At 52.0% G+C, this 230686-nt stretch carries 199 protein-coding genes and 2 pseudogenes (1 of these 201 only partly in view); 85 read left to right on the forward strand and 116 right to left on the reverse strand.

Annotated features, from left to right (window positions below):
- The 5 genes from WKR14_RS14045 to WKR14_RS14065 all read left to right on the forward strand — a co-directional run.
- A protein-coding gene (locus WKR14_RS14045; protein WP_339086552.1) for an enoyl-CoA hydratase-related protein crosses the window boundary here: on the forward strand, positions 1-624 show its 3' portion. 231 nt of this gene lie to the left of the window's left edge; 624 of the gene's 855 nt are visible here — the last part of the coding sequence; its start codon lies beyond the left edge, outside the window; it ends in the stop codon at positions 622-624.
- 13 nt (positions 625-637) lie between these two features.
- On the forward strand, positions 638-2695 hold the full coding sequence (locus WKR14_RS14050; protein ID WP_339086554.1) for an acetyl/propionyl/methylcrotonyl-CoA carboxylase subunit alpha: 2058 nt from the start codon (positions 638-640) through the stop codon (positions 2693-2695).
- Between the two features lie 2 nt (positions 2696-2697).
- Positions 2698-3588, forward strand: coding sequence for a hydroxymethylglutaryl-CoA lyase (locus WKR14_RS14055; protein ID WP_339086556.1), 891 nt, complete (start codon positions 2698-2700; stop codon positions 3586-3588).
- A 64-nt stretch (positions 3589-3652) separates the two neighbouring features.
- Positions 3653-4354, forward strand: a complete 702-nt coding sequence (locus tag WKR14_RS14060; protein WP_071237862.1) for a CoA transferase subunit A — start codon at positions 3653-3655, stop codon at positions 4352-4354.
- Between the two features lie 15 nt (positions 4355-4369).
- Complete coding sequence (locus tag WKR14_RS14065) at positions 4370-5026, forward strand: CoA transferase subunit B (RefSeq protein ID WP_101055040.1); 657 nt, start codon at positions 4370-4372, stop codon at positions 5024-5026.
- A 160-nt stretch (positions 5027-5186) separates the two neighbouring features.
- Here the strand turns inward: WKR14_RS14065 and recN are convergent, their stop codons facing one another.
- Together recN and WKR14_RS14075 are read right to left on the reverse strand one after the other, a co-directional pair.
- Complete coding sequence (gene recN, locus WKR14_RS14070) at positions 5187-6848, reverse strand: DNA repair protein RecN (RefSeq protein ID WP_339086559.1); 1662 nt, start codon at positions 6846-6848, stop codon at positions 5187-5189.
- A 92-nt stretch (positions 6849-6940) separates the two neighbouring features.
- On the reverse strand, positions 6941-7894 hold the full coding sequence (locus WKR14_RS14075; protein ID WP_101055036.1) for an AEC family transporter: 954 nt from the start codon (positions 7892-7894) through the stop codon (positions 6941-6943).
- Positions 7895-8118: 224 nt separating this feature from the next.
- On the opposite strand from WKR14_RS14075, the gene WKR14_RS14080 reads away from it, so the two are divergent.
- Entirely contained in the window at positions 8119-9021 is a 903-nt protein-coding gene (locus tag WKR14_RS14080; RefSeq protein WP_039033736.1) for a LysR family transcriptional regulator, read from the forward strand.
- A gap of 53 nt (positions 9022-9074) precedes the next feature.
- Here WKR14_RS14080 and WKR14_RS14085 read toward each other — a convergent pair whose 3' ends face one another.
- The 16 genes from WKR14_RS14085 to rlmD all read right to left on the reverse strand — a co-directional run bounded on the left by WKR14_RS14085 (position 9075) and on the right by rlmD (position 27152).
- Positions 9075-10046, reverse strand: a complete 972-nt coding sequence (locus WKR14_RS14085) for a PstS family phosphate ABC transporter substrate-binding protein (RefSeq protein ID WP_101055032.1) — start codon at positions 10044-10046, stop codon at positions 9075-9077.
- A gap of 345 nt (positions 10047-10391) precedes the next feature.
- Entirely contained in the window at positions 10392-11693 is a 1302-nt protein-coding gene (gene phoR, locus WKR14_RS14090) for a phosphate regulon sensor histidine kinase PhoR (protein WP_101055030.1), read from the reverse strand.
- Between the two features lie 74 nt (positions 11694-11767).
- Positions 11768-12457: a phosphate regulon transcriptional regulator PhoB gene (phoB, locus tag WKR14_RS14095; RefSeq protein ID WP_025011640.1), complete on the reverse strand. Its 690-nt coding sequence runs from the start codon at positions 12455-12457 to the stop codon at positions 11768-11770.
- A 697-nt stretch (positions 12458-13154) separates the two neighbouring features.
- Positions 13155-14111: an RNA polymerase sigma factor RpoS gene (gene rpoS, locus WKR14_RS14100; protein WP_025889143.1), complete on the reverse strand. Its 957-nt coding sequence runs from the start codon at positions 14109-14111 to the stop codon at positions 13155-13157.
- A gap of 78 nt (positions 14112-14189) precedes the next feature.
- Entirely contained in the window at positions 14190-15083 is an 894-nt protein-coding gene (locus WKR14_RS14105; RefSeq protein WP_335922837.1) for a peptidoglycan DD-metalloendopeptidase family protein, read from the reverse strand.
- A gap of 72 nt (positions 15084-15155) precedes the next feature.
- Positions 15156-15791 (reverse strand): protein-L-isoaspartate(D-aspartate) O-methyltransferase, encoded by a 636-nt coding sequence (locus WKR14_RS14110; protein ID WP_101055028.1) that lies wholly within the window; start codon positions 15789-15791, stop codon positions 15156-15158.
- Positions 15788-16534 (reverse strand): 5'/3'-nucleotidase SurE, encoded by a 747-nt coding sequence (surE, locus tag WKR14_RS14115; protein WP_339086563.1) that lies wholly within the window; start codon positions 16532-16534, stop codon positions 15788-15790. The genes WKR14_RS14110 and surE overlap by 4 nt, the downstream gene beginning before the upstream one ends.
- Entirely contained in the window at positions 16531-17595 is a 1065-nt protein-coding gene (gene truD, locus WKR14_RS14120; RefSeq protein WP_101055026.1) for a tRNA pseudouridine(13) synthase TruD, read from the reverse strand. The genes surE and truD overlap by 4 nt, the downstream gene beginning before the upstream one ends.
- A gap of 35 nt (positions 17596-17630) precedes the next feature.
- A complete protein-coding gene (gene ispF / locus WKR14_RS14125) occupies positions 17631-18110 on the reverse strand; it encodes a 2-C-methyl-D-erythritol 2,4-cyclodiphosphate synthase (protein ID WP_101055024.1) in 480 nt (159 codons plus the stop codon).
- A 15-nt stretch (positions 18111-18125) separates the two neighbouring features.
- Positions 18126-18878 carry a 2-C-methyl-D-erythritol 4-phosphate cytidylyltransferase gene (ispD, locus tag WKR14_RS14130; RefSeq protein ID WP_339086566.1) on the reverse strand — a complete coding sequence of 251 codons (753 nt, stop codon included), beginning with the start codon at positions 18876-18878 and terminating at the stop codon, positions 18126-18128.
- Between the two features lie 28 nt (positions 18879-18906).
- Positions 18907-19209 (reverse strand): cell division protein FtsB, encoded by a 303-nt coding sequence (gene ftsB / locus WKR14_RS14135; RefSeq protein ID WP_039033729.1) that lies wholly within the window; start codon positions 19207-19209, stop codon positions 18907-18909.
- A gap of 98 nt (positions 19210-19307) precedes the next feature.
- Positions 19308-20603, reverse strand: a complete 1296-nt coding sequence (gene eno, locus WKR14_RS14140; protein WP_025011657.1) for a phosphopyruvate hydratase — start codon at positions 20601-20603, stop codon at positions 19308-19310.
- Positions 20604-20750: 147 nt separating this feature from the next.
- Positions 20751-22388 (reverse strand): CTP synthase, encoded by a 1638-nt coding sequence (locus WKR14_RS14145; protein ID WP_028781516.1) that lies wholly within the window; start codon positions 22386-22388, stop codon positions 20751-20753.
- A gap of 157 nt (positions 22389-22545) precedes the next feature.
- Positions 22546-23355 (reverse strand): nucleoside triphosphate pyrophosphohydrolase, encoded by an 810-nt coding sequence (gene mazG, locus WKR14_RS14150; protein ID WP_258180981.1) that lies wholly within the window; start codon positions 23353-23355, stop codon positions 22546-22548.
- Between the two features lie 122 nt (positions 23356-23477).
- The gene (relA, locus tag WKR14_RS14155; RefSeq protein WP_044734857.1) at positions 23478-25688 is read right to left on the reverse strand and encodes a GTP diphosphokinase; all 2211 of its coding nucleotides are present in this window, start codon (positions 25686-25688) and stop codon (positions 23478-23480) included.
- Positions 25689-25814: 126 nt separating this feature from the next.
- On the reverse strand, positions 25815-27152 hold the full coding sequence (rlmD, locus tag WKR14_RS14160) for a 23S rRNA (uracil(1939)-C(5))-methyltransferase RlmD (RefSeq protein WP_339086570.1): 1338 nt from the start codon (positions 27150-27152) through the stop codon (positions 25815-25817).
- A 99-nt stretch (positions 27153-27251) separates the two neighbouring features.
- On the opposite strand from rlmD, the gene barA reads away from it, so the two are divergent.
- From barA to WKR14_RS14225, 13 genes are all read left to right on the forward strand, one after another.
- Positions 27252-30035 carry a two-component sensor histidine kinase BarA gene (gene barA, locus WKR14_RS14165; RefSeq protein WP_339086572.1) on the forward strand — a complete coding sequence of 928 codons (2784 nt, stop codon included), beginning with the start codon at positions 27252-27254 and terminating at the stop codon, positions 30033-30035.
- Entirely contained in the window at positions 30025-30633 is a 609-nt protein-coding gene (locus WKR14_RS14170) for a YjaG family protein (protein ID WP_339086574.1), read from the forward strand. The genes barA and WKR14_RS14170 overlap by 11 nt, the downstream gene beginning before the upstream one ends.
- On the forward strand, positions 30626-30910 hold the full coding sequence (locus tag WKR14_RS14175; protein ID WP_101055010.1) for a DUF3319 domain-containing protein: 285 nt from the start codon (positions 30626-30628) through the stop codon (positions 30908-30910). The genes WKR14_RS14170 and WKR14_RS14175 overlap by 8 nt, the downstream gene beginning before the upstream one ends.
- Before the next feature lie 438 nt (positions 30911-31348).
- Positions 31349-32491: a DUF5694 domain-containing protein gene (locus WKR14_RS14180; RefSeq protein ID WP_339086576.1), complete on the forward strand. Its 1143-nt coding sequence runs from the start codon at positions 31349-31351 to the stop codon at positions 32489-32491.
- 39 nt (positions 32492-32530) lie between these two features.
- Positions 32531-32920: an NUDIX hydrolase gene (locus WKR14_RS14185; protein ID WP_165565370.1), complete on the forward strand. Its 390-nt coding sequence runs from the start codon at positions 32531-32533 to the stop codon at positions 32918-32920.
- Between the two features lie 100 nt (positions 32921-33020).
- Positions 33021-33443, forward strand: a complete 423-nt coding sequence (locus tag WKR14_RS14190) for a DUF1801 domain-containing protein (protein WP_101055006.1) — start codon at positions 33021-33023, stop codon at positions 33441-33443.
- Between the two features lie 64 nt (positions 33444-33507).
- A complete protein-coding gene (locus WKR14_RS14195; protein WP_339086579.1) occupies positions 33508-33951 on the forward strand; it encodes a hypothetical protein in 444 nt (147 codons plus the stop codon).
- Positions 33952-34040: 89 nt separating this feature from the next.
- On the forward strand, positions 34041-35081 hold the full coding sequence (locus WKR14_RS14200) for a linear amide C-N hydrolase (RefSeq protein ID WP_101055001.1): 1041 nt from the start codon (positions 34041-34043) through the stop codon (positions 35079-35081).
- 152 nt (positions 35082-35233) lie between these two features.
- Complete coding sequence (locus tag WKR14_RS14205; RefSeq protein WP_412485952.1) at positions 35234-35815, forward strand: hypothetical protein; 582 nt, start codon at positions 35234-35236, stop codon at positions 35813-35815.
- A gap of 310 nt (positions 35816-36125) precedes the next feature.
- Positions 36126-37238 carry a glycerol dehydrogenase gene (locus WKR14_RS14210; RefSeq protein ID WP_335921405.1) on the forward strand — a complete coding sequence of 371 codons (1113 nt, stop codon included), beginning with the start codon at positions 36126-36128 and terminating at the stop codon, positions 37236-37238.
- Positions 37239-37579: 341 nt separating this feature from the next.
- Positions 37580-38971: an NAD-dependent succinate-semialdehyde dehydrogenase gene (locus WKR14_RS14215; RefSeq protein WP_089110952.1), complete on the forward strand. Its 1392-nt coding sequence runs from the start codon at positions 37580-37582 to the stop codon at positions 38969-38971.
- A 213-nt stretch (positions 38972-39184) separates the two neighbouring features.
- The gene (locus tag WKR14_RS14220) at positions 39185-39646 is read left to right on the forward strand and encodes a methyltransferase family protein (RefSeq protein WP_089110951.1); all 462 of its coding nucleotides are present in this window, start codon (positions 39185-39187) and stop codon (positions 39644-39646) included.
- A gap of 205 nt (positions 39647-39851) precedes the next feature.
- Positions 39852-40967: an FUSC family protein gene (locus WKR14_RS14225; protein ID WP_339086584.1), complete on the forward strand. Its 1116-nt coding sequence runs from the start codon at positions 39852-39854 to the stop codon at positions 40965-40967.
- Between the two features lie 30 nt (positions 40968-40997).
- Here the strand turns inward: WKR14_RS14225 and WKR14_RS14230 are convergent, their stop codons facing one another.
- Both WKR14_RS14230 and WKR14_RS14235 read right to left on the reverse strand, forming a co-directional pair.
- The gene (locus WKR14_RS14230; protein WP_101054993.1) at positions 40998-42008 is read right to left on the reverse strand and encodes a tetratricopeptide repeat protein; all 1011 of its coding nucleotides are present in this window, start codon (positions 42006-42008) and stop codon (positions 40998-41000) included.
- Between the two features lie 78 nt (positions 42009-42086).
- Positions 42087-42665, reverse strand: a complete 579-nt coding sequence (locus WKR14_RS14235; RefSeq protein WP_224866191.1) for a thymidine kinase — start codon at positions 42663-42665, stop codon at positions 42087-42089.
- Positions 42666-42938: 273 nt separating this feature from the next.
- On the opposite strand from WKR14_RS14235, the gene WKR14_RS14240 reads away from it, so the two are divergent.
- On the forward strand, positions 42939-45077 hold the full coding sequence (locus WKR14_RS14240) for a M3 family metallopeptidase (protein ID WP_226565774.1): 2139 nt from the start codon (positions 42939-42941) through the stop codon (positions 45075-45077).
- A 184-nt stretch (positions 45078-45261) separates the two neighbouring features.
- On the opposite strand, the gene WKR14_RS14245 is transcribed toward WKR14_RS14240, so the two are convergent.
- From WKR14_RS14245 to WKR14_RS14265, 5 genes are all read right to left on the reverse strand, one after another.
- The gene (locus tag WKR14_RS14245; RefSeq protein WP_025887273.1) at positions 45262-45651 is read right to left on the reverse strand and encodes a DUF423 domain-containing protein; all 390 of its coding nucleotides are present in this window, start codon (positions 45649-45651) and stop codon (positions 45262-45264) included.
- Positions 45652-45653: 2 nt separating this feature from the next.
- Complete coding sequence (locus WKR14_RS14250; protein WP_101054987.1) at positions 45654-46298, reverse strand: alpha/beta fold hydrolase; 645 nt, start codon at positions 46296-46298, stop codon at positions 45654-45656.
- 124 nt (positions 46299-46422) lie between these two features.
- Positions 46423-46914 (reverse strand): hypothetical protein, encoded by a 492-nt coding sequence (locus WKR14_RS14255; protein ID WP_071476301.1) that lies wholly within the window; start codon positions 46912-46914, stop codon positions 46423-46425.
- A gap of 172 nt (positions 46915-47086) precedes the next feature.
- Complete coding sequence (locus tag WKR14_RS14260; protein WP_339086590.1) at positions 47087-47560, reverse strand: imm11 family protein; 474 nt, start codon at positions 47558-47560, stop codon at positions 47087-47089.
- Between the two features lie 76 nt (positions 47561-47636).
- A complete protein-coding gene (locus tag WKR14_RS14265) occupies positions 47637-48548 on the reverse strand; it encodes a transcriptional regulator GcvA (protein ID WP_025012011.1) in 912 nt (303 codons plus the stop codon).
- Positions 48549-48733: 185 nt separating this feature from the next.
- Between WKR14_RS14265 and WKR14_RS14270 the strand changes: the two genes are divergently transcribed.
- Complete coding sequence (locus tag WKR14_RS14270; RefSeq protein WP_339086592.1) at positions 48734-49012, forward strand: hypothetical protein; 279 nt, start codon at positions 48734-48736, stop codon at positions 49010-49012.
- 67 nt (positions 49013-49079) lie between these two features.
- Here the strand turns inward: WKR14_RS14270 and thiI are convergent, their stop codons facing one another.
- The 3 genes from thiI to pomA all read right to left on the reverse strand — a co-directional run bounded on the left by thiI (position 49080) and on the right by pomA (position 52403).
- Entirely contained in the window at positions 49080-50534 is a 1455-nt protein-coding gene (thiI, locus tag WKR14_RS14275; protein WP_101054983.1) for a tRNA uracil 4-sulfurtransferase ThiI, read from the reverse strand.
- Positions 50535-50695: 161 nt separating this feature from the next.
- A complete protein-coding gene (locus WKR14_RS14280; protein ID WP_101054981.1) occupies positions 50696-51631 on the reverse strand; it encodes a flagellar motor protein MotB in 936 nt (311 codons plus the stop codon).
- A 4-nt stretch (positions 51632-51635) separates the two neighbouring features.
- On the reverse strand, positions 51636-52403 hold the full coding sequence (pomA, locus tag WKR14_RS14285; RefSeq protein ID WP_101054979.1) for a flagellar motor protein PomA: 768 nt from the start codon (positions 52401-52403) through the stop codon (positions 51636-51638).
- A gap of 395 nt (positions 52404-52798) precedes the next feature.
- Here pomA and xseB point away from each other — a divergent pair, with 395 nt between their 5' ends.
- The 4 genes from xseB (at position 52799) to WKR14_RS14305 (ending at position 57093) form a co-directional block, all read left to right on the forward strand.
- Positions 52799-53038, forward strand: a complete 240-nt coding sequence (gene xseB / locus WKR14_RS14290) for an exodeoxyribonuclease VII small subunit (protein WP_101054977.1) — start codon at positions 52799-52801, stop codon at positions 53036-53038.
- A complete protein-coding gene (gene ispA / locus WKR14_RS14295; protein ID WP_101054975.1) occupies positions 53039-53920 on the forward strand; it encodes a (2E,6E)-farnesyl diphosphate synthase in 882 nt (293 codons plus the stop codon). It abuts the gene before it with no gap.
- A gap of 21 nt (positions 53921-53941) precedes the next feature.
- Positions 53942-55807, forward strand: coding sequence for a 1-deoxy-D-xylulose-5-phosphate synthase (gene dxs, locus WKR14_RS14300; RefSeq protein WP_339086596.1), 1866 nt, complete (start codon positions 53942-53944; stop codon positions 55805-55807).
- A gap of 161 nt (positions 55808-55968) precedes the next feature.
- Positions 55969-57093: a patatin-like phospholipase family protein gene (locus WKR14_RS14305; RefSeq protein WP_208142928.1), complete on the forward strand. Its 1125-nt coding sequence runs from the start codon at positions 55969-55971 to the stop codon at positions 57091-57093.
- Between the two features lie 7 nt (positions 57094-57100).
- On the opposite strand, the gene WKR14_RS14310 is transcribed toward WKR14_RS14305, so the two are convergent.
- Both WKR14_RS14310 and WKR14_RS14315 read right to left on the reverse strand, forming a co-directional pair.
- A complete protein-coding gene (locus tag WKR14_RS14310) occupies positions 57101-58039 on the reverse strand; it encodes a hypothetical protein (RefSeq protein ID WP_339086598.1) in 939 nt (312 codons plus the stop codon).
- Between the two features lie 156 nt (positions 58040-58195).
- Positions 58196-60142 carry a monovalent cation:proton antiporter-2 (CPA2) family protein gene (locus WKR14_RS14315; protein ID WP_208142930.1) on the reverse strand — a complete coding sequence of 649 codons (1947 nt, stop codon included), beginning with the start codon at positions 60140-60142 and terminating at the stop codon, positions 58196-58198.
- Between the two features lie 185 nt (positions 60143-60327).
- Between WKR14_RS14315 and WKR14_RS14320 the strand changes: the two genes are divergently transcribed.
- The 5 genes from WKR14_RS14320 to WKR14_RS14340 all read left to right on the forward strand — a co-directional run bounded on the left by WKR14_RS14320 (position 60328) and on the right by WKR14_RS14340 (position 65853).
- Positions 60328-61215, forward strand: a complete 888-nt coding sequence (locus WKR14_RS14320) for a GGDEF domain-containing protein (RefSeq protein WP_308427926.1) — start codon at positions 60328-60330, stop codon at positions 61213-61215.
- Between the two features lie 1765 nt (positions 61216-62980).
- Positions 62981-63400, forward strand: a complete 420-nt coding sequence (locus WKR14_RS14325) for a hypothetical protein (protein ID WP_107005639.1) — start codon at positions 62981-62983, stop codon at positions 63398-63400.
- A gap of 73 nt (positions 63401-63473) precedes the next feature.
- Positions 63474-64565 (forward strand): hypothetical protein, encoded by a 1092-nt coding sequence (locus WKR14_RS14330; protein ID WP_165565378.1) that lies wholly within the window; start codon positions 63474-63476, stop codon positions 64563-64565.
- A gap of 67 nt (positions 64566-64632) precedes the next feature.
- Positions 64633-65430, forward strand: a complete 798-nt coding sequence (locus tag WKR14_RS14335) for an abortive infection system antitoxin AbiGi family protein (protein WP_339086601.1) — start codon at positions 64633-64635, stop codon at positions 65428-65430.
- A 51-nt stretch (positions 65431-65481) separates the two neighbouring features.
- A complete protein-coding gene (locus WKR14_RS14340; protein WP_025012032.1) occupies positions 65482-65853 on the forward strand; it encodes a hypothetical protein in 372 nt (123 codons plus the stop codon).
- Between the two features lie 842 nt (positions 65854-66695).
- Here the strand turns inward: WKR14_RS14340 and tilS are convergent.
- From tilS to rpsB, 17 genes are all read right to left on the reverse strand, one after another.
- On the reverse strand, positions 66696-68291 hold the full coding sequence (gene tilS, locus WKR14_RS14345; protein WP_339086602.1) for a tRNA lysidine(34) synthetase TilS: 1596 nt from the start codon (positions 68289-68291) through the stop codon (positions 66696-66698).
- The gene (gene dnaE / locus WKR14_RS14350; RefSeq protein WP_339086604.1) at positions 68291-71764 is read right to left on the reverse strand and encodes a DNA polymerase III subunit alpha; all 3474 of its coding nucleotides are present in this window, start codon (positions 71762-71764) and stop codon (positions 68291-68293) included. Before dnaE ends, tilS begins: the two co-directional genes overlap by 1 nt.
- Positions 71765-72004: 240 nt before the next feature.
- Positions 72005-72625: a ribonuclease HII gene (rnhB, locus tag WKR14_RS14355; RefSeq protein WP_165565381.1), complete on the reverse strand. Its 621-nt coding sequence runs from the start codon at positions 72623-72625 to the stop codon at positions 72005-72007.
- Complete coding sequence (lpxB, locus tag WKR14_RS14360; RefSeq protein ID WP_335922797.1) at positions 72622-73782, reverse strand: lipid-A-disaccharide synthase; 1161 nt, start codon at positions 73780-73782, stop codon at positions 72622-72624. The genes rnhB and lpxB overlap by 4 nt, the downstream gene beginning before the upstream one ends.
- 14 nt (positions 73783-73796) lie before the next feature.
- A complete protein-coding gene (gene lpxA, locus WKR14_RS14365; RefSeq protein ID WP_039034782.1) occupies positions 73797-74567 on the reverse strand; it encodes an acyl-ACP--UDP-N-acetylglucosamine O-acyltransferase in 771 nt (256 codons plus the stop codon).
- A complete protein-coding gene (fabZ, locus tag WKR14_RS14370) occupies positions 74564-75025 on the reverse strand; it encodes a 3-hydroxyacyl-ACP dehydratase FabZ (protein WP_025010987.1) in 462 nt (153 codons plus the stop codon). Before fabZ ends, lpxA begins: the two co-directional genes overlap by 4 nt.
- A 37-nt stretch (positions 75026-75062) precedes the next feature.
- Positions 75063-76088: a UDP-3-O-(3-hydroxymyristoyl)glucosamine N-acyltransferase gene (lpxD, locus tag WKR14_RS14375; protein ID WP_165565383.1), complete on the reverse strand. Its 1026-nt coding sequence runs from the start codon at positions 76086-76088 to the stop codon at positions 75063-75065.
- Positions 76089-76092: 4 nt separating this feature from the next.
- Positions 76093-76590: an OmpH family outer membrane protein gene (locus WKR14_RS14380; RefSeq protein WP_101055470.1), complete on the reverse strand. Its 498-nt coding sequence runs from the start codon at positions 76588-76590 to the stop codon at positions 76093-76095.
- A 58-nt stretch (positions 76591-76648) separates the two neighbouring features.
- The gene (gene bamA / locus WKR14_RS14385; protein WP_101055382.1) at positions 76649-79132 is read right to left on the reverse strand and encodes an outer membrane protein assembly factor BamA; all 2484 of its coding nucleotides are present in this window, start codon (positions 79130-79132) and stop codon (positions 76649-76651) included.
- Positions 79133-79163: 31 nt separating this feature from the next.
- On the reverse strand, positions 79164-80546 hold the full coding sequence (gene rseP / locus WKR14_RS14390; protein WP_165565384.1) for a sigma E protease regulator RseP: 1383 nt from the start codon (positions 80544-80546) through the stop codon (positions 79164-79166).
- A gap of 15 nt (positions 80547-80561) precedes the next feature.
- Positions 80562-81752, reverse strand: coding sequence for a 1-deoxy-D-xylulose-5-phosphate reductoisomerase (ispC, locus tag WKR14_RS14395; RefSeq protein WP_286997767.1), 1191 nt, complete (start codon positions 81750-81752; stop codon positions 80562-80564).
- 4 nt (positions 81753-81756) lie between these two features.
- Entirely contained in the window at positions 81757-82614 is an 858-nt protein-coding gene (locus WKR14_RS14400; RefSeq protein WP_039034777.1) for a phosphatidate cytidylyltransferase, read from the reverse strand.
- Between the two features lie 20 nt (positions 82615-82634).
- A complete protein-coding gene (gene uppS / locus WKR14_RS14405; protein ID WP_339086612.1) occupies positions 82635-83462 on the reverse strand; it encodes a polyprenyl diphosphate synthase in 828 nt (275 codons plus the stop codon).
- Positions 83463-83546: 84 nt separating this feature from the next.
- The gene (frr, locus tag WKR14_RS14410; RefSeq protein WP_101055390.1) at positions 83547-84104 is read right to left on the reverse strand and encodes a ribosome recycling factor; all 558 of its coding nucleotides are present in this window, start codon (positions 84102-84104) and stop codon (positions 83547-83549) included.
- Positions 84105-84132: 28 nt separating this feature from the next.
- Entirely contained in the window at positions 84133-84864 is a 732-nt protein-coding gene (gene pyrH, locus WKR14_RS14415) for a UMP kinase (RefSeq protein ID WP_039034774.1), read from the reverse strand.
- Between the two features lie 69 nt (positions 84865-84933).
- Positions 84934-85785, reverse strand: a complete 852-nt coding sequence (gene tsf, locus WKR14_RS14420; RefSeq protein ID WP_028779851.1) for a translation elongation factor Ts — start codon at positions 85783-85785, stop codon at positions 84934-84936.
- Between the two features lie 132 nt (positions 85786-85917).
- Positions 85918-86646, reverse strand: coding sequence for a 30S ribosomal protein S2 (gene rpsB / locus WKR14_RS14425; RefSeq protein ID WP_025010979.1), 729 nt, complete (start codon positions 86644-86646; stop codon positions 85918-85920).
- 416 nt (positions 86647-87062) lie between these two features.
- Between rpsB and map the strand changes: the two genes are divergently transcribed.
- The 4 genes from map (at position 87063) to WKR14_RS14445 (ending at position 91930) form a co-directional block, all read left to right on the forward strand.
- Positions 87063-87866, forward strand: a complete 804-nt coding sequence (map, locus tag WKR14_RS14430; protein WP_101055392.1) for a type I methionyl aminopeptidase — start codon at positions 87063-87065, stop codon at positions 87864-87866.
- A gap of 20 nt (positions 87867-87886) precedes the next feature.
- Complete coding sequence (gene glnD, locus WKR14_RS14435; RefSeq protein WP_224866204.1) at positions 87887-90466, forward strand: bifunctional uridylyltransferase/uridylyl-removing protein GlnD; 2580 nt, start codon at positions 87887-87889, stop codon at positions 90464-90466.
- A gap of 17 nt (positions 90467-90483) precedes the next feature.
- A complete protein-coding gene (gene dapD, locus WKR14_RS14440; protein WP_101055396.1) occupies positions 90484-91308 on the forward strand; it encodes a 2,3,4,5-tetrahydropyridine-2,6-dicarboxylate N-succinyltransferase in 825 nt (274 codons plus the stop codon).
- 256 nt (positions 91309-91564) lie between these two features.
- Positions 91565-91930: a DUF3718 domain-containing protein gene (locus tag WKR14_RS14445; RefSeq protein WP_101055398.1), complete on the forward strand. Its 366-nt coding sequence runs from the start codon at positions 91565-91567 to the stop codon at positions 91928-91930.
- A 25-nt stretch (positions 91931-91955) separates the two neighbouring features.
- Here the strand turns inward: WKR14_RS14445 and purU are convergent, their stop codons facing one another.
- The 3 genes from purU to WKR14_RS14460 all read right to left on the reverse strand — a co-directional run bounded on the left by purU (position 91956) and on the right by WKR14_RS14460 (position 94773).
- Positions 91956-92789 carry a formyltetrahydrofolate deformylase gene (gene purU, locus WKR14_RS14450; RefSeq protein ID WP_101055400.1) on the reverse strand — a complete coding sequence of 278 codons (834 nt, stop codon included), beginning with the start codon at positions 92787-92789 and terminating at the stop codon, positions 91956-91958.
- Between the two features lie 86 nt (positions 92790-92875).
- A complete protein-coding gene (locus tag WKR14_RS14455; protein ID WP_101055402.1) occupies positions 92876-94357 on the reverse strand; it encodes a PTS transporter subunit EIIC in 1482 nt (493 codons plus the stop codon).
- Positions 94309-94773: a flavodoxin gene (locus WKR14_RS14460; RefSeq protein WP_165565389.1), complete on the reverse strand. Its 465-nt coding sequence runs from the start codon at positions 94771-94773 to the stop codon at positions 94309-94311. The genes WKR14_RS14455 and WKR14_RS14460 overlap by 49 nt, the downstream gene beginning before the upstream one ends.
- Before the next feature lie 127 nt (positions 94774-94900).
- Between WKR14_RS14460 and WKR14_RS14465 the strand changes: the two genes are divergently transcribed.
- Entirely contained in the window at positions 94901-95077 is a 177-nt protein-coding gene (locus WKR14_RS14465; RefSeq protein WP_099049524.1) for a hypothetical protein, read from the forward strand.
- Between the two features lie 52 nt (positions 95078-95129).
- Here the strand turns inward: WKR14_RS14465 and truC are convergent, their stop codons facing one another.
- Both truC and WKR14_RS14475 read right to left on the reverse strand, forming a co-directional pair.
- Complete coding sequence (gene truC, locus WKR14_RS14470) at positions 95130-95972, reverse strand: tRNA pseudouridine(65) synthase TruC (RefSeq protein ID WP_101055404.1); 843 nt, start codon at positions 95970-95972, stop codon at positions 95130-95132.
- On the reverse strand, positions 95944-96267 hold the full coding sequence (locus WKR14_RS14475) for a YqcC family protein (RefSeq protein ID WP_101055406.1): 324 nt from the start codon (positions 96265-96267) through the stop codon (positions 95944-95946). The genes truC and WKR14_RS14475 overlap by 29 nt, the downstream gene beginning before the upstream one ends.
- Positions 96268-96371: 104 nt before the next feature.
- On the opposite strand from WKR14_RS14475, the gene WKR14_RS14480 reads away from it, so the two are divergent.
- The gene (locus tag WKR14_RS14480) at positions 96372-97385 is read left to right on the forward strand and encodes a DUF3549 family protein (protein ID WP_101055408.1); all 1014 of its coding nucleotides are present in this window, start codon (positions 96372-96374) and stop codon (positions 97383-97385) included.
- Entirely contained in the window at positions 97382-97771 is a 390-nt protein-coding gene (locus WKR14_RS14485) for a DUF3301 domain-containing protein (RefSeq protein WP_101055410.1), read from the forward strand. Before WKR14_RS14480 ends, WKR14_RS14485 begins: the two co-directional genes overlap by 4 nt.
- Before the next feature lie 1092 nt (positions 97772-98863).
- Here the strand turns inward: WKR14_RS14485 and rplS are convergent.
- From rplS to ffh, 5 genes are all read right to left on the reverse strand, one after another.
- Complete coding sequence (gene rplS, locus WKR14_RS14490; RefSeq protein WP_025010567.1) at positions 98864-99217, reverse strand: 50S ribosomal protein L19; 354 nt, start codon at positions 99215-99217, stop codon at positions 98864-98866.
- 34 nt (positions 99218-99251) lie between these two features.
- A complete protein-coding gene (gene trmD, locus WKR14_RS14495; protein WP_101055414.1) occupies positions 99252-99995 on the reverse strand; it encodes a tRNA (guanosine(37)-N1)-methyltransferase TrmD in 744 nt (247 codons plus the stop codon).
- Between the two features lie 16 nt (positions 99996-100011).
- Complete coding sequence (rimM, locus tag WKR14_RS14500; protein WP_025010565.1) at positions 100012-100542, reverse strand: ribosome maturation factor RimM; 531 nt, start codon at positions 100540-100542, stop codon at positions 100012-100014.
- 21 nt (positions 100543-100563) lie between these two features.
- Positions 100564-100815: a 30S ribosomal protein S16 gene (gene rpsP, locus WKR14_RS14505; RefSeq protein ID WP_025010564.1), complete on the reverse strand. Its 252-nt coding sequence runs from the start codon at positions 100813-100815 to the stop codon at positions 100564-100566.
- A gap of 204 nt (positions 100816-101019) precedes the next feature.
- Positions 101020-102393, reverse strand: coding sequence for a signal recognition particle protein (gene ffh / locus WKR14_RS14510; RefSeq protein WP_039034760.1), 1374 nt, complete (start codon positions 102391-102393; stop codon positions 101020-101022).
- Between the two features lie 296 nt (positions 102394-102689).
- Here ffh and WKR14_RS14515 point away from each other — a divergent pair, with 296 nt between their 5' ends.
- Both WKR14_RS14515 and WKR14_RS14520 read left to right on the forward strand, forming a co-directional pair.
- Positions 102690-103478 (forward strand): cytochrome C assembly family protein, encoded by a 789-nt coding sequence (locus WKR14_RS14515; protein WP_101055416.1) that lies wholly within the window; start codon positions 102690-102692, stop codon positions 103476-103478.
- A 99-nt stretch (positions 103479-103577) separates the two neighbouring features.
- Positions 103578-104846: an HlyC/CorC family transporter gene (locus WKR14_RS14520; protein ID WP_165565390.1), complete on the forward strand. Its 1269-nt coding sequence runs from the start codon at positions 103578-103580 to the stop codon at positions 104844-104846.
- 23 nt (positions 104847-104869) lie between these two features.
- Here WKR14_RS14520 and WKR14_RS14525 read toward each other — a convergent pair whose 3' ends face one another.
- Positions 104870-105409 (reverse strand): DUF962 domain-containing protein, encoded by a 540-nt coding sequence (locus WKR14_RS14525; RefSeq protein ID WP_287590083.1) that lies wholly within the window; start codon positions 105407-105409, stop codon positions 104870-104872.
- Positions 105410-105814: 405 nt separating this feature from the next.
- A complete protein-coding gene (locus tag WKR14_RS14530) occupies positions 105815-108448 on the reverse strand; it encodes a TonB-dependent receptor (protein WP_165565391.1) in 2634 nt (877 codons plus the stop codon).
- Positions 108449-108844: 396 nt separating this feature from the next.
- Here WKR14_RS14530 and WKR14_RS14535 point away from each other — a divergent pair, with 396 nt between their 5' ends.
- Complete coding sequence (locus tag WKR14_RS14535) at positions 108845-109861, forward strand: LacI family DNA-binding transcriptional regulator (protein WP_101055422.1); 1017 nt, start codon at positions 108845-108847, stop codon at positions 109859-109861.
- 62 nt (positions 109862-109923) lie between these two features.
- Here the strand turns inward: WKR14_RS14535 and WKR14_RS14540 are convergent, their stop codons facing one another.
- From WKR14_RS14540 to WKR14_RS14600, 13 genes are all read right to left on the reverse strand, one after another.
- A complete protein-coding gene (locus tag WKR14_RS14540) occupies positions 109924-111213 on the reverse strand; it encodes an NAD(P)/FAD-dependent oxidoreductase (protein WP_101055473.1) in 1290 nt (429 codons plus the stop codon).
- Positions 111214-111350: 137 nt separating this feature from the next.
- A complete protein-coding gene (locus tag WKR14_RS14545) occupies positions 111351-112709 on the reverse strand; it encodes an MATE family efflux transporter (RefSeq protein WP_165565392.1) in 1359 nt (452 codons plus the stop codon).
- A 175-nt stretch (positions 112710-112884) separates the two neighbouring features.
- Positions 112885-113982: a CobW family GTP-binding protein gene (locus WKR14_RS14550; RefSeq protein WP_339086628.1), complete on the reverse strand. Its 1098-nt coding sequence runs from the start codon at positions 113980-113982 to the stop codon at positions 112885-112887.
- Positions 113983-114108: 126 nt separating this feature from the next.
- Entirely contained in the window at positions 114109-114456 is a 348-nt protein-coding gene (locus WKR14_RS14555; protein ID WP_101055428.1) for a hypothetical protein, read from the reverse strand.
- Between the two features lie 98 nt (positions 114457-114554).
- A complete protein-coding gene (locus tag WKR14_RS14560) occupies positions 114555-115823 on the reverse strand; it encodes a DEAD/DEAH box helicase (protein ID WP_248952706.1) in 1269 nt (422 codons plus the stop codon).
- Between the two features lie 53 nt (positions 115824-115876).
- Positions 115877-118933, reverse strand: coding sequence for an EAL domain-containing protein (locus WKR14_RS14565; RefSeq protein WP_339086632.1), 3057 nt, complete (start codon positions 118931-118933; stop codon positions 115877-115879).
- Between the two features lie 120 nt (positions 118934-119053).
- Entirely contained in the window at positions 119054-120658 is a 1605-nt protein-coding gene (locus tag WKR14_RS14570) for a glycogen synthase (protein ID WP_339086634.1), read from the reverse strand.
- Positions 120658-121926 (reverse strand): glucose-1-phosphate adenylyltransferase, encoded by a 1269-nt coding sequence (glgC, locus tag WKR14_RS14575; RefSeq protein ID WP_025889422.1) that lies wholly within the window; start codon positions 121924-121926, stop codon positions 120658-120660. Before glgC ends, WKR14_RS14570 begins: the two co-directional genes overlap by 1 nt.
- A gap of 33 nt (positions 121927-121959) precedes the next feature.
- Complete coding sequence (locus WKR14_RS14580) at positions 121960-124509, reverse strand: glycogen/starch/alpha-glucan phosphorylase (RefSeq protein WP_339086636.1); 2550 nt, start codon at positions 124507-124509, stop codon at positions 121960-121962.
- Positions 124502-126865: a glycogen debranching protein GlgX gene (glgX, locus tag WKR14_RS14585; protein WP_339086638.1), complete on the reverse strand. Its 2364-nt coding sequence runs from the start codon at positions 126863-126865 to the stop codon at positions 124502-124504. Before glgX ends, WKR14_RS14580 begins: the two co-directional genes overlap by 8 nt.
- The gene (glgB, locus tag WKR14_RS14590) at positions 126865-129084 is read right to left on the reverse strand and encodes a 1,4-alpha-glucan branching protein GlgB (RefSeq protein WP_339087755.1); all 2220 of its coding nucleotides are present in this window, start codon (positions 129082-129084) and stop codon (positions 126865-126867) included. Before glgB ends, glgX begins: the two co-directional genes overlap by 1 nt.
- 25 nt (positions 129085-129109) lie before the next feature.
- Positions 129110-131374, reverse strand: a complete 2265-nt coding sequence (gene malQ, locus WKR14_RS14595; protein WP_226564471.1) for a 4-alpha-glucanotransferase — start codon at positions 131372-131374, stop codon at positions 129110-129112.
- Positions 131375-131715: 341 nt separating this feature from the next.
- Positions 131716-132228, reverse strand: a complete 513-nt coding sequence (locus tag WKR14_RS14600; protein ID WP_339086642.1) for a MarR family winged helix-turn-helix transcriptional regulator — start codon at positions 132226-132228, stop codon at positions 131716-131718.
- Positions 132229-132499: 271 nt separating this feature from the next.
- On the opposite strand from WKR14_RS14600, the gene WKR14_RS14605 reads away from it, so the two are divergent.
- The 8 genes from WKR14_RS14605 (at position 132500) to WKR14_RS14640 (ending at position 140487) form a co-directional block, all read left to right on the forward strand.
- Entirely contained in the window at positions 132500-133687 is a 1188-nt protein-coding gene (locus WKR14_RS14605; protein WP_224866216.1) for a KamA family radical SAM protein, read from the forward strand.
- Between the two features lie 3 nt (positions 133688-133690).
- Positions 133691-135136, forward strand: a complete 1446-nt coding sequence (locus WKR14_RS14610) for a sodium:solute symporter family protein (protein ID WP_224866217.1) — start codon at positions 133691-133693, stop codon at positions 135134-135136.
- A gap of 5 nt (positions 135137-135141) precedes the next feature.
- Positions 135142-135972 carry a putative beta-lysine N-acetyltransferase gene (gene ablB / locus WKR14_RS14615; protein WP_248952699.1) on the forward strand — a complete coding sequence of 277 codons (831 nt, stop codon included), beginning with the start codon at positions 135142-135144 and terminating at the stop codon, positions 135970-135972.
- A gap of 352 nt (positions 135973-136324) precedes the next feature.
- A complete protein-coding gene (gene yiaY, locus WKR14_RS14620; protein WP_101055445.1) occupies positions 136325-137473 on the forward strand; it encodes an L-threonine dehydrogenase in 1149 nt (382 codons plus the stop codon).
- A 327-nt stretch (positions 137474-137800) separates the two neighbouring features.
- Positions 137801-138166 carry a cytoplasmic protein gene (locus WKR14_RS14625; RefSeq protein WP_101055446.1) on the forward strand — a complete coding sequence of 122 codons (366 nt, stop codon included), beginning with the start codon at positions 137801-137803 and terminating at the stop codon, positions 138164-138166.
- Positions 138167-138600: 434 nt separating this feature from the next.
- On the forward strand, positions 138601-139902 hold the full coding sequence (locus WKR14_RS14630) for an NAD(P)/FAD-dependent oxidoreductase (RefSeq protein ID WP_101055447.1): 1302 nt from the start codon (positions 138601-138603) through the stop codon (positions 139900-139902).
- Between the two features lie 100 nt (positions 139903-140002).
- Positions 140003-140239 carry a hypothetical protein gene (locus WKR14_RS14635; RefSeq protein ID WP_234556840.1) on the forward strand — a complete coding sequence of 79 codons (237 nt, stop codon included), beginning with the start codon at positions 140003-140005 and terminating at the stop codon, positions 140237-140239.
- The gene (locus tag WKR14_RS14640) at positions 140236-140487 is read left to right on the forward strand and encodes a hypothetical protein (RefSeq protein WP_028778989.1); all 252 of its coding nucleotides are present in this window, start codon (positions 140236-140238) and stop codon (positions 140485-140487) included. Before WKR14_RS14635 ends, WKR14_RS14640 begins: the two co-directional genes overlap by 4 nt.
- Here WKR14_RS14640 and WKR14_RS14645 read toward each other — a convergent pair.
- From WKR14_RS14645 to WKR14_RS14670, 6 genes are all read right to left on the reverse strand, one after another.
- Positions 140484-141002 (reverse strand): YgjV family protein, encoded by a 519-nt coding sequence (locus WKR14_RS14645; protein ID WP_101055450.1) that lies wholly within the window; start codon positions 141000-141002, stop codon positions 140484-140486. The genes WKR14_RS14640 and WKR14_RS14645 overlap by 4 nt on opposite strands.
- A 60-nt stretch (positions 141003-141062) precedes the next feature.
- A complete protein-coding gene (locus tag WKR14_RS14650; protein ID WP_339086652.1) occupies positions 141063-141653 on the reverse strand; it encodes a Crp/Fnr family transcriptional regulator in 591 nt (196 codons plus the stop codon).
- A gap of 12 nt (positions 141654-141665) precedes the next feature.
- Positions 141666-142328: a hypothetical protein gene (locus tag WKR14_RS14655; RefSeq protein ID WP_101055454.1), complete on the reverse strand. Its 663-nt coding sequence runs from the start codon at positions 142326-142328 to the stop codon at positions 141666-141668.
- A 402-nt stretch (positions 142329-142730) separates the two neighbouring features.
- Positions 142731-143285, reverse strand: a complete 555-nt coding sequence (locus tag WKR14_RS14660; RefSeq protein ID WP_101055456.1) for a MarR family winged helix-turn-helix transcriptional regulator — start codon at positions 143283-143285, stop codon at positions 142731-142733.
- 145 nt (positions 143286-143430) lie between these two features.
- Positions 143431-144003 (reverse strand): PhnA domain-containing protein, encoded by a 573-nt coding sequence (locus WKR14_RS14665; protein ID WP_039034741.1) that lies wholly within the window; start codon positions 144001-144003, stop codon positions 143431-143433.
- 99 nt (positions 144004-144102) lie between these two features.
- Entirely contained in the window at positions 144103-146346 is a 2244-nt protein-coding gene (locus WKR14_RS14670; protein WP_226564480.1) for a TonB-dependent receptor domain-containing protein, read from the reverse strand.
- A 180-nt stretch (positions 146347-146526) separates the two neighbouring features.
- On the opposite strand from WKR14_RS14670, the gene WKR14_RS14675 reads away from it, so the two are divergent.
- Positions 146527-147201, forward strand: a complete 675-nt coding sequence (locus WKR14_RS14675; protein ID WP_335922782.1) for a DUF2461 domain-containing protein — start codon at positions 146527-146529, stop codon at positions 147199-147201.
- A 40-nt stretch (positions 147202-147241) separates the two neighbouring features.
- On the opposite strand, the gene WKR14_RS14680 is transcribed toward WKR14_RS14675, so the two are convergent.
- Entirely contained in the window at positions 147242-147814 is a 573-nt protein-coding gene (locus tag WKR14_RS14680; RefSeq protein ID WP_101055462.1) for a TetR/AcrR family transcriptional regulator, read from the reverse strand.
- 180 nt (positions 147815-147994) lie between these two features.
- Between WKR14_RS14680 and WKR14_RS14685 the strand changes: the two genes are divergently transcribed.
- The 10 genes and pseudogenes from WKR14_RS14685 to WKR14_RS14735 all read left to right on the forward strand — a co-directional run bounded on the left by WKR14_RS14685 (position 147995) and on the right by WKR14_RS14735 (position 158855).
- Positions 147995-148615 (forward strand): glutathione S-transferase family protein, encoded by a 621-nt coding sequence (locus tag WKR14_RS14685; protein ID WP_215793763.1) that lies wholly within the window; start codon positions 147995-147997, stop codon positions 148613-148615.
- 27 nt (positions 148616-148642) lie between these two features.
- Positions 148643-149314 (forward strand): glutathione S-transferase family protein, encoded by a 672-nt coding sequence (locus WKR14_RS14690; protein WP_339086659.1) that lies wholly within the window; start codon positions 148643-148645, stop codon positions 149312-149314.
- 146 nt (positions 149315-149460) lie between these two features.
- Positions 149461-150777 (forward strand): RsmB/NOP family class I SAM-dependent RNA methyltransferase, encoded by a 1317-nt coding sequence (locus WKR14_RS14695; RefSeq protein WP_339086661.1) that lies wholly within the window; start codon positions 149461-149463, stop codon positions 150775-150777.
- A gap of 150 nt (positions 150778-150927) precedes the next feature.
- Positions 150928-151089 carry a small highly charged protein gene (locus tag WKR14_RS14700; RefSeq protein ID WP_219160858.1) on the forward strand — a complete coding sequence of 54 codons (162 nt, stop codon included), beginning with the start codon at positions 150928-150930 and terminating at the stop codon, positions 151087-151089.
- 2553 nt (positions 151090-153642) lie between these two features.
- Positions 153643-155031, forward strand: a complete 1389-nt coding sequence (locus tag WKR14_RS14705; RefSeq protein ID WP_142727591.1) for a HEPN domain-containing protein — start codon at positions 153643-153645, stop codon at positions 155029-155031.
- Between the two features lie 137 nt (positions 155032-155168).
- Entirely contained in the window at positions 155169-155525 is a 357-nt protein-coding gene (locus WKR14_RS14710) for a 4-fold beta flower protein (protein ID WP_144128692.1), read from the forward strand.
- A 251-nt stretch (positions 155526-155776) separates the two neighbouring features.
- Positions 155777-155965, forward strand: a pseudogene (locus WKR14_RS14720) (transposase); the annotation flags it as partial.
- Between the two features lie 366 nt (positions 155966-156331).
- Positions 156332-157627, forward strand: coding sequence for a hypothetical protein (locus WKR14_RS14725; protein WP_107005637.1), 1296 nt, complete (start codon positions 156332-156334; stop codon positions 157625-157627).
- A gap of 185 nt (positions 157628-157812) precedes the next feature.
- Positions 157813-157953, forward strand: a pseudogene (locus WKR14_RS14730) (transposase); the annotation flags it as partial.
- 404 nt (positions 157954-158357) lie between these two features.
- Positions 158358-158855 (forward strand): hypothetical protein, encoded by a 498-nt coding sequence (locus WKR14_RS14735; RefSeq protein WP_025887940.1) that lies wholly within the window; start codon positions 158358-158360, stop codon positions 158853-158855.
- Positions 158856-159119: 264 nt separating this feature from the next.
- Here the strand turns inward: WKR14_RS14735 and glnB are convergent, their stop codons facing one another.
- Complete coding sequence (gene glnB, locus WKR14_RS14740) at positions 159120-159458, reverse strand: nitrogen regulatory protein P-II (RefSeq protein ID WP_025009956.1); 339 nt, start codon at positions 159456-159458, stop codon at positions 159120-159122.
- A gap of 344 nt (positions 159459-159802) precedes the next feature.
- On the opposite strand from glnB, the gene WKR14_RS14745 reads away from it, so the two are divergent.
- Together WKR14_RS14745 and WKR14_RS14750 are read left to right on the forward strand one after the other, a co-directional pair.
- Positions 159803-160324, forward strand: a complete 522-nt coding sequence (locus WKR14_RS14745; RefSeq protein WP_165565411.1) for a GspH/FimT family pseudopilin — start codon at positions 159803-159805, stop codon at positions 160322-160324.
- 104 nt (positions 160325-160428) lie between these two features.
- Positions 160429-160938, forward strand: a complete 510-nt coding sequence (locus tag WKR14_RS14750) for a GspH/FimT family pseudopilin (protein ID WP_165565412.1) — start codon at positions 160429-160431, stop codon at positions 160936-160938.
- A 64-nt stretch (positions 160939-161002) separates the two neighbouring features.
- Here WKR14_RS14750 and WKR14_RS14755 read toward each other — a convergent pair whose 3' ends face one another.
- Positions 161003-161464 carry a GNAT family N-acetyltransferase gene (locus tag WKR14_RS14755; protein WP_224866226.1) on the reverse strand — a complete coding sequence of 154 codons (462 nt, stop codon included), beginning with the start codon at positions 161462-161464 and terminating at the stop codon, positions 161003-161005.
- Positions 161465-161723: 259 nt separating this feature from the next.
- On the opposite strand from WKR14_RS14755, the gene WKR14_RS14760 reads away from it, so the two are divergent.
- Positions 161724-164843 (forward strand): NAD(P)-binding protein, encoded by a 3120-nt coding sequence (locus tag WKR14_RS14760; protein WP_286996910.1) that lies wholly within the window; start codon positions 161724-161726, stop codon positions 164841-164843.
- A 105-nt stretch (positions 164844-164948) separates the two neighbouring features.
- Here the strand turns inward: WKR14_RS14760 and WKR14_RS14765 are convergent, their stop codons facing one another.
- Positions 164949-166616: a GGDEF domain-containing protein gene (locus WKR14_RS14765; RefSeq protein WP_101055599.1), complete on the reverse strand. Its 1668-nt coding sequence runs from the start codon at positions 166614-166616 to the stop codon at positions 164949-164951.
- Positions 166617-166845: 229 nt separating this feature from the next.
- On the reverse strand, positions 166846-167361 hold the full coding sequence (locus WKR14_RS14770; RefSeq protein ID WP_101055569.1) for a GNAT family N-acetyltransferase: 516 nt from the start codon (positions 167359-167361) through the stop codon (positions 166846-166848).
- Between the two features lie 497 nt (positions 167362-167858).
- On the opposite strand from WKR14_RS14770, the gene WKR14_RS14775 reads away from it, so the two are divergent.
- Complete coding sequence (locus WKR14_RS14775; protein WP_101055567.1) at positions 167859-168842, forward strand: DUF4382 domain-containing protein; 984 nt, start codon at positions 167859-167861, stop codon at positions 168840-168842.
- 123 nt (positions 168843-168965) lie between these two features.
- Here WKR14_RS14775 and WKR14_RS14780 read toward each other — a convergent pair whose 3' ends face one another.
- The gene (locus tag WKR14_RS14780) at positions 168966-170336 is read right to left on the reverse strand and encodes a magnesium transporter (RefSeq protein WP_101055565.1); all 1371 of its coding nucleotides are present in this window, start codon (positions 170334-170336) and stop codon (positions 168966-168968) included.
- A 115-nt stretch (positions 170337-170451) separates the two neighbouring features.
- Between WKR14_RS14780 and WKR14_RS14785 the strand changes: the two genes are divergently transcribed.
- Positions 170452-170943 carry a glutathione peroxidase gene (locus WKR14_RS14785; RefSeq protein WP_101055563.1) on the forward strand — a complete coding sequence of 164 codons (492 nt, stop codon included), beginning with the start codon at positions 170452-170454 and terminating at the stop codon, positions 170941-170943.
- A gap of 1227 nt (positions 170944-172170) precedes the next feature.
- Here WKR14_RS14785 and ubiT read toward each other — a convergent pair.
- A complete protein-coding gene (ubiT, locus tag WKR14_RS14790; RefSeq protein ID WP_165565414.1) occupies positions 172171-172689 on the reverse strand; it encodes a ubiquinone anaerobic biosynthesis accessory factor UbiT in 519 nt (172 codons plus the stop codon).
- Positions 172690-172829: 140 nt separating this feature from the next.
- On the opposite strand from ubiT, the gene ubiU reads away from it, so the two are divergent.
- Positions 172830-173831 (forward strand): ubiquinone anaerobic biosynthesis protein UbiU, encoded by a 1002-nt coding sequence (ubiU, locus tag WKR14_RS14795; protein ID WP_101055558.1) that lies wholly within the window; start codon positions 172830-172832, stop codon positions 173829-173831.
- Between the two features lie 10 nt (positions 173832-173841).
- The gene (locus WKR14_RS14800; protein WP_101055557.1) at positions 173842-174702 is read left to right on the forward strand and encodes a U32 family peptidase; all 861 of its coding nucleotides are present in this window, start codon (positions 173842-173844) and stop codon (positions 174700-174702) included.
- Positions 174703-174738: 36 nt separating this feature from the next.
- Here WKR14_RS14800 and WKR14_RS14805 read toward each other — a convergent pair whose 3' ends face one another.
- Positions 174739-175446: a hypothetical protein gene (locus WKR14_RS14805; RefSeq protein WP_339086675.1), complete on the reverse strand. Its 708-nt coding sequence runs from the start codon at positions 175444-175446 to the stop codon at positions 174739-174741.
- Positions 175447-175972: 526 nt separating this feature from the next.
- On the opposite strand from WKR14_RS14805, the gene WKR14_RS14810 reads away from it, so the two are divergent.
- From WKR14_RS14810 to WKR14_RS14835, 6 genes are all read left to right on the forward strand, one after another.
- Positions 175973-177517, forward strand: coding sequence for a methyl-accepting chemotaxis protein (locus WKR14_RS14810; RefSeq protein ID WP_101055549.1), 1545 nt, complete (start codon positions 175973-175975; stop codon positions 177515-177517).
- Positions 177518-177807: 290 nt separating this feature from the next.
- Complete coding sequence (locus WKR14_RS14815) at positions 177808-179166, forward strand: YjiH family protein (RefSeq protein WP_101055539.1); 1359 nt, start codon at positions 177808-177810, stop codon at positions 179164-179166.
- 137 nt (positions 179167-179303) lie between these two features.
- A complete protein-coding gene (locus WKR14_RS14820; protein ID WP_339086677.1) occupies positions 179304-182954 on the forward strand; it encodes a two-component regulator propeller domain-containing protein in 3651 nt (1216 codons plus the stop codon).
- Between the two features lie 89 nt (positions 182955-183043).
- Positions 183044-183910 carry a UDP-2,3-diacylglucosamine diphosphatase gene (locus tag WKR14_RS14825; protein WP_165565419.1) on the forward strand — a complete coding sequence of 289 codons (867 nt, stop codon included), beginning with the start codon at positions 183044-183046 and terminating at the stop codon, positions 183908-183910.
- A gap of 15 nt (positions 183911-183925) precedes the next feature.
- Positions 183926-185674 (forward strand): lysophospholipid acyltransferase family protein, encoded by a 1749-nt coding sequence (locus WKR14_RS14830; RefSeq protein WP_339086680.1) that lies wholly within the window; start codon positions 183926-183928, stop codon positions 185672-185674.
- 51 nt (positions 185675-185725) lie between these two features.
- The gene (locus WKR14_RS14835; protein ID WP_071477011.1) at positions 185726-186133 is read left to right on the forward strand and encodes a CBS domain-containing protein; all 408 of its coding nucleotides are present in this window, start codon (positions 185726-185728) and stop codon (positions 186131-186133) included.
- Positions 186134-186168: 35 nt separating this feature from the next.
- Here WKR14_RS14835 and WKR14_RS14840 read toward each other — a convergent pair whose 3' ends face one another.
- The 13 genes from WKR14_RS14840 to murJ all read right to left on the reverse strand — a co-directional run bounded on the left by WKR14_RS14840 (position 186169) and on the right by murJ (position 199814).
- A complete protein-coding gene (locus tag WKR14_RS14840) occupies positions 186169-186468 on the reverse strand; it encodes a TapY2 family type IVa secretion system protein (RefSeq protein ID WP_101055534.1) in 300 nt (99 codons plus the stop codon).
- Positions 186465-186860, reverse strand: coding sequence for a type IV pilin protein (locus WKR14_RS14845; RefSeq protein WP_039034878.1), 396 nt, complete (start codon positions 186858-186860; stop codon positions 186465-186467). The genes WKR14_RS14840 and WKR14_RS14845 overlap by 4 nt, the downstream gene beginning before the upstream one ends.
- A gap of 8 nt (positions 186861-186868) precedes the next feature.
- A complete protein-coding gene (locus tag WKR14_RS14850) occupies positions 186869-188647 on the reverse strand; it encodes a pilus assembly protein (RefSeq protein ID WP_339086684.1) in 1779 nt (592 codons plus the stop codon).
- A complete protein-coding gene (locus tag WKR14_RS14855) occupies positions 188647-190239 on the reverse strand; it encodes a hypothetical protein (RefSeq protein ID WP_339086686.1) in 1593 nt (530 codons plus the stop codon). The genes WKR14_RS14850 and WKR14_RS14855 overlap by 1 nt, the downstream gene beginning before the upstream one ends.
- Positions 190236-190694 carry a PilX N-terminal domain-containing pilus assembly protein gene (locus tag WKR14_RS14860; protein ID WP_039034932.1) on the reverse strand — a complete coding sequence of 153 codons (459 nt, stop codon included), beginning with the start codon at positions 190692-190694 and terminating at the stop codon, positions 190236-190238. The genes WKR14_RS14855 and WKR14_RS14860 overlap by 4 nt, the downstream gene beginning before the upstream one ends.
- A 10-nt stretch (positions 190695-190704) precedes the next feature.
- Positions 190705-191679: a PilW family protein gene (locus WKR14_RS14865; RefSeq protein ID WP_339086688.1), complete on the reverse strand. Its 975-nt coding sequence runs from the start codon at positions 191677-191679 to the stop codon at positions 190705-190707.
- Positions 191680-191683: 4 nt separating this feature from the next.
- Positions 191684-192229, reverse strand: a complete 546-nt coding sequence (gene pilV / locus WKR14_RS14870) for a type IV pilus modification protein PilV (RefSeq protein WP_226564511.1) — start codon at positions 192227-192229, stop codon at positions 191684-191686.
- Positions 192230-192484: 255 nt separating this feature from the next.
- On the reverse strand, positions 192485-193438 hold the full coding sequence (gene ispH, locus WKR14_RS14875; protein WP_039034882.1) for a 4-hydroxy-3-methylbut-2-enyl diphosphate reductase: 954 nt from the start codon (positions 193436-193438) through the stop codon (positions 192485-192487).
- A 1-nt stretch (position 193439) separates the two neighbouring features.
- Positions 193440-193862, reverse strand: a complete 423-nt coding sequence (gene fkpB / locus WKR14_RS14880) for an FKBP-type peptidyl-prolyl cis-trans isomerase (RefSeq protein ID WP_025887209.1) — start codon at positions 193860-193862, stop codon at positions 193440-193442.
- Positions 193863-193867: 5 nt separating this feature from the next.
- Entirely contained in the window at positions 193868-194383 is a 516-nt protein-coding gene (gene lspA / locus WKR14_RS14885) for a signal peptidase II (RefSeq protein WP_101055523.1), read from the reverse strand.
- 11 nt (positions 194384-194394) lie between these two features.
- On the reverse strand, positions 194395-197220 hold the full coding sequence (ileS, locus tag WKR14_RS14890; RefSeq protein ID WP_339086692.1) for an isoleucine--tRNA ligase: 2826 nt from the start codon (positions 197218-197220) through the stop codon (positions 194395-194397).
- A gap of 33 nt (positions 197221-197253) precedes the next feature.
- Entirely contained in the window at positions 197254-198189 is a 936-nt protein-coding gene (ribF, locus tag WKR14_RS14895) for a bifunctional riboflavin kinase/FAD synthetase (RefSeq protein WP_039034885.1), read from the reverse strand.
- A 65-nt stretch (positions 198190-198254) separates the two neighbouring features.
- Positions 198255-199814: a murein biosynthesis integral membrane protein MurJ gene (gene murJ, locus WKR14_RS14900; RefSeq protein ID WP_101055598.1), complete on the reverse strand. Its 1560-nt coding sequence runs from the start codon at positions 199812-199814 to the stop codon at positions 198255-198257.
- 255 nt (positions 199815-200069) lie between these two features.
- Between murJ and rpsT the strand changes: the two genes are divergently transcribed.
- On the forward strand, positions 200070-200336 hold the full coding sequence (gene rpsT / locus WKR14_RS14905) for a 30S ribosomal protein S20 (RefSeq protein ID WP_025011908.1): 267 nt from the start codon (positions 200070-200072) through the stop codon (positions 200334-200336).
- Positions 200337-200399: 63 nt separating this feature from the next.
- On the opposite strand, the gene WKR14_RS14910 is transcribed toward rpsT, so the two are convergent.
- Positions 200400-200696 (reverse strand): ArsR/SmtB family transcription factor, encoded by a 297-nt coding sequence (locus WKR14_RS14910; RefSeq protein WP_025011907.1) that lies wholly within the window; start codon positions 200694-200696, stop codon positions 200400-200402.
- 135 nt (positions 200697-200831) lie between these two features.
- Here WKR14_RS14910 and WKR14_RS14915 point away from each other — a divergent pair, with 135 nt between their 5' ends.
- Complete coding sequence (locus tag WKR14_RS14915; RefSeq protein ID WP_101055517.1) at positions 200832-202235, forward strand: M28 family metallopeptidase; 1404 nt, start codon at positions 200832-200834, stop codon at positions 202233-202235.
- Positions 202236-202310: 75 nt separating this feature from the next.
- Here the strand turns inward: WKR14_RS14915 and yaaA are convergent, their stop codons facing one another.
- Together yaaA and WKR14_RS14925 are read right to left on the reverse strand one after the other, a co-directional pair.
- Entirely contained in the window at positions 202311-203087 is a 777-nt protein-coding gene (gene yaaA, locus WKR14_RS14920) for a peroxide stress protein YaaA (RefSeq protein WP_165565426.1), read from the reverse strand.
- A 112-nt stretch (positions 203088-203199) separates the two neighbouring features.
- Positions 203200-204687: an alanine/glycine:cation symporter family protein gene (locus WKR14_RS14925; RefSeq protein WP_101055597.1), complete on the reverse strand. Its 1488-nt coding sequence runs from the start codon at positions 204685-204687 to the stop codon at positions 203200-203202.
- 428 nt (positions 204688-205115) lie between these two features.
- On the opposite strand from WKR14_RS14925, the gene WKR14_RS14930 reads away from it, so the two are divergent.
- From WKR14_RS14930 to WKR14_RS14950, 5 genes are all read left to right on the forward strand, one after another.
- Positions 205116-207482: a phosphoketolase family protein gene (locus WKR14_RS14930; protein WP_101055513.1), complete on the forward strand. Its 2367-nt coding sequence runs from the start codon at positions 205116-205118 to the stop codon at positions 207480-207482.
- Positions 207483-207769: 287 nt separating this feature from the next.
- Positions 207770-208873, forward strand: a complete 1104-nt coding sequence (locus WKR14_RS14935; protein ID WP_101055511.1) for an OmpA family protein — start codon at positions 207770-207772, stop codon at positions 208871-208873.
- A gap of 243 nt (positions 208874-209116) precedes the next feature.
- Complete coding sequence (gene tal / locus WKR14_RS14940) at positions 209117-210070, forward strand: transaldolase (protein WP_101055509.1); 954 nt, start codon at positions 209117-209119, stop codon at positions 210068-210070.
- 38 nt (positions 210071-210108) lie between these two features.
- Complete coding sequence (gene pgi / locus WKR14_RS14945) at positions 210109-211746, forward strand: glucose-6-phosphate isomerase (RefSeq protein WP_339086696.1); 1638 nt, start codon at positions 210109-210111, stop codon at positions 211744-211746.
- Positions 211747-211935: 189 nt separating this feature from the next.
- Positions 211936-212118 carry a DUF3545 family protein gene (locus tag WKR14_RS14950; protein ID WP_071477005.1) on the forward strand — a complete coding sequence of 61 codons (183 nt, stop codon included), beginning with the start codon at positions 211936-211938 and terminating at the stop codon, positions 212116-212118.
- A 75-nt stretch (positions 212119-212193) separates the two neighbouring features.
- Here WKR14_RS14950 and WKR14_RS14955 read toward each other — a convergent pair whose 3' ends face one another.
- The 3 genes from WKR14_RS14955 to WKR14_RS14965 all read right to left on the reverse strand — a co-directional run bounded on the left by WKR14_RS14955 (position 212194) and on the right by WKR14_RS14965 (position 216069).
- Entirely contained in the window at positions 212194-212736 is a 543-nt protein-coding gene (locus WKR14_RS14955; RefSeq protein WP_039034893.1) for a hemerythrin domain-containing protein, read from the reverse strand.
- Between the two features lie 238 nt (positions 212737-212974).
- Positions 212975-214072, reverse strand: coding sequence for a response regulator (locus WKR14_RS14960; protein ID WP_339086700.1), 1098 nt, complete (start codon positions 214070-214072; stop codon positions 212975-212977).
- Positions 214060-216069: an ATP-binding protein gene (locus tag WKR14_RS14965; protein WP_226564515.1), complete on the reverse strand. Its 2010-nt coding sequence runs from the start codon at positions 216067-216069 to the stop codon at positions 214060-214062. The genes WKR14_RS14960 and WKR14_RS14965 overlap by 13 nt, the downstream gene beginning before the upstream one ends.
- Before the next feature lie 99 nt (positions 216070-216168).
- On the opposite strand from WKR14_RS14965, the gene nfo reads away from it, so the two are divergent.
- Positions 216169-217023 (forward strand): deoxyribonuclease IV, encoded by an 855-nt coding sequence (gene nfo / locus WKR14_RS14970; RefSeq protein ID WP_101055505.1) that lies wholly within the window; start codon positions 216169-216171, stop codon positions 217021-217023.
- Between the two features lie 45 nt (positions 217024-217068).
- On the opposite strand, the gene tpx is transcribed toward nfo, so the two are convergent.
- The 4 genes from tpx to WKR14_RS14990 form a co-directional block, all read right to left on the reverse strand.
- Positions 217069-217605, reverse strand: coding sequence for a thiol peroxidase (tpx, locus tag WKR14_RS14975; RefSeq protein WP_412486349.1), 537 nt, complete (start codon positions 217603-217605; stop codon positions 217069-217071).
- Positions 217606-217769: 164 nt separating this feature from the next.
- Complete coding sequence (locus tag WKR14_RS14980; RefSeq protein WP_025009451.1) at positions 217770-218594, reverse strand: mechanosensitive ion channel family protein; 825 nt, start codon at positions 218592-218594, stop codon at positions 217770-217772.
- A gap of 30 nt (positions 218595-218624) precedes the next feature.
- Complete coding sequence (locus tag WKR14_RS14985) at positions 218625-219200, reverse strand: OmpA family protein (RefSeq protein WP_224866238.1); 576 nt, start codon at positions 219198-219200, stop codon at positions 218625-218627.
- 749 nt (positions 219201-219949) lie between these two features.
- A complete protein-coding gene (locus WKR14_RS14990; RefSeq protein WP_339086704.1) occupies positions 219950-220507 on the reverse strand; it encodes a DUF4136 domain-containing protein in 558 nt (185 codons plus the stop codon).
- Positions 220508-220685: 178 nt separating this feature from the next.
- Here WKR14_RS14990 and WKR14_RS14995 point away from each other — a divergent pair, with 178 nt between their 5' ends.
- From WKR14_RS14995 to ruvX, 4 genes are all read left to right on the forward strand, one after another.
- On the forward strand, positions 220686-221003 hold the full coding sequence (locus tag WKR14_RS14995; protein WP_101055502.1) for a hypothetical protein: 318 nt from the start codon (positions 220686-220688) through the stop codon (positions 221001-221003).
- Between the two features lie 179 nt (positions 221004-221182).
- Entirely contained in the window at positions 221183-221512 is a 330-nt protein-coding gene (gene yciH, locus WKR14_RS15000) for a stress response translation initiation inhibitor YciH (RefSeq protein ID WP_224866240.1), read from the forward strand.
- Between the two features lie 27 nt (positions 221513-221539).
- On the forward strand, positions 221540-222100 hold the full coding sequence (locus tag WKR14_RS15005) for a YqgE/AlgH family protein (RefSeq protein WP_039034899.1): 561 nt from the start codon (positions 221540-221542) through the stop codon (positions 222098-222100).
- A gap of 13 nt (positions 222101-222113) precedes the next feature.
- Positions 222114-222533 carry a Holliday junction resolvase RuvX gene (gene ruvX / locus WKR14_RS15010; RefSeq protein ID WP_025009458.1) on the forward strand — a complete coding sequence of 140 codons (420 nt, stop codon included), beginning with the start codon at positions 222114-222116 and terminating at the stop codon, positions 222531-222533.
- A 116-nt stretch (positions 222534-222649) separates the two neighbouring features.
- Here ruvX and WKR14_RS15015 read toward each other — a convergent pair whose 3' ends face one another.
- The 7 genes from WKR14_RS15015 to WKR14_RS15045 all read right to left on the reverse strand — a co-directional run bounded on the left by WKR14_RS15015 (position 222650) and on the right by WKR14_RS15045 (position 229825).
- Positions 222650-223780: an aminotransferase class V-fold PLP-dependent enzyme gene (locus WKR14_RS15015; protein WP_339086707.1), complete on the reverse strand. Its 1131-nt coding sequence runs from the start codon at positions 223778-223780 to the stop codon at positions 222650-222652.
- A 10-nt stretch (positions 223781-223790) separates the two neighbouring features.
- On the reverse strand, positions 223791-224525 hold the full coding sequence (locus WKR14_RS15020; protein WP_165565430.1) for a tryptophan 2,3-dioxygenase family protein: 735 nt from the start codon (positions 224523-224525) through the stop codon (positions 223791-223793).
- A 172-nt stretch (positions 224526-224697) separates the two neighbouring features.
- Positions 224698-225711 carry a ferrochelatase gene (hemH, locus tag WKR14_RS15025; RefSeq protein WP_339086709.1) on the reverse strand — a complete coding sequence of 338 codons (1014 nt, stop codon included), beginning with the start codon at positions 225709-225711 and terminating at the stop codon, positions 224698-224700.
- A gap of 34 nt (positions 225712-225745) precedes the next feature.
- Positions 225746-226237 carry a glutathione peroxidase gene (locus WKR14_RS15030; protein WP_286996502.1) on the reverse strand — a complete coding sequence of 164 codons (492 nt, stop codon included), beginning with the start codon at positions 226235-226237 and terminating at the stop codon, positions 225746-225748.
- A gap of 162 nt (positions 226238-226399) precedes the next feature.
- Positions 226400-227509, reverse strand: a complete 1110-nt coding sequence (locus WKR14_RS15035; protein WP_101055500.1) for a hypothetical protein — start codon at positions 227507-227509, stop codon at positions 226400-226402.
- A 156-nt stretch (positions 227510-227665) separates the two neighbouring features.
- The gene (locus WKR14_RS15040; protein WP_101055493.1) at positions 227666-228778 is read right to left on the reverse strand and encodes a PilT/PilU family type 4a pilus ATPase; all 1113 of its coding nucleotides are present in this window, start codon (positions 228776-228778) and stop codon (positions 227666-227668) included.
- Positions 228779-228787: 9 nt separating this feature from the next.
- Complete coding sequence (locus WKR14_RS15045; RefSeq protein ID WP_025009461.1) at positions 228788-229825, reverse strand: type IV pilus twitching motility protein PilT; 1038 nt, start codon at positions 229823-229825, stop codon at positions 228788-228790.
- 36 nt (positions 229826-229861) lie between these two features.
- Between WKR14_RS15045 and WKR14_RS15050 the strand changes: the two genes are divergently transcribed.
- Entirely contained in the window at positions 229862-230557 is a 696-nt protein-coding gene (locus tag WKR14_RS15050) for a YggS family pyridoxal phosphate-dependent enzyme (RefSeq protein WP_165565434.1), read from the forward strand.
- Positions 230558-230686: the final 129 nt, after the last annotated feature.

A 230686-nucleotide genomic window follows, 5' to 3' on the forward strand; every position in this document is an offset into this window, starting at 1 on the left:
GACTTTGATGACAACCTCAAAGACGCCGCCGAGCTGGCACGGTTGATGGCCACTCTGGATCAATTCCCCAAGCCGTCGTTGGCACTGGTACAGGGCGCAGCCTTTGGCGGGGCGCTTGGGCTAGTGTGTTGCTGCGATATCGCCATAGCGACGCCCAAGGCCAGCTTTTGCCTGTCCGAGGTGAAGCTTGGCCTGATCCCGGCGGTCATCAGCCCCTATGTGCGCCGCGCCATGGGTGAGCGTCAGGCGAGACGCTATATGTTGACCGCAGAGCGTTTTGATGCCGAAGCCGCCAAAACTTTGCAACTGGTGCATCAGGTAGCAGACGATCTCAAGGCCGCCGCAGCGCCCCTTATCGAGTCGCTGCTGGGCAACAGTCCGCAGGCGCTCAACTGGTGCAAACAGCTGATAAGCGATATCCGCCACGGACTGATAGATGAACAGACGCTGGCGCTCACCGGCGAGGCCATCGCCCGGATCCGGGTGTCTGCTGAAGGCCAGGAAGGGCTGAACGCCTTTTTCGAAAAACGCCCGCCGAACTGGCAAGGCACAAGTAACAACCCGGCCAACAACTCCAGTTACAATCCAGGCAATAGCTCGAACCCGCCACAGCGCCGTGACTAAGGAAGGATGTAAGATGTTCAACAAGATTCTGATTGCCAACCGCGGCGAAATTGCCTGTCGCATCATACGTACCGCCAGGTCATTGGGTGTACGCACTGTCGCACTGTTCTCGGATGCCGATCGCCATGCCGCCCACGTGGCCATGGCCGATGAAGCCTTTTATCTGGGGGGCTCGGCACCGGCCGACTCCTACCTCAAGGGCGATGCCATTATCGATATCGCCAAGGCCTGTGGCGCCGAGGCGATCCACCCGGGTTATGGTTTTCTGTCGGAAAACGCCGGTTTTGCCGCTGCCTGTGAACGGGCCAATATCGCCTTTATCGGTCCCAAGGCCGATTCCATAGAAGCCATGGGCAGCAAGAGCGCCGCCAAACTCATCATGGGCCGCGCCGGAGTACCACTGGTGCCCGGCTATCACGGTGATGACCAGAGCGATGAAGTGCTGCTCAGTGAAGCCGAAAAAATCGGTTTCCCGCTGCTGATCAAGGCCGCCTTCGGTGGCGGCGGCAAGGGAATGCGGATTGTCCGCAGCCTGACGGAAGTCAAGTCGGCCATCGACTCGGCCCGCCGTGAAGCCGCCTCCAGTTTTGGCAATGACAAGCTGTTGATGGAGCGTTACCTGGAGCAGCCGCGCCATGTGGAAGTACAGGTATTTGCCGACACCCAAGGCAATGCCATCTATCTGTCAGACAGGGACTGCTCGATTCAGCGCCGCCACCAGAAAGTGGTGGAAGAAGCGCCGGCCCCCGGCCTCAGCGACGCCCTGCGCCGCCGCATGGGTGAAGCCGCCGTGGCCGCCGCCCGCGCCATCGATTATGTGGGCGCTGGCACGGTCGAGTTTTTGCTGGACACCCATGCCACAGAGGAAGACGGCAGCTTCTTCTTTATGGAGATGAATACCCGTTTGCAGGTAGAGCATCCGGTTACCGAGCTGGTGACAGAGACAGATCTGGTGCACTGGCAGCTGCTGGTCGCCGCCGGAGAGCCTCTGCCCCTGACTCAGGAGCAAGTTGCCATTAATGGCCATGCCTTTGAAGTGCGGATTTATGCCGAAGATCCGGATAACGACTTCCTGCCTGCCAGCGGCAAGCTCAACTTCCTGCGCGAGCCCAAGCCATCGCGTCATGTGCGTATCGACTCGGGTGTCCGTGAAGGCGATGAAATCTCCAACTTCTACGACCCCATGATAGCCAAGCTGATTGTCTGGGATGAGTCACGCCCAAGAGCGCTGCAGCGCCTGCAAAGGGCTCTGGATGACTTCCAGCTCACCGGCCTGAAACACAATATCGGTTTCCTGGGTAAAATCGCCGCTCACCCGGCCTTTGCCGGCGCCGACTTCAGCACAGATTTTATTGAGCGTTATCAAGCACAGCTGCTGCCTCAAGCGAAAGACAGCGCCCTGCCCTTGCCGCTGCTGGCCAAAGCCGCCCTGTATGAAATGCTGTGGCGCAAACGCGACTCTCAGGCCAAACAGGCAAACAGTCAGGACCCTTCCTCGCCCTGGGGCTTCGCCAGTGGCTTTAGACTCAACAGCGCCAAGCGCCACGATATTGCCCTGATGGACGATGAACACCATATTCATCACCTGCAGCTGACTGAGCTGGCCAAGGCCGATAGCTGGCAACTGACACTGGATGGTCAAACCCTGGTTATCGAAGGCGAGTTGAGCACAGATGAGGCCGGTGGTGACACGCTTCGCTGTGTGGTCGATGGGCATATCAGCAGCCAGCGAATCAGCCGCCAGGGCATGGACTTTACCCTGCTTGGCCGCTCCGGCGAGCTTAGCGCCTGCCATTTCCGCGCCATTCAGAATGAACTGGAAGAGGAGCAGGCCAACCACGCCGATCTGCTCAAGGCGCCGATGAACGGCACCATAGTCACCCATCTGGTGGCTGTGGGCGACAGCGTTAAGGCCGGCCAGGGGCTGATGGTGATGGAAGCGATGAAGATGGAATACACCATAGCCGCGCCTTTCGATGGCACTGTGAGTGAGTTTTTCTTCCAGCCCGGCGAACTGGTCAGCGATGGCGCCCAGTTGCTGGAGCTCAGCGAACAACTCAAGGAGGCTTAAAAATGCTGCCTCCCAAGGTAAGCCTGTTTGAAGTGGGCCCAAGAGACGGCCTGCAAAATGAAACCTCAGTCAGCACTCAGGCCAAGATAGCCCTGATTGAAGCCCTGGCCGATGCCGGGGTGAAGCGCATCGAAGCCGCCAGCTTTGTATCGCCCAAGTGGGTGCCGCAAATGGCAGACTCGGGCGAGGTGCTGCGCGGCATTTCACGCCGCGCCGGCGTCTGCTACAGCGCCCTGACTCCCAATCTCAAGGGCCTGGAGTTGGCGCTGGCTGCCGGCGCCGATGAAGTGGCGGTATTTGCCGCCGCCTCCGAAGGCTTCAGCCAGAAGAACATCAACTGCTCCATCGAAGAGTCCATCGCCCGCTTCGAGCCCCTGCTGAGCCGGGCCAAGGAGCAAGGCATTCGGGTTCGTGGCTATGTTTCCTGCGTACTGGGTTGCCCCTATGATGGTGAAATCGCCCCGGCAGAAGTGGCTCGGGTCGCCGACATTCTGCATCAATTGGGCTGCTATGAAATATCCCTCGGCGACACCATAGGCGTAGGTACACCGCTCAAGGCCCGCAAAATGCTGGAAACCGTGGCCGATCGCGTACCGGTAGAGCGCTTGGCGCTACACTTCCATGATACCTACGGTCAGGCGCTAGCCAACATTCTCGCCTGCCTGGAAACCGGCGTCAGTGTAATAGATACCTCGGTCGCCGGACTCGGTGGCTGCCCCTATGCCAAAGGCGCATCCGGTAATCTGGCCAGTGAAGATCTTGTCTACATGCTGCATGGTATGGGTATAGACACAGGCATAGATCTCAACAAACTGGCCCGGGCCGGACGGCAGATAAGCCAGCAGCTTGGCCGGCAAACCGGTTCAAAAGTAGCCAGAGCCCTGGGAGCTTAAGGCCTCCAGGTGGCACAACAGATAAGCAGTATAACGACAGATAATAAACAGCAAGGACATCACTATGGCAGGACTCAATAAAGTTGTCGGCAGCTACGACGAAGCGCTCGCAGGTCTCACCAATGATATGACAGTCATGGTGGGCGGTTTTGGCCTTTGCGGCATTCCCGAAGGCCTTATCAATCAAATGGTCAAGCTGGGCGTTAGCGGCCTGACCGCCATCTCCAACAACGCCGGGGTAGACGACTTCGGACTGGGGCTACTGCTGCAACATAAGCAGATAAGCACAATGATCGCCTCCTATGTGGGTGAAAATGCCACCTTTGAGCGGCAGATGCTCAGTGGCGAGCTCAATGTAATCCTTACTCCGCAAGGCACTCTGGCGGAGAAGATCCGCGCCGGCGGCGCCGGGATCCCCGCCTTCTTTACTGCCACCGGCTACGGCACCCCTGTGGCCGAGGGCAAAGAGACCCGTGAAATCAATGGCCGCCACTATGTGCTGGAAGAGGCACTGACCGCCGACTTCGCGCTGATCCGCGCCTGGAAGGCCGATACCATGGGTAATCTGGTATTTCGCAAGACAGCCGCCAACTTCAACCCCATGATGGCCACCGCCGGCAAGATAACCGTGGTGGAAGTGGAAGAGATAGTCGAGCCGGGTGAGCTGAACCCGGATCATATCCACACCCCGGGAATCTATGTGGATCGCGTCATCAAGGGTGTGTTCGAGAAACGTATCGAACAGCGCACAGTAAAACAGGCATAAGGGCAGGAGAGCAAAATGGCACTTTCAAGAGAACAACTGGCCCAACGCGTCGCCAAGGAACTCAAAGACGGTTACTACGTCAACCTGGGGATAGGTATCCCGACTCTGGTGGCCAACTATATCCCCGAGGGCATGCAGGTGATGCTGCAATCGGAAAACGGCCTCTTGGGGATGGGTGAATTCCCCACCGAAGACACTATAGATCCGGATCTGATCAACGCCGGCAAGCAAACCGTTACCGCCGTCAAGGGCGCGTCTTTCTTCTCAAGCGCCGAGAGCTTCGCCATGATCCGTGGCGGGCATGTGGATCTCACGGTACTGGGCGCGTTCGAGGTGGATGTCGAAGGTTCTATCGCCTCATGGATGATCCCCGGCAAGCTGGTTAAAGGCATGGGCGGTGCCATGGACTTGGTGGCCGGCGCCGACAATATCATAGTCACCATGATGCACGCCGACAAACACGGCAACTCCAAACTACTGAGCAAATGCGAGTTGCCGCTCACGGGTTACGGCTGCATCAAGCGGGTACTGACAGACCTGGCCTTTATCGAAATCAAGGACGGCGCCTTCCACCTGCTGGAGCGGGCGCCAGGTGTGAGTGTCGAGGAGATAGTTGCCAAAACCGCCGGCAAGCTTATCGTCCCGGAACATGTGCCAGAGATGATCTTGTAAGAAATTAAGTCTCTGAGGCCTATTGTGACTCTCAATAGGCCGACATTGACCGGGCCGATTTTCAGCGGACCATAGTTTTTGAGTCGCCATCGCGACTCAAAAATCCCGCGGATAATATTGGTTGTGGCTGTTTTATCTCAAAACTTGCAAAACGTCGCTTTTAACTGCTCAGCAACTCTCGGGCATTGGCCAGAGTATTGCTGGTAATGGTATCGCCACCAAGCAACCTGGCCAACTCCTGTACCCGCTGCTCTTTATCCAGCGCCACCATAGAGGTTTCAGTACCACTGCCCTTGGCATGTTTGGCAACAAACATGTGCTGATGGCCGTTACCTGCCACCTGCGGCAGATGAGTCACACACAATACCTGGGTCGATTCTCCCAAGGTGCGCAACATGCGGCCCACCACGGCCGCCGTTGGCCCGGAAATCCCCACATCCACCTCGTCAAAAATAAGTGTCGGGGTAGCTACCTTACGGGCAGTTATCACCTGAATACCCAAGCCGATACGGGAAAGCTCGCCCCCCGAGGCCACCTTGGCCAGGCTCTGCAGGGGTTGTCCCGGGTTGGTGGTCACCAGAAACTCCACCCTGTCACTGCCATTGACCGACATCTGCTCAGGATTAAACTCCACCGCTATGCTGAACTTGCCCTTGGGCATATTGAGTTCATGGATGGAAGCCGTGACCAACTTGTCCAACTCTTTGGCATAGCGGCTGCGGCTCTGACTGAGTTTCTGCGCCTGGGTCAGATAATTCTGTTTGCTGGCTTCCAATTGCTGCTCTATCTCTTCGAGCTTCTGCTCATCTGAGTCGAGGCTACCCAGTTCGGCCAGCAACTGCTGATGGTGTTGATACAACTCTGAGGGCATCACCTGATGCTTGCGCGCCAATTGCATCGCCTTGGAAAGTCGCGCCTCCAGCATGGCAAAGTGTTCAGGATCCAACTCGAGTTTGTCCAGATAGCGCTGCAGCTCGCTGCTGCTTTCCTGCACCTGGATCAGGGCATCGTTGAGCATACCGCCGACATTGGCCAGCTCAGCATCGACACTCTCCAGCTCGGCACTGATATGCACGGCCCGGTTCAGCAATGACTCTATGTTGGCCTCTTCGCCCTCGCTAAGCAGCATCAGGGCCAACTGACAGGACTCGATCAGCGCCGTGCTGTTGGCCAGGCGCTTGTGCTCCTGATCTATCTCGGCAAATTCATGCTCCCCGAGGGCAAAGTCGTTGAGTTCTTCCACCTGATAACTGAGTAACTGCTTGCGGGCAATTCTCTCCTGCTGCGACAGCACCAGTTGCCGCAGTTCCTGCTCGATTTGGCGATAACGCTGATAGGCACTGCTGACACCATCGAGCAACAGCTTATGATTGGCATAGCTGTCCAGCAGGTAAAGTTGCTGCTCTGTCTTGAGCATGGCGTGATGGGCATGCTGGCCGTGGATCCCCACCAGCAAGGGCCCCAACGCCTTGAGCTGAGTCAGCGGCACAGGGTTACCATTGATATAGGCGCGGGAGCGGCCATCGCTGCCAATGGTGCGCCGGAGAATACATTCATCTTCGAGTTCGAGGTCATTATCTTCCAGCCAACGCTTGGCCAGAGGGACATCCGCCAGAGAGAAACGGGCACTGACTTCCGTCTTGCTGGCACCGGGACGCACACTGGCGGCATCAGCCCGGTTGCCGAGACAAAGCCCCAGGGCATCGATGGCAATGGATTTACCCGCCCCGGTCTCGCCGGTAATGCTGGTCATTCCCGGACGGAAGTCCAGCTCCAGAAAACGCACTATGGCAAAGTTATTGATGCTGAGTTGGCAAAGCATAATGAATTCCCAAAACACTGTATTGATAAACAGTATATACTGATTTTTTATACAGTAAATATCTGTCGATTAATTATTCCCTGTGTTCTTCCCTAAACAGCCCATGCCGCTATCAAAGGCAAACTGATAAAGGTGATCAGCGTGCCCAGTAGTATCCCCTGAGCACTGACCCCGGCCTTGGTGTCATAACGCTGCGCCAGTAAGTATACACTCGCTGCCGTAGGCAGGGCCGCAAGGATAACGCCCATCTGCAGATTGGTGCCGCTGATCCCCATGGCTTTCAATAACAGATAAGCCAGCAGAGGTTGCAGCAGTAGCTTGCAGGCGTTGATACCAAAAAGCTCGGCCAACTGCCAAGGCCCAGGTACACGGGTGGCGCCGCGAACCCGGGTCGCCTTGGCCAACACCATGCCGATGGCAAACAGGGCACAGGGGCTGGAGGTGGCGCCTATCTGGCTTATCATCATCTCTATCCCATCCGGCAGAGCCATACCGGATGCCGAGACGGCAACGCCCAGGGCGCTGCCGATAACAATCGGGTTTTTCGCCAGCGCTTCAACAATAATCAGCAAAGGATGGGCCTTATTTTCTGTATCTCTAGCGAGCTCCAGCGACACCAGGGCGATGGCAAACATCACCACAGACAACAGGCTGGCAATGGCCGCAGCGGCCAGCGCCAACTGGTTTCCCGGGTAGACTATCATCATCATGGGGATACCAATAAAGGCGGTATTGCCAAAGGTGGCATTCAAAGCGCGAATTGCCCCTACCCCCTGGCCGGCCCTGAAACAGCCGGAAATCAGCAACACCAGAAGGTAGGTCAGCATCATTGCCAAGCTGAAACCGAAGATGAAATGCCACTGGAAGATCTCCTCGAAAGAGGTTCTTGCCAGCACTATCATCATAATGGCCGGAAAAGCTATGTAGTAAACATATTGATTAAGGGCGGCGTCCGTACCATCCGGCAGGATTTTGCTTTTCTGTACCAGTGAACCTGCGAGCATAATGCCAAACACAGAGATCAGCGGAGTAATGATTCCAGTCATACTTCTTCCATTTTGCTGACTTTGACTGTCGTACTCCCGCCGAGGATCTGCGAAAATGGCGGGGAATTCTGTATCTTGCCTGCCCTTATCAGTACAGCTAAGTTAAGTTCGGCAGAGATTGCCGACAAGTTACCACAGCCGTTTTCTGCCAGCCATTGCGCTATGGTCGTAGACATCGGCAGACAAGCGTTTTAAACATATCCTTGGCACATTGAGGAACAGCAATGAGTGACAATCAGGCTCCCGAACTGCAACTGCTCTACTTGTTTGTACATCTGGTCAATGCCGGTAGTTTCTCCCAGGCCGCCAAAGTACTGAATATGCCGGTGGCCACCGTCAGCCGCAAACTAGCCAAGCTGGAATCTGTGCTGGATAAACAACTGCTGATGCGCACCACCCGCAAACTGAGGTTGACCGAAGAGGGACTGGAGTTGTTCCAACGCTATCAGCAACTGATAGCCCAGTTTGATGCCCTGGCCAGCGGCACCTGCGCCGACAAGCCCGAAGGCACCTTGAGAATTGCCGCCCCCATCTCGATTATCTCTATGATATTCATCGAGACACTGAACGAATTTTGCGAGTGCTATCCGGATATCAAACTGCATATTGCCCAAAGCAATGAGGTGGTGGACCTTATCGACAAAGGCATAGATGTTGCCATAGTCGGCGGCACCCAGCCGGACTCCTCCTGGGTCTCCTGCTCTCTCGGGGTCTTGGATTATCGCCTGGTGGCTTCCCCCGGGTATCTTCGAAAGGCGCCGGTATTCAATCATCCGCAGCAGCTCAGCCAGCACAAGGTTATCAAGGTCTGGCCTCTGTTCAACTGGTCGCTGCGCCATCCCGATGGCGACGCCTTCTATTATGACGGCCCGGCCAACCTGACCCTGACGGATCTCCACGGTGCCATCCGCGCAACTTTGAATGACGGCGGTATTCTTTACGGCCCTGAGCTCTTTTGCAAACAGGAGTTGAAAGATGGCCGGCTACAGGTATTGCTGCCGGAGTGGAAAGGAGAAAAACGCCGTATCTCCCTGCTCTATCATCAACGCAGCCAGCAACCACTCAAGGTAAAACTCTTTATCGAGTTCATGCAACAGCGCGCCCCTGCACTGTTTTCCATGGACTGAAACGCAGACGCAAAAAAGCCCGCGATGCGGGCTTTTGTTCGAAGGGGTAAGTCTTACAGACGGATACCAGCCTTCTCCAGGTCTTTGGCAATCACACTTCTTGGCAGTGCAACATAACCGTCTTTCTCAACAACCTGCTGACCCTGCTTGGACAGGACATAGCGGACAAACTCGCGCTGCATGGGTGACAGCTCTTTGTTTGGATGCTTGTTGATGTAGACGTAGAGGTAGCGTGACAGTGGATAAGTACCGCTGGCAGCGTTCTCTGGCGTTGCAGCGATATAGTCGTCGCCCTTCTTCGACAGAGCCACGGCTTTAACACCGGCTGTCTTGTAACCTATGCCTGAGTAACCGATAGCGTTCAGCGACTGAGATACGGACTGAACCACTGAGGCGCTGCCTGGCTGCTCGTTCACATTGGCTTTGAAGTCACCCTTACACAGGGCTTTCTTCTTGAAGTAACCGTAAGTACCGGATACTGAGTTACGGCCATACAGCTGAATGTCCTTGGCAGACCAGCTTCCGTCCAGACCGGCATCACCCCAGCGAGTGATATCGCTGCCACCACACTTATGGGTAGAGGAGAAGATGGCATCAACCTGCTCTATGCTCAGCCCCTTGATTGGGTTGTCCTTGTGAACAAATACTGCCAGAGCATCAATGGCAACACGAATCGCAGTTGGCTTGTAACCAAAGTGCTTTTCAAACGCTTCCTCTTCGTTTGGCTTCATCTTGCGGCTCATAGGGCCGAACTGAGAAGTCCCTTCAGTCAGAGCTGGAGGCGCAGTTGAAGAACCGGCAGCCTGGATCTGGATGTTGACGTTAGGGTACATCTGTTTGAATTCTTCTGCCCACAGAGTCATCATGTTGGCCAGAGTGTCAGAACCGACAGAAGACAAGTTACCGGATACGCCACTTGTTTTCTCGTAGGTTGGCAGTGACTGATCGATAGCAGCCATAGATGCTGCTGAGAATACACCAGCGGCTGTAAGAGTCACCGCACCGACAAGCTGTTTCAATTTCATTATTTGCTCCAGTGTTTACCGAAATTGGTTTCTAAAACGCAGCCAGTATCAATTGCCACAATGACAAGTCTATGACTTTAAAATGACAGTTGCATGACAGCCCAAAATAAATTCGAAACCAATAAGGGATTGAAATTAGCCGGTAGCACAGTTTCAATAGTTTCGACATAAAGGGCCTTCGACTAAAGGTACTGTTTAAGCCGCTCACTTTTTGTGGCGAAGAGTTTGTATAATCAAAATCTGAAGCTTACTGCCGGTGACACAAGCACCAAAGTAATTCCCCTTCGCACCAGATAACAAAAAGGAGCCAGCGGCTCCTTAATAACATTCGTCCATTCTAGCGCTTCAAGAATCTTGCTGCTCCAGCAGATGCTGCGGGATCACAAAGCTGAAAGTACTGCCCTTACCCAGCTCACTGGCCACCTTAAGTTCGCTGTGGTGATGACTGAGGGCGTGTTTCACTATCGCCAACCCCAAACCACTGCCACCAGTTTGCCGCGAGCGTGCACTGTCGACCCGATAGAAGCGTTCGGTCAGACGACTGATATGCTGCGGTGCAATCCCTTCACCACTGTCTTTAACACTGAACATGGCGCCGGTTGCCACCCGTTGCCAGCGCACCTCAATACTGCCGCCCGGCTCTGTGTAACGTATGGCGTTAGACAATAGATTGGAGCAGGCACTGCGCAGCTGCAACTCATTGCCATGGGTATTGAGCCCTGGTTCGGCATAGAAGCTCAGTTGGTAGCGGCCACGGGAGAGCGCTTCGCCCTCCTCTTTTAAGGTGGTCATCAACTGCTGCATATCCACTGTGTGTTCCAGGTTGATATCGGCGGCATCTTCAATCCGCGACAACGCCAACAGCTGCTCTACCATGGATTGCATCCGGCCGGTCTGCTGTTGCATCAACTCCAGCGCCTTGACATTGGGGGAATCAGGTTCGGCCATGCTCTGCATCATCTCAAGGTATCCCTGCAGCACAGTGAGCGGCGTCTTCAGCTCATGGGAGACGTTGGCAACAAACTCTTTACGCATTCCCTCGAGTTGCCTAACCCGGGTGATATCCCGAGCAATCAGCAACAGCTGCCTGTCGCCGTAAGCCATCAAACGCACTTCCAGCAAACGTCTATCCGAAACCGGGGACGGCAGCTCCAGCGGCTCCTTGTAATGGCCCTTTTTCAAATAGGTCGAAAAGTCGGGATGCCGGATAAGGTTATCTATTCGCTGACCATTATCCTGCGGCCAGACAAAGCCGAGCAGCAACTGCGCCAACTTGTTACACCAGAGGATATTGTGCTCTGAATCAAGTACCACAGCCGCATCAGGAAGCGCTTCTGCCCCCTGACGAAACCGTCCCAATAAGCCGGCCAACTGACTCACCCGCTTGCGGTTTTTCCCCTGCAGGCGATAGATGCCATTGAACACCCCTTCCCAGCTGCCGCTGCCCTGAGGCGGCGTTAAGCGGCGATCGCGCCACAACCAGTAATTGAGCCGAATAAGCTGGCGATAATGCCAACCCAATAATAGAAAAGCTCCCAGACACAGTACCAAGAGCAACTGACCAAGCAGCAACCCAAGAAGCAGACAAGCCGCCAGGTACAGCATCAGACGGGAAAACAGCCGATAACCCGAATAGGAATCAAACATAGAAAATGCCCAGGCAAAAGGCCGATGGTTGCACAAGATAACGCAAAACCCGGCCCGTGCCCATTGTTACCCCGCTAGATACGGGTAGAGAAGCGGTAACCTGCGCCGCGAACCGTTTGGATCAGTTTATCGTGCCCGGACAGCTCCACAGCTTTCCTTAAGCGACGAATATGCACATCCACGGTTCTGTCTTCGACATAGACATTGGTGCCCCAAACATTGTCCAGCAGCTGCTCACGGCTGTAGACCCGTTCCGGGTGAGTCATAAAAAAGTGCAGCAAACGAAACTCGGTCGGCCCCATCTCCAGCACGGAATCTCCCACAGTGACCCTGTGGCTGACAGGATCCAGGGTCAGGCCCTGCACATCTATGGTTTCTTCCAGGCGGGTTGGCGCGGCGCGTCTGAGAACCGCCTTGATGCGAGCCACAAGCTCCTTGGGGGAAAACGGCTTGGTAATATAGTCATCGGCGCCCACTTCCAGGCCTTTGACCTTGTCCTCTTCCTCACCGCGGGCGGTGAGCATGATAATGGGGATCTGGCGGGTAAACTCATCTTGCTTCAATCGCTTGGCAAACTGGATACCGCTACCACCCGGAAACATCCAGTCCAGCAGAATAAGATCCGGATAAGGTTCCTTGAGCAGTGCTAGCGCAGAGTCAAAGTCCTCGGCGGCACTGGTGGTGTACCCGTGTTGTTCCATAACAAAAGTCAGCATCTCACGGATAGCCAACTCATCTTCTACTATTAAAATCCTTGCAGTCATAACGGTTTCTGTCAGTGAATTTCCACGTGGCCATTATTGGACAGTTTTATTACAAAATTATGAAAAAGACTCGTTTAAGCCCTATTAACGCCACCATTTTGTCATAATTTTCCGGATTAAACACTTGAAACCCTGATAAAAATATCTTTAAAACCTCTCCATTAGCCGCTATCGGCAACAATCCTAATGCGTGTAAATCCATAACAAAAACATATACCAAACAATATCTTACCTGGAAATAAATCCCACATTTCCCAAAAGATAATAATCAAGTTGAACCAGGCTCGGAACATATGACACAGCTCAAGGCGCTGACACATAATCTGCCGATGCTTAAAGTGATCGCATGTCCGGTCCAACTTGCCGGTCTGAAATCAAGTCAACTGGTGTGATTACCGGCGATTTTTGGCGATAAACAAACACGGGAGTTCAATGAAACACCATCAGGCTAGTACCTGAAACCAGCCCGAAAACGAAAAGCAACTCATGGCCTTCGAGTACGAACCTGAGGCTGGCGACGCCATGCTAACGAGTTTTGTTTGCCAAGACGCTGGATGAGGCTGGGAAGCAACGAAGCTGAATGACAAAAAATCCGATGACATATGAGCATCGGATTTTTATCTTTTGCATGAACCCCTTCAAGTCGCCAGATACATCTGTTCGGGATTAGATTCTTTGGGCGCTATTGCAAACTTATCTAGGCCTTGAACAAAGCCTCTACCGACAATCCCTGAGAAGAGAGTATGTCGCGCAGGCGTTTCAATGCCTCCACCTGAATTTGCCGCACTCTTTCACGGGTCAGGCCAATTTCCGAGCCCACATCTTCCAGAGTGGAAGGCTCATATCCCAGTAGGCCAAAGCGTCTGGCAAGCACTTCTCTTTGCTTGGTATTAAGCTCATTGAGCCACTTAACCACTGAGTTGGAAATGTCTTCTTCCTGCACCTGGGCATCCGGCGTCATCTCATCATCGTCTGCCAACACATCGAGCAGAGCCTTGTCGTTGTCACCGCCTATCGGGGTGTCGACCGAGGTGATCCTCTCATTCAGCTTCAGCATCTTGCTGACATCACTGCTCGGCAGTTCCAGCTTTTCGGCTATCTCTTCGGCTGTGGGTTCGTGATCCAGCTTATGGGCCAACTCCCGGGCTGTACGCAGATACACATTGAGCTCTTTCACCACATGAATAGGCAGACGTATGGTGCGGGTCTGATTCATTATGGCTCGCTCTATGGTCTGGCGGATCCACCAGGTGGCATAAGTGGAGAAACGGAAGCCGCGCTCGGGGTCAAACTTCTCTACGGCACGGATCAGACCAAGATTGCCTTCTTCAATCAGATCCAAGAGTGCCAAGCCACGGTTGTTGTAACGGCGGGCTATTTTGACCACGAGGCGTAAATTACTTTCGATCATGCGGTTGCGTGATTTTTCACAACCTTTGAGGGCCTTGCGCGAGAAAAAAACTTCTTCTTCTGCACTCAGCAAAGGGGAAAATCCGATTTCACTCAGATAAAGTTGGGTCGCGTCTAAGTTTTTTTGCAGGTCATCCTGAACCATTTCGGCCAGAGCTTCTTCCTTCTTCGACGCCACTTCCGTGTCGTTTACGGATAAATCTACAAGCTCTTCCACGGGTGCGCTAGCATTTTTGCGGCTCATAATATTCTCTCCCAAACCTTAACAAACTAATTTACATCGTTTTTTATCCTCCATATGCCAATTTTGGCTCCCAAACAATCAGCGTTTGGGTAAATAATTGAGTGGATTGACAGACTGACCATGGTAGCGGATCTCAAAGTGCAGCATGACCTGGTTGGTGCCTGTGCTTCCCATCTTCGCAACCGTCTGCCCGGCAGACACATGCTGCTTTTCCTTGACCAAGATCTTATCGGCGTGGGCGTAAGCGCTGAGATAGTCATCACTATGTTTGATAATGACGAGGTTTCCATAACCCCGCAAAGCATTACCCGCATAGACCACCCGACCATCGGCAGTGGCTTTAATAATATCGCCTCGGTTACCGGCTATCTTGATTCCTTTATTTCCCTGCTCTTTGGCAGAGAAAGCGCCAATCACCCGGCCATTGACCGGCCATATCCAGCGACTGACTTTGTCCGGCAGAGTCGAACTCGGCTTGCGGACAACATGGTTAACATTCTGTTTACCATTGGATACAGGGTAAGCAGACTTTGGTTTGGGATCAAGTGTTTTTTTCGGCTTATTTTGCTTAGCTTGAGCAACGGCCTGTTTCTGCTTAACCGTTTGTTTTTTATATACCTTATCTTTTGGTTTTTGAGATTGAGGTTTGGAGTTTTTACTCGAGTTCAGCCGCGATGAATGTTTAACATTTTTTTTACTTTCAAGAATAAGTACCTGTCCAGGGTAGATGGTATAAGACTTATCTAGCTGATTTAACTTGGCTATTTGCGCATAGTCTTTACCGGCTCCCCAGGCAATGGAATAAAGGGTATCGCCTTTTCTCACCTTGTAAGTATCAGATTGGATTGAGCCTCTTTCTATTGCCGGCCGTTTTACACCATAAATAGATTCGACCGGAGCCGGCCTGTGAGCCTGAAAACTACATCCAGAAACCAGAGTGACCAACAGCACTGAGCCAAGACGCCAAAACAATGACGTCTTTCGTTGCAATAACTGGCTGAAATGCAATGGATTCAAGAATACTCCTGCACGCTGTAATAAGTATCAGGCTAAGCCGCCACTGATTAAAGGCACAAATTTCACCGCCTCGATCACCTGAGAAATAAACTGTCCCTTTTCCCGACGGATCTTCAACAACTGCTGACTCTCATCACCGACAGGGATCACCAATACTCCCCCCTCAGCCAACTGTTCCAGCAAGGCGGCAGGGATATCAGAGGCCGCCGCAGTCACCATGATGGCATCGAAGGGTGCCCTGTTGGGCCAGCCTTGCCAACCATCACCGTATTTGAAATGGACATTATGTAGATCCAGGCGTTTGAGACGTTGACGAGCTTGGATTTGCAGGCTTTTGATCCGCTCAACGGTGAAAAGTTCAGGCACCAACTGCGCCAATACCGCCGCCTGATACCCTGAGCCGGTACCAATTTCCAACACCTTGGCAGGATTATGCTCCAACAATAACTCAGTCATTCTCGCCACAATATAAGGCTGGGATATGGTCTGGCCTGAGCCTATAGGGAGAGCAGTGTTTTCATAAGCCTTATGCGCCAATGCGCCATCAAGAAACAACTCTCTGGGGGTTTTGGCCACCACCTGCAACAGACCCGGATGACGGATCCCTGCTTCCTGCAGTTTTTTGGTTAAATTCAATGCCGATGTGGAGGCTACCCGGGTCATAGTTTTTCTATCCAGTGTTGCAATTGAGACAGCTGCCGATAGGCGGTTAAATCTACAGTTAATGGGGTGATGGACACATATCCCTGAGACACAGCATAAAAGTCGGTATCTTCACCCACATCCAGTTCAATCCCGGGTGGCCCCAACCAAAATACCTCACGGCCGTGAGGATCTCTGGCTCTGACCATACCCTCAGCCTTATGACGGGCGCCGAGCCGAGTAACCCGTATCCCCTTGATTTCATCGAGAGGCAGATCCGGCACATTGATATTGAGGATCTGATCAGAGGCAATAGGATGCTTCTTAAGCCCCATGATGATCTTCACCGCATAGGCCACCGCAGTGTCATAATGCGTAAACTCACGTCCCACAAGGGATACGGCCACAGCCGGTAACCCCAGAAAACGCCCTTCCATCGCTGCTGCCACTGTGCCTGAATAGAGGGTATCGTCTCCCATATTGGCACCGGCATTGATCCCCGAGACCACCATGTCGGGTTCGCCTTCATAGAGTTCGCGAATCGCCAGATGAACACAATCGGTTGGTGTACCGTTTACCGAGATGTAGCCATTGTCTAACTTATTAATCCTTAAGGGGTTCGTCAAGGTTAAAGAGTTACTGGCTCCAGAGCAGTTGCGATCCGGTGCCACAGTGAGCACTTCGGCAACGGCTGACAAGGCTTCCGATAGGGCGCGGATCCCTGGTGCCGTTACCCCATCATCGTTGCTGACCAAGATTTTCATGCGGGATTTCCTTCCTGAGCCGCCTGGCGCTCACGCCACAAACGTTCGGTCACATCATCATAATCGAGCAGTTCCCGCAGTACTGAAGTTGCAAAGCTGCCGGCTGGAAGGCTGAACTCCAGCTCCAAAGTGTCCGGCTCGATAAACTGGTACTTCATCCCTTCGGGACGCAGCAACAGTGGTCGCCTTTCCTGCTCGAGCCCAGCTTTTTCCAGGCCTTCACAATCGGCGCGGTATTCGGCCAGCACCTGAGTCTCAAAGGCTAACGCATCGGCACTGCTAAGTGGCTGGCCCCTACCCCACATGGGCGCCGACAGCAAAATATCTTTCTCTGCCAGCCTTTGTTGCAATACCTCATCCCAGCGCTCGGCAACAAAGAAACTGCGGCTGCCGGCCAGCATGACACAGTCACCATCCAGACACTCAAGCCCATGGGTCGCCAGGCGCTGAGAGACCAGTTGATTAAACAATAATGAGCGCAGCGCCGACAGGTAGATAGAGCGCTTGTTTCTGTCTTTCACCTTGCGCCCCTGCAGCATCTGCCGCGCCATTTCTATGTTACGGCCGTTGTGACCAAAGCGCTGTTCACCGAAATAGTTGGGTACGCCGCTCCCGGCAATCGACTCCAGCCGCTGCAATACATCTTCCGGCTGGGTTATCTGGCGCAGAACCAGCTTGAAACGGTTCCCGGAAAGCGCGCCAATGCGCAGCTTCTTGTTATGACGCGCCGCACTCAATACCGTGATCGACTCACTGTTGAGGCTCAACCAATCCGGTGTTTCCTTACCCGGAATTCGTACGCCGAACCACTGCTCTGTGATGGCATTCTTGTCCTTCTGACCGGCAAAGGTCACCTCTTTGGGATGCACCTTGGCCAATTTGGCCAGCATCTCAGCCACCTGAACCGTATTCAGGCCATCTTTACGAATATGCAGCAGATGGTGCTCACCCTCGCCCGAGGGTAGAAAAGGCAGTATTTCCTGCACCTGAAAATCGCTGTTGCTGGTGCGCATATCGCCTTTGGAGAGAGGCTTGCCATAGAGAAAGTGTAATGAATTCATCTTATTTGAAATCTTTTCCTGTAAATGAGTCGGTATTACATACCGAACATCAGCACCACGGCTTCTACCGCAATGCCTTCACCGCGGCCGGTAAAGCCGAGTTTTTCTGTCGTGGTCGCCTTGACGTTGATGGAATCGAGATCTGTGTGCAGATCTTCAGCCAACATCTGCCGAATGGCTTCAATATGCGGCGCCATCTTGGGCGCCTGGGCAATAATGGTCACATCCAGGTTGCCGAGACGAAAGCCTTTGTCCAGTGCCAGGCGATAACAATGACGCAGCAGCACCCGGCTGTCGGCTCCCTTGAATTCGGCATCTGAATCGGGGAAGTGTTTACCTATGTCACCAAGTGCCATGGCGCCGAGTATCGCATCTGAAATCGCGTGCAATACCACATCACCATCCGAGTGCGCCAACAAGCCTGTGTGGTGCGGCACTTCCACCCCTCCCAGGATCAAGGGCGGCTCACCACCAAATTTATGTACATCAAAACCGTGTCCAATACGTATATTCATTGCTTGTTCCTGTATTCAGTTGCCCCGCTGATGCGCCAGATAAAGCGCTGCCAGCGGCAAGTCGTCCGGATGGGTTACCTTGATATTGTCACTGCGGCCGCTGATAAGCGCCGGGTGTATTCCGCGCCACTCCATCGCCGAGGCTTCGTCTGTCACCAGCACACCGGCGGCCAACGCCGCTTTCAGCGCCTCGGTCAAAGTAAGCAGTGGAAACAGCTGCGGCGTTAGCGCATGCCAGAGTGCTTCTCTGGCAACCGTTTCACTGATGCAGCCATCGACGCCACTGCGTTTCATGGTGTCGCGCACCGGTGCTGCCAGTATCGCCCCTTGTGGATGTTGTTTCCGTGAAGCAAGCAGCTTATCAATATCGCCATGGGTAAGGCAGGGTCTGGCAGCGTCGTGTACCAAAGCCCAGGTATTAGCGGGCAATTGCTTGTCGGCTACCAGGCTCTCAAGCGCCGCCAACACAGAATCGGCCCGCTCTTTACCGCCAGTGACAGTCTCCAACTTGGGATGACTGGCCACCGTCAGTTTGCCAAAAAAGCTATCTTCTGGGTTCAGCGCTACTATCACCTTTGAGATGCCGTTGTGGCTCAGCAAACCCTTGAGGGTTTGCTCCAAAATACAGGAGCCGGCAAGCGGCAGATACTGCTTGGGACAATCGGCGCCCATGCGACTGCCTATCCCCGCCGCAGGCACTATGGCAATCACTTGTTCATCACTGGGGAGCCCGGCCGCTATGGCTCGGGAGGAAATAGATTCGCTCATGGATATCCGTTATGTTGAAATTAGGCCGTTATTGATTGGCCAAAGACATGGAACGCTGCTCACCACCAACAACCCGATAAAAGGTTTCACCCTTCTTGATTAACCCCAGCTCATTGCGGGCACGCTCTTCCAGGGCTTCGGTACCGCTGCGTAGATCGCGGATCTCCTCTTTCAGTACCTGGTTACGTTCTTCGAGCCTGGCATTGCTGTCATTTTGAGCCGCTATCTGCTGTTCAAGATGGAAGTACTCCGGCAGACTGTTTTCTCCCAGCCAAAGACGATATTGCAGTAGCCCCAGCAGCAAGACGATGACAAAAAGCAGTCGTTTCATGGTGATAAATTCAGCTCATGTCCTAAAAATACGATTAGTGTTGATAGTACAACAAAAAAGGCCACCAAGTGGCGGCCTTTTGTAGCTGGGGGCGAAAATTACGCCTGACCTTTGATCTCACTCAGGCCGCGGTAGGCTGCCTTGGCGCCCAGTTGCTCTTCAATACGCAGCAGCTGGTTGTACTTGGCAACACGGTCAGAGCGGCACAGAGAGCCGGTCTTGATCTGGCCGGCTGCGGTACCTACTGCCAAGTCGGCAATGGTCGCATCTTCAGTTTCACCTGAGCGGTGAGAGATAACGGCGGTATAACCGGCTTCCTTGGCCATACGGATAGCGGCCAGAGTCTCGGTCAGAGAACCTATCTGGTTGAACTTGATCAGAATCGAGTTGGCAACGCCCTGCTCGATACCGCGAGACAGGATCTTGGTGTTGGTCACGAACAGGTCATCACCCACCAGCTGGATCTTGTCACCAAGGATCTTGGTCTGGTAAGCCCAGCCATCCCAATCAGACTCATCCAGGCCATCTTCGATAGAAACGATAGGATACTGCTCGGTCAGCGACTTGAGGAAGTCAGAGAAACCGTTGGAATCGAATACCTTGCCTTCACCGGCCAGGTCATACTTACCGTCTTTGTAGAACTCGGAAGCCGCACAATCCAGCGCCAGAGTCACATCTGTGCCGAGTTTGTAGCCAGCAGCTTCAACGGCTTCTTTGATAACAGCCAGGGCATCGGCGTTGGATGACAGGTTAGGCGCAAAACCGCCTTCGTCGCCCACGGCAGTGTTCAGGCCCTTGGACTTGAGCACCTTCTTCAGGTTGTGGAAGATTTCAGCGCCCATACGCAGGGCTTCACGGAAACTCTTGGCACCGACTGGCTGTACCATGAATTCCTGAATGTCGACGTTGTTGTCGGCATGCTCGCCACCGTTCAAGATGTTCATCATAGGAACCGGCATGCTGTACTGGCCAGGAGTCCCGTTCAGTTCGGCGATGTGAGCGTAAAGCGGCATACCTTTGAAGGCAGCAGCGGCCTTGGCAGCTGCCAAAGACACGGCCAGAATGGCGTTGGCGCCCAGCTTGTCTTTGTTTTCGGTGCCGTCCAGCGCGATCATGATGCCATCCAGCTCGGCTTGAGCCGTGGCATCTTTACCCAGCAGGGCTTCACGGATAGGACCGTTGACATTGTCAACAGCCTTTAGCACGCCTTTACCCAGATAGCGGGCCTTGTCGCCATCACGCAGTTCCAGCGCTTCACGGCTACCGGTAGAAGCACCTGATGGAGCTGCTGCCATACCGATGAAACCACCTTCCAGATGCACTTCAGCTTCTACAGTGGGGTTACCGCGAGAATCCATGATTTCGCGTCCAATGACGTTAATGATCTTAGCCATAATGTCCTCGATTAAAGTTAAAGAAAAAACCCATACCCATCTGAGCGTTCAGCGTCTCTCATATGGGTATTGGACTTTCACTTCACACTTCCCGGCGCACCGGGGATGAAAAAGCCGGAGCTGCCATAGCAGTCCGGCTCTTCTAGTTTAACCCAGATTACGCTTTTGGTAAGTACTGGCGGCGGCGACAAAACCTTCAAACAGCGGGTGACCGTCGCGAGGTGTGGAGGTGAATTCCGGATGGAACTGACCGGCAACAAACCAAGGGTGACCAGGTATCTCGATCATCTCTACCAGCTTGCGATCCGAAGACAAGCCACTGAAGACCAGGCCGGCTTTTTCCAGACGCTCACGGAAGGCGTTGTTCACTTCGTAACGATGGCGGTGACGCTCGATACAGGTGTTGCTCTTATAAGCCGCAGCGGCCTTGGTGCCTTCAATCAGATGGCACAGCTGAGCGCCAAGACGCATGGTACCGCCAAGATCTGAGGCCTCGTCACGCTGCTCCAGATTGCCTTCTTCATCGATCCATTCGGTGATCAGGCCCACAACAGGGAACGGGGTTTCCTTGTTGAATTCGGTAGAGTGGGCACCTTCCATGCCGGCGACATGACGGGCGAATTCAATCAGGGCAACCTGCATACCCAGACAGATACCAAAGTATGGCAGTTCGTTTTCACGGGCGTATTGAGCGGCAAGGATCTTACCTTCAACACCACGCTCACCAAAGCCGCCGGGAACCAGAATGCCATCCAGACCTTCCAGCACTTCAACGCCTTTGACTTCAACAGTCTGGGAGTCGATATACTTGATGTTCACCGAAACCCGGTTTTTGAGGCCGGCATGCTTCAACGCTTCGTTGACTGACTTGTAGGCATCCGGCAGTTCGATGTACTTGCCGACCATACCTATGGTCACTTCATTGTTTGGATTGGCTTCCTGATAAACCACGTTTTCCCATTCGGACAGGTCGGCTTCAGGGCAGCTCAGGCCAAAGCGCTTGACTACCAGCTCATCCAGCCCTTGTGAGCGCAGCAGCGCCGGGATCTTGTAGATGGAATCCACGTCTTTGAGGGAGATAACCGCCCGCTCTTCAACATTACAGAACAGGGAGATTTTGGCTCGCTCTGTGGCTGGAATAGCGCGGTCGCCACGGCAAACCAGAATATCCGGCGCAATACCGATAGAACGCAGCTCTTTAACTGAATGCTGAGTCGGCTTGGTTTTCACTTCCTGAGCCGGGCCGATAAAAGGCACCAGAGTCAGATGCATAAACAGGCTGCGATCGCGGCCCAATTCAACACCCAGCTGACGGATAGACTCGAGGAAAGGCAGAGATTCGATATCACCCACAGTACCACCAATTTCAACGATGGCGACATCATGGCCTTCACCGCCTTCGAGGACTTTTTCCTTGATGGCGTTGGTGATGTGCGGAATAACCTGAATAGTGGCACCCAGGTAGTCACCACGACGCTCCTTGCGCAGCACTTCCTCGTAGATACGACCTGTAGTGAAGTTGTTGCGGCGGTTCATCTTGGTACGGATGAAACGCTCATAGTGGCCCAAGTCCAGATCTGTCTCTGCGCCGTCCTCAGTGACAAATACTTCCCCGTGTTGGGTTGGGCTCATGGTTCCCGGATCAACGTTGATGTAAGGATCCAGCTTCATGATGGTTACATTCAGGCCTCTGGCCTCTAAAATTGCCGCGAGCGATGCTGCTGCAATGCCTTTACCTAGTGATGAAACAACGCCACCAGTAACGAAGATATACCTTGTAGTCATGCTGAACCTGAGAAAAAAGAATGATAAATAGGTGCTCGAATGAAAGCACCAGGACGGGGCGACAGTATATCAAAGCCCCTGCCATTTACCAAACAGGAATGACGATAATTTTTACGCTCTGATCTCATTCGCGCATTTTTAATCCAGGCTTCGCCTTCTACTGGATTTCACCGCGCTCTTCACGCTTGACCTGATCCCAATAAGCATCCAGTGCCTGCAGATCATGTTCTGCAAACGGCTTGCCACTGGCATTGGCTTTTTGCTCGACGGCGCGAAAACGCCGCTCAAACTTGTTGTTGGCCCCTCTGAGGGCCTGCTCGGGATCCACTCCCAAGTGGCGCGCCAGATTCACCGCAGCAAACAGCAAATCGCCCACTTCATCCTCAACCCTGGCCTTATCCGGCATGGCTTGACGCGCTTCGTGCAACACTTCTTCAATCTCTTCCTGTACCTTGCCGACCACAGGCTCAAGCTCGGGCCAATCAAACCCTACCCGGGCGACCCGCTTTTGGATCTTACCCGCCCGCGCCAACGCCGGCAGCGCCTTGGGAATATCGTCCAGCACTGAGTGCAGCTCGCGCCCGGCACGCTCTGCCGCCTTGATACGCTCCCAGTTGTTCTTGGCATCCGGCGCCGAGTCAAAACTCAAGTCGGTATCGGCGGCAAACACATGGGGATGACGATTGATAAGCTTATTACATATCCGCTCAAGCACAGTGGCGAAATCAAACCAGCCCTTTTCCTTGCCAAGCTGACAATAGAACACCACCTGAAACAGCAGATCGCCAAGCTCAGAAGGTAACTCCTGCCAGTCGCGGCTCTCTATGGCGTCGGCCACTTCATAGGCTTCTTCCAGGGTGTAGGGCACTATGGAGTCAAAATCCTGCGCCCTGTCCCAGGGGCAACCCAGCTCAGGGTCCCTGAGCTTTGCCATAATCTCAAGCAATGCATTGATATCTGCCGCCACCGCCGTTACTCCTTTGTTGCTAATACGCTTACCAATCCAACGACTCTTTGATAAGTCTTAAAAAACAGCAGGACGCAACCTATGCGTCCTGTTTTAAATACCGGTCGAATACCGAACTGACCTCAGAGCCTGCGGGCTTCTATTACCCCGTCTATCTGGGTCAGCTTGGAGATAACCCGGGATAAACCGTCGAGGTTATAAAGCTCCATCTCAAGTTCAATGGCCGCAGTCTGGTTCTTGAGATCCGATGAGGAACTCATCGCCAGCACATTGGACTTTTCCGCCGCCAGCACAGAGGTGAGATCCCGCAGCAGACCGGTTCTGTCATTGGCCACCACTCGAATACGGATTTTGTAGCCGCCGGAGTAGTTTTCGCCCCAGACCACATCCACTACCCGCTCGGGATGGGCGCGCATCAGTTCCTTGACCTGCTCACAATCGGCTCTGTGCACCGAAATACCGCGCCCCTTGGTAATAAAACCGAAAATTTCATCACCGGGCACCGGCTGACAGCAGCGCGCCAGATGGCTCATCAGATTACCGACACCATTGACCTCAATCTGGCCGCGATTGGCGCCTATGGGTTTCTGCTGACCTTTCTTGACCAGCTCTTCCACCGCTTCTTCGTCAGAAGGCTCCTGAGTTCTGAGTCGACTCTGTACATGATTAACCACTTGGTTGAGGCGCACATCGCCGCCACCTATGGCCGCCAACAGGTCATCCATGTTGGTCATGTTGAAGCGCTCAATTGCGCTGCCGACATCCTTGAGTGTCAGCCCCACCCGCGCCAGTTCGGCTTCCAGCATCTCGCGTCCGGCCACCAGGTTCTTGTCCCTGTCCTGCTGCTTGAACCAGTGTTGGATCTTGCTGCGGGCTCTGGAGGTCTTGATATAACCCAGGTTGGGGTTAAGCCAATCCCGCTTCGGATTGGGATGCTTGGAGGTGATGATCTCGATGCGCTCACCGGTTTCCACCTGGTAGGTGAACGGCACTATGCGGCCATCGACCTTGGCGCCAATACACTTGTGGCCCACCTGGGAGTGGATATAGTAGGCAAAGTCCAGCACGGTTGAGCCGGCTGGCAAGTCCACCACTTCACCGGACGGGGTAAACACATAGACCCTGTCTTCGAAGACCTGGGCACGGATCTCCTCCACCAGGTTGCCGCTCTCGACCACATCTTCCTGCCACTGCAAAATCTTGCGCAGCCAGTTGATCTTCTCTTCGTAGCCACTCTGTTTGCCGGAGTGATTGCCCTCTTTATATTTCCAGTGAGCCGCCACCCCGAGCTCGGCATCTTCATGCATCTGCTGGGTACGAATTTGGATTTCGACTGTTTTGCCCTCCGGCCCCACCACCACAGTGTGAATCGACTGGTAGCCGTTGGGTTTGGGATTGGCAATATAGTCGTCAAACTCTCTGGGAATATGGTGCCAAAGGGTATGCACTACACCGAGCGCGCCGTAGCAGTCCTGCAGCCGGTCGGTGACGATTCGCACCGCTCGCACGTCAAACAGCTCGTCAAATTTAAGCTGCTTGCCGCGCATCTTGCGCCAGATGGAGTAGATATGTTTGGGGCGGCCATAGACCTTGGCACGAATGCCTTCTTCATCCAGCCGCGTTTGCAACTGATTGACAAAATTGTCGATAAAGACTTCACGGTCCAGGCGCTTGCCGTCCAGCTGCTTGGCAATCTCTTTATAGGTCTCGGGATGCAGATAACGAAACGAGATATCCTCCAGCTCCCACTTGAGCTGACCTATACCCAAACGGTTGGCCAGCGGCGCGTAGATGTCGGCAATTTCCCGGGCCAGCAATACCCGGGTTTCTTCATCGTCGTTTTTCACGGCCCGCAGCAAGCACACTCGCTCGGCCAGTTTGATCACCACGGCGCGTACATCTTCCACCATGGCCAGCAACATCTTACGGATATTGTCGATTTGCGGTTCGCTGCTGCGGCTGTCATTGCCCACCTTGAGTGCGCCTATGGCATCCATGGTCTTGACGCTGTTGACCAAGGTTGCCAACTCGGGGCCAAAGTCTTCGGTGAGCTTGGCTTCATCGACTATGCCCACCTCGAAAAACACAAATAAGATGGCAGCCTGCAGAGTTTCGATATCCATGTTGAGCGGCGCGAGGATCTCTATCATTTCCCGCGCCTTGGCCTGCAGCTCGGCTTTGGGACGCTTGCACTTACCCATAGGCAGTGCTTCCACCTTGGCTATCAGCTCCAACAAACGCCCGGCATCGGCGGAGTCGGCCACATAACGATTAACCCACTCATCCAGATTGAAATCAGGATCCTTAAAGTGTGCTTCGCGAACAGATACCATCTCACCTTCCTTTAGTGTCCGATTAACAGACTCAACAAGACTCCCTATCTTGAGCATACCCGATGGGATGTCAAACCCCCGTGAGTACCTTTATTGATAAAATTGACTCGATAGACAATAAAAGCATCAATTCCGCACAAACAAGGCCATGGCTTCGGTGTGATGGGTCTGGGGAAACATGTCCAACACACTGAGGCGCTCCAGGCGATAGCCTTGCTCGAGCAACAAGACGCTGTCCCGCGCCAGGCTCGCCGGATTACAGGAGACATACACCACCCGCTCAGGCGCGATGTTTTTCAGATAAGAAAGCGTCTCATAGGCGCCGGCCCGGGCGGGATCCAGCAGCAGCTTATCCACCTTACCAAGCCAGGGCTCGGCCGAGAGGTCGGCGCTGAGATCGGCGCAAAAGAACTGCAACCCTTCAAGCCCGGCCTGTTTGGCATTTTGTCTGGCTTGCTCAACCATGGCAGGCACGCCCTCGACACCTGTGACCCTAACGCCGGTGGCCGCCAGCGGTAGACTGAAGTTACCCATGCCGCAGAAAAGGTCCAGTATGTGCTCGCCGGCCTTGGGTTGCAGCCAATCTATGGCCTTGGCCACCATGGCGCGGTTTACTTCACCATTGACCTGAATAAAATTCCCCGGATTAAACTTAAGCGTCAGCTCATCGCCATCAGCGCCGGACAAGCGGTAGCTTGGCTGATTGCCCGAGAGGTAATCACACTCGCCCTGATTGTCCTGCAGCACCAACTGCAATCCTTGCTGCCCGGCAAAAGTCTTAAGCTTTTCCTTGTCTTTATTCACCAGTGGCCGGGTAATTCTCAGCACCACAAAACGACCGGCTTCGGTTTCAATCAGCTCCACATGACCAAGCTGAGCCACGCCCTGCAGGTGTGCCAGTTGCGCTGCTAACGGCTTTATCAGTTCCGACAACGAAGCCGCCAATACAGGACATTCGCCAATGGCCACTACCTTGCTGCTGGACTTGGCCCTGAACCCCAGGGTGAATTCGCGACTTTGTTTGTCATACCAGGTCGCCAGTCTGGCCTTGCGTCTATAATGCCAAGGGGCGGAAGCCAGCTCGCCTATCTCCGGCAGCTCGGATAGGCCAGAGAGTTTGGCAAACAACTCGGCCAGGGCCCGGCGCTTGTGCTGCCGCTGGCTCAAATCTGACAAGTGTTGCAGATCGCAGCCGCCGCAAAGCGCATAATGGGGGCATTGGGGTTCAACCCGCTCCGGCGATGTTTGGGTGATGCGGATGAGTTTGCCCCTGGCATAGTTCTTTTTTTGTTCGGTGAGCTGCACCTCGGCGCTCTCACCGGGTAACAAGCCGGGAATAAACACCACTTTGCCCTGATATTGACCGATCCCGGCACCCTGATGATCCAATCCGGAAGCCGTTAGTGACAGTTTTGCGGAGACTTTCTTGGATCTGTTTGGTTTTTCTCTAAAAAATTGTGCCATCTAGGCCCCTGAAACAATAAAAAACTGGCAAAGACGCCGGGATATCTGGCAGTCTATCTATAGCCGTAAAACAAACTATCTGGAATACCTATACCGCCCATGAACAGTGCGAATAACATGACCAAGTACAGCCTCAGATCCTGGGTGCTGGTATTGGCCCTGGCTCCTACCATTTTGGTCGGTATTCTTCTGGGCAGTTACTTTACCATAAATCGCTTTTATGAGCTTGAAGATACTCTCATAGAACAGGGCAGCAATATCATAGAGCCGCTGGCTATCGCCAGTGAGGTAGGCCTGGCCGCCAATAACCGCGAGGCCACCAAACGCCTACTCGCCGCGGCTCAGCTCAACAAGTCGACCTTGGTGAAATCCATCGCCATCTTCGATGCCGACAATCAACTGTTTGTCACCTCCCACTATCACAAAGACTTTGAGATTATGCGCTACAAGGGTGCCATCTCGGATCTGGCCCGCACCGAGTACGATCAGGTAGGCGACAGTCTGGTGCTGAGAGCGCCTATTTTCGCCGCCGGCAGTCTGCTGGCGGTAGACGATGCTCCCGGCTTCAATGAGAAACCTCTGGGTTATATCTCTTTGCTGCTCAACAAGGAAAAGGCGCTGCTGGAACAGCACAGAGCCGCGGTGGCGGCTTTTATCATAGTGCTTATCGGGGTGCAGCTGAATCTGCTGTTCACCTTCCGTTTGGTAAAGAATGTGACTCAGCCAATCACAGACATGGTGCGGGTGGTGGCCAAAATCCGCGAGGGCAAGCTGGATACCCGGCTGGAGGGCAATCTCATTGGTGAGCTGGATCTGCTCAAACGGGGGATTAACGCCATGGCGGGCTCCTTGTCGGAATACCATGACGAGATGCAGCAGAATATCGATCAGGCGACCTCGGATCTCAGGGAAACCCTGGAGCAGATTGAAATTCAGAACGTTGAACTGGACTTGGCCAAGAAACGGGCGCTGGAAGCCAGCCGAATAAAATCTGAATTTTTGGCCAACATGTCCCACGAACTGAGAACGCCGCTCAATGGCGTGATAGGTTTTGCCCGTCAACTATTGAAAACGCCGCTGCACGCCAGCCAGATGGAATATATTCGCACCATTGAACGCAGTGCCACCAACCTGCTGAGTATCATTAACGACATCCTCGACTTCTCCAAGTTGGAAGCCGGCAAAATGGTGCTGGAAACCATGCCGTTTGCCCTCAGGGAAACCCTGGATGACACCATGATGCTACTGGCCGGTTCTGCCCACGAGAAGGGGCTGGAACTTGTGGTGGATGTGGCCCCGGAAGTGCCGGATGCCGTCAGCGGCGATGCCATGCGGGTGGGTCAGATCATCACCAATCTGGTGGGCAATGCCATCAAGTTTACCGATCAGGGCAGCGTGCTGTTGAAGGTGGATATCAGCAACATCAAGGAAGACAAGTTGCTGCTTCACTGTGAGGTGTCAGATACAGGTATTGGCATTGAAGAAAGCCAGCAGGAGTTGCTGTTTCAGGCGTTCGGCCAGGCCGATTCATCTATCTCACGCCGCTTCGGCGGTACCGGCCTTGGGCTGGTGATCACCAAACGCCTCATTAACCAGATGGGCGGCCAGATAGGCTTTAGCTCCCGGGTGGGTAAAGGCTCCACCTTCTGGTTTACCCTGCCACTGATGACCAGCCAGTTCCCGATAGGTGAACCGCTGCCACTGGAGCAGCTCAGAGGCAAGACGGTATTGCTGTTTGAACCCAGGCCCTTGACCCGCTCTGTGCTCAACCGCCGTCTGCAACAATGGCAGATGCAGGTCAACAGTGTTCACACTGTGCCGCAATTGGAAGCCGAGCTTGCTCAAGACAAGGCGCATTTCCACTATGTGCTGCTCGGCTGTCACGGTTTCGATGGCCCGACTCAGTTGCAGTCGGTGCTCAAGAGTGCCAGACAAGTGACTGAGGCCCTTATTGCGCTGTTCGACTGCCATGATCAAGAGGCACTGGAGCGCTATATTCGCCCTGTGGTAGACCTTGTTCTGAGCATTCCTGCCAGCGAATACCTGATGGCACGCAACATGATTTATCTGCCACAGGAATCTGAACTCAAGCCCGCCCTGCCCAAGCTGGTTGAGCCGCAGCAGCGCCACAAACTCAATGTGCTGGCGGTGGATGACAACCCGGCCAATCTCAAGCTGATTGACACCCTGCTCGATGAATTGGTTACAGGGGTGACCACCGCCAGTAATGGCGAGCAAGCGGTGAATCTGGCCAAACAGCGCAGCTTTGATTTGATTTTTATGGATATCCAGATGCCGGGAACCGATGGCATTACCGCCACCCGGCTCATTCGTCAGGACTCGTTGAACCGCAATACCCCCATCATTGCGGTAACCGCCCACGCCATCAATGAGGAGCGCGAGCGGATCCTCAATAGCGGCATGGATGGCTACCTGCCCAAGCCCATAGATGAAGCTGCACTGAAAGGAGTGATCAGCCGCTGGATTACCCGGCCCAAGTTTACCCATTTTGACCAGCACACCCTCAACTGGGAGCTGTGTCTGACCCAGGTCAATCAGAAACAGGATCTGGCGCTGGATATGCTCAGAATGCTAATTGACTCCATACCGGACACCACCAGCAACATTCAGGAATCGCTGGAGCAGGATGACGCCGCCAAAATGCAGGCTTGTGTCCACAAACTGCACGGTGCCTGTTGCTACTGCGGCGTACCGACGTTGCAAAAACTCTGTCAAACCGTGGAAGGCGGTCTCAAACAAGGCAGCAGCATTGCCGAGCTGGAGCCGGAAATACTGGAGTTACTTGATGAGTTAACTAAGGTAGAATCTGCGGCAAAACAAGTGATATCCCAACTTTCGATGGATTTAACCGATGACAACTAAACCTGGCTTCTTTAAACGCCTAAAGGCGCTGGAACTGCCACAAAAGAAACTCTTTGCCGTGGCGCTGTGCCAGCGTATGTACCCCAACTACCAACTGTTTTCCGAGGTGTGTGAATTCGGCGATCCCCAGGTATTGGATACGGTACTCAACCTGTTGTGGCAGTCTTTATATGACCGCAAACTCAAGCTGAACCTTGAGCTGCAGATGGCAAAACTGGAAGAAAACACCCCGGAGCCGCCCCAATTCGACGCCTATGGAGTCTACCCGGCGATGGATGCCGCAGTGGCACTCAGTTCACTGCTGGGCGCACTGGAAAGCAAGGTGGAAGACGACATCACCAATATCTCCAAGCTGTCATCCGGTACCGTGGCCCACTATATCGAAGCCATAGCCGATCCCGAATTGGATGGTGAGGCATTAGACGAGTTTGTCTTCAGCCACGAAGTAATGCAGGAAGAGCGCGAGTTGCAGGCATCCTTGCTGGAAATTATCGAGGAAAACCCGCAGATAACTGCGGATTTTGTCAAAGCACTACGCAAAGAAATCGTCATGAACGGCGTGTCCAACATAGGAATAAGCGTTCAACAAGATGCGTAAGCTTGTTTATCGCGGTTATATCCTCAGCAATACCGATGGACTCACCGACAGCTGGACCCTGACCATAGGCCAGACCAGCCGCACCGGTTCTTTGTTCGAACTAAGAAGACAAATCAACTTCTTTGAAGAGTTGGGGATATTGCCACAGCCCAAAATGACTGACCAGCAAGTCAAAGGCAATTCATCGGCTCCACAAGGGAAGACAAGAAATAAACAGCTCTCCCCAAAGAAGCATTTCCGCAAAAGTATCAACCCACAAGGCCGGACGGGCAAATAGTCCGGCTTAGGGTTTAGGTGCTTTGAAGAACTGGCTCTCCAGGGCCTTGAATTTAATCAAATCATTCTTGTCTCCCTCCTGACTATCAATTACTCTGAAACCATATTGGCAATGGATAGCTTAGCTTCAGCCCAAAGGTCCAAACCCAAGAAGCGACATAAGTCTTAATGGAAAGCAACCGCTTTAGGCCGGGACGTGAAGACTTGATGGGATGACCTCAGGATCATCCACCAAGTAACAGGGAAGTTTGTCATCTCTCCCAGTTGCAATAAATCAACTCAACATACCGTCTGGTGGAATTCAAGATGCTTTAATCATCAGCATCATCCAACAGTCTCTATGTGAAAAGTTAACCAGAAGTTTTTCTACGGCCAGTATTGTTATACCTCTGCCATCTCATGGTATTAGCCAAAAACAATCACTTTTGGGAGACTCAACTTGACCATTAAAGCGCTGCTTTTTCTTATCTGCCTGTCGGCAGCGGGTATTGTCCATATAACAACGGCCAAAGCAGACCCTGTCGCCGCTCAAGCGCCAGGGGCTGAGCATGCACTGCAAAGGCTCAGTAGCAAAAGCCAACCCAAGACTCAGGTGATGGTGCTTGGCAGCCTGCACCTGAGCAATATCAAACAGCAATTGGACAGCCGCTCGCTATCCTCGATCCTTGAGCCACTCTCCCGTTACCAGCCTACGGCCATAGCGGTAGAGTCACTGCGGCCAGAGGATATTGCCACCATGATCAACGGCTCAGGCGAGTATCAAACTGTGTTGGATCATTTTGTAGGACAAAGATTTCTGGCGCTGGCGATAAAGGAGCAGCAGAAGTTGCAGCTCTCGGCGCAAAAGGCGCTTGAGAGTCTGGAGCCCTTATTGGATAAGGCCAGCCTTGAACCTGTGCAGCGAGCAAGACTCATCAAGTTAGCCGTTGCCGCCTATCACAAAGAGCTAGCCCTGCTGCACTGGCATTATTTGGACAAAACTGCAGCGAGCACAGCGATTTCCACCGAGTTACAGCACTACCTGGAGCAACTTGCCGCGAGCAATAACGAGAAAAACACCCTTGGCAACAACCTGGCCATGGCACTGAAGCTCAAGCGCATTTATCCGATAGATGATCATCTGGATAAAGATCTCTACCGCCCCATCGAAGCGCGACTGCTGGAGTCTTACAATCAGTCGCCTCATGCCGCCGCTTTGGCCAAAAGCGACTATATCAACAAGCCACAAAGGCTAAAGACTGAGGCGCTCGAGACAGGCAACTGGTTGCCGCTCTTTTCCTGGCTAAACAGCCAGGAGTACCAGACAGCCGTCATTGACCAGGAGTGGAGCCTGTTTATCGATAAAGATTTACCCCCGGATGCGGCGCTCTCCCGGGTTGCCCTTTGGGAGATACGCAATCTCAACATGAGCTCGCACATCATGCGCGTGGTGGCAGCTAACCCTGGAGGTCGAGTGCTGGTGATAGTCGGAGCCAGCCACAAGGTGTTTCTGGAGCAGTATTTGGCCAATATGTTAGGGGTTAAACTGATCCAGCCTCAGCAGTATTTTACTGCCCCCCAAAGTCCACATGACAACCGCTGAAGAGCCAATAGCTGGTTTTAGTTGTAAACAAGGAACCCCATGAAACAATTACATAGTGTCGCCTGGCTACATAAAAAAAACGCTGAAGTCTTGTGTGTCAAATCCAAGGGCAAAGATAAATTCTTTATTCCCGGCGGCAAACCTGAACCAGGTGAAACCCTTGAACAAGCCCTGACACGGGAACTGCAGGAAGAGCTCAGCATAGAACTGCAGCAAGACACCATTTGCCACAGGTTCAGCATCACGGATAAGGCCTTTGGCCTTGAGGACACTGAGCTGACCATGCACTGTTTCAGCGCGGGCTTTAGTGGCGACATCAATACCGCAGCCGAGATAGAAAGCCTGGACTGGATAGGCATAGCAGATATGGCAAAATGCGCACCGGCGGCCCAGCAGGCAATCGTAAAATTGCTTGGCAGCGACCATTGAATCGACGTTCGCCGGAGCACCTTTGTCCAACTTGGTCTATCCTGCAGCCAGATAACACAGAGTCAGGCTCGCACTCGCAAGCGAGCCAGGGAGAACACAGATGGACAAAAAATTGCAGCAAACTGACGGTAGCGTTTCTATCGACCACAAGATTGCCGCCCTGGGCGGCTGGCGCGCCGAGATGCTTGGCCATATCCGCGAACTTATCAAGGCGGCGATTCCCGAGGTAGTTGAAGAGTGCAAATGGGTAAAGCCAACTAACCCGTCCGGTGTACCTGTATGGTCAAGCCAAGGCATACTCTGTACCGGCGAGTCATACAAAGCCAAATTGAAACTGACATTTGCCAATGGCGCTTCGCTGGCGGATCCCCACCAGCTGTTTAATGCAGGTCTTGAGGGCAAACAGCGTAGAGCCATAGATATTACCCAGGGCCAACCCTTGGATGAAGCGGCTTTCAAGGCACTGATAAGCGCCGCTGCCGACTTTAACCACAACAAGGCCCTGAAACAATCAAAGCGGTAAGTAGGCTGCCAGAGCAGCAGCAAAGATGCACCAAGCTATAGATGTACAAATCTAAGGAAGGTCAATGAATAAACTGTTTATTCGCCGTTTGGCAATATTATGTTTGCCCTTAATTTCCCTCTGCCTGGTGCCTACGGCAATGGCCGAAGTAGATGAGCTTTTCAAGCAGTATCTGCAGGGCCATTATCAGTTGGTTGGCAAAGCCATTGACTCAGATGCCAGCTACACGGGCAAAATGAGCATTTATGAGCAGGGCGGCGAACTTAAGGTGCATCGGGAGATAGAAGGTGTAAGCATTCAAGGGACCGCGACCATAGAGCCGGTGCTGAACGGCGATGCCAAGGTGCTTAGGATCCGCTTTCAGCAACAAGAGCGGGATATTGAAGCCAACTGCCTGTGGCGCGGCGATTTGGATAACTATGCCCGCATCAGCTGTTACCTGTATCATCCGGGGGAAGACACAGAAAACCCAGGTCTGGAGGCACTGTTTCACTTGAGGCAGCACTGATGGGCAGAATAAACAAACCAGGCTTGCCATCAGGTATTCAACACCTTTAACTTATTCATTCTCTTTGGCAATCAAACAGGGAAGTCACTATGAATCGTAAACTCATCGCTTTAATCAGCAGCGCGTTAATGCTGGTTATTGGCACTACTGCGCAGGCCTGTACCCGCGCCGTCTATCACGGCGAAGACCAGTTGGTGATCACCGCCCGCTCCATGGACTGGCGCGACGAAATCCCGGCGAGTCTGTGGCTGTTTCCCCGCGGCATGCAGCGTCATGGGGCAGTCGGCGACAACTCAGTCACCTGGACCTCACGCTACGGCAGCCTGATCACCAGCGCCTTTGATATCTCAAGCACCGACGGCATGAATGAGAAGGGCCTGGTGGCCAATCTGCTCTGGCTGGCAGAGTCGAGTTATCCCGAATACCAGGGTAAACGAAAAGGCTTGTCGGTCGCCGCCTGGGTGCAATATGTACTGGATAACTTTGCCACAGTCGCCGAAACTGTCGATGCTTTGAGAGCCGAGCCTTTTGTGGTGGTTTCCGCCAATATTCCCGGCACCCAACGCTTTGCCACCCTGCATCTGTCGATTTCCGATGCCACAGGTGACAGCGCCATATTCGAGTACATAGACGGCAAGCTGGTAATCCATCACGACCCAAAGTACCGGGTCATGACCAACTCCCCCATCTTCGAGCAGCAACTGGCACTGAACCAGTATTGGCAGCAGATTGGCGGCTTCACCATGTTACCGGGAACCAACCGCGCCGCTGACAGGTTTGTCAGGGCCTCTTTCTATATGGATGCCATTCCCAAGACAGCCAATACCCGAGTAGCGGTTGCCGGCGCCTTCAGCGTCATTCGTAACGCCTCTGTGCCCTTCGGCATAGCTTCCGAGACTGAGCCGAATATCTCTTCAACCCGGTGGCGCTCGGTCTCGGATCATAAAAATCGGGTGTATTACTTTGAAACCGCCTTGACCCCCAACACCTTCTGGGTCGATATGAAGGGCATCAACTTTGACAAGCTGCAAAAGGTGAAAAAGCTGACCATTAACAACAGCAGCCTCTACTCAGGTAACGCACTACCGGACTTTGTCACGGCCAAGCCCTTTACGTTCGCCGGGCTTTAATCTCTAAACAGGCTGGGAGCCTAGGCTCCCGTCTACCTTGCCCAACCTGCTGTTAAATGCGCATACCAACTAAAGGACTCAAGCTGTTCAGCCCGGCTTAAGGCTGATAGCCGATACTGTGACTTCTAAGAACCTTTGCAGGAGTCCTGTGGATGAAGCAGTCCAACACCCTAGGCAAAAAGCATTTCCCCGCCAGAAAAGCAGCTCTCTGGATGTTTTCGGCGCTTGCCCTTGGCACTCTCTCCGGCTGCGGCTGGTTTGCCACAGATGAAAAGGCACAACTGGAGCAGCAGTGGCTCGCCAGGGATCAGCAATTACAACAAGCCATTGAGCAGATCCGCTCTCAAGGTCTGGATGCCATCAATCGCGGCGCCGAGGTCAGCTCAGTGACCGCCTGCGTCGCTGAAAAGCTCAGCCAGGATCCGCTTGGTGAACTGATCCAGGTCGATGGCGTATTGGCAGAGCCCGCCAGGGTCAGCGAGCTACTCGGCCAAATTCAACAGCTATTGGAGCAAGGCTTCAGCTTTGAAAACGCAGCCGCACTGCTGAATAAGGGCGCGGATCTCGCCGCCTATGTCAGCACACTTATCGAATCCCAGGGAATAGACAAGGCTTTGGCGGATGTCGAACAGCTACTGAAAAACGGCACTGATATTAAAGATCAGCAGCTCGGTGGCCACTTGCAAACCCTGCTGAACCAATGCCGCCAATCCCCTCCTAAAGGGAATGGATAGCGGCCGAACATCGTTCCGCTAAAAAAGGTGGCGACTATCCAGTTGCCACCACCTTAAGCAAAGCTCAATAACTGTTGCTATCTTGCCGCCGCTCTCCCCAGTCCTTGCCCGGTTAGGTTTTAATATCCATCACTGCAACCTCTCCAAATAAAAGGCCAGTGGCAGTTCCCCGACCAGGGACCAAAACCTCATTGCAGTTGATTTTACTGTTAATCCAATAAAAACCAGATGATTACGCCATAGCATTAAATCTTGGCTGTGATAGAGTCTCTTTGAACAAGGATCCGAGTCTGAATGTAATGGAGGCCATATGAGCACAGCAGTTCCACGTACCGTCACTTCTCCAAAAAAGTTCATTATTGGCAAAGGCTTATTGTCGCAAATGCACGAATATGTGCATGACTTCGGCGACAATGCTTTTATTATCGCCGATGAGTTTATTCTCAGCAGGCTTGAGAACGAAGCCCTGACGGGGCTTGAGCAAAACGGCATCAACAACCAACTGGAAAAATTCAACTACGAGTGCAGTGAAGTCGAGATCCAGCGTCTTGTCGCCCTGGCTGAGCAGGCTCATGCCAACGTAATTGTCGGTGTCGGCGGCGGTAAGACACTGGATGTCGCCAAGGCCGTTGCCTTCCACCTTAAGCACCCTGTCGTTCTCTACCCCACCATAGCGTCAACCGATGCTCCCTGTACGGCTTTATCAGTGATTTATACCGAAGCGGGTGAGTTTGAACGCTATCTGTTCCTGCCACAAAATCCGGATGCCGTGATTGCCGACACCAGCATAATCGCTGCCGCGCCGGCGCGTTTCTTCGCTGCAGGTATAGGCGATGCCCTGGCCACCTACTTTGAAGCCAGGGCCTGTTATCAAGCCGACGGTGTCAACCTGGTGCTGAAAAAGCCTTCGCGTACCGGCCTTGGTCTGGCACAACTGTGCTATCAATTGCTCAGTGAAAATGTGGCCGCCGCCATGGATGCGGTAAACAATAAGATAGTCACCCCGGCGCTGGAGCAAACCATAGAAGCAACCATCTATTTAAGCGGTGTTGGTGCCGAAGCCGGTGGCCTGGCGGCAGCGCACGCAGTCAATAACGGCATGTCGGCAGTTGCCGAATTACATAACGCCCAGCACGGCGAAAAGGTGGTCTTTGGCCTCTTGACCCAACTGGTGCTGGAAAACGCCCCACAGAGCGAAATCGACAATGTTATCCGCATCATTAAAACCGCGGGTTTGCCGCTGACTCTGGCAGATATGGGGCTGAAACAATTCCGTGAGGAGGAGTGGCGTAAAGTTGCCGAAATCGCCTGCGCCGAAGGCGATACCATGGGCAATATGCCTATGGCGGTCAGTGCCGATGATGTCTATCAGGCAATGATCGCAGCCAATGCCATGGCCGAACGCTATAGCCACCAGAACTGACAAGATACAAAGGATGCAACCTCTCTCCCGAAAGCGAGGGGTTGCATCTTCCCTTGCGCAAGATCAAAACGATAAGTTGCATTTTTGTTGGTCAATGCTGTTTTTAAGTTTTTTAAAAACAAAGAATTAACAAAAAAGGATTAAAAATCACCGACCGGTAGACATCAGGCGACTGATGCGATCAAGATCACACAAATGTCGCCATTTAAAGCGTAGAAAGGTTTGAGCTTTTTCTTGCCACTCGCCTCTGAGGGGCAAAACCCACGATAACTTCAAACATTTTCACCCGATGCCAGGAGTTGGCATCAATACCCTATTACTTGCAACGCTGGGAGGAACACATGGCATATGCAACGATCAATCCCTTCACGGGAGAGCTCATCAAAGAATTTCCCAATGCCACTGATGCCGAAGTCACAGAGGCAATTGAATCGGCCCACCAGGCCTTTTTGAGTTGGCGCAATACCTCTTTTGCCAACAAGGCTGAAATACTCAATCGGGCTGCTGCCCTGCTCAGAGACAGCAAGCGCCGCTATGCAGAGCTGCTGACCCTAGAGATGGGTAAAGTCATTGGAGAGGCCGAGGCCGAAGTAGAACTGTCGGCGCAGATCCTCGAATACTATGCCGAGCATGCCGAGAGACTGCTGGCACCGCAGAAACTGCCTGTGGCCGATCCCGCCGAAGGGGAAGCGCTGCTGGTCAATGAACCTCTTGGGGTCTTGCTGGCCATTGAACCCTGGAACTTCCCCTATTACCAGATAGCCAGGATCTTGGCTCCGCAACTTTCTGCCGGCAACACCCTGCTGCTGAAACACGCTTCCAATGTGCCTCAGTGCGCCGCCGCTTTTGAGAGCCTGATGCGGGATGCCGGACTGCCACAGGGCGCCTTCCAGAACCTGTATGCTACCCGGGATCAAGTCGAGCAGATCATCAACTCACCCAAGGTACATGGCGTAGCTCTGACCGGCTCTGAAGGTGCAGGCGCCGTTATTGCCTCTCAGGCCGGTAAGGCGCTGAAAAAATCCACTCTGGAGCTGGGCGGCTCTGACGCCTTTATCGTGCTGGAAGATGCCGAGCTTGAGAAAACCATAGATTGGGCGGTATTCGGCCGTCACTGGAATGCCGGTCAGGTATGTGTTTCATCCAAACGGATGATCCTGGTGGAAGCCATTTATGACAAGTTTATGGAAGGCTATACCAAAGGCGTAGCCGCGCTTAAAGCCGGTGACCCTATGGATCCGAACACGACTCTGGCGCCCCTGTCTTCCCAGGGTGCTGCCGATGAAGTGAAGCAGAAAATTCGTGAAGCGGTTGAGCATGGTGCCACAGCTACCGAAGTTGGTCCCAAAGTGCCGGAGCAAGGCGCTTTTGTACAGCCGACCATACTTACCAATGTGACCCCGGACAACCCGGCTTACTATTGGGAGTTCTTCGGCCCTGTCTCCATGATCCTCAAGGCAAAGGATGAACAGGAAGCGATTGCCATTGCCAACGATTCGCCCTTCGGCCTCGGTGGCTCTGTGTTCACCGCCGATGAACAGCGCGGTCTGGCGGTAGCCAAGCAAGTCTCTACCGGGATGATGTTTGTCAACCACCCCACCATGGTTAAGGCTGATTTGCCCTTTGGCGGCATCCGCCGCTCCGGCTATGGTCGTGAACTGATCGACTTAGGCCTGAAAGAGTTCGTCAACCACAAGTTGATCAACGTGGTGGATATCAACGCTCCCTTCTGATCGCGCTTGAAGCATATTTAGTTCGATAAAGACCCGAGCACCTGGCCGGGTCTTTTATCGCCACAGTCAAATCGACTGGCAAACTGACTGGTGTTGGCACAAAGCACAGAACGCGGCTGCGCCAAAACGGGAATAGCCAATGGTATGCCCTTGTATTCAATACCTTGTCCATGTCATCTTAACCGATACCTAATACTCAAAACCGTGTAATTCATGTCCGGACTGGAAAAGAAACTGCCACCCCTGGCGCTCTTGCTGCTGTTTGCGCTACTGTTGCAACTGACATCCTATTACTTACCCTCTTCAAACCTGCATCCGACCTTTAGTTTGGGGCTCGCTGTTTCTCTGTTGACTGCTGGGCTGGTTATTCCTTTGGCAGGAGTACTGAGCTTCAAACGCCATGGAACCACGCCGGATCCCAGGGTGCCGGAACAGAGTTCGGCCTTGGTGACCTCAGGTATTTACCGCTGCTCACGCAACCCCATGTACCTGGGGTTTGTACTCTTGCTGCTGGCACAGGCCGTCTTTCTCAACAGTCTCTGGTTACTGTTTTTAATCGCCCTTTTTGTTGCTTATTTGCAACGCTTTCAAATCCTTCCGGAAGAACGGGCAATGCAGCAACTCTTTGGTGACAGCTACCGCTTGTATTGTCAAAAAGTCAGACGCTGGATTTAGCCGCTTATCTAGCGAAGAAAAAGCATGACGGAGCCAAAGATGCTTACTCCCAGAGCACTATAGCCGTGACCCAGCTCACAACCATATTATCCGCCGCTAATTCAGCTTCCCAGTTTGCATCTTTAGCTCATCCCCGAGACGCTATCGCCGCACATCTCTGGCATAATTGCCGCTGACGGTCAACCACATTTTTTGAGACACTGCCATGCCCCTGTTTGCCAGAGCCTCCGCCTTCGCCGATTTTATCTACCGCCATTCCCGTGCCGTACACACGGTAAAACTGGCCTTGGCGCTGTTTATTGCCGCCGCCATCAACACCATCTGGTCTTTGCCTCATTTTGTCTGGAGTATGGTCACCATAGTGATCATCATGATGGGCCTGCCACAGGTGGGCGGCGCTATCGAAAAATCGCTGCAGCGGGCTGTAGGCACCTGCCTGGGCTCGGCTTACGGGGTCTCTTTGGTGATCTTGATGAACGGCTATTGGGATCTGATGGGGTTGCTGATCCTCGGGGTCAGCATAGTCTGTTATCTCAACGCCGGCCGTTACAGCTATGCCTATCTGGTAGCTGGGTTCACCATGATCATAGTGATAGGTGACGCCAACCACGACACCTCAGAAGCTCTGTGGCGTACCGCCAATATTCTCATCGGCTGCGTGATTGCCGTGCTGGTCTCCCTGTTTGTGCTGCCAATCAAGGCCAAACAGGACTGGCGGGCACAACTGGCAAGTTCACTGAAAATCATGACCCAAGTGTTGGAGCAGCATCTCAATGCCGGCCAGGAAGAGCCGGAAAATGCCCGTAAGTCGCTGGAGACGGCAATGAAGGCGGTGCTGGCGCAGAAAAAGCTGCTGTTTTCGCTGGAATGGGAAAGCCAAACATTAAAGAAAGAGGCCCAGACTCTAACCGAGCTGGCCAACAAACAGATAAGGGTGATCACGCTTTTGGAACTACTGCTGCTCACCCGCTGGAAGGCCGAAGAAGATGCGGCTTACGCCAGAGTTAAGCAGGTGGCCAGTGGGCTGCAGCGAGAGTTCGCCTATCTGGCGGACTATGTGGCCGGCAACACGCCCGACTGTCCTAAACTCCCCTTGGGACTTGGTTATCAATTGCAGCAACAGCTGCTTAAGCAACTGCCATCTGAATCGAGCGACGACTCGCCGGAAGCGGCGCATCAAGACTTTGCGCTCAGCGGTTACAGCTGGCTTATCTATCAACTTGCCCAGGCACTGTTGGCCATTCATGGCGAGCTGGCCAGTCTGGATCTGGCCTATAAGCGCAAAGCATCTGCCCAGCGCCAGTTGGATATTCCCGAGTAATTGGCCGAGTAATCAGCCAATTGCCGGGCGTTACAGTCGCAACAGATCCTGCTGATGAAAGTGAACCACAACCTCGGGGTCGAGCTTGAGTGCCAGATCCAGTATATGGCTGATGCTGATGGGTCCCTCGCCCATCTGGCTTAAGCTGTTGTAATAGCCGAGTAAGGGTAAGGCCCAGTCGCGGCGCCTTTCAATCAGCTGCTGGTACAACAGGGCCGCCTCTTGGTATTGTTTCTGCTCATAGCTCAGCATGGCTTTGAGATAGACAAGCTGCAAGTAAGCACGGCCCTGACGCTTTAACCCCTTGTCGAGCTGCGCTAGAGCCTCATCGGATTGTCCCAACGCCCGCAAGCTGACAGCCTGATAGAACTGCAGCTTATCCAGATAGTCATACTGCCTCGCAGCGCGTTGATAACTCTTGAGCGCCGCCTCATGCTGGCCCATTTGTGCCAAGATATTACCTTTGAGCATCTGGCCATCGGCCCAAAGCTGAGGCTTGTTATTGAGATAGCGGTTTATCTGTTCCAGCGCCGCCGAATAGTTCCGGGTTTCATAGATTGCCCTGGCAATATCCAACCTGAGATCCCGCTCCGATCCCAAAGCCTCGGCTTTGCGGTAATCGGCCAGTGCGCCGACATAGTCCGGACTCTGGCGCTGGGAATAAGCGGACAGCACCTGAGCCTTGGCCGCGGCGCGGAAAAAATACAGCTCAGGGTCCTTGGACAGCATGAGCTCGGCCTTATCATAGGCTGCCACCGCCTTGGGATAATTAGGGAGATTACTGAAGTAATAAAGCTGACCAAGCAAAAATGCCAGCCGCCCCGAATCCGGGTAGTTTGCCATGGCCGTATCCAGCCTGGGCGCCGCCTCTGCCATCTTCCTTTCAAAAATAAGCTTTTGAATCACTTTAACTTCTGAATTTGGCACCTTCTGCCCGGCGACAGCATGTTGCAACTGGCTTAAGCCCAGTGACAAACTCAACAATAAAACCGGTAACACCCGCCATAACAGGCAATATCCGATGGGAGAACTGAACGACATAAGCTTCCTTTCTTTATATCTTTGGCTTTTCGCGATTGAATTTTTATCTTTTGAGTATTTTAAATACTGCGCCTCGCATCAGTCCCAAATCAGTTCGCGATAGTGCTTACGACAAACAGACTCATAACTCTCGTTGCCACCTATGGCTACCTGCTCTCCTTCTCGTACCGGGTTGCCCGTACCATCACGACGGATCACCATATTGGCCTTGCGACCACAGTGACAGATGGTTTTCAGCTCTACCAGCTTATCGGCCCAGGCCAAGAGGTACTGGCTGCCGACAAACAGTTCGCCCTGGAAATCGGTACGCAAACCGTAACAGAGTACGGGAATATCCAGGATGTCGACCACATAGGCCAGTTGCTTGACCTGCTCTTTACTGAGGAACTGGGATTCATCAAACAGCACGCAGTGCAGAGGCTGGCGTTCGTGTTCAGCGCGGATCATCTCAAGCAGATTATCGTCATGGGCAAAAATGCGTGCATCAGATTCAATACCGATCCTGGAGGCGACCTTTCCCACTCCAAAACGGTCATCTATCGCCGGGGTCATCACCAGGGTGTGCATGCCGCGTTCACGATAGTTATAGGATGACTGCAGTAAAGAGGTGGATTTTCCGGCATTCATCGCCGAATAGTAGAAATAAAGTTGCGCCAAAACGGCTCTCCCCTGAGAAAAATTCCGGCCGCAATTTTACACTTTTTACCACATAAATACAGGACGCATGCCCCATGCCATCAAACTTGGGCATTGATTCAGTATTCACTGAATCTAGTCATTAAAATCAATTTGTTACACTTCTACCTCAATAAGCCTCTGGCATATAAACATCAGGATTATGTAGGCTATAATCATCAAATTCAGCCACTTTTAAGCAACAAGTGCTAAATTGCGCTAAAAAACTCATAACTAAAGATGGAAGTCATATCAATGCGAAAATCTCTTCTGGCGCTGGCCGTTGGCGCCACTCTGGCTATTTCTGGCTGCAGCACCCACACGTCTCAAGACACCAATCTGGCAAGAGCTGAAGCCACCCAAAACAACCCACTTTTTGCCAAGAGCACCTTGCAATATCAGGCTCCGGATTTTCGCCTGATCAAAGATGAACACTTCAAGCCTGCGCTGGAAGCCGGTATTGCCGAGCACTACCAGGAAGTGCTGGCCATTGCCAACAATCCAGAGAAACCCACTTTTGCCAACACTATTGTGGCGTTGGAAAAGTCCGGTGAACTACTGAGCCGCGCCTCAAGCGTTTTCTATAACCTGACCAGCTCCAACTCCAACCCTGAACTGCGTAAAATTCAGGGTGAAATGGCACCAAAGATGGCGGCCCATTCAGACAACGTCAATCTCAACCCGGAGCTGTTTGCCCGTATCGACAGCCTCTACTCCCAGCGTCAGCAACTGAACCTGAGCAGCGAAGAAGTGCGCCTTATTGAGGTGTACCACCAACGCTTTGTGCTCGCCGGCGCCAAGCTGACCGAGAACGAGAAAGTCCAGATCCGCGCTCTGAACGAAGAACAGTCCAAGCTGGTGAACGAATTCCAGCAACGACTGATGCGGATGAACAAAGAGATTGCCGTAACTGTGGCTGACGTCGCTCAATTGGACGGCCTGTCCGACTCGGCCATTCGCAATGCCGCGGCCGATGCCAAGGCCGCCGGTCTTGATGGCCAATACCTTATCAGCATCACCAACACCACTCGCCAGCCTGTGCTGACTCAGCTGAAAAACCGAGAGCTGAGAAAGCAGATTTGGGAAGCCTCTGCCTACCGCGGCCTTGAAGGAGAGAATGAAACCGCCTCTCTGGTCGCTCGTCTGGCACAACTACGTGCCGAGCGTGCCGCCCTGCTGGGCTTTGATAACTGGGCCAGTTACCGTCTGAGCCCACAAATGGCCAAGACGCCCGAGGCCGTCTATGAGATGTTCGGCTCCATGGTGCCTGCCGTTGTCGCCAACACCCAGAAAGAAGCCGCCGATATCCAGGCGATGATCGACAAGACAGGTGGCAAGTTCCAGCTCAAACCTTGGGACTGGGCCTTCTATGCCGAGCTGGTGCGCCAGGAGAAGTATGATCTGGATGAGGCCAGCCTCAAGCCTTACTTCGAATTCAATCGAGTGTTGGAAGACGGCGTCTTCTTTACTCTCAACCAACTCTATGGGGTGACCTTCAAGCCACGGCCGGATCTGCCGGTTTATCACCCTGATGTCAAAGCCTGGGAAATGTTTGATGCCGATGGCAGCAGCATGGCCATCTTCTACGGCGACTATTTCGCCCGTGAAGGCAAGCGCGGCGGTGCCTGGATGAGCTCTTTCGTCAGTCAGAACCTGCTCAAGGGTGAAAAGCCTGTGGTGGTCAATGTGATGAACATCAAGAAGGCACCGGAAGGCGAAGCCACCTTCGTCAGCTATGATGAAGTAACCACCATGTTCCACGAGCTGGGCCATGGCACACATGGCATGTTCTCCAAAGTAACCTATCCCAGCCTGTCAGGTACTGCGGTATCCCGTGACTTTGTCGAGTTCCCATCTACCTTCGAAGAGGACTGGGCCGGTCATCCACAAGTGTTGGCCAACTATGCCAAGCACTACCAAACCGGTGAGCCTTTACCCAAGGCGATGCTGGACAAGTTGCTGAAGTCCCGCAGCTTCAACCAGGGCTTCGACACCCTGGAATATATGGCAGCCGCCCTGGTAGACATGGAATGGCATTCGCTGGGCAAAGACGCACCACTGCAAAATGTGGCCGAATTTGAAGCCAAGGCACTTGAAAAACACGGCCTGAACATTGAAGCCGTGCCACCACGTTACAAGTCGACCTACTTTGCCCACGCCTTCCCGGGTGGCTACAGCGCCAGCTACTACGCCTATATGTGGAGCGAAATCCTGGCGGCCGACGCCTTTGCCTATGTGCAGAGCCAAGGCGGCCTCAAGCGCGATATCGGCATGAAGTATCGCAAGACTATCCGAGAAGTGGGTAACAGCGTGCCACCTATGGAAGCCTACAAAAACTTCCGTGGCCAGGAGCCGACAACCGATGCCCTGCTCAAGCGTCGCGGTCTGCTCTAATAAGCCTGCAATCTAAGCCATAGAGACTCATCTGTGGCTTAAACAACAAAAAGCACCTTGGTTGTTATTACCTAAGGTGCTTTTTTATTCTTTTCCTAAAAGCCTCACGCTTATCTGGCTAGCAATCCAGTTGCCGTAACCTCAGGAGGCCAATTAAAAAACATCGCTTGCGGAAGTCATAAACTCAGAGCCCGGTTTCATCCATGCGATGACGCCATACCGCTGCCGCCAACAATAGCCAACCCACCAGGAAGCAGCTGCCACCGAGGGGGGTTACCATGCCCAGCCACTTGGTGCCGGTCAGGGCATACAGATACAGCGAGCCGGAGAACATAAAGATCCCGGCGATAAACAGCCCGGCAGCCCAGTCAATCAGACGCGACTTAAACCAGTGACCGGCAAAGGCCAAGGTTATCAAACCAAAGGTATGATAGAACTGATACTCAACCCCCAGGTTGAATATTGCAATCAACTCGGCAGGTGCAATGGTCTTGAGTCCATGGGCGCCAAAAGCTCCCAGAGCAACGGCAAAGAAACCACTGATGGCCGCCAGTAACAATAACCCCTTACGCATAACTAACTCCCGATAAATAAAAGTGATTCTTTCACTGCATCCTGCAGGTTAGCCTTAAGATCCTTTCCCGACGACTTGCGCGGCACAAAACTATGATCTCCGTCGGTAATAAAGCGTACTTTGGCCTGCTCGGGCAGCGCCCAGGAGGCCAACTGCTCGCGCTTGCCAAAGCTGTCGCGCTCGCCCTGCAGAATAAGCAGAGGCGAGGCACATTCCCACAGGGGTTCAAGTCTGGGCTCGGTCTTCTTCGGCGGCAAAAACGGATAACCAAGGCAGATAACGCCGCTGGGGGTCATTGCCAATTTATCATTGGCCGCCAGCATGGCCGCCATCCGCCCGCCCATGGATTTGCCCATCAAAAATAGTCGCTTGGGCGCAAACGCGGCAACCGCTGCCGCCAAGGTCTGCTCGAAAGACTGCAGCAGCGCAGGTGCCCGGTCCGGCGGACGCCGCTTGCCATCCTCGCCACGCTTGACCATGTAAGGAAAGTTAAACCTCAGCACGCTCGGGCCGCTGGCGGCCAACAGCGCGGCATAATCCGCCATAAAGTCGCTGTGCATATCGGCACCGGCGCCATGGGCAAACAACACCAGAGTGTCATTGTCCTTACCTTGATCCAGCAGCCAGTTAGTGTTCAAGTCCATCATTAGCCCTGTTCGAAGATACAATAATTTTCATGCTTGGATTCGAATAAACCACAATATTAAATACCGTACTTTCCTGACAAATCAATTTATTAAAAAATAGCGTTAAAAAACGACCAAGCGGTAATTATATATCTCTTACCCATACCGTTTTTACATGTTCTTTCAATAAATCAATCACACTTTGATGAATAAACACCAAGCCAAAGTCCTCTTCCAGTTTAAATATTAACCTTTGTTCCACAGGAATATTTTCCAGTTTAGAAAAATCGAACTCTGTCGAATCAGTATCTAACCAATTCAACTTACCAAATTGCTTTTCTTTATCCGTCAATCTGTACGTCTGCTGGATATAAGGCATTCGATAGTTGTCATATACCTCGAGTTGTTCATCCGAAGGTTGACTTGGCGAATTGTCAACACGAGCATCCAGCCATTCAACACCATGCTGCACCAATGGCTCCAGTTTGGATGCTATATCACCAATAATGAACAGCTTTGGAGAAAAGGTCATTTCCAATAACAGATCCGGTGCTGCAGCACCTACTGGTGCAGGTGTTTGTTGGAATGGGAAAGTATCCATATTTTGTTTAGTGAGTATCGAGTATTCATCTTTCACTTACTATTATCTCCTTGGTGCTTCATCATCGACATCAAACTTAAAAGCGGTCAGTCCACAAGCTAACCCCTGTCGAGCGATAATATACAATTCATCATATATTTCTGAAGAAAAGAAAAAGCTGTTGGTGCCTTTAACCCTAAAAATATGCCTGCGGTTCATAGGGTAGGTTTCAAGTTTTTCCCGGTCCAGATATAATTTTTGAACTAGAACGGAATGAAACGACTCTCTCTCTCTCTTCAAGAGGCACATCATAACCATGTTCTTTGGGATCGTAATGTTCAACAAAAGATTCAATATTTGACTTTTCTTCATCCAATACATCCAACTCGTTATTTATCGCGATAATATATCGCTGCTGAGTCGACAGACCATCCATGCACTGTAATTTATTGGGCAAAAAAGCGACGCCATATGGGTCAAAGCTCATAAAAACGTCTGCTATAGGTTTGGTAACGCTTAAATCCCCTGAATTTGTGATATCGAAAACAGCTTCTGAATAACTGTCTTCATCCTCCCAAATAACCGCACTCAATGCGCTCACTGGAATGTAGTCCATGTCTTCGTACAGGTGCCCTCTGTTATCAGAGCAACTAAACATGGCATCACTCTCTTCCGTGTTTTCGTTTATGTAAGCCAGTTCCATCAAAGTTCCCTATAAACTGCAAGCTTTCACTTCTTTGTAGTGCCTTCCTGTATATGCAGAGAAACGTGTTACCGACTTATCCCGGCAACAATTCACTACGTGACTCCTCAGCAAACATATCCAGCATCCATTCGCGGAACGCGACGATTTTACCTAACTCGGCATGCTTTTGCTGGCACACCAGATAATAGGCATCTTTGCTGACCAGAACCTCCTGGAACGGACAGACCAAACGCCCGGCCTTGATGTCGGGGCGGGCGAGCACGCTGTAGCCCAGAGCTACCCCCTGGCCATGGGCCGCCGCCTGCAGTACCAGAGATGAGTGGCTGAAAATTGGCCCCTGATTGACATTGACATCCGTTACGCCGCATTGGCGGAACCAGGCCTGCCAGTCATGACGGCTCATATCGTGCAGCAGGGTATGATATTTAAGATCGGCGGGCTTTTCCAATGGCTTGGGGCCGTTGAGCAGCATTGGCGAGCACACGGGGATCAACACTTCGTTGCGCAGTTTGTCGGCCCTGAGCCCGGGCCAGTTACCCTGACCATAGTAAATTGCCACATCCACATCGTCGGACAAGGCGCTGAACTCGGCATCCACCGCCTTGATCCGCACATCAATATCGGGATTCTTCTCACTGAATTTTGCCAGACGCGGCACCAGCCACTGAATGGCAAAGCTGGGCGACATGCTGACAGTCAAGGAACCCACGGCGCTGCGGGCCAACAGCCGGTCGGTGGCATCCGATAGTTGGGTAAAAATATCCTTGATATCGAGGAAGTAGCTTTGCCCCTCTTCGGTCAGTAGCAGCGAGCGGTTCTTTCGGCGAAATAATTTTAATCCCAGAAAGTCTTCCAGCGCCTTGATTTGATGACTCACTGCGGCCTGGGTAACGAACAGTTCTTCGGCGGCGCGGGTAAAGCTCAAATGCCTTGCTGCTGCCTCGAATGCCTTGACCGCATTCAGCGGAGGGAGTCGTTTTGACATAGTGATCCACTTCTCATTTTTTAATTAGTTTTTCTAATCCAGATTGTTACATTTTATCGTTTGTTAAAGCCAGCGCTTTTGGTTAAATTTTGCGCCGAAAAGTTGAATATTCAGACAATCTCTGAGCAGTCGAAGGGAAGGTCTGACACTGGCACTCAGTGCCCGTTCTCACCCGGAGGCATCCCATGTTGAACTTTAAATCCGCTTTTGTGCTCCTGCTGTTTGGCATGAGCACCAGCGCCGTGGCCGCGGAAAACCTTTCTGCGCCAACCCAAGCTCGCCCTCTGCCCAGAGTCACTGTCGAAGTCCCTGCGGTGCAGATAGACTTCAAAATGCTTGAGCAGGAGCTGAGCCATGATATTGCCGCCAGCGGCGAAGAACTCAGAACCCAAGCGCTGGACGAACCGACACTGTTGTTGGCCGAAGACGCGGCAGCCAGTCCATCAAAGGTTCAGCTTAACTGAGCCCCATTGGATTTCGCTGAGCGTCAGCAGCAAAAAAGCCGCTTCGAGAGAGGCGGCTTTTTGTTTATCAGGGGCGGTAAACCTTGACGTTACCGTGCCCTTGCTCCTGAAGGTAGAGCGCCTGCAGTTTACTCATCACGCCGCGGTCGCAATAGAGCAGATAGGTCTTGCTGCTATCAAGCTCGGCAAAGGCGCTGGCCAGTTTAAAGAAAGGAATATGAACTATCTCTGCTCCTTCCAGTTGCAGCGGCTTGCTCTCTTCCTCTTCCGGCGCCCTGATATCCAGCACCACTTCCCCCTGACCGACACTGGCGACGGTTTCGGTTTCCGTTACTTTGGTATCCATGTCGGTTGCTATCTCCCGAATATCCATAACCACGGCATCGGCGATGATCCGGTCCAGCAGATCTTCGGAAAACTTGGTTTCCTCGGCTTCAACCTTGGACAATACCGCCTTGACCGTGGGTTTTTGTGAAATCACGCCGCAGTATTCAGGCATGGACTTGGCAAAGTCTTCCGTACCTATCTTGCGGCTCTCGTTGATGATGTCCTGCTTGTCCATGGTGATCAAAGGTCTGAGGATCAGGGTATCGACACAGCGGTCAATCACATTGAGGTTGGTCAAGGTTTGGCTGGATACCTGCCCCAGGCTCTCACCTGTGACCAGTGCTTGAACCCCCATACGTTCTGCCACTCTGGCGGCGGCACGCATCATCATCCGCTTGAGTATGACGCCCATCAAGCCATTGTCTATGCGCTCGAGGATTTCGGCCACCACGGGCTCAAAGGGAACGGTCACAAACTTCACTTTATGCGACTCGCCATAGGTCTTCCACAAATGGTGCGCCACCTGCTTGACCCCGATTTCGTGCTGGGCACCGCCCAGGTTGAAGAAGCAGTAGTGGGTACGGGAACCCTTCTTGATAAATTGGAAACTGGACACCCCTGAGTCAAAACCGCCGGAGATCAGGGACAGCACATCTTCCTGGGTCGCGATCGGAAATCCACCAAGCCCGGGGATCTTTCTCTCCACCAGGTAGAGTTTGTCGTTGTTGATCTCCAGATGAATGGTCATATCCGGATCTTTGAGGCGCACACCGGCCGCTTCGGTAAACTGGTTCAGGCCACCACCTACGTAACGCTCCACATCCTGCGAACTGAAGTCGTGCTTGCCGCTGCGCTTGGCGCGGACACAGAAGGTCTTACCCGCCAGCTCGTCGGCATACACCTTGAGAGCATGCTGGTAAATATCATCAACGGTTTCAAAGCTATATTCATTGACCTGGCTGATGGTAGAAATTCCCGGAATACAAGCCAGACGCTCGGCAAAAACTTGTTTTAGCTGGGGTTTGTCTTTGGGAACCTGCACCATAATCCGATCCCACTGGCGGGTAACGGCAGCGTCTTCATCCACTTTTTTGAGTACATTGCGGATATTGGACTCGAGCATCTTGGTAAAACGCATTCTTACCGGTTTGCTCTTCATCATGATTTCTGGATACAGCTTTACGATAAACTTCATGGGGATCCCGAGGAAAAAAATTTCAAACAGCAATCGTGGGATTATAACAAAGACCCGCTAACTGGCACAGAGATTTGCCACTCCAAAGCCGTGCCCGGATTGCAGAAGCATAAAAAAAGCAGCCGTTTTCAGGCTGCTCTGATTCTGATGATACTGCGCCATCAAAGATTGGGATCGACCTCAATCTCGTCAGACTCTTTGGCCTTGCCCTGCTCAATGGAGATTTCCACCCTACGGTTACGGGCGCGATTCTCCGGCGAATCGTTGGCCACCAAAGGCGCAGTGGAAGCCATGCCCACCACTTTCATTCTGCTGGCATCAAAGCCGGACACCTTGACCAATTCGTGGGCCACCGCCACCGCCCGCTGGCTGGACAGATCCCAGTTGGAGCTGTACAGCTCATTGCTTATCTGCATGTCATCCGTGTGGCCGGAGACTGTGATGATCCCGGGTACATCTTTGAGTAGCTCACCAACCGCCTGCACCACAGGCTTGAATCTGGGTTGCAGGAACCCCGAACCTGAGGCAAAGGCGCCCTTCTCCCGGATACGGATGATAATCTGCTGCCCAAGAGACTCGATTTCAATCGCGCCGTCCACTATCTCTTTGTTGAGCGCCTCGGCCATCTTCTTGACCTGCTCGTTAATCTGATCCTGAGCCGCCTGCTGTTCCTGGGTCTTCTTGTCTTCGGCCTGCTCCTGCGCCGTGGCCGAAGCCTCGCCGCCACGTTGTTCGCCCCTTTGCTGCTGCACACCACCAGCACTGTCGTCATCCCCTTCCTGATACTCAAGGATCTGCTGGGTCATCTCGTTGGTTTGCTGGTTGATTATTTCAATCGGGGTGGGATCCGGGCGTCCGGGGCGAAACTCCAGCGCAATCACAGAGGTGCCTTTGGGAATATCTTTCACTTCCACCTTGTTCTGCACGCCGAAGGCGTATTTCATCGAGCCGGCTATCTGTTTGAACTTCATTACGTCCATTTCGGAGAAGGCCAGCAGCAACACGAAGAAACACATCAGCAGCGACATCAGGTCGGCAAAGGTTGCCAGCCACATGGGTGCGCCGGGTGGCGGACAATCACACTTGGGCTTGGCCATAGTGTTACTCTCCGTCCGTTGTATCTATTTTACGCTGCTTCTCAGACAGGTAATTTTTGAGGAAGCCCTCAATCACCCTGGGGTTCTGGCCATCCTGAATCGCCAGTACAGCGTCCATAATCAGGTTGCGGTTGAGCATCTCTTCGTTCATCCGCAGCGCCAGCTTATCGGCAATCGGGATCGCCACCATGTTGGCAATAATGGCGCCGTACAAGGTAGTCAACAAGGCCACCGCCATTGCCGGACCGATGGATTTTGGGTCATCCATGTTGGACAACATGGCCACCAGACCAATCAAAGTACCTATCATCCCCATAGCCGGCGCCACATCACCCAGTGCTTTGAAAATACTGATCCCCGCCTTATGGCGATCTTCGGTCAGCTGAATGTCTTTCTCCAGTGCTTCACGCACCACATCGCCGTCGTGGCCGTCCACCAGCATATCAATCGCTTTTTGCATAAAACTGTTGGAAATTTGCGCCTCTTCCAGCGCCAGGAAGCCCCCTTTGCGGGCGGCGTCTGCCATGGTAACCGACTGTTCAATCAACTCTTCGGGTTTGTCCAGTTTGAACATAAACGCCTTGGCGGCAATCTTGACGGCGCCTAAAAACTGCTTGAGGTTGAATTTCATCATCACCACAAACAGCGAGCCGACAAGCACAATCAATACAGAGGGTACATCGATAAAGATGGCAATGCCGCCACTGCTGACCATTGCCATGATAATAAAAGCAAAAGCACCGACCAGTCCTATCAGGGTTGCTAAATCCACAGTGGCTCCTCACCTCTAAAGCAGACCCGACACAGTGTGGCCGGGATCTCTATCCCATACAAGCCGATCCGCCCCAAAGGGTGATATAGGATCTTGGCTTTTCACAGGAGATGAATATGATAATTTTCAATAGTTTCTATTTTGAGTTATCGGACAGGGCTTAAGCAAGTTTAGGAAGATTTTAATTTTCTCCAAAAAAAATCCGCGACAAAGCGTGCTATTGAGCAAATAACGGACGCTTCAATTTGACCCTTATCGCGCCCTGATATACCTTGTGTCACGCTGAACATAACGCCAAGACACCTGCAGCCCTCCCTCTCTCCTTTTACCTTTGCACCGTGCCAATCAGGTCGCAGGAATGGGCCGGCAACCAAGGTGCATCAAGGAAACCGATTGTGGCCAAAAAACCCGAAAATCTGAGTTTTGAAGAATCTCTCAACGAACTGGAACGCATAGTCGCCGAACTGGAACGCGGTGAAGTATCGCTGGACGACGCGCTAAAACAGTTCGAACGTGGCATAGGCTTGGTACGCAGCAGCCAGGCCAAGCTGGAACAAGCACAGCAGAAAGTAGCCATACTGCTGGCCCAGGATCCCCAGGCGCCATTGAGCCCATTTACAGTCGAGGGTGAGTGAGTGTTAACCCAAGCTATTAGCCAATACCAACAGAGAGTCAATCAAAGGATTGGCACCATACTGGACACCCTGGATGATACCGAGCCCAGACTCAAGGCCGCCATGCGCCATGGAGCCCTGCTGGGTGGAAAGCGTATTCGGCCGTTTCTGGTCTACTCTGTAGGCGAGATGCTCGGCGTTCCCCTTGAACGTCTCGATGATTGCGCCGCCGCCATAGAGTGTATCCATGCTTATTCGCTGATCCATGACGATCTGCCGGCCATGGACGACGATGCCCTGCGCCGCGGTCAGCCAACCGTGCATATCGCCTTTGACGAAGCCACCGCCATTCTGGCCGGTGATGCCTTGCAAACCTTGGCCTTTGAACTTATCAGCAGCGACATTGAAGGCCTCAGCGACCGCCAACACCTGCGTCTGGTACAGGCGCTGGCAAAAGCCTCCGGCTACCGCGGTATGTGTGGCGGCCAGGCGCAGGATCTCAATGCCACAGACAAAGAGATCTCCCTTGCGCAGCTCACCGCCCTGCACAGATTGAAGACAGGGGCCCTTATCCGCTGCGCCGTCGAGTTTGCGGTAATTGCCGCCGATATTGACGCCAAAGAAGAACTGGCACTGCTGGAATACGCCGATGCCGTGGGCCTGGCGTTCCAGGTACAGGATGACATTCTCGATATTACCGGCAGCACAGAAGAGCTTGGCAAACCCCAAGGGTCGGATCTCGATGCCAACAAGAGTACCTACCCGAAACTCTTGGGGCTGGAGGGCGCCAAGACCACAGCTCAAAAACTGCTGGAAGATGCACTATCAGCGCTGGCAAAATTGCCATACAATAGCCAGTTAATTGCCGAATTCGCCCGCTATATCGTTGAGCGAAGAGTATAAAAAGAGACAAAGTATCTCGTTATGAGTCTGGATATCACTCAGTTTCCTGTGCTGGCACAGGCCAATACCCCGGAAGAGTTACGTCAACTTCCACAAAGCCTGCTCCCTCAGCTGGCCGACGAGCTCAGGGAGTTTTTATTAAAATCTGTGGGCATGTCGAGCGGTCACTTTGCCTCTGGCTTAGGTACGGTCGAACTGACCGTGGCGCTGCATTATGTCTACAACACCCCTTTCGACCGCCTGGTCTGGGATGTGGGTCATCAAGCCTATCCGCACAAGATCCTTACCGGTCGTCGCGATCGCATGCCTACCATACGCCAAAAAGGCGGTCTGCATCCTTTCCCTTGGCGGGAAGAGAGTGAATACGACACCTTCAGTGTTGGTCACTCAGGCACCTCAATTTCCGCCGCGCTGGCAATGGCCGTCGCCGCCGATAAAGAGCAAGCCGGCCGTAAAGTGGTGGCCGTGATAGGCGATGGCGCCATGACGGGCGGCATGGTATTTGAAGCCATGAATCACGCCGGCGATCTGCACAAAGACATGCTGATGGTGCTCAATGACAACGAGATGTCTATCTCGGAAAACGTCGGCGCCCTCAACAACCACCTGGCACAACTGATGTCCGGTCGCTTCTACACCACAATACGTGAGGGCGGCAAGAAGGTACTCAAGGGCATGCCCGTCATCAAAGAGATGGCGCGCCGCACCGAGGAACACCTTAAAGGCATGGTGGTTCCGGGAACCCTTTTTGAAGAGCTGGGATTCAACTACATAGGCCCTATCGATGGCCACGATGTGGATGCGCTGGTGGAAACCCTGCGTAACATGCGCAGCCTCAAGGGGCCGCAGGTACTGCATATCATGACCAAGAAAGGCAAAGGTTATGAGCCTGCAGAGAAAGATCCCATCGGCTGGCATGCGGTGCCCAAGTTTGACCCTTCACTGTTTTGCAAGCCGGCCACTAAGCCGGGCAAACCCAGTTTTTCCCAGGTGTTCGGCAAATGGCTGTGCGACATCGCCGCCAAGGATGACAAGGTACTGGGGATCACCCCGGCCATGCGTGAAGGCTCCGGTATGGTGGAGTTCTCCCAGAAATTCCCCGAGCAATACTTCGATGCCGCCATCGCCGAGCAACATGCTGTGACCTTAGGCGCAGGCTTTGCCTGTGAAGGCTATAAGCCGGTAGTGGCCATTTACTCCACCTTCCTGCAGCGCGGCTATGATCAGTTGATCCACGATGTGGCACTGCAGCGCCTGCCTGTGCTGTTTGCCATTGACCGTGGCGGCATTGTGGGCGCCGATGGCCCAACCCATCAGGGTGCCTTCGATCTCAGCTATCTGCGCTGCGTACCCAACATGGTGATAATGGCGCCATCCGATGAAAACGAGTGTCGGCAGATGCTTTACACCGGCTACTGCTACGACAAGGGCCCAAGCGCAGTGCGCTACCCTCGCGGCAATGCAACCGGCGCCGAGCAGGTTGAAGAGATGACGGCCATGGCGATAGGTAAAGGCCTTGTCAGGCGCCAGGGCAAACAGATTGCCATTCTCAACTTCGGCACTACCCTGGCTGCCAGCCTGGAAGCCGCCGAAAGCCTGGATGCCACAGTCGCCGATATGCGCTTTGTTAAACCCTTGGATGAAGATTTGATCAAGGAACTGGCCGCCAATCATGACTTGCTGGTAACTGTGGAAGAAAACGCCATCATGGGCGGCGCCGGCAGTGGCGTGCTCGAGTATCTGGCCAGCCAGGGGATCTGTAAGCCTGTTCTGCAAATTGGCCTGCCGGATGAATTTATCAAGCACGGCTCACCGGAAGAGATACTGACTGAGCTCAAGCTGGATGCCAGTGGCATTCTCGAGCAGATCCAAAACCGGTTCGCATAAGATAAGCATCCGCTATCATTATAAAAAACCGCCTCAGGGCGGTTTTTGCTTCTCCGACCACAGTAAAGCCAACTAGAGTTAAACTGAGATAGCCAAGCAGTGTCTGCAAAATAATACCTTGGCATTCTCTTATGGTTTTGGGCTTTAGCAAAGGAGGCACTGTGCCGGAAAGCAGGGCTTTGGTGTTGGGGGGCGGTGGTGCCAGGGCGGCCTATCAGGTTGGGGTGCTCAAGGCACTGGTGCAGTTTTATCCCCGCAATCACGCCATTCCATTCAAGATTGTTTGCGGCACTTCGGCCGGAGCCATCAATGGCACCGCTATCGCCACCCATGCATCCTGTTTTCATCTGGGGCTGAGAAAGCTGGAGTGGATCTGGCGTAATATCCACACAGAGAGAGTCTACCGCGCCTCCAATACCGGCGTGCTGGCACACCTGGCCAAGATGGCCCTTCGTGGCATGCAGGGGGATCTGGTCAATACCGACGCCGGCAGTTTGCTGGACAATGAACCCTTGCGGCAACTGCTCAATGAGCTGATTAACTTCGAGCGAATCGATCGCAATATCCGCGGCGGCTCCCTGATGGCACTGAGCATAGACACCTCCTGCTACAACAGCTCCCGCTCCGTGACCTTCTTTCAGGCCCACAAGGAATTGGAAAACTGGCAAAGAGCCAGACGCAGCGGCGAGCGCACCCGGCTGCACACAGAGCACCTGATGGCCAGCTCCGCCATTCCTTTGGTGTTCCCCTCAATTAAGCTGTCCCAGTCTTACTATGGCGATGGCTCAGTGCATCAATTGGCACCACTGTCCAGCCCGATACATCTGGGCGCCAAGCGGATCATGGTGATCAACCTGGACAGCCCACACAAGAACACGCCCCTTGAACTGGATTATCATCCCAAGACGGCCACCATTGCCGGTCATCTGCTGGATACCATATTTTCCGATACCCTGAACTCAGATCTGGAGCGGCTCAGGCGCATCAACAGCACTCTGGCGCTGGTGCCGGAACAGAGCCGCCAACAGTTGGATTTGAGGCCGATTGATACCTTGGTGATTAAACCCAGTGAAGATCTCAGTGAGCTGGCCAAGCGTTACTATCAGGAGCTGCCCTTCGCCATTCGCCGGCTGCTGGCTTTGATTGGCATAGACAGCCAGTCGGACACCAGTATTGTGTCTTATCTGCTGTTTGAGAACGCCTACACAGGCGCCCTGATAGATTTGGGCTATCAGGACGCCATGTGCCAGATTGATGAATTAAAAGCCTTTTTCGATATCAGTTGAGCATGAGTCAGGCGAAAAAGATAAGTAGAGCCAGCACCAGCAACACTGACACCAGAGTCACAGCGAAGGTTGGTGTGGAGCCTTGCTCCCGCTCATTGGCGGTCACGGTTATATTCTCAGCCCCCTGCTGTAAACCATGGGAACCGCTCTCTTGGTTGTCGACTATGGTTTGCACTATCTGGTGGCGCTGAAACGGAATAAAGGGCTGGTTCGGGTCGCCGACATAGAGACGCACTTCCCCCGCATCACTTCGGCTCACCAGCGGCGGCAGTATGGTCAGCGCATCCAACTGATAATCCAGGGTCAAATCTCTCAGTTGGACAAGTGTATAACCCAGCGCCTTGGCCTGATCCTGCAAGGCGGTCGACATCTCGTAGCTGGCCAGCTCGGCATCGAGAATTACCAGCTTACCGGGTTTGCCTTCGGCGTGTTGCCACAGACAGTCGGCCAGCCAGATCCCCTTGAGTGAGGCGTGACGGGCAAACAGTGCTTCCACCAGTTCCCAGGCGTCGGCCTCTCCGGTGAGCCAAGGGCTGATTTCCACATTGTTGACCCGCAGCACGCAGTCTTCACCATTGAGGCGCGCCGCCATATAGCTCAGGTAGGCTTGCTGATCTTCCAGCGGCAGCACGAGTTTGCCCGCCAGATCCAGCAACAGCACTTCATTGATATGAGCGGTCAGAATAAGCCGTTGCCAATGAATGGGTTTGAGATAGTAATCATCCGGTTGTTTAAGATTCTCTGCAAGCACCCGACTCGCCTCAGGCTCATCCATCATGGGAAGGTAGGCATAACAATGACTGGCCTGTTCATTGCCATCGATATTCACCGGCAGGATCAGCGGCACATCGCCATCACGGCAAAACAGCAGCTGCTGGGTAGAAGTCAAAATCTCAAACAGTTCCTCGAACGAGATATCGAGGCCATGATTACTGTCATGGGTCACGGTTGCCAACTCCTTGTAAGTCACTCGGGTTTGCGCTTATTCAGGAAAAGTCGCTGCAACATGCAGCCAAGCTGTCCTTCCCGGCATTCAGCTCCACAAAGGTCGCAGAGTACCCCATTTAAAGTGCAAATAAAACCAACGCCAGCGGCCGGGTAATCAGCCTTGAAGCAAAATAACTTCGGCTTTCTCCACCCTTCTGGGCTTGCCGCGAATAAGCAAGGTATCACCGGCGCGAAACTGCCAATCTTCATCCGGTGGCTCGTATTCCCTGCCGCCGCGGCGCACGGCTCTCAGTTCCACCCTGAGCTGTTGCCAGGGGATCTCGGCACTGAATTTTCCCACGGCGTTGGCGCCTCTTGGCAGAGCCACTGCATGTAGTAATTCGAGAGAGAAGTCGGCTTCCTCACCGGAAAAGAAACCGTGCAGATACTGATAATGATTGCGCCGCTCCGACTCCAGCCGTTTGAGGATCCGCGACAGCGGTACCCCTGACTGATACAACACCTGGGACACCAGCATCAAGCTGCCTTCCAGAGTTTCTGGAATAACCTGACTGGCACCGGCCTGCTCCAGTTGCTCAAGCTCGCTGTCATCCCGGGTGCGCACCATAATCTTCGCCTCGGGTGCCAATTGCCGGCACAGCACCAAGGCCTCTTCCAACTGCGGCTGCTCACAAAAGGTCAGCACTATGCTCTTGGCGTGGCGCACATTGGCTTGTTTGAGCAAACTGCGCTTACAAGCATCGCCGAAATACACAGGTTCTCCGGCCCGGCGCGCCTCGGCAACCCGGGAGGGATCCCGGTCGAGGGCAATAAAAGGGATAGCTTCGGCCTTGAGAAACCGCCCTATGGTCTGCCCAACCCGGCCATAACCCAGCAGCAGAACCAGATCTTGCTGGGGATCCAAAGGCGGCAGGTTTTCTGCCGGTTCCGGCCTGGGTTTAAGGCCCTGCAACAGCCTGGCTATGTCTATGCTATGACGCACCAATGCCGGTGCCAGCGCCATCGACAGTACGGCCACCATCACCAAAGTGTTACTGACACTGGGCGCCAACAATTGATAACTCACTGCCAGTGCCAGCACCACGAATGAAAACTCTCCCACCTGTGCCAGGCTGAGGCCGGTAGACATGGCTACCCGAAAAGGCTCTTTAACCAACCTCAGCAAAGCAAAGACAATAACTGTCTTACCGACTATAACAGCCAACAGCAACAGCAAGATTTGCCACCAATAGGCCAATACCAGACTGAAGTCGAGCAACATACCAATAGAGATAAAGAACAGCCCCATCAAGAGGTCCCGAAACGGGCGAATATCCGCCTCCAGCTGGCGCCGGTACTGACTCTCCCCCAGAAGCATCCCGGCCATAAAGGCCCCCAATGCCATGGACAACCCCAACCATTGGGTAAAGGCACCGGTCAAGAGCGCGACTACCAGAGTCGACAACACAAACAGCTCGTTGGAGCGGGAACGGGCAACTTCATCAAACAGTTTGGGCAGGGCCCACTTACCAAAGGCCATCAACACAATAAAGGCCAGGACCCCCTTCCCCAGCGCAGTCCCAAGCTGCAGGACAGTCAAAGGCTCGCTGCCATCGGCCAGCAAAGGCAGCAGAATAAGCAAGGGCACTACAGCTAAGTCCTGGAACAGCAACACACTGACCGACAGTTCGCCATGGCGGCGCTTGAGCCAGCCCTTGTCGTTAAGCAGTTTCAGCACTATGGCGGTGGAAGACAAAGCCGTCACTGAACCTATCACCAGCGCCTGAGTCACGTCGCTGATAAAGAGTAATCCGGCCCCCATGGCCAGCAAGGTGGTCAATACCACCTGAGCGCTGCCGAGGCCAAATACAGTGCGGCGCATGGCCCAGAGCCTGGGGACGGAAAATTCCAGTCCCAGGGTAAACATCAGCAGTACCACCCCAAGTTCGGCTACCGATTGCATCTGGTGCTGCGAGAACCAGTTGAATCCCGAGGGGCCACTGATAACCCCGGTCAACAGATAAGCAAGAATAGCAGGTAAGCCTACGCGCCTGAGCAAAGCTATCGCCGTTATGGCGATAACCAGCATCAGAAGGATCTGGATAAAGAATCCATGTTCCATGCACACTCCCCCGCTATCAATGGTTCAGTTCATTATTCTGTCAGTGTCAAATACTTGTCACCCCAATATACTTAGCACTACAAAGCTTAACTCAATGAGATCTCGATACAAATCAGCCCAAGGTCGACCAGGCACGAATCTTGCAAATTAACTATAGAAAAAGGTTCTGCCTTATTGGAGTATTTATGATGGACTTTGGTCTGGCAACAGAGTTTTACCCTGAAGACTATCAGTATCTGTCTGATCAACCTCAGGCTATCCACCCCAGAATGGATCTGCTACAGGCGGTTCAACGGTTACACGCAAGTCTCGATCCGCGGACAGTATTTGCCTGCTATGGCAAACTGTTACAACAATATTTGCCGGTACAGGGAGTGCAGTTACAAGTTCAAGGACATCAATTTCATTGGGGACGCACCTCTCAGAGCACAGTAAGCAGAGAACTGGTCAGTAAACTGGGTACCGCCAAGTTACTCTACCGGCTGCAAAGAGTATTGAGCCCAGTAGAACAGGCGGAACTTGAGCAGATTGAGATTTTGCTGTCGCAGCCACTGTTCAACGCTATCGCCTATTCGCAGATGTCAGAGCAGGCGATGTTTGACTCACTGACCGGACTTGGCAACCGCCACTATTTCGGTCAGTGTATCCGCACCTCGCTCGCAAGAGCCGGACGAGCCCACAGCCCAATATCTCTGGCGGTGCTTGACCTGGATAATTTCAAGCAGCTCAACGACAGTCTCGGGCACAAGTTCGGCGACAGAGTGCTGACTCAGTTTGGCAAGCTGCTTAAGCGTGGCATCCGTAATGCCGACCAGGCTTTTCGCATAGGCGGCGATGAGTTTGTGGTGTTGGTGGAAGGCGATCTGGAGTCGGCGGTGCGCATGAGCGAACGCTTGCTCGAAATGCTCACCAAGGAGCCGCTGTTTCAGCGCCACGGCATAGCCAGCAGCATAGGTATCGCCGTCTGGAGCGCTGGAATAAATCAGGATCAACTGTTTGAACAGGCCGACCGCGCGCTTTATCGCGCCAAGGCCACCGGCCGTAATAGATATTGTGTCGCGACCCGCGACTGAGACAGCCGGCGATTGTGACTAGCCCGCGATCGAGACTATAAGTCGCGGCGTTTTGCCCCTCGATTTGCCCCTAGACCAAGAGGACTCTCTTGGTTTTCATTTCAACCGCGCGGATTTGGTACTCAAATCCATCTTCGCTAGTGATGAGTATTCGCCCTCAGCCACGTTATTTACGCCAACGGCTGTCGGCGACATCGAGGGGGATTGGTGCAATTCTGTTAGCACTGAGTAGCTTGAAACATCTGAAGTGTCTGCAGCGAGTCACAGAATCGCCTGTGCGAGAGCGCACCGCTGGTGATTGACTACACCGTGGCCGGAAGCTCGGCCAATACTAACTAAGGAACTTTTAGCTGGAAGCTATATTAGCCGCTGTGCCAGCGGCCTAAAGTCGTGGAGCTTCGCCCCACACTCGAGGAAAGGGGGCTGTATCGACTCGCCCCCTTTCCAAACCCCCAGCGACCCGCGACGCAGCGGAAAACCCCTTGTGCTTATGATGCCAATTCGCTATCGCGCCAGACGCTCAGAGTCACATCCATGTGACTCTGGCCCAGCTCAACATCCTGTTTCGCGCTCGTTAGCTCGTCGCTAAGCGACACTCGCCCCTGATTAACTGGCGCAGAATGGGCATCTGCCGGACAGGAGTCCCAATGCCGTGAAGGGCAGGACGCCCGTGAACGGCCATGCCTCGCTACGCGATTGTCATCAACGCCCTGCGGCCGCTTCGAGCGGGAGTTGCTGCAATTCTGTGAGAATGGAGTAGCTTGAAATATCTGAAGTGCTTGCAGAAATGCAGCTCATTTTCAGGCTCTGGTTCTAGTTCTGGTGGGACTATGACTGTCGAAAAAGGGAAGAATGCAAACCCCCAGTCAATTCTGCTTCAAAAACACCTCAAATCAGGGTTTTGTTGCCTTTGTCAAAACTTGACCTTTGGCTAATTGTTTTCACATTCAGTACTGGCTATTGTAAAGCTAATTCAAGCGCTTAGCTTTAGCGCTTCCTTAAGCTTAATTAAGGTCAGAAACAGCAACACTTTTCCATTTTCAGCGGAATGCAGGGACGAACAGAGTTTGGACCCGTGCGGTAGCCATGGCTTTACTTAACGTTTTTTGTAAGACCTGGGTTTTAGGGCGCTTGGTTTTAAGGCCCTTAGTTGCAGGGCTTGAAGCGCTCATGGTAAGTGCCTAAGAACTGATTTTCTATACAGTATTATTGACGTTCTAGGAAAAATGCCGGAAATTTGCAGCTAAGTTTGCGCGTTATTTCTGTAACATTTCAGAAAATACTATTAAATTCATAACGTTAAAAAATACAGCTGGTAGATAATAGGTTTGGAAACCGCGCATGCGCGTTTAGCTGCAAGGGATATTAGGACTAAACTCTATTATATCCAGCTAATACAAACAGATAGCGATGCGCGTTTACACTCCTCTGAGGACTAAAATGCGCATGCGCACTATACAGCTGTTAGCCTATTTAAAGCATTTTAGAGAGATAATATGTCAACATACATTGTCACCTTTGAGGTGCCGGACGCCGCTAGGCGAAATGCGCTTAAAGAGCACCTGAAGCTGTATAACATATACTGCCCTATTCATGATAATTGTTGGGCAATTGTGACCGATAAAAGCTCTGTGCAGATTCGAGATAGGCTAAATGGAATTATAACTCCTTCCGATAGAGTTTTTGTAATTAAGTCCGGTGTCGAGGCAGCGTGGAACGGAATATACGGAACAGCGAATGCAGACTGGCTTAAGGAGAAATTATAATGTCTCCTCAAAACAACCCAGTATCCGGTGAAAAATTAATTGTAAGGCGTGGACTTGTAGATTCAGTAGATCTTTATGAGGTAAAAGAAAACGAGTTAGAGCTTCTAGAAAAGGGATCTCCTGCGGGGTTGCAGTTGAATTTCTCGGTATTCTTACTCTCGATTGCGTTTTCAGCAATACTCACATTGGCTACAGCTACGGTCAAATGGCCAATTATGGAAACCGTATTTGTTGTCGTTGCTGTAATTGGAATTCTCCTTGGTATATATCTTCTTATTAGCTGGTGGAAAACTAGAACAAGCATAGCAAACATAATCTCTGTTATCCGAGATAGGATTCCACCAGAGGCCGCTGTTAGTGAACCAGCAGCTTCTGCCAAGAATACGCCTTTAAATGACAAACAGTCACCTGCAGGCTAACAAAGCCAGTCAGTAGGACGCAGCAAAGCTGCGCCTCTGCTGTCGGCGTTATGTTTGCGCTTAAGGAGTGAAAGTGCAATTTTTAAAAAGTATTACTAAAAATGGAGCGTTGGTATCGAGCCTGCTTGGTCTGTACTATCTATTCGTATTTACCTTCAAAGAGGGAATCCCTTTTCCGCTCGACATGTCTATCTTACCAACCATGTTGATTGCTTTAGGAATGCTGTGTTTATTATTCACATGCGTGGTTATCCTATATTCATCTATTTCGGTTATTGTGGTTTCTGATCCTGTTGAAATTGGCTATGAAGACCTAATAGTGGCGAGACCCAATTGGATTAAATCCGAGATGGCAGCAAATGTAGTAAATTTTCTTATCTTCTTCTGTATGGCACCAGTCTTACTTTTTTCTCTTTCGACAATTGAATACGATCACACGGCAGAAATGGTTTTTCTAACGTTGTTTTTAATACCTGCTTTGTTTGTCTATTATGCATTAACACCAAATCAAACTATAAAAGAAGAAAAGCTAAAAACTTTTTTAACTTTGCGCTTTTGGAAGTCTGTTATTACTTTTTTTTATATTGGCTTCTTTGCTCTTTTATCGGTTTTTGTCTACTTGAAATATCTTGAGTTTGGTCTTGCCCTAAAAACTGATCCTCAGTACTGGTTGGCTTTGGTCGTTTTTTTTATTCTTAGTTTCTTCATATTGCTTCCGCCGCGTAAGAAAAATGGATTCCAGAAAAATGCCGATAAGTATTCAAAAAGGAAATTTTCAAAAGAAGTTTTAAGGGTTCCGGCTTTTTATGTTTATTCGTTTTCCCTTCTGCTAACTCTAATTCCAAATATTGCTTACAGTACTGCTTCAGTATCTTTTAAGTTTTTGAATGTAGGGGGAGGTATAGAACGCTCATACTATTTTTCGAAGAGATCTCGAGTGACTATACCGCCAGAGCTAATTGATAGATGTGAGAAAGAAGATTACTGTCAAACTAAACCTTTGAATGTCATATTTGATCTTGGAGGGGTGATGTACATTAGAGGAGCATATTTAGGTAATGACAACACACTAATTTCATTACCTAAATCCAGCTTATATATGATAAGTCAGAGTGGTAGCGCAAATATTAAAGAACATAACAAAACAAGTAAGTCGGACTCGTAAACTCGCCGCTTCTTGCGGCGTTATGTGGTCATCGGATTTTTGTTTCGTAATCTAATTGGGATGTTTTGTGAAAGAAGAAAAAGAATTAGTTCAAGGTAAGAGCCTTTATCCAGAAATCTTGTTTCACTTTAGTGGAAAAGAAGCTTTACTGGCAATATTAGAAAGCACTTTTAGGGTGTCCTACGCTAGAGAGAAGATCATTGGAAAAGAGAAAACAAGAGAAATCGGTGTTCCAATGATTTCTTTTTGTGACCTAAGACTATCCGAAGTAAGCACACATATGTGTAAGTACGGCAATTATGGCATAGGGCTAACTAAAGAATGGGCGAATAGAAATGGGCTTAACCCTGTCCTATATATCAGTAAACACTCCCCATTTACTGATGGCCTAATTACAGGACTCGATAAAGTTCACACTCATATTCGAAATCATGCGATGCATGGTGTGTCTGATACAGATGCAATAAATACAGCTTACTTAAATATCTACAATGTGTACCGTTACATTAAAAATTATGAAGCTCCACTTCATAAAAAAGGCTACAAAAAAATAGACAAATATCGTTTTGCAGACGAGCGAGAGTGGAGATATGTGCCACCGCTGGAAAACGCTGAATTAGCACCATTTGTCCCTATTGCGAGAATAAAAACAAGTAGTCAGAAAGAAGAACTAAATCGTTCTATATCTCATATTAACTTACACTTTGAACCTGAAGACATAAGATACTTAATCGTTGAAAATGATAATGAAATATCCGAGTTAATTGAGCACCTTGAGAGTGTTAAGGGGAGGTTTTCTCCTCAGGTATTAAATCGACTGAAAAGCCGAATATTGACTTTAGAACAAATCGAATCAGACATCTGAGTAATACCACATAATGAGGCGTTATGCATTCATGCAGCAAGGAGCAATATCATGAAAAAAGTCATCTTCACCGTCGCACTCGCTGCGAGTTCTTTTCCGGTCACAGCAAATGAAATCTATCGTGCTCCTTCATCTGGTGACAGCGGTAGTTATTTCATTATCACTAGCGAAAAAGGCAGCGACGGAATAATCACTGTCCTGTCAAGTCGTATCGGTAAAGGCAACGCCTATACTGACTTCACTAAACTCAACGTAAATTGTGAAAGCAAGCAATATTTTGAACTAGCTGGCAGCAGCGAAGACGGTGCTAAGAAATCTCCCTCAAAACCACTTAAAGACTGGTCTAACTCCAAATGGACATCATTGGTGCCAGGTTCCAGTAAGTCTGATTTAGTGCGGTATGTTTGCACTAAGCACAAATAGTCAAATGCATAACAAAAAATTCAAGTCGCCCGCAAGCGGGCTGGGACCTCAAAAGCTACGCTTTTTCGGCCCCTTAATTAAGCGTTGATATGATTCCCATTGTCAAATAGATAAAAGTGTCCTTACCGGAGACCCAAAAATCTCCGGTAAGGACACTCTGACAGTCGGACTTTGGCGAGTAAGTGTCGGCGGTTGACCTTGCACTCTTTTTAATAGAATCTCGACTTCCCTGTCTCGGCTACGCCAATTTGCAATAACGCCAGCGGCGGCTCCGAAGGGGAGCTGGTGCAATTCTGTTAGCACTGAGTAACTTGAAACATCTGAAGTGCCCGCAGACATACACCTATTTCCAGGCACAGGCGGAACTGTGACCGTCGAAAACAGGGACGTTTTCGTCGAGGCTACAAGGATGTATTCACGCCGTGTCACAGGATCGCCTGTGCGAAAGGCGCACCGCAGGTGATGGGCTACAACTTAGCTAGCCGCTAGGATCAAGTTCATTGGTGAGTTTTGGCTTAAAGCCATGATAGCCGCGGTACCAGCGGCTCTCGGCGACACCGAGGGGGGAATTAGTGCAATTCTGTGAGAATGGAGTAACTTGAAACATCTGAAGAGTCTGCAGACATACACCTAATTCCCAGGCACAGGCGAAACTGTGACCGTCGAAAACAGGGACGTTTTCGTCGAGCGCCCAGGGATGGGTTCACAGCGAATCACAGGATCGCCTGTGCGAAAGGTGCACCGCAGGTAATGGACTACATCGTGGCCGGAAGCTCGGCCAATACTCACTTAGGAACTTTTAGCCAAAAGCCATGTTAGCCGCTGTGCCCAAACTATTGGCGCTAAGGGGTTGCTTCAGCAACCAGCTTCAATAAGATTCCGGGTTCTGCGCCAGATGCCAGTGCGCTACGCTCGACAAAACCACCAGCCAGCGCCAGCAGTCGGCCATTTTGCATCAGCAGCGGCACTCTGTCTCTGAGCCAGGGCGGCACTCCAAGTTCATGCCAAAGTTTCTTGAGCTCCCGCCCCTTGTCTCTATTGTGGGGCTGACAGCGGTAACTGCCCTTGAGCCCCATGACCAGTTCAGGTGCTGCTGCATCTGATGGCTGAACTTTTGTCCCTTGTGACGCCGGTATTGACGCCATTAGCGGAGCCGATAGTGAAGCCATTAGGGGAGCCATGACCTGAGCCAGCGCCACCCTGGGCCCTGAGTCTGCCAATGTCAGCTCCAGGCGCTGCCAGGGGGAGGCGAGCCCAACACTCAGACTCTGCCCTTGGCTCAATGCTTGCAGCTGCTTTGGGCTCAGGGTCTGTTTCGAGTTTTTTGCTGCCACATCTTCAGCCGAACCTACCCCATCAAGCAGCTGGAATGCAGCCCCCGGCAGAGGCGCCATGGCATAGATCTGTTGCCCATAACGCCTGAGGAGCAATCCCTTAAAGCTAAGCTCAAGCTGAGCATCCTCCCTGGCATCAAGTAACTGCGCCAGGGCTTGCTGCAACTGCACCTGTGCCGGTAAGGGCAAGCGCTGCATCTGAATAAACTGCCGCAGCAACTGTGCCTGCCACTGGGGTGACAGCGCTTTGAGCCCGGCGCTATCCAGTACCCGAACGCCGCTGAAGCGGCAACGGCCGAGCAAGGGCTGTAACTTTTCGGCGCTGACTTCATCAAGCAGCAACTGCTGTTCGGCGCACAGCGCGGCGCTGCGTGAGGCCGTAGTGGCAATCGAAGGCCAGCGCTGCTTGAGTACAGGGATCACCTCGGCGCGCAGGAAGTTGCGGTCATACTGGGTGTCTTGATTACTCTCATCATTGATATAAGGCAGCTCGAGGCTCGCCACCGCCTGCTCTACCTGAGCCCGGCTGCTGTCCAGCATGGGCCGTAATTGCCAGCATGGTGCACTTTCTTCCCTGGATGTCTGAGCTAAGGAACTTTCTGCCCTGGATATCAGAGCCAAGTGCTGGGCTTGCCCCATGGCCGCCAGTCCCTTGGGGCCCTGACCACGCTTGAGCGCCAGCAGCAGCGTCTCCAACTGATCGTCCTGATGATGGGCCGTCAGCAGAATATCGCCGGGATTGAGCAGCTCGGCAATCGCCTGATAGCGGCCGCGCCGCGCCTCGGCCTCAATACTAACGCGCGGGCCGAGCTCAAGTTGCACCTTCCGAAGAACAAAATTTAGGCCATAATGCTCGGCTCTTTGGCGACAATGGGCCGCCCAGGCATCGGCATTGCGGCTGAGGCCATGGTGTACGTGCACCAGGGAGATTTGATAAGGCGTCTTGGGATGAGTCTCGCGAAAGCGCGCCAAGGTATAGGCCAGCAGCTCTGAGTCCATACCGCCGCTATAACCCAGCCAGAGGTGGTTGTCAGCCGTAGCGCCGATTTGCTCCAGCAGCGCCGTTAACTTGAGTACCAGGGTATCGACCAGAGTGTGAGACATTAAAATAGGATCCTGACCTTATCTGTGCCGAGCATGGCTTCCAGTGCCATCATGAGTTCATCACTGGGGTTCACCCGCCAGTCGTCACTCAAACGGAACTGCCCCTTGGCCAGGGACTGACGATAGTTGATCGCCACAGGCACAGAGCCGCCGCGCCAGGGCGAAAGGGTCTCATAAAACTGTGTCAGCCATTCCGGGCTTAATATTGCCGCGTCGAGATCCAGCTCCACCGCCGCCGCAAAGTGGCTGCGGGCTTCGCCCATATCTATGATGTTGCGCGCCGTCATCCGGTTGCCGCCGGAGAAGTCATCGAAGCTCACTTCACCTTCACAGATGAGGATCCTGTCTTTCTCCAGCAGGTGATTGAATTTCTCGAAGGCCTCGGTAAACAGCATCACTTCCAGACGGGCACTCTTGTCGTCCAGTGTCAGCAGCCCCATCTTGGAGCCTCGCTTGGTCAGCATCACCCTGGTGGCGACCACCAATCCGGCGGCCTTGACCGTCTTGCCCCTGTCTGTGGGGTGAATATCCTTGAGCCGCCCGGAGGTGTAGTGCCTGAGCTCTTTGAGATATTGGTTGATGGGGTGACCTGTGAGGTAAAGCCCCAGGGTCTCACGCTCCCCTTCCAACCAGACCTTGTCCGGCCAACGCGGGCAGTCAACAAACTGTTGCTTGCTGTCCTCGGGGTCGTCGTTGAGCAGACCGAACATGTCGCACTGACCTATGGCTTCGGCCTTGGCGTGCTGATCGGCGGCGCGTATCGCCTCCGGCAAGGTAGCCATCATTGAAGCCCGGTGCGGCCCCAGATTGTCCATGGCGCCGGCATTGATCAGCTTCTCAATCACCCGGCGGTTGAGTTTTTTCAAATCCACCCGGGCGCAGAAGTCGAACAAGTCTTTGAACGGCCCACCCTTGCGGGCTTCCAGAATCGATTCGACCGGCCCCTCGCCCACGCCCTTGATGGCGCCTATACCGTAGACGATATTGAGCTCTTCATCGACGGTAAACTTGAACAGGCCCTTGTTGACATCCGGCGGAATAAGCTTGAGCCCCATGCGCTCACACTCATCCACCAGGGTCACTATCTTGTCTGTGTTGTCCATATCGGCGGACATTACCGCCGCCATAAATTCAGACGGATAGTGGGTCTTGAGCCAGAGTGTCTGATAAGACACCAGTGCATAGGCGGCAGAGTGCGATTTGTTGAAGCCGTAACCGGCGAATTTCTCCACCAGGTCGAAGATCTTCATCGCCAGTTCGCCGTCGACGCCGTTTTTTATCGCCCCGGCTTCAAAACCGGCACGCTGCTTGGCCATCTCTTCCGGCTTTTTCTTACCCATGGCCCGGCGCAGCATGTCCGCGCCGCCCAGGGTATAACCCGCCAGCGTCTGGGCAATCTGCATCACCTGTTCCTGATAGAGGATGATACCGTAGGTAGGATCCAAAATCGGTTTAAGGCTCTCGTGTTGCCACTTCTCATCCGGGTAGGAGATGGCCTCGTGGCCGTGCTTACGCTCGATAAAGTTATCTACCATCCCCGACTGCAAGGGACCTGGGCGGAACAGGGCTACCAGAGCGATCATATCTTCAAAGCAGTCGGGCTGCAGACGTTTGATAAGATCTTTCATGCCGCGGGATTCCAGCTGGAATACCGCCGTGGTTTCGTAGCGTTTCAGTACCCCGAAGGACTTGGCATCGTCCAGCGGAATGGCGGCAATATCGACCGGCGGCTTGCCGAGCTTGGCGAGCCTTGGGTTAATCATCCCCAGCGCCCAGTCGATAATGGTCAGGGTTCTGAGACCCAGGAAGTCAAACTTCACCAGACCAGCGGTTTCCACGTCGTTCTTGTCGAACTGGGTCACCGGGTTTTTCCCTTCGGCGTCGCAATAAAGCGGCGAGAAGTCAGTGATCTTGGTCGGCGCAATCACCACGCCCCCGGCGTGCTTACCCGCGTTACGGGTCACCCCCTCAAGCTTGCGGCACATGTCGATAAGGTCTTTGACATCCTCATCGGCCTCATAGGCTTCGGGCAGCGCAGGCTCGGCCTCAAAAGCCTTGGCCAGCGTCATCCCGGGCTCGGCCGGGATCATCTTGGAAATTCTGTCGACAAAGCCATAGGGGTGACCCAGCACCCGGCCCACGTCACGCACTACCGCCTTGGCGGCCATGGTACCGAAGGTGATGATCTGCGATACTGCATCCCGGCCATAGAGTTCGGCCACGTGATCGATAACCTCATCGCGCCTGTCCATACAGAAGTCGACGTCGAAGTCGGGCATCGACACCCGCTCGGGGTTAAGAAAACGTTCGAACAGCAGGTCAAATTCCAGCGGGTCCAAGTCAGTGATCTTAAGCGCATAGGCCACCAGGGAGCCGGCACCCGACCCCCGCCCAGGGCCCACGGGAATACCGTTATCCTTACCCCACTGGATAAACTCCATCACGATAAGGAAGTAGCCGGGAAAGCCCATCTGGTTAATTACCTTGAGCTCAATATCCAGACGCTCGTCATACTCGCCGCGCTTTTCCGCCCGCTCTTCTGGATCCGGAAACAGGAACTCGAGACGCTCTTCCAGTCCCTCTTTGGAGCGCATTACCAGATAGTCTTCGGTAGACAGCTCACCCGTGGGAAAGTTGGGCAGGAAGTATTCGCCGAGCCGCACAGTAACGTTACAGCGCTTGGCGATCTCAACCGTGTTTTGCAGCGCTTCCGGAATGTCGGCAAACAGCTCGCACATCTCAGCTTCTGTCTTGAGATACTGCTGCTCGCTGTATTTCTTGGGTCTACGGGGGTCAGCCAGAGTGTAGCCATCGTGGATAGCCACCCGAATTTCATGGGCCTCAAACTCTTCCGGGGTCATGAACACCACCTGGTTGGTGGCAACCACAGGCAGGCCTGTGTTGGCGGCATGTTCCACCGCCATATGCAGGTAGCGCTCCTCATCCGGACGCCCGGTGCGGATCAGTTCAATAAAGTAACGGTCGTTGAAGTGCTGCTTGTAGAAATCGGTCAGTTCCTGGGCCTGGTTCAGGTTGCCCTTAAGCAGTGCCTTGCCCAGGTCCCCTTCCCTTGCGCCGGAGAGCAGCAAAATACCGGCGCCGTGCTCCAGCAGCCACTCCTGATCGATAGCAACCCGGTCACGTACCTGGCCGCGCAGATAGGCCTTGGAGATCAGCTGAGTCAGGTTCTGGTAGCCGTCGTTATCCATGGCCAGCACGGTAAGCGCGCAGAACTCATCTTCAAAGCCGGGCACCAACATCCAGAAGTCGGCCCCTATGATGGGCTTTATCCCGGCGCCATGGCAGCCACCGTAGAATTTCACCAGGCCACAGAGGTTGTTCTGATCCGTCAGCGCCACTGCCGCCATGCCCTCATCGGCCACCTTGGCCAGAATGGGCTTGACCTTGGCCAGACCATCGGTCATGGAAAAGTCTGAGTGAACACGTAGATGGACGAAACGGGGCTGTGACATGAAAATCCGATTGCTCTGACTGGCTAAAAATCAATAGGGAAAGATAACACGCCGGAAGAGGTTCACCAAAGTTAAAACCGGTCATTTAACCTTGCTGTTGACAGAAGCGCCAATTAACCGAGAAATGACTCTCGGCTCAGATTCGCTTTCACCTGTATCCCAACGAAAAGATGCAGCAGCAAAACCTGACAGGGCAGCCGCTGCTGCCCTTTTGATTACATCTTTAGATTTCAGAACGGCTTATGAATGCTGCTCCAGCCATTCGCGTACCGGCCGGAAGCTGCGCCTGTGTTCAGGCAAGACACCGTGTTGACTCAAGGCTTCGAAATGCGCCTTGGTGGGATAACCCTTATGGGCGGCAAAACCATACTCAGGGTGGCGGAAGTCAAGCTCGGCCATCTCCCGGTCGCGGGTGACCTTGGCTATGATAGAGGCGGCGCTGATGGCCGGAATCAAGCCATCGCCCTTAACCACTGCGGCTGAAGGCAGGCCAAAATCCGGGGTTCGATTACCATCTACCAAGACTTTCTCGGGACGCACACTCAAGCCCGCCACTGCGCGCTGCATCGCCAACATGGTGGCATGCAGTATGTTGAGCTCATCGATTTCCGCCGGGCTGGCTCGACCGACTGAGACCGCCAGCGCCTTGGCCAGGATCTCTTCATAGAGGGCATCGCGTTTCCTTTCGCTGAGCTTCTTGGAATCATTAAGGCCGCTAATTGGATTGGCGGGATCCAGGATCACCGCTGCGGTGACCACATCGCCGACCAAGGGGCCACGCCCCACTTCATCTACCCCGGCGACCAGCCCCTGGCACAACAGCTGCGCTTCGGCCTCCGAGAGTTGCTTATAGACTGTCATCTTTCCTCGGCTTTTTTATCGAGCAAGGCCACAACCGCCTGGGCCGCCTTTTCACTGGCGTTGCAGGCCAGCAGGCTGTGCAGCTTAGTAAACTCGGCCAGCAGCGGCCGGTTATCTTTATCCAGCAATTTGCCCACCTCTTCGGCTATCCGCTCGGCAGTGCAATCATCTTGGATAAGCTCTGCCACCAACTCTCTTCCGGCCAACAAATTGGGCAAAGAGAAGTGGTTTATCTGCATCATCCGCTTGGCAATACGGTAAGTGATAGGGCTGACCCGATAGCCGACCACCATAGGGCGCTTGACCAACATGGCTTCCAGCGTGGCGGTGCCCGATGCCAGCAAGATGGCATCGCTGGCGGCCATCACTTCCCGCGAGCGCCCTTCCGTCATATGAATTTCCAGATCCGGCGCATAGGTTTCCAGCGCGGCAAGAAACTGCTGGCGGCGTTTTTCATTCACCAAGGGGGTAATAAACTTGAGATCCGGATAGCGCTGTTTCAGCAGCCTGGCCGCCTCCACAAAGGGCTGGGCCAACATCTTCAACTCGCCACCACGAGAACCCGGCAGGATGGCCAAATATTCAGCCTCGACTTTCAAGCCGAGCGCTTCTCTGGCATGACGCTTGTCATTCTCCATCGGGATCTCATCGGCGAGAGTGTGGCCGACAAAGGTGCAAGGCACCTGATGCTTGTCGTAGAAGGCTTTTTCAAACGGCAGCAGTGACAACACCATGTTGGTAGCGCGGGCGATTTTGAAGATCCGCTTAGGGCGCCAGGCCCAAACCGACGGACTGACATAATGCACCGTCTTGATCCCACGCGCCTTGAGCTTGAGCTCCAGGCCGATATTGAAGTCCGGGGCATCTATGCCGATAAAGCAATCCGGCTGCAGCGCGGTTATCTGTTTGACCAGACTCGAGCGTATCTTCAACAATCTCGGTAGACGGGAAAGCACCTCGGCAATTCCCATCACGGCCAACTCTTCCATGGCAAACAGCGACTCGAATCCGAGCGCCTCCATGCGAGGGCCACCTATACCGATAAAACGGGCGTCCGGATAGCGCTGTTGCAATGCTTTCATCAGGCCGGCACCTAAAATATCGCCGGAGATTTCTCCGGCGACCATTGCAAAGACTAACTTTCTATTTTGTGTCATTCGTTCTCACTGTGTCAGCGAATAATTCCTCGATTAGAGGAGGTCACAAAATCAACAAATGCTTGTACCTGTGGCTCTTTTGCGGCGTCTTCAGCCATAGCTGCGACTGCCTCTTCCAGAGTCAGGCTGCTGCGGTACAGGGTCTTGTAAGCCCGGCGCAGCGCTTGCTGGGTCTCTTTGGAAAAACCGCGGCGCTTCATGCCTTCCATATTCAGACCTCGGGGAATGGCCGCCTGGCCAGAGGCCATCACGAAAGGAGGCACATCCTGCAGCACCAAAGAACAACCTGCAGTAAAGGCATGGGCACCAATGTGCACAAACTGGTGCACTCCTGTCATACCGCCGAGAATAGCCCAGTCACCCACATGGCAATGACCGGCAATAGAGGCGTTGTTGGCCATGATCACATTGTCGCCCACCACGCAGTCATGAGCGATATGTACATAGGCCATAAACAGGTTGTTGGAGCCGATACGGGTCTCGCTGTTGTCCTGCACTGTGCCACGGTGAATGGTGACAGATTCACGGATGATATTGTTATCACCCATGATAAGCCGGGTAGGTTCACCGGCATATTTCTTGTCCTGGCAATCTTCACCAACTGAGGCAAACTGAAAAATCCGGTTGCCCTTGCCAATGATGCTGGGTCCCTTGATAACCACATGGGAACTAATCCAGCAATCATCGCCGATCTCCACATCCGGTCCTATATAACTCCAGGGACCGATAGTAACATTCTTACCTATCTTGGCGTCGGGGTGAACGAAAGCTAATTTATCTATCACTTGCTAATCTCTCTGCGGGCACACATGATTTCTGCTGAACACACCAGCTCACCATCCACTTTGGCCTCGCCGTAGAAAACGCCAATCCCGCGGCGTTCCTTGATCATCTTCACTTCAAAGTGCAGCTGATCACCTGGCTCAACAACCCGTTTGAAACGAGCATTGTCGATACCGGCAAAATAATACAACACGTCCGGAGACGGCTTGTCGCTCATGGTCTTGAACGCCAACAAGCCGGTGGCCTGCGCCATGGCTTCCAGAATGAGCACGCCAGGCATAACCGGCTGAACAGGGAAATGCCCCTGAAAGAAAGGCTCATTGATGGTGACGTTCTTGATCGCATGCAGAGTTTCACCCGGAGTAAAATCCAGTACTCTATCGATCAACAAAAATGGATACCTGTGTGGCAGGTAAGCCAAAATCTCTTTGATATCCATTGTATTTAATTGATTAGACACGAACTCGTTTCCTCATGCCGCTTAACACACAGCGGTATTAATCTTGGGGTTTAACGGTTTTTTCCAGGGTCTTGACCCGCTGGAACAGCTCGTCCAATTGACGGAAGCGAACCGTATTTTTACGCCACAGCCTGTTGGGCATGGCCACAGTGGCGGAGGAGTATACCCCAGGTTCACGAACATCGTTAGTAATGTTGGTGCTGCCAGTGACATGCACCCCATCGGTAATGCTCAGATGACCGGAAATCGCGCAATTGCCACCAATGATACAATGTTTACCTATAGTCACGCTGCCTGCCAGCACAGTGCAGCCGGCAATCGCAGTGTTGGCTCCAATAATATCGTTATGAGCCACTTGCACCTGGTTATCGAGGATCACGCCATCATGAATTTCAGTATGATCGATCGCGCCGCGATCTATGGTGGTACCTGCACCGATTTCCACTCTGTCACCTATGCGCACGCCGCCGGTCTGAGGGATTTTGATCCACTGACCGCGTTCGTTGGCATAACCGAAACCATCGGAGCCGATAATCGCCCCCGAGTGAACGATACAGTTTTGCCCCATATGCACATCGTGATAAACGGTGACATTGGCCCACAGACGACTGCCTGAGCCTATGATGACATCCTGACCAACCACAGTACCGGCACCTATCTGGACATTTTCGCCCAAAATACTGTTGGCGCCGATGACCGCATTGGCGCCAATAGCAACGCCCTCTCCCAATTTGGCACTGGGATGAATTTGCGCCGAGGGATGGATATCCTCTGCCGCGGCCGGCGTGCTGTCCAGCAACTGTGCAACTCTGGCAAAGCCGACATAAGGGTCATTGAGTACCAAGGCGTTACCGGCAAAACCGTCCAACTCTTTAGGCGAGATCAATACCGCACCGGCCTGAGTCTGCTCCAGCTGGCTACGATATTTGGTGTTGGCCAGAAAGGTGATCTGATCCGGCCGCGCCTTTTCAAGTGTCGCCACCGAGGAGACAGTCACACTGTCATCCCCGCGAACTTCAGCCCCTAGTAGCTGGCCAAGCTCTTTCAACGAAAAAAACTTCATCGATTTAGTTGCCTTTGCTTAAGGCTTCAACCACTTTGGAACTGATGTCAGCAGCTGGCTTAACATAAACCACAGCGCCGCGTTGCAGTACCATGTCGTACTTCTCTTTTTCAGCTATGGTGTTAATAGCCTTCTGCACCTTTACCAGCAGTTTGTTTTGCTCTTCGCCCTGACGACGACGCAGATCTTCATCCAGCGCCTTACCTTTGAGCTGATAGTCAGCCTTCAGAGATTCCATTTTACGAACCAGTTCGGTCTTTTGCGCTTCGCTCATCAGCGCGGCATCACGCTGCTGCTTTTCCAGCAAACCACGGAGGTCTTCCTGCAATTTCTGAACTTCGGCCATACGATCACCGAACTCAGTCTTGAGTGCGTTGCTGATCTGCTCACGTTGTGGCAGTTGTTCAAACACAGCGCCCATATCGACAACCGCCAGTTTCTCAGCTTGGGCGGCCAGAGGAGCCCCCATCAACATCAGCGTCATCAGTGCGCCGTTTACCATTTTTTTCAAAGTCAGACTCCTTGTTTTTCTTCAGCAATGCTTGCCGAGTTTATGTAATTTAGAAAGTTTTGCCAATATTGAACGAGAAGATCTCGGTCTCGTCATCGTCGTATTCCTTAACAGGCCAGGCCAGGCTGAACACCATGGGTCCCATGGGCGACAGCCATTGTAGGCTAAGGCCCCAGGAAGCACGGATACGGCTCGGATCACTGTAGTCGGCCAACTTGGAAAACTCATCCGCCGGCAAGAAACGATAGGAGTCATAATCAAACTCCGTATCCCAGACGTTACCCGCATCAATAAAGAAACTGGTACGTACTGAGTTGCTATAGGCCTCATCCAGGAAAGGAGTCGGCACAATCAGCTCCATACTGGCCGTAGCGATGGCGTTACCACCGATAGAACGACCTGAGCTGATGTAAACTTGGTTGGGATCGCCCGGCAAGCTACAGCCTTCACCATCCGGATTGGGTCCACAAGGCTCGCTACCACGATACAGATAGAAGGCTCTGGGCCCCACAGAGTTGGACTTGAAGCCACGCAGTGAGCTGGAGCCACCTGAGTAGTAGTTTTCCCAGAACGGCAGGATCTGGTCGTTGTCATTGAAACCACCGTAGCCATTACCGTAACCCAGACGGGCACGGGTCAAGAGCACAAACTTATGGCTACGGGTCAGCGGCCAGTAGAAGTTGGTGTCAAAGTCAGTCTTGAAGTACTGCAGATCTGAACCTGGAACCGTGATCTTACCACTCAAACGCTGGGATGAACCGTCGGTTGGGAAGGTTCCGCGGTTAAGGGTGCTGCGATACCAACCTAGGCTAAGTTCGAAGTTATCGAAGCTCAAGTCAGAGTTGGGATCCTCGTTGTCACGGTAAATGTTATAGAAGCGAATCGCCTGCTCATAACTGGAAATCTCAGAAATGGTGTTATGACGATAGCCTATACCGCCGTTGAGCCTGTTGTACTCGTTAATGGGGAAGCCACTATTGAGTGCAACACCATAGGAGCTATTCTTATAGCGTTCGAGGTTGGCCTCGTTAGCATCGAACTCGTTCCAGTAGATGCTGCCACCCAGGCTGACCCCATCTTTGGTGAAATAAGGATCGGTATACGACAGGTTGACGTTCTTGGAGTACTTGTTGGTATTCAGGTTAATCCCGGCCTGGTTGCCCGTACCGAGGAAGTTGGACTGCTGAACCCCAAACTGCAGACTCATGCCGGACTCAGTACCATAACCTATACCAGCGTTAAAGGAGCCTGATGGCTGCTCTTTCACCTTGAAAGCCACATCTACCAGGTCGTCTGTGCCCGGCACCTGCACGGTTTCAGTATCGACAGTTTCAAAGTAACCCAGACGGTTGAGACGCGCCTTGGATTGCTCGACCAATGCCGAGTTCAACCAGGCCCCTTCCATCTGTCTCAGCTCGCGGCGCATCACTTCATCTTTGGTTACTGTGTTACCTGTGAAGTTGATAGAGCGGACATAAACACGCTTACCGGGCTTAACGTTAACATTCAGGGTGACTTCCTTGGTTTCATCATCGATCTCAGGGAAAGTCTTCACCTCTGGATAGGCGTAACCGAAGCGGCCCAGATACTTACTGTACATCTCTTCGGTAAAGGTCACATCGGCGCCGTTGTATTGCTCACCGGCCTTGATAGGCAAGATTCCCTTGAGCAGCTCTTCGCGGCCCATGAGTTCACCAGTCAGGTTGACTTCCTTAACCTTATACTGCTCGCCTTCATCGACGTTAATGGTGATGTAGAGGCCCTTACGATCCGGCGTCATAGCCACCTGAGTCGAGGTCACCTTGAAACGAATATAACCATTATTGTGGTAGTGGGTCTTGATAGTTTCGAGGTCGGCCTGCAGCTTTTGTTTCTGATAACGGCGCTCGCCGAACAGATCCCACCAAGCCACATAGTCTTTGAGCTCCAGCATACCGATAAGGTCGGCATCGCTGAAACGCTCATTCCCCACTATGTTGATCTGACGGATTTCGGCCGCCAGACCTTCGGTAAACTTAAACTTAAGTTCCACCCGGTTACGAGGCAGGTTGATCACCTGAGCCTCTACCTTGGCGCCGTACTTACCTACGCCGTAATAGAAGTCCTGCAGGCCCTTCTCGATACCCGAGAGCATGGTGCGGTCGAGGGCTTCGCCCACCTTCACACCACTACCATCCAGGCTTTCCTGCAGTTGTTCGTCTTTGATGTCCTTGTTACCGTCGAAGGTCACGGCACTGATGGTCGGTCTTTCACGTACCGACACTATCAGCACCCCACCATCGCGGGACACCTGAACATTTTCAAAGTTACTGGAGGCATACAGGCTCTTTATCGCCTGTTGCAACTTGAGTTGGTCGACTGTGTCACCCACTTTGACAGGCAAACTCAGCAAGGCCGCACCGAGTGCCACTCGTTGCAAACCTTCAACTTGGATGTCGGTCACTTCAAAAGGTTGGAAAGACTCTGCCCAACCATTCCCTGAAAACGACGCGCCGACTAATAACATCGAGGCAAAAAGTTTATTCAATCGCATAGCGCACTTCTAATTATTTGTCTGTCCTTGCTCAGAGTCGGGCAAAATCATTGAAAAGGGCAATACTCATCAACATCAGCAGCAACGCCGCCCCAAATCTGAATCCAATTTCCTGTACCCGTTCGGATACAGGCTTACCTGTTATTACTTCCACCAAGTAATACATCAAGTGTCCCCCGTCCAGCACTGGCAACGGCAAGAGGTTAATAATGCCGAGGTTTACGCTTATCAGGGCGAGGAACCCGAGAAAATATACCAACCCTATGTTGGCGCTGTTACCGGCCCCCTGTGCAATGGAGATGGGGCCACTCAAATTTTTAACCGAAACATCACCGGTAAACAACTTGGCGATCATCTTAAAGCTGACGACCACAAGTTGCCATGTTTTATCTGCCGCCACCGAAATGGACTCAAGTGGGCCATACTGCAAATCCAGCAACATATTGTCCGGCCACTTGGGGGCTTTGGGCGCCAGGCCGATGACACCTTCCATTTCGCCATTGGCACCCTTGCGGCTGTCCGGGATCAGAGTGAAGGTCTGTTGCTCCCCACTGCGCTTAACCGTCAGTTGCAACGGCTTACCGGCTGATACTTTAATTTGTCCGACAAAGGTTTGCCAGTCGCTGTATACCTCACCATTGACGGCCACCAGAATATCACCGGCCTTAACTCCGGCCTTGGCGGCCGCACCGCCTTCGGTAACCGTCTCCACTTCAGGGATCACATCCGGGCGGAAGATATCCAGCCCCAGCGTACTGAAGGGGGATTCTTTTTCCGGATCGAAACGCCAGTTGCGAATATCCAACTGATAGGTGCGCCCGGAAGGCTCAAGACCATCGTCAGGCTGAGATATCTGGTCGAGCGGCCTCAGGGTCAAGCTCATGCTGTCATCGCCGATATGACCGACCAGCGCCAGATTCACTTCTTCCCAGTTGCGTACCTTTTGCCCGGAAACCGCCACTATCTGCTGAGGGCCATCTATCTGCATCACGGCCGCTGGCGAGCCGGGTCTGACATCGCTGATCACCGGCTTGAGTGAAGGCACGCCGATAAGATACATAATATAGAGCGCGAAAATGGCAAAGATAAAGTTGGCTATCGGCCCGGCAGCGACTATTGCGATACGCGCCCAGACACTCTTGCGATTAAAGGCCTGATCTTTAAGCTCTTCGGGCACATCCTCAACCCGCTCGTCGAGCATTTTGACATAGCCACCCAGCGGGATCATGGCAATCACATATTCGGTGCCATCTTTACCGAAGCGACGCCAAATTGCCTTACCAAAGCCGATGGAGAAACGCTCTACCTTGACACCACAGCGCCTGGCTACCCAAAAGTGGCCATATTCATGGGCGGTGATCAGTATCCCCAAGGCGACGATAAAAGCGCCCAGGTTCCATAAAAAATCAAACATCAGACCTTATTTTCCTCACTTGCATACGGCGATAGCTTCCTTGGCATACTGACGACTTTGGCCGTCCAATGCCAGAATATCCGCTATGGAATTTAAAGGCGATTGCGGCACACGGGCCAAGCAGGCTTCATTGACCCGGGCGATATCGGTAAAGCCAATTTCCCCTTTAAGGAAGCTGGCAACAGCCATTTCATTGGCCGCATTGATGACTGTGGTCGCCTCCTGCCCCGCGACACTGGCAGTCATTGCCAACTCAAGGCAAGGATAACGGGCAAAATCCGGCTCACAGAAGCTCAATTGTCCGACTTTGAAAAAGTCCAAAGGTTCAACCCCTGAGACAATTCTCTCCGGATAGGCCATGCAATGAGCTATCGGGGTACGCATATCCGGATTACCGAGCTGTGCCAACACGCTGCCATCCTGATACTGCACCATGGAATGAATCACACTCTGGGGGTGGATAACCACCTTAAGCTGCTCGGCACTGGCGTTGAACAACCAGCGCGCCTCCACATACTCAAGTCCCTTATTCATCATAGTCGCCGAATCGACAGAAATTTTAGGCCCCATGGACCAATTCGGATGCTTGATGGCCTGGGCCGGTGTCACACTCGCCAGACTGGCAAGCTCAGCGCTCAAGAATGGCCCACCTGAGCCGGTGAGCAAAATCGATGAAATACCTGCACCTTGAAGATCGCAATAGCCCAGCTGTTGCTGCACGGCTTCCGGCAAACATTGGAAAATAGCGTTATGCTCACTGTCTACCGGCAGCAGAGTCGCGCCCGACTGACGGGTGGCTTCCATAAATAAGCGCCCGGACATCACCAGTGCCTCTTTGTTGGCCAGCAGCACCCGCTTGCCGGCCTTGACTGCCGCCAGCGTTGGCAACATGCCGGCGGCACCGACTATGGCAGCCATCACGGTATCGACCCGGCTGTGAGCCACCAGCTCAAGTAGTTCTGACTCACCGCTACTGACGCGGGTAGCAGAGTCGGCCCCCAAACGCCCAGCCAATAACTTGGCAGCATTGGGGTCAACCATATGGGCAATTTCAGGTCGGTGGATCGCACACAACTCGGCCATCTTGTCGACATTGGTATTGGCCACCAGCGCATAAACCTTATATGCCGCCGGGTTATGTTGGATCACACTGAGGGTACTGGCACCAATTGAGCCAGTCGCTCCTAAAATCACCATGTTTTGCATAGCACTACATCCAGAATGCAATATAGATAAGGGTAAATACGGGCAAGGCTGCGGTCAGGCTGTCGATGCGATCCAGCACACCACCGTGGCCGGGCAATATGGTGCCCGAGTCTTTAATTTTAGCGGCGCGCTTGAACATGCTCTCGGACAGATCGCCGAGCGCCGAGGCCAGAGCGGTAAATAGAGTCACTGCTATCAGCAATCCAAGCTCCTGCTCGGGGGAGAAATAGCAAACTCCGGCCACCACCACCATGGTGGTCAGCAGGCCGCCCAGTAAACCTTCCAGGGTCTTGGCCGGGCTGACATTGGGCATAAGCTTAATCCGCCCCAGCGCTTTACCGGCAAAGTAGGCGCCCGAATCAGCGGCCCATACCGTCAGCATCACCAAGAACACCAGGATACCGCCAAAATAAGGGTCAGCAGGACTGCTAAGCGCTTTGAGGGCGATCAGGGAAGCGAAACAAGGTAGCAGGGTCAACTGGCCGAACATGGACTTGAGCATGGGGCTGCCCTGCCAGAGTTTGGCGCTGCGGGGATAGGAGATCACCAGCACCAGAGAGAACAGCCACCAACAGGCACCAATAAGAATGATGGCCAGCATGATGGGGTGTAACTGACCTCTGGACCAGACGGCATCGGTCGGCACCAGTAGGTTAATCGCCACCAAGACTATCGCCAGAGTGGCGGTAAAACTCCATTGAGTGACCTCACAACGGCTGTCGATAATGCGGCCCCACTCTTTTGCCGCAATCAAGAATACCGCCACCAGGGCCCATGAAAAATAACTCGCCGGGAGCAAAAAAATGGCTCCCATAACCAGTGGGATTAACCAAATTGCTGTTATTATTCGTTGTTTTAGCAAAAAATGTCCCTCGTAAGATGTTATTCGCTGCGTATTTCTTCTATCTGACTTCCGGTCAGACCGAAACGACGCTGGCGGCTGGCAAAAGTCGCCACAGCCTGGCGAAATGCCTGCTCATCAAAATCCGGCCAAAGGGTGTCGGTAAAGACCAACTCGGCATAGGCCGCCTGCCAGAGAATAAAATTACTGATGCGGTAATCCCCGCCCGTACGGATCATTAAATCAACTTCATGTTGATTTTGCATGCACAAATGTTCTGCCAAGGCCTCTTCACTGAACTGACTGCTGGTCATTTCACCGGATTCGACTTTTTCTGCCAGTTTGCGGGCGGCCTGCATTATGTCCCAGCGGCCACCATAATTAGCGGCGACATTAAGGGTCAGCTCTGAGTTGGCAGCGGTTTTCTCTTCGGCTGCACGGATCTGCTTTTGCAGTCTCTCGGAAAAACGACTGGTATCCCCAATAATATTCAACCGGACACCATTTTGGTGCAGTAGCTTGATTTCCCGGCGCAGTACGGTAAAGAACAGTTCCATCAACAGGCTGACTTCCTGGTCCGGACGACGCCAGTTTTCACTGGAAAACGCGAACAGGGTCAATGAACGTACCCCGAGCTGCCTTGCTGTACTCACGGCCCGGCGCACGGCTTTGACTCCGGCCTTATGCCCAAAAACCCTGGCTTTACCCTGGGCCTGAGCCCAACGGCCGTTACCATCCATAATGATAGCCACATGCTGCGGGATAGACTGTTTTACCAGCTCTGAAAGCTGCTCAGGTAAGCACTCTGAAGTCTGGCAGTCACCTGTGCTGGTTGGAGTCGTAGGATCGGCTTCCATATTGGATGACATCTGAATAAACAACCCTTATAAATAGACAAACGCCGCGTAGTATACCCCTACACGGCGCATCAACTCTAGTTTAGCGAGTCAATATCAGACTTCCATCAATTCCGCTTCTTTCGCGGCCAACAGCTCGTCTATCTTCTTGATATGTGCGTCAGTTATCTTCTGCACTTCCTCTTCGCTACGGCGTACATCATCCTCGGTACACTCTTTATCCTTCTCCAGGTTTTTCACCGCAGAGTTGGCATCACGCCGAACGTTACGCACGGCAATACGACCGTTTTCCGCTTCGGCGCGAACCACTTTAACCAGATCACGGCGGCGCTCTTCGGTCAGGGCCGGCAGCGGGATACGGATAGTGGCACCGGCAGACATAGGGTTCAGGCCCAAATCTGAGCTCATGATCGCCTTTTCTACTGCCTGGATCATGCTACGGTCGAACACGTTAACCGCCAGAGTGCGGCTGTCTTCAACTGAAATATTACCCACCTGCTTGAGCGGGGTCATGGTGCCGTAGTAAGACACCTGGATAGAATCCAGCAGTGCGGGGTGAGCACGGCCGGTACGCACCTTGGCCATTTGTGCCTTGGTGGCTTCCACACACTTGTCCATACGAACCTGTGCATCTTCTTTAATCGCATCAATCACGTTAAATGTCCTTTTTGCAATCAGTCGGTTATTTCGTTTTGATCAGCGTGCCTTCGGCTTCTTCACCCATGATAACCCGGCGCAGCGCACCTGGTTTGTTCATATTGAAGACCAATATAGGCATGTCGTGGTCACGGGCCATGGTGAAAGCAGCCAGATCCATGACTTTCAATTCTTTATCCAGAACTTCATTGTAACTCAGTTCATCGTATTTGACGGCTTCAGGATTCTTCATAGGGTCATCTGAATATACGCCGTCAACTTTAGTGCCTTTTAGCACGACTTCTGCTTCAATTTCAATCCCTCTCAGGCAAGCAGCAGAGTCTGTGGTACAGAATGGGTTACCGGTACCGGCAGCAAAAATCACCACGCGCCCGGACTTAAGCAAGCTGATAGCTTCGGCCCAGTTGTATCTATCGCACACACCATTGAGCGGAATAGCAGACATCAGACGGGCATTAACATAGGCACGGTGCAGCGCATCACGCATTGCCAGACCATTCATCACTGTCGCCAGCATACCCATGTGATCGCCCACCACGCGGTTCATACCGGCCTTGGCCAGCCCTTCACCACGGAACAGGTTTCCGCCACCGATGACCACGCCAACCTGAATGCCGAGCTCAACCAGCTCCTTAATCTCCTGGGCCATACGATCCAGTACCTTGGGATCGATACCGAAGCCTTCTTCGCCCATCAGGGCTTCGCCACTCAGTTTCAGCAGAATACGTCGAAATGCAGGTTTTGGGTTGGTGCTCATCTTTTTCTGTCCTGGTCATAACAAGACCGCAGCGGCTGCTGCGGTCTTGGGAGGGTTAAGAATTGGCGATTAAGCCTTCTTGGAAGCAGCGATTTGGGCAGCTACTTCAGAAGCAAAATCTTCTTCTTTCTTCTCGATACCTTCACCCACTTCCAAGCGGATGAAGTTAGTCACAGTGGCGCCTTTCTCTTTCAGAACTTCGCCAACAGTTTTCTTTGGCTCCATGATGAATGGCTGACCAGTCAGAGAAACCTCACCGGTGAACTTCTTCATGCGGCCGGCAACCATCTTCTCAGCGATTTCCTGAGGCTTGCCTTCGTTCATAGCGATTTCAACTTGAACGGAACGCTCTTTCTCAACCACTTCAGCTGGAACGTCTTCTGGGTTAACGTACTCAGGCTTGGAGGCAGCAACGTGCATTGCAATGTGCTTCAGCGTTTCTTCATCGGCTTCACCGGTAACAACAACACCGATGCGATCGCCGTGACGGTAGAAAGCCATCTTGTCACCGTCGATGTACTCAACGCGACGAACGTTGATGTTTTCACCGATCTTGGCAACCAGGGCAACACGTGCTTCTTCGAACTGGGCTTTCAGATCTTCAACAGTCACTTTGGCAGCAGCGGCAGCGTCCAGAACTTCATTGGCGAAAGCCAGGAAGTTGGAGTCTTTGGCTACGAAGTCAGTCTGGCAGTTAACTTCAACCAGAGCAGTGTAACCAGCACCGTTTTTGATCAGGATAGTACCTTCGGCAGCGATGTTACCGGCTTTCTTGGCCGCTTTAGCCGCGCCGCTCTTACGCATGTTATCGATTGCAGCTTCGATATCACCGTTAGTTTCGGTCAGGGCTTTTTTACAATCCATCATGCCTGCGCCAGTACGGTCGCGCAGTTCTTTAACCAGGGCAGCAGTAATTGCCATTGTTAAATCCTCAATTGATAATTCGACAAATTTAACCTGTTGATAAGTAGGTATAAAACAGGGGCCATATGGCCCCTGTTAACCAATCATATCTCTTGGTTAATAAGGGTGATGTACTAGCATCGCACCTTATTATTCAGCTTCGATGAAACCGTCTTCTTCAGCTTGAACAGCCAGGTCCTGACCACGGCCAGCTTTGGCAGCAGCAGCTACAGACTCAGCATACAAACGGATTGCACGCATAGCGTCGTCGTTACCAGGAATGATGTAGTCAACGCCATCTGGAGCAGAGTTGGTATCTACTACGGCAACAACTGGGATACCCAGGTTGTTGGCTTCTTTGATAGCGATGTGTTCATGGTCGGCACCGATAACGAAAATGGCGTCTGGCAGACCGCCCATGTTCTTGATACCACCCAGAGACTTCTCAAGCTTTTCCAGCTCACGGGTACGCATCAGCGCTTCTTTCTTGGTCAGCTTGTCGAAAGTACCGTCAACAGACTGGGTTTCCAGATCTTTCAGGCGCTTGATTGACTGACGAACGGTTTTCCAGTTGGTCAGCATACCGCCGAGCCAGCGCTTGTCCACGTAGAACTGCTCGCAAGATACGGCAGCTTCTTTAATGGCTTCACTGGCAGCGCGCTTGGTGCCTACGAACAGGATTTTACCTTTCTTGGAAGCAATGTTGCTGATGAAAGCCAGAGCTTCATTGAACATTGGCACAGTGTGCTCGAGGTTGATGATGTGTACACCGTTGCGGGCGCCGAAGATGAAAGGCTTCATCTTAGGGTTCCAGTAACGGGTTTGGTGACCGAAGTGTACACCGGCCTGGAGCATATCGCGCATTGAAACTGTAGTCATTTTCTATACCTTAATTTAAGGGGTTAGACCTCCACGCATCCCATGTCTTCGACCCTTTGGCCAAGCCGCGGGCACCCCGAAGAATGTGTCGATACGTGTGTGATTTAGTATTTGAGTTAAATGCCATGTATAATGGCCGCCATCTTTACTCTGACCTGCCGACAAAATGGGTTTCCCCATCAAAGGCAGCCCGACTTGAAGCTAATTCGAACTCATAGAGTCGTCAACTCAAAGTCACTTAGAGTCAAACATAACGGCGCGCTTTATACCATAAATCGCCGGCAAACACAAACTTTTTACCGCTCTCATGTCGGCCTTAAACTCAGTTCAAAGCCGCGTCAGCAGCGTTATTTTACCGTTTCACAAACAAGGTGAATTGGCCTTGGCCAAGGCACTCGTTATTAAGAGAAAGCCCCATGAGTATAGTCATCAAGACAGCAGAAGAAATTGAGAAAATGCGCGCCGCCGGCAAGCTGGCCGCCAATGTGTTGGAAATGATAGCCCCACACGTCAAGGTCGGGGTCAGTACCAACGAACTCAATGATATCTGCGCCAAATACACCGAAGAACAAGGCGCCATCTCTGCGCCACTCAACTACCACGGTTTTCCCAAGTCCATCTGCACCTCTATCAATGAAGTGATCTGCCACGGTATTCCCAGCGATCGCGTGCTCAAGGACGGCGATATTCTCAATATCGACATCACTGTCATCAAGGATGGCTATCACGGCGACACTTCCAAAATGTTCCTTATTGGCGATGTCAGCCCGAAAGATCGCCGCCTGTGCCGCATCGCCCAAGAAAGTCTCTACGCCGCCATTCGTAAAGTTCGCCCCGGCATGCAGCTGGGCGAAATTGGCACCACGGTTGAGAAGTTTATCAAGGCCAGCAAGTCAGGCCTGGACAAGTATTCAATCGTGCAGGATTACTGCGGTCACGGCATAGGTGCCGGCTTCCACGAAGAACCACAGGTAGTGCACTACAAAAACAACGACAAGACCATACTGCGCCCCGGCATGTGCTTTACCATTGAGCCGATGATCAACGCCGGTCGCCATACTTCTGTATTGAACAAGGATGACGGCTGGACTGTCACTACCTCAGATGGTAAAAATTCAGCTCAGTGGGAACATACTCTGTTGATCACCCAGACCGGCGTAGAAGTTCTGACGCTGCGCGCCGAGGAAGATTTCCCGAGGATCATCAATCACGCCAAATAAGGCGTCACCCAAGGAATAGAATGAGCACAGCGCTGGCAGCCAAAACGGCACTTTGTGAGCAAAATCAGGCCCTGTTTGACAGGTTTACCTCGCGAGAAAAGATAGTCGAACTGGTTACCAGCCGCTGTCGCTTTGTCGATAAGCAGCTGATTGAACAATGGCAGGTCGAAGGGTTAGATGCTTATCCCATCGCCCTTATCGCCGTTGGCGGCTATGGCCGCGGCGAGCTGCACCCCTATTCAGACATAGATCTGCTGTTTCTGGTGGATGACAACCTGGACCCGGCAGCCGAGAGCAGGCTCAGCGCCTATATCGCCTTTCTCTGGGACGCTGGTCTTGAAATAGGCCATAGTGTCAGAACCCTGAAAGAAACCCTGCAGCAGGGTCGCCAGGACATCACAATAGCCACCAACCTATTGGAAGCCAGGTTGCTTACCGGCCCGGAAATCCTGTTTGATACTCTCTATGACGCGATTCGCGAGCACCAATTCTGGCCATCGAACGAGTTTTTCAGCGCCAAGCGCGATGAACAGCGCGCCCGCCACGCCAGGGCCAACGCCTTCGACCTCGAGCCCAATATCAAGACCTGCCCCGGTGGCCTCAGGGATATTCAAACCATAGCCTGGGTCGCCATGCGCCACTTCGATGCCGCCAAACTCGAAGAGTTGGTCGGGCACGGTTTTCTGGAGCAGGCCGAACTCGAAGAGCTGCTGGAGTGTCAGCACTTCCTCTGGGAGCTGAGGTTTGCCCTGCACCTGGCATCGGGCCGCGACGAAAACCGTTTACTGTTTGACTTGCAACGCCAAGTAGCCGGCCTCATGGGTTACGAAGACGCTACCCAACTGGCTGTCGAGCAGATGATGAAGCACTATTACCGCACAGTGCGGCGGGTGATGGAGCTCAACGAGATGCTGCTGCAACTGTTCAAACGCGCCACCTTGGGACATACCCAAGCGCTGGAAATCCAGCCTATAGATGAACTCTATCAGCGTCGCGGCCGCTTTATCGAGGCGCTGGACTTGGCGCTGTTTGACGATCCGGAAGAAATCGTCAGGCTGTTTTTGCATGTGGCCCGCAATTCCAACATTCAGGGGATTTACGCCCCAACCCTGAGGGCACTGAGAAGAGCCAGACGGGCCCAGCCACAACCTCTGATGGCCCGGGAGGGCTGCCGCAGGGTATTTATGGAAATTCTCCGCCATCCTCGCGGTATTGCCGCTCTGTCGCTGATGCACAAACACGGGGTGATGTCGGCTTATTTACCTGCTTGGCGCGCCATTGAGGGCCAGATGCAGTTCGACCTCTTCCACGCCTACACTGTGGATGAACACACCCACAGGCTGCTGCTCAATATCGACAAATTTGCCCAGGCAGAACAGAAAGAGGAATTCCCACTCGGCTCGGTACTGATCAATCAGTTGCCAAAAAAGGGGCTTCTGGTATTGGCGGCCATTTTCCACGACATCGCCAAGGGGCGCGGCGGCGATCACAGTAAGCTCGGAGCCGTCGATGCGCTGGAATTTTGCAAACTGCACGGCCTCAACGACCACGACGGCCGCTTAGTCAGCTGGTTGGTGGAGAATCATCTGTTGATGTCGATTGTCGCCCAGCGGCGGGATATTTCCGATCCGGAAGTGGTCGCCGACTTTGCCGATAAAGTTCGCGATGCGGTGCACCTGAGTTACCTCTACTGCCTGACGGTAGCCGATATCTGTGCCACCAATGAAAAAACCTGGAACAACTGGAAGGGCTCTCTGCTGAGGGATCTCTATTTTGCCACTCAGAGGGTGCTTGCCCGCGGCAAAGAAAAACCTGTGGATATTCGTGCTCGGGTGCGGGAGCATCAAGCCAAGGCCAAGAAAGAGTTGCTGCGGCGCGGCTTCAAGGAAAAAGCGCTGGATCTGTTATGGCAGAGATTCAAGGCCGATTACTTTTTGCGTCATCAACCCAATCAAATCGCCTGGCACGCCGAAGCCATTCTCAAGCACAAGCAGGATGAACCTCTGGTGATGGTATCCAAACACACCACCCGTGGCGGCACCGAGCTGTTTGTCTACTGCCAGGACAAACCCAAGCTGTTTGCCACTGTGATGGCGGTGCTGGACAACAAGAATATCAATGTTCATGATGCCAACATTATGACATCCAAGGACAATTACGCTCTGGATACCTTTGTGATCCTCGAGCAGGACGGCAAAGCTGTCAGTCAGCTATCGCGGATACAAAGCATACGCAAGGCCCTTGGCAAGGCGCTCAGTGGCGAACAACCCAAGCTCCCGCGCTTTCGCAAGTTGTCGCGCAAGATGAAACCTTTTAAAGTTCCGACTCAGGTCAGTTTTCTGCCGACCCGCCGCCATGGTACAAGTATGATGGAACTGATAGCCTTGGATAGCCCGGGTCTGCTGGCCAAGATAGGTGAAACCTTCTATCGCTGTGATGTCACCCTTCTGGCGGCCAAGATCACCACGATAGGCGAGCGCGCCGAGGACTTTTTTATTCTACAAACCAATCAGGGACTGGCACTGGATGAAGCCCAGCAACACAGGCTGAAAGAGTCACTGATCAGTGCCCTGTCCCAATTCGGGACCCCAACAACCTAAGTAAACGGGAGAAACCAATGGAGGCTTTACGCCAACGTATTGAGGCGGCTTTTGAAGCTCGCGCACAGATAAGCCCAACCACAGTTGACGCCGAGCTGCGTGCCGACGTGGAACGAGTGATTGACATGCTGGACAGAGGCGAGGCCCGAGTGGCCGAGAAACTGGACGGCCAATGGCATGTGCACCAATGGCTCAAGAAAGCCGTTTTGCTGTCTTTCCGCATCTTCGACAATGGCGTAATCGACGGGGCCGAAACCAAGTATTTCGACAAAGTACCACAAAAGTTTGCCGCCTATGATGAAGCGCGTTTTCGCGCCGAAGCCATACGTGTCGTGCCACCTGCTGCAGTACGTAAAGGCTCTTTCATCGGTAAAAACACTGTGCTTATGCCCTCTTACGTTAACCTGGGCGCCTATGTAGATGAAGGCACCATGGTCGACACCTGGGCCACGGTTGGCTCCTGCGCACAAATTGGCAAGAACGTGCACCTCTCCGGCGGTGTCGGCATCGGTGGCGTACTTGAGCCACTGCAGGCCGGCCCGACCATTATTGAAGACAACTGCTTTATCGGTGCCCGCTCTGAAATAGTTGAAGGCGTAGTAGTCGAGGCAGGCTCAGTGATCTCCATGGGGGTCTATATCGGCCAGAGCACTCGCATCTATGACCGCGAAACCGGTGAAATTCACTATGGCCGGGTTCCAGCAGGTTCTGTGGTGGTGTCAGGCACCCTGCCATCCAGTTGCGGCAAGTACAACCTTTACGCCGCCATCATAGTCAAGAAAGTAGACGAAAAGACCCGTGGTAAAGTGGGTATCAACGAACTGCTGCGGATGGTCGACTGACCCTTGCCCTCGGGAGCTAACCTCGAGCAATAAACGCTTTATTAGGTCAGTATCCCATCTATGTGTCTGTCTGCTCTGCCCATAAGGGCACAGGCAGACACATTTACTTACCAAGAGACAAACTTCCACACCTTGGGACACGCCCTGCCCAAACAGCAACAACTGCTGACAGAAAGCCTCTATTCAATCACTGGAAAATGCCGCTGCTGCGACTGTACTTAAGTGGTACTTGAAGCATCCCGAAAAGGAGCAAGCCATGAACATTTGCCAACGTACCCGCACCGGCGCCGTATTACTGGCTGTGGCCGGCCTGAGCTTTGGCTCTCTCAGTGCCCAGGCTGCAATGGATCCTTATATTGAGCAGGCGTTGATCCAGGTCTGTAAGTCCAGTGCCAGCAACAGCATGATAGAATTTTCCACCACCCTGCGTGAGTACCGGATCAATGAACAGCGAGTGTTCCCTCGACTGGTATGCAATGGTGAGTCACTGCATCAATTTGCCATGAGTCATGGCGCCGATCGCACCGCCAAAAAGATTGGCCGCTTCCTGCCCGGCAAAGTGACCATTTCCGATATGGCTATGATCCCAGAGGAGGAAAAACTCTACGTGAGTTTCCGCTGAATCTACTGAGCCCCAAATACTCGGGTTAAAATACCAAGGTCTTGTTGCCGTACACCACGACCTGTTCGTTGAGTACCAGCGCCAGAGCCCGGCTGAGAACACTTTTTTCCACATCTCGGCCGGCTTTGGCCATATCTGCCGCGCTGTAACTGTGATCCACAGGGATCACATCCTGCTTGATGATAGGTCCCTCATCCAAACAGTTATTCACAAAGTGTGCCGTGGCACCAATAATTTTCACCCCGCGCTCCCACGCCTGACGATAGGGATTGGCGCCGATAAAGGCCGGCAGAAAGGAGTGATGAATATTGATTATCTTATTGGGATACTGCTCGACAAACTCTGGGGTGAGTACTCGCATATATTTGGCCAGTACCAGGTACTCAGGCTGGTAGCCGGCAATAATTTCCAACATGGCACGCTCGTGGGCGCTGCGATCCAGCCCCTGATGGCTGACGTGATGAAAAGGCACCTCAAACTTAGCCGCCAGCGGTGCCAGTGTGTCGTAGTTGGCCACTATGGCGGCGATTTCCACATCGAGGGCACCATAGTAGGTTTTCATCAAGAGATCACCGAGGCAATGGGCCTCCTTGGTCGCCAGCACCACTATGCGCTTGCGTCCGGCATCCACCAGTTTCATATGGTTTTGCTTGGGCAGTACCTCGGCCAACTCCTTTAGCAGCTTAGTTTCATCGAACTCGCCTTCAAGTTCGGTTCGCATGAAAAAGCGCCCCTGTTGATTATCGACAAACTCGTTGTTCTTGATGATGTTCAGTCTGTGCTGAAAGCACACTCCAGTCACTCTGGCGATAAGCCCATATTCATCGGCACAATCAATCATCAGTATTTTGCGTGGCATATCGGTTCCTGTCGCAGTATCAAAGTTTGAATATGCCACAGTCTCGCCGCTGGTGCGCTTAAAATTTATTCATTGAAAGCAGCTCGTTATCCCCGGCTGGCCTGACGACTATCCAGATACCTTTGCAAAAGCCCTCTCAAGGTCTCGGCCTTGGTGCCAAACACCACCTGAACACCCTGCCCCACCACTATCACGCCCTTGGCACCCAATCCCAATAGGCGGGATTTATCCACTAGCTCAGGACGTTCGACGCTCAGGCGCAAACGGGTCATACAGGCACTGAGGTTGCGGATATTGGCGGCGCCGCCAAGGGCACCTATCATGGCCAGCAGATTGCCGCCCGAGGCATTTTCCGGCTCCAGCCGCCCCGGCGTCTTGAGATTGAATGCCATAATGGAAGCACGGAAAATCAGGTAATAGATGACAGCTGTCAAGGGACCCAGGATCAGAAACCAACCGGCGTTGGCAGATTGATGCCACAGAAGGGCAAAATCCAGCAAACCGTTGGAAAACACCAGCCCATAGTGAATATCGAGCCAGATACAGACTGCATAAGCCAGCCCAGTCAGCAGTGCGTGCACCAGATACAGCAAAGGCGCCACAAACAGGAAGGCAAACTCAATCGGCTCTGTCACCCCGGTGAGCCAACTGGTGGCCGCCGCCGACAGCATGATGCCTGCCACCCGATTGCGTTCACTCTTGTCGGCACAGCGCCAAATCGCCAGGGCCGCCGCCGGCAGACCCCACATTTTGATGAGATAGCCCCCGGCCAGATTGCCGGCCTGGGGATCACCGGCAAGGTAGCGCGCCACTTCGCCTCTGAGCCATTGACCATCCTGATAATACTGCCCAAGTTCCAGGTAGAAAGGCGCATTCCAGATATGGTGCAGCCCAAGTGGCAACAAAAGGCGTTCCACTGTGCCATAGATGGCAAAGGCCAGCTGCGGCTTTTGATACACAGCCCAGTTGGAGAACACCTCAATATAGTGAGCCAAAGGTGGCCAGATAAGCGCCAACAAATAAGCCAGTAACATAGCCAACGGCAGCATCAGCAATGGCGCACTGCGGCGGCCCTCAAAAAAGGAAAAGATAGCCGGCAAACGCAAGTGACGACTCATGGCCATCACCAGGCAGGTCATTACCCCGAGCAACATACCACCGGCTATACCTGTATCTATGGTCTCCACTCCGAGCCAAACCGAGGTATGCACGGGGTTTTGCGAGGAAAGCAGCGATAAAGTGGAATTGAATACCCCAAAACCGAACGCTGCGCTGAAGGCGGCAATCCCCTGATCGCGGCAAAAACCTATGGCAATGGCGATGGCAAACAGCAGCGGCATCATAGTGAAGATGAGATTGCCTGTGGTGGCAAACAGCTCATTGAGCGAAGGAGACAAAATACCTGTCGGCGTACTGGCCAGGCCTTTCATCACCCCGGCAGCGGGCAGGATAGCTATGGGGACAAGCAGCGCCTGACTCAGGCGCTGAGCAAACTTAAACCAATGTTGTGAAAAGCCTTTCAGGCGCCCGCTTCTGTTTTCAGCAGGGGTAGCCAGTTGTTGAGCCATTCTTGAGCCTCGACCTCGGGTTCCATGGTTTCGCAGGCATCAATCTCCAAACGCTCACCGATACGTTTGGCACCAAGCTCCGCAAACAGTTCATCCAATTGTTTACCGGCACCACAGAAGGTCTCATAGCTCGAGTCTCCCAGGGCAATAACCCCGTATCTAAGCTCTGGTAAGTAGGGGGCCGTATCTTTCAGTTCCAAAAACCAAGGCAAAATATCATCCGGAAGATCCCCTTGCCCGGTAGTGGAAGATATCAGCAACAAATACTCATCGGCAGTCGGTACATATCCTTTAAGCTCATGACTTTGCCAAAGTTTGGCATCCACACCATGAGTCTGGAGCTGCTTCTGGAGCGTCTCGGCAACAAACTGGGCATTACCATAGACAGTTCCAAACACCAGGTTCACTTTTTTCATGTTATACTCTGCACCTCGGAGCCAATATTCATTGTTCTCCACCATACTGTATCGTCTGCTTATGCTGCAAGCATAAGCATCAACAGACACCAAGCCGACACGCCATTGGCGATAAGGAAACGCAGCGATGCGACAGAGCAGCAGACAGAAACTTCAGAAGCAACATCAAAGGGCAACTCATGTGCGCCGTATGTGTTACTTTAGAGCCGCTCAACAAGACCAACACCATGCCCACTATCCACTCGACGCCTACCGTCCCTTGCTTGACATGATGCACCAGCGCACCAATAAAGACGAAACCTAAGGAAGGTGCGAACAAGTCCCATGTGTGCCACGAGGACTTATTCGCACCTTCCCTAAGCCAGCAGTAAACCGCTGTCTGACTCAAGCTGGGACTCATCCCAGCCCAGGCCATCGAACACTTGCTGCCATTCGGCCTCCGGCTCTGTCACTATGGTGACGGGTTCGCCTGTCTTTGGGTGAGTGAAGCTCAAGCTCTGAGCCAGCAACCATAAACGGTTGAGACCAAAGTGTTCACGAAAGAAACGGTTTTGCTTGCCATCGCCGTGGGTGGTGTCGCCGATAATGGGGTGACGCAGATGTGCCATATGCCTTCTGAGTTGATGCTTTCGTCCGGTTAACGGCGAAAGGCGCATCAAGGCGAAACGACTGCTGGGATACCGCCCTGATGGGAAAGGGATCTCAGCATTGAGTAGCGGCGCATATTGAGTAATGGCATCCTGGGCTTCCTTGTTGTGATCAGCATGTTTATCGGCCACGGCATCGAGCTCTTCTTTGAGTGGATAGTCGAGCGTACCGGCTTGGTGCATATTGCCGCGCACCAGGGCCAGGTATTCCTTACGCGTCTCGCGCCCAGCAAACTGCTGACACAAAATAGCAGCAACTTCACTGCTCTTGGCAAACAACAGGACGCCCGAGGTCGGCCTATCCAACCTGTGCACAGGAAACACGTGGCAACCCACCAGATCCCGGGTCAGCTGCATGGCAAAAAAACGCTCTTTTCGCGCCAGATAGGTTCTGTGCACCAGCAATCCGGCCGGTTTATGAATGGCAACCAGGTGTTCATCTTCATAGAGGATACGGATCTCGGGGCATTCTTCATCCACAGGAGTCAAAGGTTGCTCCGAAAGCTCGGCTTGAAGCTGAGTCTCATCTTGCTTGTTTGGTAAGGAGTTCATCCAAGGCTCTCAACAAAGTGATCAAATTACGGTAGGTGGGCGCTTCACCCCAAACGTGCTCGGCCATAGGCGCAGTTGCTATGGACGATGGCAACGGCATTTGTGCTTCTATCAGTAGGCGCATTTTCGGCAACAGAATAAACTGCAGCCAAGCTTCAAACGCCATGCTATCGCAGGCAAAGGGCACCTGGCTGGTCAAGGCTGCCTCGTCTGGAGCAGTTGTGCTCCACATTCCCAGCGCTTTCAATTCGACCTCTAAGGCCAACAGGAGTTTTTCAGTCGCCAGAAAAGGCATCTGTTACCTCGCAGATCCAAAACAATAAATTGGCGTCAATCATACCATCGGGCCAAGCTTATCCCTATAATGCACCGCATTTGTTGTACAAGAGTCAAACGAGCATGGACAGTATCACTACCCTCAGCGAACTTCTCAGCGCCGCCAACACCCAATATCAGGTCTATGATCTCGGCCGCAGGGTGCAGCACATAGATCCCATGGCTTTTCATCAAATAGAAGCCCTTCAAAGCCCCTACCCCTTTCCCATTCAAGGGCACGCCCAGTTTGCCCTGGTGTTCTGGGATGGCAGTAATCAGCAGTATATCTGGTTCTTGAAATTACCCTTGGATGAGCGCGGACTCCTGGTCCCCGCTGCGCGTAGCCAGTTTATTCAGATGCTGCTTGAAGCCATGGGGGAAAACCTGACCCGTGAACTGAGTGAAGCCCAGCAGCAACAGATGGCCAATCACCCCTTCAGTTTCAAGCCATCGCAGGAAAAATTGGCCCTGTTCAACGCCTTGGTGCGTAAACAATTGGGACAAGCCGCTTCGGTACAGTATGAATATGCCTGCCAATACCTGAGCGGCAAGGTGGCTGCCGATAACTGGCAACATCTGGGACTGCAAGGGCTGGCGGATATCTGTGCCCGGGTCAATGAACTGGACCACTCAGCCCTGTTGCAGCAAGGATTGAACAAAGGCGCCACCGAGGTGCAGATTGCCCTTTGCCAACAATTGGAACATATATTGCTGCCTGAGCCGCTTGCCGAAACGATCTTCCAGGCATTCAAAGAAGCTGCCCCTGAGCATAAGGTTTACTTCCTTCGCGCCTTGGCGTCTCACCCGGGACTCTGCCAACAGGCGATAACTGAGCTGGACAAGCAACAAACGCTAAATATTGATGCCCTGGTCGCCATCGCCGCCCGCTGCTGGCTTAGTCTGAAACAGGATGAATGCCGCAAAATTTATCTCGAGGCTTTGGCTTTGCAGGAGCAAAGCTTCTTTAATCAAATCTTTGCTGATATTGTGGCCATACCCGGGATACGTACCCAGGTATTGAGCGAACTTCGCAATCCTCACCGCAGTGACCGCCTATCCGGCGCCATTGGCGGTCTGTTCAGGGCGACCACAGAATGATGACAGATTTTCTACTGATCGCAGCGCTGGTTATGATTGCTGCGTTTTTCTGGCAGCTGCGACAAATGGCCGAACTCAGCCGGGTATTTGCCGAGCGGGAATGCCAACGACAAAAGGTGCAGATGCTGGCCATTGCCATGGAGTCGGCGCGTCCCAGCATAGGTGGCAAGAATGGTCTGTGCTGGAAGGCACGCTTTATGTTTGAGTTCAGTACCGATGGCATCAACCAGTATCGCGGCCATATTCTGATGCATGGCAAACAGATCCAGAAAATTGAATGGCCAATATTTCCCGAACCCGAGTGGCATGAAGCGCCAACGGCCAGGGGCAGCGTCGGTGGCGGCTGTGGCTCACGAGGGGGGTGCAGTTCGGGTAAGTGCCGTTGAGGTCCTCCCTACTGCTGAAAGCAAGTGAGGCTTGTTCTGCCATTAAAATTCAGAGTATTGAACGACTGAGTTTATCTATTAAGCTGTCTTTTGAAATATTAAGCCATCAAAGCCTGATGTGCAGATACTCCCGAGGTCAAAGCCTCAAAATAAGAAAGGGCGCGACAATTAAGCCGCGCCCATCTGTTTCTCTGTTAAGCCTTCCAGCTATTAAGTTGCTTCCCTGCACCATCCATGCGTCTGCCGTGCGTCCTGCACTCCCTGTACCATCCTGGTGAGTCCCTGTACTTGCGTACCTGTTCCCTTAGTCCCGATTATCCCTTGATCGGGCCTTGCTCTATCCTTAAGCGTGTCCAGTACCGTCCTTGCGCATCCGTTCAATACATCCTGTTTCGTCTTCCTGACGCTGACCACATTCCTTGGGTCAGTACCTTTCCCTATTTGCCATCATCCTGATAGGCATCTTCCTTGAATCATCCTTGGACCGAGTTCCTCACGGTTGAGATCATCCTGACCTTGCTCCCTGAATCATCCTTCTCCTTGGATAATTTAAATACTAATCCAATCCGGGCTCAGGAGTTGTACACAAACCGTTCAATAACTCATGTAACTTTTTTGCAGCAATTAAAGTGGGTTTAATAAGTAATTAATTTTAAATGGTTTAATTATTTTCCAGCGACAAAATCTGCTGTTTAACTCTTGTTTGTCTCACAACCTTGTGAGACATCTCGCACACAAGACCCGGCTTTAATGGAAAACGATGTGTAGCAAAAAACATATCGCCTATAAATCTGCAACAGAATTACTCAAACATCAATAATCTCAATAAGGGATAAAGGTGTCGCCCTAAAATACGTTAACGCTTTTCTATAAAAGCCGCTTGTCAGGAACTTACCGCCCCATATGCCATATTTAGAATTTACATTCCCAAGCAGAGCGCTTTGGTTGCGGTAGGGGAAGTTTCTAATAAAAACATTCATCAGGCATAGCTGAATGTACGCCTTCGGCTATGAAGGAGGTTTAGGGGCTGAAAACAAAAACCCGCCATATAGGCGGGTCTCTGTGCGAACACTTGCGTCTTTATGTAGCGGCTTACTTAGTAGCCAGCTTCTCACGGATACGTGCAGACTTACCTGAACGCTCACGCAGATAGTAAAGCTTGGCACGACGAACGCGACCACGACGCTTAACTTCAATGCTGGAAATCAGTGGGCTGTGCGTTTGGAAAGCACGCTCAACACCTTCACCATTAGAGATCTTACGTACGGTAAATGCAGAGTGCAGACCGCGGTTACGCTTAGCGATAACCACGCCTTCAAAGGCCTGCAGACGCTCTTTGTCACCTTCTTTAACACGAACCTGAACGACTACGGTATCACCGGCACCGAACTCAGGTACGTCTTTTTTCATTTGCTCATCGTTGAGCATTTTAATGATGTTGTTCATAACTTACTCCGTTCTAGAATTAACTGAGCTGCGACTAGGCTGAGTCCATTGCGTCAACGAACTGCGCTAATAGAGTCGTCTGTTCGTCAGTCAGAGCTAGATTTTCAAATAATTCTGGTCGTCGCTGCAGTGTTCTTATCAAACTCTGCTGTAGACGCCAGCGTCTAATTTGTTCGTGGTTGCCGCTGAGCAACACCGCCGGAACATCCAGTCCATCGAGACATTCAGGCCGGGTATAGTGAGGACAATCCAATAATCCGTCAGAGAAGGAATCCTGCTCTGCCGAGGCCTGTTTGCCCAGCACGCCGGGAACCAGTCTCGAAACCGAATCTATCAGGGTCATTGCCGGCAATTCACCGCCCGAGAGCACGTAATCACCAATCGACCACTCCTCATCCACTTCCGTCTGAATGATGCGCTCATCGATACCTTCGTAGCGACCGCACACCAGGATCAGCTTGGATGATAGTGCCAGCTCAGATACGCCTTGCTGAGTCAGCTTGCGTCCCTGAGGTGACAGATATATCACCTTGGCTCCCTCACCTGCCGCAGCCTTGGCTGCATGAATGGCATCGCGAAGGGGCTGAACCATCATCAACATTCCTGGACCACCACCATAAGGTCTGTCGTCCACAGTGTTGTGTCTGTCATGGGTGAAATCCCTGGGATTCCACGTCTGTACTTCCAGCAGGCCATTCTTCACGGCCCGACCCGTCACGCCAAAGTCTGTTACTGCTCGAAACATCTCCGGAAACAGGGTGATTACCCCTAACCACATAAGCTGTTTCCTCGACTCAGAAGTCCGGATCCCAATCCACTAAAATCTGTTTTGCCGAAACGTTCACCTCTTTGATGAACTGTTCGGTGACAAAGGGGATCATACGTTCCGCTTTGCCAAAGCTATCTTTGGCGTTGGCTTTCACCAGCAAGACGTCGTTGGATCCTGTTTCCACGATCTGATCGACCTTACCCATGTTGTAGCCCTTGGTGTTGATCACTTCGCAGCCGATAAGATCGCGCCAGTAGAATTCATCTTCCGGCAGGTCTTTCATCTGCTCAGGCAAGATGCCGATCTCACAGTTAGTGAGCATCTGCGCCCGCTCCCGCGTCTCTACCCCTTCAAGTGCGGCAACAACCGCCTTGCCCTGATAGCGCCACTGGGTGACCTTCACTTCACGCCATTCGCCCTGCTCTTTAATGAGCCAAGGTGAATAGTCAAAAATACCTTCAACAGAATCGGTATAGGCGGTGATTTTCAGCCAACCTTTAATGCCATAGCTGGAACCAAGTTTGCCCAACACGATTGGCTGTGGGTTACTGCTCATCAATCTATACCTTAAACGCTATTAAGCAGCTGCTTTACGAGCGTCTTTGATCAGTTTTGCTACGCGTTCTGTAGTTGCAGCACCGTTTGAAACCCAGTGCTCAACACGGTCCAGATCCAGGCGCAGAGTTTCTTCCTGGCCTTTGGCCAGAGGGTTGAAGAAACCTACACGCTCGATGAAACGACCGTCACGGGCATTGCGGCTATCAGCAACAACGATGTTGTAAAATGGACGCTTTTTCGCGCCACCACGAGCTAAACGAATGGTAACCATGCGTTCTTTATCCTCTAATGATTTGCTTTTCAGCAAAAATAAAAACTGGAACCCCGTGTTCGCGAAGAGTCCCAGATAGAAAGCCGGAAGATTTTACCTGACTTTCGGGCGATTGCAACCGATCCCGGCTAATTTTACAACGCCCATTCACAGCTTATCCCAAGCGGGACAATAGCTAAGAACATCAAGTAAGGTCATTTTGTATCAGCGACCGGGGAACTTCATTCCCGGGGGCAACATGCCGCCCAGGCCGCGCATCATCTTATGCATGCCGCCTTTGGCGGACATTTTCTTCATCATTTTCTGCATCTGGGTAAACTGCTTCAGCAAACGGTTTACATCTTGAATTTGAGTACCGGAACCGGCAGCGATGCGGCGTTTTCGTGAGCCCTTGATCATATCCGGACGCTTACGTTCATTTGGCGTCATGGAGTTAATAATAGCCTCCATTTGGCCTGTGAGCTTACCGTTTTGCACCTGAGCCAAAGCATCGGGAGGCAGTTGACCAACACCGGGTAGTTTTTCCAGCATCCCCATCATGCCGCCCATATTCTTCATCTGCTGCAGCTGCTCACGGAAGTCTTCAAGGTCAAAGCTGCCGCCGGACTTCACTTTAGAGGCCAGCTTAAGGGCTTTTTCCTTATCAACACCGCGTTCAACTTCTTCGATGAGCGACAATACGTCGCCCATCCCCAGAATACGGGAAGCTACCCTGTCTGGGTGGAAAGGCTCGAGCGCATCTGTTTTTTCACCCACCCCCAGGAACTTAATCGGTTTACCTGTGATATGGCGAATGGACAGGGCTGCACCGCCTCTGGCATCACCATCCACCTTGGTGAGGATCACCCCGGTCAGCGGCAGCGCTTCATTAAAGGCCTTAGCGGTATTGGCCGCATCCTGACCTGTCATGGCGTCAACCACAAATAGAGTTTCAACCGGCTTGACCGCGGCGTGCAGTGCCTTGATTTCATCCATCATCGCCTCGTCCACATGCAGACGACCGGCGGTATCCAGAATCACTACATCGATAAACTTACGCTTGGCGTAAGCGATGGCGGCATTGGCGATATCCACCGGCTTTTGGCTGACGTCCGATGGGAAAAATTCGACTTCGACTTCATTGGCCAGGGTTTCCAGCTGCTTAATCGCCGCCGGACGGTATACGTCGGCACTGACCACAAGTACAGACTTCTTCTGTCTGGTACGCAGGAACTTACCCAGCTTGGCAACACTGGTAGTTTTACCCGCACCCTGCAGTCCTGCCATCATCAATACAGCAGGTGGCTGAGCAGCCAGGTTGAGAGCCTCGTTGGCTTCCCCCATGGCTTTTTCCAGCTCACTCTGAACGATTTTGACAAATACCTGCCCAGGGGTCAGGCTCTTGGCCACTTCCTGGCCAACGGCACGCTCTTTGACGCTGCTGACAAATTCCCGCACCACAGGCAGAGCCACATCGGCCTCTAGCAGTGCCATACGAACTTCGCGCAGGGTGTCCTTCACGTTCTCTTCAGTCAAGCGACCCCGACCACTGATATTTTTCAGGGTGCGGGACAATCTGTCGGTGAGATTCTCAAACATCGTCCAGTTCTATACCGTTTATGAATGTAAAATGATGGGGCATATTATAACTATAGCCGGGGTATTAATGCAGCCCTGTTCTCAACATGGGGTTAAATAGACGCTTATCAAGGTACAAATGAATGTTTTTGACGGGAACCAATTACCCTTTATTACGCACTAATCTACCGGGCACTGAGTAATTTTGTCGTCTAGGTCACTGCCCAATTACCAGTGGCTCATGTTATTCTAATACCAGCAAGTTTTCTAAAGCTGCCCACAGAGGCCAATTACACATAAGGATAGGTTAATCCCAGATGGTCATTCTCTCTGCTGCCGCGATGTTTTTCTACAGCATAGCGCTGATATTAGTGACAAGCCGCTTGTTTCACGCCGAGGGGCCCAATCGCCGCGCCGTTGCCGGTTTTGCCGCTTTGGGTGTGATTCTGCACGCTGCAGCCTTGTACCAGGCGATCTTTACTGTCGATGGCCAGAATTTCAGTCTGACCAATGTAATATCTATGGTGAACTGGATTATCGCCCTGGCCTTTACCTTGGTACTTTCCCGTATCAAGGTCATAGTGCTGGTACCTGTGGTGTACGCCTGCTCTGTGATATCCGTATCCCTGCTATGGCTACTGCCACCTAAGTACATCACTCATTTTGAACTGCACCCAGAAGTATTGGTCCATGTGGTGTTGTCGCTAATGGCCTACAGTGCCTTGATGATAGCAGCGCTTTACGCCATACAACTGGCGGTAATCCAAAATAAGTTAAAGAAAAAGCAACTGATTTTGAACCCCGCGCTTCCGCCACTGATGACGGTCGAAAAGCAGCTGTATCATCTGATCATCATAGGGGTGATTCTGCTGAGTCTGTCACTGGCCACCGGCTTTATTTTCCTTGATGACATGTTTGCCGATGGCAAGGGCCACAAGGCGGTACTTTCCATTCTGGCTTGGTTCGTCTATATCGCTATGCTGTGGCAGCAATATACTCTGGGTTGTCGTATCCGCACGGCAGTAATCTACAGTCTGACCGGTGCCAGCCTGCTCTCCCTGGCTTACTTTGGCGCCCGCATCGTCAAAGAACTTATCCTGAGTTAATCTGAATTAAGTCGGGCAAGGCTAGACCTTTGCCTGACTTGACACTCCATCCAATTGCCAGTATTTACTAACTTTCGCTATTCCTGACGGGGCCCCTTTTTGGACGATATATCGACCGGCATACTCCTGATAATTCTACTGCTGTTAATCCTGATTTCGGCGTATTTTTCCGGTTCGGAAACCGCCATGATGACCCTCAACCGCTACCGGTTACGTCATCTGGCCAATAATGGCCACAAAGGTGCCAAACGCGCCATCAAACTACTCGACCGTCCCGACAAACTCATAGGCCTGATCCTCATAGGCAATAACCTGGTTAATATTCTCGCCTCCTCAATCGCCACTATTTTGGGTATCCGACTCTGGGGCGACTTAGGACTAGCCATCGCCACAGGGGTACTGACACTCGTGGTATTGGTGTTTGCCGAAGTGACTCCCAAAACTGTAGCTGCACTGCACCCAGAACGCATCGCCTTCCCTTCAAGCCTGATACTCAAGTGGTTGTTATGGCTGTTTTTGCCTCTGGTCAAAAGCGTCAACATCATCACGTCTTTCATACTCAGACTGATGGGGATCCGCACCATACGTACCGATGACGCCCTGAGCCAGGAGGAACTCCGCACTGTTGTGCATGAAGCAGGAGCCCTTATCCCAAGGCGCCACCAGGAGATGTTGTTGTCAATTCTGGATCTGGAAAAGGTCACAGTGGAAGACATCATGGTGCCCCGCTCCGAACTCTACGCCATTAATGTCAATGATGACTTCAAGAGCATTAACAAACAGGTTATTCAGAGCCCGCATACCCGGGTACTCTTGTATCGTGACAACATAGATGATGCCGTGGGTTTTGTGCATCTGCGTGATGCGTTAAGACTGCAATCCAAGGAACAGTTCAGTAAATCTTCCCTGCTGAGGGCTGTAAAAGAGCTGTACTTTATTCCCGAAGGCACGCCGCTCAACGTGCAATTGGCCAACTTCCAGCACAATAAGGAACGCATCGGCCTGGTGGTGGATGAATACGGTGATATTCAAGGTTTGGTGACGCTGGAGGATATTCTTGAAGAAATCGTCGGCGACTTTACCACTTCCATGATCACCACTCCCAGCGAAGATATTACCCCGCAGCAGGATGGCAGCTTCCTGATCGATGCCACCATCAATATCCGCGACCTCAACAAAGAGATGGAGTGGGACTTTCCCACCGACGGCCCCAAGACCCTCAATGGTTTGATCCTGGAATATCTGGAGGAGATCCCCCAGGCCAACACCAGCCTGCGGCTCGCAGGTTACCCGATGGAAGTGGTAGAAGTGGCCGACAACATGATCAAAACAGTACGGATCATGCCACAATTTTATCGCCCATCCTGACACTCAACTTGCTTTGAACTAAGTCATTGGGCAGTTTTGTCTGCCCTTTTGGCGGCTTCCAATGCCCGGCGTTTATCTCGAGCAATCGCGGTAATAGTGTTATCCAACTCCTCTTCCAGTCCCAGCATAAAAAATACTTCGGCCATCAGGAAAAACGGGCCAATAAGCAGCTGGTTGAGATCATCGATAAAGGCCGGTTTGGCCTTTTCATACTTGTGACCGATAAACTGGAATATCCAACCTATAACAAAAACGGTTATTCCCAACCAGATACTGGCATAGCCCAGGTTATAGAGCCATTCAGTTGTCAGAATCACTGGCAGGATAAACAGCGCCAGTCCCAGCGCCAAACGCCAATGCAGCTTAATGTAATAGACCATGACCCCGACAGCCAGCAGCATGGCTATGCTGAACGTACCTTCAACAAAAGGCAGACGCCATAGCGACAGCATTAAAAATACTGACCAGATTATCAATGGGATACCAATAAAATGGCTTTTGATATTGGTGGGGTTCAGATGCACACTCTTATAGGTGGACAACTGCTCAACAGCCGACTTCATAATACTCTCCTTGGTTTTGTTATTATTCTCCTCCCGCTGAGCAGGGACCTCGAGTGCCTGGGTAATGAGTCACAGCGCTCATAGCAAACGCTTACTTATGCTTCAGCCACCAATTATCAAAGACAATTTAGGCCAATTAATGGTTTGAGATTAACGCAACACCTCCTAGGTGACAATAACTCCCCATCATTGAACAACTTGCACAAAGCTATCCAAGTAACTTTGTTCGGTTTACCTCCAGAAGCTAATGCATCGTCAATATCATTAGCCAAATCAGTCATTCCTCTACCCTCAGAGATAGCTCATCCTGACGACGTAAATGACACTGTGAACACCTCGAACAATAACCCAGAATAAAAAGCCGACCCTGGGGTCGGCTTTGGTATTGAAAATAAAGGCTTGTGCTTAGAAGCGCAGGGCTACGCCCACTTTATATCTGGCTTCGCCTTCAAAGCTCCACACTGGGTAATCGGCCTTGAATTCCTTGATCACATCCTCTGCACTAATTGGGGAAACACCCGTCTGTATGCTGTCTTCTTCGGTGATGTTGACCGCTTCAAAGGTGATATCCAAATAGTCGGTTACCGAGTAGCTGGCACTGAGGTCCAAGGTCCCGTAAGACTCGTGCTGACGGTTACCGTAAAAGCCAGGCAGCTCGCGCATCATATACTCAGAGCGCCAGTTATAGGCCAGACGAGCGCTAAAGTCGTCCATCTCATAGTAACCTACCAGGTTGACGGTATGCTTGGATGAATCAGAGAACACGCCCACACGATCCGGATAGTTTTCTGCCGGAGAGGATGCATCGGCAAAAGTATAGTTCACTGAGTAACCCAAACCATTGTCGAAGGAGTCCTGCAGCTGCAGCTCGATACCATCTATGCTGCCGCCGTCGGCATTGTACTTCTCACTCACTGTCCAGCAGTCATAAATACCTACGCCACAAGAACTTTTACCTTCGGTTACCAGGTTGGGATCTTCAATCCCTATCTGCTGATTCAGCTTCTGTTTAGTGGTGATAAAGGAGCTGACATCCTTGATAAAGTAAGTAGCGGCAAACAGGCCAGAATCACTGAAGTACCACTCCAGACTCAGGTCGGCCTGAGTCGCCTTGAATGGATCCAACGCCACACTGCCACGCACCAGCTTTTCATTGTAAGGTGTGCCATCGTTGTAACCCGGCAGGGTCGAGGTGGCAAACAGCTCGGCGTAGTTGGGACGAGAGATCACCTGAGCAGCTGAGGCGCGCAGTATCACATCCTCGCTCAAGTCGAAGGCGATGTTAACGCTCGGCAGTACGTCGTTATAGCTGGACTTGTCCGTGCTCAGATCATCGGCAAACTGCCCCTGTTTATTAAGCGCGTAATAGTCAGACTCGATGTCGGTCGAGATATAACGGAAACCGAAGTTACCGCGAAATCCTTCCCCGGCAAAAGTAGCCATGGCGTACAGGGCCAGGTTCTCCTCCTGGATGGTGCCATAACCGGATTTGTCGATAGTAAAGCCATCGATGGCGGCATAGGCATCGGCAATCATGGCATCAAATATCGGTTCAGGCAGAGTGAAACCGGCGCCGGATGACATGGTGCCATTGTAGTAGGCAGAAGCATCTTTGGTCAGAACCTTGGCATCATTGACTATCGCCTTATCTGTCATCTGGGTGACTTCATGATCGGCATAGCTCACACCTGTCTTGATGGCACTGATAGCGCCCCAGGCTACCGGGAAGTTGAAGTCCAACTGAGCGAAGGTTTCTTCATCCGTGTTGGGCTGCTTCTTCAACGCCCAGCCTGCAGTGGCCAATGGGTCGTTAAAGTCGCCGGCCTCAAAATACTTGTTGGCGATGTCGATATTGATCTTATCGCCGGTGGCGTCATAGATACCGGCAAAGTCAGCCGGGACACCAATTGAGTTGCCATAGTTGGCAGTCAAGTCGGTACCACCCTCGGCTTCGGTGCGACCTATACGGCCTTCAACAGTGAAGTTATCCGCTTCATAGTTGAAGTTGAAATCCACTGTATCCGAGCTCATGCTCGCCTTACGGGCCCAGGTTTGTGCCCAGGCAAAACCGCCTTGATCGCTGTGGTTTATCTTGGTACAGACACCAGCGGCATTAACCTGTTCACAGGTGTAGTCGCCTCGCTGTGTGGGGAACAGGAAGATGGAGGTGTTGGCGTTGTTGGCGTCCAGCTCCAGATTCATGTAGTTGAGCCCCAGTTCCAATCTGTCGGTAGGACGATACTGCAACACCAGGTTAATTGCGGTGCGCTCACGATCCTGTTGGAAAGTGGTTGGCACTATCTCCCCCCAGCCAAGCAGGGTTTCGATGCCATTGCGCTGATAGTCTGTTTGGCTCCAGGAACCGGCCAGCAACACACCGAAGTTTTCATCTTCATTTTTCCAGCTGTAGAGGCCGGAGGCTTCAGGATCTATCTCTTCCGAGACGCTGCCATAGTCCCCTTTGGCGCTCAGGAAAACCGAGTTGGCATCCAAATCCAGCGGTTTGCGGGTGTTGATGATGACAGTACCGCCTATGCCACCTTCGGCAATATCGGCCTGGGAAGATTTGTAGACTTCAATCGAGCCCACCATCTCTGGCGGCAGCAAGGTGTAGTTGAAACTGCGGTCGATGGCCTGCTGATCGAACCAACCGGTAGAAGCTACCGAGTGGCCATTAAGCTGGGTACTGGTCAGCTGCGCCGAGGCACCGCGGATAGAAACCTGTTGCCCCTGACCGAACTGGCGGTTAACGGCGACCCCGGGAATACGTCCCAGAGACTCACCCACATCACTGTCGGGGAATTTACCTATATCTTCTGAAGTTACCGCATCGACCACGGCATCAGAAAAACGCTTGGTATTGACCGAAGCCTTCATCGAGGCACGCATGCCGCGAACTTCTATTTTTTCTATATTGGCAGTTTCGTTGCTGTTGTTATCTGCTGCCTCGGCAGCCAGCGCGCCAACAGATACCGCTCCCCCAAGCAGGATAGCGATATTTGCAGCGAGGGCAGTTTTCTTAAAGGTAGATGTTTTCATCTCGTTTCCCTTCCATCACTTTATTATCTTTTTTGTCGCCATAACCATTCTCTCCAAGAGAATGACAACGCTGTCATGTCCAGGAATAAACATTACACAATAATTAACAGCCTTACCACAACAAAATAACTGCCAAGCAAACAAAAACTGTCATATTACTGTATTAATGGGGTAAAACAGATTTTTAAACTGGTTAAAAACTATTCAAGCAGAGTTTTATACAACCAAGCATGGCAACAGTAGCGGGAAACAAATTTAGTCCTAGACTAAATCATGGCTAAATTCTGCGTTGCCAAACTGGTTAAAAGTCAGCAGTATAAGATGCTCGACAGCGGCCATGCCGCTTCCGGCCCCTGCTGGCTGTGAGTATTCGCCTGATATCTCGGACTAAGTTGAATGAAAGTAACCATCAATGACGTGGCTAAATATGCCGGCGTTTCCATCAAGACAGTATCCCGGGTCACCAATAATGAGCCTTCGGTTAAACAGGCCACTATCGACAAGGTCAATGCTGCAATCAAAGAGTTGAATTACCAACCTAATTTAGCAGCCCGCAACTTGGCTGCCACCAGTTCCTATGTCATAGGCTTCGTCTATGACAACCCCAATGCCTATTACATTATCGATATGCAAAACGGTATTCTCTCCGCCTGTCGGGACAAGGGCTATGAGCTGTTGATCCATCCCTGTGATGCCAAGGCCGAGGGTATTTGTGAACAACTGACCACCATGGTGAAACATGCTCGCCTGGCCGGGCTGGTACTGACGCCGCCGCTATCGGAAGATCCCAAGGTACTCTCAGCCCTGGATGCCATAGGCGCCAACTATGTTCGCATCATGGCAGGTGACAGAGTAAAGGCCGATAGCGGGCTGGCGGTATTGGTTAACGACAGATCCGGCGCCGTGGCCATCACCCAACATCTTATTGATCTCGGGCATAGGCAAATCGCTTTTCTCAGCGGCGACTATCAGCACCAATCCACCAAGGAGCGCCTGGAAGGTTATCGTCAGGCCTTGAGAGATAACGGCCTGGACGAGTCTTCCGATCTGATTGTCGAGGGAGAATACTCATTTGAATCCGGAGTTGAGGGTGCCAAGAAGCTGCTCAAAGGGGCGAATCGGCCCAGCGCCATAGTGGCCTGTAACGACGAAATCGCCGCCGGAGCCCTGTTTGCCGCCAGGTTGGAAGGGATGGATATTCCCACCGAGCTCTCGATTGTCGGCTTTGAGGACAGTCCCTTCTCACGCCAAACCTGGCCCAAGTTGACCACAGTGCATCAGCCCAACGGCAAGATTGCCCAGATAGCTACCGAGCTGTTGATCGCCAATCGCCGTGAGCAGAGCGTTCGCAGCGAAATCTTTACCCCAGAGCCGGTTATCAGAGACTCGAGCGCCAGGGTGCAAGCAAGCTGAAATTCCAGCCACTAAAAAGGCGCTCTACAGAGCGCCTTTGCGATAAGATTCAAAACACTTTATCAGTGCAACTTGAGTTTGGGCCTGTGCCACTTCAGCAGCCGCTGCGCCAGACGATACACCAACGCCGAAAACCAACCGTACAAACTCGCCAGATGGCGTTGATACAGAGACATGTACATCATCCGCGCCACGTAACCCTCAATAAACAGGGAGCCGGATCTCAGGTTGCCCATCAGATTGCCCACCGCCGAGAAACGGCTCAGTGACACCAATGAACCATAGTCGCGATAAACAAAAGGATTTTCTGCCTTGCCCTTCAAACGGTTGAGAATATTTTTATACAGAGTTTCCGCCATCTGCGATGCGGCTTGGGCCCGGGGAGGCACAGGCTTACCGTTGTCCTGCACCAAAAAGGCGCAGTCGCCCAAGGCGTAGATATCCTTGTGACCCTTAACCCGCATACAGGCATCGACCTCGATAAGGTTACGGTTATTGACCGGCAACTTATCAAACTGTTGCAGTACATCCGGCCCCTTGACGCCGGCCGCCCATACTTTGAGTCCGGCGGGGATCAGCACATCTTCCTGAGTCACAAATCCCTGCTTGGTCACCTCTTTGACCTGCACCCCGATATGCAAGCGAACTCCGATATGATCCAGTACAGACTGGGCCCTGGAGCTCACCTTGTCCGGCAACGCCGGCAATATCTTGGGCGCCGCCTCAATCAGGTGAATTTCCAGATGATGCTTATCGACATTGAGGTAACCGTATTCTTTGACCGAGTCCAGCACATGATGCAACTCGGCGGCCAGCTCAACTCCGGTCGCGCCGGCGCCCACTATGCCGATACTGAGTTTTTCGCTGGTTTCATCCAGCAGCAACAGGTTGTCCAGTAACTTGTGGTGAAATTGATTGGCGCTATCGAGGCTGTCGAGGAAGATACAGTGCTCTTTGGCACCCGGGGTGTTGAAGCTGTTGGCCACTCCGCCGATGGCAACTACCAGATAATCATAGGGTAACTCACGCTCGGCGATAATCTGCTCGCCGTCATCATTACTGACTCCGGCCAAGGTGATGGTCTTGGCCTCGGGATCGCATTGCAGCATTTCACCGCGTAGAAAGCGATAGCCATTTTTCAGGCCATGGTCGCGATACAGCAAGCCTTCTACCGATTGATCTATCACCCCAACGGCCACTTCGTGCAGTTTGGGCTTCCAGATATGTACCGGACTCTTATCTATCAGGGTTATTTCAGCCTCTTTCTTCAGGCCCAATTTGCGTCCCAGCTTGGATGCCAGCGCCAATCCTCCGGCGCCGCCGCCCACAATCAAAATCCGCTTACTGGTCACAAATTCCCCCAAGAGTATGAACTAATGCAAGATAGTCTTTTATAACATGATCCCGCTCAAAAATAACCCGAGTTCTAAATTAATATTTCTTTATATATCACTGATGCAGGTAAATATTTGCCATCATTTCCTGTCGCTCAAGGCTGGTGTAATGCCACCTTGGTGCGTTTTAAGTTGTAGAACATCCACAGGCACAATAGGCTGCTGCAGGACGCCAAGGAGATCCACACGCCCGGCACGCCAAAGGCCCAGGCAAACCCCCAGAGGAACAGGCCTATCAGCAGCAACTTACTGCCCGTGAGTATCGAGGCCTCTGCCGGACGATTGATGGCCTGGAAGAAACTGGCTCCCACCAAAATCAAGCCTTCCATCGGCAAGCCCCAGAAATAGAGATACATGCCCTCAATGGCAACCGGGGCCAGGGTCGGGTTGTCACCGGCAAACAGATACACCATCCATTCCGGGCGGCTGTAGATAAGCACTAATCCCAGCAAGGCGCAGATTAAGGTGACGGAAAACGCCATTTTGGCGGTCTGCTTGACCCTGTCATATCGACCGGCACCGGCATTGAAGCTGAGAATCGGTTGTGTGCCGAGGGCTATGCCTTCAAACACAAAGTAAAACAGGGCTTCGGTATAGCTCACCACGCCATAGGCGGCCACATGCAGCGAAGTGCCGGTCCAGAGCAGCGCCATGTTATGCATGGTCAATACAATCGACAGGTAGAGATTCATCAGGAAACTGGGCATCCCCAGCTTGACGATTTCCCAAACCAGCTCCAGGCTCAGTTTCATCTGCTGCCAGTCGATATTAAGCCGGGTGCGCTTGCCGAAGAAATGTTGCAGACACAGGCCGCCGGTGACCGCCTGGGACAACATGGTAGCAATGGCGGCACCGGCAAGGCCAAAGGGAAAGACCACAATAAACAGCCAATCCAGCAGGGTGTTGAGCACGCCCCCAAATACCAGGATCCAGGTGACGAAACTGGGGCGACCGTCATTACGCAAAAGCGCCGAGAAGGCCATGGAGATGATGGGGAAAATGCCCAAGGCAAAGTACCAGAACAGGTATTGGTAGGCGCCTTCATAGACCTCACCTTCGGCTTTCAGCCAGCGCAGAATATCGTCGGTCAACATGGTACCGGCAAGCGACACCACCAGCGCACTCAACAGGCAAAGACTGAAGGTATTGCCGAGAATTTTTCTGGCCCTGGCGACATCACCGCGGCCAAGATTGATGGAGATAAGCGCGGCGCCGCCCATGCCCAAAAGCGCACCGAGCGCATAGAGAATGGCGCCCACAGGGTAAGCCAGCATAATACCCGCCAGACCCGTTTCCCCCAGGTAGTGGCCGATAAACATCCCGTCTATGGTGACGTAAATTCCGGTCACCAACATGGACATCACAGTGGGGACTGTGTAACGCCAAAAGAGTTTACTGACAGGTTGCTGCAGTAAGGCGAGATCCTGCTCAGTCTGTGGGCTGTTTGGGGTCATGACGCTTTCTCAACATCGAAGGTGTTAAACCATAAGTTCGATATCAGAGGCCATATTAAGAGGCACCTGCTCGGCCTCTTTTCAAATTAGCGCTCCGAAATCAATCACCTTAGAAAAGTGAATGGCGGATTGTACCCGAGTTATCAGCCTGGATGCCACCGCCTTGAATAGGGCGTTATTCGGCGACTTTCATGGCGAGCAGTTGCTGCTCCAAAGATTCAGGCTGCAAAGGGGCGCGACTGATGATCTCCAGCCTGGAGTCCATGGCATCATCGAGCTCTTCAACGCTCAATTCACCGTCGAGCATATTGAGCGCCGCTATGCCGTCTTTGGTGATCATCACAGCTTTTAGCCGCACCACATCGAGTGCCTTGGCCCAGCGATAGAGGCGCTCGAGATCGAACAGCCAATCCGGAGTAAAGATCCAGCCATAGCTGTAACAGCCCTCGCCTTTATTACTTTTGAACACTATGCCGCGAGCGTCCCACTCAGGCGTTTCCGGGCTCTGCGGCTCGGCGCCGAGTGGCTTGATGGCAAACACACCGGCATTTTGCCGCAGCAGCCCGGCGCCTAAGGGAGTGGCTTTAGCGTTCAAATTGGCCTTTGCCGGCCGAGCGAGCGAACGCAACAATTCATCATTGAGCTTCTGCTCTTTGGACCAGTAGAACAGCTCCCCTTGCAGTTGCTGAGCGGCAATAAAGGCGGCTATCTGTTCTCTTAGCAGATCTCCCCCCAGATCATTTTGCAACTCATCCCCAGACGGAATCATTGGCTCTTGCTGTTGCCAAAGGTCCTGCTTGCCGGCCAGCAGGATATCGGCTATCTGCAACTGGGAGAGAAAGTTCTCATGTTCGCTGTAGCGCTTGTCACTGAGTTTACGCGGGTCAAACAGACAGATACTGGCCTTGAGGCTGAGCACTTCGGCAAACTGTTTCGAGCTTAGGGTTTTCAAAATCTCTTTGGGATGGCCAAGGCCGGTGGGTTCTATCAGCAACCTGTCGGGTTTGGCCCGGGCCAGCAGTTGAGTCACCGCCACTTGAGTCGGCACCCCGGCGGCGCAGCACAAACAGCCGCCGGGCACTTCTCGTATGACAACGCCGGAGTCACTCTGCCCCATCAGACCGGCATCTATTCCTATTTCACCGAACTCATTGACCAATACCGCCCAAGTCTCGCCCGCAGGCTTATTGGCCAGCAGCGCTTTAATAAAGGTGGTTTTGCCTGAGCCGAGAAAGCCGGTGATCAGATTGGTGGCAACGGGTTTGAGGATCATCTGTGACTCCATTCCTTACAGCATTGAGGCAGCAGAGTGTAACCCAAGCAGGGAAAGAATTAGCTCGAAATTGTAAACAGATGCAAAATGGGCGCGGATAGCGCCTATTTCTGTGAACCTGACCGGTTAGGGCTTGAGTTCGTGATCCACTATCGGTGTCAGCCCCTTGGCACGGTTTTTCATGGCATCCTCCAAGTCAAAGCCACCGGCGCGCCAACTCTTGGCCTCAACCGGGGTGAAGTTTTGCTTGCTCCAGGCCTTGGCATCATCGAGTTTAAAGCCTGCATCCTGCCAGGCGCCTGCGCTTGAGGCGTCAAATCCGGCAACATGCCACTGCTGGGCGCTTCGGGAATCAAAACCTGCCTCTTTCCAGGAGGCTATCTCGGTTGAACTCATACCGGACCAGTCTTTGGGAATGGAGCTGCAAGCCACAAGCATACTCAACCACAGCAAGATCACTGATTTTCGCCACATACTCATCTCCTGATACCTTTACTATTCCTTAAGCTAAGGGGGCTGCGCTGCCGACGGCTTATTAAGGCAACGCATTGAGTATAGCAGGGCAGATTGCATTATCTGCGTCTTGGGCCTTTGGGAAGCGGACCCTTGCGGCCGGGTTTATGGCCTCTGTGAGTCTTGGCAGGTCGGGGCTTCTCGATAGACTGTAAATAGCGCTCCGGCAACGGCGCGCCCTTCTCGTAACCCGGCAGAACTTCTCTTGGCAGCTTGTAACCGAGCAGGGCTTCTATTTCAGCCAGTTTTTGCTCTTCAGCCGGGCTCACCAAAGAGATAGCTTCGCCGCTGCGCCCGGCTCTGCCGGTACGGCCGATGCGATGAATATAGTCATCAGCCTGGGATGGCAGCTCGAGGTTGATAACCCTTGGCAAAGCGGGAATATCCAGGCCTCGGGCCGCGACATCGGTTGCCACCAATACCCGAATCTCTCCATCGATGAACTGCGCCAGAGCGCGGCTACGGGCCCCCTGAGTCTTGTCGCCGTGAAAACAGGCGCTCTTGATGCCGTCGAGTTTCAGCTCTTGTTGCAACTGCTCGGCGCTCTCCTTGGTACTGACAAAGGCCAACACCTGTTGCCAGTTGTTGCGGCCAATAAGCTCAGCCAGCAACTCGGCTTTACGGCGATAGTCCACCGGATATACCTTTTGCTGGATCTGTGCCTGAGTACGGCTCTCTTTATCCACTTCAAACCATTCTGGCTTATCGAGCAGCTTGTGCCCGAGGCGCTTAACCGCCTCGGGAAAGGTCGCCGAAAACAACATGGTCTGATGTCCGGCTGGCAGATAGCGCCCCAGGCGCTCAATATCCGGCAAAAACCCCAGATCCAACATGCGGTCAGCCTCATCCAGCACCAGGGCCTTAACCTGATCCAGCCTGAGATGCTCTTGGCTAAGGTGATCGAACAGCCGCCCCGGCGTCGCCACCAGCACTTCAATACCGGCCGCTATCGCCTTGCGTTGAGGGTTGAAGTTGGCGCCGCCGAAAATGGCCAAAATGCGAAATGGCGTATGGGCGGCATATTTGCCCAGCTGAGTCGCCACCTGCTGCGCCAGCTCGCGGGTTGGTGTCAGGATAAGCACTCTCGGCGCGGCGCCATACTCAGGCTCAGTGAGCCCCTGTTGCTGCCACTCATCAATCAAGGTGGCCAACAGCGGCAAGCCAAAGGCCGCGGTTTTGCCTGTGCCTGTCTGGGCCGAGGCCATAATATCCCGCCCGGCCAATGCCGCCGGTAACACCTGCTGCTGCACCGCCGTCAGCTCACGATAGCCACACTGGGCGACGGCTTCGAGCAGCGGCCCCGGCAGCTGGGTTTCAGAAAACTGCATCTTCAACACCTGAAACATAAAAAGGTCGGCGAGTATAACGCAAAGGCAAGCAATCAGCTGACATTTCCGCCCTCTATGACCTGATGCTTGCCAAGATATTTTTGTTCAAAACCTTCGATGTCCAATGGCTGGGAATACAGATACCCCTGAGCATAGTCACAGCCTATACGAGTCAAGATCTCGGCCTGACCGACTGTCTCCACCCCTTCGGCTATTACCTTCATCCCCAACTTGTGTGCCATTACTATGATGGCTTCACAGAGAGTCAAATCGCTTTCATCTGTTTCCAAATTACGTGTAAATGATTGATCTATTTTGAGATAGTCGATATCAAACCGCTTCAGATAAGCCAAGGAGGAATAGCCGGTGCCAAAGTCATCCAGAGACACCTGAATGCCGGCATCCCTATAGGCCAATAGCTTATCACTGACCCCCATTTTGGCATCCAGCAACAATCCCTCAGTTATCTCGATACAGATCCCGGAACCGGACACCTCAAGGCTTGCCAACAGCTCCAGCCACTCGGCAAAACGGTTACCCTCGTCGCGAAACTGGATTGGCGACTTGTTGATACTGATCTGCACCTCGCGGCCATAAGCCTTGCGCCAGGCGGCACTCTGACGCGCCGCCTGCTCAAACACCCAGTTACCGATTTCAAAGATAAGCCCTGTGTCTTCCGCCACCGGAATAAACTCAGCCGGCGAGACACTGCCGCGCTCACTGTGATTCCAGCGCAGCAAGGCTTCAGCCTTGAACACCTTCCCGCTGCCCAGCTCGACTATGGGTTGGAACCTGAGTTCGAATTCGCACCGCTCCAATGCCTGACGCAAATCCTGAATAAGCCGCATCCTGTATCTGGCGTATTCCTGCATTGAGGCGGTGAAATAGTTGAAACGGTTACGGCCCTGATCTTTGGCGGCATACATGGCCTGATCCGCATGTTTAAGTAACAACTCCACTGTCTGTCCATCATCGGGATACAGGGTAATACCGATACTGGCGCTGATAAAGGCGGTTTCATCGCCCAACTTGAAAGGCTCGGCCAGACTGCTGAGAATATGATTGGCTACCCGCTCAACTCCGTTATGATCCTGCACATCCGAGAGCAATAGGGTGAACTCATCGCCGCCGAGTCTGGCCACCACGTCGGATTCGCGGACACAGGCCTGCAGCCGCTCTGAGGTTTCCACCAGCAACAGGTCGCCCATATCATGGCCCAGGGTATCGTTAACTTCCTTGAAAAAATCCAGATCCAGAAACAGCAGCGCAAATCTTTGTTGATGACGAACAGCCTTACGAATTTCATTGCCCAGGTGCTCGGTGAACATGCGCCGGTTCGGCAGGCCAGTAAGGGCATCATAGTTGGCCTGACGCCAGATGAGACGCTCGTTCTGCTTTTTGTCGGTAATGTCGGAAAACAGCGCCACTCTTCTCAGCGGCGCATCGCCTGAGCTATGAATGGTATTAATGCTGAGCCAGATCATTATCTTGCGGCCATCACTGCAGCGCAGCCACATTTCGCCCTGCCAACGCCCCTTGTGCTCGAACGCCTGACTTAGTTCACGATAAAACACTTCTTCATGATCATCACACTTGAGCATGTCTATATTGCTGCCAAGAATATCCTCCGCTTGATATCCCGTGATAGCGCTGAATGCCGAGTTAACCGTTATTATGGTGCCGACTTCATCCAGTACACTCATCGCCTCACTGGAGTTTTCATAGACGGATGCAGCCAGTTTAAGGGAAGCTTCCTGCTGTTTTTGCTCGGTAATATCCACATGTACACCGCAAACCCTAAGCGGCCGTCCTTTTTCATCACGGCTGACCACCTTGCCGGTGTCCTGCACCCAGCGCAACTCACCATCCGGGCGGATCAGCCGGTATTGCACCTGGTGCTGCTTTGTTTTTCCGGCCAGATGCTCATCCAAAGAACGCAGCACCCAGGCCCTGTCTTTGGGATGGATACCATCTAGCCACAGTCGTTTGTTATCATTGAGGTTATCAAGCGAACAACCAAGGATCTCGGCACTGCGTTTGTTGCGCACTACGGTATCCTTGATGGGATCCCAATCCCAGAAACCGAGCTGACCACTTTGCAGCACCAGCTCCAACTGTTCGCGACTGGCGGCACTCGCCTGCTCAGCCAGCTTGGCCGAGGTGATATCGATATAACCGGCAATCACCAACTGCACCTGTTGATGATAGCGCTGGCAGGCCACTGTCATATGGGTATAAACATAATCACCCGCCTTGGTGATAAAACGTTTCTCCATCTCATATTCATCGATTTCACCATCCAGCATCCGCCTGAATTGCGCCATATCGGCGGGCAGATCATCTGGATGGGTCATTTCAGACCAAGTCAACTGCATCAGTTCCTGCTCTGTATAACCCAACATCTTGCTCATATGGGGGTTTATCTTAAGCCAATGCTGATCCGGCGCAGTAATCGAAATCCCAATATTGCCAATATTGAACTGGGAGCGAAACAGAAAGTCATCCTGCAGTCGAATGCGGTTGTCACGCTCAAATTCCAGCCGCCGCGACAGCAAGCGCCCCAACAACACATTGGTGAGTGGGAACAAAGTCAGCACAGGCAAACTGATACTTGCCAGCACTCCCTTGGCGGTGTCCCAGGGCAGCAGCAACATCCAGGCCAACATCAACAGGTGTACCAACAGGGAAAAACCGGCTAATTCCCAATAGCCGATATCGGCGAGGGACTGCTTGCGTCGCCTGCGCCACAACAGGCCAAGCAAACCACTGGAGAGAATCACTCCCACGCCGATCAAAACACCTTCACCGCCCCCCTGATAAATACGAAAAGCGGCTGCAATACTGCATGCTATCAAGGTCGGCAAACCGCCGAAGAACAGGCCTGAAATACTTAAAAGTACAGAGCGACTATCGAAGAAAATTCCCGGTTCATAGTTCCAGGGAGTGAGCATCAAAGCAATACAGATACCACCGATAATGACGCCTATTAACAAGCGCCACAGCAGGAAGTAGTCCCGTTGTTGTTGTCTGGGAATAGCATCATACATAAATACCAACGCCAGCAGAAAAGCGGCATTTTGTGCCAAAGGAAGGAAAATGCTCTGTTCCATCTATTCCCAAGCCTGTGAATAACAAAGAAGAAATCTACAGGTCTAGTGTAGCAGAGCACCTTTGGAAACCTGACTAATTTATGCACTCACCTCGGCGCAGCATTCATTGCTGCTGAAACTTTAGGCGTTATATAACAACTCCAAATAAAGCTGGGCACTGTCTTGCCATGAAAAGCGGCTGGCGGAGGCCCTTTTTCTAAGGACATTCCAGTTGGCAGTGGAATAGAGCTCCAAGGCCCGGGACAGGGCGTCGAGTAGCGCCTTGGCCTGCTCATCCAGCCCGGTTCCTGCGAATACCAAGCCATTATCACCGTCGCTGATGGTATCGGCCAGCCCGCCGGTGGCATGCACCAAACAGGGTTGGCCTGCTCTCAAAGCCAACATCTGGCTGATACCGCAAGGCTCGAAGGAGCTTGGCATCACAAACAGATCGCCGCATTGATAGAGGGCATCGGCCAGCTCCTGGTGATAACCATTGATAAAGCGAAAATTGCTGTTGCTCGCGGCGATGCGACCAAAGAGTGCCGCTATCTGCTCATCGCCGCTGCCGAGCAGCCAAAAACAGGCGCTGTCGCTGAACTGCGCCAGCCTTAGCAACAGCTCTTCCAGCACTGTCTTGCCCTGCCAGGGATGACACAGCAAGAGCAACTTCTGTTCAGTGAGCCTGCCAACCGAGGTCAGCAGCATTCCCGGTGACTCAGATATCTGCCCCAAGCGGATTTGAGCAATCATATCTGCCGGCGTCACTGCATCGCTGCGCCCGAGTTTACTCAATAATGCCTCTGTGGCTATTTTGGGCAGTTGCAACTTGAGTTGCTGCCGTTTGCCGGTAGCGAGCGGTAATCCTTTTTGATAGTCACAACCGTTGAGAATGCCGAACAGCTGGCCAAGCTTGGCTTTATCCTGCAGGTCAGCCTCCAATCCTTCGCCGCCAAAGAAACCCAGCTCTGGCTGTGACGGACACAGCACTTCCTTGGCATAAGTCGCCGAGACCAGATGGATAACATCACTGAACTGAATCGCCGCCCGCAGCGGATTGATACATCCGGGGTAGCGGGTATCCAGCGCCAATTGCAGCTTGGGATTTCCCCCTTCGGCCAACAGCCAGGGATACCAGGCCGCCAGGGAAGATGCCTCGCCGGCAAGCGGCCGTACCCCCTGCATCGCCAGATTGTGGATACTGAGGATGCAGGGCACTTTTGATAGGCCACGATAGGCGGGATCCAGTGCTCTTAACATGGCAAAACCGCCGCAGTGCCAGTCGTGCAGGTGAAACCTGTCCGGCAGCGGCAATAATTCCTGTTTCAACGCCGCCGCCACTGCAGCGCCGAAAAGGGCGAACTTGCCTGCATCTGTGGCAAAGGGGCGCTCAGGGCCATCCAGGCTGTAGACTTCACGCTTAACGCTGCAAAAACCTTCATGAGCCAGAAGATAGATCCACAATCCCTGGGGGCCTGGCTGAACCGCCGGATTAGCAATCCGATACAGCCGCGCCCGGGTGGTGTTTGCGCCGAAAGCAAATTCAAACTGGCACAGAAAATCGGCCCCCTGCTCCCTGGCCAAAAAGCCATAGTCCGGCATTATGATATGCGCCGCCACGCCTTGGCTTTGCAGCGCCGGAGGTAACTCGGCCAGCACATCGGCCATACCGCCGACTTTGGCGCCGGCCAGGGCAGCGTTTTCCGCTGCCAACATCAACACCTGCAGTTTTGCTTTCGCCACCATTATTCGTACCCCACAGGCAGTCCCAACATGTCGCGGGTCACCAGCACCACACCGTTTTCCGAGACCCGAAAGCCCTTGGCCCTGTCGTGGTCATGGTTGAAGCCTATCTCCATCCCCTCGGGGATAATGCAGCCCCGGTCGATAATAGCCTTGCGAATGCGGCAATGACGCAACACCACCACATCGGGCAGGATCACTGAGTCTTCCACCTCTGAGTAAGAACAAACCCTTACCTCATTGAAGAGAACGCAGTGGCGCACAGTGGCACCTGAGATAATGCAGCCGCTGGAAACCACTGAGTCCAGCGCCATACCGCGCCTGTCATCATCGTCAAATACAAACTTGGCCGGCGGCAGTTGTTCCTGATAGGTCCAGATGGGCCATTTGGCATCATAGAGATTGAGCGCCGGCGTCGGCGACAGCAGTTCCATATTGGCTTGCCAGAAAGAATCCAGAGTTCCTACATCGCGCCAGTAGGCCTGCTCGTTGGGAAAGGCGCTGCGAAATGGATAGGCATAAACCCGGTGCTTTTCTATGATGGCCGGAATAATGTCCTTACCGAAATCCCGGTTGGAATCGGCATTCTGGGCATCTTTTTTCAGCTGCTCAAACAGAAACTCTGTGTTGAACACATAGTTACCCATAGATGCCAGGCAGGATTCGGGGTTATCCGGCAAGGGCCTGGGTTGGGCCGGTTTCTCTTCAAACCCCAGAATACGGTTGCTGCTGTCCACCTCCATCACCCCAAACGCGTTGGCCGCTTCGGCCACCGGCACCTCCATACAGGAAACCGTCATATCGGCGCCGGACTCGGCATGAGCGGCCAGCAGACCGGCGTAATCCATGCGGTAAATATGATCGCCCGAAAGCACCATCACATAGCGCGGCAACTCGTGACGTATGATGTCTATGTTCTGAAACACTGCATCGGCCGTGCCCTGATACCAGTTGTCCGAATAACGTTGAGATGCCGGCAATATCTCCACCGACTCCCCCAACTCCTTTTTGAAATGCCCCCAGCCGCGGGTCACGTGGCGGATAAGCGAATGAGACTTGTACTGGGTCACCACCCCTACCCGGCGGATCCCCGAGTTGATGCAGTTGGACAGCGGAAAGTCGATAATCCTGAACTTGCCGCCGAAATAGAGCGCCGGCTTGGCCCGCCAATCGGTCAGCTCATGGAGACGGGAACCCCGGCCTCCGGCCAGGATCAGGGCATAGGTTTCACGGGTAAGGTTACTGATATAACGCGGACTCGGATTCGGCATAAAAGCGTGCTCCCAATTAACAGAAAAAGGCGCTCACTGCGCGCCCCAGATATGGTCGCGATAACCGGCTATGGTGACATCGCTGGAGAAGCGGCCACTGACCGCGGTGTTGCGAATACTCATGGCGGTCCAGCGCAGAGGGTCCTGATAAGCCTTGGCGGCTTGCAGCTGGGCCAGACGGTAGGTTTCAAAGTCGGCCGCCAGCATCCAGGGATCTTGGGGCGACTCAATGGCGGCTATGATGGGGTCGAAGATCCCCGGCTCCAGCAGATTAAAATGACCACTTTTGAGCAGCGTCATTACGCCGCCGAGCGCCGCCGAAGACGCTATATATTGCGCCGGGCAGTAGTGCGCCTTGAGTTCCTCCACCGCCAGGGCATTGAGGCCAAACAGGAAGAAGTTGTCTTCACCTACCTCTTCGAGCATCTCGATATTGGCACCATCCAGAGTGCCTATGGTCAGGGCGCCATTCATCATGAACTTCATATTGCCTGTGCCCGAGGCTTCCTTGCCGGCGGTGGATATCTGCTCTGACAAATCCGTACCCGGACAGATCACCTCCATGGCGCTGACGTTATAGTCGGGCAAAAAGGCAAACCTTAACCAGGGACTGACTCTGGGATCCTCATTGACCATATGAGCCACATTGTTGGCCAGTTTGATCACCAGTTTCGCCATGGCATAACCGGGTGCCGCCTTGCCGCCAATAAGCACGCAGCGTGGTTGCATCCCCCGGGTATCGCCACTGACAATCCGCTGATAGAGATGGATCACATGCATGATATTCAGCAGTTGCCGCTTGTATTCATGGATCCTCTTAACCTGCACATCAAACATCATGGAGGGGTCGAAGTTCACCTGGCAGCGCTGCGCCACCAGCTCGGCCAGCGCCTGTTTATTGGCCTGCTTCACCTCGCGCCAGGCGGTAATAAATGGCTTGTCCGAGGTAAAGGCGTTGAGGGCAGTCAGGCATCTTAGGTCGCTCAGCCAATCCTGCCCCAGGCGGCTGCTGATGAGCGCGGCCAAACGGGGATTACAGTGAGCCAGCCAGCGCCTGGGAGTCACGCCATTGGTACGGTTGTTGAACTTATGCGGCCAGAGCTCGTAAAAATCCCGAAACAGCCCTGTGGTCAACAGCCTTGAGTGCAGCGCCGCCACACCATTGACCGAAAAGCTGGCCACTATTGCCAGATAAGCCATACGGATATAGGGCTCATCCCCCTCTTCTATGATGGACATCTGCCGCAGACGTGACACGTCGCCGGGCCAGTGATGTGCCACCAACTCCAGGTATCTGGCGTTGATTTCATAAATGATCTCCAGAATACGCGGCAGCATCTGGGCGAACATACGCACCGGCCAGCGCTCCAGCGCCTCCGGCAACAAGGTATGGTTGGTGTAGGCCATGCAGTGGCTGACTATGTCCCAGGCGGCTTGCCACTCCAGCTGATATTCGTCGATAAGCAGGCGCATCAACTCGGGAACCGCAATCGCCGGATGGGTATCATTGAGCTGCAGCACATGAAACTTGGCAAACTCACTAAAGTCCAGGCCTTTGTTAGCAACCCAGGTCGTCAACAGATCCTGCAAACTGGCAGAGGACAGGAAATACTGCTGCCGCAGCCGCAACTCTTTGCCGTTTTCACTGCTGTCATTGGGGTACAACACCATGGTGATCTGCTCGGCCAGATTCTTCGCCGCCACGGCTTCGGTGTAATCCCCCTGGTTGAACTCAGCGAGGTCAAACTCATCTGTGGCCTCGGCCTTCCAAAGCCTCAGGGTGTTGACCCGGCCGTTGCGATAACCCGGCACCGGCATATCATAGGCAACCGCCAGTACATCCTGGGTATCCACCCAGGCTCTGTGCCGACGGCCATCGCGGTCAACATGACTCTGCACATGACCGAAGAAAGGCACTGTCACATTGTGCTGTGAAGCCCGCACTTCCCAGGGGTTGCCATCCCTGAGCCAGCGGTCCGGCTGCTCCTGCTGGTAACCATCGACTATCTGCTGAGCAAACATGCCGTACTCATAACGAATGCCATAGCCAGTGACCGCCAGTCCGAGACTGGCGCAACTGTCCATAAAGCAAGCCGCCAGCCGCCCGAGACCGCCATTTCCCAGACCTGCGTCATGCTCTTGCTGTTGCAGGGTTTCAAGCGCTACCGCATAGCCTTGCAGCATCTCCCGGCACTCGTCGGTCAGGTCCAGATTGAGCAAGGCGTTGCCCAGGCTTCGGCCCATCAAAAACTCCAGCGACAAATAAGCCACCTGTTTGCGTTGGTACAAAGCGTCCTGGCTGCGACTGGCGCACCAATCGTCCAACAGCTGCTCTTTGACACTCAGGGCCAACGCCTGATAGAGCTCCTGTGGCCTGCGCTCATTGCGGTTAAGATCGTATCTCAGCTGTCTGGCAAAGGCCGCCGGCAGTGAATCACAGGGCTCGCAGTCTTGGTGCACCAGATGGCCTGGGGCTTGTTGACTAGCGGGCGCTATTGGCGATGCGGCTTTTGATGCTTTTGATGCTGTTGTCGATTGGCTCTTACTGCGGCTCTTGACTCTATTCCTTGAAGTATCAGTCATGGCTGGCTCCTTTGGCTGAGGACGACAGATAACGGTCACCTGCGGCCAGCAGCTGAAAACTGCTGGCGGCAACGGCGAAAGATGAAGCTGTGGGATAGCAGGATTGCTGTTCATCCCGTCCGGCTTCGCTGGAAAGCAGCAATTGCCACTGCTCACCGGCTCCAGGCGGCGGAGATGGCAGACAAAACTGGCTGTTGCTGTCACCGGCATGCAGCAGGATCAGCAGAGCTTCGGTCTGAAGTTTGTTTTCTCCTTGAGGGCTAATATCTAACTGACGGCTCTTATTGAGCTGATGGCTCTCGCTCAGCTGATGGCTCTTATTCAGCTGAAGGCTCTTATTCAGCTGAAGGCTCTCTGCCCGCTGAAGGCTCCTATTGAGCTGACGGCTCTGCATCAACTGCAAGCTGCGGCACTGGACTTCGCCCCAATGGCCGGGGGTCATGGCCTCGCCGGAGGCAGCAAACCAAGCCAGGGCTCTGGGAGCCTGGAGGGCATCGGTGTGAACATAGTCATCGCTGTCATAAAAGCCGCAATCCCGGCGAATATGGATAAGCCGGCGAACAAAGGCGCCAAGCGCAGTATCTTCCCTGTGCCAATCGAGCCAGCCCAATGGGTTGTCCTGACAATAGGCGTTGTTGTTACCGCTCTGGGAGTTACCGAACTCATCGCCGGCCAGTAACATGGGCGTGCCCTGGGAGAGCAGTAAACTCGCCAGCAGATTACGGCTCTGACGCGCCCTCAAGGCCAGTATGGCGGCATCTTTGCTCTCGCCTTCCACGCCATGGTTGGCACTGAAGTTTTCATGGTGACCATCGCGGTTGTTTTCGCCGTTGGCCTGATTGTGCCGCTCGCGATAGCTCACCAGGTCCCTCAGGGTGAAACCATCATGGCTGCAGATAAAGTTGATTGAACTTTGCGGGCCGCGCCCCGAGTGTTCAAACAGATCGCCGGAGCCGGAAAGGCGCCTGGCAAGCTCGGGCAAGAGCCCGGCGTCACCACGCCAGAAACGCCGCAGAGTATCGCGATATCTGTCGTTCCATTCGGCAAAACGATTGGGAAATTGCCCCAACTGATAACCGCCCGGGCCTATGTCCCAGGGCTCGGCTATCAGCACACATTGCTGCAGTTCAGGGTCTTGCAGCAAGGCATCGAACAATCCGGCGCGATTGCTGAATCCCTGCATCTCACGGCCAAGGCTGGTAGCCAGATCGAAACGAAAGCCATCCACCCCCATGATATCGACCCAGTAACGCAGCGAGTCCATCAGCAGCTGTACCACTCTTGGATGACTGATATCCAGGCAGTTGCCACAGCCAGAGTCATTGATATAAAAACGCTTATCTGCCGGATGCAAACGGTAGTAGCTGACGTTATCCAAGCCGCGAAAACTGACGGTCGGCCCCTGGCGGTTACCCTCGGCGCTGTGGTTGAAGACCACATCCAGCACGAGTTTGATACCGGCATCATGCAGGGCAGAGACCATCTGCTTGAATTCGCCAATGGCATCGTCAGAGGCCGAATATGCCCCATGGGGAGCGAAGAAACCTATGCTGTTATAACCCCAGTAGTTACTGCGACCACTCTCCAGCAGGAAAGGCTCGGACAGAAAGGCGTGCACCGGCAGCAGTTCGACACAGGTGATCCCGAGCGACTTGAGATAAGCTATCGCCACCGGGTGCGCCAAACCGGCAAAGGTGCCGCGAAGCTCAGGGGGGATCCCTGCCATGGCGGCGGTGAAGCCCTTGAGGTGCATCTCGTAGATCACTTCATTACGCCATTGGCCGCCCGGTAAGCGCTTACCGGTAAAGCGGGTATCGGCTACCACTTGGCATTTGGGCATGGCCCAGGCGTTGTCACAGGGATCGGCCCATAAGTCATCCCCTATACCGGCACTGCCGGACTCCCGCTTCTGGGCCCCTGGTACTGGGGGTTCAGCATCCCCCGGATGGCACACAGCGGCCAATGGCCGGCCCTGCTCATCGACTCTGGCATAGCCAAGTTGCCAGGGCCCATACTGCCAGCGACCACAAAAGGCTCTGGCGTAAGGGTCCAGCAGCAGCTTGGCCGGATTGAATCTGTGCCCTTCCTGAGGCTGATAAGGGCCATGCACCCGATAGCCATAGCAAAGTCCTTCACCGGCCCCCTGCAGCAAACCATGGAACACCTGTTGCGAGGACGGCATAAGCTCGAAACGGCCCGACTCACGCCATTGGCCATTTTTGAATTCAAACAGGCACAGCTCTACCCGGGTTGCATGAGCCGAAAACAGCGCAAAATTTACCCCTTCCGGCTCGCCATTGGCTTCATGTACCAGAGTTGAGCCCAGAGGCCAGGGTTTGCCTGCAAGCATCTGCATCAGCCACGCTCCAAGGCGAAATAGACGCTCGCCAGTGGCGGCACCCGGATCAGCGCGCTGTATGGCATGCCCTGCCAGGGGATCTCCTCGGCTTCGATGCCTCCGGCGTTGCCTTGATTACTGCCGCCGTAGAATGCGCTGTCGCTGTTGAGCAGCTCGCGGTAACGTCCGGGCTCTGGCAATCCCAGTCGATAGCCTTCCCTGACACAAGGGGTAAAGTTACAGATAACCAGCACCATGTTGCCGTCGGAATCGATACGCGTAAACGCCAGCAGGCTGTGCTGACTGTCGTTGCAGTCGAGCCAGCGAAACCCTTGCGGCTCGCCGTCACACTGCCACAATGACGGCTGCCGGCGGTAACAGAGGTTAAGGTCCCGCACCCAATCGCTGAGCCCCTGATGAGACGGATACTGCAGCAGGTGCCAGTCGAGGCTGAAATCATGTTGCCATTCGCGCCGCTGGCCAAACTCGCCGCCCATAAACAGCAGCTTTTTCCCCGGATGAGCCCACATAAAACCGTAAAAAGCCCGCAGCGTGGCAAACTTCTGCCAGTCATCGCCGGGGATCTTCTCCAACAAGGCGCGCTTGCCATGCACCACTTCGTCGTGACTCAGCGACAAAATAAACTGCTCGGTATAGGCATAGATGAGGGAAAAAGTCAGTTGCCCGTGGTGATAGCTGCGATGTACCGGCTCCTTGGTGAGATAATCCAAGGTGTCGTGCATCCAGCCCATATTCCATTTAAAGCCGAACCCCAGGCCGCCGGCAGCGACATCCCGGCTGACGCCATCCCAGGCGGTGGACTCTTCGGCAATCATGATGATCCCCGGGTACTCATGGTAGAGACGCGTATTGAGCTGCTGCAAAAAGGCTATCGCTTCCAAATTCTCACGGCCGCCATATTCGTTGGCCTGCCACTGGCCCTCTTCGCGGCTGTAATCCAGATAGAGCATGGAAGACACGGCATCGAGGCGCAGGCCATCGAAGTGAAACTCCTCCAGCCAATAGCAGGCATTGCTGAGCAGAAAACTCTGCACCTCTTTGCGGCCATAGTTGTAGATCAAGGTGTCCCAGTCGGGATGGCGGCCACGGCGGGGATCTTCATGCTCATACAGGCAAGTGCCATCAAAATGCGCCAGGCCGTGGGGATCGGAAGGAAAGTGCGCCGCCACCCAGTCGAGCAGCACACCGATACCCGCCCTGTGGCAGGCATCCACCAGCAGTTTAAGCCCCTCGGGATCGCCAAACCTGTGACTGGGAGCATACAGCCCCACGGGTTGATAGCCCCAGGAACCGTCGAAGGGGTATTCACTCAGCGGCATAAATTCCACATGGGTAAAGCCGTGAGATTGCAGGTAAGGCACCAAGAGTTCGGCCACCTCTGCGTAGCTGAGAAAACCGCCTTCGCCGTTACGCCGCCAGGACCCCAGATGCAGCTCATAGATACTGACCGCCTGTCGGTGCCAGGCGCTTTGCGCCCTGGCGGCCATCCAATCACTGTCCTGCCATTGCCAATCACTGTCCGCCATCGGCACTATCGAGGCGTTGTGGGGCGCACCTTGCATCTGTCTGGCGCAGGGGTCGGCCTTTTCCAGCCAGCTGCCATCCTGGGTTTGCAGCAAAAATTTATAGTGCTCACCGCCCTGGACTTGCGGCAAAAACAGCTCCCAAAGACCTGAGGCCGGGTGGCGGCGCATACTGTGGCGGCGTCTGTCCCAATGATTAAAATCCCCCAGCAAAGACACACTTTTGGCATTGGGAGCCCAAACACAAAAACGTACACCTTTTACGCCTTGGCACTCCAGCCAATTGGCACCGAGCAACTGCCAGCCTTTCAGCAGACAGCCTTCATTGAAGAGAAAGCATGCCTGTTCATCGAGCGAAGCATCAAAGCGGTAAGGGTCGTCCAGCACCAGCTCCGCCTGGGGATAGCTGATGCGGAGCCTATAGTTGAAGGGTTTGACCCTGCGCCCCATAAAGCCACTGAACAGGGGCTCGGCGCCAACGACAGGGTTAAGCTCGGCCACCTTACGGCCGGTTTTCGCGTCCAGCACCTCGACGGCGGCGGCGCCGGGCAGCACGGCGCGCAGTAGCAAGCGGCTGCGGCCATTTTGCTCAACCAGATGCATTCCGAGCCAGGCGAAGGGATCGCCATGGCGCCCTTCGGCCAAGGCGCAGGCAGCGGCAAAGTCCAGTTCCGGGACCAGGCTTTCCTGCATTGGCTCACTAAAGTGCGGCGCGGGTTCATTGGCGACGATTTGCTGTTTCATCTGCATCTCCTGTTGATTGAGCTCGAAGCCGCTCCGGTTCAGCGCTGCAACTTTGCTCGCGCACCCGGCGGATATCCCTGAGCAGGTTTTGCAGCAGTTCGGAATCATTGAGCCTTTCCACGGCCAACGAATAACGTCGGCGCCAGTTGGGATACTCAGCGCTGGTGCCCGGGATATTGACCGCCACCTTATCGCCGAGCAGATCTGTCAGCGGCAGGCTGAAAAGCGCACTGCGCCCCGAGGCGACTGTGACGGCGAGGTTATGGATCAAGTTGTGGGTATAGGTGACAGAGTTCGGCTCAAGTGAAACTTTTAACTTGTTTTCAAAGGGATAAAATTGCGACAGCCAAACTTCAAGAGCCTGAATATCCCTGCGGCGGTCTTCGCTTTCCCTTGCGTATTGTTCAGCGCCCAGCAGGCCAAGTTCCCGCCTGAGCCTGAGATCTTCTTCTTCCAACCAGGCTTTGAGCGGCGCTACATCATGGTTGCTCAGCATCATGATGGCGTTTGGCTTGTAGTCATTTGGCGGCCGAAATCCACCAAAGTCAGGGAAATCCTGCTGCTCACGGCAAAAATAGAACAGCTCATTGGAGTACAACCCGCCAAGCTTAAGCGGCGCTACGATTTGCGGCGGCACCAGCCCAAGGTCTTCGCCAATCACCAGGCAGCGGGCACGCTGGCTCTCCAGCAATAAAATCGCCCGCAGGGTATCGAAGGGGTAATAGACATAGGCGCCTTCAGGCTCGCCAGACTCAGTTTCGACTGCAGTTTCAATCTGGTTTTCGGCGCCGACCGGCCACCACCAGAGACGAAACAGCGACATCACGTGATCTATCCGAATGGCACCACAGTGGCGCATGTTGGTGCGCAGCAACTCAATAAAGTGACTAAAATCTGCCTGCTTGAGACCGACGGGATCCAGAGGCGTCAGCCCCCAGTTCTGCCCCTGGGGCGCAAAGGCATCCGGCGGCGCCCCTATGCTGGCACCTTGGCAAAACTGACTCTGATGCTGACTCACCTCAGTGCCGCTGCCAACTGTGCCGACAGCCAGATCCCGGATAAGGCCGATACTCATGCCGGCTTCTATGGCGCGGGATTGACACAAGGCCAACTGCTCTTCGGCAACAAACTGCAGATAGAGATAAAAGTTGGCATCTGTGGGCCAATCCCCTGTGGCGAAACTCGCCTGATCCCGGGCATAGTGCTGCAACGCCAGTCCCTCCCGACTCACAAAGCCGTCGTAGCCCAGGCGCCTGGGAGCATCCTTGGGCAAAGCGTTGAAACGCTGCCACATTGCTTTGAGGCGGGCACACTTATCACGGCTGACAGCGGCATAGTCCAGCCAAGGGCTGAAGGCCGTTTGCTCGGCAAAAGATTCAGCATCACGGATTGATGCCATCCCTTCGGCGCAGAGCGGCGGCGAGATATACAAGGGGTGCAGGCGGCGTCTGTCTATTGGGCTGTAGGGACTTGGGGAGGCATCCTCAGTGAGCGCCAGCGCATGCAGGGGGTTGAGCAGAATAAAGTCCAGCCCCTTGGGGGCCAGTTGGGTTATCAGCTTCAGTAAGGCTCCAAAGTCGCCCATTGCCTCAGGCCCAGGAGTATCCTCCTGCCAGAGCGAAAACAACTGCACGCTGACGCCCCAGGGCCTGCGGTGAGGCTCGGTTTGCCGCGCCCTGTTTTTTTGCAGTACGCCTTGAAAGGCCTGCCTTGGCGCCACCATCAAGGTGCCCATAGCAAGCAGCTTCTCCTCGCCATCAGGCTCGATGATAGATAAAGACACCCTGTGGTAGCCAAGTCCTGCGGCGATGCCACAGTTGCCGGAAACCTCGTCCAGTTTAAGTTCGAGCTCAAGATAGCAGCGCTCACCGATACGATAATCGCCGCGCACCGGGCAGTCTGCCGCTGAAAAGCTGACAACAAACTCCTCACCCAGTTCACTCGTCAGCGTCAGCTGCAGCGCCTTGGATGGCAAAGACTGCGCCTCGAGTCTGAACCTCAGACCGAGACTGTCGAGATAGCACCACTGAAATGAAGGCAACAGCTGCTGCCAGGGCTCGGCATCGAGCTGATAGATCCGCCGCTCAATCCAGAGCTCGCTCGCCTCTTCGGGTATAGGGCCACACATGGCGCTGAGGATCTGTTTGCGTGTGCCGGCCGATGTAGGGCAAAAACGCCCATAGCTGTCGCTGAAGCCGTCCCCTATCCCTTGCAGATACAGCAACTTCTCCAGTCCCATCTCAGCACTCCACGCCAATCACCTTAAGTTCCCTGTGAGCAGATAGCATGCCAGGGCAAAATAACAGCAATAAGACAGAGGTGTGTCAGCCAAGTGACAAGTATTTAATATTTTAATTCAGTAGCTTGTGAAAATTCGCCCTGATGCTTGGCGAGCGTCTCGCAAAAGGCATCAAAAGTAAATGAGTTGCACCAATGACTCAAGACTGTGCAATCTTTCACCAATTGAGTGCAAGACATCGCCGACAAAAGCCGGGATTGGCAACCAGGGGTTGAAAACGGGGTTCAGACAGAAATCAATCTTGGGGTCGCTGACAGCGACCCGCTTGTAAAGAGGAAAACTCAGCTCTTGGTTTGCTTTGGGGTCACAGTTTCCGGCTCATCGCTCGGCTGAATTTGTCCCACCAGCAGCATGGGGGCGGCATCCAGCTCTTCGGCATCCATCATGGTGGCAATCCGCTCCACAGCCGACAAGAGCTGGCTCTGCTCCCAGGCCTCCAGCGCCTGATAGCGCTTGATAAAGTGCTCCTGCAGCGGTTTGGGCGCCTGTGCCAGCAAGGCAGCACCGGACTCACTCAGCAACAGGTGTACCTTGCGCTTATCGGTTTGGCTGCGCTGACGTATAACCAAGCCCTTGGCTTCAAGACGGTCGATGATAGTGGTGACTGTGGCAGGACTCAGATTGATCTCGGTCGCCACCTGTTTGGCGAGCGGCGATCCCATGGAAGCGATTTTCTGCATCACCATAAGCTGCGGTCCGGTGAGGCCCGAGTGCTTACTCAGTTGCCTGGAATGCAGGTCGATGGCGCGGATCACTTTGCGCAGCGAGATTAATAACTGCTCATACTTTTCCATGAATACTTCCTACTCACACTGGTTCGAAAAGGGCTACTGAAATCACAGCTAGCCGAAAGGCGCCAGCTTATCAGAAAAGCCCGGCAAACTCATAGCCCATCAACTTAATAGCTGAATTTCCCAAAGTGTCTGCGCCGACAAATGCAACTTTAGATCAACAAATCATTCATCTTTTGTTGATACGAAAACCTCATAATGCAATCATTAGACAACTAACGATTAGGGCTCAAATTAATTATTGAGTATTAATTATCAGAAAAGGACTATCCCCATGTCGGCCACCAGCCTGAAGTACAAGAGCGAAGAAAATCCTATTCCACTGAAAGTCATCACAGAGAAGCGGCCATTTTCCAGCCATCAGGCGCTGATGCAGTTTGATGTTGCCAATCGCTCCTGGCGGGAAACCTTGTCGCTGAGCTTTAAGAATGACAAGCAACTATCCCAGGTATTCAACAATATTCGCGCGGTTGATGACCAAGTTTATGAAGTGATTGCCGCCAGGATCACCCCTTATATAGCCCAGCTGATGGACAAAGATGATCCCAAATGCCCAATTCGGTTGCAGTATGTTCCAGAACAGGATGAGTTGGAGGTCGCCCCCCATGAAATGGGCGATCAATTGGCGGAAGATGACATGATGCCCGAAGGCACCTCGATAGTGCACAGGTATCCCAACCGGGTGTTGTTCCTGGTACACAACATCTGCGGCTCCTATTGCCGCCACTGCACCCGCAAACGCATGGTGTCCGATCCGCTCAACGTGATCTCCATGGACAGAATACGTCGCTCGGTGGAGTATCTGCGCCAACATACAGAGGTGCAGGACGTGCTCCTGTCGGGCGGCGATCCTTTGCTGCTCACAGATGACAAACTGGATGAAATTCTGTCTATGATCCGAGAGGCCAGACCGGATCTGAAAATACTGCGTATCGGCAGCCGTTTATTGGCGCAGCTTCCTACCCGGGTCACGCCCGAGTTGTGCCGGGTACTGAAGCGTAACCGAGTCACACTGATCAACACCCAAGTAAACCATCCCAGAGAAATCACCCCTTTATTCAGCAAACATATCACTATGCTCAGGGAAACCGGCATCATGCTCGGCAACCAGAGCGTACTGATCAAAGGCGTCAACGACAGCATAGATACTATGCAGGAACTGGTGATGGAGTTGGTATCCATAGGCATACGTCCCTATTACGTCTATGCCATGGATCCGGCGCCGGGTAACAGCAAGTTTCAGGTCAGTTATCAGCGAATGCTGGAAATCTATCACGGCATCCGCGGCTGGGTATCCGGCCCGGCTATTCCCACCTTTATCGTCGATGGCGTCGGCGGCCTGGGCAAAATGCCGGTGCAGCCGGAATATGTCAGCAGGCAAACTGGCTCGGAAGGCGAGCGCCTGATAGCCACCAACTTTGAGGGGCGCAGTGCCGACGTATCATTCCTGCTACAGGAGTGATCCATGCACCCTTTGGATTATGGGATTTTCCTGGCGTACCTCGTAGGTTTACTTGGGTTTGGTTACTTCCATTTCAAACGCCACAGTGACGGTGATGACTACTATCTCGGTGGCCGTAATATCAAAGCCAGGCACGTAGGCTTTTCCATTGCCGCCACGGATGTGGGCGGCGGATTTTCCATAGGTCTTGCCGGTCTCGGCTTCAGTATGGGGCTGGCGGGCAGCTGGCTGCTGTTTACCGGTTTGCTGGGGGCCTGGTTATCGGCTGTGTTTGTTATTCCCAGGGTCAAACGTCTGGAGCAGGGCGAGCGCTTTTATACCTATCCGGATCTGCTCAAGCACAGATTCGGGGCCAGAGTCGCCATGTTGGCCGCCTTGATCTCCTGTATCGGGTATCTGGGGTTTACCGGCGCGCAGATCCTCGCCGGTGCCAAACTGGCGGCCGCGACCCTTTTGCCCAAGGGCTTCGATGCCTTGCCGCCGCTGCAGTTGGCACTCTGGGTCATAGGCGGAACCACCATACTTTACACTGTATTTGGGGGGCTCAAGGCGGTTATCTATACCGACAGCGTACAGTGGCTCATTTTATTGCTGGGCTTGATTGGCTTTACCCTGCCCTACGCCCTGGTGGAGGTCGGTGGCTGGCAGGGGCTGAGCCGCAATCTGCCGCCGTCCCACATGTCACTGACCGCTATAGATCCCATCACGGCCATCAATTGGCTACTCACCATCACACCTGTGTGGCTAATTGCCATGACTCTCTATCAGCGAATGTTTGCCTGTAAAGATAGCGCCACCGCCAAGCGCGCCTGGTATCTGGCCGGGGTGCTTGAGTATCCCCTGATGGCGATATCCGGGGTTTTATTGGGGATGTGCGCCAGAGTCATGTTGCCACATATGGACAGTGAAATGGCGGTGCCGGCGATGATCCGCGATCTCTTGCCAATGGGCTTTACCGGGCTGATTATCGCGGCATACTTTTCCGCCATCATGTCCACCGCCGACAGTTGCCTGATGGCGGCATCCGGCAACCTGACCCAAGATCTGCTCGGGCTGGATCCCAGAGGGAACAACACCCTGAGACTGTCGATGATTGCCACTCTATTGCTGGGGCTGGCAGCCATCTACCTCGCCAGTCAGGCCAGGCAGGTATTGGATGCCATTCTCTATGCTTATGCCTTTATGGTTTCCGGGCTGTTTGTCCCAACTCTGGCGGCGCTGTTTTGGTCCAGAGTCAGCTCCACTGCGGCACTTTGCGCCATGTTAGGGGGCGGCCTCACGGCGTTGGCGCTACTGACAGAGTTGCTCAAGCTGCCGGATGGCTTGGCAAAACTCGGTCTGGATCCCAGTATCTATGGCATTTTGGTCTCCGCCGGATTGTTGCTACTGGTCAATGTCATTCACCAACCAGCTCCCAAGCCCAGGCTCACCTCACATCAGGACAGTTAACACTCATGACCCGAGCTCAATTTGATCAGCAACTCAACTTACTCGGTGCCCACATCCAGCATGGCCCGGCCAATGATCGCATCTATCTGATCTCCCTTGGTAATGCCTCCCCCGGTCCTTTATTGGATGCGCTGAATGCTCTGGCGCTGCAACATGGCTACGGCAAGATCATCGCCAAGCTACCTGAGCACAAGGCCGGCCTGTTTCTGGCATATGGTTTCAGCGAAGAGGCCAGGATCCCCAATTTTTATCAAGGCCAGGACGCCGTATTTCTCGCCCGCTACCAGGACAAAACCAGACAATTTCGCAACATGCCGGAGTTGGATACCCTGCTGGAGCGCGCCAGGGCGAATATCAAGCCTGAATTCCATTCAGCGGCCGAGGTCAGTCGCTGCCGCGAAGAGGACCTGCCGCAGATGGCCAGGCTCTATGCCGAGGTGTTTCCCAGCTACCCCTTCCCCATTGAAGATCCGGAATTTTTGCGGCAGAGCATGGCCAGTGATGTCGACTACTTTGGGATCCGCCAGCAAGGGCGACTGATAGCCCTGGCTTCTGCCGAAAAGGATCCCAAGAGTCTCAGTGCAGAGATGACAGATTTCGCCACTCTGCCACAGGCTCGCGGACAGGGCTGCGCCAGAGCCTTGCTGGCACATATGGAACAAGCAATACTCCACCAGGGCTACCGAACCGCCTATACCATAGCCAGAGCCGTTTCCGTTGGTATGAACCGTACCTTTGCCGCGGCAGATTACCGCTATGGCGGCCGTCTGCACCTTAATACCCAAATAGGCGGCCAGATAGAGAGCATGAACCTCTGGCATAAATTACTTGTTTAGCTACCACTTATGTGGTACTTAAAGGATCGGTCTACCACGGAAAGGTTCGATTACCCAATATAAATACGGGACTTTGTCGAGAAAATTCCATGCTTTCGACTAATAGCCCTCCCCTTGTTAAGGGATAATATGGTGACCGTGGGACCCCTAACCACCATGGAAGGAAAGGTGTTATCCGCATATGTGTCATAAAAACAGCTTTTATGTCACTTAGTTTCATTTCTCTCTTAATTTTCTTTCTTTTTGGCGCAATTCTTGGCGCCACCTCACACTTTTTGGTCAGATGAGTTGGTAATTTGACATCAAGAGAGAGATACAGATTTCATTTTCAACAGCATATACAGGTGAACTTATGGCTGCTAAATTCTTTATCCCTTCAGTAAACGTCCTGGGTCAGGGCGCTGTAGACGATGCTATCGGTGATATCCAGACTCTGGGATTCAAACGAGCCCTGATAGTGACAGACAAGCCTCTGGTCAGCATAGGTCTGGTGGGACAGATCGCCGAAAAGCTGGGACAGGCAGGTATTAGCGCCACAGTATTCGATGGCGTTCAACCCAACCCAACCGTTGGCAACGTGGAAGCAGGCCTTGAGCTGTTGCGTGCCAACGACTGTGACTTCGTAATCTCCCTGGGCGGCGGTTCACCACACGATTGCGCCAAGGGTATTGCCCTGGTTGCAACCAATGGAGGTTCCATCAAAGACTATGAAGGCCTGGATCAGTCAGCCAAACCCCAGTTGCCTTTAGTGGCTATCAATACAACGGCCGGCACCGCCAGTGAAATGACCCGCTTCTGCATCATCACAGATGAAAGCCGCCATATTAAGATGGCCATTGTTGACAAGCACACTACCCCCATCATCTCGGTCAACGACCCTGAACTGATGCTGAAAAAACCTGCCAGCCTGACCGCGGCAACCGGTATGGATGCCCTGACACACGCGGTAGAAGCCTATGTTTCCACAGCAGCTAACCCCATCACTGATGCCTGTGCCATCAAGGCCATTGAGCTTATTCACGCCAACCTGGTCAATGCGGTAGAGCATGGTGACAATATCCAGGCCCGTGAACAGATGGCTTACGCCCAGTTCCTCGCCGGTATGGCATTCAACAACGCCAGCCTGGGTTATGTACATGCCATGGCGCACCAGTTGGGTGGTTTCTACGATCTGCCCCATGGCGTATGTAACGCCCTCTTGCTGCCTTATGTGCAGGAATACAATGCTCAAGTGGCGGCACCAAGACTGAAAGATGTTGCCAAAGCCATGGGTGTTGATGTCAGTGCCATGAGCGATGAACAGGGTGCTGCGGCGGCAATCAAGGCGATTAAAGAATTGGCTTCGGCAGTAAAAATCCCTGAAAACCTGACAAAAATTGGAGTAAAAGCCGAAGATATTCCTGTACTTGCAGAGAATGCTCTGAAAGATGCCTGCGGCTTTACCAACCCTAAACAGGCGACTCACGAGGAAATTTGCCAAATTTTCACTAACGCACTTTGATACATTTGTAATATAATTTCATCGTCCGCTTTTTCCCTGCAATGAGAAAGCTGTACAAGAGGCCCGCTCACAGAGCGGGCCTCTTCTCTTGCAGTTACCACTCGCTTCAAGCTTCCAAGCCCATCAGCTCAGCATTTCAACGGTTATTCGGCAACAGCTAAATTTTGAGATCTGTCCCCGGTTTATTTCTGTCGAATACAGGCTAAATGAGATTAACAACAGCAAGCAATAAGGAGTACACCCCCGCGTTTGTAACCCTTGTCACAGTGGCCGATTGTTAGTTCAGCCCCTATGATGAATTCAGGAATCAACCAGGCAGGATCCCTTATGACAGCCATTAGCCAGATAATCAATTACACAGTTCGTTGCCCCCACTACCAAGATCAGAGCGCCGAAGCCACATGGCGCAATCACATCGAAATCAATCACTCGGCAGAAATCGCCCTTGACCGACTTAGTAAGTGGCATGCTCACTCAGGTAACAGGGTATTTTGTTTTCAAAACATAGTGGTGCGTAAGGCAGAAAAGGAGGAGGCTTACTTCGCCATGATCAGCGAAAGATTAAAATCCTCTGGCCATGCCCTGATCACGCTCAAAGTGTTTATGGACAAGTGCACCAAAGATACCTCTGTTGAGGAGATAGTGGAACACATATACCAAGACTGCCAGACTCGCCTGAAAAGCCTGGGTTAAACCGCCCTGAAGCTGATTACCCCTGAGTCAATTAAGCTGCCATAGGCAGTACTCTCAATTGGCCGTATCCTTGTCATTTCTGGTAAAGATACGGTCAAACAAGCGCTAGCTCACAGATTTACTACGGACAACGGCGATAGATCACAGTTATTCAATTCATTCCGGCACAAATCCGATAGATAATATCATTTTTGAGAAAATCATTTCCTTATTTTTCAAAAGCTAATAAAAGAAAACTCAAACTTACCTCAGATATAATCCATTTTTAGGCCAATTGTTGGCAACCCCTGGCGCTGCTAGACTTTCCTGCGCGGGCCAAAGTCTAAAGATCTCAATCATTCAGGCCTTGCGGGGTTGATGCAAATCAGGGCGACCGAGTTCGCCCGCCGAAACAACAGAATTTGTTTTTAAATCTGCAACAGGAAAGCCATTAAATGCACGAGTTAGCCAATATCGTCATCGTCGGCGGCGGCGCCGGTGGTATGGAGATCGCCACCAAACTGGGCCATAAACTGGGTCGCAAAGCCAAGGCCAGAGTCACGCTTATCGATGTCGCCGACAGCCATGTCTGGAAACCCCTGCTCCACGAGGTCGCCACAGGCGCATTGGATGTCGGGGTTGATGCCATCAGCTACCGCAGTCACGCAGCCGCTCACGGCTATCACTTTCAGCAAGGCGCCATGACGGACATAGACCGTAAAGCCAAGCAAGTGATACTGGCGCCCATTTGTGATGACAAAGGTGAAGAGCTGTTGCCATCGCGGCGCATCGACTATGACTATCTGGTGGTTGCCATCGGCAGTATCGCCAACGACTTCAATATTCCCGGGGTGCGGGAACACTGCGTCTTCCTCGACAACACAGAGCAGGCCATGGCCATCCGCCAGCGCTTGTTGAACAAGTTTATGCGTTATGCCAGCCATCAACAGTTGGATGAGAAGATCAAAATCGCCGTCGTCGGCGCCGGTGCCACCGGGGTGGAGATGTCGGCCGAAATGCATCACGCAGTGGATCAGCTCAAGGGCTTTGGCTACAAGATAGATACCAGCCTACTGGAAGTCACCCTGATAGAGGCCGACAAACGAATACTGCCCAAGGTGGAAAAAGAAGAGATCTCGGCGGCAGTCGCCAGAGAGCTGAGCACTCTGGGAGTCCGGGTGATGACCAATACCCGTATCACCCAGGTGACAGCCAAGGCGTTGACTACCAGTGAAGGCGAAGAGATCCCGAGCGATATGGTGATCTGGTCCACCGGGGTCAAGGCGCCTGAGTTTCTCCACGGTATTGGCGGCCTGGAAAGCAATCATATCCATCAGCTGCTGGTCAAACCCAATGCCCAAACCACGCTGGATGAGCATATCTTTGCCATTGGAGACTGTGCCGCTTGTCCGCAACCGGACGGCAACTGGGTGCCGCCAAGGGGCCAGGCCGCCAGGCAGATGGCCTTGATGACAGCGGATAACATCATAGCCATGCTCAGCGGCAAGACTCCCTCAAAAGAGTACCTTTACAAGGATCTCGGTTCACTGGTGAACCTGTCGCGCTTCCACACGGTCGGCAACCTGATGTCTTTCATTGGTGGAGGCGTCATGGTCGAAGGCAAGATAGCCAGATTTGTCTATACCTCTCTCTATCGCCGCCATTTGATAGAGCTTCACGGCGTGGTCAAGGGCACCCTGCTGATGTTTGCCAAGGGGATAACCCGGATAATCCATCCCCACCTCAAGCTGCATTGATAAAGGGGGCGCCAGGCGCCCCTCTTTTATTTGCCACGCCGGCAAGGCTATAATCGCTGCTGACTTATTTACCCGTAACAGACGAATTCAGATACTGCCTATGACAGCTCAATCCACCGACTTTTCCAATATCAACCAAAGCAGCGCCCAGTCCTTCAAGGCGCAGAAGAATCTGATCAAACAACTGCTGGCCGGTAAAAAAGTGCCCTGCCCTAAATGCCAACAAACCTTGAGTGCCACCTTGCCACCGGCAAAATCCACCTCAGAGCTTGCCAGCATCCGCTGCCCCAAGGGCTGCACAGATATTGAGCTGGAAACCGAACTGCCGGGCAAGTGAGTAAGCCCAATAAAAAAGGACCGCAACAGACGGTGGAAATCATCTGCTGCGGCTGCAAGGCAAAACTGTTCAAATATCGAAAGGGCGGCAAAGGCGCCTTGGTTAAATGTTTTGTCGAACGGATCCTGACAGATCATACGCAAACGCCCTGTACCTGCCCCGGCTGCGGCCAGGTCTTCGCACGTCAGGCACTGATCCGCGGCGTGCCTGCATTCAAGATTATCGGTGGCAAGGCGCGCATGAATTAGCCCCCTTGTGCGGGCGCCGAGCCTTTGCGGCGCAGATAGAAACGGTAGTATCCCAACAGATTGCTGCCGATAAACACAGACTCCATCAATACCGCCATCGGCGAACCCAACAGGATGTTATTCAGCAGCCAGCAACCGCTGCCGATGAACATCAGCTCCCTTAATCGTTTGTCATCACGGCAAAAGGCCGCCCTGGTCTGCAACAAACTGCCGGCCAGACTCAAAAGATCGAGCCATTGATTGAAACTCAGGGCCACGGCTGTGACCGAAGCGGCCATAAACAGCCACATCAGACGTCTGTCGACGGTGAAGATACTGACAAAGAATCTGACACTGGCAACCAACATTAAAATGGCCGGGCTCCAGTGGTTGAGCAAGATAAAATGCGCCGAGATCAGCAGGCCCGACACCAGCAGACAAGCGAGCACGGCACGCCTGTGCCTGAACTGGAATGACAAAAGATCGCTAAGCAGCGCCAGAGTGACCAATAGCTGTGAAATAACAAAAATGGACAACACAGTATCCCGGAAGATTGAAACCGGCCGCTATTGTGCTGTGCCATTGAGGCGATGGCATTAACTTAGGTTAAGACGCCGGCGAATGCGGCTGAGACTCTCTGGGGTGATGCCGATATAGTTGGCCAACTGCACCTGGCTCAGGGTGCTTATCCAGTGTGGCCAATGATTTTTTAACCACAGGTAGCGCTGCTCTGGCGACTTGAGCAATAGAAAAGCTTCTTTCTGCTCCTTGTAACGCAGTTGGGCACGCAGCAATGAAAGCTCGGCGCGCTGAAACCCGCCAAGCTCAAACAGGCTCAAGGGCACAACCACCAGAGTACTGTTTTCCAGTGCTTCAAGTTGATAACGGGCAGGCTCAGCACTGAGAAAACTGCTGTAAAGCAGGCAAAATTCGCCAGGGAAATAGAACTCTTTGCAGCGCTGCTGACCATCACTCAGATAGTGGCAGGCCCGCAGCAGACCATTGAGCAATAAAAAGCCCGACTGCTGTTTGCCACCTTGTGCCAGCAGCACCTCACCTGCATGACAACTTTTCAGCTGAGCCTTATCCAAGAGTGGCGCCACAGCACTGGGTTCAAGCCCCAACTCAAGGAAAAAGTCTGTCAGCGCCCGGAAAGCAGCCTGATGAGACATAGATTCATGGCTCATTCAGTCGGGCGCCTATTGGGAAGAAGACGGCAGAATCGAGGTAAGCGTCACAAAGAAAGTGCGTTCCATATACTCGCCCGGCGCTTCGGCCATGGATTGCTCTTGGGTGCGGGTCTTCAGCGCCAAAGTCACGCTGTAAGGCGGGTCGAACGGCTCTTTGGGGGTGATGGCTTCTATCTCAATTCGGTCGCCGAGAAACTGGCTGGCCAGATGCGCGATGGCGCCGGTTTGATAGTCGAATCTGAACATACCCAGATACCAGAACACACCAGAGCCCTGGGTTGTCACCGCGAAGGGAACAACAAACTGCATCGATTCGGCATTGCCGGGCAAGTTTAAGGAGGTCAGCTTACGATAATCGAGCAACACCTCCCCACGAACCACTTCATCCTGATATTCGCCAAACGCCAGATGCTGCTCTTCTTTAAAGCCGGTAAGAGTGACGGCCTTATTATTGTCCGGTAAACGGATCCTGAACTGTTCTCGGGTGTCCAGATTGAACAGCCGCTGCATCACACCTTGAGCCCCGCCATCGAATTCAGCCAGTGGACGCACCATATCGTTTTCCCTGACATAGAGGTCATCCTCGGTGAAGTTGAACCTGTAGATCCCAAGCGCAATCACCGCCAGAAACACCAGACCCAACACTAGAGCCACACGAATAAACAGCTTCATAATTCATCCTATCAACAACAAACCCAACCATATCGGCACACTGGGCTTACCTTAACCTCAAAGCCAAGTAGCCGCAGCCGGGATCTTAGGGCCTGTCAGCCCGGGTTCAGTCAAGAGCGCAATATTTAATATCTGTTGAAACACCCACCTATGACTGAAACGTTAGCCATCAAAGGTACTTGCCAATGAGTTTCAGCCAACCAGCTTCAATGCCATCTGTTTATAAAATACAGTAGCAGACAACTGAGTCGCTGAGAACTCGGGTTTGGTGATTGAGAACTCGGGTATTTACAACCCGAGCTGCAGATTGAATGACAGAAAAAGCGCACTGATGAAACCTCACTGCTCCACCAAGGACGGAAGGTTACCTTTACTCAAGATAGATGGCTCAAGATAGATAGCTCAGGACTCGAGCTCTGCCAGCCACACTTTGAGTAAAGCCGCCAGCCTCTGCCTGTCTTTGGCAGAAATGCCCTTGAGCAACTGCTGCTGAGTCGCCATATGAGCAGGCAGTGCGGCCTCAACTTTGGCCTTGCCTTCGACGGTTAATCTTACATTCACCGCGCGGCGATCTTCGGTGCTGTGGCTGCGACAAATGAACCCTTTCTGCTCCAACTTATCCAAACGGCTGGTCATGGCGCCTGAGGTCAGCATCATGCTCTGGTGCAATTGCCCCGGAGTCAGAGTGTATGGCTCACCGCTGCGACGCAAGGTTGCCAGCACATCAAACTCCCCCTGACGCAAGCCAAATTCGCTATGGCAACGGAGGATTTCAGCATCTATATATTTGTAGATCCTGGCCAGGCGGCCAAAGACTTCCATCGGCTGCAGATCGTCAGTCACCCCGGCAACCAACCACTGGCTGACTATGGTGTCTACCCCATCCTTGATAGCTGTGGATTGCGGCTTGTGGGCTTGTGGCTTGTGGGTTTGTGTTTTTAGCTCTTCCTGCGACATAACTATCTCTATAGCAAGATTCTTTATAAGGAATATTATGCCAGCAAGCGGCTATTCCCAAGCCTGAAAAGCAAAAACGCCGCAGAAATCGATTTCTGCGGCGTTTTTTAACTGAATCAATCAGTGAAGAGGCGAATAACTCCCCTTATGATTTCTTCACATAACAGCTCAGGATAACGATGCGAGTGCCATTGACCCGGCCTTCGATATGCTCAGGGTTGTTGGTCAGAGCAATGTTACGCACGGCTGTACCGCGCTTGGCCACAAAGCTGGTGCCTTTCACGTTGAGATCTTTAATGATCACCACGCTATCACCGGCGGCCAATTGAGTGCCGTTGCTGTCCAGTGTCGGCGCCGAATCATCGCTCTCGGCCGCCAAAGACTCGGCATCGCCCCAAGCTTTGAGATCGTCTTCCAGATAAAGCATATCCAGCAGATCCTGAGCCCAACTCTCGCCATTGAGACGCTTGAGCATGCGATAAGCCATGACCTGCACGGCAGGAACCTGACTCCACATACTGTCGTTCAGGCAACGCCAGTGGTTAACATCCATGGTGTCCGGAGCGGTAATCTGGCCTTCACAGGTAGCGCAGATCATAATGTCGCTATCTGTGCGATCACCCGAGTGAGGCAGATCATAGACAGACAGAGCGCCTTCGGCTCCACAGAGTTCACATTTCCCGCCACAGCGGCTTTGCAGTTCAGTTTCTGAAGTCATCACTAATATTCTTCGTTCAGGCAAAACGCACATTATGCCGCAAAATCAGAGCTTGATCAGGTTTGCAGCTCACAAAAGCACAAAATAACTGGGGTTTTATCAGAACTGGTACGCCAGACTGAGGCGAATATCCCGTCCCTGAGCCGCAATGCCATCGGCCAGATGCGGACTGTAATACTGGTTGGTCAGGTTACGCAGCGCCAGCCTCAGCTCAAGCCCCTGCAACATATCTTCCGGCTGGAAGCCGAGATACAAGTCTTGCAGAAAATAGGCCTGGCTCGGTCTATCGCTGACAAACAGGCCCTCATCCGGCACCTTCTGCTGCGCATCATACCAACTGCCACGCCAGGAGAGCGACAGCTCGGGAGTCAGATAATACCCCAGGTGCAGACGCATATTGAGCGGAGGAATGTCTGCCAGGTTTTCATCCCTGCCACTGCTGTCACGCAGGCTGCCGCTGTGCTTGCCGCGGGTATAGGAAGCCGTATAGTCGGCAAACCAATCGTGCCAACGGTATTGAGCCTCGAAGTCGCCACCGTAGATATGGTAGCCGTCGAGATTCACATAACCGCTCTCAAATGGTTGACTCTTGTCGACCCAGAGCCCTTTGCGCTGGGCGATATCCTGTTTTCCCTGATTCCAATACAGAGTCAGTTGGGTCGAGAGCCTGTCATCACCGGCGAAGACCCCATCAAAGGCGCTGCTCAGCCCAAGCTTATAGGCGTGCAGCCGCTCGACATCTATCCCGCGACTGGTCGCCTGAGCACTACTGGCCTTGGCATATTGCACCGCGTAAATCTCATCCACCACAGGTGCCTGCAGGCTGTAGGCATAATCCAGGGTCAGAAAGCTGACATCACCGAGACGGTATTCCAACCCAAGCCTTGGCGACCAACCGCTGTGGCGGGTAGAGGAAAAATCATGACCGACACTGGGGTCGTTGTAATCCGGCGCCAGATTACCATGGCCTATGCTGTAAATACTGTCGAAACGCAACGATGGTTTTAGAATGAGGTTATCCGTCAGGGCAATGCTGTCGCTGAGATAAAAGGCGTAGGTATCCTGGCGACCTCCAGGCTGGTAGTAAGGCGTGTACAGGCCGAAGTTTTTCTCCGCCTTGTTCTGATAACTCTTGTTGAATACCAGTGAGCGGCGATCGAGCGAGCGGTACTGCAGCCCCACAGTCAATAAGTGGTCACCCAACTGGCTGGTGTTGTTGATATCGATAAAGTCCCTGTCGTATTCGAGCCAGGACTCATGGCCAAAGTTACCCACAGAAACAAACATCTTATCGAAGGCTATCTGGGGCCTTACCCAGTGTCTGTCGTTACTGCTGCTGGACAGCGCCAATTGCAGATCCCACAGCGGACTGGCCGGTGTATAACGGTAGTTGAGTGAAACTGTGCTGTCTTTGTAACTGTTGAGGGCGGTATTGGCGTATTCTGCCGCCTCAAAAGAGCCGTACTTTTTGATATTAAACTCAGATACAGTGGGCATTTCGCCGCGGCGGTTGGCCCAGGGTTTACGGCCTTCATCATCGTAGGAGGTATAGCTCAAAGACAACTTGTGCGCTCCCAGCTCATAATCCAGCTTGGCCAGGAGGTTGTTTTGCCGATAGCCTGAGAAACGAAACACCTGGCCGTTGCCCAGCTCAAGATCGCCGGCATCTTTATAGCTGTAGTTAACAAGTGCCGACAGCCCTGAGTTCAAGCGGCCATAAAGCGTACCTGTGTAAGTCTCCAAGCCGTTGTTATCGGCATAACTGGCCTTGACTCTGGCGCCCAATTTTTTGCCGTAATCCAGAAAATCATCGGCACTCTTGGTCACCACATACATGGAGCCACCGAAACCACCATTGCCGGAGCGGGGATCGTGGGCGCCCTTGATCACCTCAATTCGCTTGACCATATCCGGGTCGATAAAGAAAGAGCCGTAGCGATACTGTTCAAACCCGACCGGGGCGTTGTCGACATAGACATTGAGATCTTCTGTCTCACCAAAGCCCCAAACATTGATTTTCTCACCGCCGCTACGGGGGCCGCCATCAAGAGTGATGCCGGGCACAGTGTCCAGCACTTCGGCAAAGTTTCCCGCCTGTTGCTCCTCTATGTCCTCCAATGTCACCAAGGCTTCGCCCGGACGGGTCAGCGTCAGTTCCCGACGAAAAGGCTGGCCACGCACCTCTATGATCTCTATCGCTTCCACCTTAGGCTCACCCAGCACACTGCTACCACTCTTGGACGGCAGAGAAGTGGCGGCCAGCAAGGGCCAGGGCGCCAAGGCACACAGCAGTAATGGCAGCTTGCCGCTCGGCGCCATTCGCCGGGATTGTTCGCTTGTCATCTATCATCTCCCCTTAAAAATAAGGCGGCATTATAAGAACCAAGCTTACAAATGAGAATTATTCTCACCGATATTTACACAGGATCCAATTTGGTTATCTTTGTTTTAAAAATGTAAAACCACTTGACTCACAACAGGCTTTCACCTGAGATATCGCCCTGAAGAAAATGGAGAACAAAGATGAGCTTCAGCGAACAAGGTTTTGCCTTTCTGACCCGGCTGGAAAACAACAACGACAGGGCCTGGTTCAAGCAACATCAGGACGAATATGAAACCCTGCTCAGGGGGCCGGCACTGACATTTATTGAACAGATGCAGCAGCCTATTCAGGCCTTGTCTCCCAGATTGACGGCGGTCGCCAAGAAGGTCGGAGGCAGTTTGATGCGACCACAGCGGGACACTCGCTTTGGTCACGACAAGTCGCCCTACAAGCTCAATGTCGGGATCCAGTTTCGCCATTTTCAGGGTAAGGATGTCCACGCTCCCGGGTTGTATCTGCATCTGGCCAACGATGGCTGCTTTATCGCTGCCGGGATCTGGCGCCCCGAATCCAAGGTGCTCGGCGCCATCAGACAATGTATCGACGACAACCCACGCGCCTACAACAAGGCGTTGGAGGAATTACAGCGCCATGGGTTTACGATGGACGGTGACAGCCTGGTGCGGCCACCCAAGGGGTTCGATAAAAGCCACCCATTGATAAACGAGTTGAAACGCAAAGACTTTGTGGCGCTTAAGATGCTGACAAAAGAGCAGGTTTGTCGCAGCGATTTTGTCGACGTCTGTGCCAGTGAGTTCCAACACACCCAGGCGTTGATGCGCTATCTGTGCTTTGCCCTGGACTTGGATTATTGATTGCCACACCCGGGCTTAAACCGCCCAGGTACAATCTGGCTCAACGTCCAAGCTGAGCCCGCATCACGCTCAGTGCCTGCTGCAACTCCTGATGCAAACCGGCCTTGCCTAGCACCCGAATTCCCTGCAGTTGCAGCAGTAACCAGGCCGCGAGCGCCTCGGGATTGTCGCTGCTAAGCTCGCCGCGCTCTCTGGCGTGGGTCAACGCCTTGGCAAACGCCTCCTTGATGGAGTCAAACAAGTGCCGACTCTCTTGCTGCACGACAGCATCCTCCAGGCTCATCTCCAGCAGCGCATTTTGCAGGAAACAGCCGTATTTTTGCTCTCGCTGCTGGGCCACAAACTGTTCAAGATAATCAATTACCTGCTGCAACCCTGCGCCTTCGGCGCGCAGGCTGTCGAGCGCTGGCAACGAGTTTTGCTGCAGATACAGACGCAGCGCCTCCCGGTACAGATTCAGCTTGTCGCCATAGGTGTTATAGAGACTGAATCTGTTGATCCCCAGATGCTCGACCAGATCCGCCACTGAAGTGGCGGCATAACCCTTTTGCCAAAAGAGCTCCATTGCCAATTTCAGCTTATCTTCCCGGTCAAAATTGCAACTTCTTGCCATACTGCTCCCAAGCGTTTCCAGCGAATGACGTGCTGTATATTTAGTCAAATTAATTCTTGACTGATCGTTCTGATATCCCCTAAAGTCTAACCTAAACGATCGTTCCGAAAAAGATTTGAATACATTTTCCTGACAGCCAAGCCAGGGGCAAAACGGCCCAAGACAGATGGAGAAAGATAGATGAAGCTGTATGAACTCGGACCTACCCCAAGTGCCCGCAGAGTCAGTATTTTCATGGCGGAGAAAGGCATAGATATCGAGCGGGTACACGTCGATCTTCGCGGCGGAGAAAATCTCTCGGCCGAATTCAAGGCCAAGAGTCTCAATGGCCGCATTCCGCTGCTGGAGCTGGATGATGGCAGTTATCTGTGCGAATCTGTGGCCATCTGCCGTTATCTCGACGAGTTGTTCCCTACCGAACTCAAGCTCTTTGGTAGCACGCCGCTGGAGCGAGCAAAGGTGGAGATGTGGCAGCGCATCGTTGAACTGCAGGGGTTGTTACCTGCCTTTCAGGCATTTCGCAATATCAGCGGCATCTACAGCGACCGGGAAACCTGCATTCAAGCCTGGGGCGAAGAATCCCGCAAGCGCCTGGAATCTTTCCTGCCTCTGCTGGAGCAGCGCCTGAGTGAATCCCCCTATCTGGCCGGTGACAACTACTCCATTGCCGATATTACCGCCTATATCTTATTGGGATTCATCAAAAATCTGCAGATTTCACTGCAACCTTTCCCTGTGCTCCAAAACTGGTATGAGCAAACCGGACAACGCCCGGCAATGAGCCAGCCAAAACAAGGATAAAAGCAAGGATAAATCAAGGAGACACACATGATTGAACTCTATACCGCCGCAACCCCCAACGGCTTTAAAATCAGTATTGCCCTGGAAGAGATGGGCTTACCCTACCGGGTACACCATCTGGATCTCAGTGCCAATGAACAGAAACAACCCGAGTTTTTAGCCATCAATCCCAACGGCCGGATCCCGGCCATCATAGACAGGGATAACAATGATTTCGTGGTGTTTGAATCCGGTGCCATCCTGCTTTACTTGGCTGAAAAAACGGGGAAATTCTTACCTGTTGATGCCAAGAAGCGCTCCAAGGTCATCCAATGGCTGATGTTCCAGATGGGCGGCGTAGGCCCCATGATGGGACAAGCCAATGTGTTCTACCGCTATTTTCCGGATAAGATCCCGGCCGCGATAGAGCGTTATCAAAAAGAAGGCCGGCGCCTGTTTGAGGTGATGGATAATCAGTTGGCCAAACATGCCTATCTGGCCGGTGATGAGTACAGCATAGCCGATATGGCCACCTGGCCCTGGGTGCGGATCTATGACTGGAGCGGCATAGATATTCAAGGCCTGCCTCATCTGCAACGTTGGCTCGATACACTGGCCCTGCGCCCGGCCTGTCAAAAAGGCATAGTCACCCCTGAGTCCAGAGACCAGTTAAGCGATGAAGACAGGGCCAAACAGATAGCGCAAATGGTTACCCGCTAAGTCTGAGCAGTGTGGTAAGCATTAGCAAACAGTAGCAACCATTAGCAAACATTAGCAAACATTAGCAAACAAGGTGCCGGGGACAGGCCGCGGCACTTCTGCTAATATTGGCGCCATTGCTATCCACACTTGATGCAGAGAAACCTTTGACCGCGCCAAGCCCTTCACTGACTCCGGCCCAAAAACGTGCCGCCAGTTATGCCAACACCATAAACACACTGTTTACTGAAATTCTCGACAGTCGCCAGAGTGCCGATCGGGTGCTGGCGAACTATTTCCGCAGCAACAAGAAACACGGCTCCAAAGACAGAAGAGTCATTCGAGAGACCCTGTTTGCCTTGTTTCGTTGGTGGGGTTGGTTACAACAACTTGAAGCTACCGATGAGCAAAGCCTGTGGTTCCAGCGCCTGGCATTGGCGGCGGCAATAGAAGCCCACCCTTGGACGGACATTATCTGTGCCTGGCAGCAACGAGCCGGCAAGTCATTTGCCCTGCCTGAGCAGGCTCTGGCCCCCAAAGCCGCCGCCGAATTGGTATCCAAGGTCTCTGGCCGACATGTCTTGGTAAGAGACCTGGCGCCTGACTGGTTCTGGCAGGCCGTGGCGCCGCTGCCAGAGGCCCGGGAAGAGCTGCTGATAGACGCGCTTTGCAGCCGCCCGCCCATCTGGGCCAGGGTGCAAAATATGCCGCTGTCCAAAGCCCTGGCCGAGCTCAGAAGCGCAAGAGTCGATGCAAGCGCCGCTCCCGTCTTCAATGATGCCATCAGCCTTGGCAGCAAGAGTATCAATCTCAATGAAATCAAACTCTACAAAGAAGGGTTTATTGAGGTGCAGGATCTGGCCTCCCAGGTCATAGGCCAGGTTTGCGCCCCAAAAGCCGGCGAAAACTGGTGGGACGCATGCTCCGGCGCCGGTGGCAAGAGCCTGCAACTCAGCTCGCTGATGCAGCAAGATAACGCCGCCAAAGGCGTTTTGGGCACTATTACCGCCTCGGATATCCGCCCGGCAGCGCTCAATGAACTGGAAAAACGCGCCAAACGCGCCGGTTTCAACATCAAGGTCGCGCCTTGGCGCAGCGATGCCCTGCCGGTTGCCAGAGAAGCCTTCGACGGCGTGCTGGTCGATGCCCCCTGCAGCTGCACCGGCACCTGGCGCCGAAATCCGGACATGCGCTGGTTGGATGACAGCCAGGCCATCAGCGATAAACCCGCGCTGCAGCTCGACATACTCAGCCGCGCCTGCGATGCGGTCAAGCCTGGTGGCACTTTGGTTTACGCCACCTGCTCACTGGCGGACAGCGAAAACCGCCAGGTGGTCGATGCCTTCCTGGCCAAGCGGCCCGAGTTTACTCTGGAAACGCTCAGCCACCCATTCAATGGTGAACAGACGCAGTATTTGACGATTTGGCCCTTTGAAGCCAATGCCGATGGGATGTTTGTTGTTCGTTTTCGTAAACAAGGCTAGCAAGAGTCAGGTTAATGCCCGAAGGGAATCGGGGACAGACATGCAATAATTTTTACCTTGAGACGCTAAATTTCTCACTTTAGCTTGACCGGCGCTTTAGGTAAAAAGGAGCGGTGCAACCTATATGCACTGTGTTATTGGAAATGGACCATGTCAAACCACTATGATTTCGACGACAATGATACTCCATGGGGAGATCATGTCAGAGGCAAGCAAAAGAACAAACGGGTCAAACAACGCCGCCGGGACAGCAAGAGACGTTATCCGGACGAATATATGGAGCCTGAGTTCCTCAGAGATAAATGGAAATAATCTTGGCTTAATCTCAAGAAAACAAATCAAAAACAAAGGGGCTGAAGGTGCGAATAAGGAAGCTGCGAATAAGCCCCATTTGTGCTCTGCGTCGACTCACCTGTCTAGGCTACGCCAATTTGCAACAACGCCAGCGGCGGCTCCGAAGGGGGTATTGGTGCAATTCTGTTAGCACTGGGTAACTTGAAACATCTGCAGTGTCCGCAGACATACACCTCATTTCCAGGCACAGGCGAAACTGTGACCATCGAAAACAGGGACGTTTTCGTCGAGGCTACATGGACGTATTCACGCCGTGTCACAGGATCGCCTGTGCGAAAGCCTGCGGCAGGCAATGAGAGACGTCCGTCGCTGGAAGCCCAATCAATGTTATTTGGCTATTTTGAGCTGAAAGCTATGCTAGGCCGCTGTGCCAGCGGCCTAAAGTCGTGGAGCAAGTGCATCCATGCACAAGGGCCAGTTCGCCATCCCTGGCTCTCGCTCGTAAGCATGTCGCTATGCGACACTCGCCACCCCACACCCGAGGAAAGGGGGCTGTATCGACTCGCCCCCTTTCCAAACCCCCAGCGACCCGCGACGCAGCGGACAACCCCTTGTGCTTATGATGCCAATTCGCTACCGCGCCAGACGCTCATCCCTGATTCGACTGGCGCTGCTTCGGCATCCATGCCTCGCTACGCGATTGTCATCAACGCCCTGCGGCCGCTTCGAGCGGGGGTCGGTGCAATTCTGCAATCATAGCGTTACTTGAAATTGCTTATATATCCACAGACATACACCTAATTATCAGGCACAGGCGGAACTGTGACCTTCCGAGGCATGGATGCCGAGGCTGAGCTTACAGGGACGTACTCGCAGCGAGTCACAGGAGCGCCTGTGCGAAAGGCGCACCGCAGGTGATTGGCGGCTGCTTAGCCAGAAGCTAAGACCTAGTTTATTGATGAGTTTTGACTTAAAGCCATGATAGCCGCTGTGCCAGCGGCCTAAAGTCGTGGAGTTCCACACCACACCGGGCAAGGACACCCCGACGTAGCCGAAATCCCCGCTGGCTTATGAAACAAATTGGCTACACTCAGGACTCGCATCCGTGCTCGACCTTCGAGCCTCGACATCCCTGTCTCGGCTACGCCAATTTGCAACAACGCCAGCGGCGGCTCCGAAGGGGGAATTGGTGCAATTCTGTTAGCGCTGAGTAGTTTGAAATATTTGATAGATCTGCAGATATACGCCTAATTCCAGGCACAGGCGGAACTGTGACCTTCCGAGCCAGGGATGGCGAGGCAGAGCTTACAGGGACGTACTCGCAGCGAGTCACAGGATCGCCTGTGCGAAAGGACCGTTCTCGGACGTCCTGTCCTTCTCGGCATTCGGGCTTCCTGCCCATCCGCACCGCAGGTGATGGGTTACAACTTAGCTAGCCGCTAGGAGCAAGTTCATTAGTAAGTTTTGGCTTAAAGCCATGCTAGCCGCTGTGCCAGCGGCCTAAAGTCGTGGTGTTCCACACCACACCGGGCAAGGGGCTTTGCTTGTCCAAAGCCCCTTGCATCCCCAAGGACACCCCGACGTAGCCGAAAACCCCGCTGGCTTATGAAACAAATTGGCTACACTCAGGACTCGCATCCGTGCTCGACCTTCGAGCCTCGACATCCCTGTCTCGGCTACGCCAATTTGCAACAACGCCAGCGGCGGCTCCGAAGGGGGAATTGGTGCAATTCTGTTAGCCCTGAGTAGCTTGAAACCTCTGAAGTGTCCGCAGACATACACCTCATTTTCAGGCACAGGCGAAACTGTGACCTTCCGAGCCAGGGATGGCGAGGCAGAGCTTACAGGGATGTACTCGCAGCGAGTCACAGGATCGCCTGTGCGAAAGGCGCACCGCAGGTGATTGGCTACACCGTGGCCGGAAGCTCGGCCAGTACTAAGTGGGACTGTGACCGTTGAAAACAGGGAAGAATGCAAACACCCAGTCAATTCTGCTTCAAAAACAAACTAAATCAGGGTTTTGTTGCCTTTGTCAAAAACTTGACCTTTGGCTAATTGTTTTCAAATTCAGTACTGGGTATTGTATAACCAATTCAAGTACTTAGCTTTAGCACTTTCTTAAGCTTAAGGCCGAAAGCAACAACACTTTTCCGTATTAAGCGGAATTCAAGGACAAACGGAGCTTGCACCCGTGCGGTAGCTATTGCTTTACTCGACGTTTTTTGTTGAGCCTGGGTTGTACGGCTTAAAGCGCTTATGACAAGCACCTCAGAGCTGATTTTTATACAGTATTATTGACCTTCTGGGCAAAATGCCGGGAATTTGAAGCTAAGCTTGCGCGTTATTTCTGTAATATTTTAGAAAAAAACATTAAATTCATAAAGTTAAACAATACAGCTGGTAGATAATAGGTTTGGAAACCGAGCATGCGCGTTTAGCTGCAAGGGATATTAGGACTAAACTCTATTATATCCAGCTAATACAAACAGATAGCGATGCGCGTTTACACTCCTCCGAGGACTAAAACGCGCATGCGCACTATACAGCTGTTAGATTTCTCAAGAGGATCGCATGAGAATAGAAGATGAATATATTAAAACGGGTTATTTTTGGCTTCCTGAGAAAGATGACAAAAAGATTCCTGGGGTGTTAACTATTAAAAATGGGGGGAGTATTGAATTAGAAGTTGTTGGCCTCTTTGAAGACAGCATTAAGTCACTTAACAGTGATGATAATCTTGAAAGAATAATAGGACATATTGAAAAGGACGGTTTAGTAACTCTTGAGGACTGTTTTTACACCAACAAAAGCATGTCCTTTGGTGGCATAAGCAAATCAAAGATCTGTGTAAATAAAGTTTTGAGTGGTGTTGCCTATGAACAAAACGAAATTGTAACATTTAACTCATTGTCATTTTCTGTTGATTGCCTAGACGAATGGGTTGGTATTAGTGGTATCACCAACGAGCTTGACTGGAATAACAGAACGGCCACAATTAGCTATATTCCTCCTGAAAATATTACATATGTGTTAGATAACGGTATGAAGTTAGAGATTTGCTTTGCGTATACTCTACCAGGCTTTCCCTGTACTACTGAAGCTAAGATTACGCAACGAGTGTACTTTAAGCTCAGTTCTGAAGAGTTAAGGCCGTTGAGCGACTATACAGAAATAGCGTATAAACTAACAAATTTTATGTGTTTTGCTGTGGACGCGACAGTAACAATGAAAGATTTGTCAGCCACATCAAAAGAAATACAAAGAGACAGTGGTGATGGAAAAAAATACCCAGTACCGGTTAAGATTTATTACCCTAGTATTCCATTTGTGGAAAATGCGCCAGACAAAAGCTGGCACAGAATGTTATTTAATTACGGCACGATAAAAAGTAATGCTCAGGATGTGTTTAATAATTGGCTACGAGCATATGAGGTTATTGCACCAGCACTAAGCTTATATTTCTCGACAAAAAATGGGGCACAAAAATACCTTGATGGCAAATTTTTAGCTTTGGCACAAGGACTGGAAACTTACCATAGAAGAACAAGTGATGAAAAGCTTATGGATTCATCTGAATACGAGTCTCTTGTTTCGAAAATTAAAGAGAGTTGTCCAGAAGAGTATACCGAATGGCTGAGTGGTCGACTGATGCATGGTAATGAAATTAATTTAGGTAAAAGATTAAAAAGAATTATTGAGCCATTTAAGGAAAAGCTAGGTACTAGCAAGGAAAGAAATAAGCTTCTAAGAAAAATTGTAGATACAAGGAATTACCTTACTCACTATAGTGAAAGCTTAAAAGACAACGCTGCTGATGGGAAAGAGCTCTGGAATCTATGTCTAAAAATGGAAGTAATATTTCAGTTACATTTTATGAAAGTTGTTGGCTTCAATCATGATGAAATTGAAAGCGTTGTTAAAAATTGCTATCCGCTTAAGCAAAAGATTAATGAAATCTAACAAACGCCTTAAGAGGGACTGTCAACGCGTGGCGTTTCCAGTCCCAATGAGCCGCGGTGGTTACGGTTGTTGTGTTTGAGTTTAGTGTTATGCGTTGTCAGCCCCTTAGGCGGGCGTTAAGCATCAAGGAGAGTAACGTGTCAAATTGGATGTTTAGTAGAAACGGTCAAGCAACAATAATTTTTGATAATGATTGTTTCCGAAATAATCGTGGGCAAGTTGTGGCATGGATAAACGGAGATAATGTTTATTCTCTGCGTGGGCAACACATCGGCTGGTTTGAGGGCGGAGTTCTATATGATAACCGAAACCAAGCCTTGGGCTTTCTCCGAAATTCGACAGGTTATTTACCAAGCAGGCCGGGAATGGGCGGCACGCCGGGCACACCAGGTTTTGCAGGTAGGCCGGGGCGTCCTGGCCTTGCTGGCGTACCTGGCAAACCTGGGCGTGGTGGTTGGTCACAGCAAGAATTGGCAACGTACTTCAATGCTTAACAAGGTGGTCAAGTTCACTCCGCCCGCGAAAAGCGCGGGCTGCGCGGGACAGCCTACGCGGCGCTGGATGATCCCCTCATAATTCGGGCCTCCCAGAGGTGTTAACCAGTTTAAGAAATTCACCCCAAGCCCAGCGAAAATGCGATTCTTTGATTGAGTATTCCAGATGTCGTCTCACTTCTTTGCCGAGCCGGAGCACAGATAGCACGTTTCTGTCACGTATCGTCTTGGCTTGAAACTGACCTTTCCCCGAGATTAGTACCAAGCTACTGACGCGGTTGAATATCCCTCATGATAATTGGCCCAAGCTTACCACTGAGTTTGGAAGACTATTTCGTGGGCCGGTAGGCACCTTGCAAGAGCTCAGCTGTTACTGCGGACACTTGGAGAAGCGACGACGGCATTTTGCAACCGGTTGTCAGTACCTTCAAACGACCTGAACCCCATGCTATTTATCTCAACCACAGTTGTTGAAATCCCCCCCTGAAACATGGAAGGAAGGCTAGCACGGCTCAAATCTCGCATTTTTGCGTGAAATCGGTTCGATTTCATCAAACCTCTACAACTCACGGATATCTTTCGGCCTCAGCGTACTCAAATCCCCTAGCGGTGCTTGAACGCAGACAGAAAGAAGATTAAGTTATTGTTTTACAGTGGGTGGCTAGATAGTCCGCACGAGAATCTAACTCAGAAAGGCTTTAAAGTCACCGTCGCTGGAGTAGATAAAGAGGCTAAGCCGACCTCATAGCTGCATAACAAGGTGTTGTACGGCCAAACTGAATATGTGCCAATTTTAAGGAATGATTATGAATGAAGAAATAGAGAATCTTTGCGAATCTTTAGATTCATTGGCCGAAGCAGTGGTAAAGGGGTGGAATGACAAACGAAATTTAAATGAGGCTTTTGGATGGCATCATCCAGCTATAGATAGGATGGAATTGGCATACATGCCAAAGGCTTTGTCTCAAAAAATTCGAAACGCAAATCTTGAAGTTGATAATGATGAATTTCTTGAGGTCGTAGATGGTATTCCCGCTAAGCTAGAGCGATTGAAAAGTAGTACTTTACCTCAGTTTTTTACCGGAAATGGTTATCAGGCGATTCCTGCATATATTACGACGCTAAATTGGATATCTAGTGTAATTGAGCCGCACTTATCTTGGGTGATTTCAAATGATCCTAAAGCTATGCCTCCTGCAATTTCTCGGAGGATTAAAGGGCTTCAAGCAAAAGTTGACCAAATCGACATCGATCAAGAAAAGTTACTAAGCCAGATAAGATTAATCAACGAAGCTACAGAAACAGCAGAGTCTCTTCCTTCTGATTTAGAAGATTTAAAAATAGCTCGAAAAAAAGTAGATTCTATTGGTCAGGAGATTACAAAAACTTCAGCCAAAGTGTCTACTGCAAAAGAAGAGGCAGATAAGTTATTGGCCTCAGTTAGAGAAAACAAAATCGAGACTGATAAATTAGTAGAGAATTGCGAGGAAGCATACCGAATAACAACAAGCAAAGGCTTGGCTGGGGCTTTTGATCTACGGGCGAAGCAATTGGCTAGATCTATGTGGGTTTGGGTTTTTGGGTTGCTTTGTGCGCTAGGAGCTGCGTGGTATGTCGGTGCGCAGAGAATAGAAATACTTACAGGCTCATTATCCGATCCCGACCCCAAATGGGGAATGGTCTTAATGCATTTTCTTCTAGCTATAGTCAGTCTCGGTGCACCATTGTGGTTTGCTTGGCTTTCAACTAAACAAATCGGTCAGCGATTCAAGCTTGCTGAAGACTATGGTTTCAAAGCCTCAGTCGCAAAAGCATATGAAGGTTATAGAAAAGAAGCGGCTCGCATTGATGAAAAATTAGAAGCGAGGTTATTTGAATCAGCTTTGAGCCGAGTGGAGGAGGCACCTTTAAGATTCGTGGATGACCCGTCTCACGGAACTCCTTGGCATGAATTGGCCGACTCGAGTGACTTTAAAGAAGCTTTAAAAAACATACCTGAATTTCGGGATAAAGTCTTTAAGCTTGTCAATAGCACTATCAATCGAAGTAGACCTAGTAGTAAAGGTAAAGATGAAGAAGAAGCCGTACAACAAGTGCAGTAAAATAAACAAAATGCAAAACAAAAATGGACACCCAGCGTTAATGGCGCGGTAGTTAGCCTCCGACTGTGCTTTGTTTAAGCATTTAACAAGAAGGCTATTAAAAGAAAAAATGGACACCCAACGTTAATGGCGCGGAGGTTAGCCTCCGACTATGCTTTGTTTAAGCATTTAACAAGGAGGTTATTATGCCGCGCCCTCGCCGAACTCAAATCAGCCTTGAAGATACGCCTTACTACCATTGTTGCAGCCGCGTGGTGCGGCGTGCCTTTCTGTGTGGTGATGATGCCTACTCGGGCAAGAATTATGACCACCGCCGTGGTTGGGTGTGACCTTTCCCCTGAATTTGGAAGACTATTTCATGGGCCGGTAGGCACCTTGCAAGAGCTCAGCTGCTACTGCGAACACTTGGAGAAGCGACGACGGCATTTTGCAACCAGCTGTCAGTACTTTCAAACGGCCTGAACCCCACTCTATCTCAACCACAGTTGTTGAAATCCCCTGAAGCATGGGTTGGGCTAGCACGGCTCAAATCTCGCATTTTTGCGTGAAATAGGTTCGATTTCATCAAACCTCTGCAACTCATGGATATCTTTCTACCTCCGGGTGCTCAAATCCCCTACTGGTGCTTGAACGCAGACAGAAAGAAGATTAAGTTATTGTTTTACAGTGGGTGGCTTGATTTTTATGTGTGGATTTGAATCTGCCAACAAGTTAAGGAGATGTAGTGTAAATGAGTGATGATTTATATGAGGTTATATATTTCGACCAACATTTGATTCTTAAAAAAAGCTTATATGAACAAGTGCCTCATAGTGGATTAAATGTGGCTTTTAGTTCTAAGGAAGGTGTTATTCTTAGACCTCATATATATTTTCGCCCTATCAATATGACTGATACTTTTAATGAATATAAGTTCTCTGAACTAATATTTGAATGTTACGAAGGAATGGCCAATGTTGTTTCTCAATTAGTTGAAGAGAACGATGAGGAAGTCCACGTAATTACGCGTTATTTTATGAGGCACGACGATGAGAATGGTCGTTTATTGGGGGATAAATTCATATATAAAACGGAATATTACACTTTTGAATATCAAATTGAAAACTCTCTAGTACCTATCAAAAGTGCCTGTACTCCTTTGAACCCATTAGGTTTATCCTGTGAAGGTACGCTGGAGTGTTGGGTAGCAGAGATCACCTTGGATAAATATTTTTCTTTACTCCGATAATCGTGATTTTACACATAACAAACTGCTTAAATGGACGCAGGAACATTCGGTGGTTTTGGTTCTGAGTGTGATTGGCTTGTAGTGGTCAATTAACTTGACCACTACACTGTCAGCACAAGTCTGAGCTAGTGCAGGTAATATTCGACATCGAGAACGATTGGAGTGGGTCATTGTGTTTATTTGGCAACTAAACAATAACTCTCCAACCGTTTTCATTTTCAGTTCACGCTAACCTGCAATGAACCTCATTTTTTACGTTCGTTTTTATACCGCTTCTTCGTTTTCTTCACCGGTACGGATACGAATAATGCGTTCGATATCGGTCACAAAGATCTTGCCGTCGCCGATTTTACCGGTACGGGCGGTTTCGACAATCACATCCAGTGCCTGTTCCAGCAGATCATCCTGAATAACCAGCTCTATCTTCACCTTGGGCAGAAAGTCGACCATATACTCGGCACCACGGTACAACTCTGTATGTCCCTTCTGGCGGCCAAAACCTTTGACTTCCAGAACCGTCATACCGGTTATTCCTATCTCAGCCAACGCCTCACGGACATCGTCCAGTTTAAACGGCTTGATTATGGCTTCCACTTTCTTCATCAGGCACTCCTTTAGGGCTTGGAATTCTTTTGCGACTCATGACCATTCCCTCGGCAATTTGACCGGAGAAATAGCTCGCGACTTTGCTTGTTCGGATACAATCGCAATAGCTTATCACGACATACTGCGGGCAAGAAGTGATTGTCCGCTCAGATGAAAAAACCAAGGCCTATTCTTTGGTAGTAGCCATGTTCAACTCGGTGTACTTATTCATCCCTTAGGTAAGCAAGTGCAATATTTAGTGCAAACTCATCTAAAAGGACACCAGAGCCGAGCCACTGCCTGGACTAAACTAACACTAAGGTTCGCCGGATGCGGGCCGCCCAACGCTCAAGGATGAGATTATGCGTCATTTACCACTTGGTTTTTCGCTGCTAGAGGTCATGGTCGCCATGGTGCTGCTGGCAATACTGGCCTCAGTCGGGGCCCCATCACTCAAGTCGCTCTATGAAGGTTATCGCGCTCAAACCGGTATCAAACAAGTACAACAACTGCTGCAATTCGCCCGTAATCAAGCCATCAGTTATGGTGTCAGAGTCAGTGTCTGTGTGCTCAAGGATGGCCGCTGTGAAGCCGATGCCTGGCAGCAAGGGATTACGGTTTTCAGCGACCGCAACGGTAATCTGACCCTGGATGATGACGACAAGCTGCTGTTTCAAAGCGGCGTTTTTGATAGCAAAGACATACTCAAGTACAACCGAAAAGCGATACGCTTTCTGCCAGATGGACTGGCATCAGGAACCAATGGCACCTTCAAGTATTGTCCTGGTAAGGCTAATAGCCCCCACTCAAAAGCCTTGATAATCAATCAAGCCGGACGAGTTCGCCACTCTCAGGATAAAAACATCAGTTGTCAGGATGGTTGATGCTGGTGGAATTAACGACCACTGCACAGGATTTGCAAAGATTACTGTAATTAACAACTCATTCACTTATACTTAAGTGTATCTATTCACGTGAAGAGTTGACTATGGCTGTAGCACATTTTTCCAGTTCCAGAATCAGCGGCTTTACTCTGGTCGAACTCATGGTCACCATTGCTGTTGCCGCCATACTGCTGTCTGTGGGAGTTCCCTCACTCACTTCTTTATATGAAAGCTATCGCAGTAAGTCGGAAATAAGCCGAATTGAACAAGCCCTGTCCTTCGCTCGCAACCAGGCCATCAGCTATGGTATGGAGGTGAAAGTTTGTGGCTATCAGAGTGATACAGGTTGTGCCGCCAATTTTAATGATGGCCTCAAGGTCTATACCGAGGCCGGAAGTAGCGAAAAAATATTGCGGGTAGTGGAAGGCATCGACAGCAAGGATGCCATCGTGGGCAGCAATGTTGGCTTTCATGCCGATGGCCTCAGCAACACCACAGGCGAAGTGACCTTTATCTATTGCCCTTCCAAGCAAGCCAATGGCTCAAGAAGTGTGACGGTTTCCAGCTCAGGGATGATCAAATACGGCGCTGATGGCCTGGCCTGCCCAAATTAAATGACAGAGGTCATGCCGGTTTCAGTAGAGTGAATCTATGTCAGAGCCATGATCACAAGTCACTTTAATCTGATGGTGAAGTCAACAGGAAACCCACCTCACCTTCTTCAGTCAGCCCCAGAGACTGCCAACCAAGATGGCGATAAAAACCTTCGGCGCGAGTACCCGGTTCGGTGCTGAGTTGTAGCTTATGGCAGCCTCCGGCATGGAGCCAATCAACCGCTTGCTGTAACAAGGCCTTACCTATGCCCTTTCCTTCCGACTCCGGCGCGATAAAAAGCGCCCAAATTCTGGCATCATCACGATCGCTACAGACAAAACCCAATAGTTGTGTTTCATCCTCTGCAACCCAAGTGCGCCGCCGACCTGTCAAATAGCTGAGATAGCAAGCTTGAGTGATCCGCCCGGGATCCTGCAGGCGGTTTTCGCGCACATTCAATCTCAACGCCATTATGGCAGGAATATCGCTTAACCTGGCGGTGCGTATGCTTGGGTTCATCCATTGATAGTAATAAAAACTGTTCACCTGCTCAAATTAACGCCAACCCGGCGGTTATGTCCAGTCATCAATAAGTATTGTTGCCCAAAAGAAGTTTACTCCAGCCAAGCCATAGAAAGTGGAGAAGGCAACACAGTCAATCAGCAACCTATTACTGTTGCTTACACTAAGGAACACACATCAGGCAACGAACGTGTAATTGTAAGAAGCATGAATATACGCTAGGTTTATTCAGTTAATTCAGTCAGATAAATCTGACAAACGTCAGTACACAAGGATGGTCGCCATGAACGAACAACGCCCCGACTTTATCTACCCTCCCGGCTCAGTGCTTATGCACTCTCCTCTGGTGTTAACCCAGGCCGATATGTACGGCTTTTTCCTCAAGGGCAAGCTTGCCAATCTGCAACGGAGTGTCGATCAAACCCTGAACCGGGTCGCCAACAACAAGATGTATTTCAAGGTGTTGTCCCCCTATGTACTGACAACTTTCACTCAAATCGCCAAGGCTTATTCCAGTGTCGAGGTGGATCGCAACAAGGGTTGGATCCAGGAAACCGATATCATCACCTGGGTGATGGTGGGTAAACAGGCCAATCCAGATTCCGGCGAAATCAGCGAAATCCTGTTTCAGCCGCTGCATATCTGGGTCAATGATGCCATGGCATTGATCAATGGCCGCGAGCTGTTTGGTTATCCCAAATACGCCTGCGAATACCGGATGCCTGGCGTAGATGAGCCGTTGACCGAGCTGTCGTTGTCGGCCAAGAGTTTTCAAAAATTTTCCCCGGATGCCGAACTGGCAATGGCACCACTGCTCCAGGTTAAGTGCAGGCCGCAGCAGGAGAACTCCCTCTCACCACTCGAAGCCATAGGCCAAACCTGGGACTTTATTCAGGCCCAAACCGACTTTATTCCCGATCTGGATGCTCTTGGAGCCGAGCAGGTATTCGAACTGCTGTTCAAACCGGCGGTAGAGCAAGTTTTCCTGAAGCAGTTCCCCGACGCTTCCGGCACCAAAGCGGTATATCAGGCGCTGCTGCAGGCGCCCGCCAGAGTCAACAAGGTGCATCATCTGTCGCTGCTGGATAACTCCCTGGTGGCCACCGTCTTTGCCAACGACAGCTTCCCGCTGGCCGACACCCTGGGGGTACAACTCGGCGAGCAGCAGGTGTTGCTGCCCTACCATGTGAACTTTGACTTTGAGGTACCGCCGGGCGAAGTGTTGGTGGACAACTCTGTGGTCAAAAAAGAGAAAATTGCCATTCTCGGTGGAGGCGTTGCCGCCATTACCGCTGCCATGTGCCTGACCGAACAACCTGGCTGGCAAAACCGGTACCAGATAGATATCTATCAACAGGGCTGGCGCATTGGTGGCAAGGGAGCCTCCGGGCGCAATGCCGCCATGGGGGATCGTATCGAAGAGCATGGGCTGCATATTTGGTTTGGTTTCTACCAAAATGCCGCGGCCCTGATGCGCAAGGCCTATGAAGAACTGGGGCGAGCGGATGAAGCGCCGCTGGCCAGCTTTGTCGAAGCCTTCAAGCCCCATAACTTTATTGTGCTGCAGGAGCAGATAGAGGGTCGCAGCCTGAGCTGGCCCATAGAGTTCCCGCCCATGCCGGGTATCCCCGGCGACAGCACAGAAACCCTGACGCTGTGGAAATTGGTCAAGGCGGCCTTCTACTGGATCCGCCAATGGTTAAAACAGATGGATGAAGTCGATGAGGCCGTGGCCAAGGATAGCCCCAGAGACTGGTTCTCCCGCGACTGGTTTGAACGTCTGAACGATCGCATCGAAGAGGCGCTGGATGACGCCAAAGATAGCCTGGAAACCCTGGGGGATAAGCTGGAGTGCCGCTTCAACCAGTTGATAGGCCAAGAGTGTGACGAACACCACCACCAGGCTGTCGAGGACGATGGCCTAATCGAGAATGCCGTCGATATACTGCATCGGCGTCTCAAGCGCCGCTTTGGCGATCACTTGAGTGACAATGACGAGCTCAGGCGCCTCTACATAGGTGCCGACCTCGGCCTGACCATACTCAAGGGGATGTTTGTCGATGGGGTATTCAAGGGCGGATTCGATGTTATCAACGGCTATGACTACCGCGAATGGCTGCGTCGCCATGGCGCCAGCGAGCGCTACACTGTCGATTCCGCACCGGTCAGGGGCTTCTACGATCTGGTGTTCGCCTACGAACAGGGCGATTTCTCCCGCCCCAATGTGGAAGCCGGCACCATAATCCGCTCCATGCTGCGAATTGCCCTCTGCTACCAAGGGGGCGTGATGTGGAAAATGCAGGCCGGAATGGGCGACACAGTATTCACCCCCTACTATGAAGTGCTGAAACGCCGCGGAGTGCATTTTCACTTCTTCCATCAGGTACAACAGCTGCATTGTCAGGGGCAATCCGTCAGCAGCATAGAGATAGTGGAGCAGGCCAGCCTCAAACCCGGACTCAGCGAGTATCAGCCGCTGGTGGATGTCAAAGGACTCGGCTGCTGGCCAAGTGAGCCTCTGCTATCACAACTGGATGAAACTCAAGCCAGATTAATTGCCGAAAACCGGGTCAACCTGGAACACTTCTGGAGTGATTGGCCGCAGCTGTACCAGCAAGAAACCGGCCACGCTCTGCCGGTGAAACAGCTGCGTAAGGGGGTGGATTTTGACAAGGTGATCTTCGGTCTATCCATAGGAGCCGTTCCTCATGTAGCTAAAGAGGTGATGACCCAAAGTCCGGCGCTATCCCAAGCTGTGGCCAAGGTGCAAACCGTGGCGACCCAGGCCTATCAGCTGTGGCTCAACACAGATCTCAACGGCCTTGGCTGGCAGCTCTTCCCGGCTTCCGGCGAAGAGCCTGTGCTGTCGGCCTTCAGCGAGCCCTATGACACCTGGGCCAGCATGGATCAATTGATTGACAAAGAAAGCTGGCCGATAGGCAGTGTCAAGAATGCCAGTTACTTCTGCTCAGCACTGCCGGTTGCCGAATATCCCCCCAAAGAGCAGAGTAACTTTAACCAGCAAATGAATGCCTTGGCCAAGTCCGGGGCTCTGGGGCAACTCGAGCATCAAATAGGCAATCTCTGGTCGGAAGCCAAAAATGGTTTTGTCTGGGATTGGCTGCACGACCCAGAGGAGCGTCAAGGACAACAGCGCTTTGACAGCCAATACTGGCGTGCCAATATCGACCCGTCCGAGCGGTATGTGTTGTCGGTGAAAGATAGCTCGCGTTTTCGCATCACCACAGACGGTACTGGGCTGGACAACCTCTATGTCACCGGCGATTGGATAAAAACAGGGCTGAATGTGGGCTGCGTCGAAGCCGCAACCATGGCGGGTATGCACACTTCTAAGGCTATTTGTGGCTATCCGCGCCATATCAAGGGTGAAGAAGACTTCTGATAGGCATACAGGCGAGATTTAGCCGGTTCGACTCAGCTTTGGACTTGCTCCGGACTGAGCTTCTGACTTAGCGCCGGACTTAGCCTAGGAATTAGCCCCGTGAGTTCAGCGGGGCAATCCTTCGGCTGCAGCCAGTTGTCTGGCGTGCAGCTCACGGCGACGCAGACTCTTGCACTGATACAAGTCTTTGTCGGCGGCGCGGACCCAATCCTGGATCTTTTCTTTATCTGTACTGGTGGCAGAGCCATGATTGACACAGAGCTCGGCAAAACCTTCACTGGCAATACGCTGCTCAAGCCTCGGCAGCAAGTTCTGCAGTTGCTGCGCTTCGGCTTCCGGCAGCAGCAAAGCAAAGTCATTGCCACTAATGCGAAAAGGCTTGAACTTGGCTTCAGACCAGCTTTGTAACTCTTCTGCTACCGCCAGCAGCAGCCTGTCCCCTTCCCCATGCCCCAGGGTGTCATTGACCCGTTTCAGCCCCTCAATATCCAGCAATACCAACAGATATCCCGGCTTGGGCATGCCACTACTCAGGCAAGTATCCGCCAGACTCTCATCATAGGCCAAGCGGTTGGCAAGACCTGTGAGGCTATCACTGCGGGCCCGCTCCCAAGCAATACCCAACTTGCGGATATACTCCTGGCGCTCTTCCGACAAGAGTTTAAGCTTACTTGCCAACGCCAGGGACAGCAGCAAAGCATCGGCAGTGCCGCCCAGCAGAGTCGCCAGCTCGGCATACTCAAAGAAGTCCGGGGTGATACCCATGTTACCGGGCAATATGATGATTGCCGGCAATAGCAAACAGCTGAAAGCCATAATGAAATAGCGTGCCGGCGAGAAGCCTTTCATCAGACAGACATTACCGCAAACTATCGCCAGCCCAATCCAGAGCATGATAAGCACAGAGGCAATAATCGCCGTATAGGACAAAAGCCAGATACTGGTAGGCAGAGCCAGCACGCAGGCCCACAGCAAGATGCGACTGAGGCGCCAAAGCTTGGGCGAATAGAGAGAAAGCTGCAAAAAATTGTTATAGAACAAAATGTTCAATATGGGCAGGCTGATAAAGAACAGGTGGTGCAACTCGAGTTGCCGGAACTGAAACAGGTGCGCGGGCAAGTGGAAGGTCAGGGCCCAGCCACAGAAGTAGGCCAGCACATAAAGACCGTACCAGAAGAATGCCTTGTCGCGGGTGGTAAAGAAGATGAACAGGTTATAGCAGGCGATAAAAATCAAGCCACCGAGGCATAGCACCACGGCTGTGGCATGCCTGTCGGCGCTGAGCCTGTGTTCCCTTTCCGGAGCCAGGCGGATCTCGGGTGCCGATGAGTAGTAACGGCTTTCAACCTTGACCACCAGCCAATAATCTATCCCCGGCTTGATGGTAAACCGCCTTCCGTAATCAAACAGATACTGATAGTCGGCATCATAACCCGAGTGGGCTTGCTGTTTGCTGCCGTCTTGCCCCAGCAGCAAAAGATCAATGGATTCTATAATGGAGTTGCGTACGTCTATGACCCAAGTCTGTTCACGACTTGCCACTCGTAAAGGATGCACCAGCCAGTAACTGCCGCCGGTCAAACTCAAGCTGGTTTCCTGTTGCTCTCGGATCCAGGCTGGTACCGCCTCGAACGAAGTCGGTGCCAGTTGTTGTGGCTCAGCCTTAAGAATGTAGCTGTTGTCGAGCACCTGAGTGGCCCAGGCACTCACACTGAACTGGAGCAGAACAAACGCCAGCAATAGCCTGAGCAGGGAACCTGGGTGTTTATCCATATTGAAGGGCGAACGTTTGTCTGTCGGCAAATCGATTTCCGTCCAAGGCCATGGCGGTATCCTTATCCTTGAGTACACAAACGCCCAAGGCACTGAATCTATTTTTTATTGTTAATGATTTAACTCTATTTGGGTGAACCACATTTTGCAATCCAGCTCACAGCATTCGTGATAAAATCCTGTCAAGAAATGCCAGTTTGCCACGCTCCGGTGACGAAAAAGTGTAACTTCAATCGATTCTGACCCTATCCCCCACCAACTTGAGCATTTCTGTAGTGACATCCACTTGGTTATCCAACACCAAAAAGTACCACCCCACAGTATTGCCTGTGCCCCTGATACTCAGATAATTACCCCAAAACTGCATCCCGGACTTGAGCAAGTTGTCACGACTGGCACGATTCTCTTCTCTAACTGTAGCAAACAATAGCCGGATACCCATTTCCCGGGCGATTTGGATCCGTTTTTGAGTCAGGGCCGCCGCAATCCCCCGCCGTCTATAGTCGGGGCGCACCATTAAATATCCGAGCTCGGCGATATCTCCGCGACCGGCCTTGATCACAGCGCAGCCCACCAGCTCCCCGGCCACGTTCTGCGCCACTATCACGGCGCGGGACGCCATAAAGGCCTGATGATCCAAGGGGTGAGCATTATCGTCGCGACTGTCCACCAAAGCGCAGGCGGCTGCAGTCAGGTCAGGGCTTTGAGCCAGGGAAAGCGTGATCTCCTGGACAGGATTAGGCATAGATACTCCTTTGGTGACTATACTTGGTGGATATGTGCGCTATTGAAAAGGCGCCCCGATAAAACTTAACCTCGGCTTAACCAGATTAACGTATGACTACAGGTAAAAGCCGCAATTAGTTCGGGAAGGTGCGAATAAGTCCTCATGGCACTCTGGCTTACACAGCAATTGGCGTTCAAGGCATCTGACTGAAGGCATGCCGGGGCCTGTCGAAGTCGGATAACGCCGAAAGCCGGTTGCTGTGTAAGCCCCGAAGGGCGTGGCTTATAGGCCAGTCTGCTGTGTTGTGCTTCTTGCAAAGGACTGAGCCATTTACTGCGAACCACGCCTTGCATCCTGGCCTGTAAGCCGACGCAGAGCACACATGGGACCTGTTCGCACCTTCCTTATGTTAGCCCCATTGAGGGAGTTTATGGCAGACAACAAACACAATTCTCTGAGTAACTCCAGGTAACTGGGTAGCTGTCACGCTCCGGGAAACAACAAGAGGAAACAAGATGAACCATAGTATCTCAAGTATCGCACTGCTTTGTGGCTCAGGCCTGCTGCTGACTGCCTGTGGCGGCAGCGACAATGACACCCCGCCGACACCGACGCCTGATACCGCCAAAGTCAGCTTTGCCGTGTCTGATGCCCCGGTCGACAGCGCCGAAAAAGTGGTAGTGGCATTTGACAAAATTGAGCTGGTAAGGGCAGGACAGGATAACATCCTCCTCGAGGTCTCCGGCGCCAATGGCGAGGACTACCGCCAACTGGATCTGCTGGAATATCAAGGCAGCGACAGCGCCCTCATCCTCAGCGATGCCGAGTTGGAAGTAGGCACTTATTCAGAACTCATCCTGCATGTATTGGATGAATCGGTCGGTTCAGATCTCAGCTATGTGATCGACGAAACCGGTCAAGTGCCACTCAAACAACCCAGTAATAAACTGCGTTTGGGCAGCTTTGAGGTCGGCAGCGCCGGCGTTCAGCGTTTTACCATAGAGTTTGACTTGCGCCGTAGTCTGGTGGAGAACCAAAATGGCCAGCGTTACAACCTCAAGCCTCATGGCGTGACTATAGTCGACAACGCGACTGTGGCTTCCTTGTCCGGTGAGGTGGATATCAACCTGTTCAACGCAGGTGAGTGTGCTGCCGATAGCGGCAACTTTGTCTACCTCTATCCCGGCCACGATCTGGACCCAACACTGCTGACCGACAACCTGGATCCGGATGTCAATCAGAATGCCGTACCAGAAGGCGCGGTAGTGCCATATAACTCGGTCGAAGTGGAGTATGAAGCGGGTAACTTCGGCAAATACGCCTTTGGCTTTATTCCCGCCGGGGATTATACAGTAGCCTTCAGCTGCAGCGCGGAAAATGACGATCCCGAGCAATATGATGGTCTCATCATTCCCAACCCTGCCCCTCAATTGCATCAGGTCACCCTGAGCAACCAAACCGACACTGTGCAAGACTTCAACGCCGTTGTCGCCCAATAGTTTTCAAAGCCTTATGTGAAAGGGAGCCTATGCTCCCTTTTCTTTTGACTGTCTTCTATTGAGCTCACTTTGCAGAAGGGCCAATGCTGCACCATAAAATGCTGCCACATAAAAAGCTAACGACTATAGATACAACAAGGTCGCCAATCCAAGGAAGGTAAAGAAGCCGACAACATCCGTGACAGTGGTCAGAATCACCGAGCCAGAAAGCGCGGCATCCTGATTGAATTTCTGCAATATCATGGGTACTGCCACCCCGGCCAAGGCCGCAACCAGCATATTGACCAAAATTGCTACGGCTATTGTCATACCAATCAGGTTATCGTCAAACCAGAGCCCGGCCACCAAACCTATGAGTATGGCCCAGAGAATGCCGTTGAGTGCCCCTATTCCGAGTTCGTTCTTCATCAAGGAAAACAGGTTGCCTATGGAAATCTGTCCCATCGCCATGCCGCGGATCATCAGGGTCAATGATTGCGAGCCGGCAATCCCCCCCATAGAGGCCACTATCGGCATCAATACCGCCAGCGCCACTACTTTTGCCAATACATCCTCGAACAAACCTATGGTGGCAGAGGCCAAAAATGCCGTCAGCAGATTGATCCCCAGCCAAATGGCGCGGCGACGCGCACCCTTGACGATAGGCGCAAACAGGTCATCGGATTCATCCATACCGGCCGAAGCCATCAAACGCGCTTCATAGTGTTCCCTGACCAAGGCGGTTGCCGTTCGCAGCGTCAAGCGGCCGATTAAGGTGCCTTCTTCATCGACCACCGGCAACTCAATATCTGAGCTGTGCTCTATCGCTTCGGCCGCCTCTATTAAGGATGAGTCGGCCGACAATACCCGGCTGTCCGGTTCAATAAGCGAAATAAGCGGGGTTTGTGGATCCTGGCGAAAAATCTCATAGCGACTGACGGTTCCCTGGTAGTGATTATCCTCATCCACCAGATAGAGATTTTCGCAGCAATCCAAGTCAATACGGCGGAAAAAACGTTGCGCCTGTTCCACCCGGCTCTTGTTACTGAGCACCAAGGCCTGATGCTCTGTATAACGACCTATTTCATTTTCCGAGTACTGATCATAAAGCTCGTAGCGCTTGCGTTGCCGTTCACCCATTTGCGCCAAAGCGCGGTCGATAAAGCTGTCGGGCAGATAATCGCTCCATTCAATCATCTCTTCAGCTGACAACTGCGCCAGCAACAGATCCACCTCTTCCACCGACATCTGCCTAAGGAGGCTCATCCTGGGTTCGGCGCGCATCAAGCTGAGCACTGCAGGCCGCACGGCGAAGGCTATCTGATCCCAGCGCTCATAGCGTTCATCCAGCGGCAAGGATTCCAGCAATAAGGCTATAGTGCCAGGTTCGGCCTCTTCAAGGATCTCACCAAAAACCTCGGCCTGAGCTTCGCCCTCCAATAGCGTTAACTGCTGTACCACCTGCCCCACTTCTGCTTGAGGTTGAAGCTCCGGCTCGGCTGCTGTTTGTGTCACTCAACTCTCCTCTTTCTTTTTAGTATGCGCTTGGGCCAAAATTTAAATTGCACACCAATAAATTGCTGGCAATGGAAATTGTGTTATATAGTAAAGCTTCAACCAAGGAGCCACTATGTCTAACTCAATATACGCTATCCCACTGGAGAATATCCAAGGACAACAAACGGATCTCAGCGAATTTCAAGGCCGGGTCATGTTACTGGTCAATACCGCCAGTGCCTGTGGCTTTACCCCTCAGTATGCCGGATTGGAAAGCCTGTATCAGGAATTCAAAGACCAAGGCCTGGTGATACTCGGCTTTCCCTGTAACCAGTTTGGTGCTCAGGAAAAGGGCAATGAGCAGGAGATCCAGTCCTTCTGCGAATTGAATTTTGGTGTGAGCTTCCCACTGTTTGCCAAGCTGGAAGTCAATGGCCCCAATGCTCATCCCTTGTTTAAACTGCTCAAGCAGCAGGCCCCTGGCGTGTTGGGTTCGGAAGGAATTAAATGGAATTTCACCAAATTTCTGGTCGATCGCCATGGCAAAGTCATCAAGCGCTATGCTCCCACAACCAAACCCGAGGCTCTGCGTGAACAGATTCTCCAGCTGTTACAGGATAATTAATTGAAAAATAAACCAATTAAAAAAACATGATTATTTTTCGCCATTCAGGGGGAACCAAAACATCACTACAGACTCCAACATAATGAGCAGTGAATTTACTTTTTCATGTTCATCATTCTCCCTAAGGGGCTTCTAGCGCGGCCCCATTGATCTTCGATAGATCATAAGGCAGTCCCTAATGGCTGCCTTTTTTTATGTCTCTGAATTTTGGTATTTTTCACCACAAACCAGGACTGGCATAAAAAATTTCTCCATCAGGGAAACTTTTTCGGCAAAGCCGACTCTGAATAACAGAACCTTTTTTAAGTGTTTCATCATCACCTCCCTTGGATGGGGCCCGACGCTAGCGCAGCGGGTTTTCATTCTTTGCACGACTTAATTTTGTACGAATTAGTTTTGTACGAGTTTGTATGGCAGCCCCTTGGGTTGCCATTTTTTTATCCCCGGTTTTTCATTGCATACCAAGGCCAGCAAAAAAATTTCTCCTTCAAGGAAACTTTTTCATCAAAGCCGACTCTGAATAACAGAACCTTTTTTAAGTGTTTCATCATCACCTCCCTTGGATGGGGGCCCGACGCTAGCGCAGCGGGTTTTCATTCTTTGCACGACTTTTTGTACGAATCAGTTTTGTACGAGTTTGTATGGCAGCCCCTTGGGTTGCCATTTTTTTATCCCCGGTTTTTCATTGCAAACCAAGGCCAGCAAAAAATTTCTCCTTCAAGGAAACTTTTTCATCAAAGCCGACTCTGAATAACAGAACCTTTTTTAAGTGTTTCATCATCACCTCCCTTGGATGGGGGCCCGACGCTAGCGCAGCGGGTTTTCATTCTTTGCACGACTTTTTGTACGAATCAGTTTTGTACGAGTTTGTATGGCAGCCCCTTGGGTTGCCATTTTTTTATCCTACAGCTCGACTCATTCGGATAGATAAATAGTTAATGCCAATATTGCCATTCAATAAAATGAAAAAGCTGAATCAAACTCACTGTAAGACCATAATGTGACAGACTTTTTGGGGAACTACAGATAGGCGTGAAGCAAATAAAACTGAATTATTTTGCTTGGTGCGGGAACTCGCGGAAAAATCGGCAGTCAGAATTAGTGAACCGAGTGTTTCATCATTATCCTCCCTTCAAGATGGTTTCTAGCGCACCATCCAGAGTTTAGATTGAACTCTGACAGCGACCCAAATGGGTCGCTTTTTTTATGTCAGGATTTTACTGTTTGTCAGGCCCATTGAGGTGCAGTTTGTGAACTTTGCAGGAGTGTGGTCAGCATATTGGCCAGCTTATCCAACATCAGCTTCAACCCCTTTGGCATACTTTGAACATCTATGCCGAGCAGCAAGTTTTTAACCTCGAGCCCCAATTCGGTATCGCCTTCAATACTGAGTCGGCGCTGGAAAAACAGGGTGTCAGGGTCCTCTTTGGCCGCTGCTACCAGCAAGAGTTCGGCGCTATTGGCGCTGAAGGTGACTTCCGGTGCCGTAAAAGGTCGCACCTTGAAACCTTGCTCAAAACTGACTTCAAATGCCAATTCCATATCCTCGACCCGAACGCCAACCCATTGCCCTTCAAGAAAATCCAACTCGCCATCCTGAACCTGTTCGCTGAGCAATACCGCCAATAACTGTTGCAGTACACTCGCTTTGATAGTGAAAGGAACCAAAGTCAGCGGTTTCCCGGCCAACTTGGGAGCCAGGGTGAGAATATCGCGCGCCGCCTTGGCGGCTAAAGCCGTGCGCATCTTGAGTTACTCCTGATAAAAAAGCCTAAACTCCGGCAGTCTAACCAAGTTTTATGATCATAAACCTGTTTTATATCAACTCTATGAGATCCAAAGGTCGATAAACTGCGGCTTTGTTTGTAATTAGGGAGAAAATTAACATGGAACTCCTGTGTCCGGCCGGGAACTTGGCTTCACTCAAGGCCGCTCTCAACGCCGGCGCCGATGCCCTCTATCTGGGGCTGAAAGACGACACCAACGCCCGCTCATTTGCCGGGTTGAACTTCACACCGACCAAGCTGCAACAGGCAGCCAAAGAGGTAAAGTCACAAGGGCGCAAACTGTATCTGACCATTAATACCTTTCCGCAACCGGGTGAAGAGAAACGTTGGTATCAAGCCGTCGATCTGGCTGCCAACACTGATATTGATGGGCTGATCATGGCCGATCTGTCGCTGCTGGATTATGCCCATAGCCACTACCCTCACCTGCCATTGCATTTATCGGTACAAGCCAGCGCCACTAATATCGGCGCCTTGTCACTCTATAAGCGTGAATTCAACATTGAGCGCGCCGTACTCCCCAGAGTGCTTTCCATCAAGCAAGTCAAGGATCTCGCCAAAGCCAGTCCGGTTGATCTGGAAGTGTTCGCCTTCGGCAGTCTATGTATCATGGCCGAAGGCCGCTGTCAGTTATCTTCCTATGTGACCGGGGAATCGCCCAATTCAGGTGGCTCCTGCTCACCGGCAAAACATGTGCGCTGGCAGGAAAATCAAGGCTGTCGCCAGACCCGCCTCAACGAAGTCTTGATTGACAGCTCGGGACTGAATGAACAGATGGGTTACCCGGTTGTGTGCAAGGGACGTTATTTGACCGAAGAAGACAGCCAACCAGGGTTCCTGCTGGAGTCCCCCACCAGCCTCAATACCCTGGACTTGTTACCAGACCTGGCTCAGGCTGGCATAGTGTCGCTCAAAATTGAAGGCCGTCAGCGCAGCCCCGCCTATGTAGAACAGGTTACCCGGGTTTGGCGTCAGGCTCTGGACACCTATCAAAATGCACCTGAGCGGTTCCAATCCAAACCAGAATGGCATGCCGCGCTGGCCAAAGTTTCCGAGGGACAAACCACTACGCTGGGTGCCTACGAGCGCAGCTGGCAATAGGAAGTTTTCTATGAATATTTCTCTTGGCCCGCTGCTTTATTGCTGGCCCAAAACACAGGTACAGGCCTTCTACCGTGAAGTTGCAGACAGCACTATTCCACTGGTTTATCTGGGAGAAGCCGTTTGCAGCCGCCGCAGGCAGATGAAGTTTGCCGATTATCTGGCCCTGGCCCATGAACTCAAAGATGCCGGTAAACAGGTTGTACTTTCTACCCTGGCCTTGATAGAAGCACAATCAGAGCTTAAAGAGCTTAAGAAACAACTCGATAATGGCGAGTTTATTGTTGAAGCCAACGATATGGCTGCAGTAGGTATGGCGCGAGAGCAGGGACTGCCCTTTGTCTGTGGCGCCAGTATCAATAACTACAATAGGGCCAGCCTGGACAAGCTGCATCAATGGGGTATGCGGCGCTTTGTGATGCCCATTGAACTGTCGAAGACTTGGCTACAGAAAGTCATCACTCCGACACCAAGCTTTGAAGTCGAGTTATTGGGCTATGGTTATCTGCCCTTGGCCCACTCGGCTCGCTGCTTCACCGCCCGCCATCAGGGACTAGCCAAAGATGACTGTCAGACAATATGCATCCAGCACCCCAAAGGCCTGGTCGCCCAAACCCAGGAGCAACAGCCGCTATTGCGACTCAATGGTATCCAGACTCAGTCGGCAGGCCGCTGCGATCTCAGACGGGATATTCCAGAAATGGAACGTTTGGGCGTTGACTGGTTCAGGGTATCACCGGATGGCCATGATTCTATCGCTCTGGCAGAATCTTTACGGCAAGGTGCAGGGAGTGAAGTCGACCCTGAAATAGGCAAAGAAGCCTGTAATGGATACTGGCACGGCGCGCCAGGCATGGACTATAGACGTTAGGTCTTAAGCAAGCCGGTACTTTGGACTTTCCAGCCTTTAATATGGACTTTCAATAGGCTCCTGTTCATCGGGAGCCTCTTTTGTACACAGCAGCAAACACAGAACCCAGAGCATAAAACTACCGAGTCCCAGCCATACGAGCACCGCCGGTAACCAAAAATCGGGCCGCGGTAATTGCAGTACCAACTCATAGTAAAAAGGATTGTCCCCCTCGGTAATACCAAGCTCCAGATATGGCAAAATCAGAAAAGCCCCCAAACTGATGCCGCTGATAAGCGCCGGGATCAAAGTCCATAAGGTTGCTGCGACAAAGGGACGTTGCACTAGATAAATTAAATAACAACCTACGCTGATACTGCCAAAGATGAAAAACCACTTCAGCATCATAGTGTGGAGGTGATAGACATTGACCGGGAATAAACCCACCCCGGCGAGCGCCATGCAAGTCAGAGTCAAACTGAGATATAGAAGATGACCACTCAATTGGCGAGATAGCTGCAGGGTAAACAACCAGCAGAGTACCAAACTCAAGCTGCCGAAGAACAGGCCACCATTGAGAACCACAGCCAAAGATGAATGACCATAACTGCCCAATTCACTCAAACTGTGATTGAGTAAACTGAAGTCCCGCCCATCGCTACTATGATAGCCCCAGACAACCAACCCCAGGCCCTGCAGCAGTCCAAAGAGTCCCAGCAAACCAAAGCTCAACGCCATTCTTGCCAGTCTCTGTCTTCTTAACATGCCAGTGTTTGCCCCGGATTAGGTTTCTGCAGTCTAACTTACATGCTCCAGATTTTTTTTAAAGTCCGGGCAAGGTCTTTTTGCGTTACTGATCGCTTATTTACCCGAGTTTAAACAACAAAAGTCGCTCCCGGTCGAATTATTGCATTTTGGCGTCAGAGTATAGATTCAGGTTCGTTGATGCTCTGGCATATTCAGTAACTAACTGATGATATTGATTCTAATCGTCAAGATGATGACAACCACGTAAATTGTTATGACTTATCCAAGGGCAAAAAAAGCGGCAGCAGATTTCACTGTAGCCAGCCGATAGTCTGTCTGTTTATAGCGTTTTATCCCGGCCAAAACTCTGACCGCCGAATTTTACAATTAGTATTCATATCAATGATATGCAAATACTGGTTTCTAGAATATTTGTCAAAAAAGCACTCACTCCAATAACCACAAAAATGTTATGCTTATCACACTTAAAGTAATAATAAGGCCCGGATCGACATAGGGCCACTAACTCTGAGCCGGAATAAAGATGTCCAGAAGGAATTCCACCACTACAGACAGGGAAGTCTGTCTGCAATCCACCGACGAACTCATCTCTACTACAGATCTTCGCGGCGTTATCACTTACGTCAATCCTGCCTTTGCCAAGATATCGGGTTTCTCTGAAGCCGAGTTATTGGGCCACAGTCACAACCTGGTTCGCCATCCCGATATGCCCAAGTTGGCCTTTACCGAAATGTGGCAATGCCTCAAGGCTGGCCAATCCTGGCGAGGGTTGGTCAAAAATCGTTGTAAAGACGGTGGCTTTTATTGGGTCGATGCTTTCGTGTCTCCTATCTTTGAGCAAGGAAAAATCATTGGTTATCAATCCGTCAGAGTTAAGCCAAGCCAAGAGACTGTTAAGCGGGCCATCAAAGTTTACCGCCGCCTGAACCAAGGGAAAGTAGTTAAAGATCCACTGACGCTGACACAAAAACGCTTACTTTCAGCACTGATGGCCGGGGCAGGTCTGCTGCTCTGTGGTTATATTTGGGGTTGGGGCGTGATGTTGGCCGGAGCCATACTGATGGCGCTCAATCTGGCAATCTTCTATGACGAAGCCTTTCGTATTCCCGCCCGACTGATAACACTCAAGCAAGAGTACGACTCTGTCAGTCGCTTCATCTATGCCGGGCACGATACCTCATCAGTGCTCGAATTCCAGTTACAACGTAAAGCTGCCATGCTTCAAGGCGTATTGGGCCGGACTCAGGATCAGGCGCTTAAAACCAATGATATTGCCGCTCAATTAGTGGTGGCCACCGAGCAGGCCAGAGTCGGTATGGATCTGGAGCAGCAACAGATGCATCAAATTGCCAGCGCCATTGAAGAGTTGCACGCTACTATCAGCGAGGTAGCCGACAATACCCGAGCAACTTCTGGCCGTATAGATGAGGCTTATGGTCTCTGCCGCCAAAGCCGAGATGTGATGCATCAGAACAGCGAACATATTCTCCACCTGGCCGATGATGTAGCCAGAGCGGCTTCCAATGCCAAGCATCTGAACGATGAAGCTCAGCAGGTTGCCAATGCCATGTCGGAAATCGATGCCATTGCCGATCAAACCAATCTACTGGCCCTCAATGCGGCCATAGAAGCAGCCAGAGCCGGTGAGCAAGGACGCGGCTTTGCCGTGGTCGCCGACGAGGTCAGAGCCTTGTCGGCTCGCACCCAAGAGTCCACCAAAAGCATTTCAGCCAGCATAGAGACTATGTTCAACATGCTGACCAAGTGGGCCACTGAGATGGAAGCCAGTAGACAGCAAGCACAGAAATGTGCAACCGAAGCATTATCGGCAGTTGAGTCCATCAACACAGTTAACCAGGGAATGAGTGAAATACACGATCTCGCCAGACAAAATGCCGTGGCAGCCACCCAGCAGGGGCAAGTGGTACAGGAAATAGCAAACGGCATCCAGATGATTCATGGCGCCACCAATGACAACGTTTCTGCCCTAGGTCAAGTAGAGCAAGCCGTATTGCAATTAAAGGCCAGTGCCGACAGGTCACTAAATCTGAGACAAACCTTCGGTTAACGCTCAAGCCCGGATCCGGCTTGAGCAACAATTATTTAACTATTTATTTTTGAAGACTTTTTCATTAGGAACTGCTCAAACAATAATTACGCAAAGACTGCTAATAACTATGCTGTTGTGATCAAAGAGACAGAACTGACAGCGAATGAATTTACATAGCCGCATTAAGGGGGTAATCTTGCCCCCTTAAATTCTGGGGCTGGCTGAATGAAAATGCATCCAAAGCCAATATTGCCCCTGGCGAGTAATTTTTTACTCATTCATTAGTGTAAATTCAGGGTGTAACAAACGTGGCAAGCGAAAAACAACCCCGCAACATAGCAACCATACTCACCTTCCTGGTGCCATCTCTGCTCGGTGTCTTACTCTTTATGACACCTATCAGTTATAACAACGAACTGACGATCCCTGTAGCTGTGTTGGCCGGTGAACTCAAAAGTTTGCTCAATGATTATTTGACCGGCATAATTTGCGCCATAGTGGTATTTATGGCCACGGCCAGTGTGTTGGTAAAACTCCTTCGTCCCGGCTTCGTTCGCCACAGCAAGTTTCTCAATTCCCTGTTGAATATCAGCCCTGCCTGGCTCTTGGTCAGAGTGTTGGGAGCTATATTTATCTGCCTGACCTTCTTCCAGGTTGGCCCAGAGATGCTCAGAGCGGATTCCACCGGCGCCTTGGTGATGAATGACCTGCTGCCGCTGCTCTTCTGCGTGTTCTTTTTTGCCGGTATGTTCCTGCCTTTATTGCTCAACTTTGGCCTGCTGGAACTCTTCGGTACCTTGTTGACCAAATTGATGCGGCCGGTGTTCAACCTGCCGGGACGCAGCGCCATCGACTGCATGGCCTCTTGGCTCGGGGATGGCAGTGTCGGTATTCTGCTAACCAGTAAGCAGTATGAAAACCGCTTCTACACCCAACGTGAAGCGGCGGTTATCGGCACTACCTTCTCGGCAGTCTCCATCACCTTTACCCTTGTGGTGCTCACTCAAGTAAAACTGCAGGCGATGTTTGTGCCCTTTTACCTGACCGTCTGCCTGGCCGGTATTGTTGCCGCCATAGTTGTACCCAAGTTGCCGCCGCTGTCACGCAAGAAAGATGTCTATGTTGATGGCAGCCCCAGGCAGAAAGATGATGAGTCGCTGCCCGAAGGCCATAACTCCCTGTCCTGGGGGCTGGATCTGGCGCTCACCAAGGCAGCCAATACCGGCGGTATATTCAAGGTGCTCTCCGAAGGGATAAAGAATGTCATCGATATGATCTTCGGGGTGCTCCCTGTCGTAATGGCTATAGGCACCATAGCTTTGGTCATCGCCGAATACACCCCGGTATTTGACTATCTCGGCATGCCTTTTATTCCGCTGTTGGAATTGATGCAAATTCCCGAAGCCACCCAGGCCTCCAAGACCATAGTCGTTGGCTTTGCCGATATGTTTATCCCCTCAATTCTGGCCACCAGCATAGAAGCCGACATGACACGCTTTGTGATTGCGGCGCTGTCGGTCACCCAATTGATCTACATGAGTGAAGTAGGCGCCTTGCTTATCGGCAGCAAGATACCAGTGAAAATTTGGGAGCTGTTCGCAGTCTTCCTGCTGCGTACCCTGGTCACCCTGCCTGTCATTGCCGGGATGGCACATCTACTGTTCTAAAAGCCATTTAACCGGACTTCACGACAACGGCCGCTACATGTGGCCGTTTTATTTATAAGCACTAGAATGTGCTGACAAAATTCGCATTTGAGCCACCAGCATCTACACTGAAAAAAGTTCGTTTTTGAGGCTTTTCGGTGAAAATCTCTGCGCTTCTACTCCTTTTTACGGCACTTTGGTGTCTCGATAGCCTGACGCCGTCATTGGGCTATCGCCCCGTCCTTGAGCAATTTCAGGCCGAAGACGGCTTGTCGATGAATACTGTCAATGACCTCGCCACAGATGATCGCGGTCATCTTTGGATAGCCACTCAAGCCGGATTGAACCGTTTCGATGGTGAACACTTCAGGCTCTACAGTAAGCAAGACGCCCCCTACGGTCCCAGTGGCAATCACATTGAAAGGTTGCTGTTTTCAAGCCAAGATGAGCTGTGGTTGCTGACCTTGAGTGATGGCTTGAATCTTTATCATCCGGACAGTGGTCGCTTTGAAATATTGGGTGCCGAAGCCGATCTGCCGCTGACCGGGATCCGCGAGCTGGCAGAAGACAAGCAAGGCATGCTCTGGCTGCTGATGGATGATGCCAAGGTTTGGCGCTACGACCCCAAACGCCGCCAACGCCTGGGTAGCCAGCAGCTTCAGACCAATGCCGTTTCACAACTGAGGTTTTATGCAACGCCTTCCGGCGACTTGTATCTTGCAGGAGACTCGCTCTGGCAGCTGGATGACAGCAAGTCATGGCAACAGATGACAATATTGCCAGCACTTGCTCAAGTCGAGTCTCTGATACAGGCCAAAGACGGCAGTTTATGGCTCGCGGGCAAAGGAGCACTCTGGCACTGGTCTTTGGGAACCGAAGTTGTACCTTACTCCATCAACCAACTTGGCGATGCCGGCATTCGACATATGGTTTTGGATCCACAGCAACGGCTCTGGTTGGCGGTGGATAAATTCGGTCTAGTGCGGTTTACACCTCAAACCCGGGAGCTTCTTTGGCAACCAAACAGCGATGGCAAGACCATTCAGACGCTGCATCTGGATGACAGCAACCAACTTTGGATAGCAACCAAGGGAGCCGGTCTCGGTAAGCTGGATCTCAATCAGGAAGCCATGGGAAAACTGCTCCCCAACAGTTTCGAAAGCCACAACCTGGGTAATGGCGATGTCAGAGCGATTTTTCGCGATCATCTGGGGCAACTCTGGGTCGGCACCGCCAGCGGCCTTTATCAGGCACTGGAGTCTGACTCGGGCAAAATTCAAGGCTTCAAACCCTCGCCGCTGGCAAGCCAACTGCTGGATAAGGCCTTTATCGGTTTTATCAAAGAAGACAGTCAGGGCCGGCTGTGGATTGGCACCCGGGGCGAAGGCTTACTGATCTTCAATGCCGAGCGCGACAGCTATCTGCACTATCGCCATCAGGCCAATGAACCTGGCTCACTACCGGCCAACACCCTCTACAGTTTAACCTTTGATCAAAGTGGCATCGCCTGGATAGCCACCAAAGAAGCCGGAGTCAGCCGTTATCTTGGTATCGAAAAAGGCTTTGCCGCGCCGGATGCCACGCCACTGCCCAAAACAGAAACCACCTCGATACTGGAGGATGACGGCGGCAATATCTGGATCACCAGTTACGGTGAAGGCCTATTCAGGCTCAAGCCGGATGGCAGTGTATCTCATTGGTCCACAGATACTGAAATTCCTCTACCCAGCAAGCACCTGTTTTCCATCTATCAACACCCGGATGGACAGTTATGGATAGCGTCCAGCGACGGCGTATTTTCATTCACCCCACATAGCGGGCAGTATCAAATGTTTGACCGCCAACACGGCCTGATAGGCGATGTCGCCTACCTGATGCAACATGATGCCGACAACAAACTCTGGATTGGCAGCGCCAGCGGCCTGTCATGGCTGGATCCCGCAGCAGGCACAAGCCGGAATTTTGCTTATGAAGATGGCTTGCAAGCCAACGAGTTCAACTTTGGTGCCGGGTTTCTCGATCGGGACGGTAGCTTGTTTCTCGGCGGTGTAAAAGGCCTCAACCATATTCAGCCCCCCGCTATAACCGCAAGGAAACCACCTGAGCAGCCGATCATAGATGAACTGCAGGCGCTGGGGCAGACACAAGAACACGCACCAAAACCCTGGAGCCGACAGAAACTGGTTCTGGGGGTTGATGCCTTGCCGCTGAGTCTCAAATTCCACAGTCCGAACCTGCATCACGCCAGGCATCTTGAGTATCAATACAAACTCGAAGGCATGCAGCAGGAGTGGCTCAATACCCGGGGGGCCAGAACCGCCTTCTTTCCGGCGCTCAAACCCGGTGACTATCGCTTTATGGTCAGAGCCGTGGATATTGACGGCAATACCAGCCCGGCGCAGAGCCTGCAGCTGAGCATAACCCCCAGGCCCTGGCAAAGCCCCTGGGCTTATACTATTTACAGCTTATTGTTGCTGAGCCTGATATTTGGCTTTGCCTATAACAGGTGGCAGAAGTTTATTGAGCAACGAAAACTGCTGCAACAGGTGGCGAGCAGCGAGCAAAAGCTGCAACTGGCACTTATCGGCAGTGGCGATGAGTTTTGGGATTGGGATTTGCAGGCACAGGAGGCCAATCGCAATAACGCATTTCTCTGGTATCCCGAGCCCGAAACCCACCTGAAAGATACGCTGGAGCGCTGTGTCCATCCAGAGGACTTGCCGCTCATCTGGCCCGAGATTGATGCCTGCCTTCATAAAGGCCGGCAAGAATTTGAACTCAGCTATCGCGGCAAAACCCGTGATGAGCGCTGGCTTTGGGTACTCAATCGTGGCCGGGTCATGACCAGGGATCAAAAGGGGCGCCCTTTAAGGATTACAGGAACCATCAAGGATATTCAGAAACTGAAAGAAACCGAATCGGCACTGCGCCGCTTCAATCAGGAGTTGGAGCTGAGGGTTAAACAGCGCACTGAAGCGCTGCAACAGAGCAATGATGAACTGAACCACACCCTGGAAGCGTTACAACTGGCGCAGTCTGAACTGCTGGATAAGGAGAAAATGGCCACTCTGGGTGGTCTGGTTGCCAGCATCACCCATGAAGTCAACACTCCCATAGGTATCTGTGTCACCGCGGCTTCGCATCTGGCGGAGAATGTTAAAGCCTTCAACAAACGCTTTTACGCCGAGGATGTCGATCAGCAGGATTTCGAACAGTACCAGAATGAAGTGGTCGACTGCAGCCGTCTGATGCTGACCAACCTGGAGCGCGCCGCCAAGCTGATCCGCAGCTTCAAACAACTCTCCGTCGATCAGTCCCATGAAGAACTGCGGGAATTTAACCTGGGGCACTATCTGGATGAGATTTTCCTGTCGCTCAACCCCATGCTGCACCGCTCACCGCACAAGTACAGCTATCAATGTCCGGCCGATATCACCCTCTACGCCACTCCGGGCGTCTTTTACCAAATTATCAGCAACCTGTTTACCAATTCGCTGGTACACGCCTTTCCAGAAGGAAGCGAGGGACAGATGTCGCTTGATGTCAACCGTAGCGATTGTGGTATAGAGCTTGTCTATCGTGACGATGGCTGCGGCATGAATACCGAGGTACAACAGAATATTTTTGTTCCCTTTTTTACCACCAAACGTGGTCAAGGCGGCAGTGGTCTGGGAATGAACATAGTTTATAACCTGGTGACTCAAGTGCTTGGCGGCGAGATCCGTCTGATCAGTGCGCCGGGGCATGGCAGCGAGTTTCGCATCATATTGCCCAATGATATCGAGGCAAGTTCCAGGACGTCACAATAAGGTCATCAAGACGTCACTTCAAGGTCAAATAGCTGACTTAGAGTCTTTCACAGTCAAACCCGTTTCACTGGTTTTATCCAGGAGCCGCGATGAAAGGCAGCAAGTCATTGGTCAACAAACCATCGACATTTCACCCATACTCCCGCCGCGCAGCCGAGTCTGTCACCAAGCTCAACGCCCTCTGGCTCTCGGATATTCACCTGGGCAGCATTGACTGCAAGGCCGAATACCTGTTGCATTTCCTAAACAGCGTTCAGCCCAAGGTGCTGTATTTGGTGGGGGACATAGTCGACATCTGGGCCCTCAAACGCCGGGTATTCTGGCCCGAGAGTCACAACCAACTGCTGCAAAAACTGCTGCAGATGGCGCAGAGCGGCATCAAACTTGTGTATCTGCCCGGCAACCATGACGAGCTGTTTAAGGACTACCACCAGCTGCAACTCGCCGATGTCATTATCAGCAAAGAGTACCGACATCAAACCCTGAGCGGCAAAACCCTGCTAATGCTGCATGGCGATCAGTTTGACTCCGAAGTCTGTATCGGCCGTATCACCGCCCGTCTCGGCGATCACCTCTACGATGTCTTGATGTTTCTTAACCGCCATCTGCACAAGGTTCGCCGCCGTCTCGGTTATCCCTATTGGTCTTTGGCCGGCTTTATCAAGCAAAGAGTCGGCAAGGCTCAACAAGCCATCAACAGTTTTCGCGAAGCCGTGGTGCGCTATGGTCGCAAACAGAAGGTGGACGGCATCATCTGTGGTCATATTCACCAGCCTGAGCTCACGGAAATGAGCGGCTTTATCTATGCCAATGATGGTGACTGGGTAGAGAACTGCACCCTATTGACTGAAACCCTCGAGGGCGAACTGCAACTCGAGCGCTGGAATGAACAACTGGGCCGGACCGAAGTACTGAAACGCTTCGCCTGGCAGGGACAAGAACAACAAGCTGCTTAAATCAGGTACCCCATTATGATGTTTACCGTCGATAAAGTCGTGGAATCCAATCTGCCCAATATCAACAGCAAGCCTTGGCTCGCCAAGCCAACCAAGGCCTTACTGCGTTATCTGCTCAATGAGCGGGAGTGCAATGATATCGCTGGCCAATTCAGTTTTCTCAAGGGCGTGGATTTTGTTGAACAAGTGCTGGAAAGCTTTGCCGTCAGCTATACGGTGCCGGACAGTGAGGTGGAAAACATTCCCCATCAGGGCCGGGTCGTTATCTTCGCCAATCATCCGATAGGTTCGCTGGATGCTCTGGTGCTGATAAAACTTATCAGCGAAGTCAGGCCTGACATTAAAGTGGTTGCCAACGAGCTGCTGATGACACTGACGCCACTGCACAACATCCTGCTGCCGGTTCGCAATATGACTGGCGGAACCCCCAGACAACACCTGGAGAAGATCCATCAGCATCTGCGCAGTGAAGGCGCCTTGCTCATTTTTCCATCGGGTGAGGTTTCCCGGCTCAGACCAAACGGCATTCGCGATACACAGTGGCAGACCGGCTTCCTGAAGATGGCTATCAGCTGCAATGCGCCGCTGCTGCCCATGTATGTCGATGCCAAGAACTCGGCCACCTTTTACGGCGCTTCCATGTTATATAAACCTTTGGCTACTCTGCTATTGGTCAAGGAGATGTTTAAACAAGCCAGTAACACTTTGCCGGTGCGTATCGGCGAGCTTATCCCGGCAGAAGCGGTCAGCGGCAGTGACTTCCCGCTCAAAACCCGGGTCAGTCTGCTGAAGAACCACCTCTATCGCATCGGCAAGAACCGCAGCCCACTGTTCAACACCCAAAGCGCCATCGCCCATCCGGAAAAACGTCGTGAATTGCAACAGGCTTTACTGCAGTGCGAACAACTTGGTCAAACTCAGGATGACAAGCAGATTTTCCTCTACCGCCATCAGGGCTGCAGCCCTGTGATGCGGGAAATAGGTCGGCTGCGGGAACTGGCTTTTCGCGCCGTGGGTGAAGGTACGGGAAAACGCAGAGACATAGACAAGTACGACTCCAGTTATCTGCACCTGGTACTCTGGGATCCCAAGGAGCTGGAAATAGTCGGCGCCTACCGCTTTGCCGAAGTTGCGAACTTGCACAGCGCCGGAGAAAGCCTCTACAGTGAGTCACTGTTTCACTATCAAACAGAATTTGCGCCCTATTTCGCCAAGGGCCTGGAACTCGGCCGCAGCTTTGTGCAACCTAAATATTGGGGAAAGCGCAGTCTCGATTACCTCTGGTACGGCATAGGTGCCTTTCTGGCTCGTCATCCCGGCTACCGCTATCTGTTCGGGCCGGTGACCATAAGCAACCAACTGCCGGCACCAGCCAAGGAGATGTTAGTACACTTCTACCTGCAGCAGTTTCCCTGTAAAACACAACTGGCACAGTCTTTCGCGCCTTTTGGTCTGTCACCTGAGCGCCAGACTGAGCTGGACAAACTCTATATCGATTCAGATTATCAAGACGCGTTTAAACAGCTCAAGCAGACCCTTGCCAGTATGGGAGCCGCTGTGCCTACTCTCTACAAGCAATACGGCGAACTTTGTCAGCCTGATGGGGTGCGCTTCCTCGCCTTTGGAGTGGATGCCGACTTTGCCGACTGTATCGATGGCTTGGTGCTGGTAGACTTGGACAAACTCAAGTTCAAAAAACGCAGCCGCTATATCGATTGCCATCTGCAGGAGCTCAATCAGCAAGATGAAAATGCTCTGAGTTAGCATTATTGACAGGGCTCTGATATAACAAAGAAAAGGTTATGGAGGATCCCTATGCAGCTCTGCATCGCCGATATCATGATCACCCGGGTTGTCACAGTGGAAATGGACGATCGCCTGAGTGTGGCCAAAGAGATATTTCATCATGCAGGCTTTCATCACTTACTGGTAGTGAATGATGAAGGCAAGCTGGAAGGCGTCCTGTCCGAGCGGGATCTGCTGCGAGCCTTAAGCCCCAACCTTGGCAGCGATACCGCCAGCAGCAGAGATCTGGAAACCCTCAATAAGCGGGCACACCAAGTAATGAGCCGTAACCCTGTAACCGTTGCGCCCCACGTAGGCCTGGCGCAGGCTTCCAGGCTCTTATTGGAGAAAGATATAGGTTCACTGCCGGTACTGGAAGACGGCGAAATTGTCGGTATAGTGACCTGGAAGGATCTATTACGAGCCTATTGCTGTTAACCCGAACAAGCTCAAGTGTCATGACTTAGGGAAAGTTATCTTAGAGTCATCTCATCCAACTTACGGGCCTTCTCAGAGCTGAATGCTTCCTTGAGCAACACACACTCTCTGGCTTCCCTGATAAAGTAACGCTTACCGCGGGCATCCTTTAACGACTTACCGCTCAAACGTGCCATAAATAGCTGCTGCTTGTCCAAGTCCCAGCGATAAAAGGCGATTTGCTCTCCCTTACTGGTAATCAAGTGACACTTAACATCCTGCCGATCGGCGGCTTGGGCTGTAAATAGCATACCGGGCAGCAGCAGGAGCAAACCATATTTAATTGATCTAATCATTTCCAACACTCCGTTGAAGCACCACTTTTAATCCCGGCATCGGTCAAGGTCAGCGTTTTACACTTACTGTCGCGGCTGGCCTGCGCTCCTTGTGCCGTTGCGGTCAGGGTGAAATCCGCGGTGCCGGTTGACGCGATACTGTAATGACCATTCTCAGTAATAAAGGGACTGGCATTGAGCCCCAGTTTGGTCATATCCGTGGCATAAGTGCGATTATCCAAATAGTATTGCTCCTGCAGATTGGCCAGTCGCATCAAGGCCGCATGAGCCTCGGAGCGAGTACTCTTGGCAATGTACTGCACATAAGATGGATAAGCGATAGACGCCAGTATGCCGATAATGACCACAGTGATCATGACTTCTATCAGGGTAAAACCCGCTGGTCTTTTCATCTCTTATCCTACTCATTTACATGGTAATAAATCTTGTTGGTAGTCAGACCCGTCTCCAATGCCACTGTACCTGAACAGTTTTCACCGGTTTCATCACACTCACCGCGACCAATAATCAAGGCAGCATCTGGATTGTCCGGATTATCCGGATCATCAGGATCTTTGGGCGGGGTAATAATTTTGGGCGGCTGAGGAATACAATCTTCACACACTTCCAAAAACTCATAATTGTAACGCCCACCTTTATGCAGGTCATAGCGGTATAAACGCCCAGTCGAGGAGATAAGACAACTGTCTGCTGTTTCCGGTGTTGTTTGCGCGGGTACAAAGGAGGTGAAATAAACGTCACCCTTAATAATGGCCGAAGGCGACAGGCTCTTTTCCCCGGCAATGGAGAAATTACGGAACCAACCCAGCTTGGTACCAAATTCAATATTCTCACTGTCGCTGCTCGGAGCCGCCGATGTCACGTCATAGAGGTTGGTCAAGGTAATGGGACTAGGAACAGTCGCGCCGGAGCCGCCAAAAGTCTTGGTCACCACATGACGATCCTGTAGCACAAAGAACATATCCTCCACGGCGCTGTCCAAAGGTGAGGCCCGGTTACCACTGCCCAAAGTCACAGCATCGTAAGGTACATTTTGATAGGCCGTAGTCGTGCTGGTATTACCATCAGCATCTGTCACTGTCACCTGGGTGACATTGGTAAATACCGTCTGAGCAACCACTGGTTCATAGAAAAAACGACGATCAGAAGAAGCCAGCGCACCTCCCAAAGAGGCAAACTTAAAGCCACTCCAACTGGCTGTATTTTCAGAGGGCATATCCATGCGCCAGACATTACCGCCAAGGTCTGCGGCATACAGCCTGTCAGTTGCGCCATCGCTGTTGCTATCGAGGGTGGCAATTGAACCGGCAATACTGTGCTCTATGCCGGTCAAAGCCGTGTTGCCATCAACACCAAAGCTATGCTCGAGTTTCCCGGTTTCGGCATTGACCAGGTACACATTGCGGCCATCTGAGTTACTGCCTGTGTTGGCGTCATAGCCCAGATTGTAACCGCCACCGAAAATCACTACAGGGGTATCCAAACCCGGCACCTTAGTCACAACAGGTGTCGACCAAGTTTGTCCCAAGTTTGCAAAACCGGCGCTACTGCTGTCAATCCGCCACATCAGTATAGGTGAATCCGGTGCGGTAACATCGAAGCCATAGTAAGCACTCCCGCCCCGACGCATACCGAAGAATAGCCAGGCCTTGGTAATAACACCCGACTCATTGCGCTCCAAATAGGAAACCGGCGAACCATCTATGCCATAAACACTGTGGCCATTGGCATAACTGTTCTCCCTGAGCTCCTGCACATTACTGAGAAACTCATAGGGCATAAAGGCCCAACTCTCTTCAACACTGCTACCTGTATCTTTAAAGGCATGCAACATACCATGGTTGGTGCCAACGAAAATGCGCACATTGGTGCTATCACCGCTACTAAAATCAATGGCTAGTGGTTGCGAGTGCATGGGGTCACCCATGATATCGCCGCGAACCCCATTATAATCGTCAGAGGTAAACTCGTCATTTTCATCTATATCGACATTTTTCCCCTTGATCCACTCAAAGGCTTTTTCAAGCTCAGCGCTTTCAGTACCGGCGGCCACACTCATGTTCATATGGGCCAACAAGTCAATGTCACCACCGGCATAGCTGGAAGCCTGGTTCTTACTCAAAATTGCCAGGTCACCACCTACCTTGATGTTACTGTAGATAGTACGGCTATCAGGCACTATGGTTCTGGCCGCCCCGCCTTCCTGTACATCGTTACCATCAGGGTCCGAGTTGGGTCAGCATTACTAAAGGCCACCCCGGGCGCCGAAAACCTTTGGCCTTCATCCGTGATACTGTCAAGCACATTACTGAAGGCTTGCTGCAAATCGGCCACACTGTTGGCGGTATAATAATGGCCGTTACCTCTCCTGGCCGTCTCTTCCAGCAAAGGCTCAGCGGCAGAACCTTCCTCGAGCGCAAAGCCTATAGTGTGAGTCACCACCCGTTGAAACTTTTCCGTATCCGGCAGTATATCGTTATGCGCCATATAGCTGGCCAACGCCGGCAGATAGCTGATTTCTTCGCCATTATTACCTATGAAAGTATAAGGAAAGTAATTTCCCTCGTCATTCGCCTCATTGACAAGAGAAGTAATCTTATCGTTAGCCGAAGCATCCAAGGTAGGCACACCATCGGTAATATAAATGATATAAGCAATATCACTACAAACACTCATTGGAGACAGGTAACTACCATTATCCTCTACATTTGTATCGTATGGGGGTCGATTAGGAGTGTAATGTATGCCATTCCCATCATACTTAAAGTCACTATGACCAAAAGTAATGGGGCCACCACTGAAATACTGATAGGCTTCAAACAAAGTTTCACAAAGTGGAGTGTTGGTTTCAGCCGGTAGATTTTCAATTGTATTAAGCAGAACGTCTTTCTGTGATGCGGTGCGATTACGAATACCGGCAATGATTCGGCCGCCATCTCGCTGCCCTTCCACATCATAATTCATATTAAATACTGCCAGGCCGAAATCAACCGACGGCATAGAGCTAATCACCCCGGAAATCGCAGTTTTTGCAATATCCAACCGGCTAAGATCCTGAACATCATCCAGTAAATCGTTCTTATAGCGGGTATACCAACGTAGATAATTATCTGTGTAAAGAGTTACCAACTCACCTTGATTGAAGCCAAGTTTTTCAGCATTTTCCAACGCCGCAGCATCTGTACCACCATATGGCTGATAATTTTTATTATTTCCAACGCTATTTTGAGGGTAGCCATTAGGATACACGTCATTATTGCTTGCGTTATCTCCTGCAATATCTTCCCAGCAATCAATCGGGTTGTTCCTTTCTGCACCACTGTTTTCCTTAATAGGTTGCCAAGTACCCGCGCCGTTGCCGGAAAACACAAACTCCCGGATATAACCGGTAAAACGACCATAAGTATCCAGAGCTTCTTGGGCTACAGCGCAACCATTAAGAAGCTGATTGAAGCGGCGCGACTCCGAGGGGCTGTCCGGTACGGGTAATGCGCTTTCATCCATTCCGGAGCCAACGGTAAAGTAGATCAACCGCTCATCATAGGAATGGGAAGAACCTACGGGAAGATACTCTTTTGTAGGATCATACCCACCTGGCACTCCTGTTTCTATAGTATCCATGGACGCTGAGTTATCAAAGATAATCAACACCTTGGCTCGCCCTTGATTAGGAGGAGGTATCAGGTATAGGTCTGTATCATCGGCAGAAACCTGCCCGGAAGAGCCCACCAGCACAAACAACAAACCGCATAAACACTTTTTGAGTTTCATGATCCGCTCCCGTTAAGCACTTCCTGCTCAACCCCTTCGATAACTGTCAGTTGTCCAAGATTATCCCGCCCATACTGCACTTGGCTTGAAACCTCAACTCGCCGGCACTTGATAAGATCTGTACCGCTGGCAGCTCTGCTCCGTTGACAGGCAACATTCTTGGCGTCCACAGTGCCATCACTCTTCAATGGCAAAGGTGTCAAAACCTGACTACCACCCAAAAAACTATTATCATCATCAACCGCTGTCATCGTTGCCAATTCTGCCTGGCTCTTGGCGTTCAATACCGCCTGCAGCCCACCATCGGCCAAGGCTTTGGCTTCCACCCGCTCGGCACCGGCGCCGGCCATGCGCAGCGACTGACTGGAGTTAACCGCCAGTGCCACACCAATTAAGGTCAAAATAATCAGGAGGATAAGTGCAAAAAAAAGTACAACTCCCCGCTGCTGCCTTATTTTCATCTACTTAATTCCTTATCAACACCGGGTTTTCAAGTACCACAGTGGTCGAAACCACCTTACGGCGGAAGTGATCAGGTTTTACATTGTCATTCTCGTCTGGCCATGGGTATGTAATTGTTTTATCACCTATTTGATAGGTATTCTCATTTGTATATGCCTTGTCCTCTGCAACTGAACGTACCAGTAAAAAGACTCTCAAGGCCACAATTCGCTGAAACAGCTGGTTATCCCACATTAGATCCGTCACACTCTGCACCGGCATAAAGCTATCGGCCGTGTCATCACCATCCTCATCAAACCCATAGAGAATGCGCATATTCTCTATGCCTTCGACCAAGGGTTCGTCCACATCCATTCCACTTTTAGAAAGTGATTTACGGGTCAGAACCGGCACGCCGTTGTTGTCTTTGATAAAGTAGACATGGTGTTGATATTCCCACACCCTTTGGTTTTCAAGGCCAGGATCTGTATCGTTAAAAAACACCGCCTGGCTGGCCGTTGTCGCTACCCGAAAACCACCGCCGGTACCGGGAGGCCCCACCAGACGTTTAATCTGAATCACATCTGTCCCATCAATCACTGAACTGACACAGCTCAGTGAACCGGTACTCACCCCGGCCTCATAGCCCCAAAGACGTCTGAAGTGGGCAGGTTTATCATTAGGCAGAGTGGCGTTGTTGAGCCCCTCGCCGGAGCAATCTGTCCCAACTGTATTATCGACCCGAGTGTTGGTATCCAGCACAAAGTCTGTACCCGTCATATCTCCGAAGAAACCTACCTGGCTCAGATCCGGCACCATGATAGCCAGCGCGATACGGCCATTTTCCTGCAACTGATTGAACTGCCCTGTGGTAGTAACATTGGTGGCAGACATACTGAACATGGCAAACAAACCTAGCGTCAAAAACAGGCTGATAACCATGCCCACCATGAGTTCAACCAGAGAAAAGCCCGACTGCTTTGAATTTGTCACACTCATCGCCTTAACCTTGGTTAATCACAGTCTTGAGGATAAAAACCCGCCGACGCTTCCCCAGGCTATCGCCGCAGTCAGTCGCTTCATAGGCGGTGCCGGCGGTTTCCTGAATGCCTCGCCATGCCATCACGATAGTGACATCACTGCCATCGACAGTCAGACAAGCAGTGGCGCTATCGAGGCCGCCGACATTCCGGCTATCTGCCTTTTCAGCAGCGCCGGTAAAGAGCTCCTGCCATTGGTAAAGATCCCAAGCCAAAGTCTCGGCAGTAGTGCAGGTCACAGTGGCGCCAAGGCCCACATCACAGGATTTTGCCGGGGCAGTTTCGCCCCCATCATAGGAGCCCTCATAACTACTCAAAACCTTGTTATTGAGCTTCATTCGATTGAGGATATCGTTGGCAAAGTAAGCCGCCTGAGTCTGTTGAAATGATTCAAAGCTGGCACGCTTGGCTACTATATGTAAGTTAAATATCCCGATAAGCCCTATCACCAAAATGACGAGCGCTACCATAACCTCAATCAGAGAGAACCCCTCCCTGCGTTTTTTCATAGGTGTCAAATCTCCAGACAGCGCCATGTTTTTGACAATAAATTCAGCCTATTAGTTCTTTAATATCTTATAGTTAGCTAAACGCAACAATAATACCTGTTAATGATAGTTGAGTCGAATGTAAATCGCCAGTAACAAGTATCGCTAATAAATTCAAGCCTGATAAGAAGTATTTTTTCCATAAAAAAAAGAGGCTTAGATAGCCTCTTTTTAAAATGCTGTTCGCTTAACTAAGCGCGATAAACTCGCAGTTTCTTACCTTAGCTCAACCGGCACGGCAAATACGGTATCTTCCTTGCGCCCTTCCACTTCGGTCACCACGCTCGGCGCCAGTTTGGCTATAGCCTCAACAACCTGCTGCACCAACACCTCAGGAGCAGAAGCCCCGGCGGTAACCGCAACCTTGCTGACACCATCAAACCACTCACGTTCTACATCATCGGCATTATCGACCAGATAGGCCTGAGTGCCAGATTTGAGCGCCAGTTCCCGCAGTCTGTTGGAGTTGGAGCTGTTTTTGGAGCCAACCACAATCAGCAAGTCCACATCCTGGGCCATTTTACGTACCGCATCCTGACGGTTTTGGGTCGCATAACAGATATCGTCTTTCCTGGGCCCTTCAATCGAAGGGAATCGCTTCTGCAGCGCGGCAATAATATCCAGGGTATCATCCACCGACAGCGTGGTTTGGGTAACAAAGCAAAGGTTGTCCGGCTCTTTCACCTGCAATGCATCCACGTCGGCCGGAGACTCAATAAGATAAACACCGCCCTCCGGGTTATCGTACTGCCCCATGGTGCCTTCCACTTCGGGATGGCCGGCATGACCGATAAGAATGCACTCAATCCCCTTGCGGCTGGCACGAGTCACCTGCAAATGCACCTTGGTGACCAGAGGACAAGTGGCATCAAACACCTTAAGACCACGACGCTTGGCCTCATTGCGCACCGCCTGCGACACCCCATGGGCACTGAAAATCACTATGCTGTTGTCGGGCACCTGATCCAGTTCATCGACAAAAATCGCCCCGCGCTGCTTGAGATCTTCAACTACATAACGGTTATGCACTACTTCATGGCGCACATAGATAGGCGGGGAAAAGAGTTCCAGCGCCCGTTCCACTATGCTGATAGCCCGGTCAACACCGGCACAGAAGCCTCTGGGGTTGGCCAGCAATATGTTAAGACCGGTAGATTTTGCTACTGACATATCAAAGCTCCTGCAATACTTCCAGTTCGAAGGTCACCTGATGGCCCGCCAGCGGATGGTTAAGATCGACTGTGACAGAATCACCGGCTATCTCCCGCACGATTCCGGGTATTTCACTACCGCCAGGGCCAGCAAAGCTGACAATAACACCGGGTTCCAGCGTCATATCTGCCGGAAATCGGCTGCGATCCAGATGATGAATGGCATCGGGATTGGACTCGCCGAAAGCATCGGCAGGGGCCAAGGTAAAGCTGTGATTATCGCCGGTTTTCAGCTTAAGGAGCTCAGCTTCAAACGCCGGGCTCAAACTGCCGTCGCCAATATTGAGCCTGGCAGGTTTACCGGAGGCTTTGGTACTGTCGGCGGTCGAACCGTCTTCCAGCAGGATATTCAGGTGGCACAAGAGGGATTTTACATCAGACATCTGCGTTACTCCTTGGCTTCATTCTGCTTGGAAGCGGCCTTGTCACCGCCGAAAAATGAATCCCAGATGATCAGGACTGCGCCAACACAAATAGCCGAGTCAGCGATATTGAATGCCGGATAGTGGCTGGTTTTCCAGTAGAAATCGAGGAAATCCACCACAAAACCATGCATCAGACGATCGACAAGATTTCCCAGCGCGCCGCCAATCACCAGAGTATAAGCCAGGTTTAGGCGCCACAATCCAGCCGATTGCCGTCTAAGCCAAACGGTCAGCAACACACTGAAGCCGACGGCGACGGCGGTGAACAACCAACGCTGCCAGCCACCGGCATCACTAAGGAAGCTGAAGGCTGCGCCGTAGTTGCGCACATAGGTCAGATTAAAAAAAGGCAACAGCTGCACCGACTCATACAGCTTGAAGTTACCCAATACCCACTGTTTGGACAGCTGGTCAGCCAAAAAAGCCAACACAGCCACCCAATACCAGCGCAGGCCACTTTGTTTCCAGTCTGCGGGCATGTTTATTATCCTCAGGCGAACAGGCGTTGTTCACCTTCTCCTTCGATATTGGTCACACAGCGGCCACACAGCAGTGGATGCTCAGCGATCTGGCCAACGTCTTCTCTGTGGTGCCAGCAGCGGTCACACTTGGCCGCTTCGGACTTGGCGACGCAGAGCTTAAGTGATGCCAGTTCAGTTTCACGGGCATCGGCAGGTGCATCGGCAAGCGGCTTGACCACAGCCTTGGAGGTCAGCAGCACAAAGCGCAGCTCGTCACCCAGTTTGGCCAAAGCTTCAGTCAGCGCTGCATCGGCAAACAGAGTTACCTCGGCTTCCAGCGCGCCGCCGATCAGTTTATCGCGGCGGCCCTGCTCCAGCGCCTTGTTGACTTCATCACGAACCTGCAGCAACTGAGCCCAGTATTCATCACTCAGATCTGAGTCCAACTGTACGGCCTTGAGGCCCTGGAACCATTCCTGAGTAAACACATAGGCGTCACGCTTACCCGGCAGCAACTGCCAGATTTCATCGGCAGTGAAGCTGAGGATAGGGGCAACCCAACGCACCATGGCTTCGGCAATCAGATACAGAGCCGACTGACAACTGCGACGGGCGTGACCATCACGCTTGGCGGTATACTGTCTGTCCTTGATGATATCCAGATAGAAGCTGCCCAATTCAACCGAGCAGAATTGCATCAGCTTCTGGGTCACTATGTGGAAGTTGTAAGCATCATAGGCTTCCAACAACTCTTCCTGCAGCTTGGCAGCGCGGCGCACCACCCAGCGATCCAGCGCCACCATGTCTTCGATGGCGATCATGTCTGTCTCTGGCTCAAAACCGCTCAGGTTGGCCAGCAGGAAGCGGGCTGTGTTACGGATACGGCGATAAGCATCGGCGCTACGGTTGAGGATCTCATCGGATACCGTCATTTCACCGCTGTAGTCGGTAGAAGCCACCCACAGACGCAGAATATCGGCGCCCAGTTTGTTGGTTACCTGCTGTGGTGCAATCACATTGCCGATAGACTTGGACATCTTGCGGCCCTTGCCATCCACGGTAAAGCCGTGAGTCAGTACCTGCTTGTAAGGAGCCTTGCCGTTCATGGCAGTTGAAATCATCAGTGATGACATAAACCAACCACGGTGCTGATCCGAGCCTTCCAGATAGAGGTCAATTCCCTGCCCCTGGAATTCAGGGCGGGCGGCAACCACTGATGAGAAGGTCGAACCTGAGTCATACCAAACATCCAGAGTGTCGGTCACTTTGCGGTATTGGGCCGCATCTTCACCCAGGATCTCAGACTCATCCAGATCCCACCAGGCTTGAATGCCCTGCTGCTCAATGCGATGAGCAACACGCTCCATCAAGGCCACGCTGTCTGGATGCAGCTCTTCGGTTTCCTTGTGAACAAACAGAGTGATAGGCACGCCCCAGGTACGCTGGCGCGAGATACACCAGTCAGGACGGTTCTCGACCATCTTCTCAATCCGGCTCTGTCCCCAATCCGGGATCCACTGAGTTTGCTCAATTTCACCCATGGCTTGAGCACGCAGCCCTTTGTTATCCATGGAGATAAACCACTGCGGTGTGGCGCGGAAGATAATAGGAGTCTTGTGGCGCCAGCAGTGAGGGTAGCTGTGACGATAAGCTTCGCGGTGCAGCAAGGCACCTTTTTCCTGCAGCAGCGCTACAATTTCATCATTGGCCTTGAACACGTGCTTGCCGGCAAACAGCGGGGTATCTGCCTTGTAAACGCCGTTATCACCCACAGGGTTAGCCACTTCCAGACCATACTGCTGGCCAACCACAAAGTCGTCCTGACCGTGTCCAGGGGCAGTGTGTACCACACCGGTACCGGATTCTGTGGTCACGTGATCGCCAAGAATCGCCGGTACACTGAAATCATAGAAAGGATGTTGGAACTGCATCAACTCAAGCTCGGCACCTTTGGCACGACCAAGGATCTGATGGCTCTTAACGCCATAACGGGCGATACAGCTTTCCACCAAGGCTTCCGCCAGAATAACGGCTTGCTTGGCGCCGTCTTCAGACTCTACCTCTACCAGCACATAGTCCAAATCCGGGCTCAGAGACAGTGCGCGGTTGGCAGGCAAGGTCCAGGGAGTAGTGGTCCAGATAACCATGGAGACTTGGGCTTGGTAGGCGTCAACACCAAAAGCGGCCAGAACCTTAGCCTTGTCCGCAGCGGTAAAGGCCACGTCTATAGCCGGTGAAGTCTTGTCTTCATATTCCACTTCGGCTTCGGCCAGGGCAGAACCACAGTCGGTACACCAATGCACCGGCTTAACCCCTTTGTGCAGGTGGCCGTTATCAATCACTTTGGCCAATGAGCGAATGATGTTGGCCTCAGTGCTGAAATCCATGGTCAGGTAAGGTTTAAACCAGTCACCGAGCACACCGAGACGGATAAAGTCATTGCGCTGACCATCCACCTGTTTGGCGGCATACTTACGGCACTCGTCACGAAACTCGGCAGCAGAGATTTTCTGCCCTGGCTTACCCACTTTCTGTTCTACCTTGAGTTCAATCGGCAGACCATGACAATCCCAACCGGGAACGTAAGGCGCATCAAAGCCAGACAAAGTCTTGGATTTGATAATAATATCTTTGAGGATCTTGTTAACTGAGTGACCAATATGAATATCGCCATTCGCATATGGAGGGCCATCGTGCAGAACGAAAAGCTTGCGGCCAATACGGCTATCACGGATCTGTTGGTACAGATTCTCCTCGGTCCAGCGTTTCAACATCTCTGGCTCGCGATTTGCCAAATTACCACGCATCGGAAACTCGGTTTCCGGCAAATTCAAAGTTGATTTATAGTCGCTCATTGATCCTAATACCATTAATTTAGCTAAGAGAGCTCAGCCTGCTTCATTGCTGAGTAAGGCGCGAGCCTCATCAGCGTCATTCATTATTTGTTTCTTAAGTGCCTCAAGGGACTCGAACGGTTTCTCGTCACGGATCTTGGCCACTAATTCCACTTCTACTTTACGCCCGTAGAGGTCACCGTCAAAGTCAAACAGGTGCACTTCCAACTGGCAGTTTTGTCCTTGAACCGTCGGGCGAAAACCCACATTGGCAACACCATCGTATTGCTCACTGCCGTCCCACCAGAGCCTGACCGCAAAGACGCCCCTAACAGGAACCACTTTACGCTTCATAGCAATATTAGCTGTGGGGAACCCCAGCGTCCGGCCCAGCTTTTTGCCATGGGCCACCTTACCACTGAGAGTATAGGGATGTCCCAATAAACGTCTGGCCTGATCAAGATTGCCCTTGGCCAGCGCTTCTCTGACCATGGTGGAACTGACCCGGTGATCGCCAACCAAAAAGCTTTGGGTACTGACTACCGCAAAACCATGTTGTTCACCGGCTGTTCGAAGCAGTTCAAAGTTGCCCTGACGCGCCCGTCCAAAACAGAAATCATCACCAACCACCAGATACTTGACCCCAAGTTTACGCACCAGCAGCTCTTCGACAAACTCCTTGGCCGGCATTTGGGCAAACTTTTGATTGAAATTGACACACACAAGTCTGTCTATTCCCAGTTCAGCAAGCAACCTGACCTTATCACGAAGCAGGCTCAAGCGCGCAGGGGCATCCTGGCCGCGAAACAGTTCCTGCGGTTGCGGCTCAAATGTCATCAGGGTGGCGGGCAAACCAAAGTGACGCGCCTTCTTGACCAGATTGGCTATCACTTCGGCATGGCCCCTGTGTACACCATCAAAGTTACCTATGGTCAGCACACAACCGCGATGGGCCGGCAATATATTGTGTATTCCGCGAATCAGTTCCATGAAATCAATGACTGCTCAAACGTAAATTGGCGGATTATATAACAGCTCGGCAGCAGAATCAGCCCTCAGTTCCGGGCTTTGAGCCGCCACGGACGGATCCCAAGTAGTACCAGTGCCATAAAGTACCCTAAAGCACCGCCGAGTATCAGGGAAAACAGATGACTAACTCGCTCAATAAATGACCACTCAAGCCATTGAGCCTGCTCTGGTGAAAAATAGATCAGCAGGCAAACCATTGCCGCTGTTGCCAATAAAGTCTTGATAAAAAAGATAATAGTTTGCCTACTAACTCTATATACACCAGCCAGGTGCAAACCTCGATATAACAGGGCGGCGTTAAGTAAAGCAGACAGCGAAGTGGCGATCGCCAGTCCTACATACCCAAATGGCACCGCAAAAATAATATTGAAACCCATGTTGCTAACCATAGCAATGATGCCATAACGCACAGGTGTCTTAGTGTCCTGACGGGCATAATATCCGGGCGCCAGCACCTTGATCAGCATAAAACTCAACAAACCTGTGCCGTAGGCCACCAGAGAATAGGAAGCCATTTCCACGTCACTAATGCTAAAAGCGCCACGCATAAAAAGCACCATCAACATGGGCTGAGCCAATACAATCAGCCCCATCATGGCCGGTAAACCCAGCAGCAGAATGGCGCGAATCCCCCAATCCATGGTGCGACCAAAGCCCTCACCCTCGGCATTGACATGTTTTTTGGACAAGGCAGGCAAAATAACTGTGGCAATGGCGATACCAAATAACCCCAGCGGAAACTCCAACAAGCGGTCAGAATAATAGAGCCAACTGATGGAACCTGTGACCAGAAAACTGGCGATAAAAGTGTCCAGCAGCAGGTTAATTTGCGACACAGAAACCCCAAATAATGCCGGGATCATCAGAGTACGGATTTTGACCACTCCGGGATGATTCCAGCCCCATGAGGGCTTGACCAACGCTTTTTCCTGCAGCAGAAAAGGAATTTGAAACAAAAACTGAATCACACCGCCGAAGAATACTCCCCAGGCCAAACCTATTTCAGGCTTATCAAGGGTGGGGCTCAACCACAGGGCTGCAGCGATAATGGCAACATTGAGAAATACCGGGGTAAAAGCTGAAACGGCAAAGCGGCCCCGGGTATTGAGAATCGAGCCGGCCAAGGCGGTGAAAGTGATAAACCATAGATAGGGAAAGGTAATCTTCAACATTAACGAGGCCAGTTCAAACTTGGCGCCGTCAGGCTCACCATTAACCCAGGCCATAAACCAGCCGGCACCGAACAAAGCCGTCAGTATTGGCGAAGCCAGAACCCCAATCAGGGTCACTATTGTCACCAATAACCCCAAGGTACCGGCAACCTTTGATAATAAGATTTTGACTTCTTCGCTGGACTCTTTCTCCTGATATTGAGTCAATACAGGTACAAAGGCCTGAGCAAAGGCACCCTCAGCAAACAATCGCCGCAAAAAGTTAGGGATCTTATTGGCAAAAAAGAACACATCGGCACTGCTGCCTGCGCCCATCAAGTTGGCGACTACCACATCCCGTATTAATCCCAACACACGGGAAATCAAGGTCATGACGCTGACAATGGCGCCGGACCGTACCAATTTTTTGCTCAAATATTCCCCCAGAAGACTCAGGCCGCCATAAACGGCGACAAGTCTCAAAAATTCCACTTAAGCTCTGTCACATGCCAGCAATTGCTGGTAGAATTGCGCCACATCTTACACGAGTTGGGTTGAGGATAGCCAAATCAGGTTGGATTAATTTATCTTTATGATGGATATTCAATCATTGTCATTGACAAAGTGGCGAAAACCGGGCATTCTCCTCGGCCTTTAAAAGTATCAAATCCAGTTTTTAGGAGTTGCACCTTGGCTAATAGCAAGACTGCAAAGAAGCGCGCGCTTCAATCAGAAAAGCGTCGTCAACACAACGCTAGCCGTCGCTCTATGTTGCGTACCTACGTGAAAAAAGTTATCGCTGCTATCAAAGCTGGCGATCACAAAGCGGCTACTGAAGCTTTCGCTGTTGCACAACCCATTCTTGACCGTATGGCAACCAAAGGCCTGATCCACAAGAACAAGGCTGCCCGTCATAAGGCTCGTCTGAACGCTCGTATCAAAGCACTGGCTGCTTAATTCGATACAAGCATAAAAAAAACCGGCATTTGCCGGTTTTTTTATATCTGAAATTCAATAACATCAATGACAATAGATGTTATTCAACAGCTTGATGATTTCGCGCACTTCTTCACTCTTGAGCGAATAGTACACTGTCTGGGCTTCTTTGCGGGTTGCCACCAGATTGTCTTTACGCAACCAAGCCAGATGCTGAGACAAAGCCGACTGACTCAATCCCAGTTTCTTGTTCATTTCCCCAACGCACATCTCTCCCTCACTCAGGAGATAGCACAGAATAAATAAACGCCTCTCATTGGCCAGCGCCTTCAATAATACGACGGCATGGTCCGCTCGCTGCTGCATCAACTCAATATTCATGACGAGCCTATTCTCCTAATACAAACTCCGTCCCTAATATAGCCTTGCCTTACGGAGATAGTCGGGACATAAAGCACACTTTTTGTTAGATTGTTTTCAAAAATGGGACATACCTAATAAAAACAAAGGAAACACATGAAAAACTATCGAACCGCCCTGTTACTTCCACTGTTGATTTCATCACTTATTGGCTGTCAATCCCCCTCACCTTCCGATACAAATCAACTGCTTGCTGAATCATTGCAGCAAAAAGCCCTAGGTTCTGACCTCGGCTTTCAAATTGTGGAATCTTTAACAGTGGAAGTTGGCCCTCGCCTGGCTGGTAGCCCAAAAGACGCTGTGGCAGTTGCCTGGGCGGAAAAAAAGCTGCAGTCACTGGGTTTTGACCGTGTTTATAAAGAAGCAGTGGAAGTCCCGGTGTGGGAACGCGGTGAAGCCAGTGCCAGCATAGTGGCCCCCTTCCAACAGCCTCTGGTTATCACGGCATTAGGAGGTAGTGTGGCCACTCCGGCAGAAGGGATCACGGCCAAGATAGTTCGTTTCGACAGCCTGGCTGCACTTAAAGAAGCCAATCCTGATGATGTTACCGGGAAAATTGTCTTTATCGATCAGAAAACCGAGCGCCACAAGACAGGTAAAGGTTATGGCAAGAGCGTAGGTGGCCGCTCACGAGGAGCAATAGAGGCCGCGCGAAAAGGTGCCTTGGCGATAGTTATCCGTTCGATAGGTACAGATCATGACCGTATGGCCCATACCGGCACCATGCGTTATGAAGAAGGCTTAAAGCGGATCCCGGCAGCGGCCATGTCGGCGCCGGATGCGGATCTGGTCAATGCCATGCTCAAGCGATCTGCCGATATCACCCTCGCTTTAAAGATGTCACCCGAGAACAAGGGCAGTGCCATTTCCTATAACGTCATCGCCGAAGTCACCGGCAGCAGCAAGCCAGATGAAATCGTGCTGATTGGCGCTCATCTGGACTCCTGGGATGAAGGCACGGGAGCCATAGATGACGGTGCCGGGGTCGCGATTGTCACCGCTGCCGGTAAGCTTATCCAGGATTTACCGGAAAAACCTGCACGCACAGTACGTGTCGTGCTCTATGCGGCCGAAGAGATAGGCTTGGTTGGTGGTAAGGCTTATGCCAAGGCCCACGCTGCAGAGCTGGATAAACACTATATCGCCGCCGAATCCGATTTCGGGGCTGGCCCTATCTATCGCATCGACTTTCAGGTCAATGAGCAAGTGCTGCCCAAACTACAGCAACTGACCCAAGTAATGCAGCGAAACGGCGTTGCCGCAGGTGACAACAGCGCCTATGGTGGCCCGGATGTTTCCATGCTACCGGCCAGTGGCGTTCCTGTGGCGTCCCTGCGCCAGGATGGTACCGATTACTTTGACTACCACCATACCCCCAACGATACCCTGGACAAGATAGATCCCAAGGCGCTGGCACAAAACGTTGCGGCCTATGCCCAGTTCGCCTATTTGATGGCACAGTCAGAACTGGAACTGCGGCCGCTGCCTGCCAAACAGTAAATCACACACGCTTTAGAAGCAAAAAGCCGTTCAATAATGAACGGCTTTCTTATCTTTATATATCGGGACGGGGTATCAGCTCTGTTCTTCCCGCAAAAACACAGGGGAGCCTGGGCTGGACTCGGCTTCACTGTAATAATAGCCGGCGCTGTTAAATGCCTTTAATCGCTCCAGAGTCTGTTCCTCTTGCTCCAACAGGTAGCGCGCCATCATGCCTCTGGCCTTCTTGGCGTAGAAGCTTATTACCTTATACTGACCATTTTTGCAGTCTTTGAACACCGGCGTGATAATACGTCCGGCAACCTGCTTGGGCTTAACCGCCTTGAAGTACTCGTTGGACGCCAAATTCACTACAATATCATCCCCTTGCTGAGCCAATGCCTGATTAATGGCATCTGTGATGATATTCCCCCAGAAGGCGTACAGGTTACTGCCCCTGGGATTAGCCAAAGAGGTACCCATTTCTAACCGATAAGCTTGCATCAAGTCCAGAGGCCTCAACAGACCATAGAGTCCGGATAAAATACGCAGATGCTGCTGAGCCCGAGCAACCGTTTCCGGGGCAAGGCTGTCTGCATCCAGACCTGTGTATACGTCACCACGGAAAGCATAGAGTGCTTGCTTGGCATTCTCGGGGGTGAATTCAGGCTGCCACTCGGCGAATCTGGCGGCATTCAAGCCAGCAATTTTGTCACTGACTTTCATCAAAGAAGCAATATTGGCTGGGGTCAGATCCCGGCAAACCTGAATAAGCTCGCTGCTGTGCTCGAGAAACTGTGGCAGGCTGTATTCAGATACCGCCGCCGGGTTGTCATAATCCAGCGTCTTGGCCGGTGAAACCAAAATCAGCATATTCACTCCGTCTTATTTGGTATAGAACTGCCCATGATACTGGCAGTAAATAAAAAAACCACGCATTGATAGCGTGGTTTTTCCGATGGCCCCAATCTGGGGCCGGATTCAGTTACCAGCCTTTGTCACTGCGAACCACAGGTTCACCGGTCCAGATACCCTCTTCAATATGTTCTTCAAGCTCAGGAAACTTGCTCTTGTCAAACACAGGTTCTTTGCCTTCACTCAACTGATCGCGGTAATCATTAATCACCCGCATGGCAATACCGGAAAGTAGTACCAAGGCAATGATGTTGACTGTCGCCATCAAGCCCATGGAAAGATCGGCCAAATTCCATACCAAGGTTATTTTCGCCACAGCTCCAAACATCACCATGCCTAGCACACACAAGCGGAACAGGGGCAACACCTTACGGCTATTATTGGAAAGGAACAGCACATTGGTTTCGGCATAAGAGTAGTTGGCGATTATTGAGGTGAAACAAAACAGTAAGATGGCAAAAGCCACAAAAAAGCCACCCCAATCTCCAACATGAGTGGTCAATGCCGCTATTGTCAGTTGGATCCCTTTGTCCCCCTCGCCGATATTAACACTGCTGAGATCACCGGCCAGCAAAATTATTGCGGCTGTTGCACTACAGATAACAATAGTGTCCATAAACACCCCTATCATCTGTACAAACCCCTGGGAGGCAGGATGGTTTGGTGTCGGTGAGGCGCTGGCAGCGACGTTGGCAGCACTCCCCATGCCCGCCTCGTTAGAGAACAAACCACGAGCGATCCCGGACTGCATCGCCTGAGCCACAGTATAAGCCACCCCACCGGCAGCGGCCTCTTGCCAACCGAAGGCGCTGTTGACTATCAGTTTGAGAATGGTCGGCAATTGCTCAATATTCATCCCGACAACGACCAAGGCGATCAAGATATAAGCAAAAGCCATAATAGGTACAACTACCTCGGATACCCGCGCAACTTTACGCAGCCCACCCATGATGACCAAGCCACTGGTGATCACCAGCAGAATACCTATCCAATAAGTTGCTTTAATGTCAAACCAGTAAGCCTCTTTGACATCAAACACAATTTCCAATGCCCCCGTAATGGTATTGGCCTGAACGGCATTGAAAACCAAACCAAAGGCGATGATCAAGAATACGGAGAAAAGAATCCCCATCCAGCGCTGGCCAAGCCCCCTTTCCATATAATAAGAAGGACCGCCACGAAACTGGTCATCTTTATCTTTTACTTTATAGATCTGAGCCAGAGTAGACTCAATCATGGCCGTAGCCATACCCAACAGAGCGATGAGCCACATCCAAAAAACTGCACCAGGGCCACCTGCACCTATGGCAACGGCCACCCCGGCCATATTACCGGCACCGACTCTTGCGGCCATACTGGTACAAAATACCTGAAATGAAGACAAGCCGCTGTCACAGCCCTGCCTACTGGTAGCCATCACCTTGGCAGAATGCCCCAGGTGAGTGAGCTGAATGAACAAAAGCCTTAGAGTGAAGTACAAGCCAGCGCCCACCAAGGCATAGACCAATAGTTTTCCCCAAAGCAGAGAGTTCAAAAAATCGACTATGGTTTCTATTATCATAATTGTAAGCTTTCCCGTGACAAACCTGGCCCATCTCTGACGGTATATCGCCAAGTTTGTGGTTAAGATTCCTTCCTGAATGAAAAAGGATAAGCATCGGCCAGTTTCTTTTCGAATTATCCTACATACCCCAAGGTATGCCGGCCGGGCTTGAGGGCGAAGAAAATAGCATAGGAACTTGAAATTACCGCGTGATCAAGATCACACTTAATCACTCGACCGACAGTAAATTCACCATAAAAATACCAGAACAAACTAGAGTTTTAACTTGAACAACAATGGTGTCACACGAATTTTCTAAAAAAACCACCAGCTAAACAAACTTTCAAAACTTGGATGTTGGGCACGTTTTTGTAATAAAACTACAAATATAGTAGCCACAAGATAATCTGATTCACTTTTAGCTAGCTCAAGCGAGGCACGATATGACCCAAAAGCAAGAGATAGGTGCACTGAAGAAATTTGTCCGGGCCACTAACTTCCTGGCAACCTCACAGATTTACCTCAAGCACAATGTATTGTACAAACGCCCGTTACAACACAGTGATATAAAGCCAAGGCTCTTGGGCCATTGGGGAACCTGCCCGGGGATCAACTTTGTATATGCTAACGTGAACAGATTGATTACCAAGCACAAGCGTCCGTTCCTCTATCTGGTTGGCCCGGGCCACGGTTTCCCCGCCGTACAGGCCAACCTCTTCCTTGAAGGCTCTCTAAGCCACTTCTATCCAGAAACCATCCCCTACAACGAAACCGGTATTGAAGATATCTGCCGTAAATTCTCCGCCGCTTACGGTTACCCTTCACATGCCAACCCCGAAGCTCCGGGACAAATCCTTGAAGGGGGCGAGCTAGGCTACTCCTTGTCTGTAGCCTGGGGTGCGGTGCTGGATAATCCAGACTTGATTGCCGCAGTGCTTGTCGGTGACGGCGAATCTGAAACTGGTCCACTGGCTGCATCCTGGTATGCCAACCGCCTGGTTTCTCCCGCCACCAACGGTGCCATACTGCCGATTGTTCATATTAATGGTTACAAGATTTCCGGCCCTACCCGTATGGGACGCATGAGCCACGAAGAGCTGGAACTTGAATTCAGAGGCCTGGGTTACCATCCCATCATAGTGGACAGCGAGCAGGAAGAAGATGTCTACCTGCAGATGACCAAGGCGATGGATACGGCTTATGAGATGATTAACGATATTCAGAAACGTGCCCGCAACGGCGAAGATGTCGTCAAGCCACGTTGGCCGGTAATCCTGATGCGTACAGCAAAAGGCTGGACAGGTGTTCCCGAATACGATGGCAAGAAACTCGAAGGCAACTGCGAGTCTCACCAGGTAATTGTCAATAAGTGTGCCACCGACAAAGGTCATCTGGCCGCATTAGATGGCTGGCTCGACAGCTACAAGTTCTCCGAACTCTACTCCATCAACGAGCAGAACCAGATTGTCTTCGACAAAGACATCCAGTCACTGCTGCCCCCAGCGGAGCTCTGCTGTGGCCGTCAAAAGATGAGCTATGGTGGTGAAGTGGTGCGCGCCCTCAGCAATCCTGACCTATCCAAGCTGGCCTACGGCCCTGAAGTCCCAAGAGGCCATCGTGGTTACTCCATGCTGAAAATGGGTCAGTGGATGCGCGAAGCCTTCCGCCTCAATAAAGATCAGCGCAACCTGCGGATCTTCAGCCCGGATGAAACTTATTCCAACCAGCTGCAAGCAGTATTTGAAGCCACAGATCGCGCCTGGCAATGGCCAATTGAAAGCTGGGATGAAGATATGAGCCGTGATGGTCGGGTCATGGAGCTGTTATCTGAAAACCTGCTGTTCGGCATGATGCACGGCTACACAGTTACCGGCCGTCACGCCATGTTCCCTACCTATGAATCCTTCTCTCAGGTAGTGTCTTCCATGGCCGACCAATATTGTAAGTATGTCTATGCCAGCCAAGGGGTTCACTTCCGTAAGCCGCTGCCGGCCTGTAACGTAGTTCTCTCCTCTCTGCTGGAGCGTCAGGATCACAACGGTTACTCTCACCAGAACCCTTCTTTCCTGGGGGCCATGCTTGAGAAACACCCCAAGATAATCTCGGCTTACCTGCCAGCCGATGCCAACACCACTTTGGTTTACACAGAGCGAGCTTTCGCCGACCGTGACAAGTTGAATATTCTGGTCGCCGGTAAGAAAGAGCTGCCGCAATGGCTGAGCCTTGAAGAGGCCCGTAAACAAGCCAAAGAAGGTGTAATGGTGTGGGATTTTGCCTCTGATGAAAACCCGGATGTCGTCTTGGCAGGTTGTGGTGACTATGTCACTCAGGAGTGTATGGCGGCATTGGTATTAATCCGCGAATTACTGCCAAGAGTGCGTATCCGCTTTGTCAGCGTCACTGAATTACACAGCAGTGGTCTGGGTAGCCTTAAATTCCAGGAAAAGCCTTGGTTGATGGATGAGATATTTACCGAAGACAAAGGTGTGGTATTTAACTATCACGGTTATCCAAACACCATCAAAAAACTGATCTTCGATTACAAAGGTAGCCATAGATTCAGAATTAAGGGTTATGAAGAAGAAGGCTCAACCACCACGCCATTTGATATGGGCGTACGTAACGGTACTTCTCGTTATCACCTGGTAATAGATATGGCTTACAAATTATTCCAGCAAGGTGTTATTGATGAGACCCGTCACGTAGCGATTACCACAGATATGCTGCAACGTTTGGTTGACCATAGAAACTATATCAAGGCCAATGGTGTTGATCCTGAGTATATCGAAAACTGGATTTGGACCCGTTAAGCTGAACCATAGCTAAACAAAAAGCAAAAATTTTAGTTAAGAAATTGTTTTGCAAAAATAAAAAAGCGCCTTCTAACAGGCGCTTTTTCTTTAGTCTCAATTGTTAAAAAACCAAGCAGTTCAAATAGTGAACAATAAAATTATCGCTTGAAAAGTGGAAAATTGCTTTATTTCAATGGATAATTGAGCCAGCTAGCTAAAACACTAAACGGAACCCCACATTAAGTGCTAGTCGTGTTTCCTATACGGGACATATGGGTAATTAAATAGCAATGGACTTGGAGAACATGATGAATAAGACATTTAAAGTATTGTTGCTTGCATCTATGATGCCTTTTGCAGCATCTGCAGCAGATGAGCTCAGCCCATGGTATGTCGGTGCTGGCCTCGGCGTAAACAACTACGAACCAAACTGTGATCAGAAAACCATGAAAACCTGTGGTGAAGACGATCCATATGCTTGGGACGTATTTGCAGGTTACCTGTTCAATGATTACTTCGGTGTAGAACTGGGGTACCGCGACCTGGGTCGTGCCGAATGGACCGACTATAGCAACAAACTCAACGACGTTGGTGTCAAGGGCGCCACTCTGGGCTTGGTGGCTTTCTGGCCTTTCGCCGATAAGTGGAGCCTGTCTGCTGAAGCCGGTGCCATGAACTACCACATTTCCAACAACAAACAATGGGGTAGCGAGTACTACAGCGATAGCGGTGTTGCGCCTTACTTCGGTGCCGGTATCGGTTACAACATCACAGAGAACCTGAAACTGGCCGCCAAGTATCGTCGTTATGAAAACCTCGACGAAGAAAAGTGGAACACTCTGGAAATGGAAAGTAACTACTGGGGTCTTGAACTGAGCTACCGTTTCGGCAGCACTTCAAAACCAGCCCCTGTAGTCGCTCCTGTGGTCGTAGAACCCGTTGACAGCGACAACGACGGTGTTAACGACGATATGGACCAGTGTCCAAACACACCAGCCAACCACAAGGTAGACGCCAATGGCTGCTCTATCTATGTTGAAAAACTGGAAACATTGGAAGTTAAAGCTGAGTTCGATAACAACTCATCTGTACTGAAAGCCGACTCTATGGCTGAAATCCAGAAAGTTGCTGACTTTATGAGCAAGTATCCTAAAGCTGATCTGGAAATCGCCGGCCACGCCTCTCTGCCAGGTAAAGCCGATTACAACCAGTGGCTGTCTCAAAAGCGCGCCGACGCAGTTGCCAAAGTACTGGTTGAACAGTATGGCATCGATGCCAGCCGTATCAGCGCCAAGGGCTACGGTGAAAGCCAGCCGCTGATGCAGGGTTCTTCTGCAGAAGCCAACAAGGTTAACCGCCGTATCGAAGCTCTCCTGAGCTTTAAAGAAAAAGAAGCCCTGCTGAAATAAGCTGAACTTCTTCTGAAAAAGTCGCTGCCCTGCAGCGACTTTTTTATTTTCACTCTTTTTTGTCATTAGAATTCCCTCGGCTATGGGAGTACACTTCCTTTAACCGACAACGGCCTTCATTGACAATTTCTCACCATTTTTGTAATTTTTTTTCAATCCTGGTTGGAAACAGAGGCAAAATCGCTTTTAATAGCGTAATGCAATTTCCGCGTAAACGGCCGCAATCTGAGAAGGATGTTTTTCATGGCAAACACACTCACGCAACTCAAATCCGTTACAACCATAGTTGCTGATACCGGTGACATCGAGGCGATCAAGCTCTATCATCCACAGGATGCCACCACCAACCCATCGCTGATCCTCAAAGCCTCGCAAATCCCAGAGTATGCGCCACTGATCGATGATGCGATTTCCTGGGCTAAAGCTCAGAGCCAGGATCCACAGCAACAACTGGAAGACGCCGCAGATAAGTTGGCTGTCAACATAGGGGTGGAAATTCTCAAGCTGGTACCGGGACGTATTTCAACCGAAGTAGATGCTCGCCTTTCATTCGATAAAGCCGGCTCAATTGCCAAGGCCAACAAGCTGGTTAAACTCTATGAAGCGGCCGGTATCGACAAGTCTCGCATTCTGATCAAACTGGCTTCCACCTGGGAAGGCATCAGCGCCGCCAAGGAACTGGAACAAAAGGGTATCAACTGCAACCTGACACTCTTGTTCAGCTTCGCCCAGGCCCGAGCCTGCGCCGAAGCCGGAGTTTACCTGATTTCACCCTTTGTCGGCCGCATTCTCGACTGGTATAAAAAAGATACTGGCAAAGAATATAATGCCAGTGAAGATCCTGGTGTGATCTCAGTGACCCAGATTTACAACTATTACAAACAGCATGGTTATCAGACTGTGGTTATGGGCGCCAGCTTCCGTAACACAGGTGAAATCATTGAACTCGCCGGCTGTGATCGCCTGACTATAGGCCCATCTTTGCTGGAAGAACTGGCCAACTCAAACACCCAGATAATAACCAAGCTGCAACCGGCCACTGAAACCCAAGAGCCACCCAAGCCACTGACCGAGGCTGAGTTCCGCTGGGAGTTCAACGAAGATCCCATGGCAGTGGAAAAACTGGCCGAAGGTATCCGTAACTTTGCCATAGATCAGGGCAAACTCGAGACCATGCTTAAAGCTAAACTGAGCTAATCAAGGATTGTTCTGAAACTGAAGATCAGGGACTACTCATGACACATTTGACTCAATCTGCTACCTGGCAGACTCTCAAGGCGATGAGTGCAGATCTGCCTCACATGCGTGAACTCTTTGCCGAAAACCCGCAGCGCTTTGATCAACTGTCGATTAAAGATTGTGGACTGCTGTTGGATTTCTCCAAGAACCGCCTCACTGAGGCGGTTCTGCAGGAGTTACTCAAGCTCGCCCGAGAAGCCGGACTTGAGCAAAAAATAGCGGCTATGTTTGCCGGCGAAGCAATCAATACCACGGAGCAGCGTGCCGTGTTGCACACAGCCCTGAGAGCTCCGGCCGATGCAGATATTCGTGTCGATGGCGTCAATGTGGTCCCTGAAATTCAGCAAACCCTGGCTCAAATGGAGGCTTTTGTCGAGTTGCTCTATTCAGGTCAGTGGCGCGGCTATACCGGCAAGAAAATCACAGATCTTGTCTCCATAGGAATTGGCGGTTCCTTCCTCGGCCCCAAGATTATCTCCGAGGCCCTGCGTCCCTATTGGAACGGTAAGCTACAGTGTCATTTCGTCGCCAATGTCGACGGCACGGCCATCAGTGAAAAACTGAAGAAGCTGGATCCTGAAACCACCCTGTTCCTGATGTCGTCAAAATCCTTTGGCACTCAGGAAACCCTGACCAACACCCTCAGCGCCAAAGAGTGGTTCCTGGCCAAAGGCGGCTCACAGCAAGATATCGGCAAACACTTTGCGGCAATTACCTCCAATGTCGCCAAGGCAACGGCGTTTGGCATAGATGAAGACAATATCTTCCCCATGTGGGATTGGGTTGGCGGGCGTTATTCTCTTTGGTCGGCCATAGGTTTGCCCATAGCCGCCCTGATAGGCATGGATAACTTCAAAGCACTGCTGGCAGGCGCCAGAGCTATGGATGTACATTTCGCATCCAGGCCCCTTGAGCAGAATATGCCTGTGATCATGGGCCTGCTCTCTGTATGGTACAACAACTTCTTCAATGCCCAGTCCCATGTGGTGTTGACCTACGACCACTACCTCAGAGGACTTCCGGCCTATTTCCAGCAACTGGATATGGAGAGTAACGGCAAGTCCGTCACTCTGGACGGCAATGCAGTGGATTACAGTACAGGCCCGGTCATTTGGGGCGGAGAAGGCACAAATGGCCAACACGCCTACCACCAATTGTTGCACCAAGGTACTGCATTGATCCCGGCTGACTTTATCCTGCCGCTGCAAAGCCATAACCCTATTGGGGAGCATCATGCGCAACTGGCATCCAACTGTTTTGGTCAAACCCAGGCGCTGATGCAGGGACGAACCTTTGATGAAGCCTTGGCCGAACTGGCAGACAGCTCATTCACTGAGGCAGAGAAACAGCTTATTGCCAAACATAAGGTCATGGAAGGCAACAAGCCGAGCAATACCTTGTTGATGGACAAGTTGACCCCTATAACCCTGGGCGCCTTGATTGCCCTTTATGAACACAGGACGCTGGTTCAAGGCGCTATCTGGGATATTAACTCATTCGATCAATGGGGGGTCGAGCTGGGTAAAAAGCTGGGGAATGAAGTACTGTCGCGTATTGGTGCAGAGCTAGACAGTAAGGATCTAGACTCTTCCAGCAATGCTCTAATTAATCTCTTCAGACAAGGTAAAATCTAGCCTTTTCAGCTTACAAATCAAGAAATACCAGCCAGCTCCACTGGCTGGTATTTTTTTACCACCCATCTCATCTAAACGACTTCATCAAAGCATCATCTCGCTTTAACAAAAAAGAAACATTCTTCTTGCACCCTGTTTGCCAAGTATGATATTTAAGTGTTGATAAAACATACAACAAAGGAGGTTGCCATGGATCGTTTGGATTATGGTAGTGCGCTAGATGAAGTCGTTGAAAGACCAAGCCGCTCTCGAAGCTCCAGCAAGAAGCGTAAATGGCGAGAGATTGAAGCATTGAAAGACAAGCATCGTCTGCTGAAAGAGTTACAGGAGATAGACAGCAGTTTTAATTATGATATCGATAGCCTCCTCTGAATATGAGAGTCATTAAAAAAGAGCGCGTAGCGCTCTTTTTTAATATCCATTCAATGCAAGTTAAAGAATATATAATTATCTATCGGCTGTATGAATGTAGTTTCTCAGCTCATCAAACAACTGGTTATCATCACTGCTGAACAAAGGATCCTCTATCAACTTCAATTCACACATACTTTGGATCTTCTGCCAATCCTCATCCTGCAGGCTCTTGGCAAGCAGAGGAAAAATTTCCCTTTCCTCGTATAGCATGTGCTTTTCCTGCAAATCTACATACTCTTTTAATTCAGTAACCAATTTTTCCTTGGCCACGACGACATCATTGAGAATAAGGTTGAGGGTCGCCATCAAGGTTGATGAGGCATCGATTAGCTTTTGATGTTCCTGTTCAAGGCGCCTGGTTGGCTCGGTACGGCTCTCCTTGATAAGAAAGTAGTCATAAATGATGTCTTCGAGCGGATGATGGCTATGCTCGGCATAGCCCTGCATGTACTCAACAACATCCCGTACCAGATTAAAATTGACATGCTCACCTTCGGCCAGCTTCTGGTATTTCCCCTTTAGCAACTTCAGCAATATGGCAATATGCTTGTGGTCATTCATCAATCTTTGCAGCATAGGGCACTCCATCTTGAGTCGGGCCTTTCTAGATAATAGTAGTAAACAGGCCAAAGATTACTCAATACTAACCATAGATGTTTTCCAGGGACATGATAAAGATCAAGGAAAATAACCTTCTAAATCAATAATTCATAAATTAGCGGTAAGTGCAACACCTGTTATCTAAGCACTGTTTGTCCCGTGAGGCTATCCGGCCATCCTGTTATTGGCTCTCATCCAAGCTTTAGCAAGCATATCAGCCCCGCAGACTTTCCTCCATCATCACCAACATTCCTTTGAGAGAACTGCGGATACGATTAAATGCTTCACCGGCAGAGCTGGCTTCGCGCAGGTGCCGCTCGACCATTGAGGTAAAATAGCTCTCCTGCTCTTCTGTCATGTCCAACACGTGAAAGCTACTGCGAATTTCTGTGGTGATCCCCGATAAGGTATCACAGAAACGCTGATCCTGTTGCTGCATGGAATCGCCCAGTTGTTTCATCAACAGGTGTAACCTATCCATCACCCGACGCAGCATCTGCTGGCGTTCTATATCCAATACCCTGGCCTCCAATCCTTCGACCACAACGGCAATTACGTCCCTGAGGCGGCCATACAACACCTCATCCTCGACGGGCATATTCTTGATCAAGAATGACACATGCTTGTCGTTGCACATGGTTCGGTTACCAAAGTCATACAAGCGTCCTTGTTTATCCAAAAGCTCGAAAATATTGGCTTCTATCGGGCTTATCTGGGCATTGTCCGGCACAAAGTACTCGGTGCTGTCTGTGCATATTTTCAGACAGGTATTGAGATTGAGCTGACTCATCAGTTCAAAAAAGGCATCGGCAAGGGCACGAAAGTTATTACAAAGGAAACATTGGCGGAAAAACTGCAGCACGCAGCCATATTGGGACGATTCACTCATGGATTGAAACGCCATGTTTCTCGACATGGACTCAGCCTGCATCAGCGACTGTTTGCGCTGCTGATATTGCGCCACACTGCGAACCTTGGCCAACAGCTCTTTCAACTCAAAGGGTTTGGCGATGAAATCCACCGCCCCAGCCTCATAGGCTTTAAGGCGCTCATTGAGGGTATTCATACCGGAAACAAATACCACTGACGCCTCCCGCCCCTGTGATTGCAAGTGAGCACAGAAGTCCACACCGCTGGAATCCGGTAGGTTGATATCCATCAGGATGATTTCCGGTGTCGCCGATTCCAACGCCGACAAATAAACTGCTGCCGAGTCAAAAACTTGGACTAAGTAATCATCCTGCAAGACTTCCTCTATCAAAGTCAGATAATCAAGATCATCATCCACCACCCAGACAGTTAAATTGTCCATAATTCTCCCTTACTGTCATCAGCAAACCTTATTCCCACCTGCTTGAGCGCCAGAATCAATCCTGTCAGTTCAAAGGGTTTATGCAGTACCGGAAACGGCATCTCATCGGCACTGGAAATCCCTATGTTCTGGATAAAACCGGAGATCAGCAACACCAGCAGGGAGTGTTTAACATTGAGTTTTTGAGCCAGTTCATAGCCGTTGATACCGCCAGGCATCAACACATCTGTGATAAGAAGCTCGGCATCACAACGCTGCTGCTCGTAGCGTTGCAGCACTATGAGGGGGTCGTGGAACAACTCAGCCTCTATTCCCAGCAGGTCGCAATAGTCAGCCATCACTTCCAACATTTCCGGCTCATCATCCACCACTATCGCCTTTATCGGACGCCTGACTCTGGGCACTTCACTTGTGTAGGAGCCAAGCTGAGGTTCAAGTGTCAGTTTGCGACTCTGCGGAAACCATAATCTGAACTCAGTGCCACTCGCCCCAGTATTCAAAATGGCGATATAACCCTTGGAACGTTTAACAAAACCGTACACCATGGCTAGTCCAAGACCTGTGCCCTTGCTCTTGTCCTTGGTGGTAAAAAATGGGTCGAATACCTTGTCCTGAAAGGCTTTTGGAATTCCATTGCCGCTATCAATCACACTGATCCATACATAATGCCCGGGCTCCACCTGGGTCTTGCCTATGGCGATCCCGGGCAGATAACCACTCAAATAGCAACTGCCGGTACGGATCTTGAGCTCTCCCTTGCCCTCCATGGCATCACGACCATTGAGCAGCAGATTCAATAAGGCGTCTTCCAGATCCCCTTTGTCGAGCATCACAGGCTTGTTATCCGGTGCCAGCTCAATACTCAGCGTTATTTGACTGGTCAAGGACTTGGCAAACAACTCCTGCAAACCTTCAATCACCTCATTGACCTGGCAAGGCGCGGCATTGAACTGTTCCTGGCGCGAAAATGACAACAGTCTGCGAGTCAGATCTGTGCCTCGCTGGCAGGCCTTAAAGGCGGTATTGAGGTATTTTTCAGCTTTGGGATCAGAGGTTTTAAGCTGCATTAACTCCAGGTTGCCCTTCAATACCCCGAGAATATTGTTGAAGTCGTGGGCTATGCCACCGACCAACTCCCCAATGGCCTGCATCTTCTGGGTTCTGGCCACGGCCTGCTGCAACTGATGCTGCTCGCTGTAATCGCGACCTATAATGGCGTATACACGCCGACTTCGGGAAATACAGTAACAGTTGAGATGCAATAACTCCCTGCCGCCATCGCCCTTATGACACCAAAGTTCCCCGCTATAACTGCTCTTGCGGTGTAACTGTTCTCGAAAGGAATCACTTTCTTCGCCTTCAAACAACAGGGCGGTCAAATTGGCACCCACCAACTCCCGGTTGGCATATAAGGTCACAGCAGTTGCCGCCGGGTTGGCATAAAGAATAGGTTCCTGCTCAGGTTCGAGACGAAAAAGCAGCAATAAACTATCGGCACCGTCTATAACGGCCTTGAAGCAGAGTTCATCCTCTACCGACTGTGATGAACTGCGACTGAGCTGACATTGATAGATGGCGCCCACCAAAGGGCCGATACTGGCCTGGCATGCAGCCAAATACTCAAACCACCCGGGAGCCGATGAGTGAAAAAACAGCAATAGTTCCGAATCTTTGATGGGCCAGACGGTAAACTTCAACCATTGGTGCAACTCTTGCTGGCCCGCTTCTTTGACCCACTGATTAACACTGCTCCAAAGCGTCAGATAGATAACCGGATCCCGACACCAGCAGGTGACTGACTCAGGCATATCGTTGCCCCCTAACTCTGAACGCTCCACCATCAGCAAGGCCTCTGCCCCTGAGGTATGAACCAAGGTCTGGCACAGGGCCGGCAATACGTCCTGTCCCTGGGTCAAACCCAGTTGCAATTTAGCCAGTTCAATCAGCAGTCGGGACCAGTCGCCAGGGAATTCGGTTTGAGCCGCAGAGGAAAACACGTTAAAGTCCCTTTCCGTTGTTTTTCAGTCATTCAAGCATAGACAAGTTTGCAATATTAGCGACTTATCCAGCTTGCCAAACGCTATAGAGGAGTCTGGGTGACGAGTCAGGAAAGGTGGGTTGGTGCCCATGTCAGCGCCCAGGGTGGCGTGGAAAATGCTCCCCTTAATGCCCACAAGATAGGGGCCAGTGCCTTTGCACTGTTTACCAAAAATCAACGGCGCTGGCAGGCAGCAGCTTTAACCGAACAGTCCATCGCCGCCTTTCAGGAAAACTGCCAACAGCTGGGGTTCAGACCCGAGGCAATTCTGCCCCACGACAGCTATCTGATTAACTTGGGACACCCGGATCCCTTGCTGCTGGAAAAATCCCGCGATGCCTTTGTCGATGAGATGCTTCGCTGCAAACAATTGGGATTAACCTTGCTGAACTTTCATCCCGGCAGCCACTTGCGACAGATAAGTGAAAACCACTGTCTGCGTAACATCAGCGATTCAATCAACCTGGCATTGGCAGCTTGTGATGGCGTCTGTGCCGTCATCGAAAATACCGCGGGCCAAGGCTCCAACCTGGGACACAGCTTTGAACAACTGGCGCAGATCATAGACGGGGTTGAGGATAAATCCCGAGTCGGCGTTTGCCTGGATACCGCCCATATGTTTGCCGCAGGTTACGACATCCGTACTCAGGAAAGCTGCCGGGAAAGCTTTGATGCCTTTGGCCATATCGTGGGCTTTCAATACCTCAAGGGCATGCACCTCAACGACAGCAAGACAGGGCTCGGCAGCCGGGTCGACCGCCACGACTCCTTAGGTATGGGCGAAATAGGCAAAACCGCTTTCGAGTATATTCTCGGCCACCCCGCCACCAAGAGGATACCTTTGATATTAGAAACCATACGCCCAGAGATCTGGCCCGAAGAAATTGCCTGGCTTAAAAGCCTCAGCCGCTGAACCCAAGCCAGCGCCAAAGGGCCGAGACACATGGTGTTCTTAGCCTTATATTTGTCCCTGGCTGATTTCTTTCAAGGCCTTGAGCGCCGCATCGTAATCCGGGTGGTGAGACACATCCGCCACCAACTCACGGTACTTGAGCTGGCCATTGGTATCGATAATAAATATCGCTCTGGCCAGCAAGCCTCGATTTGGGATCAACAAACCATACTTATTACCAAAGTCGCGCCAGACAGAGTCTGACAATACCTTGATTTTATTTACATTCTCCACCTTGCAGAAACGTTTTTGGGCAAAGGGTAAGTCTTCACTGACGGTCAACATGACCACTGAATCATCAAACTTGCTGAACTCTTTATTGAATCTCTTGGTCTGCAGGGCACAGACGCCGGTATCCAGACTGGGAACCGCACTGATAAGTATCGTCTTACCCTTGAAGTCACTTAAGGTCACTGGGGCAAACTTGTCATCCACCACCTTAAACCCTGGAGCAAGCTGGTTAAGCTCGGGCAATTTGCCCATCAAGGTGACGCTCTGGCCACCCATTTTGACTTCGGCGGCCACTTTCCCTTCAGCTGCCATAGCCGTGGCACTTACCAAGGTCAATGCACACACAACACTCCACTTTGTCAGTTGCAACATAGTTTTCTCCCTCGCTGCCGCTTTAAATTTGATCTGGCTAATATAACGAATTATCAGAACACAGGCACAAAAAGACCGGCATCTGCCGGTCTTCTTCTAAGAGCTTACTTGGAAGGTAGCTCTTTGACATGCAGATCCATCTGAGGATATGGAATGCCAATGCCGTTTTCGTCCAGAGACTGTTTAATCTGCTCCATCAGTTCGAAGTATACCCCCCAGTAATCAGCGGACTTCACCCAAGGGCGAACCACATAATTGACCGAAGAGTCAGCCAGTGTGTGCAGACCCACAGTATAGCCAGGCTCTTTCAGTACTTTCTCGTGATTATCGAGAATGCTTGTCAGTATTTGCTTGGTATGACGGATATCAGCATCGTAAGAAACCCCGATCACCAGATCGATACGGCGCTTGTCCATGGCAGAGTAGTTGGTGATGCTACCATTCATGATAGTGGAGTTAGGCACTATGATGACCTTGTTGTCCGGCGTTTTCAGGCGGGTAGAGAAGATGGTGATTTCATCTACAGTACCGGCAACACCTGCGGCTTCAACATAGTCACCCACACGGCAAGGGCGGAACAGTACCATCAAGACACCGGCGGCAAAGTTGGACAGTGAGCCCTGCAGTGCCAAACCCACGGCCAAACCGGCAGCACCGAGAACCGCAACCAGAGAGGCTGTCTGAATACCTAGCTGCCCCAAGGTAGCGATAACGGTAAATACAAACACCACAGCCCAAGCCATATTGGCAACAAAGGAAACCACTGTCTGATCTATCTTGCGCTTGCCCAACATTTTGGCAGTGACTTTCTTGGCCACATTGGACAAATACTTACCGACAAAGAAAATGACAATGGCAAGCAGTATCTTGATGCCATAGGCCGCGATTAACTCGGGCGCTTGTTTGAACAGCCCTTCGAGATTTTCCATTAAAATACTCCCTTACAAACCTTATTTAACTTACTTTTTTAAATCGACCACAAACTCAACCCTGCGGTTAAGGCTGCGACCCAAGACACTGGTATTATCTGCGGCAGGCTGCTTGCTGCCATATCCGTGAGTACTGAATTGTGCCCCCGGAAAACCATAATCCTCAATCAGCACCATTTTGGCACTTTCGGCCCTAGCTGCTGACAAAGGTTGATTTATGGCATCTGAGCCGCTGATGTCGGCATGTCCTTCAATATGCAAGTTTACCTTATATTGATGAAGAAATGCTTTCATTCTGGCAAGTTGCGGCCACTGCGCCAGGGGGATCTGCGCCGAACCCAAGTCGAAATACAGCCTTATTGGATTGGCTGTATCGCAATTTGGGGGATAGACACCACCGGACGTTGTCGGTAAACAGATATCCGTCATGGAGGGGGTCTTATCCAAGACACAACCATTGGCGCTCACAGCTGCCTGTGCCGGGGTATCGGGACAGGCATCTTTAGTGTCAGGGACACCGTCACCGTCAGAATCTTCCCAGGCAAGCACAGCGCTGCTCAGCAACAGCAGCGGAATCCCCCCCGCCAAGCCCAAATAACGATTCACCCAGGCCTCCCTAACTATCAATCCTTCAACTATATAGATGAGTTTCAGGCAGAACACAATCCGCCGCCGGTTCACTTGGCTTTAGTGCGCCAAGTCACAGGTCACCGGCTAACGCATTGTATAATCGTCTTTAATTTTAGCCAAGATAAACCAACATCTGCGGTAATGAGTTGCTACTGCAGCAGAAATCTCCTACATAGTAGTTACCTTTTAATAAAACACCTTGATGGACCGATGGACGTGCGCCGCAAGCAGTAATAGAGCCAGTTAAACAAGGGGTTGTAGAATAAGAAGCTCCCAGAATACCGGCTTCCAGCGCCCAGGTAATAGCTGGAACCGTCACCAAAATGAGTCGGCCTTCCCCCCAAGGGTATGCAATAACCTGAGTCCAATACCATACGCATCAGGGTTATTGCCGTAAAACCGCTTAAACCCCAGGTTGTACAAGTAGTTCCACTCAATGGCATAAGACTTAAGAAAACACTCACGCCTGTCACTGTGTCCACAGAACTGCCCTTGGTCCAAGAGGCAATGAGCAAGGGGGGAATTGCTGGCCGTAAAACTGGATTTTGAACTAGGCGGCTTGAAGGCTAATGCAGATGTACTCCAGTCATCGGTCAGCCAGATATCCAGAGTCAATGTCAGAATGCGGCAACTGCTGCGTGAACTGCTTAAAAAACAATAAAGCGGCTTTGCGCCGCTTTATTCCGATACCGGATTTCCTAAATGGACCTAGTGGAACTCAGAGGTTATTTTTCCACCTTGGGCGGGAAGTTGCTCATAACACTGGCAACCGCCTCGTTAACCTTGGCAATTCGCTTTTGCGGAGTATCGCTGTCGCGAATGGTGTCAGCCACTGATCCGCGCCAGATGAGTTTGCCGGACTTGGCGTCCACCAGATCCACAATCAAAGTACCGATTTCATATTCGCGTACTGTGGTTTGGGTCTGCATATTGCCGCCCCAGCCCCAACCCGGCCCCCAATATGGGTTGTAACCATAGTTGGTGTTGAAAGTGTCGACATTGATTTTCTTGTCTACTTTGGTCAGATAGTTAACCAGGATATCGGCGTTTTCCTTGGCTGCAGCCTGCAGGCCCTTTTGCGCCAACTGCCGATCCAAGGCATCACGTACTCGCTGATCCATCAAACCATCCAGATGATAACTGGTGTCTTCGGATTGCTTTTCCACCCAGGCATAGCTCTTGTACTGACTGAAGTTCACACCCGGGTCATAATCCCAGCCAGTATTCAGTGTACTGCAAGCACTTAGCATCAGTGCCATTACGGCTGTTATCAGATACTTCATCGAATTTCCCTCGTTTACCCAGGCCTGAAAATGGCCACAAAACCCCATGAAATCAGCTTACATTTCAATCTTCTGCTCTACAACCGAATTTAACAAAATTTAGTTTACCGATTCAGCTTGACTTCAGCACACTATCAAATGATAATGATTATCATCTAGATTAAACCTTGGATGACTCATGATGCTTTGGTATCTCGCATTCTTTATTATTGCCAGTGGTGTTTTGCTGACTCGAAACTCTTTGCTGCAACAAACCCAGCAACTGGCTGGAATAGGCAGCATCAATCAAGCCAGACGTTTGCTTATCCTGCCGCTGCTCATTCTCGGTTGGCTCGGTGCCAGATTGGTCGAGCAACAGATTTCACCTTTTGATCTGGCCGCTTTCGGTTTCGTCCTGACTACACTGACACTACTGTTGCCCAAGCTAAGAATACTGATGCTGCCCTGCGCCTTTTTATCTGTGATGGCAGTGCTTGGCGGAATACTGCTTTCCTGACATTTCTTGTGATTGCCGGCATCCACGCCGGTTACTGATCTTGTTCCCTGCGCAATTTCAGTTTTTACCAGCCACCTTAACGGTGGCTTTTTTTTGATTTCAGCGGCTTGGAGCAAGCCATTGGGCGCTTAAGCTAAATCTGCTAGACTGCGCCCATAAGCCATAGATCAGCATCAACAATGAAAACAGATCCCAATGTCAGTTTGGTATACAGTACCGACAAAGGCCGTATTAGCCAGCCCAAGGAAGAAGCCACAGTCCCGACATCCGATGGTATCGTCCGGATCCACAAAGACAGCAAGGGCCGCAAAGGCAAAGGTGTTTCAGTGATCAAAGGGCTGGGACTAGACGCCAAGGCGCTGAAAGATCTGGCGCAAAAACTCAAGAAGCAATGCGGTTGCGGCGGCACAGTAAAAGCGTTCGATATCGAGATTCAAACCGACAATCGAGAGCAACTCCAGGGCCTGCTGGAGAAGCTGGGCTACAAGGTGAAGCTGGCCGGCGGCTGACAGGCAACAAGTACCAGGAGCAGTATGATGGACAGTTTGCAAAATCATTTTCTTATCGCCATGCCTTCGCTCGATGATACCTTCTTCGAGCGTTCACTCATCTATGTGTGCGAGCATGACAACAAGGGTGCCATGGGACTCATGGTCAACCGCCCCATAGGTATTGAAGTTGACGAGTTGCTGCTGCAGATGGAGTTGGCAGAAGAGGTATCCCTCAAGCCATCAGTAGACAACAGTGTACTGGTGGGCGGCCCGGTCAACCCGGAGCGGGGCTTTGTACTGCACAGCAGTCAACCCTATTGGGCCAACAGCACTGCCATCAATGACGAGATAATGCTGACCAGTTCACGGGATATTCTGACCTCCCTTGGCACCTCAAAGGCGCCGGAGCATTTTCTGGTGGCACTGGGATACGCGGGTTGGAGCCGCCACCAGCTGGAACAGGAGCTGGCAGAAAACAGCTGGCTGACCATTCCCGCCACACCCGAGATACTGTTCAATACTCCCCATGAGCATCGCTGGCTCAAGGCCACCCAATCACTGGGATTCGATATCTGGCAAATGTCCAGCCAGATGGGACACGCTTGATTACAGAGGCAAAATGACTGCAAAAACCGTACTGGGCTTCGATTTCGGCACCAAGAGTATAGGCATAGCCATAGGTCAGCAGTTGACCGGCAGTGCCAGCCCACTGACATCCATCAAGGCAGTGGATGGTATTCCCGATTGGCAGCAGATAGCGGCTTTAATCGAAGAGTGGCAGCCGGATCTCGTGGTGGTGGGGCTGCCACTCAATATGGATGGCACGGAGCAGGAGATGACCCAGAGAGCCCGTAAGTTTGCCAACCGTATTGCCGGGCGTTTCGGTGTCAAGGTGGCCACTCAGGATGAGCGCCTGACCACGGCCGATGCCAAGGCCAGATTATTTGAACTCGGTGGCTTCAAGGCGCTGACCAAGGGCCAGATCGATGCCGTCTCTGCTGTGCTGATCATCGAAAGCTATTTCGAGAACCAGTACTGAAATCTCAGGCGGCTTAAAGACTCCCGGAGAATTTAAGCCGCAGCTGGCCCAATCTTATTTCGGCTTCCCCAGGAATGAGTCTCATCTGTCCGGCCCCAGCCCCTGCCCCAAAGCTATCAGGGCCTTTTGCCGGCCAACTGTCTGAGCCCCTGCAGCAAAGCCTCCATATCCTCACCATCGGTATAGATATGCGGCGAAAAGCGAAAGCCGAATCTTGGGCGCAAGTCTGTCTTGATCCCCAATCTATTGAACACTTGCTGCGCCGCCTGCCTATCGGCGAAATCGACTACCACAGTGCCACTGCGCTCGCCGCTGATATTGGGCGTCACCACCTTGAGTTCATAACTCAGGGCACAATCCAGGATCCCCTGCCCCAAGCGCTGATTGTGTTGATAAATTTGACTATCGCCGAAAGCGCGCAGCTGCTGCAGTGACGCCGCCGCCAGCATGTAAGGCAATACGGAAGGCGTGCCCCCCCAAAACCTTTTTGCTCCCTTGGCATAGCGGAAGTCATGGATATCGAACTCAAACGGCGCCTCATGGGAGAACCATCCCAGATCCACAGGCTCCAGCGTCTGGGCCAACCTATCGCTGAGCCATAAAAAGGCCGCCCCCGGGCCAGCGCAACACCATTTAACGCAGGAACCCAAGACAGCATCAGCCTGCCACTGCCCCAAATCTATCGGTATGACTCCGAGAGACTGGGCAATGTCCACCACAGTCATTACTCCTAAACTTCGGGCCAGAGCGCAAATTTCACTCACAGACTGTAACTGACCTGTTTCGGAAATGGCATGGGTGATAAAGGCCAGCGCCACATCCTCTCCCAAGGCCTGTTGCCACTGGTTCAAAGACACCAGCCCGGCTTGCGGCTCAAGCAGCTGCAGGCGGTAGCCCTTCTTCTCGGCCTGTTGCAGTACAAACCCCATGGAGGGGAAATCCAGTTCGGTGGCCAAGATCCGCTGACCGGGCTTGGCATTCGGCAGGGCGCCGACCAGCTTGGATAAAGCCGAAGAGAGATTCAGCTGCGGGCAAAAGCCACTGGCGGGAACTCGGGTCAAAGCCGCAAGTTGCTGCAAAAACTGCTCAACCCCCTCGAGCCACACAGGCCAGGCGTCACCGCCTTGATGCTTCCAGGCACCGAGAAACTCGCCGGCCACAGCTTCGCAGCCCTTTGGCATGGCGCCCACAGAGTGGGACAAAAAATAGTGCCCTTCGGGCAGATGAAAACGCGATTTCAACGACATTCCAGGCTCCTCAGTCAGCAATCGAGTCGCGTTTGACGCCGTAAACACCGCCCCAGATATCTGTCATCTGACCGCGAATTTGCCATAGTTTAGGGAAAAACTGCATCTTCATACCTGAGTTGAGGATTTCAGTGCTGCGCCCCTTCAGCGACATGCTGTCTATGCCTATGCTTCTGTGGATGAGTTTGATGTGATGGTAACGGAAGTGCTGAAACAGCTGGTCGTACTCTATCATGGCCTCGGCCACCATATAGCTTTCATCATGACAGTATTCACTGTTGTATATCTGCTCGACCGTCAGCCCCTTTTGCTCAAGGTAGACTCGCTCAAAGGTGAGCCACAGCGGCTTATAAAGCTGCAACAGGGTTTTGAATCCCGGTGATTCCTGACCGCTGCCGTTGCCCAGCTGCAGCCGAATTGCCTGATAATCCTTGATGGACATGGTATCAAGAATACTCAGTTGCTCGATAAGAAACCCCATCGCCTTATGTACCCGGGCAAACAGGGTCAACACCTTAAAGGTCTCCCCTGCGGCCATACGCTCATCAATCTCCAGCAGGGTGTAACAGATGAGCTTCATCCACAACTCCTCCGACTGATGCACTATTTGAAACTGCAGCTCATCGGCGTTACACAGCTGCTCATAGGGCTTCTGACAGCTGAGCAATTTGGGAGTATTGAGGTACTTTTCATAATCCAGTCGACCCTCTCCGGCCATGCTGGCATATATCTGCTCGCGATCCATGATGCCTTATCCTTATTTTTCTATTGTTAACCATAAATTAACATTCAACTTGCCAAGCTAAGGCATAGCGTGGCAGGCAACAAGGGCAGCGAAGCGATCCGCAAAGAAAGGTAGTGTCAAATATTGTTGGCAGGGCTGCCGGATTGCAGCCCTGAATAGGGGGAAAGAGCGCTTACAGATAGGGACGAACCAGCTCCGCCATCATCTCTATATGGCGCGGTCTGTCATTGAGCGCCGCTATATAGCGAAATGACTTACCACCGGCCTGCTCGAAGAACTCACGGTTCTGCCCGGCAATCTCCTCCAGAGTTTCCAGGCAATCGGCGCTGAATGCCGGACAGGCAACGGCTACATCTGTGATCCCCTGCTTTGGCAGAGCCATCATGGTTTCATCCGTGTAAGGGCCCAGCCATTTGGCCTTGCCGAAACGGGACTGGAAGCTGCTGATCACATCATCCTCTGCCAGCCCAAGACGCTCGGCCAACAATCTTGAGGTCTTGATACAGAAGCAGTAGTAAGGGTCGCCCAGCTTGAGATTCCGCTCCGGCATACCATGGTACGACAGCACCAATTTCTGCGGTTTGCCGTGTTGGGCAAAGTCTGCTTCGATGGACTCGGCCAGCGCCTCGATAAACAGCGGATTATCGTGGTAGGTATGGATAAAATGCAGCGACGGCAGGTAACGCCATTGAGTCAACTCTTTGGCTATGGCATCAAACGCAGAGCCCGTGGTAGGGCCGGCATATTGAGGATAGAGCGGCAGTACAACCAGTTTATCAACCCCTTGGTTGTGCAGGCGTTTGAGCACATCGCCCACCGCCGGGTTGCCATAACGCATCGCCAAGGCAACTTCGGCTTCAACACCTTCGGCCTTGAGCTTTTCTGCCAAGGCCCGGGTCTGGCGCTCACTGATATCCATCAGTGGTGAGCCCTTATCAGTCCACACCTCACGGTAAAGGGCCGCCGATTTGGCCGGCCTGACCCTGAGAATAATGCCATGGAGAATAAGCTTCCACAGCGCCTTGGGGATCTCCACCACCCTGGGATCGGAGAGAAATTCGGCCAGATAACGCCGCACCGCCGCGGGTGTCGGTCCGTCCGGCGTCCCCAGATTCAACAGCAATATCCCGGTTTTACCACGCCCGGCGTGGCCCTTGTCTTTATCAAGACCGATAAACTTAGCCAAAATCACCTCAGATAGAAAATCAATAAGTCAGATATTAAAGCACAGATTCAATCGCTTTGATCAATTCATCACTATCGGGTTTGACTCTGGAGTTAAAGCTCTGCACCTGTTTACCGTCGCCACTGACCAGGTACTTGTAGAAGTTCCACTTGGGCGCGCCGGCCTGCTGCCCCAGATAGGCAAATACCGGGTTCACATCACTGCCGCGAACCGCAGAGGTAGCCACCATGGTAAAGGTCACGCCATAGTTGATGTAGCACACCTTGGCGGTATCTTTCTCTTGGTTTTCTTCCTGGAAGAAGTCATCGGATGGAAAACCTATCACCACCAGCCCGCGCTCGCGGTAGTCCTTATGCAGGGCTTCAAGCGCCTTGAATTGAGGCGTAAAACCACAATTGCTGGCGGTATTGACCAGAAGCACAGGTTTACCTTGGGTGAGTTCACACAGGTCGACAGACTCCTGGGAATGGAGCTTTCTCAACTTGATATTGAGGTAATCGGGGCACTGAGCGGCAACAGCCGCCATGGGCGCCAAAACCCATGCTGTAAAAGCCAAACCAGTCAAAGCCAGTCCCTTCAATGTCGGCACGGTTAAATTCAATCTTGCCATGGGCTTGAATGTCCTCAGCATAACACCTCCATTTGTTTAATCTCTTGTTTGCACTCTACAGCAGTTTAGCTTCAGCAATTAAAAATAGAAGCCGACATTGATATTCAGCCTCGAATGCCAGCTGCTGTCGCCTTCGGCAATACCTATGCCGGGGCCATTGACAAACCACATATTTTTACCGGCAATCCAGTCGACATAAGAGTAAAACTTACCGGCACTGATGGCGCAACCTGTGACATTTTGCACCGAATCATCCAACCCGGTACCCGAGGCAAATACCTGGCTGTAGTCGTTATAACAGTTGAGCTGAGTAATAGGGCCCCAATCAACATCTATGCTGCGCGACAAATTAAATGTGAGCACATCGGCCTCGGCCGCTATCTCAAACGGGTAGGCAAAGGCCGACAGCGCCAAACGCTCGCCGGGCATGTCATAGTCATAATGCAGATACTGCACCTGAGTCTGCCAGGCGTGCCAATCCATTTGCCAATGGGCGGCTACCGCCAAGCCATCTGTGTCTTCACCGGCAACGGCGCCGGCCATTGGCTTGTAGTCCAAACGGCTATATTGCACAGAAGCGCCCAGTTTATGGGCAAACTCGCCATACTTCAGGCTGCGCTCGACTCTGGCGTTGAACTGCCCGGCTTCTTCATAGGGAGCATTTTCCGTGGTGGCGACATCGAAGGAATAGCGCTTGAAGCGGCTACCGTCGCCATATTCATCATTGGCAAACCAGGCGAGATCGTAGCGCCAGCCGTCCTTGCTGTACTGCCAGTGAATACCGGCATCATAGTCGTCTTCAAAGCCGAGGTAATAAGTCGCGCCGAACCAGAAGGAATGAGCCGCATAGGGCAGCAAACCGAAAGGCACCTGGGTGACCCCGAGGCGAATGTCCGAGTTTTCTGAAAAACGATAGCCAAAGAAGGCATGCTGGATCACATCCTGATCCTGATACCAGCGATACTGAGCCGATGCAAACAGCTCTCCATTGTCGTATTTGACATCGGCACGAAACAGCTCGAACTCCAATTTGGCATCGTCATCATAGTCTTTCCAGCCATAGTTAACTCGTACCGCCCCGCCGATATCCAGCTCATCGGAAACCGGCACGGCCACGGCCGGCAGAGTGAAACAACCGGCCAGCGCCAGACCCAAAGCTGAAAATAAAGTGGTTTGCCGCAATTGCATTCCCCTTCCATCCTTTTCACAAAACAGGCGCAACACAATAACAAAAACACTGTTGTTTTTCGAACAATCCGCTCAATACCAACACAAAAGGCGTCAGAGTGACGCCTTTTCATCCAAGTAGAATGGTCAATATTCTATGGGGAAATGCAGCCCCCATTAGTCCATATCCAGGGTGACTCCCTCCATGAAACCTGAGTTGCCGGTGTCATTGCTGTGGAGTTTAATCATGAGTCGCAGGTCGTTAGGCGAGTCAGCATGATGCAGTGCATCGGCGTAGCTGATCTCCCCTTCACAGTAGAGCTTGAACAGCGCCTGATCGAAGGTTTGCATCCCCTGCTCGTTGGACTTGGCCATGGTCTCCTTGAGCACGTGCAGCTCGTTCTTTTGAATAAGACTGGCCACTCTGGGAGTGTTGATAAGCACTTCGATGGCGGCGCGCCGACCTGTGCCGTCCACCTTGGGCACCAACTGCTGGGCCACAATACCGCGCAGGTTAAGCGACAGGTCAAACAACAGCTGTTGGTGCTTACTCTCAGGCACCAGGTGCATGATGCGATCCAGCGCCTGGTTGGCGTTGTTGGCGTGCAGAGTTGCCATACACAAATGGCCGGTTTCAGCGAACGACAGAGCAAACTCCATGGTTTCCTGGGTACGGATCTCACCGATAAGGATAACATCCGGCGCCTGGCGCAATGAGCTCTTGAGCGCTGCATCAAAAGATTCGGTATCTATACCCACTTCCCGCTGGGTGATAATGCTCTTGCCATGTTGGTGAACAAATTCCACCGGATCTTCGATGGTGAGTATATGTCCCCTGGCATTGGCATTGCGATAACCGATAAGTGCCGCCAGCGAGGTGGACTTACCGGTACCGGTTCCCCCGACCATGATCACCAATCCGCGCTTGCTCATCACCAAGTCTTTGAGAATGGGCGGCAGGTACAACTGCTCCACTGTAGGGATCTTGGTTTCGATGCGCCGCATCACGCAGCCTGCCGACTCCCGTTGCCAGAAGGCACTGACCCGGAAACGCCCCAGCTCCTTGGCGCCCACGGCAAAGTTACATTCACGGGTCTCGTGAAACTCCTTTTTCTGCTCCGGCGTCATCAAAGATTCGACAAACTCCAGCGACTGCGCCGGGGTAAAGGCGTTTTCCGCCAACGGCCTGAGTTCACCGTCCACCTTGGCACTGGGAGGAAAGGCGGCGGTAATAAAGAGATCCGAGGCCTTGCGCTCCACCATAGCCTTGAGAAAAGGTCTGACGTCCATGGGGACTCCTTAGAAATTCGCTTGTTTGTTGGAGCTCTTGGCCATGGCATCTTCCCGACTGATCAAGCCGCGATTCACCAGGTTTTGCAGGCTCTGCTCCAAGGTTTGCATGCCATGGGCCATACCGGTTTGAATAGCAGAATACATCTGTGCCACCTTGTCCTCACGGATAAGGTTTCGGATAGCCGGGGTTCCCATCATGATCTCATGGGCCGCCACCCGGCCGCCGCCAACTTTCTTGATCAGAGTCTGGGAGATAACCGCCTGCAACGACTCAGACAACATGGTACGCACCATGTCTTTCTCGCCTGCGGGGAATACGTCAACCACACGGTCAATGGTCTTGGCCGCCGAGGTGGTGTGCAAGGTACCGAAAACCAAGTGGCCGGTTTCTGCCGCGGTCATCGCCAGGCGTATGGTTTCCAAATCCCGCATCTCACCGACCAGGATGACATCCGGGTCTTCACGCAGGGCGCTTCTGAGGGCGGCGTTAAAGCTGTGGGTATGGCGGTGCACTTCCCGCTGGTTGATAAGGCATTGCTTGTTTTGGTGCACAAATTCGATAGGGTCTTCAATGGTGAGAATATGATCGTGGCGGTTCTCATTGACGTAATCTATCATCGCCGCCAGGGTGGTACTCTTACCCGAACCTGTGGGGCCGGTTACCAACACCAAACCGCGAGGATATGAAGCAATTTTCTTGAAGATTTCCGGCGCGCCCAGTTGTTCCAAAGTCAAAATGTCGCTGGGAATAGTACGAAAAACCGCGGCGGCGCCGCGGGACTGATTGAAGGCATTGACACGAAAACGCGCCAGATTGGGAACTTCAAAGGAAAAGTCGATTTCCAGAAACTCTTCATAATCCTTACGCTGCTTGTCATTCATTATGTCGTAGACAAGTCTGTGAACCCCTTGGTGATCAAGCGCAGGGACATTAATCTTTCTGACCTCACCGTCGACGCGTATCATGGGAGGCACACCGGCCGATAAGTGCAGATCCGAAGCGTTATGCTTTACACTAAAGGCCAATAATTCAGTGATTTCCATAGTTTGGGATATCCGTTCAACCAAAAAGTTTACATCATGACAACAATAGCAGACAGACTGGCACTAGCCCAGCGCAGGATAGCTCAAGCGGCGCAAATTTCGTCCCGAAATGCAAGCGAGATCAAGCTGCTGGCTGTCAGCAAGACCAAGCCGATCGCCGACATTGAACAGGCTTATGCCGCCGGGCAACGTTGCTTTGGCGAAAACTATGTCCAGGAGGGGCAACAGAAAGCCATGGAATTGGCGCAGCGCTGTCCCGATATAGAATGGCACTTTATCGGCCCGCTGCAATCCAATAAATCAAGAATTGTCGCAGAGCACTTCCATTGGATGCACACCCTGGAACGGGAAAAAATTGCCCGCCGCCTGTCGGAGCAGCGCCCAGAAGGCATGCCTCCACTGGAAATCTGTATCCAAATCAATGTCTCGGGTGAGAGTTCCAAAGCAGGAATAGCAACACAGAGCGAAATGTTTGAGCTGGCGAGCCTGGTGGACTCATTGCCCAACCTCAGACTCAGGGGACTGATGACAATTCCCAGTGCCGGTGAAGGCCCAAGGCTTGAGGCGGAGCTGTCGCACATGCAGCGACTGTTTGCCGAACTGAAGCTCAAGTTTCCCCAGGTAGATACCCTGTCCATGGGTATGAGTCAGGATCTTGAACTCGCCATCGCCAAGGGCTCTACCATGGTTAGAGTCGGCAGCGCTATTTTCGGCGAGCGGAACTACGGCTGATAAACCAGCCAATAAGATCTGAGATTGGCCGCTGAGACCTTGTTTTTGATAGTATTGGCCCAAATACTAATATCTCCCGCACGGTCAAACCCGATGCGGGATACACTCCAATCACAAGTGACAGGGGAC

The organism is Shewanella chilikensis (genome assembly GCF_037953065.1).
Classification (GTDB): Bacteria; Pseudomonadota; Gammaproteobacteria; order Enterobacterales; family Shewanellaceae; genus Shewanella; species Shewanella chilikensis.

Excerpts from the sequence above, each read along its gene's own strand:
- WKR14_RS14665 (WP_039034741.1), bottom strand. The coding sequence starts at position 144,003 with ATGACTTCAGAAACTGAACTGCAAAGCCGCTGTGGCGGGAAATGTGAA.
- pilV (WP_226564511.1), bottom strand. The coding sequence starts at position 192,229 with ATGAAAAAACGCAGGGAGGGGTTCTCTCTGATTGAGGTTATGGTAGCG.
- WKR14_RS14630 (WP_101055447.1), top strand. The coding sequence starts at position 138,601 with ATGCACGAGTTAGCCAATATCGTCATCGTCGGCGGCGGCGCCGGTGGT.
- WKR14_RS14830 (WP_339086680.1), top strand. The coding sequence starts at position 183,926 with ATGATGTTTACCGTCGATAAAGTCGTGGAATCCAATCTGCCCAATATC.
- WKR14_RS14515 (WP_101055416.1), top strand. The coding sequence starts at position 102,690 with ATGGTCATTCTCTCTGCTGCCGCGATGTTTTTCTACAGCATAGCGCTG.
- WKR14_RS14530 (WP_165565391.1), bottom strand. The coding sequence starts at position 108,448 with ATGAAAACATCTACCTTTAAGAAAACTGCCCTCGCTGCAAATATCGCT.
- WKR14_RS14990 (WP_339086704.1), bottom strand. The coding sequence starts at position 220,507 with ATGAAGTATCTGATAACAGCCGTAATGGCACTGATGCTAAGTGCTTGC.
- glgB (WP_339087755.1), bottom strand. The coding sequence starts at position 129,084 with ATGCAGGAAAGCCTGGTCCCGGAACTGGACTTTGCCGCTGCCTGCGCC.
- pyrH (WP_039034774.1), bottom strand. The coding sequence starts at position 84,864 with ATGAGCACCAACCCAAAACCTGCATTTCGACGTATTCTGCTGAAACTG.
- truD (WP_101055026.1), bottom strand. The coding sequence starts at position 17,595 with ATGAATTCATTACACTTTCTCTATGGCAAGCCTCTCTCCAAAGGCGAT.
- pgi (WP_339086696.1), top strand. The coding sequence starts at position 210,109 with ATGACACATTTGACTCAATCTGCTACCTGGCAGACTCTCAAGGCGATG.
- purU (WP_101055400.1), bottom strand. The coding sequence starts at position 92,789 with ATGCCACGCAAAATACTGATGATTGATTGTGCCGATGAATATGGGCTT.
- WKR14_RS14845 (WP_039034878.1), bottom strand. The coding sequence starts at position 186,860 with ATGAAAAGACCAGCGGGTTTTACCCTGATAGAAGTCATGATCACTGTG.
- WKR14_RS14610 (WP_224866217.1), top strand. The coding sequence starts at position 133,691 with ATGCACCCTTTGGATTATGGGATTTTCCTGGCGTACCTCGTAGGTTTA.
- WKR14_RS14080 (WP_039033736.1), top strand. The coding sequence starts at position 8,119 with ATGAGTGACAATCAGGCTCCCGAACTGCAACTGCTCTACTTGTTTGTA.
- WKR14_RS14570 (WP_339086634.1), bottom strand. The coding sequence starts at position 120,658 with ATGGTGGCGAAAGCAAAACTGCAGGTGTTGATGTTGGCAGCGGAAAAC.
- WKR14_RS14770 (WP_101055569.1), bottom strand. The coding sequence starts at position 167,361 with ATGCCTAATCCTGTCCAGGAGATCACGCTTTCCCTGGCTCAAAGCCCT.
- rpsB (WP_025010979.1), bottom strand. The coding sequence starts at position 86,646 with ATGACTACAGTTTCAATGCGCGATATGCTCCAGGCCGGTGTACACTTC.
- WKR14_RS14455 (WP_101055402.1), bottom strand. The coding sequence starts at position 94,357 with ATGGCTCAACAACTGGCTACCCCTGCTGAAAACAGAAGCGGGCGCCTG.
- ileS (WP_339086692.1), bottom strand. The coding sequence starts at position 197,220 with ATGAGCGACTATAAATCAACTTTGAATTTGCCGGAAACCGAGTTTCCG.
- WKR14_RS14765 (WP_101055599.1), bottom strand. The coding sequence starts at position 166,616 with ATGGATAAACACCCAGGTTCCCTGCTCAGGCTATTGCTGGCGTTTGTT.
- WKR14_RS14240 (WP_226565774.1), top strand. The coding sequence starts at position 42,939 with ATGCGAAAATCTCTTCTGGCGCTGGCCGTTGGCGCCACTCTGGCTATT.
- WKR14_RS14855 (WP_339086686.1), bottom strand. The coding sequence starts at position 190,239 with ATGAAACTCAAAAAGTGTTTATGCGGTTTGTTGTTTGTGCTGGTGGGC.
- WKR14_RS14635 (WP_234556840.1), top strand. The coding sequence starts at position 140,003 with ATGACAGCTCAATCCACCGACTTTTCCAATATCAACCAAAGCAGCGCC.
- relA (WP_044734857.1), bottom strand. The coding sequence starts at position 25,688 with ATGGTATCTGTTCGCGAAGCACACTTTAAGGATCCTGATTTCAATCTG.
- WKR14_RS14340 (WP_025012032.1), top strand. The coding sequence starts at position 65,482 with ATGAAAAAAGTCATCTTCACCGTCGCACTCGCTGCGAGTTCTTTTCCG.
- WKR14_RS14175 (WP_101055010.1), top strand. The coding sequence starts at position 30,626 with ATGCGTAAGCTTGTTTATCGCGGTTATATCCTCAGCAATACCGATGGA.
- WKR14_RS14555 (WP_101055428.1), bottom strand. The coding sequence starts at position 114,456 with ATGTGGCGAAAATCAGTGATCTTGCTGTGGTTGAGTATGCTTGTGGCT.
- WKR14_RS15045 (WP_025009461.1), bottom strand. The coding sequence starts at position 229,825 with ATGGAAATCACTGAATTATTGGCCTTTAGTGTAAAGCATAACGCTTCG.
- WKR14_RS15035 (WP_101055500.1), bottom strand. The coding sequence starts at position 227,509 with ATGCAATTGCGGCAAACCACTTTATTTTCAGCTTTGGGTCTGGCGCTG.
- tpx (WP_412486349.1), bottom strand. The coding sequence starts at position 217,605 with ATGGCAGCTGAAGGGAAAGTGGCCGCCGAAGTCAAAATGGGTGGCCAG.
- WKR14_RS14560 (WP_248952706.1), bottom strand. The coding sequence starts at position 115,823 with ATGCAGTTTTCTGAAACCCAGCTGCCGGGGCCGCTGCTCGAAGCCGTC.
- bamA (WP_101055382.1), bottom strand. The coding sequence starts at position 79,132 with ATGCGATTGAATAAACTTTTTGCCTCGATGTTATTAGTCGGCGCGTCG.
- ffh (WP_039034760.1), bottom strand. The coding sequence starts at position 102,393 with ATGTTTGAGAATCTCACCGACAGATTGTCCCGCACCCTGAAAAATATC.
- ubiT (WP_165565414.1), bottom strand. The coding sequence starts at position 172,689 with ATGCGCACGGCTTTAGCCGCCAAGGCGGCGCGCGATATTCTCACCCTG.
- ftsB (WP_039033729.1), bottom strand. The coding sequence starts at position 19,209 with ATGAAACGACTGCTTTTTGTCATCGTCTTGCTGCTGGGGCTACTGCAA.
- WKR14_RS15030 (WP_286996502.1), bottom strand. The coding sequence starts at position 226,237 with ATGGCGGCTGTTGCCGCTCAGTGCCCCGATTACCTCAATATCAAGTTG.
- WKR14_RS14685 (WP_215793763.1), top strand. The coding sequence starts at position 147,995 with ATGAAGCTGTATGAACTCGGACCTACCCCAAGTGCCCGCAGAGTCAGT.
- WKR14_RS14170 (WP_339086574.1), top strand. The coding sequence starts at position 30,025 with ATGACAACTAAACCTGGCTTCTTTAAACGCCTAAAGGCGCTGGAACTG.
- rpsP (WP_025010564.1), bottom strand. The coding sequence starts at position 100,815 with ATGGTTACCATTCGTTTAGCTCGTGGTGGCGCGAAAAAGCGTCCATTT.
- map (WP_101055392.1), top strand. The coding sequence starts at position 87,063 with ATGAGTATAGTCATCAAGACAGCAGAAGAAATTGAGAAAATGCGCGCC.
- WKR14_RS14745 (WP_165565411.1), top strand. The coding sequence starts at position 159,803 with ATGCGTCATTTACCACTTGGTTTTTCGCTGCTAGAGGTCATGGTCGCC.
- trmD (WP_101055414.1), bottom strand. The coding sequence starts at position 99,995 with ATGTGGTTAGGGGTAATCACCCTGTTTCCGGAGATGTTTCGAGCAGTA.
- WKR14_RS14810 (WP_101055549.1), top strand. The coding sequence starts at position 175,973 with ATGTCCAGAAGGAATTCCACCACTACAGACAGGGAAGTCTGTCTGCAA.
- WKR14_RS14910 (WP_025011907.1), bottom strand. The coding sequence starts at position 200,696 with ATGAATATTGAGTTGATGCAGCAGCGAGCGGACCATGCCGTCGTATTA.
- WKR14_RS14110 (WP_101055028.1), bottom strand. The coding sequence starts at position 15,791 with ATGACCCGGGTAGCCTCCACATCGGCATTGAATTTAACCAAAAAACTG.
- WKR14_RS14525 (WP_287590083.1), bottom strand. The coding sequence starts at position 105,409 with ATGAAGTCGGCTGTTGAGCAGTTGTCCACCTATAAGAGTGTGCATCTG.
- yaaA (WP_165565426.1), bottom strand. The coding sequence starts at position 203,087 with ATGCTGATTTTGGTTTCACCGGCCAAGACGCTGGATTATGACAACCCG.
- WKR14_RS14475 (WP_101055406.1), bottom strand. The coding sequence starts at position 96,267 with ATGCCTTTTCTGGCGACTGAAAAACTCCTGTTGGCCTTAGAGGTCGAA.
- WKR14_RS14605 (WP_224866216.1), top strand. The coding sequence starts at position 132,500 with ATGTCGGCCACCAGCCTGAAGTACAAGAGCGAAGAAAATCCTATTCCA.
- rseP (WP_165565384.1), bottom strand. The coding sequence starts at position 80,546 with ATGTTTGATTTTTTATGGAACCTGGGCGCTTTTATCGTCGCCTTGGGG.
- WKR14_RS14960 (WP_339086700.1), bottom strand. The coding sequence starts at position 214,072 with ATGGACAATTTAACTGTCTGGGTGGTGGATGATGATCTTGATTATCTG.
- yciH (WP_224866240.1), top strand. The coding sequence starts at position 221,183 with ATGAAAACAGATCCCAATGTCAGTTTGGTATACAGTACCGACAAAGGC.
- WKR14_RS15005 (WP_039034899.1), top strand. The coding sequence starts at position 221,540 with ATGGACAGTTTGCAAAATCATTTTCTTATCGCCATGCCTTCGCTCGAT.
- ubiU (WP_101055558.1), top strand. The coding sequence starts at position 172,830 with ATGGAACTCCTGTGTCCGGCCGGGAACTTGGCTTCACTCAAGGCCGCT.
- WKR14_RS14735 (WP_025887940.1), top strand. The coding sequence starts at position 158,358 with ATGAGTGATGATTTATATGAGGTTATATATTTCGACCAACATTTGATT.
- phoR (WP_101055030.1), bottom strand. The coding sequence starts at position 11,693 with ATGTTTGATTCCTATTCGGGTTATCGGCTGTTTTCCCGTCTGATGCTG.
- WKR14_RS15050 (WP_165565434.1), top strand. The coding sequence starts at position 229,862 with ATGACAACAATAGCAGACAGACTGGCACTAGCCCAGCGCAGGATAGCT.
- WKR14_RS14055 (WP_339086556.1), top strand. The coding sequence starts at position 2,698 with ATGCTGCCTCCCAAGGTAAGCCTGTTTGAAGTGGGCCCAAGAGACGGC.
- rplS (WP_025010567.1), bottom strand. The coding sequence starts at position 99,217 with ATGAACAACATCATTAAAATGCTCAACGATGAGCAAATGAAAAAAGAC.
- WKR14_RS14700 (WP_219160858.1), top strand. The coding sequence starts at position 150,928 with ATGTCAAACCACTATGATTTCGACGACAATGATACTCCATGGGGAGAT.
- dxs (WP_339086596.1), top strand. The coding sequence starts at position 53,942 with ATGAGTCTGGATATCACTCAGTTTCCTGTGCTGGCACAGGCCAATACC.
- WKR14_RS14145 (WP_028781516.1), bottom strand. The coding sequence starts at position 22,388 with ATGACTACAAGGTATATCTTCGTTACTGGTGGCGTTGTTTCATCACTA.
- WKR14_RS14835 (WP_071477011.1), top strand. The coding sequence starts at position 185,726 with ATGCAGCTCTGCATCGCCGATATCATGATCACCCGGGTTGTCACAGTG.
- WKR14_RS14750 (WP_165565412.1), top strand. The coding sequence starts at position 160,429 with ATGGCTGTAGCACATTTTTCCAGTTCCAGAATCAGCGGCTTTACTCTG.
- lspA (WP_101055523.1), bottom strand. The coding sequence starts at position 194,383 with ATGCCCGCAGACTGGAAACAAAGTGGCCTGCGCTGGTATTGGGTGGCT.
- ablB (WP_248952699.1), top strand. The coding sequence starts at position 135,142 with ATGACCCGAGCTCAATTTGATCAGCAACTCAACTTACTCGGTGCCCAC.
- WKR14_RS14195 (WP_339086579.1), top strand. The coding sequence starts at position 33,508 with ATGAATAAACTGTTTATTCGCCGTTTGGCAATATTATGTTTGCCCTTA.
- rnhB (WP_165565381.1), bottom strand. The coding sequence starts at position 72,625 with ATGACAGTCTATAAGCAACTCTCGGAGGCCGAAGCGCAGCTGTTGTGC.
- WKR14_RS14215 (WP_089110952.1), top strand. The coding sequence starts at position 37,580 with ATGGCATATGCAACGATCAATCCCTTCACGGGAGAGCTCATCAAAGAA.
- WKR14_RS14210 (WP_335921405.1), top strand. The coding sequence starts at position 36,126 with ATGAGCACAGCAGTTCCACGTACCGTCACTTCTCCAAAAAAGTTCATT.
- WKR14_RS14485 (WP_101055410.1), top strand. The coding sequence starts at position 97,382 with ATGATGACAGATTTTCTACTGATCGCAGCGCTGGTTATGATTGCTGCG.
- WKR14_RS14050 (WP_339086554.1), top strand. The coding sequence starts at position 638 with ATGTTCAACAAGATTCTGATTGCCAACCGCGGCGAAATTGCCTGTCGC.
- rpoS (WP_025889143.1), bottom strand. The coding sequence starts at position 14,111 with ATGAGCCGCAAAAATGCTAGCGCACCCGTGGAAGAGCTTGTAGATTTA.
- WKR14_RS14600 (WP_339086642.1), bottom strand. The coding sequence starts at position 132,228 with ATGGAAAAGTATGAGCAGTTATTAATCTCGCTGCGCAAAGTGATCCGC.
- truC (WP_101055404.1), bottom strand. The coding sequence starts at position 95,972 with ATGAACTCCTTACCAAACAAGCAAGATGAGACTCAGCTTCAAGCCGAG.
- glnB (WP_025009956.1), bottom strand. The coding sequence starts at position 159,458 with ATGAAGAAAGTGGAAGCCATAATCAAGCCGTTTAAACTGGACGATGTC.
- tsf (WP_028779851.1), bottom strand. The coding sequence starts at position 85,785 with ATGGCAATTACTGCTGCCCTGGTTAAAGAACTGCGCGACCGTACTGGC.
- WKR14_RS15040 (WP_101055493.1), bottom strand. The coding sequence starts at position 228,778 with ATGGACGTCAGACCTTTTCTCAAGGCTATGGTGGAGCGCAAGGCCTCG.
- WKR14_RS14315 (WP_208142930.1), bottom strand. The coding sequence starts at position 60,142 with ATGGAACATGGATTCTTTATCCAGATCCTTCTGATGCTGGTTATCGCC.
- barA (WP_339086572.1), top strand. The coding sequence starts at position 27,252 with ATGAACAGTGCGAATAACATGACCAAGTACAGCCTCAGATCCTGGGTG.
- WKR14_RS14915 (WP_101055517.1), top strand. The coding sequence starts at position 200,832 with ATGAAAAACTATCGAACCGCCCTGTTACTTCCACTGTTGATTTCATCA.
- WKR14_RS14800 (WP_101055557.1), top strand. The coding sequence starts at position 173,842 with ATGAATATTTCTCTTGGCCCGCTGCTTTATTGCTGGCCCAAAACACAG.
- recN (WP_339086559.1), bottom strand. The coding sequence starts at position 6,848 with ATGCTTTGCCAACTCAGCATCAATAACTTTGCCATAGTGCGTTTTCTG.
- dnaE (WP_339086604.1), bottom strand. The coding sequence starts at position 71,764 with ATGTCACAGCCCCGTTTCGTCCATCTACGTGTTCACTCAGACTTTTCC.
- WKR14_RS14230 (WP_101054993.1), bottom strand. The coding sequence starts at position 42,008 with ATGTCGTTCAGTTCTCCCATCGGATATTGCCTGTTATGGCGGGTGTTA.
- ispD (WP_339086566.1), bottom strand. The coding sequence starts at position 18,878 with ATGAGCGAATCTATTTCCTCCCGAGCCATAGCGGCCGGGCTCCCCAGT.
- phoB (WP_025011640.1), bottom strand. The coding sequence starts at position 12,457 with ATGACTGCAAGGATTTTAATAGTAGAAGATGAGTTGGCTATCCGTGAG.
- WKR14_RS14380 (WP_101055470.1), bottom strand. The coding sequence starts at position 76,590 with ATGGTAAACGGCGCACTGATGACGCTGATGTTGATGGGGGCTCCTCTG.
- WKR14_RS14625 (WP_101055446.1), top strand. The coding sequence starts at position 137,801 with ATGACAGCCATTAGCCAGATAATCAATTACACAGTTCGTTGCCCCCAC.
- WKR14_RS14185 (WP_165565370.1), top strand. The coding sequence starts at position 32,531 with ATGAAACAATTACATAGTGTCGCCTGGCTACATAAAAAAAACGCTGAA.
- WKR14_RS14325 (WP_107005639.1), top strand. The coding sequence starts at position 62,981 with ATGTCTCCTCAAAACAACCCAGTATCCGGTGAAAAATTAATTGTAAGG.
- WKR14_RS14545 (WP_165565392.1), bottom strand. The coding sequence starts at position 112,709 with ATGACCCCAAACAGCCCACAGACTGAGCAGGATCTCGCCTTACTGCAG.
- WKR14_RS14775 (WP_101055567.1), top strand. The coding sequence starts at position 167,859 with ATGAACCATAGTATCTCAAGTATCGCACTGCTTTGTGGCTCAGGCCTG.
- WKR14_RS14535 (WP_101055422.1), top strand. The coding sequence starts at position 108,845 with ATGAAAGTAACCATCAATGACGTGGCTAAATATGCCGGCGTTTCCATC.
- WKR14_RS14270 (WP_339086592.1), top strand. The coding sequence starts at position 48,734 with ATGTTGAACTTTAAATCCGCTTTTGTGCTCCTGCTGTTTGGCATGAGC.
- WKR14_RS14690 (WP_339086659.1), top strand. The coding sequence starts at position 148,643 with ATGATTGAACTCTATACCGCCGCAACCCCCAACGGCTTTAAAATCAGT.
- WKR14_RS14995 (WP_101055502.1), top strand. The coding sequence starts at position 220,686 with ATGATGCTTTGGTATCTCGCATTCTTTATTATTGCCAGTGGTGTTTTG.
- WKR14_RS14650 (WP_339086652.1), bottom strand. The coding sequence starts at position 141,653 with ATGAGCCATGAATCTATGTCTCATCAGGCTGCTTTCCGGGCGCTGACA.
- ribF (WP_039034885.1), bottom strand. The coding sequence starts at position 198,189 with ATGGAACTGATTCGCGGAATACACAATATATTGCCGGCCCATCGCGGT.
- lpxD (WP_165565383.1), bottom strand. The coding sequence starts at position 76,088 with ATGAAGTTTTTTTCGTTGAAAGAGCTTGGCCAGCTACTAGGGGCTGAA.
- WKR14_RS14265 (WP_025012011.1), bottom strand. The coding sequence starts at position 48,548 with ATGTCAAAACGACTCCCTCCGCTGAATGCGGTCAAGGCATTCGAGGCA.
- WKR14_RS14245 (WP_025887273.1), bottom strand. The coding sequence starts at position 45,651 with ATGCGTAAGGGGTTATTGTTACTGGCGGCCATCAGTGGTTTCTTTGCC.
- WKR14_RS14060 (WP_071237862.1), top strand. The coding sequence starts at position 3,653 with ATGGCAGGACTCAATAAAGTTGTCGGCAGCTACGACGAAGCGCTCGCA.
- WKR14_RS14320 (WP_308427926.1), top strand. The coding sequence starts at position 60,328 with ATGATGGACTTTGGTCTGGCAACAGAGTTTTACCCTGAAGACTATCAG.
- WKR14_RS14550 (WP_339086628.1), bottom strand. The coding sequence starts at position 113,982 with ATGATCCTCAAACCCGTTGCCACCAATCTGATCACCGGCTTTCTCGGC.
- WKR14_RS14065 (WP_101055040.1), top strand. The coding sequence starts at position 4,370 with ATGGCACTTTCAAGAGAACAACTGGCCCAACGCGTCGCCAAGGAACTC.
- tilS (WP_339086602.1), bottom strand. The coding sequence starts at position 68,291 with ATGTCTCACACTCTGGTCGATACCCTGGTACTCAAGTTAACGGCGCTG.
- WKR14_RS14705 (WP_142727591.1), top strand. The coding sequence starts at position 153,643 with ATGAGAATAGAAGATGAATATATTAAAACGGGTTATTTTTGGCTTCCT.
- WKR14_RS14465 (WP_099049524.1), top strand. The coding sequence starts at position 94,901 with ATGCGACAGAGCAGCAGACAGAAACTTCAGAAGCAACATCAAAGGGCA.
- thiI (WP_101054983.1), bottom strand. The coding sequence starts at position 50,534 with ATGAAGTTTATCGTAAAGCTGTATCCAGAAATCATGATGAAGAGCAAA.
- WKR14_RS14865 (WP_339086688.1), bottom strand. The coding sequence starts at position 191,679 with ATGAGTGTGACAAATTCAAAGCAGTCGGGCTTTTCTCTGGTTGAACTC.
- WKR14_RS14565 (WP_339086632.1), bottom strand. The coding sequence starts at position 118,933 with ATGGAACAGAGCATTTTCCTTCCTTTGGCACAAAATGCCGCTTTTCTG.
- WKR14_RS14445 (WP_101055398.1), top strand. The coding sequence starts at position 91,565 with ATGAACATTTGCCAACGTACCCGCACCGGCGCCGTATTACTGGCTGTG.
- WKR14_RS14805 (WP_339086675.1), bottom strand. The coding sequence starts at position 175,446 with ATGTTAAGAAGACAGAGACTGGCAAGAATGGCGTTGAGCTTTGGTTTG.
- WKR14_RS14675 (WP_335922782.1), top strand. The coding sequence starts at position 146,527 with ATGAGCTTCAGCGAACAAGGTTTTGCCTTTCTGACCCGGCTGGAAAAC.
- WKR14_RS14725 (WP_107005637.1), top strand. The coding sequence starts at position 156,332 with ATGAATGAAGAAATAGAGAATCTTTGCGAATCTTTAGATTCATTGGCC.
- dapD (WP_101055396.1), top strand. The coding sequence starts at position 90,484 with ATGGAGGCTTTACGCCAACGTATTGAGGCGGCTTTTGAAGCTCGCGCA.
- WKR14_RS14760 (WP_286996910.1), top strand. The coding sequence starts at position 161,724 with ATGAACGAACAACGCCCCGACTTTATCTACCCTCCCGGCTCAGTGCTT.
- glnD (WP_224866204.1), top strand. The coding sequence starts at position 87,887 with ATGAGCACAGCGCTGGCAGCCAAAACGGCACTTTGTGAGCAAAATCAG.
- malQ (WP_226564471.1), bottom strand. The coding sequence starts at position 131,374 with ATGGGACTGGAGAAGTTGCTGTATCTGCAAGGGATAGGGGACGGCTTC.
- WKR14_RS14670 (WP_226564480.1), bottom strand. The coding sequence starts at position 146,346 with ATGACAAGCGAACAATCCCGGCGAATGGCGCCGAGCGGCAAGCTGCCA.
- rlmD (WP_339086570.1), bottom strand. The coding sequence starts at position 27,152 with ATGGCACAATTTTTTAGAGAAAAACCAAACAGATCCAAGAAAGTCTCC.
- lpxB (WP_335922797.1), bottom strand. The coding sequence starts at position 73,782 with ATGACACAAAATAGAAAGTTAGTCTTTGCAATGGTCGCCGGAGAAATC.
- WKR14_RS14980 (WP_025009451.1), bottom strand. The coding sequence starts at position 218,594 with ATGGAAAATCTCGAAGGGCTGTTCAAACAAGCGCCCGAGTTAATCGCG.
- eno (WP_025011657.1), bottom strand. The coding sequence starts at position 20,603 with ATGGCTAAGATCATTAACGTCATTGGACGCGAAATCATGGATTCTCGC.
- ispH (WP_039034882.1), bottom strand. The coding sequence starts at position 193,438 with ATGTCAGTAGCAAAATCTACCGGTCTTAACATATTGCTGGCCAACCCC.
- WKR14_RS14225 (WP_339086584.1), top strand. The coding sequence starts at position 39,852 with ATGCCCCTGTTTGCCAGAGCCTCCGCCTTCGCCGATTTTATCTACCGC.
- WKR14_RS15020 (WP_165565430.1), bottom strand. The coding sequence starts at position 224,525 with ATGGATCGCGAGCAGATATATGCCAGCATGGCCGGAGAGGGTCGACTG.
- fkpB (WP_025887209.1), bottom strand. The coding sequence starts at position 193,862 with ATGTCTGATGTAAAATCCCTCTTGTGCCACCTGAATATCCTGCTGGAA.
- WKR14_RS14460 (WP_165565389.1), bottom strand. The coding sequence starts at position 94,773 with ATGAAAAAAGTGAACCTGGTGTTTGGAACTGTCTATGGTAATGCCCAG.
- WKR14_RS14190 (WP_101055006.1), top strand. The coding sequence starts at position 33,021 with ATGGACAAAAAATTGCAGCAAACTGACGGTAGCGTTTCTATCGACCAC.
- WKR14_RS14075 (WP_101055036.1), bottom strand. The coding sequence starts at position 7,894 with ATGACTGGAATCATTACTCCGCTGATCTCTGTGTTTGGCATTATGCTC.
- WKR14_RS14220 (WP_089110951.1), top strand. The coding sequence starts at position 39,185 with ATGTCCGGACTGGAAAAGAAACTGCCACCCCTGGCGCTCTTGCTGCTG.
- WKR14_RS14950 (WP_071477005.1), top strand. The coding sequence starts at position 211,936 with ATGGATCGTTTGGATTATGGTAGTGCGCTAGATGAAGTCGTTGAAAGA.
- WKR14_RS14840 (WP_101055534.1), bottom strand. The coding sequence starts at position 186,468 with ATGATTAGATCAATTAAATATGGTTTGCTCCTGCTGCTGCCCGGTATG.
- ispF (WP_101055024.1), bottom strand. The coding sequence starts at position 18,110 with ATGAATATACGTATTGGACACGGTTTTGATGTACATAAATTTGGTGGT.
- WKR14_RS14660 (WP_101055456.1), bottom strand. The coding sequence starts at position 143,285 with ATGTCGCAGGAAGAGCTAAAAACACAAACCCACAAGCCACAAGCCCAC.
- WKR14_RS14250 (WP_101054987.1), bottom strand. The coding sequence starts at position 46,298 with ATGATGGACTTGAACACTAACTGGCTGCTGGATCAAGGTAAGGACAAT.
- glgX (WP_339086638.1), bottom strand. The coding sequence starts at position 126,865 with ATGCAGATGCTTGCAGGCAAACCCTGGCCTCTGGGCTCAACTCTGGTA.
- uppS (WP_339086612.1), bottom strand. The coding sequence starts at position 83,462 with ATGTCATCCAATATGGAAGCCGATCCTACGACTCCAACCAGCACAGGT.
- WKR14_RS14785 (WP_101055563.1), top strand. The coding sequence starts at position 170,452 with ATGTCTAACTCAATATACGCTATCCCACTGGAGAATATCCAAGGACAA.
- glgC (WP_025889422.1), bottom strand. The coding sequence starts at position 121,926 with ATGCCGAATCCGAGTCCGCGTTATATCAGTAACCTTACCCGTGAAACC.
- WKR14_RS14680 (WP_101055462.1), bottom strand. The coding sequence starts at position 147,814 with ATGGCAAGAAGTTGCAATTTTGACCGGGAAGATAAGCTGAAATTGGCA.
- rimM (WP_025010565.1), bottom strand. The coding sequence starts at position 100,542 with ATGAGCAGTAACCCACAGCCAATCGTGTTGGGCAAACTTGGTTCCAGC.
- ruvX (WP_025009458.1), top strand. The coding sequence starts at position 222,114 with ATGACTGCAAAAACCGTACTGGGCTTCGATTTCGGCACCAAGAGTATA.
- surE (WP_339086563.1), bottom strand. The coding sequence starts at position 16,534 with ATGAAAATCTTGGTCAGCAACGATGATGGGGTAACGGCACCAGGGATC.
- ispC (WP_286997767.1), bottom strand. The coding sequence starts at position 81,752 with ATGCAAAACATGGTGATTTTAGGAGCGACTGGCTCAATTGGTGCCAGT.
- yiaY (WP_101055445.1), top strand. The coding sequence starts at position 136,325 with ATGGCTGCTAAATTCTTTATCCCTTCAGTAAACGTCCTGGGTCAGGGC.
- WKR14_RS14935 (WP_101055511.1), top strand. The coding sequence starts at position 207,770 with ATGATGAATAAGACATTTAAAGTATTGTTGCTTGCATCTATGATGCCT.
- WKR14_RS14930 (WP_101055513.1), top strand. The coding sequence starts at position 205,116 with ATGACCCAAAAGCAAGAGATAGGTGCACTGAAGAAATTTGTCCGGGCC.
- WKR14_RS15015 (WP_339086707.1), bottom strand. The coding sequence starts at position 223,780 with ATGTCGTTGAAATCGCGTTTTCATCTGCCCGAAGGGCACTATTTTTTG.
- WKR14_RS14260 (WP_339086590.1), bottom strand. The coding sequence starts at position 47,560 with ATGGAACTGGCTTACATAAACGAAAACACGGAAGAGAGTGATGCCATG.
- WKR14_RS14955 (WP_039034893.1), bottom strand. The coding sequence starts at position 212,736 with ATGCTGCAAAGATTGATGAATGACCACAAGCATATTGCCATATTGCTG.
- WKR14_RS14480 (WP_101055408.1), top strand. The coding sequence starts at position 96,372 with ATGGACAGTATCACTACCCTCAGCGAACTTCTCAGCGCCGCCAACACC.
- WKR14_RS14655 (WP_101055454.1), bottom strand. The coding sequence starts at position 142,328 with ATGAAGCTGTTTATTCGTGTGGCTCTAGTGTTGGGTCTGGTGTTTCTG.
- WKR14_RS14580 (WP_339086636.1), bottom strand. The coding sequence starts at position 124,509 with ATGACTGATACTTCAAGGAATAGAGTCAAGAGCCGCAGTAAGAGCCAA.
- WKR14_RS14200 (WP_101055001.1), top strand. The coding sequence starts at position 34,041 with ATGAATCGTAAACTCATCGCTTTAATCAGCAGCGCGTTAATGCTGGTT.
- tal (WP_101055509.1), top strand. The coding sequence starts at position 209,117 with ATGGCAAACACACTCACGCAACTCAAATCCGTTACAACCATAGTTGCT.
- WKR14_RS14280 (WP_101054981.1), bottom strand. The coding sequence starts at position 51,631 with ATGGCCAAGCCCAAGTGTGATTGTCCGCCACCCGGCGCACCCATGTGG.
- WKR14_RS14825 (WP_165565419.1), top strand. The coding sequence starts at position 183,044 with ATGAAAGGCAGCAAGTCATTGGTCAACAAACCATCGACATTTCACCCA.
- WKR14_RS14085 (WP_101055032.1), bottom strand. The coding sequence starts at position 10,046 with ATGAAATTGAAACAGCTTGTCGGTGCGGTGACTCTTACAGCCGCTGGT.
- WKR14_RS14205 (WP_412485952.1), top strand. The coding sequence starts at position 35,234 with ATGAAGCAGTCCAACACCCTAGGCAAAAAGCATTTCCCCGCCAGAAAA.